This is a genomic window from Hymenobacter convexus (assembly GCF_030580955.1).
GTDB lineage: Bacteria > Bacteroidota > Bacteroidia > Cytophagales > Hymenobacteraceae > Hymenobacter.
This window is the reverse complement of sequence record NZ_JAUQON010000004.1, coordinates 288357-515321: the sequence shown is the minus strand read 5'-3', so window position 1 is coordinate 515321 and position 226965 is coordinate 288357. Positions and strand designations below refer to the sequence as shown.

Genomic DNA, 226965 nt, shown 5'->3' with positions numbered 1-226965 from the left:
AGGCGCTTGTCGTTCAACGACGAGACGCAAAGTATTGCGACTCTACATCGTTCTAGCGCCGGAAAAGCGCTAGATAGGCCAGGAAAAACAGCGGCGAGAGGCTGCCCAGCGTCACGAGCACCACCATCACGGTTTCGACAGTCGAGCGCTCGGACCGGCGCAGGTACCAGCGCCACATAAACACCAGCAACGCCAGCAGCAGGGCCAGGGTGAGGTAAAAGACGGGGCTGAACATGGGGGCCATGGGGGATGTCGATAAAGGGCGCTTTGGTAGCTGGGTGACTTATTTACCGCTTGGATTGGGCTGAAAGAAGCCGGTTACCAAAGCATCGTCGGAAGTCAGCAAAGTTCTTTTGGCGGAGTTACCGCTGATTTTCCATTCGGCCAGATACGAGCCGGCCCCGTCGGCGAAGACGGCCCGAATGGTGAGCGCGGAGCCGACTTTCGTCAGGTGCACGAACTGCTGGTCTAGTTTGTCGCCGAACCACGGGTTGTACATGCCACTGACCGGCAGGTGGTATACGTGGCCTTTAAAAAGCACCGTTGCTTTGCTAAGCGTATATTTCGGCATTTCTCCATCGGTGCCGAAGGGCTGTTTGTCGTTGATAGCGACTAAAATGGTTTGGCCGTCATGTGGGCTGTTTATCGTTTTGAACGTTTTGCCATCCGCACTGAATGGTGCTCGCTCAAAAGTCAGATGGTCCTTCTTATCAATAGCAATAGTGGTGCGCTGCGCTTGTGCCCAGCCTTGGAAGGTGGTCAGTACAAGTAGGAGGCCGAACCCAAATCCGCGCATCAGTCCGTCAGTTTACCCCCGCCAGGCCTTCACCGTGTCCACGAACACGCGGACGTTGTCGGGGTTGGTATCCGGGTACACGCCGTGGCCGAGGTTGGCGATGTGGGGGCCGCCGGCGAACTGGCGCAGCATGGTTTCGGTGGCGGCTTTCACCTGCTCGCGGGTGCCGTAGAGGGCGCAGGGGTCGAGGTTGCCTTGCAGGGTTTTGCCTGCGGCCTGTTGGCGCACCTGGGCGGGGTCCTGGTTCCAGTCGAGCCCGATGGTGCGGCAGGCGGTGGCGGCAAACTCGGGCACGGCCCACCAAGCGCCTTTGGCAAACACCGTGACGGGCACGAGCGGGGCCAGGGCTTCGGTGATTTCGGCGATGTAACGGGCCGAGAATTCGGTGTAGTGGGCGGGCGGCAGGGTGCCGGCCCAGGAGTCGAACACCTGCACCACCTGGGCGCCGGCCGCCACCTGGGCCTTGAGGTAGGCGATGGTGGTGGCCGTTATTTTGGCCAGCAGCTGGTGGGCCAGGGCGGGCTCGCGGTAGAGCATGCCGCGGGCTTTGCTGAAGGTTTTGGAGCCGTGGCCTTCCACCATGTAGGCCAGCAGCGTCCAGGGGGCGCCGGCGAAGCCGATGAGGGGCACGCGGCCGTTGAGGGCTTTTTTGGTGATGCGCAGGGCTTCGAGCACGTAGCCGAGGCCCTCCTCGGGGTCGGGGATGCGGAGCTTTTCGACATCAGCGGCCGACTTGATGGTTTCCGGGAAGAGGGGGCCGCGGGCTTCCACCATTTCGTAGCGCAGGCCCATGGCGTCGGGCACTACGAGGATGTCGGAGAAGATGATGGCGGCGTCGACGTCCAGCGCGTCGATGGGCTGGATGGTGACTTCGGCGGCCAGCGCGGGCGTTTCTACCAGCTCTTTGAAGCCGGAGAGGCGGGCGCGCAGGGCGCGGTATTCGGGCAGGATGCGGCCGGCCTGGCGCATGAGCCAAACGGGCGTCCGCTCGGTGGCTTCGCCACGGGCGGCGCGGAGGAAAAGGTCGTTTTTCAGCATAAGGAACGGCAAAGGTACGCGCGATGGTAGACGTATGCCTTTGCTCAGGCGTTGTCATTTGTCATCCTGAGCGCAGCGAAGGACCTTCTCACGTTTGCGCCAGTGGTTTGCAGCTAACAGTTCTGGCGTGATAAGGTCCTTCGCTGCGCTCAGGATGACAGGAAAGCAATGTCCCATTTACTTCCCAAACTGCCGTAGGTTATACGTGAAGCTTAGCAGGAAATACCGCTGCAAAATGCGGCTGCGCACGTCTTCCACGTAGGTTTCGGTGGTGTTGCGGAGCACGCTGCGGTTTTGATTGAGGACGTCGTAGGCCTGCAGCTTGAGCTCGCCCTGCTTGTTGGCGAAAAACTGGTGGGCCAGGCCGAGGTTCCAGAGCAGCACGCGCTGGTTGAAGCCGGCGGCGCGGCCGGTGTTGTTGCTCATCCACACGTCGGAGGTGAGGACGAAGCGGGCGGGGAGCTGGTAGAAAATGTCGGCCGTGAGGGTTTGGGTGAGGTAGTCGGTGTTTTGCTCCGTGAGGTGGGAGTAGCGGGCGTTTTGATAGGTGAGGTTGGCGCTGACACCGAATTCGAGGCGCTCGTTGAAGGCTGAATTGGCGCTGGCGCCCTGGCCCAGGCTCCAGGTGCGGCTGGTATTCAGCGCGCCGTTCACGAAGCTGGGCGACTTGGTGAAGCTGGTGTTGGTGGTCAGGTTGAGGTTAATTTTGTGAGTGGCCAGGCGCTGGCCGAGCGAGAAAAACCCGTTCAGGCTGTAGAAGCCGTTGGCGTTCACGGGCCGGGTGGTTTGCACGCCGCGGGTGTTGAAGCTGGTGGCCGATACGATGCGGTCGTCGACGCGGCTGGCGTTGAGCACGGCAAACACGCTGCGGTTGGTGGTGGCGTTGAACTGCGAGAAGTTGGCCGACAAGGCCTGCACATATTCGGGCCGCAAATTGGGGTTGCCGGCCTGGATGCTGAGCGGGTTGGCATTGTCGCGTACGGGCTGGAGCTGAGCGGCGGTGGGCGCGTTAAGGCGGGTGCGGTAGTTGAGGCGCAGCGAGCGGCTGCGGCTGCCGTTGTAGGTGAACAGGGCGTTGGGCAGCAGGCTGCGGAAGCGGCGGTCCACGGTGGTATCGGCCGAGAGGTTGCGTACCCGCAAATCGGCCTGCTGGGCGTCCAGGCCCAGGCCCACGGTGTAGCGCAGGCGCCGTTTCTGCAGCGTGAGGCCCGCCCGGTTGGCCTGGAAGCGGCTGGTGAACTCGTTGCTCAAGCTGGTGTTCAGCAGGTCGTATTGCTGGCTGGCTTCGTTGAAATCGGTGGTGAGGCGGCGGCCGTCGTTGCGTGAGTCGGTGAAGGCGTAGTGCGTTTCCAGCTTGGTGCGCAGGCTCAGCGGTTCCACGTAGGAAAGGCTCAAAACATTACTCCGTGTGGGCGTGGCCTGCTCAATACGCTGGTTGAGCCGCTGCACGGTGGGCACCCCGCCGGCATCGAAAAACGTGTTGGTGGCCTGGTTGATAGCCGTAGCGTCCTGGTCGCTCAGTGCCGAATTCAGGTTGGCTGAAAAGGAGCGGCCGGGCTTGCCGAAGCGCCGCATCAGCAGGAAGTTGCCGCCGGCGTTGGGGTTGGCGGTGGTGGCCGTGTAGCCGTTCACGCCCTGATTCAGCAGGCGCCCGCCGAGGCTGGACTGCTGGTTGCTTTGGCGGGCCAGGTCGTTGCCCTGCCACCAGGCGTAGGGCGTGAGGCGCAGCGAGGTAAGCGAATCGAGCACGTAATCGAGCCGCATATTGAAGCGGTGGCTGCTGGTGGTGCTGCGGTTGAAGAGACTTTGGTCGGTGATGAGGGGCGGGCTAGCTTCGGTGCCGGTGAGGTTGGCCACGTTTTCGCGGCGCAGAAGCTGGTCGGTGGTGGTGGTGGCGCGGCTGGCGAGGTAGCTGGTGGCCACTTCGGCGCGCCGGCCCCAGGCGTCGCGGTAGTTGAGGCCCACTGCGCCGCTTTCGGTGATGCTGGTGGGCTGGGGGCTGCTGCCGAGGGCATTTTGGCGCCCCCCGCCGCCCATGCGGATGATGGCGCCCCCGCCGCTAGGCCCGCCGCCCGCCGGCCCGAAGCTGGCCGCCGCGGGCCCGCCTTCGTCGGCGAAGCCCTGTTGGTTGATGTTGTTGGCCTGGGCCAGGGCCGAAATCTGGCGGCCGTTGTTGAAGCGGTTCAGGCCGAGGCGGGCCTGGTAGCGGCCGTCGGTGCCCACGCCCGCAGCCTCGGTGCCGAAGTAGCCCTTGCGCTTGTCGCGCTTCGTGACGAGGTTCAGCGTCTTCTGGCGGTTGCCGTCGTCGATGCCCGAAAACGAGGACTGGTCGCTTTGTTGGTCGTAGAGCTGCACCTTGTCGATGATGTCGGCCGGCAGGTTTTTAGTGGCCATCTTGGGGTCGTCGCCGAAGAAGGGCTTGCCGTCCACCAGCACGCGGTTCACGGCCTGGCCCTGCGCCCGAATGCTGCCGTCGCGGTCCACTTCCACGCCCGGCAGCTTTTTCAGCAGCGACTCTACGGCCGCGTTGGGCTGGGTTTTGAAGGCATTGGCGTTGAAGGCAATGGTGTCGCCGCTCACGCTCACCGGAGCGCGCTCCTGGGTCACCACCACTTCGCCCAGCTTCTGACTGAGGCCGCCCAGCCGCAGGGTGCCCAGAGCCGGCGCGGGGGCCGTCACCGTCACGGCCACCGACACACGCCGCGCCCGGTAACCCAGGGCCGACAACTGCACCACATAGTGCCCCAGTGCCACATTATTCAGCACAAAATGCCCGTCGCCATCAGTAATGCCGAACGTGACGTAGCTCGAATCCCGCGCCAGCGTGAGCGACACGGAGGCTTCGCGTAGCGGCCGGCCGGTGGCCGAATCGGCCAGCGTGCCGCTGATGCTGCCCTTGCCCTGATGCTGGCGGACCGGAGTGGGCGCGGCGGTTTGGGCCTGGCTGCAAACCGTGAGGCCGAGCAGCAAAGCCAATAAAAAAAGCAAGCGCATGGCCGGGCCTAGTTGCGATTGATGCGCAGGCCGCCACCATCCATCATCTTCTGGCGGAAGTCGGCCAGGGCCTTTTCGCGCAGGTCTTTCAGCTCGGCGGGCGTTACTTTCTGAGCGGTGGCCACGGGGTGCACCTCGGCGGCGGGCACGGACTTTAGGTCTACTTTGGCGGCGCGAAATTGCTCCTGCTCGCTTTCCAGGGCCAGCACCACGCCCTTTTCGGGGGTGAGGTCGCGCACGGGCGAGTAGGTGAAGGGCAAATCGGTGGTAAACCACACAGTGTAGGTTTCCTTTTTGTAGGGCACGGTGGCCTTGCGGCAGGTGTAGCCGGCTATTTTCTTGGTTTGCGAGGTCACGTTCCAGCCGGTGGCGGGCGCGATGGGGGTGTCGGCGCGGTAGGAGGTGGAGGCATCGTCCTTCTTCACAGTGAGCACCGTGGTGGTGGCGCGGTTGGCCAGGTCCAGGTAAGTAGTTTCCTCGAAGGGGCGGGCGAAGTTGGTGACTTGCGGCGCGTTGGCCGGGGTGTCGCCGGGGCCGCCGTTCATAGTCACGGTGCGCATGGTCATGCCGCCTTCGCGCTGCTCCTTGGCTGCCGGGCCGGCAAAGGCGAGGTTGAGGCCGAAAGAGCGGGTTTCGGGGATGTCGGTGGGGAAATCAGGGCTGCCGGGCTTCACCTGCTGGCCGTTGATGACGATGTTAACTTTGCTGAGGTCGACGCGTTGGGTGGCTTCGTAGCTGATGTGGCCGCTGGTTTGGGCCAGGGCCGCGCCGTTGGCCAGCAGGCCGAAAGTGAGGGCTAGGGCCAGGTTTTTTGCAGGGTTTTTCATGGGAGTGTAAGAGGTTGAGTTTGAACACTGCAAAGCACCGGCATTCTTTTGTAAAGTACTGTTATTGTGTGTTAAGTAGTGTTAACGGCCTTGGGCGGGCCTCTGCGGCCCGCGTAGGTTTGCAACGTACTTTCGCCTTTCCGCCCCATGAAGTCCCGCATTCGCTCCATCTTCTGGCTGCTGGCCCTCTGCATCTTGGGCATCAACGGTTTCCAGGCGTACTGGCTCTACAACACCTACCAACTGGCCAACGAGCAGTTCAGCCGCACCACCAACGAGGCCCTGCTCACGGTGGTATTGCAACAGGAGTTTGCCCGCCCAGAGCTCGACAAATTCCGCCTTAACATTACGCGCGATGTCGTCACCGCCTCGGGCGGTTCTCCCAGCGCCCGCAACCGCATCATCGTGTTTTCGCGCGGTGCGGATAGCATCAGGCGCGCTCGGCCCACCATTTCCATCGAGCGCATCCTCACCCGCACCCAGCAGCGCATTGCCGCCGATAGCGTGCTCCACCCCAGGCGGGTGCAGTTGAAGGCCGTTCCCGATTCCCTCGTCAAAATCAACCTGCCCGGCCTGGCCGCCGCCTACCGGGCCGAGTTGCGCCGCCGCGACACGGATGCCGAGTTCGTGCTCGACACCGTCAACCTCCGCGCGCCCACGGCCGGCGACGGCCCGCGCGTGGATGCCCCGCCCGGCTACACGGTCCAAACCCGGCCCGTGCCCCTCGCCCTACTGCCCTGGGACAACTGGCGCCTGCAAGCCTCGTTCCGGCCGCCCACATTCTACTTGCTGCGCCGCATGGGCGGGCTGCTGGGCGGCTCGGTGGCGCTGCTGGCCCTCACCACCAGCTGCTTCATGCTGATGCTGAACACAATTCTCAAGCAGCGCAAGCTGTCCGAAGTCAAAAACGACTTCATCAACAACATGACGCACGAGCTGAAAACGCCGCTGGCCACGGTATCGGCCGCCGTGGAAGCCCTGCAAAACTTCGGCGCCCTCAACGACCCCGCCAAAACGCAGGCTTACCTGAGCATCTCGCGCACCGAGTTGCAGCGCCTGTCCGATTTGGTCGAAAAAGTGCTCAACATTGCCGTCGATGAGCGCCAGCCGCTGGAGCTGCGGCCCGAGCATGTACGGCCCGCCGAACTGGTGGCCGAAATCGTGGCCCGCCACCAGCTGCAAGCCACCAAGCCAGTCACGTTCGATGTGCAGGCAGAGGCCTCCGGACCGGTGCAAGTCGACCCACTGCACATGGGCAACGTCCTCAATAACCTCATCGACAACGCCATCAAGTACTCCGGCGAGGCTGTCAGCATCACCATCCGCAGCCGGCAGGACGCCACCGGTTGGCACCTGAGCGTGGCCGACGACGGCCCCGGCATCGAGCCCGGCTACCAGGCAGCTATTTTCGACCAGTTCTTCCGCGTGCCCACCGGCAACCTGCACAACGTGAAGGGCTTCGGCCTGGGCCTGTACTACGTGCGGCAGGTGGTGGAGCGCCACGGCGGGCGCATTGCGGTGCAAAGCGAGCCGGGGCGGGGGAGTACGTTCGAGGTGTGGATTCCGCAGGAATGAGGGCCGGACTTGTATATATCTACCCAAAAAGAACGTCATGCTGAGCGCAGCCGAAGCATCTCTACCGCGCAACGCATTTCCAATTGTCAGGAATAGTATTGCGGTAGAGATGCTTCGGCTGCGCTCAGCATGACAGTCTTTTTCACCGTTCTAAACGTTAAATCATGCCCAGCATCCTCCTCATCGAAGACGAGCCCTCCCTCGGCCTCATCGTCAAAGACAGCCTCGAAAGCCGGGGCTTCAGCGTGCAGCTGGCCGCCGATGGCGAGGCTGGCCTGCACCTGTTCCGCCAGCAGTGCCCCGATATGGTGGTGGCTGATGTGATGATGCCCAAGCTCGACGGCTTCTCGCTGGCCGAGCAAATCCGGCGCGAAAACGCCGCTGTGCCCATCCTTTTCCTCACCGCCCGCTCCCAGACGGCCGATGTGGTGCGCGGCTTCGAGCTGGGCGGCAACGACTACCTGAAAAAGCCTTTCAGCATGGACGAACTAGTTGTCCGCATCAAGGCGCAACTGGCGCGGCAGCCGCTGGCGGCGCCCGCGCCCGGCGGCCCGCTCGCCATCGGCCGCTACCACTTTGACCATCCCAAGCAAAAGCTCCGCCTCGGCACCCACGAAGAAACTCTCACCAACCGCGAAGCTGAACTGCTCAAGCGCCTTTACGACCAGCGCAACCAGGTGCTGGAGCGCCACACGGTGCTGAAAGAACTGTGGGGCGACGACTCGTTTTTCAACGGCCGCAGCCTCGATGTGTTCATCAGCCGCCTGCGCCGCTGCCTGAAAGACGACCCCCAGGTGCAGATTGTGAACATCCGCGGGATTGGGTATAAGCTGATGCTGTAGCTGGCGTCAACCTCCCCCCCTGACCCCCTCTCCAAAAAAGAGGGGCACCGGTCTTGCTCCTGACGGCTTAATTATAGAATCGACTTCACGAGCCGGTGCCCCCTCTTTTTTGGAGAGGGGGTCAGGGGGTGAGGTCGGCGTCAGGGCGAGTGGATTACCGCGCCAACCCCGGAAACAGCGCCGCGATGGCCGAGGCCAGGAAATTGACCCCGATGGCCAGTGTGATGAAACCCATGATGCGCGACATGGCCGCCATGCCGGGCTTGCCCAGCACCCGCGTGAGGCGCAGCGAGAACAGCAGGATAACAAACGCCGCCAGCGCCACCAGCGCAAATCCGAAGACGGTCATGGCCTTATCAATGTAAGTGGGCCGAATCAGGCCGATGCAGATGGCCATCGAGCCCGGGCCCGAGAGCATGGGCATGGCCAGCGGCGTGAAGCTGATGTCGTCTTTGTGCTTGCTTTCTTCGAGGGCGTCGGGGCCTACCCGGTCGCGGTTGCCGCCGGGCGTGAGCAGCTCAAAAGCCGAGCGCATGAGCAGGATGCCGCCCGCAATGCGCAGGTGCTGGATGTTGATGCCGAAGAAGTTGAGGATGTACTGCCCGCCGAAAAACGCCACGCTCAGCACGGCCACCATGTAGATGCAGGCCCGCAGCGCCGTGCGTGCCCGCTCCGAGGCCCGGTCGTCGGCCGTCAGGGTCAGGAAAACCGGCATCGCCCCGAACGGATTGACGATGGAAAACAGGGTGGTGAAGGTGGCGAGCAGAATTTCCATGCGCGCAAAGGTAGGCAGCGGGCCGAACCGGCCGGAAAAGCCCTATTTTGCCGCCGCAACGGCGCCCGAAAACGGCTAATGCCGGGCAAAGCTGCATTTTTCCGCTTCCTGATTATATGAATTCCGATTCTGCTGCCGCCGCGGGCGGTACCGAGGCCGACCGGCCCACCACCGAAAACCCCATCGTGGGCATCATCATGGGTTCGAAGTCGGACCTGAAAATCATGTCGGCCGCCGCCGAACTGCTCCGGCAGTTCAACGTCCCCTACGACATCACCCTCGTCTCGCCGCACCGCACGCCGCACCGCATGGTGGAGTACGCCGAAAGCGCCCGCAAGCGCGGCCTGCGCGTGCTGATTGCCGGGGGGGGCGGCGCCGCCCACCTGCCGGGCATGGTGGCGGCTTTCACCACGTTGCCCGTCATCGGGGTGCCCATCAACAGCTCGCTGTCCATTCAGGGTCTCGATTCCATTCTGAGCATGATTCAGATGCCGGCCGGCACGCCCGTGGCCACCGTCGGCCTCGACAACGCCGCCAACGCCGCCATCCTGGCCATCCAAATCCTGGCTCTGAACAACGCCCGCCTGAACGATGCGCTGGAGAAACACCGCAACACCCTCAAAGACCGAGTGATGCGGACAATTGAGGAGCTGCGCAAGGGCGGCTTTCAGGACGATGTATAGGGACTAGAACGTCATGCTGAGCACCGCCGAAGCATCTCTACCGCGAAGAGTAATCTAAACCAAAAGATTAGTTGCGCGGTAGAGATGCTTCGGCTAGGCTCAGCATGACGTTCCATGGCCTGCTTGCCGATTCTTCCCCAACAAATCCCCACCCAATCCGTCTTCATGCCCGATTTCCTTTCTACACTCCTAACCGTTGGCCACTGGGTGGTGTGGATAGTGGGCGGCATCGGGCTGCTGGCCACGCTGCTGCCCATCCTGCGCCAAACGGCCTGGTGGATTCGGGTCTGCGACTTTCCGCGCCTGCAGATTGTGGCCGGGCTGCTCCTAAGCCTGGGGGCGGGCCTGGCCCTGCCCAACCCGCCCAGCACTGCCAATACAGTCTTTGTGGTGAGCCTGGCCCTGGCCGTGGTGTACCAGTTCAAGCGCATCTGGCCCTACACGCCGCTGCACCGCAAGCAGGTGGCCGACGCCAGCCGCCCGGCCGACGACAACGACCACCACCTCAGCCTGATGGTGGCCAATGTGCTGATGTACAACCGCGACGCCTCGCGCTGCCTGGGCCACATCCGCCACCTGAGCCCCGACATCGTGCTGGCCGTCGAAACCGACGACTGGTGGCTTAGCCAGCTCGAAGGCATCACCAAAGACTACCCGCACACCTGCCACGCCCCGCTGCCCAACACCTACGGCATGCTGGTGTTTTCGCGCCTGCCGCTCATCGAGCCGCAGATTCGCTACATTCTCGACCCCGACATTCCGTCGTTTCACGGCTGCGTACGGCTGCCCAGCGGCGTCACCACCAACCTGCACTTCCTGCACCCCAAGCCGCCGGCCCCACAGGAAGCCAAATCGAGCGCCCGCCGCGACGCCGAACTGCTGGTGGTGGGCAAGGTCATTCAGCACCACAACGGCCCCACCATCGTGGCCGGCGACCTCAACGACGTGGCCTGGTCGCACACCTCCGAGCTGTTTCGGCGCCTCTCGCGCCTGCTCGACCCGCGCGTGGGCCGGGGCATGCTGCCCACCTTCCATGCTGACCACCGGCTGCTGCGCTGGCCTCTCGACCACGTGTTCCACTCCGCCCACTTCCGCCTGCAAGACCTGCGCCGCCTCACCCACATCGGCTCCGACCATTTTCCCATCTATATGCGTCTCAGCTACGAGCCCCAGGGCTGGCACGAGCAGGAACAAAACCTGGAAGCCGCCGACGCCGGCGACCACGAGGAGGCCGAAGAGAAGATTGAGGAAGGCGTGGAGGACGTAGCGGCCGGCGAGGAGTAGCCCGATTTGAGAAGTAAAAAAACGGTCATGCTTTGGCTGCGCTCAGCATGACCGTTTTGATGAAAGCCCAATAAAAGCCCTACTTCTCCACTTTTACGCCTTTCCAGAACGCCACGCGGCCTTTGATTTCTTTGGCGGCGTCTTTGGGCTCGGGGTAGTACCAGGCGGCGTCTTTGTTTTTCTCGCCGTTCACGTTCAGCGAGTAGTAGCTGGCGCGGCCTTTCCAGGGGCAGCTGGTTTGGGCGATGCTGTCCTCAAAAAACTCCTTTTTGATAGAATCGGCAGGGAAATAGTGGTTGTTTTCAACCACCACGGTGTTGTCACTCTCGGCGATGACGGTGTTATTCCAGATGGCTTTCATTGGGTGGGATGGGGTGAGTGATTAATGATTAATAAGCGGGGCCCGCCAGATGAACATTGGGCCCGGCCGCTGTGTTTGCCAGTATACATCCAGATTAACGCGCCTCGCCCATCGTACGGCTATTAATCGTTAACCGTTAATCACTAATCACTAGCATTATGGCCGTTGGCTTCCGCTTCCGCGATTTTGTGCCCGAAGACCAGCCCGAAAAGGGCTTTGAGTCGTTGTTTAAACTATTCATGCAGCTCGTTACCATCACCAGCGGCGACGTGGGCGAGGCACTGTCGTGGCTCAACGAGCTCGACAAGCAGTACGGCCTCACCGACGACAACTACGGCATGGGCAATTTCATCGATGACCTCAAGAAAAAGGGGTACATCGATGAGAACGAGCAGCAAAAGGGCGAATTCAAGATTACACCCAAAACCGAGCAGGGCATTCGCAAGTCGGCGCTGGAGGAGATTTTCGGCAAGCTGAAGAAAAGCAGCACCGGCAACCACCACACGCCCCACACCGGCCAGGGCGACGAGCAAAGCACCGACCTGCGCGAATTCCGCTTCGGTGATTCGTTGGAATCCATCCAGATGACCGAATCCATCCGCAACGCCCAGCTCAACCACGGCATGGACAGCGGCGAGTTCATGCTGACCGAGGGCGACCTGGAAGTGCGCGAAAACGAACACAAGTCGCAGACCAGCACCGTGTTGATGATTGACATCTCGCACTCCATGATTCTCTACGGCGAGGACCGCATCACGCCGGCCAAGAAAGTGGCCATGGCCCTGGCCGAGCTCGTGAAGCAGAAGTACCCCAAGGATTTCCTCGATGTTATCGTGTTCGGCAACGACGCCTGGCAGATTGAAATCAAGGACCTGCCCTACCTGCAAGTGGGCCCGTACCACACCAACACCGTGGCCGGCCTGGAGTTGGCCATGGACCTGCTCCGCAAGCGCAAAACGCCTAACAAGCAGATTTTCATGATTACCGACGGCAAGCCCACCTGCCTGAAGGAAGGCAACGGCTACTACAAAAACGCCTTCGGCCTCGACCGCAAAGTGGTGAACAAGACGCTGAACCTGGCCGCCGCCGCCCGCCGCGTCAAGATTCCCATCACCACGTTCATGATTACCTCCGACCCGTATCTGCAGAAGTTCGTGGAGGAATTCACGGAGGTGAACCAGGGCAAGGCGTATTATTCGGGCCTGAAGGGGCTGGGCCACCTGGTGTTCGAGGACTATAAGAAAAACCGCCGCAAGACGCTGTAATTAGACATGAGAAAGCTTTTCGGACGTACAGGAACCATTATCATTCTGAGTCTGGCCGCTGTTACGCTCCTTTATACAGCACTCATGTTTTTAGGAATGAATTGGTTCATTCCCACTGAATGGGGTGGAGCTACGCAATAGCTTTTTCGCCCTTGCTGACGCGTGGCTTCGCCCACAACATTTCCCAAGTTCAAACTTTCAACTAATTCCGACCCTCCGTGGCCAACGACCAGCTTCCAACCAACCATTTCGCCCACATCACCACCCTCGGTCAGCTGAAAAAGTCGGCCTACAAATCCCGCTCGGTGAAAGCCGAATTGCGGGAAAACCTCATTCGCAAGCTGCGCGTGAAGGAAGACGTTTTTCCCGGCATCTACGGTTACGACGAAACCGTGATTCCGGAGCTGCAGCGCGCCATTCTGGCCGGGCACCACATCAACCTGCTGGGCCTGCGCGGCCAGGCCAAAACCCGCATTGCGCGCCTGCTCATCAACCTGCTCGATGACTACATGCCCGTGGTGGCCGGCTCCGAGCTGAACGACGACCCGCTGCAGCCGCTGTCGGTATTCGCCAAAAACCTCATTGCCGAAAAAGGCGACGAAACGCCCGTGGCCTGGGTGCACCGCGACGAGCGTTACACCGAGAAGCTGGCGACTCCCGACGTGTCGGTGGCCGACCTCATCGGCGACGCCGACCCCATCAAAGCCGCCACGCTAAAGCTGCCCTACTCCGACGAGCGGGTGATTCACTTCGGCCTGATTCCGCGCGCGCACCGGGGCATTTTCGTAATTAACGAATTGCCCGACCTGCAGGCGCGCATCCAGGTGTCGCTGTTCAATATTCTGCAGGAGGGCGACATCCAGATTCGCGGCTTTAAGGTGCGACTGCCGTTGGATATCCAGTTCGTGTTCACCGCTAACCCCGAGGACTACACCAACCGCGGCAGCATTGTGACGCCGCTCAAGGACCGGATTGACGCCCAGATTATCACGCACTACCCGAAATCCATTGAAATCGGCAAGCGCATCACCAAGCAGGAGGCCCGCATCAAGGACGAGCAGAAGGGCATGGTGACGAGCAACGAAGTCATTCACGACCTGGTGGAGCAGGTGGCCATCGAAGCACGCGGCTCCGAGTTCGTGGACGCCAAGTCGGGCGTGTCGGCCCGCCTCACCATCTCGGCCTACGAGCAGGTGATTGCGGGCGCCGAGCGCCGGGCGCTGGTGAATGGCGAGAGCAACACTTACGTGCGCCTGGGCGACTTCATTTCGGCCGTGCCCGCCGTGACGGGCAAGGTGGAGCTGGTGTACGAGGGCGAGCAGGAGGGCGCGGGCATCGTGGCCGAAAAGCTGATGGGCAAGGCTATTCGCACGCTGTTCCTACAGTACTTCCCCGACCCAGACAAGAGCAAGAAGCTCAAAAATCGGGTGTCGCCCTACAAGACGGTGCAGGAGTGGTTTGGCAACGGCAACACGCTGGATTTGCTGCACGACGCCAGCACGGCCGACTACCGCAAGGCCCTCGACAACGTGCCCGGCCTGCGCGACATCGTGACCGAGTTGCATCCCAACGAGACGCCCGAACACACCTACTTCCTGATGGAATTCCTGCTCCACGGCCTGAGCGAGCACAGCCTGATTTCGCGCAACCGCCTCACGGCCGGCGCGCAGTTCAAGGACTTGCTGTCCTCAATGTTCACCATGCCCAGCTTCGGTGAGGATGACGACGACGAGGACGATGAAGAGAAGCCGCGCCGCCGGTAGTAGTCGGCTATGCAAGCAAAAAGCCCCGCGTACGTGTAGTACGTGGGGCTTTTTGCTTTTCAGTTGTGGGAGGAAGTGGCTTGTTCAGCCCTTGTCAACGGCTTAAGGCCACAGAAAAACAACAGGAAGAAAGCGGATATTCGCGCCCTCCTCACATCCCAATCATTCCGATGAACAAAATTGCCCAAGTCACCCTGCTGTTCTGGATAATGAAGATTTGTGCCACCACGCTGGGCGAAACCGCCGGCGACCTACTGGCCCAAACCATGAAGGTGGGCTACGGGGCCAGCTCGCTCATTCTCATCGGCTTCTTTCTGGTAGTGCTGGCGGGGCAGTTGGCCGTTTCGCGCTACATTCCGGCGCTGTATTGGGCCACTATTCTGGCTACCAGCACGGCCGGTACCACCATGTCGGACTACATGGACCGCACGCTGGGCCTGGGCTACGCCACCGGCTCGCTGATACTGGTGTCGTTGCTGGGGCTGGTGCTGGGGTTGTGGTGGCTGCGCGAGAAGTCGCTGTCCGTCACCGAAATCAAGACGCGTACGGGCGAGGTGTTTTACTGGGTGGCCATTCTGGTGTCGAACACGTTGGGCACGGCGCTGGGCGATTTTCTGGCCGATGATTCCGGGCTGGGTTTCGGCGGCGGGGCTTTGTTGATTGGCAGCCTGCTGGCGGTGCTGGTGCTGGCTTATTACTTCACCAGCGTTTCGCGGGTGCTGCTGTTCTGGGTGGCGTTTGTGCTCACGCGGCCCTTCGGGGCCACCTTTGGCGACCTGCTGACCAAGCCCACCGAGAAACAGGGATTAGGATTGGGCACGCAGGGTTCGTCGCTGGTTTTGTTTGGGCTGCTGGTGGCGCTGGTGCTGTACGAAACGTTTCGCCACAAGCCAATAGCCGCGGCTGATGCCGCCTCGGCAATCACCCATTAAGCCCCGCTGATATTCGGTTTTGCGCCGCAATGGCAGTCCTCCGGGCCTGAATTACGTACTGCCCCGAAAGCCTGCGCCTATGCTGCCCCGCCCCCAAACCGCCGTCCCCGCCACCTTCGATGCCGATGAGCGCCTGCGCTGGGTCGAGCGCATTGCCAAGCTCATGGACAGCCAGTTCCGGCTGCCGGGCACCCGCTTCCGGTTCGGGCTCGACCCCTTGCTGGGGCTGCTGCCCATCGTGGGCGATGTGTCGACCACCGTGGTATCGGTGGCACTGCTGCTGACCATGTTTCGGCACGGGGCCAGCGGGGCCGTGGTGGTGCGCATGGCCCTCAATATCCTGCTCGATACCGTGGTGGGCGCCATTCCCATTCTCGGCAATGTCTTCGACTTCGCCTACAAAAGCAACGAGCGCAACGTGGCCCTGCTGCGCCGCCACTACGCCGAAGGCCGGCACCGCGGCAGCGGCCGGGGCCTGATTCTGGTGTTGCTGGTGGCGCTGTCCGCTATTGGGGCGCTGGTGGGCTGGGGCAGCTTCGTGCTGTTGCGCTGGGGTTGGCACCAGTTGAATTAGCGCTTGACGCTTCGGTAGTAGTTGAGCATTCCGTAGCGGGCCTACGTCTGAGTGGCATTAGCTTCGCAAACGCATTGATGGTGCGGTCAGCTTTACAAAGTTGAAAACCACCAATTGCCTTTCGGTTAATTATTGGCGCTCCAGATTCGATATGGCGGACTTTTTACAAGGGTTGAATGAAAGAAACAGGCGGGGAGTACGGGCGTTGGTACTGGCGTTCCTGCTGGCAATAAGTGGATTTGCCGCGCGGGCGCAGGCACCGGCCTGGCAGGCCGCCTTCGGGGCCAACGAGCTGTCGGGGGTGCGGGCCATGGCCACCGATTCGGCGGGCAACGTGTTTCTGACGGGCTACTTTTCGGGCACCATCAGCCTGGGGCCGGCGCTGCTCACCAGCCCCGGCACCGCCGATTTTTTCGTGGCCAAATGGACCCCGGCGGCCGGCATTGTGTGGGCGGTGCAGGGCGGCGGCAACGATGAAGACGTAGCCAACGCCATTGCCCTGCGGGGCCGCAGCGTGTACGTGGTGGGCACGTTTTCCAGTCGTACTATGCTCATCGGCAACAGCTTGCTCACCAATGCCGGCCCCACGCCTCCGCCCGTCACCACCGATGCCTTCGTGGCCAAGCTCACCGACCTCGGCACCTCAGCCACCTTCGACTGGGCCGAGCAGGCCGGCAGCCCCAGCTACGACGAGGGCAAGGCCGTGGCCGTGCGCGGCAACGACGTGTACATTTCCGGCCAGTTTCACGGCGCCTCCCTCAGTTGCGGCGCCAGCGGCATCACTCTCACCAACGCCGGCACCGGTTACAGCAGCGACGGCTTTGTGGCCAAGCTCGTGAACGCGGGCACGCTCGGCTTTTATTCTTGGGCGCAGCGCTTCGGCGGCACGGGGTTCGACTACGCCAACGCGCTGGTGGCCACTGCCACCGGGGCCTACGTGGCGGGCACCTTCGGCAGCAGCCAGTTGGCGCTGGGCAGCATCCGCCTCATCAACAGCGGCAGCAGCGCCGGTACCGACGACGCCTACGTGGCCCGCTTCACCGACACCGGCACCACGGCCCAATACACCTGGGCGCAGCGCCTGGGCGGCCGCGGCAACGACCGGGGCGAAGCCCTGGCCGTGAGCGGCAACAGCCTGTACCTGACCGGCCATTTCGATGGCACCGATACGCAAATCGGCAGCGCTACCTTCTACAACGCGGGCCCCACCACCACGACCGACGCCTACGTGGCCAAGCTCACCGACACTGGCAGCGCGGGTACGGTGGTGTGGGGGCAGCGGGCCGGCGGGCCGCTCAACGACCTGGCCACGGCCGTGGCCGCCAAAGGAAGCAGCGTGTACCTCACCGGCAATTTCCAGAGCCTGCAAGCCGATTTCGGCAACACCACCCTCACCAACAGCAACCCCGTGCCCAACCAGGGCATTATCGAAACCGATGCCTTCGTGGCCCGCCTGGCCGATGCGGGCAGCACCGGCGCTTTTGCCTGGGCCCAGGCAGCCGGCAGCGCCAACCGCGACCAGGGCAATGCCGTGGCCGTGGCAGGGGCCACTGTGCACGTGGCCGGCACCATTGGGGGCCCGGCCTTTTTTGGCAATGTATTCGTGCGGGTGCCCGTTCGGCCTTCCGTGCTCTTCCTCGCCTCGCTGGCCGACCCGGTGGGGTTGGCCACGCGCGCTTCGGCGCGACTGGGCGCCGTGGCCGTATGGCCCAATCCGGCGCGGGCGGCGGCCACCGTGCGGGTGCCGGCCGTGCCGGGCGCTGCCGCCACCCTCACGCTGGCCGATGGCCTGGGGCGGGTGGTGCGCACGCTCCAGCTATCCCTTTCCGGCCTGGGCACCACGGCCGAACTGCCCTTGCTGGGCCTGGCCCCCGGCCTCTATCACCTGCGCGTGCAGGCCGGAGATGAGCAAACCAGCCGCACCCTGGCAGTGGAGTAAAAAGCGACACCAACTATATTGTCATCCTGGGCGCAGCGAAGGACCTTATCACCGTTGCAAACTACACAGCGATGATAAGGTCCTTCGCTGCGCCCAGGATGACAAACGGCAAAAAAGGAAACTACTCGCCCACGCGCCCGGTGCCCAGCCATCGCGCCACCGGGTAGCGGTTGTGGCCGGGCTCGTGGTAGGCCGAGTTCTGGTACACCCATTCGAGCTGGGCCGGACCGTTGGCGGCGAAGGACGGGTTGCCGGCTTTGAGCTTTTCCAGCCGCTCGCGCAGGGCGGGCTCGCGGCGCAGCAGGTCGGCGGCAAGGTCTTCGAACACATAGTCCGAAAAATGCTCCTTTTGCTGGAGCACGCTGTCGAAAAAGCCCCAGGCGAAGAAGGAGTCGGTGGCTTGGGGCTCTAGCGTTTCCATGAGGTAGCGAATGGGTGCGGCGCCGGTGAGGTACACCACCAGGTCGCCGGGATGGAAGACGGTGGTTTCGGGCGCGGTGCGCAGGCTTACTTGGCTGTGCACGTAGTGGCCTTCGAAGGGTTTGGGGGTAGTCTTGAAATCCTCGAAATAATATGTTTCGACGGGCACGGTCACCTCGCGGGTCAGCGGTTCGAGCGTGGCCCCGTTGCGGCGCAGGATGTCGGCCACTTCCACCCAGGCTTTGGGGATGATGTAGGCGGTGGGACGGGCGGCTGTGGTGGTGGCTTTGAAGGTGTTGAAGTACTTCACGGGCCGGACGAAGGGCGCGGCACGGTCGTAGTACAGGCGGGGCTGGCCGCTCACGTCGCTGGGCTTGGTCTTGCCTTCGTAGCCGCGGAACTGCACGGTTTCGTGCTGGCTGTCGTCCAGGGCCCAGGTGAGGGGGAAAGTGGTTTGGGCGGCCATGTCGGCCGCAGCTTTGGCGCGGGCGGCGGCCAAGGCGGGCGCCTGCTCGCCCACGGTTTCGAGCACGGTCTTCAGGAAATCATACGTTGAATGCACACGGGGCGCGAAAGCCTTGAGCATGTGCGTTTCGGGCATGAAGCCGATGGTGTTGAACAAGGCTGCATAGCCGGTAGAGTAGCGCGGCGACTCCAGAAACGCCTGCAGCCCGCTCTCGGGCGTGCGGCCTTCGAAGTCCACGTAGGGCGTCATGGGCCACTTTTTCTGCTCCATGCTCTTGTACAAAGCCGGCAGCATTTGGCCCTGCAGGTAGCTGCCCAGCGCCGGCGCCAGCTTGCTGTGCTGGGTGGCAATGAGCGTCATGGTGTACTGATAGTCGGCCCCGTTCGAGGTGTGCGTTTCGACGAAAACATCGGGCTGCCACTTCTGGAAAAGCTGGGCAAACGAGCGGGCATTGCGCGACTCCTGCTTGATGTAGTCGCGGTTCAAATCCAGGTGGCGCGCATTGCCCCGAAAGCCGTAAGCGGCCGGCCCGTTCTGGTTCACGCGGGTGGTGGAGTTGCGGTTTAGCATGCCATCAATGTTATAAACGGGCACGATGACGACCGTGACGCCGGCCAGCAGCTTCTGCAGCGACTTTTGCTGTATAAGGTCGCGCACCAACATCATGCTGGCGTCGATGCCCTCGGGCTCGCCGGGGTGGATGCCGTTCTGAATGAACAGGATGCGGCGGTTTTTGCGGCGCGTGCTAGCCGGGTCGGCGTCGCCATCGGCGCTTAGCACTACTTCGTGCAGGGGCAGGCCAGCGTCGGTGGAACCGGCTTCAGCCAGGTGCAGGTGTGCCGGGTAGGCGGCCGCCAGTTTTTTATAGTAGTCGATGCATTCGGCGTAGGTGGCCGTGGTGTTGCCGGCGGGGTCGTTTTCGAAAGGCGTGCGCCAGGCGGGCGCCGGGGCGGGAGTGGAGGCGAGGGACATGAGCGAAGCAAGAATCAGGGAAAACATGTTGCAAATTCACTCCAAATCCCGAACCGCGCTGCGGGCCCGCCGTACCTTTGGCTGCTTCACCTCGCCAATAGTGCCCATGTCCCAAGCTCCCGCGCGCCCCCTCATCCTCGTTTCCAACGACGACGGCATCACCGCCCCCGGCATCCGCTGCCTCGTCGAAATCGTGCACGCGCTCGGAGCCGAAGTGGTGGTCGTCGCCCCCGATTCGCCACAGTCGGGCATGGGCCACGCCATCACTATTGGCCACCCCATGCGCCTCACCGAAAACCCTATTTTCGGCCCCAACGTGCAAGCCTACGAATGCTCCGGTACGCCCGCCGACTGCGTAAAAATCGCCAAACACTACGTCCTCAAAGACCGCACGCCTGACCTCGTGGTGTCCGGCATCAACCACGGTTCCAACTCGTCGGTCAACGTGCTGTATTCCGGCACCATGTCGGCGGCCATCGAGGCGGCCATTGAAGGGCTGCCCGCCGTAGGTTTCTCCCTGTGCGACTACGGACCCAAAGCCGACTTCTCGCACGCGGCCGAGTGGGTACGCCAGGTGTGTGAGCACGCGCTGGCCCACGGCGTGCCCGCCGGCACGGCCCTCAACGTGAATATTCCCAAAAAATCCGAAACGCCCATTGCTGGCTTGCGCCTGGCCCGGCAGGCCCGCGCCAAGTGGCAGGAGGAGTTCGACCGCCGCCTCGACCCTTACCAGCGCCCTTACTTCTGGCTGCGCGGCGAGTTCGTAAACTTCGACCACGGCACCGATACCGACGAATGGGCCCTGGCCCACAACTACGTCTCGGTGGTGCCCTGCCAGTTCGACCTCACGGCCGCCCACGGCCTGGCCCACCTCAGCCAGCAGTGGCAACTGCCCCTGCCCGAAGCCCGCGAAGTGGCCGCCCCGCCCCAGCCCGTAGCGCCCGAAGACTACGGCGTGGCCAACCCAAACTAGAATTGCAGCATGATTTACATAAAAAGCCCCGGCATCGATAATGCAGGGGCTTTTTGTTGCAGATGTATGGCAAGTCACAACATCCGCTAAAACGTCATGTCTCGGCAAGCTTGACCTGACCGTTTCTATCGGCTCTTCGCCACGTGGCGCGGGGCATTGGGCAAAGTCCGGACGAATTTAGGGGTGGGCATTACGCCCGGCGCTTTGCGCACGACGACGGGCGCGGCCAGCGGGTCCGGGTCGGGGAGGGCGTTGTGGTGCAGGGCCACCACTTCGGCTCCTACTGCTACCATCAGCACCAGCAGCAGGCCAGAAATCAGGATTTTCAACAGCGTACGCACGGGAGTTTTAATTACTCCCCAAAGTTCGCTCCTACCCTATGAAGGGGGCATGAACCGCGCCGACGGGTGAGCTGCCGGCCCAAATTCGAGCACGAAGGCCGTGCCCTGGCCCACCGTCGATTCGGCCCGCAGGGTGGCGCCGTGGAAGTTGGCAATGGTTTGGGCAATGGGCAGGCCCAGGCCGTAGCCCTCCGGCGAGTTGGGCGCGTTGGCGTGGAAGCGCCGGAAGCGGTCGAAGAGGAAGGGGAGGTGGTCGGCCGAGATGCCCGGGCCGGTGTCTTCCACGCGCAGGGTGTAGCCGTCGTTGGCGGCCGGGCGGCCCAGCACCCGGATGCGGCCGCCCTCGTGGTTGTACTTGATGGCGTTGCTGAGCAGGTTGCGCAACAGCGTGTGCATCAGGCTGGCGTTGGCGTGGGGGCGCACGTCGTTGCCGGTCAGGTCCACTTCCAGGTCGATGTCGCGCTGCTGGCGGCGGTCGTCCAGCTCCTCGGCCACGTCGGCCACGGCTTCTGAGAGGCGCACCGGCTCTTCGCGCAGGTACTGCTCGTTTTCGATGTTGGCGATGAGCAGCAGCGTGCGCACGGTGTTGCGCAGGCGGTGCAGGGTGCGCTGCGACTCCACAATCTGCAGGGCGTGGGCCTCGGGCAGGGTGGGGTCCTGCAGCATGTTTTCGAAGCGCGACTGCAGGATGCTGACGGGCGTGAGCAGCTCGTGGCTCACGTTGCTCATGAACTCCCGCTCCTTGGCAAAGGCCGACTGCACCTGCCGCATCAGCGAGTTCAGCCGGTCATCAAGCCGCCGGAAGTCCGTGGTTTGCGTGTCAATCACCTCAAAGTTGAAGTCCGACGGCTGCCGGATGCCGCGCAGCTTGCGCACAATCAACTCGCGCAGCGGCCCCAGCAGGTAGTGCGCCACGGCCGCGTCCGACACCACCGTGAGCAGCGAGGCCGCCACCAGCACCCACAGCGCCAGCTTGCGCAGGGTGTCGGTGAGCAACTCCACCGTTTCGAGCGACGAGCCGATTTCGAGCCGGAAAGCGCGCTGGTGCAGCCCGCCCGCCGGCAGCGCGAAGCTCAGAATCCGGAAATCTTCCACCTGCTCATCCACCTGCCGGGGTTCCTCAAAAATGCGCTCTGCTGGCAGCGGCGCGCCCTCGGGCAGGGGCGTGAGCGTGATATACTCCTGTTTAAAAATGTTGTAGTCGGCGTAGGTTTCGGCCCGCTCACCGCGCTCGAACGCCTGCAGGCCGTCGCGGGCAATGAGGCCCTGCACCAGCCGCTTCTTCTCGCGCAAATGGGAATCGGTGTGCGCCACGGCCACCTGCTGCACGATGGGCGGCAGCACCAGCGCCCCCAGCAGCACCAGCAGCAGCTTCGAAACGGCGTTGGAAATGGCAAGTTTGGCTTCGAGGCGCATGGGAGGAAGTTAAATTGATGAATTGGCAGAGGATTAGAAAAAAGAACGTCATGCTGAGCGGAGCCGAAGCATCTCGCGTGCAATAGTAAATCCAATCATAAGAAAAGAATTACTACCCCACGCGAGATGCTTCGGCTCCGCTCAGCATGACGTTCTTTGAATCAACAGCCGCCTGTCTACTCCGCCGCGCGGTAGCCAATGCCGCGCACTGTTTCCAGGAAGTCGGCGGGGCCGAACTGGGCCAGCTTCTTGCGCACATTCTTGATGTGCACGTCGATGTAGTTCGAGTCGGAGTCGTCTTCCAGCACATTGCCCCACAGGTGCTCGCCCAGCTGCAAGCGCGTGAGCACCCGGCCGCGGTGCAGCAGCAGGTAGTGCAGCAGGTCGAATTCTTTTTTGGTGAGGGGGACTTCCTGGCTGCCGTGCCGCACGATGCGGGCGTTGGGGTCCATGCTAAAGCCCTGGCCGAAGCTGATTTCGGGCCGCTTCAGGTTGAACTTGCGGCGCGTGATGGCCTGCATCCGGCTGGTGAGCTCCAGCAGCGAGAAGGGCTTGGGCAGGTAGTCGTCGGCCCCCAGGTCGAGGCCGCGAATCCGGTCGTCCAGGGCGCCGCGGGCGGTGAGGATGATGAAGCTGGCCTCCTGGTTTTCGTTGAGGCGGGCTTCCTTGAGCAAATCCAGCCCGTCGCCGCCGGGCAGGCCCAGGTCCAGCAGCACGAAGTCGTAGCTGCTCACGTAAAGTTTTTCCGAAGCTTCGGCATACGTGTAGGCCGAGTCGACTAAATACTGGGCCTGCAGCAGAAACTGGCGCATTTCCTGGTGCAGGCTTTTTTCGTCTTCAATGAGCAGAACGTGCATGGGGCGGAGCAAAAAGGGGGGATTGAAAAGATTGCATGCAACATACGGCAGCGAAGACTGAACGGCGCATGAAGCCGGCGGCCCGTTAGCCACTTTCCCAATTCTGCCGTACTTTGCTAAGGTAACTTCACCGCATTCGGCCTTTCCCTTTCGATTATGACCCCACGCGTATCCCTCTCTACATTCCTGTTCATGGCCCTGACCACTTTGGGCAGCCTGCTGGGCCCGGGTTCGGCCCAGGCGCAAACCAAGAAATCTGCCGCCAAAGCCAAACCCATCGAAACCACCATCTACATCGTGCGCCACGCCGAAAAAGACTCGACTTCCGATGCGGCCGACCCTACGCTCTCGGCCCTGGGCCAGGCGCGCGCGCTGGCCCTGCGCCAAACCCTGGAAAAGCGCCACCCCGCCGCCCTTTTCACCACCGACACCAAGCGCACCCGCGCCACGCTGGAGCCCCTGGCCGGCGCCCTCAAGCTTGAACCGCAGGTGTACGACCCTCGCCGCGGGCGCGACCTCGCCGACCGGGTGCTGAAGGAATACGCGGGCAAATCGGTGGTCATCGTGGGCCATTCCAACACGATTTTATCGCTCATCGACGACTTCGGGGCCATTCCGCCCGTCGAAGAAATCGGCGAAAACGAATACGAGTACCTGTTCACGGTGCACTCAGCCGAAGGCATGCAGCCCATTGTGGAAACCCGCGGCTATGGCGCCGAGCGCAAAACCAAGACCAAAGTGAAAGTTAAATCCGAGGCAACTGCCAAGGGAACGATGACCCCGGCGTCCCCGCAGAAGTAAATTCTGGAGCCCGAATGGGCGTCCCGGTTAGTGCTACAATGGTCCAGCGGCCCGGCGTGTTCAGCGCCGGGCCGCTGCTTTTTGACGCTACTGCTGCTGTCGCAGTTGCCCGGGTTCCCAATGGCTCATCGCCGAGCTAGCCATCGGCAAAGCGGGCTCCGGATTGACGCCGGCCGGTGCGGGTTCGGGTAATAGTTGCGTTCTTCGCGGTTATGCGCACATCTTTCTCCCTTCTGCTCGCGGCCGGCCTGCTCCTGACGGCCTCCCCCGGCCAGGCCCAGGCCCGCAAAAAAGCCAAAGCCCCGGCTGCCGCGCCCGCCGCTGCCCCGGCGGTGGCCGCCGTGCCGGTTTCTGATTCCGTTGCCCTGCGCCGCATCTTCGACGAAGCCCTGCTGCGCGGCGAGAGCTACGACAATCTGCGCTACCTCACCAGCAACATCGGCGGGCGGCTTTCCGGCTCGCCGCAGGCCCAGATGGCGGTGGAGTGGGGCAAGGCCACTATGGAAAAAGCCGGTTTTGACCGCGTGTATTTGCAGGAGGTGATGGTGCCGCATTGGGTGCGCGGCGGCCGGGAAAAGGGCGAAATCGTAGGTAATAAGGACAAGGGCATCAAGGTGCCGGTGTGCGCGCTGGGCGGCTCCGTGAGCACCGGCGGCAAGCTCAAGGCCGGCGTGGTGGAAGTGCATAGCTTCGACGAGCTGAAAAACCTGCCCGACGATGCCGTAAAAGGCAAATTCGTCTTTTTCAACCGCCCCTTCAACGATGCCCTCATCGAGCCCGGCGCGGCCTACGGCGGGGCCGTGGAGCAGCGCGCTCTCGGGGCCGCCGAAGCGGCCAAGCGCGGCGCCGTGGGCGCCCTGGTGCGCTCCATGAGCAGCGCCCGCGACGACAACCCCCACACCGGCACCATGCGGCCCGCTACCATCCCCGGCGCCGCCATTAGCACCAACGGGGCCGACAAGCTCAGCCAACTGCTCAAGGCCAACCCTGAGCTGCAGTTCGAGCTGGAAATGGAGTGCATCACGCTGCCCGACGAGAAAAGCTACAACGTGGTGGGCGAAATCAAAGGCAGCAAATTCCCGCAGGAAATCATCACCGTGGGCGGCCATCTCGACTCCTGGGACCTTGCCCAGGGCGCCCACGACGACGGCACCGGCTGCGTGCAGAGCATCGAAGCCCTGCGCCTGCTGCGCGCCGCCGGCTTCAAGCCCGAGCGCACCATCCGGGCCGTGCTCTTTATGAACGAGGAAAACGGCGCCCGCGGCGGCACCGAGTACGCCCGCCTGGCCGCCCAGAGCAAGGAAACGCACGTGGCGGCCATCGAGTCGGACGGCGGCGGCTTCACGCCCCGCGGCTTTGGCCTGGAGTCCGACGCGGCTACGCTGGCCAAAGTGGCCCGGTGGGCCCCGCTGTTCAAGCCCTATAATGCCGACGAAATCACGGCCGGCCACGGCGGCACCGACATCGAGCCGCTCAAAGATGCCGTGCACCCCAAGGCTCTGATTGGCTACAAGTGCGACTCGCAGCGCTACTTCGACATCCACCACACCGCCGCCGACACCTTCGACAAGGTGAACCGCCGCGAGCTGGAGTTGGGCGGCGCCAGCATGGCCTCATTGATTTACCTGCTGAGCAAATACGGACTGTAAGTGGCGGTGAGCAAACGGGTGATGAATGCGCTTGGGCGCCAAGCGCTGGGGGGACTGCTAGGCCTGGCACTGCTGGGGCCGGCTGCCGCTCAGCCCCATCAAGCGGAATCGACGCGGCGTTATTGGATAACACTGAGCGATAAAAACGGGGTCCAATTCAACCCTGAACAATACTTTGCACCTGAAGCCCAGGCCCGTCGGAAGCGCCAGCATTTGCCCGCTTTCGAGCCTTCTGATTTGCCTGTGCGGGCCGATTACGTGGCTGCCATCCAGTCGCGGGTCGATACCGTGACGCTGGTCAGCCGCTGGTTCAATGCCGTGGCGTGCCGGGCCACGGCGGCCCAGGCGGCGGCGTTGCGGGGCCTGCCCGGCGTGCGCGCCGTGGTGGCGTGGCCGTACCGGGAGGCGCAGGTAGCGGCCCATGAGGCTTCGGACCAAGTGCCGCAGCGGCTGCCGCTACTGCCGCACAAGCCACTGTCGTCGAACGATTTCCTGCTGGCGCGCCGCCAGACGGCCCACCTCGACGGTCCCGCGCTGCGCGCTGCCGGGCTGGAAGGGCAGGGGATGCGCATTGCCGTGTTCGATGTGGGCTTCAAGGGGCTGCCCACGCACCCGGCTTTTCAGGAATTGGTGGCGAGAAAGCACATTGTGGCCACGCACGATTTCCTGCGCAATGCCGACAACGTGTTTCTGGGCGGCAGCCACGGCACCGAGGTGATGGGCTGCCTGGCGGGCCGCCTGCCCGGTGGGCCGGGCGTGCCCGGCCCCTGCCTGGGGCTCGCCCCCGCCGCCGATTACCTGCTGGCCCGCACCGAGCAGCTGCACCGGGAGCGCTACGCCGAGGAAGAAGCCTGGCTGGCCGCCGTGGAGTGGGCCGACCGCCTCGGGGCCGACGTCATCAATTCCTCGCTGGCCTACACCGAACAGCGCTATTTCCCGGAGCAGATGGACGGGCGCCGCAGCCTCATTGCCCGCGCCGCCAACCTGGCCGCCCGCAAGGGCCTGCTGGTGGTGAGTGCCGCCGGCAACGACGGCGACGACGACTGGGTGCGCATCGGCACGCCCGCCGATGCCGACTCGGTGCTGGCCATTGGCGGCCTCGACCCTGAAACCGGCCTGCACGTCGATTTCAGCTCCTACGGCCCCACCGCCGACCGCCGGCCCAAGCCCAACCTGGCCGCCTTCGGCATCGTGCTCACCACCACCACCGACGACTACGAGCGGCTGGAAGGTACCTCGTTTTCGTCGCCGCTGGTGGCGGGTTTCGCCGCCTGCCTGTGGCAGAAAAACCGGCAGCTCACCGCCATGCAGCTGTTTCAGGCCCTCGAAAAATCGGCCGACCTTTATCCGTATTTTGATTACGCGCACGGTTTTGGCCGGCCACGGCTGGCGAATTTTGCGTTGCCTGCGCCGACGCCCAAACCGGTACCCACGTTCGATTTTGTGCCCCACGACAGTCTGGTGGCCGTAATTATCCGCCCCGAAGCAGCCTTGCGGCCGGCCGAAATGCTGCCTCTCGTAGCCGAGCAAAGCGGCGCCGTACTGCCCAGCCTCACCCCGCCGGAAGACGCCAAATCCGCCAACGACAACTCCGTGCCGCGCGTGGGCCACGAGCAGCCGGTAGCGCCCGGCAGCGCCCCGCTCAACCCGTTGCCCGAGCCCAATTACCCCGCCTACCTCTACTGGAACCTGGCCGACCGCCGGGGCGTACTGCGCCGCTACGAAGCCCGCGCCGTAACGCAGCGGCTGGTGGTGCAGGTGCCGCGCCGGCTGCTGCGGGGCGGTGATGTGCTGCGGGTGCATTTTAAAGGCTATACCGGGACGTATTCGGAATGAAGAACACCGCCATGCAATTGACTTGGGTCGGGGCTTGCCGAAGCGCGGCCAAAACCGAAACCCGGCGACTGGCGTCCTTGGTGACCCTGGCGCTGGCAGGGGCGTTGCCGGCGCGCGCCCAGCAGGTGCTGGTGCAGGCCAACGTGGCCAATGACACTGTGAAAACTACTTTCGGGCCCAACCGGCGCTACTTTGGCCATGCCTACTTTGGCTACGGGCTGCTGGCGGGCCCGGCCGGACGAGGCGCCGAGGTGCGCACGGGCCTGGCCTCGGCGGAGCTGCGGGGCGGGGGGCGCTTCAAGGTGCGCTTTAGCCAACTGGTGGCCCTGAACCTGGATTTGGGTTATGCCTTCCAGCATTATGATTTGGCCCAAACCGACCACAAAGTGGTGCCCGCACCCACCCGACACCGCGAGGAGGGCCTGAACCTGCACCAGCTGTACTCCGAAATCAGCCTGCGGCTGAATGCCGGCCGCCGCGGCAACTCGGTGGGTAGCTACCTCGATTTGATAGCCGGTGGCGGCTGGGTGGCCCGCACCACGCATAGCACCGAAGACGAGCCCGCGCCCGGCATCGGCGCCGTCGAAACCACGGAGCGGGGCCTGCCGTACCTGCGGCGCTGGACGGCGGGCGCGGGCGCCCGGCTGGGCTTCGACCGCTACGCACTGGTGGCCCGCTACCGCCTCACGCCGGCTTTCGGCCCGGCCTACGCGGCCTGGCCAGAGCTGCCCCGCTGGGCACTGGGGGTTGAAATCGGCTTATTCTAATATTGCGGTGAGCGGTGGCAAACCCTATGGTTTAGGTTTTTCGTAAAAATCAGGCGGCTGGAAGGCCTCGCCCGCTTGGGCGGATGGCGACAGCCTCCTTATCGTCCCTTACCTTCGTGCGCCCGGCCACACTCCGCGCCGGGCATTATCCATGAAAATATTCCCTTTTAAGCAAACCGCTGGGTGGATGCTGGCCGCCGGGCTGGCGCTGCAGTTCTCCTCCTGCGTGAGCACCGAGCGCGAAGTCAGCAGCTCTACCAAAGACCCGCGCAGCACCTACACGCCGCCGCCGGCCGGCTCCCGCACCCGCGTGGGCAGCAAAACTGTGCTCAACACGGTGAGCACCACGCACACCTTTTCGGACCCCGCCACCAAGGACAATTTCGTGCTGGAGCTGCGCGGCCCCCGCGTGCTCACGGCCCAGGCCCACCTCATCGTGACCGACAGCAAGGGCGACACCCTGCGCCACGAGGTGATGCCCGCCCGCGCCCTGCTCAGCGAAAAAGCCCTCAACGACCCGCAGGCCTCCAGCGTGCGCGACCAGGAAATTGCCATCCTGCAGGGCATGAATGCCTTTTTTGCCGACGCGCACTTCATGCAGCCCGCCGTGCCGGCCGGCACCGAACAGCCCGCCGAAATGGACACCAACACTTGGGCCGCCCTGCGCGCCGACCCCACCGCCGTGGGCTTCGACTACACGGGCGCGGGCGGTGCCGAGCGACGCATCACCTACGCCCGCAAGCTGCGTAAGGCCGTCGTCATCAACCAATAAAGCACCCCGGTTTGGCCTCTGTTAGGGTCTGACCATCGGTACTGCTTGTTTCAAAAAATACCCACTTTCTCATGAAATTCCTGATTTCCTTCGCCGTTGTCCTCGTGCTGATACTGGCTTATTTCCGCTTTTTTCCGTCGGCTCCCATTAACCCGGTGCTGCCCGTGCCCCAAGGGCAGGAAGAGGTGAACGGCCACAACGCCGAAGTGCCCAAAGGCGCGACGGAGGACGAGGAAACCAGCGAAGAAGGCGAAGGCCACTCCGGCGCCAGCATCGCCCCGGTAGCCCCCGGCCAGACCTACGGCGCGTCCATCACGCCCGACGGCGCCCTGCCCATGACGGCCCTGCCTACCGCCCTCGGCACCCGCGATTCGGCCCAGGTGAAGCTGACCGGCAAGGCCTCGGCCGTATGCCAGGCCAAGGGCTGCTGGATGACCTTGCCCACCGCCGACGGCAAGGAAATGCGCGTCCGTTTCAAGGATTATGCGTTTTTCGTCCCCAAAGACTTGAGCGGCCACGACGTGGTAGTGAGCGGCTGGGCGCATCGCACCACTACCACCGTGGCCGACCAGCAGCATTACCTGCGCGACGCTGGAAAGTCGGAAAAAGAAATTGCTGCCATCACCCAGCCCAAGGAAGAAGTAAGTTTTCTGGCCGATGGCGTGCTGGTGCGTGACTAGGCTTAGCCATTGAGGTTGAAAGTTGTAGAAAGGCCGCCCGCTGAGGTGGCCTTTTTTATGGCCCATTAGTTTTGCAACGGCGGCGTAGCTTGCAGCAATAGTTCACCAGACACTTTATTGCCCCTGCTGGCGCCCCCAACATGCCCGATACGCCCGCTATCCAGCAACGCATTTTGGCCCTCACCGAGCGGCTGCACCACCTCAACCACCAGTACTACCAACTCGATACTTCCGAGGTATCGGACCAGGAATTCGATTCTATGCTGGCCGAATTGCAGCAGCTCGAAGCCGAACACCCCGACCTGGCCCAGCCCAACTCGCCTACCCGCCGCGTGGGCGGCACCATCACCAAGCAGTTCCCCACGGCGGTGCACCGCTTTCCCATGCTCAGCCTGGGCAATACCTACTCTGAGGATGACCTGCGGGAATTCGACGAGCGGGTGCAGCGCGGCCTGGAAGGCGCGCCCTACAGCTACGTGTGCGAGCTGAAAATTGACGGCGTGGCCATGAGCCTGAGCTACGAGCACGGCCAGCTCACGCAGGGCGTGACGCGCGGCGACGGCACCCGCGGCGACGTGGTGACGGCCAACGTGCGCACCATCAAAACGCTGCCGCTGGCCCTGCGCCCCGGCCCCGACCAGCCCCAGGATTTCGAGGTGCGCGGCGAGGTGTTTCTGCCGCTGCCGGTGTTTGATGAGCTGAACGCCGAGCGGGAACAAAATGGCGAAGCCCTGCTGGCCAACCCGCGCAACGCCGCCAGCGGTACGCTCAAGCTGCAGGATTCCAGTCAGGTGGCGGCGCGCAAGCTGCGCTTCTACGCCTATTCGCTGCTCACGCCGGGCCGCCACTTCGCCAGCCACAGCGCCGCTTTGGAAGCCCTGAGCCGCTACGGCCTGCCGGTGTCGGACACCTGGCGCCGGGCCGCGAACATTGACGAGGTACTCGACTTTGTGCACCATTGGGCCAAAAAGCGCTTTGAGCTGCCGGTAGCCACCGATGGCATCGTCATCAAAGTCGACAACCTGCGCCAGCAGGACCAGCTGGGCTACACCGCCAAAAGCCCGCGCTGGGCCATCGCCTACAAATACCCCGCCGAGGCCGCCCGCACCCGCCTCAACGAGGTGATTTACAACGTGGGCCGTACCGGGGCCGTGACGCCGGTGGCCCTACTCACGCCCGTGCCGCTGGCCGGAACCGTGGTGAAGCGCGCCACCCTGCACAACGCCAACCAGATTGAGCTGCTCGACCTGCGCCTCGGTGACACGGTGTACGTGGAAAAAGGCGGCGAAATCATTCCCAAAATCACCGGCGTGGACCTTTCGGCTCGCCCGGCTGACGCCGTACCCATCCAATACCCCACCGAGTGCCCGGCCTGCGGCACCCTGCTGGTGCGGCCCGAAGGCGAAGCGCATTTCCGCTGCCCAAACGAGCGCGGCTGCGGCCCGCAGCTTAAGGCCCGGCTGGAGCATTACGTGTCGCGCAAGGCGTTGAATATCGACGGGTTGGGCGCCGAAACAGTGGGCCGCTTCTTCGAGCTGGGAATGGTGAAGACGCCCGCCGACATCTACGACCTGCCTAACCGCCGGGCCGAGCTGGTAACGCTGGAGCGCCTCGGTGAGAAAAGCATCGACAACCTCATTGCCGGCATCGAGGCCAGTAAGCAGGTGCCGTTTCCGCGCGTGTTGTTTGGCCTGGGCATCCGCTACGTGGGCGAAACCGTGGCCCAGAAGCTGGCCGCCCACTACCGCAGCATCGACGCCCTGATGGCGGCCTCGGCCGAAGAAATGGCCGCCGTGCCCGAGGTGGGCGGCGTGATTGCCGTGGCCGCCGCGCACTGGTTTCAGCAGCCCGAAAACCGCGAGCTGGTGGAGCGCCTGCGCACCGCCGGTGTGCAACTGGCCGTGACCGGCGAAGCCCCCGTGCCCGCTTCGGACCGGCTGGCGGGCCTCACCTTCGTGATTTCCGGCGTGTTCGAAAACCACAGCCGCGATGAACTGCAGCAGCTTATCATTTCGAACGGCGGCAAAATCACCGGCTCCATCAGCAAGAAGCTGAGCTACCTAGTGGCCGGCGACAACATGGGCCCGGCCAAGCGCGAGAAGGCGCTGGGTTTTAAAGTGCCCATCATCTCCGAGAGCGAGCTGATGGCGCTACTGCCCAACCCGGACGAGGCCCCGGCTGCTGATGCTACGATTGATGAGCCGACTAATTCAGGGCCGGGTGTTCAGGGCTCGTTGTTTTAAAATCTCGTCGTTTTAAAATAAGAAGGCCTCACCAGTTTTGGTGAGGCCTTTTTATTTTGGTGTCAGTTAGAAGCTCTGCACGATGTTATTGCGCAGCGTCTTGGGCGACCAGTAGCCACTGGCGATGATGCGGCGAATGGTGAAGAGCGGGTCGTTCTGGTCGCGCTTTTCGGCCAGCGAAAAGGCGGCCACGAAGCCGCGCTTTTTCAGTTCGGGGAAGGCCTGCGGGTTCCAGAGGCCGAAGGGGTAGGCGAAGTATACGATTTTCTTGCCCGTGATTTCCTCCAGGGTTTTGGTGGGCTTGTCGATTTGGGTTTCCCAGTCCTTGCCCTGGTATTTCTTCACGTTGTGGTGGTCCCAGGTGTGCGAGCCGATGACATTGCCCTCGTCGGACAGCTGCTTCACCATGGCCTTGGTCATGTAGTGGGGGCGGCCCAGGCTCACGGTCATCACGAAGTACATGGCCTTGTAGTTGTACTGCGCCAGCGTGGGCCGGGCAATGGTGAACTGGTCAAGGTCGGTGTCATCAAACGTGAGCATGATGGGCTTGCTCGGCAGCTTGGCGCCGGTGGTCATGTAGGCGTAAAGCTGGTCGGGCGAGATGGTGTGGTAGCCCGAGTCGGCCAGCATTTTAATCTGGGCCTTGAAGGCGGCGATGGGCACGATGTAGTCTTTGGCGCCCTTGGAGTCGCGGGCCGTCCAGTCCCGAATCTGGTGGTAGCAGAGGATGGGCACCTGCGGGCGGGCCAGAATGCCGGCCGCGTCGCCGGCCTTGGTGGCCGAAATGGTGCTGGGGTCGGGGGCCGGGGTGGCGTTGGCTTCGTCGGTGGCGGTGGCCTGGGTGCCGGAGGTTTGGGCGGCGGCCGGGTCGATGGCGGCGGTGTCGGCCTTTTCGACGGTGGCGGCGCTGGTGCCGGCTTCGCCGGTGGTGGCGGTTTTGGTGTCGCAAGCGGCCAGCGCGAGGGCGGCCAGCAGGAGGGAAGCAGAAGAGAATTTCATGGAAACCGAGCTGCGTCGCACGCATCCGCCGACGTGGGCGGGGAAAAAACGGGGGTTGCCGCCGGCACTGGCGGGCCGGGCGCGTGCGACGCGCCCCTACCTTTGCACAAAACTACTTCCCAATGCCCGGCATGACCAACACAAATTCCCGCCTTCCGCTCTTTCACGGCACCGGTGTGGCCCTCATCACGCCCTTCACGCCCAAATTCGCCGTGGACTACGACGGCTGGCGCCGGTTGCTCGATTTCTGCATCGAGGGCGGCGTTGATTACCTGGTGGTGAACGGCACCACCGGCGAGTCGCCCACCACCACGGCCGCCGAAAAAGCCGAGCTGTTGCGCATTGCCAAGGAGCACGTGGCCGGCCGCGTGCCGCTGGTGTACGGAATCGGCAGCAACAACACGGCCGACGCCGTGGAACTGTTCCGTACCACTGATTTGGACGGCGTGGCCGCCGTGCTCTCGGCCAGCCCGGCCTACAACAAGCCCAGCCAGGCCGGCCTGATGGCCCACTACCAGCGCCTGGCCGATGCCAGCCCGGTGCCCCTCATCCTCTACAACGTGCCCGGCCGCACGGCCTCCAACATCACCGCCGAAACCACCTTGCGCCTCGCGCATCACCCCAACATCATCGGCATAAAAGAAGCCAGCGGCCTCATGGAGCAGTGCCTCGCCATTGCTGCTAACAAGCCCCAGGATTTTCTGCTGCTCTCCGGCGATGACATGCTCACGCCCGCCCTCATTGCCTGCGGCGGCGAAGGTATCATCTCGGTGCTGGCCAATGCTTTCCCCAAGCGTTTTGCTGACCTCACCCGCGCCGCCCTGGCCGGCGACTTCGCCACCGCCCGCGACGGCCTCTTCCGCCTGCTCCCCCTCAACCCGCTCATGTATGAGGAAAGCAACCCCGTGGGCGTAAAAGCCGCCCTCGAAGCCCTGGGCGTGTGCGGCGCGGCCGTGCGCCTGCCGCTGCTCGAAGCCACGGGGGGACTGAAGGAACGGATTCGGAAGGCGCTGTAGAGAAGCTATTTAAGCCATTCTATCAGCACGTCATACAGAGCGCAGCGCAGCATCTTGCTTGTGACAGTAATTAATCACAGCACGCGAGATGCTTCGCTGCGCTCTGCATGACGTTCTATCGGCGCACTGCTTCTACTCTGCGTACCGTTCTGTCGCTCGGCTGCCACAATCAGAAACCCGTAGCCGAAAACGAAGAAATTGAGGCCCGTTTGCAAGTCAAACACGGCATCGACCAGCATGGTGGTGGCCTGCGCCAGCAGAAAAAAAATGATGGCCGGATGGCGCCGTGCCCAGGGCTTGGCCAGCGGCCAGAGCAGCAGCACCAGCAACAGCGCAAAACCCAGCAGCCCGCCGCCCAGCAGCGTGCTCAGGTACTGGTTGTGCACCTCGATGCGGTTGGCGGGGCGGAGGCCGAAGTCGTGCCAGGCGTACTGGCGCAGCATGGCGGCGTGGGTATCGGCCGGGCCCACGCCCAGCAGCCAGTTCTCGTTGATGATGTTGGTGGCGGTTTCGATGGCGGCCAGCCGGCGGGCCAGCGAATAGTCGTTCATGTCCTGCTTCAGGGTGTACTTCTGCACGTCCCAAATCGAGGATTTCACCCGTTCCTGCACCGAAGGCAGGACTTTGTAAGCTACCAGCGGGCCCAGCGCCAGCAGCACCAGCACGCCCGCGCCCAGCGCCCAGTGCCGCCGGCCCAACAAGCGCAGCGCCACTGCCAGCAAGCCCACGTAGAGTACCAGCAGCCCCGTCCGATATGCCAGTACGTGCAGCGTGAGGGCCGCCGCCACAGCCGCCGCCAGCAGCGCCGCGCGTAGCAGCGGGCCCGCCCGCTCATCGCGCCGCAGCAGCAGGCCCCAGAAAAAAGCTAGTGCCAGCATCAGCCCGAAGGAAATGTGGAAGACGTGCGTGATGGCCGGCACATTTTGTCCGATGCGGATGGCCTCGTTGGCCGAGGCGGGGTCGAGCAGGTAGTTGCCCAGCGTGGCCAGGCCCACGGCCGCCGTCGCCAGCACAAAGGTGCTGCCCACCGCCAGCCGCTGCCACCCGGCCAGCGGCACCGCCACCGCAAACGCTAGCGGCACCCCCAGCCACACTAGGCTGCGGAAAAGCTCGTGCTGCCACACCGGCCACTCGCTAGTGTACAGCGCGCTCATCAGCAGAAAGACTACCATGGCCGCCGCCCGCATGGCCGAGCCATTGCGGAAGTACCCGCGCCAGTCGCGCCGCAAATCCGGATTGGCCAGCGCGGCCACCACACCCACGATGGGCGCAATGGCCACCAGCGCCCGCGAGGAGAGCAGGCCCGCAATGCCCACCATGCAGGCCAGCAGCAGCAGGTATTGGGAAAGTCGGCCGGAGAGGTAATGCTGAAGCAAGAGAGAATTATTGAGGCTGGTTAGGAGGTAATATCCATTTCAAAGAACGTCATGCTGAGCGCAGCCGAAGCATCTCTCCTGGGGAAGTAAATAATTTAAATAATTACTACTGCGGTAGAGATGCTTCGGCTGCGCTCAGCATGACGTTCAAACGGTTCTGTTACAAAACGTTGAAGGCTGCCTGAACGGCATGCCAGCCGCCGCCGCGCGTGTGCCGCTCCGAAGTGTCACCAGCCGCTGGCTAGCACATCGGCCACGTGCAGGCACTTGAGCGGCAGCTTTTCGCGCTTCATATAGGACTCCAGGTGCATCAGGCAGCTCACGTCGGTGCTCACGATGAAGTCGGCGCCGGTGTCGAGGGCGTGCTCCACTTTCTGCTGGGCCATGGCCACCGAAATGGCTTCAAACTTCACCGCAAACGTGCCGCCGAAGCCGCAGCAGGTGGTGGTTTCAGCCATTTCGAGGCGTTCCAGCCCGGCTACCGCGTCGAGCAGCTGGCGCGGCTGCGGCCGAATGCCGCATTCGCGCAGGGCCGAGCAGGAGTCGTGGTAGGTGTATTTGCCCGCCAGCCGGGCGCCCGGCACCGCCGTGATTCCCAGCACATCGACCAGAAACTCGGTCAGCTCGTAGGTGCGGCCCTGCACGCCCCGGCAGGCGCTCAGCTGCGGCGTGCCAGCAAATAGCTCGGAGTAGCTATTTCGAACCATGCCCACGCACGAGGCCGAGGGGCTCACCACGTAGCGCGCCGCGTCAGCAGCCGGCGCGGCAAAATCTTCCAGGAATTTACCGGCCACGGCGCGGCTTTGGTCGTGGTAGCCGGCGTTGTAGGCGGGCTGGCCGCAGCAGGTTTGGGCCGGGTTGTAGTTGACCGTGACGCCCACTTTTTCCAGCACCTTCACCATGTTCATGGCCGTGGCGGGATAGAGCTGGTCGACGAAGCAGGGGATGAAAATATCGACGGTGGGGGTGGGCATTGGAATGAATAAAACGATTTCGAAATTCGAAAATCTGGACGTCATGCTACGCGCAGCGTGACGTTCAAATCAGCTTTAGTGCCCGGCAAATATGGGCTGGCTAAGCAGTTGCGCCCGCCCAAACGCCGCCATGTCCAGCCCCGTTTCCACGCCTTGCTCCGCCAGAAACGCCACCAGATTCTCCGTGGCCATATTTCCCGTCAGCTCATCGGCCGCCATGGGGCAGCCGCCGAAGCCGCCGATGGCCCCATCGAAGCGGCGGCAGCCGGCCTCGTACGCGGCGGCCACTTTCTCGCGCCAAGTGCCGGGCGTGGTATGCAGGTGCGCGCCAAACTCAATGCTGGGATAAGCCGGAATGAGGGCCGAAAAGAGCGGGGCAATAGTGGCGGCCGATGAGGTGCCCACTGTGTCGGACAGGGCCACAATGCGCACGCCCAGCGCCGCCAGCTGCTGCGTGAAATTAGTCACGATTTCGGGGCTCCAGGCGTCGCCGTAAGGGTTTCCGAAGCCCATGGAGAGATAGGTAACCAGCGTTTTGCCGGTGCGCTCGCACAGCTCGTGCATGGCGGCCACGTCGGCCAGGGCCTCGGCGGTGGTTTGGTTGGTGTTGCGCCGCTGGAAGGTCTCCGACACCGACAGCGGGAAGCCCAGGTAGCTGATTTCGGGGTGCTGGGCGGCGGTTTCGGCCCCGCGCTGGTTGGCCACGATGGCCAGTAGCTTGGTTTTGGAGTTTGTCAAATCAAGCCCGGCCAGGACCTCGGCCGTGTCGCGCAGCTGCGGAATGGCTTTCGGCGACACGAAGGAGCCAAAGTCCAGCGTATCGAAGCCGACCTGTAGCAGCGCGTTGAGGTAGGCGGTTTTGGTGGCCGTCGGAATAAAGTCGTGCAGACCCTGCATGGCGTCGCGCGGGCATTCAATAAGCTTCATGGGAGCAGAATAGAGGTGGGAGGGGCCGTAAAGGTAGTAGCCCGGGGGAAGCGCAAAAGCTATTCACTACTCGAACTAGCCGCCGCCCGCCAGTGTTGGGAGGCATGCTTTTTGATATGGATGTGAATACCGCGCGGCTGTCTGCCCGGCCGCGCCCCGTGGGTTTGTGGGGTTTGTTATTGGCGAGTCTGCTCGTTCTCGGCGGCTGTAGCACGCAGCAAACCCTACAGGCGCTCTTTCAAAAGTCAACGCCGCACGAGGCCTACGCCCGCCAGCTCCACCAAGCCGGCCTCGACCAGCGGCCCGCCGGCCGGGCTTGGCTTAGAGCCGCCGCGCAGGGCCTGCGCGATTCGCTGGTGGTGACTCTGCCATTTGCCGAAACCGGCTATTTCCGCCCCGAGCGGCCCGCGGCGGCCAGCTACCGCTACGCCGTGCGCGTCGGCGAGCAGGTGCACGTCAGTTTGTCCCTGGCGCCGGGTGTGAATGCCCGGGTGTTTGTCGATGCGTTTGAAGTAGGGCCGGGCCGTAGCCTGCTGCCTATCATCAGCGCCGATACGTTGGTCCTCGATTTTCGCTACCGGGCCGAAAACGACGGCCAGCACCTGCTGCGCCTGCAACCCGAGCTGCTGGCCGCCGGCCGCTACACCCTGCGCCTCAGCCGCGAGCCCAGCCTGAGCGTGTTCCCCGTGCAGGGCCGGACCGACGCGGCCGTGGGCAGCTTCTGGGGCGCCGCGCGCGATGCCGGTGCCCGCCAGCACGAGGGCATCGACATTTTTGCCTCGCGCGGCACGCCGGCCGTGGCCGCCGTGGCCGGCACCGTCACCCGCACCGGCGAAACGCCGCTGGGCGGCCGCGTGGTGTGGCTGGCCGCCGATGGCCACCCCGACCACCTCTACTACGCCCACCTCGACAAGCAGCTCGTAACGCCCGGCCAGCACGTGCAGCCCGGCGACACGTTGGGCCTGGTGGGCAATACCGGCAACGCCCGCACCACGGTGCCCCACCTGCACTTCGGCATCTACCGCAGCGGCCGGGGCGCCCTCGACCCTTTTCCCTTTGTGCAGCGTCCCGCTACTCCAACTCCCACGCCCGGCCCCGACCGCCGGGGGGAGTTTGTGCGGCTGCGCAACGCCGGCGCCCTGCAATCGGCTCCCAACCTGAAGAAAAACAGTAAGGCTGGCCCAGCCGCTATTCTGGCCCGGACACCGCTGCTGGTGGTGGGACAGCAGGGCTCGGCCTTGCGGGTGCAGTTGCCCTCGGGCGCCGTGGGCTACGTGGCCGCGCAAGGCGTGGTTGGGGCGTTGGCCGCCCCGCTGCGGCGCCTGAATCTCACTGGCTTAACCGAAATTCACGCGCTGCCAACCGCCGTTGCTCCGGCCGTGGGGGCGCTGGCGGCCGGCACAGCGGTAGCCGTGCTGGGCCAGGCCGATGCCTACAGCCTGGTGCGCGGGCCCAGAGGCGAAACCGGCTGGGCCATTCTCTAGGCGCAACTCCATTGGGCTGGTTTCGTTAGGAGTGCAGGCCGTACTTTGCGGCCATCCGGCGCAGCTGAAATGCCCGCGCTGGGGCTACCCTTCACTCATTCCAGCATCATGGCTGATAATTCCTCCAATTTCGCCGACATCGCGGCTTCACTACTCAGCAAGCTTTCGGGCGGCGTCGAACTAAGCTGCGCCTTCGACCAGGTCGAGCTGCAAGTGCCCAACGCCCAGAACCCCAGTGCCCCCGCCGCTACCTGGAAGCTCAACGGCTCGGTCCGCATCCGCACGCGCGGCGACCAGCCCGGTACCCCCCAACTGCCGCCCAGCCCCCCGCAGCCCGGTGCCTAGTACCCTCGAAATAGATGCCCAGCTCGTCATCACCTGGAACGGGCACCCGCTTCAGCTAGCGGCGGCCGGCACCTACCTCATTCTGAACATTCCCAGCCAGCAGGTGCTCGACGAGCTCACCGCCGGCCCGCCCAAGGTGCCCGGCGCGCCCAAAGCCCCCAAGGTGCCGGGCCCCGACCCGCTGCAGCAAATCAACGACCTGGCCCGGCAACTGGGCTGGGTGCTCGACTTGCGCGTGGGCGGCAAAACCTACGTCACTTTTGGGGTGCAGCGCACGCCCAAAATCACGCTCAACGCCGTGCTGGGCAAGATTGGCTCGTTCTTCAAATAAGGCCGCCGGGGGAGGGGCAAATTCGGGCTTTTTGCAACTAATTTCTACCTGATTAGTTTCGATACTATACCGCTTGCTGCCTCATGAAAGCTGAAAATAACCCTGATAACCAGATTGGTGCCCGGCGGCGCCCGTCGCCATTTGCCCGCATCGAGCGCCTGCCCCCGCTGGCCATGGTGCTCTACCTGGCGCTGCTGGCTATCACGGTCATGTTTTTTATCCTGATAGTGGCCTACGTGGCGGCCCGGTTGCGTAGCGGAGTGCCTACCGGGCTGCACCCTTTGCCGCGCTATTTCTCGCTCAGTACCATTGTGTTGGTGGTGAGCAGCTATACAATGGCCCAGGCGCCGCGCCTCTACGGCCAGGATGATTTGGCCAGTCTGACGCGCTGCCTCGGGGCCACGCTGCTGCTGGGCTGCGTGTTCGCCGGCCTGCAGGTGCTGGGCTGGCGCGAGCTGATGATGCACGGTACGCCCTTCAGCGGCCCCGGCAGCCAGAGCAGCGGCCAGTTCATTTACCTGATTTCGGCCCTGCATGTGGCCCACTTGCTCGGCGGCATGCTGTTTCTGCTGGCCTTCCTGTTGCGGGTCATTCACAACGAGCGCGACGCCGTGCGGACCCTCGTCTTCATCCGTAACCCTTACTACCGGCGCCAGTTGCGCCTATTGGGCACTTACTGGCATTTCATCGATGTGCTGTGGGTGGTGCTGTTTGCGGTGTTTCTGTTTCTGTATTAACGTCTTGATTCGACGGTAATCGAATAAAAGAAGCCCGTCATGTTGAGCGCAGTCGAAGCATCTCTACCTCCGCAGTAATCCTTTCCATTGGATTGGTTGCGCGGTAGAGATGCTTCGGCTGCGCTCAGCATGACAGGCTTTTCGCGCTGGCCTTGCGCCACCACTGAAGCGCCACCTCCCCTTACGGAATCACCTCCAGCCAGCCCCGGAAACGGCGGCCGTCGGTGTAGGTGATGAAGTAGTAGAAAATGCCGCCGCTGCCATTGCCCGGCCAGCGGAAATCCCGGTCGTTCGACTCAAAAACCTGCTGGCCCCAGCGCGAGAAAATCCGGATGTTGGTGAACTGCGAGTCACAGAAGTTGGGCGGCAGCTCGGGCAGGCGGAACTCGTCGTTTTGGCCGTCGCGGTTGGGCGTGATGACGTTGTAGAGCTTCACGGCCACCGTATCGGGGCTTTTCACGCGCAGGCGCACGCGCTGCACCTGAGGCAGCGGCCGGCACGTGGCGTCAATGAGTTGAAAGGCCACCACCAGTTCGCGGTGCAGGTTGGCGGCGGCGCAGCTCACGTCCCAGCGAAACGTGCCGGTGGCCACGCCCGTGCCGTTTTGGGCATCAAAGCGCATGCCGGCGCTGCCCAGGTCGAATCCTTCCTTGCCATCGGAGGCCGTGCCGGTGGCTATGAGGGTAAGGCCGTCGCGGTCGGGGTCCACGCCATTGAACGTGGCGGTGTAGGTCCGGCCCAAGGGCAGCACCACTTCCGGCAGGTCGGCCCCGGGCTTTGTGGGCGGCAGGTCGGACGTGAGGGTAGGCGCCCGGTTGGTGTAACGCACGATTATGGGCACACTCACCGTGGCGGCCTGCCGCTCGGAGCACGGCGAAGTGGCCGCCGCAAACTGAAAGTTGAACACCGAATCGGGGCCCACGGCCCGGCAATCGACGCGCCAGGTGAAACGCCCGCGCTGTTGGTTGGCCTGCGTGCCCTGCGAGAGCGTGGCGCCCAGGCTCGTGGGGCTAAAGCCCTGGCCGGTCATTTCCAGCTGAATGGGGTCGTTGTCGGGGTCGGTGCCGGTCACGTCGAAGCTTATCAGGTCGCCGACGCGGGCGTGCAGCGGCAGCGCGGGGCCCGCCGTGGTCACCAGCTGCGGGGGCGAGTTGGGCGGCGGCACGGCCGTGAACGCCACGCGCACGGTATCGCGCTTGGGCAGGCTGCAGCCGTCGTCGCCCACCACCACATCCAGCAAAAACACCCGCCCGCGCGAGTTCAGGCACTCCGGAAAGCAGAGCGTGGCCGTGAGCGTATCGGGCGCACCCGGGCTGCGCACGGCGCCGGTGGTGGCGGTGGTGAAGCCCGGCAGCAGCCCCGAAAAATTCACTGGGCTCAGGCTTAGCGTGAGGCGCGTGTTGGGGTCGGGGTCGGTGAAGCGCAGGCGCACGCAACGGTTGCCGCCGGGCACAAAGCGCAGGGTGTCGCGCCCCGGCCGGTAGATGCCCGCGCCCGTGGCCGTCGGTTGCAGCACAATCCGGGGCCTGGCGTTGGTGGGGCAGGCGAGGGCCATCAGCTGGAAATCGCGGCGGCATTCACCAATTTTCTCGCCCCGCCGATACTCCGAGCAGCGCACCCCAAATACGAACAAACCTTGGTTGGTGGGCCGCACCGTGAGGCGCCCGGTGGTACGGTTGATGCGCAGCGTCGGCGCCCCCGGAATCTGATTAGTAGCACTCAGGCCCGAGTTCCAGGTGATGAGGGAGTAGGGGGCAGGCTGGGCCGTGGCGGGCTTGGGCGTGTTCGTGTCGGAATGCCCATTGAGCGGCGTCACCAAATCGTAAACCAGCGAGTCGCCATCAGCATCCTGCCCCCCGAAGTCGTAGTAAAACAACTCATTGATGCAGGCATAATCGGCCAGTGGCGGGAAGATGCGCGGCGTCGAATCGTAGAACGTGACGCCGCGCCGCACCACGGCCGGAAACTCCAGATAGAACGTCTGGGCTGCGTTGCCGGGCGCCACAATGTTGCTGATGCTGTTATTGCGGCAGCAGCGCTCCACCGCCACATAATAGCCCTGGGCACTGTTATAGGTGCTGGCAGACAAGGTAATGACTTTGCTATACACCAGCTTGCGGGTGCTGAGCGTGGGGGTGGCGCAGGCCGGGTTGGTGTAGTTGACGAAGGTGTTGCTGGTGAGGGGCAGCACCACGTTGGTCATGCGCGCATTGGTGCTCTTTTCAAAAATGCTGGCGGTGAGGTCGGCGTCCAGGGCGCTGGCGCTGCCGTAGACGGCATCAAAATATAAGTTGAGCTGCAGCGTGTACGAATCCCCGGCATTGTGGACCAGCTCCATTTCGCCGCCCACGATGTGCGTAGCCCACGCCGGCCCGGCCAGCAGCAGCCAGCCAATCAGCAGCAGTACCGGCCGCAGCGTGCCAGGCAAACAAAGGCGAAAGGGCATGGGTACCGGCGTAAGCGTCCTAAAATCCTGATTTAAAACCGAAATATACAGCCCCTGCGGCCAACTTCGCGTTGCAAATCCGCGTTTGCCATCGGCCGTCCCCGCCGTACCTTCGAAGGCCGGCCGGGCAGTAACCTAACCCGCCTTTCTCTCAATTTGTTGCCACTTCGATTTGCTTTATGCGCTTCCTTTTTTACGCTCTTGCTTTCAGCTGCCTGTTTTGCGTTCCCGGCCGGGTGGCGGCCCAGGCGCCGCTGCCTGCCCCGGCCGGGCGCCCGGCCGGCGCCATCGACCTGAATGCCGGCCTGCTGTGCGCGGCGGCGCACATCCGCACCGCCCAGCGTACGGCCACCGCGTCGGTACCGCACCGCCGCAAGATGGACCGCTACGATGTGAAGTACTACAAGCTGGATTTGGCCCTAGAAAACAACTCGCTGAACGTGGCCGGCTCGGTGTGGATGCGGGTGCGGGTGGGTGCGCAGGCACTAGATTCATTGGCCTTTGAGCTTTACAAAGCGCCGGCGGGCTCGCCGGCCGGCGCCGCCACGCTGCTCATCGATTCGGTGGTGGTGAACGGGCGACGCTCGCCCGGCATCCGCCGCGCCGGCTTCGATGCCACGGCCGCGCTGGCCCAGCCCGCGGCGGCCAACTCCCTCACCGACGCCCGCATCTACTACCACGGCACGGCGCCAAGCGGCAACTCGGCCGCCATCGGCAACGGCCTGAGCACCCGCGACTCGGTGCACCTCGACACCTACCGCGGCGCGCCCACATTTGCCTACAACCTGACCTGGTCGCTGTCGGAGCCGTTTTCGGCCCACGAGTGGTTTCCCTGCAAGCAGGTGCTCACCGACAAAGCCGACTCGTCGGACGTGTGGGTAACCACCACCTTGCCCAACAAAGTGGGCTCGAACGGCGTGCTGGTACGCACCGTGCCGCTGCCCAACAACAAGGTGCGCTACGAGTGGAAGTCGCGCCATCCCATTGATTATTACCTGATTTCGGTGTCGGTGGCGCCCTATCTGGAGTATGTGACCACGGCCCACCCGGCGGGCAGCCCGGCGGTGCCCATCGTGAGCTACGTCTACAACCAGAACTACCTGAACTACTGGCAGGCGAACATCGCGCAGACGGCCGGCTTCATTGAGAATTATTCGGCGCTGGTGGGCTTGTATCCCTTTGCCAATGAGAAGTATGGGCATACCACGGCCCCCATCTACGGCGGCATGGAGCACCAGACCATGACCACCGAAGACGGCTTCGAATTCACGCTGAACGCCCACGAGCTGTTCCACCAGTGGTTTGGCGACAACGTGACCTGTGCCAGCTGGGAGCACATCTGGCTCAACGAAAGCTTTGCCTCCTACGGTGAGTACCTGTCGCTGCAGGCCTTCCGGCCCAACGACGCCCGCATCTGGATGGACTTTGCCCACAACATTGCCCTCCAGAACCAAGGCACTATTTACGTGGCCGATACCACCAACGTCGGCCGTATTTTCGACTACTACCTGACCTATAAAAAAGGCGCCGGCGTGGTACACATGCTGCGCTACCTGCTGAACGACGACGTCAAGTTTTTCCGGGCCCTGCGCACCTACCAGACGCAGTACGGCGGCTCCACCGCCCGCACCGCCGACTTGCAGCGCATCTTTGAAGCCGAGGCCGGCCGGCCGCTGGGGTATTTTTTTCAGCAGTGGTTCACCGGCAGTGGCTACCCTACCTTCAACGTGACCTGGAACCAGGGCGGCAGCAGCCTCGTGCTGCGGGTGAACGAAACCGTGAGCCAACCCACCAGCACCCCGTTTTTCGATACGGATGTGGACTACCGCCTCACGTTTGCCAACGGCACCACCCAAACCGTGCGCCTGCACCAAACCACGGCCACCCAAACCTTCGCCCTTTCGGTGGGAGGCACCGTCACCGCCATCACCGTCGACCCCAACCAATGGATACTCGACGCGCCCGGCCCCACGCCCGTGCGCGACAACGCACTGCTGGCCGCCCGCGCCGCTTCCGCCACGGCCCTCTCGGTTTATCCCAACCCCTGCCACGACCAACTGCTACTTCCAGCCACTGCCGCCGCCACGGCCGAAGTGCGCGACGCCACCGGGCGCCTGGTGTTGCGCCAGGCCCTAGCCAGCGGCCAGCCACAACTCGCTACCCACGCGCTGGCCCCCGGGCTTTATCAGCTGCGGCTGGTTGGGAAGCAGAGCGAATTAATTGGGCAAGCCCGCTTCATGAAAGAATAAATTTGACCCCGGCAAAGGCAAAAAGGGCCGCCAGCGCAAATGCTGGCGGCCCTTTTCAATTGGGGTTGACTTTAGAAAGTGTCGTGGTATTCGCGGATGCGGGCCTGGGTAGCGGCATCGGGTGGCGGGGCATCCAGCAGGTGCTTAAGCAGGTCGTCGAACGAGCGGGCCGGCGTGAAGCAGGCGTCGAGCACGGCATTGCTGCTGAGGCGGATGAAGAGCGGCGCGCCGTCCATGGCCACCAAATCAATGGTGACGAGGCCGAAGCGCTGGTTGCAATGGCCCGTTTTGGGGCAGTCAGTAGGGTTGGGCTTGAAGAGCTGCTTGAGCAGAATTTCGGTGTGGCCGGCGCGGCGGCGCGTGCCCCGGTCGGCGCAGGCGCGGTGGTAGCCCAGGGCCAGCATCCGTTCGCCCAGGTGCTCAAAAAAATGCCGAAAGTTGCCCGGCCCAATGCTGGAATCGAAATAGAACAGGGCACCTTGGCGGCCCTGCTCGTGCAGCAGCTCTACCCGCAGGCCGCGGCTGCCGGCCGCGCCGCCCTTGCGCAGGTGGTAGGCTTTGAAGTAGGGGTTCAGCCAGTTCAGAAACACCCGTTCCTCGACCCAGCGGGCGTGCCGCCGGGCCTGCCCTGCGGTGAGCCGCACGGCGCGCCAGGGCGCCTGAGCCTTCGCCTGCTGGGGGCGAAAAAGTTTCTGAAGGAAATTGAACAAGGGGTGGAAAGTTTAGTGGTGTCGAAACACCGGCTGCGGGAAATAGTTTTCGGCCAGGGGCTGCGGCAAGGGCCAGCGGGCGCCCTAGCAGCGGCCGCCACTGCCGATACCGTGCCACAAGCAAAAGCCGGCCCCCGTGGGAGGGCCGGCTTTTGCTTGTGAGGTAAGTGGGGCAAAACGCGCCTCTGGGGTTTATTTCACCCGCGTCCAGGTCTGCGATTTGCCGATGAGCGAAAAGCCGATGTAGCCCTTCACCTCCATGGTGTTGGCGCTTTCCATCTTCATGTAGCAGGAGTAGGTCTTGCCGGTTTCAGGGTCATAGATTTTGCCATCGTCCCACTTATTGTCGGCGTCGTACTTGAAGCCCTGCATGAATACCAGGCCCAGGCGGGGGCGGCTGCGCAGCTTGGGGTCGGGGTTTTGCGAGTCGGTTTTGGGCTTGCCGGTGGCCGGGTCGTTGGGCACGGTCAGGGTCACGATTTTGCCGCAGAGCTTGTCGCCACACTTGTAGATTTCAAACGTCGCCTTTTTCTCAGCATTTGTCCAGATACCCAGCGGCGACATGGTTTGGGCCGACGCCAGGCCGGCAATGCCGAACACGAGGACAACGAGGAGGAGCAGTGTTTTTTTCATTGTTGAAATGAGGGATAGGTGGGTTTGAAGGGAAAAGGTAAGCAGAAAAACGTCGGAGCCATTGGGCCGGGCTGCTCATCCGGGATAGGCAAGTTTACGGCCAAGTTCCCGACGGCCCGCATTAAAAAGAAATTAGGGCCGGCTACTAAAATGAATGGCACTGTAAATCAGGCTTCAAGCGCCTTTGAGTGCCCTTTTCCTGAAAATTTAGCGGGCAAACTTTGAACCTTAGCCCCGGCTATTAACTTTACCGCTCAGTAGTGAGTGCTACGGCCTCGCTCAAGTAGCCCTAAGGTGCTGGGCCGCGCGAGCGAGTGTTATGTCGAACGTAAAGAAAGGAGGTACAAAATGTCTAGTAGTCCCAAACAAATCCTGCCAAGCCTGTCGAATGTCGTACGCTTCACCGCAGTACGCGCCTAACAACAGCTTCGTGGGGTAGCTCCTAAGGCTGCCCACATTCGGCCAGGTCTTATCTGAAAGACGCCGGAACTGTACCCCAGTTTCGCCGCTTGGTAAGATTTGAAGGATTAGATGCCCGGTTTGCCCAGCCGCCCTTCAGTGGGCCGGCAAAGGCAGGCCGGGCATCGCTGCGTTCGGGCGGGTCGGTTTTTGGGTAAAGTAGCTTAGCGCACCAGGCGCTTGCGGGCAGTGGCTTTGGGCTTGGCGGCCGGTTTGCTGACCTTCTTTTTTGCGGGCGTTTTTTTCGCCGTGGCTTTGGCTGCGGTGGTCGTTTTCTTGTGAGCCGAAGGCCTGCTGGCGGCGAGGCGTTGGCTTGCCGTGGTTAAATGCGCCTTGGTATATGTTTTGGTCGGCAGTTTCTGCGGCAACGCCGGGGCCAGCACAGCGGCGGGCGCAGCTACCGGCACTGCCGGCACTGGTAGCGCAGCCACTGGCGTTTTGGGTGGGGTGGCGGGAGCGTCTTTGGGCCGCTTTGTGGCCACTTCGCCGGCGCCCAGCACGCGCCGCACCTGCAGGAAGCGCCGCTCGTAGTCAGAGTCTTCTACCTGGCTTACTTTCACGTAGTGCTCGCGACGCGACGAGGAGGCGTGCACAAACCGCAACGGCACCTCGCCCCGCCGCGAAATGACGATGCCCGCGTGCCCGGGCGTGGTGCTGGTACTGGCCGTGCCGGTGAAAACTACGATGTCGCCGGGCTGGGCCTCGGCGCGCGCCACGGGCTGGCCCACATCAATCAGCAAGGCCGTAGAATGCGGCACCGCCACCCCAAAATGCGCAAACGTGTACATAATGAACCCCGAGCAGTCGAACCCAGTGAGGGGCGAAGTGCCCGCGTACACGTAAGGCGTGCCGCGCTGGGCCAGCCCGAAGGCCACCACGCTGTCGGCGCGGGCGGCCGGGCCGGGCCGGGGGGCTTCGCGCAGGCTGGCGAAAGAGGAAACCGGTTTCGAAGGCTGGGTGCTTTGAGGGACCCTGGCAGCTTCGGGCTTGGGCGCGCGGTGGCTCAGGCGCGGCAGCACCAGTACCATCAGGGCAATTAACCCGGCAAAAGCCATCCATACAAAGCGCATAAACAAGAAAATAACGGTAGCCACGCGGCAAATAAGCGCCACACTGCTTCCTAACGGAACGGCCGGCGGCTAGGTTGGAGGCGGGCGGCGGGGCGTACTTTGCAGCCTCGATTTATTTCATAACGTTGTCGATGTTTAGAAAATCCCACCTTCTCCTTTCCGCCTCCCTATTGGCCACTGCGCTGACAGGCCACCTGCCGGCCCGTGCCCGCGCCACCGCCGCGGTGCCTACCCTGCGCTACTCGCTGGCCATGCCCGCCCCCCAAACCCACTACTTCGAAGTGAAAATGGAGCTGGGCGGCTTCCCGGCCGAATACACTGATGTGAAGATGCCGGTGTGGGCGCCAGGCTCGTACCTGGTGCGCGAGTACGCCAAAAACGTGGAGGGCTTTCAGGCCCGCACGGCCGGCGGCCAGGCCCTGGCCTTTGAGAAAATCAACAAGAATACCTGGCGGGTGAAGCACCCCAAGCAGGCCAATTTTCAGGTGAGCTACCGCGTGTACGCCTTTGAGCTGAGCGTGCGCACCTCGTTTGTCGACGCTGACCACGGCTACCTCAACGGCAGCAGCGTGTTCATGTACCCGGCCGATAACAAGATGCTGGGCAGCACCGTGGTGGTGCAGCCAGCCGCCGGTTGGGCCAAGGTGAGCACGGCGCTGCGCCCGGCGGCCGACGGCGCCAAGTTCACCTACAAAGCGGCCAGCTACGACGAACTGGCCGACTCGCCGATGGAAATAGGCAACCAGAAAGTGCTGGAATTCACCGCCAATGGCACGCCGCACCAGGTGGCCATGTACGGCACCTACCAGGCCGACGACGCCAAATTAGCGGCCGAAATGAAGAAGGTGTGCGAGGAAGCGCACCGCGTGCTGGGCCAGAATCCGCTCGACCATTATGTATTCATCGTGCACAACCTGGAGCGCGGCGGCGGCGGCCTCGAACACCTGTATTCGACCACGCTGGAGGTGGGCCGCACCGCCTACGGCACCGATGCCGGCATGAAGTCGTTTCTGGGCCTGGTGGCGCACGAGTACTTCCACTTGTGGAACGTGAAACGCATCCGGCCGGTGGCGCTGGGGCCGTTCAACTACGACCAGGAAAACTATACGCACATGCTGTGGGTGAGCGAGGGCATGACCGAGTATTACTCCAAGCAGATTTTGCAGCGGGCCGGCGTGCTCTCGCGGGAGGAGTACCTGGGCAAACTGGCCAACGCCATCGGCGAAGTGGAAAACACGCCCGGTAACAAGGTGCAGTCGGCCGCCGAATCGAGCTTTGACGCCTGGATTAAGTATTACCGCCCCAACGAAAACGCCATCAATACCCAAATCAGCTACTACTCGAAGGGCGACCTGATTGGCACTTGGCTCGATTTGAACATTGCCCAGGCCACCCAGGGCCAGAAGCACCTCGACGATGTGTTTCGCCTGCTCTACGACACCTATTATAAGAAAGCCGGCCGCGGTTTCACCGACCAGGAGTACCAGGACGCCGTGGCCACGGTAGCCGGCCGCCGGTTCGACGACTTCTTCCAGAGCAGTGTGTACGGCACCAAGCCCATCGATTTCGCCACGGCCCTTGGCTACGCCGGCCTGAATTTGACCAGCGCCCCGCTCACCACTTCGGGCACGCTGGGCGCCACGTTCTCCAACCGCACCGGCAAGCTGCTGGTGACCAGCGTGCTGCGCGACGGCGCGGCCTGGAACACCGGCCTGAACGTGAACGACGAAATCCTGCTCATCAACGGCGCCGCGCCCAGCGAAGAAACGGTGAAGTCGCTGCTCAATGGCTCGGTGGGCAACGAAGTAGCCCTACAGGTGCGCCGTGATGGCCTACCCCGCGACCTAAAAATCAAGATGCTGGCCAACCCCGACATCAAGTTCCAGATTCAGCCGATGCCCAACCCCACGGCGGCGCAGCAGAAAGTGCTGGCCAAGTGGCTGGGGAAATAAATCAACCCGGCTTACGGTTTCAACACAAAAGCCCCAGGCAGTGCGCCTGGGGCTTTTGTGTTGAAACTGATACGAAATAAACGGTGCTTAGCGAATGCGCTTCAGCGCCACTTCGCGCACCGGCGCAATCACCAGCGGCACCTTTTCTACCTTCACAGAGGAGGTATCGAGGCCGAAATACTGGTCTTCGGAGGCGATGAACTGGCGGATGTAGAAGTAGGCCTGCATCACGAGCTTCTCGATGGTGGGGAAGTCGTTTTCGATGCTGAGGAATTTCTCCAGCACCACGAAGCGGAAGTCGCCGGTCACGTGCTGCTTGTTCAACGACTCGTAGCGCGAGGTGATGTCCACTTCCTTATTGCGCACCAGGTCCTCAATCACCTTGCGGAAGTACAGGTTGATGCGCTGCTGCACCCGGAAGCCGAGGCGGAAATTGATACGAAATACGTCATCCTTCGCTACTTCGGTCACCTTGTATTCCATGGTGTAGGGCTCGTCAGTGGTGTCGACGTGGATAAACCAGTAAATATCAGCCCGCTTGGGGCGCTTCTGGAAAATGGAATAGATGATTTTCTGCTCGATTTCGGAGCTGCGCTCCGCCGAGGTCAGGAACACCAGGTGGGTGGAATATTTCGGAATCGAGTCATCGTCGCTGAGCTGTTTGAGGGCGTCCACGTAGGGCTCCAGGCGCACAAATTCGGTGAGGCGGCGCTTGATGTAGTAGGCCTTGAGCCACACGTACATCACGCCCATCAGCGTAGCGCCGATGGCCAGCGACACCCAGCCGCCGTGCGGGAATTTCACCAGGTTGGCCACTAAAAAGGAGCCTTCGATGAGCCCATAGACCACGGCGAAGAGCACAATGAGGGGCAGCGCCACGCGCTTCATGCGCAGCCACATGCACAGCAAGATGGTGGTCATCAGCATGGTAAGCGTGATGGCCAGGCCGTAGGCCGCTTCCATGTTGGTCGACTCGCGGAAATAGAGCACCACCCCGATGCAGCCGAAAAGCAGCAGCCGGTTCATGCTCGGCACGAAGAGCTGGCCCTTCACGTCGGTGGGGTAGTTGAGCTTTACTTTGGGCCACATATTCAGGCGAATGGCCTCGGCCACCAGCGTGAACGAGCCCGTGATGAGGGCCTGAGAGGCAATGATGGCCGCAATGGTGGCAATGCCGATGCCGATGAGCAGAAACCACTGCGGCATCAGCGCATAGAAGGGGTTACGGCCGTCGAGCTTCTCGCCCAGATGGGCAAGCAGCCAGGCGCCCTGGCCTAAGTAGTTGAGCAACAGCGTCGATTTTACAAAAGTCCAGCTGATGCGGATGTTGCCTTTGCCGCAGTGGCCCAGGTCCGAATATAAAGCCTCGGCCCCCGTGGTGCACAGAAACACCGAGCCCAGCAGCCAGAACCCGCTCGGGTAGCGCACCAGCAAATCGTAGGCGTAGTAGGGGTTGAAGGCCTTGAGGATAACCGGGTTATGTAAAATCCAGACGGTGCCCAGCACGCCCAGCATGGTGAACCACAGCAACATAATGGGGCCAAATGCCTTGCCGACAATCTGGGTACCAAAGCTTTGCAGCAGGAACAGGCCCGCAATAATCCCAATGACGATGTACACGACGATGTCCTGGGTCAGCTGGGGAAACACGTTTTTCAGCCCTTCCACCGCCGACGACACCGAAATGGGCGGCGTAATCACGCCATCGGCCAGCAGCGCCGAACCGCCGATGATGGCCACCGCCGATAGCCAAGCCCCGCGCCGCCGCACCAAGGCGTAAAGCGAGAAAATGCCGCCTTCCCCGTTGTTGTCCGCGTTCAGGGTGAGCAGCACGTATTTCACGGTGGTTTGGAGGGTGAGCGTCCAAATCACGCAGGAAATGGCGCCCAGCACCAGGTGCTCATCAATCAAATCGGGCACGACGGCCCCTTTGAGGATGGACGACATCACGTAGAGCGGCGAGGTGCCGATGTCGCCGTAAATGATGCCGAGGGCAATGAGCAACCCCGCCCCAGAAATGGCGGTGTGCGAATGTTTAGAGTCCATAATGGGAAAAACGAGTGTCTGCAGCGGCTACCTGCCAACTGAATTACGGGGCGCGAAGGTAGCAGCCAAGTGGCCGGATTGTGCTTACGAAGATGGCCGGCGAAAGTCGGATTAATTGGCTGTCAACGAATTATTATTTGACTCACCGCTGGTTTCGGCGGCGGCCTGCGCTTCGCGGGCGGCTTGTTGGGTGGCTTCATCGGCGGCGGCGAGGAGGGCGGCATCCACACGGGCGGCGTGGTCGTGCACCCGGAAGATTCGACGGTTCACCTCCGCGGTGAAGCGCTGCCAGGGCAGCGTTTCGCCGGGCAGGGCAAAATTCAGGGCCTCGCGGCCCAGGCGATGCAGGCGCAGGCGGTTGGTGCCGCGGTGCCCGTAGGCCAGCAGCAGCGCTGTGAGGGCCATGCCCAGCATGGCCGGGCCGGTGCGCAGCCAGTTTTCCAGGAAGGCAATCATGACCGTGGCCAAGCCCAGGCCGCCCAGCAGGTACCACAGTATCCACTTCACCGGCGTTATTTCGACGCGCTCCAACTCACGCAGCAAGAACTGCTGCCCGCGCACCGTGAGTGTGGTGCCCGTGAGCTGCACGCGGCCATCGTCGCTGTGCAGCGGCGGCAACTCCGGTAGCTCAGCCACGGCCACCGGCGCAGCCGTGGGCTGGTAAACCGGCCCGCTGGTACTTTCAACCGGGGCCGTAGTCAGCAAAGAAGCCCCGGAAATTTCTTCCGGGGCCGCAGGGGCTGATTCAGCGGGAAGCTGATTTTCAACGTCTTTCATGGGGTCGGCATGCGCCGGTAGGGTAGTGGTGCGCGTCCAGGTGGGCGGCGCGGTGCGCGTGGCGGCAGTGGCCCGAGTGGGCGCGGCTGCCGCCACGGCGGTCCCTCAGTTGTTCACTTTCAGCAACTCCACGTCGAAAATCAACGCGGTATCGCCGGGGATGTCGCGGCCGGCGCCCCGCTTGCCGTAAGCCAGGTCGGAGGGGATGTAGAGGCGGTACTTCGAGCCTTCGGGCATCAGCTGCAGGGCTTCGGTCCAGCCGGCAATCACGCCGTTGACGGGGAAGGTGGCGGGCTGGCCGCGCTGGTAGCTGCTGTCGAACACCTTGCCGTTAATCAGGGTGCCGTGGTAATGAGTCGTCACCGAGGAGCGCAGGGTGGGCTTGGCGCCGGTGCCCTGCGTGATTACCTCGTACTGCAGGCCGCTGGGCAGGGTGGTGACGCCGGGCTTCTTGGCGTTTTCGGCGAGGAAGGCTTCGCCTTCGGCTTTGTTGTTCATGGAATTGGGGTCTTGGTTGTCGTCTTGGTCGTCTTCGGCGCCGCCCATTTGCTCTTGCAATTGCTGCATGGCGGCCTGCATTTGCTCCTGGGTGAGGCGGCTGGGGAGGCCCTGCAGGCCTTCTTTGAGGGCGCCGGCCAGCGTGTCCACGTCCAGGTCGAGGCCTTGCTGGGCGAAGTTGCGGGCCAAGTCGCGGCCAATGATGTAGCTCACCTGAGCTTGGTGGGAATCGAGGTTCATAAAACCAGGAGGGGATTGAAGGGGCTGCGCAGGCGTAATGCCCCGCCCGCCACAAGTGGAAAAATAGCTCAACGGGTTACGCCGTTGGAAAGCGAAAGTTCCAAAAGCCGGGCCGAACCCGGCCGGCCCGCCGCATTGGCCGGTCAGCAAACAAAAAAGCCCCGCCTTACGGCCGGGCTTTTTCAGAGAATCGGGGAAATAGCAGCGGTAGCGCTATAAAAAGGCTTAGCAGTAGTGGGCGTGGTCGTCGTCGTTATCGAAGAAAAACGTCAGGTCCAGGTCGGCCAGTTTGGCAGCCAGGTAGCTTACGCCGCCCAGCAGCAGCAACGAGGAGAAGGAAATGGCAGTGGTCTTTTTCATGATAATGCGATGGATAACCCTAGTGGTATTGCCCTGCAAAGATACGGCAAAAGTCCGGAATATGTTATGCATGCAGCGCAAAATGAATAAGACGACACAAATAATAATGAAAAAGAGACAATTTAAAATATATTGCAAATCATCAGCTACCACTTTTGGGCCAGTACTTTAACCGATTTTACAGCATGGAGCTTCGCATTACGAATCTATCCAAAACCTACCCCAATGGCGTGCGCGCCTTGCGCGACGTGTCGCTCACCATACCCAACGGCATGTTCGGACTGCTGGGCCCCAACGGCGCGGGCAAAAGCTCGCTCATGCGCACCATCGCCACCCTGCAGGAGCCCGATGCCGGCAGCATTATGCTGGGCAACATCAACGTGCTGACCGAGAAGGATGCGGTGCGCCGGGTACTCGGCTACCTGCCGCAGGAGTTCGGGCTCTACCCGAGCATTTCGGCCGAGGTGCTGCTCGATTATTTCGCGGGCCTCAAGGGCATTCGGGACGGGGCCGAGCGCAGGCTGGCGGTGGAAGGACTGCTTCAGCAAACCAACCTGTGGGCGGCCCGCAAAAAGGCGGTGGGCGGCTACTCGGGCGGCATGCGGCAGCGCTTCGGCATTGCGGTGGCGCTGCTCGGGGCGCCGCAGCTCATCATCGTGGACGAGCCCACCGCCGGCCTCGACCCCACGGAGCGCAACCGGTTTCTGGACCTGCTGTCAGAAATCGGTGAAAACGTGGTGGTTATCCTCTCCACGCACATCGTTGAAGACGTGACCGAGCTGTGCCCCAACATGGCTATTATTGCCGGCGGGGAGGTGGTGGCCACTGGCTCGCCAAACGACGTGATTGGCGAAATTCGGGGCAAAGTGTACCGCACCAAGACCGAGAAAGCCGCACTGGCGCAGCTGAAATCGGAGTATGAGGTGATTTCCTCGAAGCTGGTGGCGGGGCAGCCCATCGTGCGGGTATTCAGCGAACAGCCGATAAACGGGCAGTTCCAACCGGCCGAGGCCACGCTGGAGGACGTGTATTTCCATCGGCTGGCGAAACGGGAGAAAGCGGCAGCTGTCTAAATAATCAATTAGAACAGTCATGCTGAGCGGAGCCGAAGCATCTCTACCGCAATACTAAATGAAGATTAGTTGCGCGGTAGAGATGCTTCGGCTCCGCTCAGCATGACGTTCCTTCGACTTCATCAGACCATGTTTCTTCACATACTTCGCTTCGAGCTGCGCTACCGGTTCACGCAGCCCAGTACTTACCTGTATTTCGGCGTGTTTGCGCTGGCGGGCTTCCTGTCCCAAACGGTGGAAGACTTTGGGTTTGCCAGCGCCAAGGTGCACGTCAACTCGCCCGATGCGCTGGCGCAGCTGCACATCATCGCCTCCATTCTGGGCATGTTTGTGACGGCGGCTATTCTCGGCACGCCCATTTACCGCGACGACAAGGACGGCATAACGGGTCTGGTGTACACCACGTCCATCACCAAGCCGGCCTACTTGAGCGGCCGGTTTCTGGGGTCGCTGCTGGCCATCTGGTTCATTATGAGCGGCATCTCGGTGGGGGCGCTGCTGGGCATGCTTATGCCGTGGGTGGAGTCCGACAAGCTGGGGCCAGTGATGCCGCTGGCGCTGCTAGGGCCGTTGGTGTTTGGGGCCTGGGTGAACGCGCTGTTTGCGGGCTGCATTTTTTTTGCGGCTTACCTGCTGTTTCGCTCGCCGCTGGTGGTGTATCTGGGGGGAATTGTGCTGTTTGTGCTGTATCAGGTTTCGTTCACGTTTGCCAACAAAGTCAGCAGCGACCACCTCTTTGCGCAGCTCGACCCGTTTGGGCTGGGCGCCAAGAACATCGATGCCAATTACTGGACCATTGCCGAGCGCAACACCCGGCTGCTGAATTTCTTCGGGGGCGAGCTGGTGCAGAACCGGCTGCTCTGGGGCAGCATTGGGGTGGTGCTACTGCTGGTGGCGTGCGCACTATTCCGGCTGGGCCAGCCCAAAACCCGCGTGAAAAAGGCCGCGCCCGAAGCGGCTCCGGTTATGGCCGTGGCGGGCGGCTTGCGCCGTTCGCCGCAGGCGTTTGGGGCGGGGCTGGGCTGGTGGCAGCTGCGCCAAATGGTGAAAGTGCAGGCGCTGAACGTGGTGCGGGCCTGGCCGTTTCGGGTGCTGGCGCTGCTGGGCGTGGTGTTCGTGCTTTTCAACGCCTACTTCACCTACGAGGACGCTCGTGGCATTCAGATGCCGGTGACGTACCTGATACTGCGCCTGGTGAACGACAATTACACGCTGTTCCAGATTCTAATCATCACCATTTACGCCGGCGAGCTGGTGTGGCGCGAGCGGGACACTCGGCTCCAGCTGGTTTTCGATGCGCTGCCGTTTTCGAACTGGGTGCCGTTTCTGAGTAAGCTGCTGGCACTGCTGGCGGTGCAGGTGCTGCTTACCCTGGTGATGGACGGGGTGGGGCTGGCCATTCAGCTCTACCGGGCACCGGCGCTGGTCGAGCCGCTACTCTACTTCAAGGATTTCACCCCGCAGGTGGCCAACGTCGCCGTGCTCTGCACGCTGGCTCTGGCCGTGCAAACGGTGGCCAACAACAAGTACGTGGGCCACGCCCTAATGATGGTGTACTACGGGGTGGTGTTTCTGCTGGCCGATGCGCTAGGGTTGCACCACGCGTTGCTCAAGTTTGGGGCGGCCGTGCCTTATACCTATTCCGACATGAACGGCTACGGGCATATGGTGGCGCCGCTGCTGGCCATCAATACCTATTACCTGGCCGGGGCGCTGGTGCTGGTGCTGCTCACGGGCCTGCTTTGGGTACGGGGCAACGATGCTGGCGCGGGGGCTCGCATGCGGCTGTTTGGGCAGCGGCTGCGCGGGGCGGGCATGCGGCCGGCGCTGGCGGCGGGGCTGGGGCTGTTTTTCGTGGCCGGCGGCTGGGTGTTCTATAACGCCAACATCCTCAATCAATACGTGACGCCCAAGGCCCTGGAAGCCCGGCAGGCCGCCGCCGAACGCGCCTACAAGCGCTACGAAAACCTGCCGCAGCCCAAGATTGTGGCCATTCGCCTCAACGCCGACCTGTACCCCACGGCCAGCCCGCGCGGCTACCGCATGGCGGGCACCTACACCCTGCGCAACAAGGAAAGCCGGGCCCTGGATACCCTCTTCATCAACTACGACGCCAACCCCAGCCTCACTAACAGGCTCAGTTTGAGCCGGGCGGCCCAGGTGCTGCACAACGACCCCGTGGCCGGCGTGCGCCTCTACCGCCTGGCCCGGCCGCTGGCCCCCGGCGACTCGCTTGACCTGCGTTTCGATGTGGCGTACCGCGCCCGGGGTTTCACCTCGCGCCTCAAGGCCAACGGCGTGTTCGACTGGGCCACTATTTCGCCCGAAGACCGCCTGACGGCCAACGGCACCTTCCTCAACGACCCCGGCCTGCACATTGGCTACCAGCCCGGCAGTGAGCTGGAAGACGACAACGTGCGCCAGCGCAACGGCCTCCGGCCCAAAGACCGCGCCCGCCGCCTCAACGACCCGCGCGGCCGCAACCAGGCCGATTTTGGGCCCGATGGCGACTACGTGCGCTACCAGGCCACCGTGAGCACCGACCCCGACCAGGTGGCCATCACGCCGGGCTACCTGCAAAAGGAGTGGCTGCAATACGGCCGCCGCTACTTCCGCTACCAGATGGACCAGCCCATGATGCCCATGGTGTCGGTGCTGTCGGCCCGCTACCAAATGCACCGCGAAAGCTGGCAAAACCCCGCTGGCGGCCCGCCCGTGGCCATCGAAATCTACCACGACCCCAAGCACGGCTACAACGTGGCCCGCATGGCCGAGGCCCTGCGTAAGGCCCTGCCGTACTATACGGCCGCTTTCGGGCCCTACCAATACCGCCAGATTCGGGTGCTGGAGTTTCCGCGCTACAAGTCCTTCGCCCAGAGCTTCCCCAACACAGTGCCGTTTTCGGAAAGCGCCGGCTTTATTGACGACCTGCGCGATTCCACCAAGCCCGACCTCACCTTTTTCATCACCAACCACGAGTTGGCCCACCAGTGGTGGGGCCACCAGCTGGTGGGGGCTAACGTGCAAGGGAGCAGCATGCTCGTCGAGTCGCTGGCCGAATATTCGGCCATCATGACGGCCAAGCACGAGTTCACGCCTAATAAGATGCAGCAGTTTATGCGCCGCGAGCTGGACAACTACCTGCGCGGCCGCCGCCAGGAGCGCAAAAAGGAGCAGCCCCTCATGCTGTGCGAGTCGCAGCCCTACATCCATTATTACAAGGGCGGCATGGTGTTCTACGCCCTGCAGGACTACATCGGCGAGGACAAGCTGAACGGCGCGCTCCGGGCCTTCATCACCAAAAACCGCTACCAGACCCGCCCGTACCCCAACACGGCCGACCTGATGGCCTACCTGCGCCAGGCCACGCCCGACTCGATGCAGTACGTGCTGCACGACATGTTCGAAACCATCACGCTCTACAAAAACGAGCTAAAAAGCGCCACCTACACCCCGCGCCCCGACGGCAAATACAACGTCAGCCTCACCATCAAAGCCGAAAAGCTGCGCGCCGACAGCCTCGGCAACGAAAAGTCTATTCCGGTGGCCGACTACGTGGACCTGGGCATTTTCGGACCCGATAAGTCGCAGGGCGAGGCCTGGGACGTGCGCGGCAAAGCGCTGTTTCTGAAGAAAATCAAGCTCACCAAGCCCGAAACCACGCTTTCCTTTGTGGTGAATGAGAAGCCCGTCAAAGCCGGCGTCGACCCGTACCAAAAGCTGATTGAGCGGTATTACATTGATAATGTGAAGTATGTAGACGAACAGAAAGCTGGCTCAAAGCCGGTGGCGGTGAAGTGACTGGTAGCGTGGACGCTGCGAGTCCGCGCCTGGCTGAGGGACGGTCTAACGAAGCGCGGACTCGCAGCGTCCACGCTACAGCCCAAAATCCGGCACTTCTCGCACCTCACCGGCGGCTAGGTCGCCCAGCCACGTGTCGCCCACCCGCACCCGCACCAGCCGCAGCGTGGGGAAGCCCACGGCGGCCGTCATCTTGCGCACCTGCCGGAACTTGCCTTCCGTCACGATGATGGAAACCCAGGACGTGGGCCCGTGGCGGTCGTCGCGGATTTTGCGGGTGCGCGGGGCGAAATCCGGCGTGGCGTCGAGGCGGCGCGCCTGGCAAGGGTTGGTGATGTATTTCACGCCGTGAATGCCGATTTCGACGCCGGTTTGCAACTGCGCAACGGCCGCGTCGGTCATCAGGCCATCGACCTGGGCGTAGTATTCCTTCTCGATTTTGCGGCTGCGCACCAGCTCACTCATGCGGCCGTCGGTGGTGAGCAGGAGCAGGCCTTCGCTGTCCTCATCGAGCCGGCCGATGGCCATGATGCCTTCGGGAAAATCGTGGAATTCGCCCAGCTTTTTCTTCTTGGCCTCACCCGCAAACTGGCTGAGGTAGCCGTAAGGCTTGTGGATGAGGAAATGGCGGTGCGACATGAAATTTGAAGAAATATTGCCTCGGCAATGGGCGCGCTAAAGTGCTTGTTTTTCTATGCGAAAAACCAGTTGGCCAAGCTTTGAACTGCCGCAAAAGTAGTCTCATTAATAGCTGGGAGGCGAATCCTTGCCAGCGACGGGGCGCGTAAGGAATAAACACCCAAACCCGTTTTCTGATGCCAACGCCTACCAGCCCCTACGTCCGCTACGCCGATGGCGTGGAAGAAATCCAGCCCAACGAAGAACAACTCACCAATGAAACGGTCGAGTCGATGGCGCGGGTCAACCGCTTCATGTTCGAGAAGCACCGCCACGCCATTCGCGACGCCCACGCCAAGAGCCACGGCGTGCTGCGCGGCGAGCTGCACATCTATCCCAGCCTGCCCGAGCACCTGGCCCAGGGCCTATTTCGGGAGCCCCGGGTGTATCCGGTCATTCTCCGCTTCTCGTCGGCCCCCGGCGCTATCGACCCCGATACGCAGTCGGCAGTGAAAGGGCTGGCCGTGAAAATCATTGGGGTAGAGGGCCGGAAGTTCCTGCCCGACCAGGCGGACGAGGTGACCCAGGATTTCCTGATGGTGAACGATACCATCATTCCCACCGGCGACATTAAGAGTTACCACGACATGCAGCTGCGCCAGGAAAAGGTGTTTCTGCACGCCCCGGAGGTGGCCACCACCATCCTGACCGAAGCCGGCACCCTCATCAACCAGGCCCTCGATGCCGTGGGCCTGAAAAAAGAAATCCCACTCGTCGTGCCGCCCCATCCCCACAACAACATCATCGGCGAAACCTTCACCACGCTCGGGGCCATTCGCTTCGGCGACTACGTGTCGAAAATCAGCGTGGCACCGCTGTCGGGCAATGTGCAGGCCCTGGCCGGCGAGCAGGTGAAGATTACGGAGCCTGCCGGCTGGCGCGACCTGGTGGTCGACTTTTTCCGCAGCCAGGGGGCCGAGTATGAGCTCCGCGCCCAGCTCTGCACCGACCTGAAAACCATGCCCGTGGAAGATGCCTCCGTGGATTGGCCCCAGGACCAGAGCCCTTACCAGGGCCTCGGCAAAATCGTGATTCCGGCGCAGGATGCCTACAGCCCCGCCCGCCGCGTGTTTGCCGATGACGTGCTGTCGTTCAACCCCTTCCACTGCCTGGCCGAGCACCGGCCGCTGGGCTCCATCAACCGCGCCCGCATCAAGGCTTATGAAACGTCGTCGGCCTACCGCCACCGCATGAACGCGCAGCCCCGCCGCGAGCCGCGCGACATCAACGAACTGCCGGACTGAGGTTTTCAGCTGTGTTAGATTGACTAAAGGAACGTCATGCTGAGCGGAGCCGAAGCATCTCTATTGCGAGAGTGAATAAATTACTTACGCGGTAGAGATGCTTCGGCTCCGCTCGGCATGACGTTCCGATTTCTATTCTGGCGGCTCTCAATGCTGCTGCTCAGCCCGGATTTTCTCGGCCACTTCCACCATCGGCGCTACCCAGATTTCCTTATCGTGCGCCTTGAGGTAGCGCAGCAGCTGCCGATGCGCCGCCAGGTCCACATTCAGGCTGTGCCCGCCGCCCACGCCGTGAAATAGAAACACCAGCAGGGTGTGCGACGCTTGCGCCTGTTTCACAAGGTCAATCATGTATTGGCCGTTTTGGCCGTTGATGGAGTAGGCGTCCACGTTGCTCAGGTCGACCTGGGCGGCCGTTTGCAAGCCGGGCGACACGCCCCGGGCGGCCACAAAGTCGGTTTTCAGCTGGTCGTAAAATTTCACGCCGCCAATCTGCAAATCGCCGCAGGGGTAGGCGAAGGTGCGGGCCGTTTTGCCATCGATGGCGCTGAGCAGCGCGTTGTTGGCCCTGATTTCGTCCACGGCGCGGCCCACGGTGTAAGTGTGCAGGTCGTGGTCGGGCTTCACAAAGCTGCGGCCCGGCAGGCTCCCATCGCAGGGGTGAAACAGGGCGTGGTTGCCCAGCTCGTGCCCGCGCTGGGCGGCGCGGCGCCATTCGGCCAGCCGCTTTTTGATGACGGGAGAGGAGCCGATGAGGTAGAAAGTGCCCCGGAACTTGGCCGAATCCAGGGCCGGTACCACGTTGTCGAGGTCCACGTCGATGGCGTCGTCGTAGGTGAGCACCACGGCGCAGGGCTTGCCATTCCACTGATTTGGCGCAGGCGAAGTTTGAGCGACAGCCGCGCCGGCTGTCAGGAAGCTGGCAGCCAGCGCCAGGGTGGGGGATTTCATCGGCGGAAGGGTAAGGTCGGGGGCAAAGATGCGCCGCGCGGCGCGCTATTTCACCTCTTCCACTTCCACGCGCCGGTTGCGCACGTCGGGCGAGGGGTGCAGGGGGCGCGTGTCGCCATAGCCGATGGTGCTGATGCGGCCGGCCGCGATGCCGGCCTGCACCAGATAGGCCTTCACCGCTTCGGCCCGCTGCTCGCTCAGCACCTGGTTTTTATCGGGCTCGCCCACTTTATCGGCGTGGCCCGAGACGCGAATTTGCAGCTCCGGGCGCGCTTTCAGCTCGGCGGCCAGCTGGTCGAGGGCCGGGCTGGATTCGGGCAGCAGCTCCGGCTTGCCTACCTTGAAGAGCACCGTGGGCAGGACCACCGGCGTGGTCGAAATCAGGGGGGCGGCCGGCGCGGGGCGGGCCGTATCCGGGGCCGCCACGGGCGGCGCGGGGGCCGGTGGCGGCATCTCTTTCGGCAGTGTGCCCGTTACTTTGACGGTGATGGGCACGGCCGAGCTTTCCTTGGTTGGGTAATAGCCTTGGGTGATGTAGAACGTGGTGGTTTTGGTGAGTTTAGTGCGGAAAATATTGCCGGTATTTACGGGCTGCTTCAGTTCGGCATCGGCGTACCAGAGCACGTTGCGGCCCGAGACGCGGAGGCTGCTTTCGACTCCCGCCGGCACCGTGGCGGCCGATTTCAACTTCACGCGGTAGAGGGTGAACGTTCCCACCGAGCAGTCGCCGTGGGGGCGGTAGGTGGCGTGGCCGGTCAGCTTTTCCAGGGCCGGGTCGTAGGTGAAGGTGATGGAGCCGTCGCACCAGTAACTAAGTGGCGTTCGGCCGGTTTCGTTCAGCTTATCAACGTGTTCCAGGCGCAGGCCCGTGGCCGTGCGGGTGCCCTGCATCTGGAACGTGACCGTGACGTTGGGGTTGCCGCCCACTTCCTCGTAGAGCACGCCAAACACCGCCGGCCCTTTGCTTTGCTGCAGCCGGAGCAGCGACGGCCAATAGTCGTTTGGCTTGGTGGTTTCGTTTTCCACGCCCTGCCAAATGCCCGTCAGGGATTGGGCTTGCACGGGGCCCGCCAGCAGCAGGCAGCCCATGCCGTACCAAAAGCTGCGTTTCATAAAGCGAAATTAAAAAAACAGAACGTCACGCTGAGCGGAGCCGAAGCATCTCTACCGCAGGAGTAATTGAATTACTTACGCGGTAGAGATGCTTCGGCTCCGCTCAGCATGACGTTCTGGATATCTTGAAAATTCCCGTTTCTACGCTACCCCAAATACGCCATGTCTTCCGCTGTGAGCTGAATTTCGGCCGCTTTCAGGTTCTCGCGCAGGTGCGCCAGCGACGAGGTGCCCGGAATCGGCAGAATCCAGGGCGACTTGTGCAGCAGCCAGGCCAGGTTTATTTGGGCTTCGGAGGCGCCGTACTTTTTGGCGATTTCGGCAATCTGGTTGTCGGCTTTCGGCAGCGAGTTCACCAGCGAAAAGTACGGAACGAGCGGAATGCCGTGCTGCTCGCACAAATCCAGCACTTCCTCGCCGCCCTGGCTGTCGCCGTGGCCCAGGTTGATGGTGGTGCGCTGGCCGTGGCCGTACATGTTTTCGACGGTGGCGATTTCGCCCAGTTGAAGGCCCGCTTCCAAGTCGGCGCGGCTCACGTTGCTCAGGCCCACGTGCTGGATTTTGCCTTCGCGCTGCATCTCAAACATGGCCCCGAGCTGCTCCTCAAACGGCACGCTGCCGTGCCCAATCAGCCGCAGATGCACCAGCTGCACCTGCTCCTGCTTCAGGGTGCGCAGGTTGTTTTCGATGCTGGTGCGCAAGTTTTCGGGCGTATTGAAGGGCACCCAGCTTTTGTCGGGGCGGCGGGTGGCGCCCACTTTCGTGCAAATCACGAGGTCGGCCGGGTAGGGGTAGAGGGCTTCGGCAATGAGGCGGTTGGTGACGTCCTCGCCGTAGTAGTCGGCCGTGTCGATGAAATTGACGCCGCTGGCCACGGCGGTTTTCAGGATTTCCAGGGCCTGCGGCCGGTCGGCCGGCTCGCCCCATATTTCGGGGCCGGTGAGGCGCATGGTGCCGTAGCCCAGGCGGCTGACGGTGAGGGGGTGGGCGGAATGTTGGGCAATGGTGATGGTGGACATGAGCGGGGATAAGGGTTAAGGTATCGAAGAAGACGGTTTGGCGGCCGGGATGTTTGAAATAGTTTGTCTGCCGGTAAAGACCGTCATGCTGAGCGCAGCCGAAGCATCTCTACCGCAATGGTTAATTCTTTAGATTAGATTACTCTTCGCGGTAGAGATGCTTCGGCTGCGCTCAGCATGACGTTCTAAAAAGCTACCATTCGTGCGTAATTCGCACCCGATGGCAAATTCTCCCTCGCCCTGGCAGCGGCCCCTGCAGCGCTTCTACTGGCATTCGGTACTGGCCCTGACGGCCTTTTTCGTGCTGGGCACGCTGCTGCTGGTGCTACTGGTCCGGGGCAAGCTTTCGGTCCTTGATGCGCGGCTGGCGCTGGAAGTGGGCGGGCCGGTGGGCCTGCTGGTGGCCGGGCTCGAAGTGTACGTGTACCCGCAGCTGTTTGCGCGGGTGCGGCTGGTGGCCCGGCTGGGGCTGGGCATGCTGCTGTACCTGGCGGGTTTCTGGCTGATGCTCTTCCTCATCCGCCGTATTTTCGGCCATGCCGTGGACAACAATCTGCTGGCCGCCCTCGACGCCGAAGGGTTTCAAAGCTGGCGCAGCCTGGCCATCCGGCCCGAGGGCACGGCCTTCGTGCGCCTGCTCACCGGCTACGGCATCCTGAGTTTGTTCACTTCGCTGCTCTACCAGCTGAGCAACAAAATAGGTCAGCCCGCGCTGCTGCGCCTGTTTCTGGGCCGCTACCATCACCCGGTGGCCGAGCAGCGCATCTTCCTGTTTGTCGATGTGAAGGGCTCCACCTCGCTGGCCGAGCAGCTGGGCAACGAGCGGTACAGCCAGTTCATCCGGGATTTTTTCTTCGACATGGGCGCGCCCATCGTGGCCCACCGGGGCGAGATTTACCAGTACGTGGGCGATGAAGTCGTCGTGACCTGGGAGTGGCAGCCCGGCATCGCGCAGGCCCGCTGCGTGCGCTGCTTCTTCGCCATGCAGCAGGCCATAGACCGGCGGCGCGACTATTACCTGCGCACCTACGGCGCCGTGCCCGCCTTCAAAGCCGGCCTGCACGGCGGCACGGTGATGGCCACCCAGGTCGGAGCCATCAAAACCGAGCTGGTCTTTCACGGCGACGTGCTGAATACCACCGCCCGCATTGAGGCCCAGTGCAATGCGCTCAACAGCCGCCTGTTGCTGTCCGCCGCGCTCTACGAGGCGTTGCCGCAACCCGCCGGGTTTCAGTTTCGGGCGATGGGGGCGTTTCCGCTGCGGGGCAAGGCAGGCACCATGGCCCTCTACTCGGCCGAAACCCGCTAGCACTGGCGCATTTCGCTGACGGTCACTTATTTTTGTTGAAATCCGCCGTTGCCAACCTTCCGCTCATGTCTGCCCCTGACGAGTATTTTGATGATTTTGTTGAGCCCGACGCCCAGCGTATTCCCCTCGGAGAAGAAGTGGGCGCCGACGGCCCGCGTGACCTCCGCCCCAGTCTCACCGGCGTAGTGGCCACCACGGCCACCAAGCTGCTGCCCCTGGTGGCCCTGCTCGATTCCATCCAACCGTCAGTCACGAAAGAATCGGTTTTCCGCATTCGACGCCGCAAAATCAAGGAGCATTTCGCCGAAGTGTACGCCGAGCTGCACGCCGAGCGTCCCCGCCGCGAGGCCCTGCTGCACGCCTTCCGGGCCCTGGGCGAGCTGGTGCAGGAAGAAACCCGCGACATCAGCAAAGACGAGCTGAAGCAGGCCGCGAAGGAAGTCGTGTTGGCCACGCTGCAGAATGCGCCCGCGCTCATCAACATCGCCCACCAGGCCCGGCTACTGGCGTAGGGGCGTGGAATTCAGAGCGTCCTGCTGAGCGAAGACGAAGCATCTCTACCATGCAAGTAATTACTACTGCGGTAGAGATGCTTCGCCTTCGCTCAGCAGGACGCTCAACTATATCCAGGCAAATCTTTATCCGTTCCGCTTCACATCATACGGCACGGCCATGCCCAGGAGCGCCTGCGCCACCGCTTCATCCGAAGCAGCGCCGCTCACCAAGATTTCGGCCACCAGCCCGCGCTGCCGGTCATCGCGAACGGTAATGGAGTCCACCGTCAGGCCAGTTACGGCAGCCAGCTGCTTCGAATAAACCCGGCTGATTTCCTGTTTGGCCAATGCGGGTTTGAAGATTTTGCCAATGGCCGTGAGCGGCAGCTCGGGCGCCGTGTACACCTGTTTGGGCCAGGCGGCGCGCTCGGGAATGTGAGTTTCGGCAAAGGTGCGCAGTTCGGCTTCCGATGCCGTTTGGCCGGGGTGCAGGGTCACGTAGGCCACGGGCAGTTCGCCGGCGTGGGCGTCGGGGCTGCCGATGGCGGCGGCCAGGGCCACGGCCGGGTGGGCCATCAGGGCATCTTCGATGACTTTGGGGTCGATGTTGTGGCCTCCGCGAATAATGAGCTCCTTTTTGCGGCCCGTGATGTAGAAGCCGCCCTGCGCATCCATCCGGCCCAGGTCGCCGGTGTTGTAGTAGGGGCCCTGGCCGTCGCCGGTGTCCACCCAAATGCCTTTGTTGTGCTCGGGCTGCAGGTAGCCGGCGAAAATATTGCTGCCCCGCACCACCATCACGCCGCTTTCCTCGGCCTCGGCGAAGCGCTGAAATTCGCCGGTCTGCTCGTCCAGCACCACAATGCGCACGTCCTGATACGGCACGCGCAGGCCGATGCTGCCCGGCATGGGCGCGCCCGCCAGCGGCCCCACCACGCTGATGCAGCTGCCTTCGGTGAAGCCGTAGCCTTCCACCAGCCGCAATTTGGTGCGCTGCTCGAAGGCCCGCAGCAGCTCCACCGGCAGCGGCGCCGCCCCGCAAATGGCGTAGCGCAACGAGCTCAAATCGTGCCCCTCAACGGGCAACGTGAGCAACTTGCTGAAGATGGTGGGCACGCCGCTGAAGAGCGAAATGCGGTAGTGCGCTACCAGCTGCCAGAAATTATCGAGGATGCCCGGGCCACGGTAGCCCGCCGGGCTACCCAGCACCACGGTGTGGCCTAGCAGCCACGGTACGCTGCCCGTCACTACCACGCCATTAACGTGGAACAGCGGCAGCCCGCAGAAGAACACCAGCCGCTCGGGCGCCGCCTCACCGCCCAGCAATTGCGACGAGGCAAACGTGGTGCTCGTAATATTATAGTGGGTGAGGGGCGCGATTTTGGGCGTGCCCGTGGTGCCGCCGGTGTGGAAGTAGCAGGCCACGTCCGTCGGTGCCAGCTGCCGGCCCGACACCAGCCGGTCCGACGGCTGGCGCTGGCTGGCTTCGGCAAAATTCACCACCTCAATGCCTGGCAAACTCAGTTTGGGCTGCATCAGCCGCAGCCCGCCGAGCAACATGCGTTGCGCCAAAGGCAGATAGTGGAGCAAATCGACGGCGATGACCGTGCGCAACGTCGGCACCAGCGGGGCCACGGCCTGCACCTTCTGCCAGATGTCGGTTTTGGGGAAAGCGCGCAACGTGACGAGCACCCTGGTGCCGGCCGCGTTCAGGATTTCGGCAATCTGGGCCGGCTCCAGCAGCGGGTTCAGCGGGTTGACGATGCCGGCCGCCTGCCCACCCCAGAGCGTGAAGTGCGTTTCGGGCAAATTGGGCAGCAGGTACGATACGACATCAGTGGGCCCCACGCCCAGCTCGTGCAGCATGTTGGCCGTCTGGTAGCAGCGTTGCACCAGTTGCGCGTAGGTGAAATCGACCGACTCGGTGGGCCGCTCCCCGCTGAATACGAAGCGCAGGGCCAGCGCCGCCGGGTTGCGGTCGCGGCCGCGTTCCAGCAGGGCCAGGGTGTGGGCGGGCACAGGCCGGGCCGCTAGTGGCGTTTGCTCAATGGTCAGAATGTCGTCGAGGTTGCGGTAGCCCGGCATAGAAGGGGGAGGAATGCATCGGCTTGCGCCGTTTGAGGTGTTGTTATTCCTTCAAAAGTAGGCCCGGTACTCCGCGCGCCAAGCCGCAAACGGCCGGTTGGGTATTTTTCAACCATTTATTTGGGCGAGTTGAGGGCGCAGCGTGACAACGCTACCATTGATTTTTGGTAGTGCGCCGGACAAGTTGGAACTGATACGCTCAGGCAAACCAGCGGGTCACTGCCTGTTGGAGTGCGCTCGCATCAGGGGTTTCATCCGCTGCCCAGGCCACCACACCGTCGGGCCGGATAAGCACCGCGCTCAAGCCCAGCTGCGCCTGCGCCCGACGCGCCGCATATTTCAGGCGGCCATCATACGCCTCCGTCGCGGTTTCCAGCGAGGCCTTATCGTCAAAATCAAGCAGCAGGCCCTGGCCATCGTGCAAAAGGTCGCCTAACGTCGTGCCGTCGTCGAAGGCAATATTGGGCGCGCTGCGGCCGGCCAGCGGGTGGGCCGTGCCGAGGTCGTAGTGCGTACCGATGCCCCAGACACGGCCGGCGAAATAGGTGGCCCCGTCGCGCGTGGCCAGGAGGTCGCGGACGATGGCATGCAGCGCGCGGCCCTGGGGGCTGGGGCTCATGAGGGCCACCTGCGCGCGGGACCAATCCAGTACGCGCGCGCCAATGGGGTGGCGCTCGGTGAAGTAGCTGTCCAGCAGTCCGGCCGGCGCTTGCCCGCGGATGGTGGCCGCGAGCTTCCAGCCCAGATTCATCGCGTCGCCCAAGCCCAGGTTGAGCCCCTGGCCGCCCAGCGGCGAATGAATGTGCGCGGCATCGCCGGCCAGTAGCACGCGGCCGTGGCGGTAGGCGGTGGCCTGCCGGGCCCGGTCGGTCCAGGTGGTGGCCAGGTGCAGGGCGCTGATGGTGATGTCGGTATCCGAGATGCGGCGGAGCACCGCCTGCGCGTGTTCGCGCGTAACGGGCTGGCCGGAGTTGTGAAAGGACCCGCCGTCAAAATCCTGCATGATGACGTAGCCGGGCTGCGATTGCAGGTACATGCCGGTGGCGGTCAGGTTGCGGCCCAGGCGGAGCTTCTCGGGGTCGGCCAGGTCCACTTGGGTGGTGTAGCCGGTGAACTCGGGCTCGGTGCCGACAAATTCAAACCCGCTCAGCTTGCGCACCACGCTCCGGCCGCCATCGCAGCCCACCAGCCACTGGCCCGCGAAAGTGTGGCCATCGGCCTGCACCGTCACGCCGGCTGCGGTTTGCTGGAAGTTTATAATCCCAAGCCCGCGCCTGATTTCAACGCCTAGAGATTCGGCGCGGCGCGTGAGCACCGTTTCCAGCTCAGCCAGTTCCGATAAGAGGCTGGTTGCGGTGGCACTGGGCAGGCGGTAGGGCCACTGCTTGGGGTCAACATCGGCCTCATAAAAGGGGATGCCGGCGAAGTGCCCGACCTGGCGACGGGCTGCTGGCTCGGTATTTTGGTGCGGGTTTTTGAGGCGCTTGTGCAGTTCCAGCTCCTGCAGCAGCCCCCGTCGGTGCAGCGCTTCCACCGAGGGCGCGTTGAGGCCCCGGATACCAAAGGGCCGCTGTTTCAGGGGCGAGTGCGGGTTTTCGGCTTTTTCCAACAACAGCACCGAACAGCCGGCCAGGCCCAGCTCGCAGGCCAAGAACAGCCCCACCGGCCCGGCCCCGGCAATAATGACGTCGTAAGTAATCGGTTGATTGCGGGCGGAGTCCGCGTTTTTCAGAGTGGTTTTCATGCCACAAAGCTCCGGCCATCCTCCGCCTCAAGCTTGTAGAAACGCGACAAAACCGGGCCCCATCGCCTGCTGCCGGCTCCGGGCTTTGCGGGCAAAGGCGGCGGGCGTGGTGCCGCTGTAGCGCTTGAACTCCCGGCTCAGGTGGGCCTGGTCGGTATAGCCCAACTCGTGTGCCAGGCCGGCCAAGCTGGCCGCCGGGTGGTGCCACAAGTGGTTGCGGGCCTGCTCAAACCGCATCAGGCCCGACACGTCTTTCACCGTGTAGCCCGCCGCTTGCTTGAACTTGCGTTCCAGGGTGCGCACCGTGGCGTGGGCCGCTGCGGCCACCTGGCTCACCGGCAGGGCGCCGCCGGCGGCGCTCATGGCCCCGCCGGCTTTGGCCAGCAGTCGGCCGGGGGGCGTTTCAGGCTGGCGTTGCAGGAAATACCGTTTCACTTCCGCTAAGGCTTCGGCAATATTTCCGGCCTCAAGCCACTCTGCCAACGGGGCCTGCAGCTCGGCAATGGAGTGTTGCATCACCCGCACGCCGTCCTGCCTCGGCGGCAGGCCTAAGAGGGCGAATACCGTCCAGGGGAAGCACCGGATGCCGATGATTTCCAAGCTGTTTTGCGAATAGAAATGAATTGGCTGGTTTAGCAGCCCCACCATAAAAGGGGAGGACAGTAGTTGCACGCCCGCTGGGGTAGCCACGCTACAGGGGCTGCCGAAATAAAAAATGATTTCCGCATAGCCGTCCGGCTGAACCTCGAAGGCCGTGGGCACTGCCCCGAATTCCAGCCGGTCGTACCACAGGCACTTGATGGTTTCGGCCAGCGCCGCCGGGGGCTCAAATTCCTGGTGATGCATAAGGAAAGATAGCACCACGCGCCCGGGCCAATATCGAAATAGCCCTCCAATACCGCCAATTTGCCCCAAATCATAAATTGAGACGGGCCAACGGATGATTTGAGCCCCGGCGCCGAAACCGGCGCTTCACCTTTGTCGGGTTCATAAGGCGCTGCCTTGGCCCGGCCCCGGCGGCTCATTTCTCTCCCATTTCATGCGTCAACTTTTTCGCCCCCTCACCCTGCCTGCTTGGTGGCAGGACGCTCTGCTCGCCCTGCCGCGCATCGTGTGCGGCTACCTGCTGGCCTCCGATTTCGGGGCCGCCAAATTCGGCCTGCCCTGGTCGCCGCCCGACAACAACCTGGGCTTATTCGAGGTGGCCTTCTGGTTCCCGAACGATGTGGCGGCCTACGGGGGCATCTTCGCGCTGTTCCCCAATTTCTTCGCCTGGATGGGGGCTTTCAGCGAAGCCATCGGCGGTATATTGCTGGTGCTAGGGCTGCTCACGCGGCCGGCCGCTTTTCTGGTGTGCTGCACCATGCTGGTGGCCGTGTTTATGCAGCAGTGGCAGGAGGGGCTGTGGAACATGCTGCCGGCCGCTGGCTTTCTGTGGGCTGCCCTGCCAGCGCTGGTGCTGGGCTCCGGCCGCTTCGGCCTCGACTACCTGCTGACAAAAACGAAGCTGCCGGTTCCCCGGCCCAGCCTGGTGGCGCTGGCGCTGGTGGCCCTGCTGCTGCCCGGCTGCGTGCAACCAGCCCACGACAAAACCGTGGTGTACCTGCTCGACGTGAGCGGCTACCCCAACGTGCAGCAAGTGGGTGTGCGCGGCCGCGACAAGCCCCTAACCTGGGATTCCGACCTGCTGCTGACGCCCATCAAAAAAGACAGCCTCTACCGCGCCGTCGTCACCACGCACACCGGCTACAAAATCACGGAAGTGAAATTCACCCTCAACGGCGACTTTGAGCTAAAGGAGAAAGCCAACCGCCGCATCCTTTTCGGCCCCGCCGACACCACCGTGTACCGGGCGCAGTTCGACGTGGTGCCCCGGTAGGAGAGGTAGGCCGCCCGGTTGGGGCGGCGTTTTTCAACCGGCCGAATCCTGTTGCTCAAACGCCAGCCGGTTCGACGAACCGGCAGTCCGCCAGAGCCCGGCGCGGGCTACGAATCTTCCTCTAGCTCAATGCCCTGATGGCTCTTTTTAAGCACTGGCTGCCGGGCTTTGCCCTTGGGGCGGCCTTTACGGAACGTGATGCTCCAGATGCTGTCGTAGTCATCGTCGGGCCATTCTTGGGGTTCGGCTATGCCCAGGGCCTCGGCAATTTTCACGATGTTGTGGTGCTCCCACACCAGCAGCACGGTGCCGCGGCGGCGCCGCAGTTCCTTTACAAGGCCCTTGATTTCATCGGGCGCATAGTCGCTGTTGATGGTCAGGTTGTGCTGCACGGCGTAGGGCAGCACGGTTTGCATCATTCGCACCCGGGTGGTTTGGTCCTTGTCGGTGCCAATGCAGGGCACATAGGTGAAGTCCGGCGGCCGGGGCATCACCCGGTTGAGCACGTCGGGCAGGGCCAGCGCCCGCTCAAAGCCTTTGGCGGAAAGATTGTCGCCCTCGGTGGGCTTTTCGCCGTGTCGGATAATGACCACCCGCAGTAGCGGGCCCTTGGGCACCGGCGGCGTCTTGGGATGCACCGGGTTGAGGTGGTACAGCAGAAACAGCTTGGCCCTGTCTACTTCGTGGAAATGGTCAATCATAAACAAAGGGAGTGAACAGCAGCCGATAGGAGGCAAATAGTGCCCAGCCCGGCTACAAGCTAGCTGCGGCATACTAGCCCGGCCGACGTAGGGTTGCAAACCAGCATCAGCCAGGCACTGCTGACCATAGCGAAGCCGATGCGCAGTTGCCGAGGCACGCCGTGTCGCGCGGCTGGCCCGTTTGGCCCTTTAGCGCCGGGGATGCTTTAGGTGGTACTTCGTGTATTGGTAATTGCCGGTGCCCAGCTGGTCGTGCTCATTCAGATAGGTAATCCAGTAGTCCTGGCCGCTCTCGAAGCGCCAGTGGCCCGTTTCGCGGATGGAATCTTGCTGTTGCACCACAAAAACGTTGTTTTCCCGCAACTCTAACACACACGGCCGGCAGTTTGGGTAGTCAGTGAGTTGGTAAGTCCCTATTTCATCCTGCTCCCAGTCCTTATCGATTTGATAGGTTCTGAAAACAAAGAAGCTTAGTAAAGCTACCAGCGCTATGAAGCCAACGGCCGCCCTGCGCCTGGTAGCCCGGCTCTTGGTTGTCAGCAACTGAAATAAAAAGCGCAGGGCAAATACTCCCGGCAGGAAGTAAAAAAGCAGCAGGCGCATCAGAATGGCGATGTTGACCACTCGAGGTTATTTAAAAGGACAGGGTGTGATTGAACCTCGCTGCCGAAATAGGGAAGGGCTCGATGGGCGCCAAAGGTATGTGTCACCCGCGCCCCCAGCCGCTGCCGAAGCAGGCCGCGTCGCGCCGCCGCACCCGCCCGGCCCCTGCGCCCGCCCCCGTGCCCTTGGTGCCTCTCGAAGCCGTTGAGGAAGCTTAGTGTGTCTGGAAGTTGTGCCCGGTGGGGACGTGGGGACAGGGCTTCTTTAAGCATAACTCCCTGTCCTTCCGAGTTGGGAAAAGCAAGGCGTTAGTCGGCGAATGCGAAACTATTTAAATCTGAAGTGTTTGAGCTGGTCTGGAGTCAATTCACCATTTCTCTCAGCTCCTGAATAAAAATATTTGTGGTCATGACCATTAGCGAAGTTCAGTGCTATAAACTCTGATGGTCGGCAGTCAGGAATAATTTTGCCTTCATAAAATACGTGCTTTCTGTCTCTAGCGTACCCTTTATTTATGATTTTGAAAGTCTTGCTATCTGCTGAATCCACTATAGAATTTGCATAATAAATTCTGTTTTCGTCTTTAGCCCAAGCCTGATTCAATGGTTTGAAATTCAGACTAGGTTTAGGAATTAACTTTTTACGCCCCCAAAAGACATTCATTGAATCACGGGACCAAGGATACTTTGAGATATTGAAAGATGCTGGGTCAGCGTCTTTAATTACGAATTCCTGCCCGTTCCCGAATCCAAAAAAGTAAACATAAGATTTGTCTTTAAAATAGTATTCGGCCACAGGTGCAAAAGTTGCTGCGTCAGCGCCTTCAAGAATCCGCGTCCTATAAAATACGTGATTCTTGTCAACCGCTAATCTTGAATCAAAGCTCCTGAATGAAGCATAATCAGCTTGTGGTATTTCGTTTTTACCAATACCAACGCTTTCATTCGCATAGCGCTTGTATACCCTCCCATCTGATTTAAGATAGTTTGAGCAAGAGCAAATTGACACAGTTATGCAAATGATTGAAGCATAGTAAAGAATTGTCAGCTTCATAGTGTCGACATTCATATCAATTCATTTAGCAAAAAGGGCATTACCTCAACAAGGTAACGCCCTTTTTAAATGGCTAACACAACAACCTACATATTCCGCCGGTACTGTCCGCCGACCTCAAACAGCGCGTTGGTAATCTGGCCGAGCGAGCAGTATTTCACCGTTTCCATCAGCTCGGCGAAGAGGTTGCCGTTGGCCACGGCCACTTGCTGGAGCTGCTTGAGGCGCGCCGGTGCCTGGTCGGCGTTGCGTTGGTGCAGCAGCTGGAGCATGTCGATTTGGTACTGCTTTTCCTCCTCCGTGGCCCGGATGACTTCGGCCGGCACCACCGTGGGTGAGCCCTTCGACGAGAGGAAGGTATTCACCCCGATGATGGGGTACTCGCCGGTGTGCTTCAGCATCTCGTAGTGCATGCTTTCCTCCTGGATTTTGCCGCGCTGGTACATGGTTTCCATGGCCCCGAGCACGCCGCCGCGCTCCGTGATGCGGTCGAACTCGAGCAGCACCGCCTCTTCCACCAGGTCGGTCAGCTCCTCGATGATGAAGGAGCCTTGCAGCGGGTTTTCGTTCTTGGCTAGCCCCAGCTCGCGGTTGATGATGAGCTGAATGGCCATGGCCCGGCGCACCGATTCCTCGGTGGGCGTGGTAATGGCCTCGTCGTAGGCATTCGTGTGCAGCGAGTTGCAGTTGTCGTAGATGGCATACAGCGCCTGCAGCGTGGTCCGAATGTCGTTGAAGTCGATTTCCTGGGCGTGCAGGCTGCGGCCCGAGGTCTGGATGTGGTACTTCAGCATCTGGCTGCGGGCGTCGGCGCCGTACTTCAGCTTCATGGCCTTGGCCCAGATGCGGCGCGCCACCCGCCCAATCACGGCGTACTCCGGGTCGATGCCGTTGGAGAAGAAGAAGCTCAGGTTCGGCGCGAAGTCGTTCACGCTCATGCCCCGGCTCACGTAGTATTCCACGAACGTGAAGCCGTTGCTCAGCGTCAGGGCCAGCTGCGTAATCGGGTTGGCGCCCGCCTCGGCAATGTGGTAGCCGGAGATGGACACGGAGTAGAAATTCCGCACCTTCTCGGTGATGAAATACTCCTGCACGTCGCCCATCAGACGCAGCGCAAACTCGGTGCTGAAAATGCAGGTGTTCTGGGCCTGGTCTTCCTTCAGAATGTCGGCCTGCACGGTGCCGCGCACCTGCGTCAGCGTCCGCGCCTTGATGGTGGCGTACACATCGGCGGGCAGCACGTCCTCACCCGTCACGCCGAGCAGGAGCAGGCCCAGGCCGTCGTTGCCGGCCGGCAGTTCGCCCTGGTAGCGGGGGCGGGGCTGGCCCTTGGCCGCATAAATCTGGTCGACTTTGGCATCGACTTCCTCCGTCAGCCCGTGCTCCTTAATATATAGCTCGCACTGCTGGTCGATGGCCGCATTCATGAAAAACGCCGCCAGCGTAGCCGCCGGGCCGTTGATGGTCATCGAAACCGACGTGCTGGGGTTGGCCAGGTTGAAGCCCGAATACAGCTTCTTGGCATCATCGAGGCAGGCGATGCTTACGCCCGCGTTGCCGATTTTGCCGTAGATGTCGGGCCGCAAATCGGGGTCCTCGCCATACAGCGTCACCGAGTCGAAGGCCGTGCTCAGGCGCTTGGCGGGCAGGCCCATGCTCACATAGTGGAAGCGGCGGTTGGTGCGCTCCGGCCCGCCCTCGCCGGCAAACATGCGGGTTGGGTCCTCGCCCTCGCGCTTGAACGGGAACACGCCCGCCGTGTAGGGAAATTCGCCGGGGAAATTCTCCTGCATGGCCCAGCGCAGCCGGTCGCCCCAGCCCGAGTAGCGCGGCACCGCCACCTTCGGAATGTCGTTGCCCGACAGCGACTTGGTGTGCGTCTTCACCCGGATTTCCTTGCCGCGCACCGAGTACACGTACTCCGGGTTGCGGTAATTCTGCAGGGTGTTTTCCCAGTTTTCCAGGATGGCCTGGCTGTCGGCATCGAGCCGGCGCAGCTGCGTCTGCTTGTTCCTAGTGAACTCCTCCACCATGCTGTCGGAGCTTTTCTTCTCGTCGCGGTAGTGCTCTTCCAGCTTCGCAAACGCCCCAGCTACTTCGGCAATATTGGCCTGCTCACGCACGCGCTGGTCGTAGGCGCGGTTGCTTTCGGCAATCTCGGAGAGGTAGCGGGTGCGGTGCGGCGGGATGATGTAAATCTTCTCCGAATCCTCGGCGCTGGTTTCCAGGTGCGAAGCGAAGGTGGCCCCGGTCTTGGTTTCCAGCATCTTCAGCACCGCCCGGTACAGGCGGTTCATGCCCGGGTCGTTGAACTGGGATGCTATCGTGCCAAACACCGGCATCTGGTCGGTAGGCGTATCCCAGAGGCCGTGGTTGCGCTGGTACTGCTTGCGCACGTCGCGCAGCGCATCCAGCGCCCCGCGCTTGTCGAACTTGTTCAGGGCAATCACGTCAGCAAAGTCGAGCATGTCGATTTTCTCCAGCTGCGTGGCCGCGCCATACTCGGGCGTCATCACGTACAGGCTGGCGTCGGAGTGCTCGATGATTTCGGTATCAGACTGGCCGATGCCCGAAGTCTCCAGAATAATCAGGTCGTAGTTGGCGGCCCGCACCACGTCCACGGCGTCCTGCACGTAGCGCGACAGCGCGAGGTTGCTCTGGCGCGTAGCCAGGCTGCGCATGTACACCCGCGGCGAGTTGATGGCGTTCATCCGAATCCGGTCGCCGAGCAGCGCGCCGCCGGTCTTGCGCTTGCTGGGGTCGACGGAAATAATGGCAATGGTCTTGTCCGGGAAGTCCATCAAAAACCGCCGCACCAGCTCATCCACGAGCGAGGACTTGCCCGCGCCGCCCGTGCCGGTGATGCCGAGAATAGGGGCCGCGTGGCCCGCTTTCAACGATTGGTTCTGGCTGTTTTCGCTCAATTGAAACTCCGAAACCAGCTGCGATTTCACCCGCTCAAATTCCTCGGGGAAGTTCTCCGCTGCCGAAATCAGGCGGCCGATGCTGCGGGCATCTTTCTCTTTCACGTGGCCGGCTTCGCCGTTCAGGTTTTCACCGGTGGGAAAATCGGCCTTTTCCAAAAGGTCGTTAATCATGCCTTGCAAACCCATCGCGCGGCCATCATCCGGCGAGTAGATGCGGGTGATGCCGTAGCCCATGAGCTCGGCAATCTCGGTGGGCAGAATTACGCCGCCGCCGCCGCCGAAGATTTTGATGTGGCCCGCGCCGCGCTCCTTCAGCAGGTCGTGCATGTACTTGAAGTACTCGTTGTGCCCGCCCTGGTAGCTGGTGATGGCAATGGCCTGGGCATCTTCCTGAATGGCGCAGTCCACGATTTCCTGCACCGAGCGGTTGTGGCCGAGGTGAATCACCTCCGCGCCGCTGCTCTGAATGATGCGGCGCATGATGTTGATGGCCGCATCGTGCCCGTCGAACAAAGCGGCGGCGGTGACGATGCGAACGTGGTTCTTCGGTTTGTAGGGCGCGGTGGGAGCAGGGTGCATAAGACAAAGTAGCGCGGACTTTTAGTCCGCGACCATAAGGGTGGAAAACGCAGGCGAAGGTACGAAAAACGCCCCGGCGGGGTGGCCGGGGCGTTTTGATAATACGAAGGTCAGCGATGCTTACTGCCCCTGAATGGCCTTTACACCCGCTTCGGCCACGGCGTGGTCGTCCTCCACGGTGCTGCCCGACACGCCAATGGCACCAATCACGCGGTTGCCCGAGTCCATGATGGGAATACCGCCGGGGAAGCTGATGAGGCCGCCGTTGGAATGCTCAATGTTGTAGAGCGGGCCGCCGGGCTGGGCCAATTTGCCGATTTCACCGGTGGGCATGTCGAAGAAGCGGGCCGTTTTGGCCTTCTTGATAGAAATGTCCAGCGAGCCCAGCCACGCATCGTCCATGCGCACGAAGGCCGTGAGGTTGGCGCCGGCATCCACCACGGCAATGTTCATTTTGACGCCCATGTCGAGGGCTTTCTGGTGAGCGGCCTGAATAGCGGCCTGGGCTTGTTCGAGGGTAATTCCCATGGTGCGGAAGGAAAAAAAAGGTTGGAGAAGCGCCGGCAATGCTTGCCACGGACTCTCAACCCGGGCAGCCGCCGATTGTTGCGCCCCCGCCGCCCCGTTAGCCAATGGCAATAGGCGGGCTCAGCGCCCACCACCAGGCCGCGGCGGCCACCACGGCCACCAGCACCAGCCCCCAGGCCACGTGCGACGGCTGGGCCCCCTGCACAGTGAGGTCGAAGGAATCGCTGATGCAGCCCAGAATCAGGGGAAACAGCAAAAGGCCCATCATTAAAAGGTGCAGAAACTCGTGGATGGAAAAGTAGGGCTGCTTGGCCAGCGCAATAAATATTCCGCCCAGCACCCAGGGCGCCATCAGGGTGCTGAGCACCATGCGGCGACGGTTTTTGAACTGCATCAGCGTGTGAGAATCGTGCGCTTGCAGAAATGGCACCGTGGCCAGACGGCCCACACCCAGCTGGACAATGCCCCCCAGCAGCGCCACCGCCGTATCGGCGCCATTGCCGACGCGCATTATCCAATCGGGCACGTACCAAAACCCTTCCTGGCGCAGCGAATCGGCCAGCAGCGACCCCAGGATGGAATTGCAGGCGTGAAAGGCAATCCAAAGCAGCAGCAACTTGAAAAGGCCGGGGCGGGCCCGTTCGCGCTTCCAGTACCACCAAAACGCCCCAAACCCGACCACCAGGCACACCATCGGCCCGATGCCGTACGTGGCAATGACGCTGTGCTGCGACCATTCGCGGTCGGCCACCGTGAAAATAATGCGGCTGGGGTCCCAGTTGCCCTGCAGCAGGTACCGTTTCGACATGGCCACTTTGGCGCCCTGGTGCAGCCCCCACACTATATAATAGGCCAGCACGTAAATGACGGTGCTGTTGAGTGCGGCTATCAGAAACTTTTGGCTATCGGTGGGGCTTCGCGAATCGGTCATGTCAGGCATTGTGGTAGAAGCGGATAGCGGAATAGTGAAATCAGAAAATAGCGCCGCTGAAATACAAACGGCAAAACTAACCCCGGCTTCTTAATTCAGTCAACCCGGCCCGGGCGCCGGAGCCACGGGGCAAACTGGCTTTTGCGGCCCGGGTTTCGTACCTTCGTGCTCTGAAAAACCGCCCTCTGTGAAGAATATCCGCAATTTTTGCATCATTGCCCACATCGACCACGGGAAAAGCACCCTGGCCGACCGCCTGCTGGAGTTCACCAGCACCGTGGCCAAGCGCGACATGCAGGCCCAGTTGCTCGACAACATGGACCTCGAGCGCGAGCGGGGCATCACCATCAAGAGCCACGCCATTCAGATGCAGTACCCCTACAAAGGGGAAATCTACACGCTGAACCTGATTGACACGCCCGGCCACGTCGACTTTAGCTACGAAGTGAGCCGGAGCATCGCCGCCTGCGAAGGCGCCCTCCTGATTGTGGACGCCTCCCAGGGCATCGAAGCCCAGACGATTTCCAACCTCTACCTCGCCATCGGGGCCGATTTGGAAATCATCCCCGTGCTCAACAAAATCGACCTTCCGCACGCCATGCCGGAGGAAGTGACCGACGAAATCGTGGACCTCATCGGCTGCAAGCCCGACGACATCATCCACGCCTCGGGCAAGGCCGGCATCGGCATCGAAGCCATCCTGAACGCCATCTGCGAGCGGGTGCCCGCACCCTCCGGCGACCCAGAAGCCCCGCTGCAGGCCCTGATTTTTGACTCGGTATTTAATTCCTACCGCGGCATCGAAGTCCTGTTCCGCATCAAGAACGGGGTGATGAAGAAGGGCGACAAGCTCCGCTTCATGGCCACCGGCAAGGAATACGGCGCCGACGAAATCGGCATTCTGGGCCTGAACCAGGAGCCCCGCCAGGTGATGGAGGCCGGAAACGTGGGCTACCTCATCTCGGGCATCAAGGAAGCCCGCGAGGTGAAGGTGGGCGACACCATCACCCACGTCAACCGCCCCACGCCGGAAGCCATCCAGGGCTTCGCCGACGTGAAGCCGATGGTTTTCGCCGGCATTTACCCCGTCGATACCACCGAGTACGAAGAGCTGCGCTCCAGCATGGAGAAGCTGCAGCTCAACGACGCCTCACTGGTGTGGGAGCCCGAAACGTCCGTGGCCCTGGGCTTCGGTTTCCGTTGCGGCTTCCTGGGCATGTTGCACATGGAAATCGTGCAGGAGCGCCTCGAGCGCGAGTTCAACATGACGGTCATCACCACGGTGCCCAGCGTGCAGTTCCACGCCACCGGCACCAAAGACCAGCTGCTGACCATCAACGCGCCGAGCGAAATGCCCGAGCCGAATCTAATCAAGTACATCGAAGAGCCTTACATCAAGGCCCAGATTATCACGGCTTCAGAATACGTAGGCCCGATTATCACGCTGTGCATGGAAAAGCGCGGCATCATCAAGGGCCAGAGCTACCTAACTTCGGAGCGGGTAGAAATGAGCTTTGAGCTGCCGCTGTCCGAAATCGTGTTTGACTTCTTCGATAAGCTCAAGTCCATCAGCCGCGGCTACGCCTCGCTCGACTACGAGCTGATTGGCTTCCGTGAGTCCGACATGGTGAAGCTGGATGTGATGCTGAACGGCGAGAAAGTCGACGCCCTATCGGCCATCGTGCACCGCTCCAAGAGCTACGAGTGGGGCAAGCGCCTCTGCGAGAAGCTACGCGAGCTGCTGCCCCGCCAGATGTTCGACATTGCCATTCAGGCTTCGATTGGGCAGAAAATCATCGCCCGCGAAACCGTGAAGGCCCTGCGCAAAAACGTAATTGCCAAGTGCTACGGCGGCGATATCAGCCGCAAGCGCAAGCTGCTCGAAAAGCAGAAAGAAGGCAAAAAACGGATGCGCTCCGTGGGCTCCGTCGAGATTCCGCAAGAGGCGTTTCTGGCGGTGCTCAAAATTGATTAATTTGAAAAAGGCGGCTTTCGGGCCGCCTTTTTTTATGCGTTTTTGTCATGCTGACGGAGGAAGCATCTTATCACGGCGGCCTCTGTCAGACTTACCACCACCCAACAGCGAAGGCGTGAAAAGGTCCTTCACTACGCTCAGGATGACAGCCAACCCATGAATTCAACCACCAACTCCAACCTCATCGACGGCAAGCAAACCGCCGAAGACATCAAAGCCGAAATCGCCACCGAAGTAACGGCCCTGAAAGCCGCCGGCCAGAAGGTGCCCCACCTCGCCGCCATCCTCGTGGGCCACGACGGCGGCTCCGAAACCTACGTCCGCAACAAGGTGCTGGCCTGCGAGCGGGTGGGCTTTGCCTCTACGCTGTTGCGCTACGAGGACGACATCACCGAAGCGGAGCTGCTGGCCAAAGTAGATGAGTTGAACCACGACCTGGAAATCGATGGCTTCATCGTGCAGTTGCCGCTGCCCAAGCACATCGACCCGGAGAAGGTCATCGAAGCCATCCGGCCCGAGAAGGACGTCGACGGCTTTCATCCCATGAACATCGGCCGAATGGTGGCCGGTTTGCCGGCGCTGCTGCCCGCCACGCCCTCGGGCATTGTGGAGCTGTTGGCTCGCCAGGGCATCAAAACCAGCGGCAAGCACGCGGTGGTTATTGGTCGTTCCAATATCGTGGGCACGCCGGTTAGTATCTTGCTGGCTAAGAACTTGGATACGGCCAACTGCACGGTTACCTTATGCCACTCGCGCACCGAAAACCTGGCCGAGATTTGCCGGACGGCCGACATTGTGGTGGCGGCCATTGGCCGGCCCGAGTTCGTGACGGCCGACATGGTGCGGCCCGGCGCCGTGGTGATTGACGTGGGCACGACCCGCGTGGCGGATGCGAGCAAGAAGAGCGGCTTCACGCTGAAAGGAGATGTGAATTTTGCCGAGGTGGCGCCTCTGGCGTCGGCCATCACGCCGGTGCCCGGCGGAGTGGGCCCCATGACCATTGCCATGCTTTTGCTGAACACTTTGCGGGCCGCGAAGGGCGAAATTTATCCCAAATCGGCGAGCTGATTTTTTAGGAATATTTGGTTATCGTAACCCGAACCCGTACTTTTAAAGTCCGGCCTTGGAACAGTGTGTCCCATCGCCAGCGTTTGGGCTGCTTGGCTACCCAACGCCGATTTAGACATGATACCAGTGAATTTACTTTCTCCCGAAATAATTGTACCATCCGGTGAAGAGCCGATGGATTATCAGAGCGTGCTGCTTCCGGTGATGGAGCAGTTTTACACCATCCAGGGCGAAGGCTACAATACCGGCCGCGCGGCGTATTTCATCCGGCTGGGCGGCTGCGACGTGGGCTGCGTCTGGTGCGACGTGAAAGAGTCGTGGGACGCCGACGCGCACCCCCGGCAGTCGGTGGCGCAGCTGGTCGAAAATGTATTGGCGTACCCAGGGCGCAATGTCGTCATCACCGGCGGCGAGCCGCTGATGCATAATTTGGGGCCGCTCACGGCCGCGCTCCGCGCCGCTGGCTGCCACACCTGGATTGAAACGTCGGGGGCGCATCCGCTTTCCGGGCAGTGGGATTGGGTGTGCGTATCGCCCAAAAAATTCAAAGCGCCGCTGCAGGAAGTGCTGGACGCTGCGCACGAATTGAAAATCATCGTGTTCAACAACTCCGATTTTGGCTGGGCCGAGGAGCACGCCGCCTTGGTGCCGGCCACTACGCGCTTATACTTGCAGCCCGAGTGGAGCCGCGCGGCGCGCATGACGCCCGAGCTGGTTGAATACGTGAAGCAGCACCCGCAGTGGCAGGTGTCGCTGCAAACCCATAAGTATCTGGACATTCCTTAGCGTACCCTATGCGTCGCAATACAATGTTGGGGGCGTTGCGCCTCGGAGTAATGTGTGTGCTGGGCCTGACGGCGGCCGAAACGGCCCAGGCCCAGCTGACGCCCAAAGTGCAAACACCTACCAATACCAAGGCGCGGTCGCTGCTGGAAAAAGCCCAGCAACAGACCAAGGAACGCGACTTCGTGAAGGCCGTGGAAACGCTGAACCAGCTCAATGAGAAGTTTCCCTCCTTCGGCGAAGCTTTCCTGCTGAAAGGCTCGTTGCTCAAGGCCATGGGCGACAACCGCAACGCTATGGCCGCCTACCGCGACGGCCTGGGCAAAGTGCCGCTCGAAGCCGTGCATGCTTCGGAGTACCAGCTGCTCGGCGACCTAGCCCTGAGCTACGGCGACTACCAAACGGCCCTCGACGCCTACAAGAACCTGCTGAAAGTAGCGCCCAAAACCCAGAAGAATCTGGCCAAATCGCAGCGCCAGCTGCTCACCTGTGAGTTTGCCCTGGATGCCATCAAGCATCCGGTGGGCGAAGCCCCGGTGGCATTGCCCGCACCGATGAACGCCTTCAAGTTTCAGTACTTTCCGGCGCTTACAGCCGACAACCGGTTTCTGCTCTTCACTGGCCGCCCGGCGGCCAGCAGCGGCGAAGACCTGTATGTGAGCCGCCAGAGCAAAGACGGTGGCATGGGCGCCCCCGTGCCGATTTCACCCGCCATTAACTCCAGCTACAACGAGGGCGCGGGCTCCATCTCAGGCGATGGTAAGACGCTGGTATTTGCCTCCTGCGACCGTCCCAAGGCCATTGGCAACTGCGACCTGTACATCTCGCGCCGCACGGGCAACAACTGGAGCACCCCGGTAAACCTGGGTACCAACGTCAACTCCACGGAGTGGGACTCGCAGCCCTCGCTCTCGGCCGACGGCCGGACGCTGTACTTCACCTCCACGCGCCGCGGCGGTCAGGGCCAGGAAGACATTTACGTGAGCACCCTGCAGCCCGACGGCAACTGGAGCATGGCCCAAAACGTGGGCACACCTGTGAACACGGCTGGCAAGGACATGGCCCCGTTCATCCACGCCAGCGGCACCACGCTTTATTATGTGACCGACGGGCTGGTGGGCATGGGCGGGCTCGATGTGTTTCGGTGCGAGAAGAATGCGAACAACAGCTGGAGTACCCCACGCAACCTGGGCTACCCGCTAAATACGTTCGAGAACGAGGCCTCGCTGTTCATCACTTCCGATAACCAAAAAGGGTTTTGCTCCCGCACTAAGGCGTCGGATGAGCCAATGGGGGGCTACCGCCTGGCCCGGGAGCGGCCAGTGGAGCTGTTTAGCTTCGCGGTGCCGCCGCCCGTGAAAGCCCGCGAAACCAGCACCTACACCCAGGGCCGCGTCTTCGATGCCAATACCAAAAAGCCGCTCAAGGCCGAGGTGAAGCTCTACGACCTCGACACCGATGTGCTGACGCAGTTTGTGACCTCCGACCCCGAGTACGGCGACTATACCGTGGTGCTCAACGAAGGTCACCACTACGCCATGTACGCCGCTGCCGACAAGTACCTGCTCAAAAGCCTCAGCTTCGATTATTCCAGCCAGCGCACCTTCGACCCGCTGTCGCTGGATATTTACCTGGAGCCCGTGCGCTCGGGCCGCAGCGTGGTGCTGAACAACCTGTTTTACGACACCAACAAGTACGAGCTGAAGCCGCAGTCGCGCACCGAGCTCAACCGGCTCATTGAGTTCCTGCGCCAGTACCGCGACGTGCAGATTGAAGTATCTGGCTACACGGACAACGTGGGTTCGCCGGAAGCCAACATTCAGCTCTCGCAGCGCCGGGCCCAGGCCGTGGTCGAGTACCTGTCGAGCCACGGCATCAGCAGCAACCGGCTCCGGTCGAAGGGCTACGGCGAGGGCCACCCGCTGGCCGCCAACGACACCGAGGCCCACCGCCAGCTGAATCGGCGTATCGAACTGCATATTTTGTAAGCTGGTTGGTAGCAAAGCAACCCAAATGGCCTCCGGTGGAAATTTCTGCCGGAGGCTATTTTACTTAAAGCAAGGCTTTAAGCAAGTGGAAATTTAATAGCATTCGCGCTCAAAAAAATATGGTTCGCCCGTTGGCGGGCTTTTTTTTTGGCTCAGGTTTAGATTTTTTAATTCAAATGAAATAACTTTAAATCAGGTGTTTATAATTAGTAGTAAAAATCATTTGATTAAAAAAGTGCTATAAAAATGTTATTTTGTGCAAATGAAAATTGTGACTACGTTTGAACAGGCCGACAGCAATGCAAATGGCCTTTCATCATACGTTTCACCATTCACCCCCACAATTCATGAAAAACTTGTTCCTGGCTGCCTGCCTTGCTGCGGGCGTGTATACGGGCTCGGCTGCCATGGCCGGCCCCGGCGACGGTGCCTACTCGCCGGCCATGATGGCCCGTGCGACCACGCTCACCCGGGCGCTGGCGCGGCACATCCACTTCAACGAGGCCCAATACCTCGCCGTGAAGCAGCTGCACCTGAATATGCTCACGGAGCGGCGCGACCTGGAAATTCTGCTCAATGGCGCTAGTGCCGAGGAGCGCGACACCCGCCTGTCGCAGGCCCAGCAGCGCTACGAGTTTGAACTGGCCGCCCTGCTCCAGCCGCAACAGCTGGTCGCGTACCAGTCGCTCCGCAACAACTTTACCGCGCACCGCCTCAAATAGGCTTTTGCTGCAGCCCCGGTACGTTTGGTAGCGGGGCTGCGGTACCGCACCCCATGAAACATTTTGAATATCGATTGCTGGATACCGTGAGTGGTTTTTTCAGCGGCATTGATTACCAAGAACTGACTAATCACCTGAACGCACTGGGCCGGGAAGGGTGGGAGGTGGTTTCCGTCGTGGACACCATTTTCACGTCGCATCAAACCCGTGGGCTGCTCGTCACCCTCAAGCGCGAGGTGCTGGCCTAAAGCAGCCTACGCACCCATACAACGCACAAAAAGCAGGGCCCTGAAACGAATTCGTTTCAGGGCCCTGCTTTTTGTTTATCCGAAAGCCGTTAGGCGCGGGCGTCGATGCCCACGTAGTCGCGCTCCAGCTCGCCGGTGTAAATCTGGCGGGGGCGGCCGATGGGCTCTTTGTTCTCGCGCATTTCTTTCCACTGGGCAATCCAGCCGGGAAGGCGGCCCAGGGCGAACATCACGGTGAACATCTCGGTGGGAATGCCCAGCGCTTTGTAGATGATGCCCGAGTAGAAGTCCACGTTCGGGTACAGCTTGCGGTCGATGAAGTACTGGTCCGTGAGGGCGGCCTGCTCCAGCTCCTGCGCGATTTTCAGCAGCGGGCTGTCCTGCATGCCGAGGGCCTGCAGCACCTCGTCGGCGGCTACTTTGATGATTTTGGCGCGCGGGTCGAAGTTCTTGTACACGCGGTGGCCGAAGCCCATGAGGCGGAACGGGTCGTTCTTGTCCTTGGCTTTGTTGATGAACTTGCTGGTGTCGCCGCCGTCGGCCTCAATGGCTTCCAGCATCTCAATAACTTCCTGGTTGGCACCGCCGTGCAGCGGGCCCCACAGGGCGTTGATGCCAGCCGAAACCGAGCCATACAGGCTGGCGTTGGCCGAGCCCACTAGGCGCACGGTGCTGGTGGAGCAGTTCTGCTCGTGGTCGGCGTGCAGGATGAGGAGCTTGTTGAGGGCGCTTACCACTACGGGGTTCATTTCGTACTTCTCGGTGGGGAAGCTGAACATCATGTAGAGGAAGTTGGCGCAGTAGTCCATGTCGTTGCGCGGGTAGTTCAACGGATGGCCCATGTTGTTTTTGTAGGTCCAGGCCGCGATGGTCGGCATCTTCGCCAGCAGGCGGATGATGTTGAGCTCCATCTCCTCGGGGCTGAGGTCGGGCGACACGCTCTGCGGGTAGAAGCCGGTGAGGGCGCAGATGAGCGACGAGAGGATGGCCATGGGGTGCGTGGCCGACGGGAAACCGTCGAAAATCTTGCGCATGTCCTCGTGCACCAGCGTGTGCTTGGTGATTTGGCCGCTGAAGTGCGCCAGCTCGGCCTCAGTGGGCAGCGCGCCGTAAATCAGCAGGTAAGCCACTTCGAGGAAGCTCGATTTTTCGGCCAGCTGCTCAATGGGATAGCCGCGGTAGCGCAGAATGCCTTCTTCGCCGTCGAGGAAGGTGATGGCGCTTTTGGTGGCGCCGGTGTTTTTGTAGCCCGAATCGAGGGTCACGTAGCCGGTTTGGTCGCGTAGCTTACCGATGTCGAATGCTTTTTCGTGTTCGGTGCCTTCGATGACGGGCAAGGTGATGGATTTGCCGTCGAGGATGAGTTCAGCAGATTCTGCCATGGGCGGGAGGGGTGATAAAAAATACGGTGCGAAACTAAGGCATAAGCCGTAAGCCGGGAAATTTCCGGGGCTGCGGCACGCTGTTCACTACAACGGAAGGGCCCGCATGGTTTCGCAAATTCGCCCAAAAAGCGCCCTGAATGCGCTTGGCATCGTTTGCGAAGATTTCGCGCCGCCAGTAGTTAAATCGGCGTTAAAGCTCTATTACTTGCCAATGCAGAACTGCGTGAAAATGCTGGTGAGCAAATCCTCGGAGGAAATCTCGCCGGTGATTTCACCCAAGGCGGCCAGGGCGTGGCGCAGGTCGGCCGCCAGCAGTTCGGTGCCGCGGCCGGTGTCGAGGCCAGCTTGCACGGCCGCCAGGTGAGCGGCGGCGGTTTCCAGGGCCCGCGCGTGGCGCACGTTGGTGACAATGGTGGCCGAAGCCGTATTTTCCAGCGCCGAGCCGCGCACCTGAGCTACCAGCGCAGTTTGCAGCGCCTCAAGCCCTTGGTTATGCCCGGCCGCCAGGAGCACGAGTGGCGCCGAGACAGTTGTGGCTGCTGAATTAGCGTAATCAGTTGATTCAGAATCAAACGCCTGCTCAAACGCCCGCAGGGTTTCGGCAGACGCCAAATCCGTTTTGTTGCCCACGGCCAGTACCGGCAAGTGCAGGCCGGTGGTCAGCTCCTGAATTTCGGCGCGGACTTCGGCTGGGGTTATTTCGGATAAATCGAATAGATACAAGAGCAAAGCGGCCTGACGCACGCGCTGGCGGGTGCGCTGCACGCCGATGGCTTCGACTTCGTCGGCCGGGTTGTCGCGCAGGCCGGCGGTATCCACGAAGCGGAAACGCAGGCCGTCGATACTCACCTCGTCCTCAATGAAGTCGCGGGTGGTGCCGGGAATGGCCGAGACGATAGCGCGCTCCTCGCGCAGTAAGGCGTTGAGCAGCGTGGACTTACCAGCGTTGGGCCGGCCGGCAATCACGGCGGTGATGCCGTTTTTGATGACGTTACCCAACTCGAAGGAGCGAAGCAGTGCCGCCACCACGCCGCGCACTTCCGCGAGCAGCCGGGCCAAGCCGGTGCGGTCGGCAAACTCCACATCCTCTTCGCCAAAATCCAGCTCCAGCTCCAGCAGCGCGGCAAACTGCACGAGTCGGGCGCGCAGGTCGCGCAGCTCCTGCGAGAAGCCGCCGCGCAGTTGGTTCAGGGCCACTTTGTGGCTCAGGGCCGAGTCGGCGGCGATGAGGTCGGCCACGGCTTCGGCCTGGGCCAGGTCCATGGCGCCGTTGAGGAAGGCGCGCTTGGTAAACTCGCCGGCTTCGGCCAAACGGGCGCCGTGGCGCAGGAGCAGCGCCAGCACCTGGCGTACCACGTAGTCGGAGCCGTGACAGCTGATTTCCACCACGTCCTCCCGGGTGAAGGAGCGTGGGGCGCGGTACAGGGCCACCACCACTTCGTCGATGATTTCGGCGCTGGCCGGGTCGCGCAGGGTGCCGTAGTGCAGGGTGTGGCCGGCTGCCTTCGTCAGGCTTTTATTGGAGAAAACTGTCGCCGTAATGGCTACCGCCGCCGGGCCCGAGAGGCGCACCACGGCCAGGGCGCCCGCGCCGGGCGGCGTCGACAACGCGACAATGGTATCGGAAAAAATTGTCTGAACCACTGATTCTGCGGATTAATCGGATTGGTCGGATTTTGTGGACGTTGACCGCCCATTCAGCTTTATTCCGTTACAAACAAATTGCGGCTGACTTCGGCCGAAATCAAAGCCGTGCGCTCCTTATTGATGCTAAGCTCAAAGGAGTTATCAAATGCTACCTTATCCAGTACTTCAACCACAGCGCCGAGCTGCAGGCCTACTTTGTCGAGGTATTGCAGGAAAGGCGCGGTGGTGTTTTTGACGGCGGCCAGGGTGCCGCGCTCGCCGGTGCAGAGGTCGGCCAGCAAGCGGTGGGCGGGGCGGCGCATGGCACCATCCTCGGCCGGAATGGGGTCGCCGTGGGGGTCGAGGGCGGGGTGGCCTAGGAAGGCGTCGAGCCGGCGCATGAGCAGCGGCGACTGCACATGCTCCAGTTCCTCGGCCACGTCGTGCACCTCGTCCCAGCTAAAGCCGAGCTGCTGCACCAGAAATACCTCCCAGAGCCGGTGCTTGCGGATGGTGAGCAGCGCCAGCCGTTCGCCCTCAGCCGTGAGCTGCACGCCGCGGTAACGCTCATAGTTGAGCAGGTTTTTCTCGGCCAGGCGCCGCAGCATGTCCGTGACTGAAGGGGCCCGGGTGGCCAGCGCCGCCGCGATGCGGTTGGTGCTCACGCCGGCCGTTTCGGGCTCGGCTTCGGCCAACTTGAAAATGGCTTTCAGGTAATTTTCCTCGGTGTGGCTGGGCATGTAATACAAAGAACGTCATGCTGAGCGTAGCCGAAGCCTCACTACCGCAGCAGTAAAATTGATTGCTTGCGCGGTAGAGATGCTTCGACTACGCTCAGCATGACAGGCGGCCTACCATTTAATCAGCGCCGAGGCCCAGGTGAAACCGGAGCCGAAAGCGGCCAGGCACACCAGGTCGCCGCGCTTGATTTTGCCTGCCTGCACGGCCTCGCTCAGGGCGATGGGCACGGAGGCGGCGGTGGTGTTGCCATAGCGCTGGATGTTGCTGAATACTTTGTCGTCGGTCAGGCCCATTTTCTGCTGCACGTACTGGGTGATGCGCAGGTTGGCTTGGTGCGGGATGAGCATGTCGACGTCGGTGGACTGGTAGCCGTTTTGCTCCAGGGCCTCCTTGATGACCTGCGGGAAGCGCACCACGGCGTGCTTGAACACGTTCTGGCCGTTCATGTAGGGATAGAGGTCCTGCTTGTTAGCCACCACGTAGTCAGCGCGGTTGTCGCGGTTTGAACCCGGCTCCTTCACAATGAGCTCCTCGGCGAATTCGCCCTGTGCGTGCAGGTGGGTGCTCAGGATGCCCTGGCCTTCGGTGGTGCTGGGGCGCAGCACTACGGCACCGGCGCCGTCGCCGAAAATGACCGAAACGCCGCGGCCCTCGGGCGATTTGTCCAGGCCCGAAGAATGGATTTCGGAGCCCACCACCAGCACCGTGTCGTACATGCCGGTGCGGATAAACTGGTCGGCCACCGAAAGGGCATACACGAATCCTGAACACTGGTTGCGCACGTCGAGGGCGGGGCAGTTATTGCTGATGCCCAGCTCGCGCTGCAGAAGCACGCCGGAGCCGGGAAAAAAGTAGTCGGGCGAGAGCGTGGCAAATACAATCATCTGCACGTCGTTGGCCTCGACGCTGGCCATTTCTAGGGCCTTGCGGGCGGCGTTGGCCCCCATGTTGGCGGTGGTGTCCTTGCCTTCCTCAAACCAGCGGCGCTCCTGAATGCCGGTCCGCTCCTGAATCCAGGCATCGGAGGTGTTCATCAGGGGTTCGAGCTCGGCGTTGGTAACCACGCGGCTGGGAACGTAGTGGCCGACTCCGGCGATGTATGAATGACGTAGCGTGGCCATGGGCTTGAGGGGAGTAAAGTGGGAATTCTGAGCGGATAGAAGCGCCAACGGAAACTGCCGGGCACTCATTCAACCAGAAGGGTTGACGCAAAATGGGCGCAAAGGTGGTGGTTTAAACGAGAGAATCCAGCAAAAGCCACAATTTTTTGCCTTCGGATGCCCAGCTAGCGTCGGCCGGAATCCCGTTCGGATAAAAAATGGTGCCGCGCAGCCGGGCTGCAAAGGACGGCCCATCCAGCGGGGCCACGAAATCGACCGATAGGCCGGCGCCGTATTGGTGGATGAGCGCCTGCCAGAGCGGGTTGGGCGAGGCGAGGATGGGCAGGCCGTGGGCGAGGTATTCGAACAGTTTGGTGGGCCGGCACCGCTCTGTGCTGGTGTGGGGCCGGTAGGGCAGCAGGCCGAGGTCGCTGCGGCCTATTTCGGCCACAATGTCGGCGTGCGGCACCATTTCGGCTCCGCCTATCAATTTCAGCCAGGCCGAATTTTGAGCCACGACTTCTTGCAGCTGCCGCAGCAAGCCGGGCTGCTGGCAAAAGCCGATGATGGTGAGCTGCACCCCGCCGGGCCAGGCCGAGCGCAACTGCCGGGCAAAGGCAATGGCGTCCCACACGCCATTCAATTCCGAAATGGTGCCTGAGTAGAGCAGGCGCAAAGGCTGGTCGGGGGGCGGCAGTTGATGCGCGCGCGCGGCCAGGGGTTCGTCAGGCGCCGGCTGATACTTGTTTTCCAGCACCACAACGCGGTTGGCCGGCAGCAGGCGCAAATACGGTAGTTCGGCAGCATAGCTGGCTTCGGCCAATATAATGGCCGAGCCATTTTGGGCGGCCCGTGTTTCAACCCAGCGCAAGCCGGCCGCCAACACGCGGCGCACCAGGCCCCCGTATACGCGTTGCGTGCGCACGTTGAGGGCATAGTTTTCGCGGATGTCGTAAATGAATCGGCGGCCCCGACCCAGCCACCGCCAGAGCAGCGTGAGCGGCAGCAGCTCCGGCGCGTGCACGACAACCAAAGCAGGCTGCAGCCGCTCTAGCAGCTGCCAGTAACGTACCTGCGCCATCAGCCGGCCCAGGCTCAGGCGCGAGCCCTCAAAAATGGGATGCTGCCTGACTTGTTCCTGCGCTGCGAACGAGCCTTGCAGCCGCGCATCGGCAACCGCCCGGCCGGCGATATGAACCTGCACGTTGGGCCGCTCCCGCAGGGTTTCGGCAAACTTGCCCCGCATACGGGTATCGTCTACGGGCTTCAGTACCGAAGCCAGCAATACCCTTACCTGAGAAGAACCGTAGCCAAACACGCCCCAAAGATGGTAGTTTTGCGGCTTCCAAAGATGCTGCGGTTCATACCAGCGGCTTTTCATCTCTAATTCCTCGCCCTGACCAATGGCTGACCTCCAAACCCAAATTGAAGCCGCCTGGGCCGACCGCGCCCTGCTCCAAACCCCCGAAACCAAAGTCGCCATCGAGCACGTCATTGAGGAACTCGACAAAGGCCGCCTGCGCGTGGCCACCCCGCCCACCGAAGACGGCGGCGAGTGGACCATCAACGAGTGGGTGAAGAAGGCCGTGATTCTCTACTTCCCCATCCGCCAGATGAGCACCCAGGAAGTGGGCCCCTTCGAGTACCACGACAAGATGCTGCTCAAAACCGACTACGCCGGCCAGCAGGTGCGCGTGGTACCGCCCGCCGTGGCCCGCTACGGCGCGTTTCTGGCCCCCGGCGTCATCCTCATGCCCAGCTACACCAACATTGGCGCCTACGTGGGCGAGGGCACGATGGTGGACACCTGGGCCACCGTGGGCAGCTGCGCGCAAGTAGGCAAAGGCGTGCACCTGAGCGGCGGCGTGGGCCTCGGCGGCGTGCTGGAGCCCGTGCAGGCGGCCCCTGTCATCATCGAGGATGGCGCCTTCATCGGCTCGCGCAGCATCCTCGTGGAGGGCTGCCGCATCGGCAAAGAGGCCGTGATTGGTGCGGGCGTCACTATCACCGGCAGCACCAAAATTATCGACGTAACTGGCCCCGAGCCCAAGGAATACCGCGGCTACGTGCCGCCACGCTCGGTGGTCATTCCCGGCTCCATCGCCAAGCAGTTTCCGGCCGGCGAGTACCAGGTTCCATGCGCCCTCATCATCGGCCAGCGCAAGCCTAGCACGGACTTGAAAACGTCGTTGAACGATGCGTTGCGTGACTTTGGGGTGAGCGTGTAAGTGAATTCAAGATGATATTCAGGATTGACTACTGGAAGCTGTTGCGGAGCTGGTTTCTTTTAAATCTGGCTGCAACAGGCGTGACCGCAGGGCTGGTACTCTATTCTGAACCGCATCACCGTTTCGCTTATGCAGACTTTGCGAAAGCTGCCGGTTACATCAATTTCGCTTTTTTATTCTCCTTAGTAGTTGATGGACCGCTGCTATTCATTCAGGTTGACCAAGCTGCGGGCGTAGTAAAATACCAACGACTATTCCGTGATATCGCACCAGTTGTGCTGGAATATAGCCGGGTGGCCGGTGGGCTTACTACCCGTAGCCTGAGCCGTAACAATCCGGCCAGAGTCTGGGCATTATTTTATAATGGCGATGAGTAGTTCTATGTGCATTTCCGAAATGGGTGGACCGAAGCAAAGCTGACCGCCATCCACAAGTTGGTAAAGCATGTTTCCTGAAAATAAAAAAAGCCCGCTAATCAGCGGGCTTTTTTTATTGAAACGAAGCAAGCGAATTACACCCCCGCCTTCAGCTTCTCGCCGAACAACGCCTTCACCTTATCCACCTTGGGGCGAGCCACAAACTGGCAGTAGGGCTCGTGCCCGTGCAGGTTGAAGTAGTTCTGGTGGTAGTCCTCGGCGGGGTAGAAGGTGGGGGCGGGCAGAATCTCCGTCACCACCGGATTGGGGAAAGCGTGGTTGTCGTTGAGCTTCTTTTTATACTCCTCGGCGAGCTGCTTTTGTTCCTCGTTGTGGTAGTAGATACCCGAGCGGTACTGGGTGCCCACGTCGTTACCCTGGCGGTTGAGCGTGGTCGGGTCGTGGGTTTTCCAGAAGATTTCGAGCAGTTCTTTATAGCTGATAACGGCCGGGTCGAAGGTGATGTCAATCACCTCGTTGTGGCCCGTAAGGCCGCTGCATACTTCCTTATAAGTTGGGTTGGCAATGCGGCCGCCGGCGTAACCGGACACCACTTTCTCCACGCCCTTCAGGTTCTGAAATACGGCCTCGACGCACCAGAAGCAGCCGGCGCCAAATGTTGCTTTTTGCATGGGTAGGAAATTGATTCGTTGTTGTTGGTAACAACGCGGTAGACGTGGCCGGGGTTATTTCCTTACACAGGTTAACTGTGTAAAAACATGCACAAAAAGAACGTCATGCTGAGCGCCGCCGAAGCATCTCTATCGCAATAGTAAATAAATTACTTTCACGGTAGAGATGCTTCGGCGGCGCTCAGCATGACGTTCTGAGGATTCTGGTAACGGCTACTTCCGGAACCGCTCGGCCACCACCAGCTCCTTCGAGCCGGCCGTGTGCTGGTAGAAGCCTTCGCCCGACTTCACGCCCAGGCGGCCGGCCATCACCATGTTCACCAGCAGCGGGCAGGGAGCGTATTTGGGGTTGCCCAAGCCCTCGTGCAACACCCGCAGAATGGCCAGGCACACATCCAGCCCAATGAAATCGGCCAGCTGCAGCGGCCCCATCGGGTGGGCCATGCCCAGCTTCATCACCGTGTCAATCTCCTCGACGCCCGCCACGCCCTCAAACAGCGTGATGATGGCCTCGTTAATCATCGGCATCAGAATGCGGTTGGCCACGAAGCCGGGGTAGTCGTTCACCTCCGTTGGGGTTTTGCCCAGCTGGCGCGAGAGGTCCATCACGCGCGCCGTCACGGCGTCGGACGTGGCGTAGCCGCGAATCACCTCCACCAGCTTCATCACCGGCACGGGGTTCATGAAGTGCATGCCAATCACCTGCTGCGGGCGCTTGGTCACGGCCGCAATCTTGGTAATGGAAATCGACGAGGTGTTCGACGCCAGAATGGCCCCGGCCGGCGCGTGCTGGTCGAGGTCGCGAAAGATTTGCAGCTTGAGGTCTACGTTCTCGGTGGCGGCTTCTACCACCAGCTCCGCGCCCGCCACGCCCTCGGCCAGCGAGGTGAAGGTGCGCAAGCGGCCCAACGTAGCGGTTTTGTCGTCTTCGCTCAGCGTGGCTTTGGCCACCTGGCGGTCGAGGTTTTTGGTGATGGTGCCCAGGGCACGGTCCAGCGCGGGCTGGCTGATATCGATGAGGGCCACAGCAAAGCCGTGTTGCGCAAATACGTGGGCAATGCCATTGCCCATGGTGCCAGAGCCAATAACGGCGACGTTCATAATGAATAACGAAAGAGTGGGTGGGAAAAAGAGTGGGTGGGAATACGAATGCCGGCCAGCTGCCAGGCGTTGCAAAGCTACGGCGGGGTGCGCAACCGCCGTTTTGTTTGCGGTTTTCAACTTTTTTTTCAATTAATATATCCTTTTACAAACACCCGCGTACAAAGCCGCATAGTTTGTTTCTTTCACCTCCTTCACTCACACTAGCCATGGGCAACCTCCTGTATATCATCGCCGTCATTCTTGTAATCATCTGGGCCGTTAGCTTCTTCGGGGGCTTTTACACGGGTGGCATTATTCACACGCTGCTGGTGATTGCAATTATCGCCATTCTGCTGCGCGTCATCAGCGGCCGAAGCGCTGTCTAAAGCGCAACCCGCTGGGTTAACTTAAAAACACAAAAAAGCCGTGCTGAGCAATCAGCACGGCTTTTTTGTGTTTTGTTGGCGGGGCTATTTGCCGATGTCGAACAGGAAGCTAAACCGCAGCACAAACCCCGGATACAGCGAACCAAATGAACTGTCGAAGTTGTACAGCCCCACAATATCGACCGCGGCGTGCTCGCCCAGATAAGAGCGGTAGCCGATGCCGGCCAGCGGCGTGGTCACGGTGCGCTTGTATTTGAAGTATCCGTTGTTGCCGTCGTAGTCAATCAGCTCCGCATTGGTGACTTCGTACTCGGCGTGCAAAAAGAATTCCTTGTACACGATGTACTGCGCAAAGCCCTTGAAGCCGACGCTGCTGGAGCTGATGCTTTTGTCGCCCTGCCGGTTCAGCACGTAGCCGGCATTGGTGGCGCTGTTGCTCAGGCTGTAGCTGCTGTAGGCGTAGGAAATGCCGGGGCCGATGGCAAACTTATCCGTAACCCGGTAGCCCAGCGCCGGGGCCGCGCTCACGTTGAACTGGTTCAGCCCGCCATTCGAAGCAAAGCCCAGGCCCACGTTGGTGTAAATAAACTTCTTGGTGGCCGGCCGGCTTTCGGCCCCGCCGGCCTTCGTGGCCTTGCGATTCGGAAAATCCAGGCCCGAAGGCGCATCCGGGGTCGGCCGAACCTCGGGCTGGGGCTCCGGGGCGGGCTGCGTAGCCGGCTGGGTGGCCGGTGCCGGGGTTGGCTCCACCGGGCGCGGCGGCGTGGGCGGCGGGCCGGGAGGCGCCGAGTTCAGCACGGGCTTGTCTTGCGCCTGCGCCTGCTGGGCCGGCAGATAAGCCACACCCACCAGCAGCAGTAACGGAAGCAAATGTCGTTTCATGTGAGAAGCAGAATGAAAAATGAAAGTTGACGATGAGCGCATTAACGGTCGATGAAGTAACGAATTTTAACCCGTTCATCGTTCTGCCATTCGTCGAATACTTACGCCAGTTGGTACATTTTCTGGCGCTGCGCTTTCAGCGTCTCGTCGGCCAGGTACTCTTCGTAGTTCATGCGCCGGTCAATGATGCCGTCGGGCGTGAGCTCGATGATGCGGTTGGCTACGGTATCAATGAACTGCAAGTCGTGCGAGGCAAATATGAGCGAGCCCGTGAAGTCCTTCAGACCGTTGTTCAGGGCCTGAATGCTTTCCAGGTCCAGGTGGTTCGTCGGGTCGTCGAGCACCAGCACGTTGCCGCTTTCCAGCATCATTTTCGAGAGCATGCAGCGCACTTTCTCACCGCCGCTCAGCACGTTGGGCTTCTTCTGGCTTTCCTCGCCCGAAAACAACATCCGGCCCAGCCAGCCGCGCACGAAGCTTTCGTCCTTGTCCACGGAGTACTGCCGCAGCCAGTCCACTAGGTTCATGTTGTCGGCCTGGAAAAAGGCGCTGTTTTCCTTCGGGAAGTAGCTGGGCGTGATGGTGGTGCCCCACTTGAACTCGCCTTTATCGGCCTGGGCTTCGCCAAACAGGATGTCGAACAGGAGGGAAGCGGCGCGGTCGTCGCGGCCCACAATGGCCACCTTGTCGCCCTTGTCGAGCGAGAACGTCACGTTTTTCAGCACCGACTGGCCGTCCACCGTCTTGCTCACGCCTTCCACGCTCAGCAACTGGTTGCCGGCTTCGCGCTCGGGTTTGAAGGCGATGTAGGGGTAGCGGCGCGAGGAGGGCTTGATTTCCTCCAGCGTGAGCTTTTGCAGCAGCTTCTGGCGGCTGGTGGCCTGCTTCGATTTCGAGGCGTTGGCCGAGAAGCGGCGCACAAACTCTTCGAGTTCCTTGCGCTTGTCTTCGGTTTTCTTGTTCACGTCCTGGCGCTGGCGCAGGGCCAGCTGGCTGCTCTCGTACCAGAACGAGTAGTTGCCGGGGTACATCGTGATTTTCGAGAAATCCAGGTCGGCCATGTAGTTGCACACGGCGTCGAGGAAGTGGCGGTCGTGGCTCACCACAATCACCGTATTCTCAAAGCTATCGAGGAAGTTTTCGAGCCACAGCACGCTCTCGGCGTCCAGATTGTTGGTCGGTTCGTCGAGCAGCAGCACGTCGGGGTTGCCAAACAGGGCCTGGGCCAGCAGCACGCGCACCTTTTCGCTGGCGCCGAGGTCGGCCATCAGCGCGTAGTGCTTGTCTTCGGTGATGCCCAAGCCGGAGAGCAGCTCGGCAGCCTGGTAGTCGGCGTCCCAGCCGTTCATGTCGGCAAACTCGCCTTCGAGCACGCCCAGGCGCTCGCCGTCGGCGTCGGTGGCGGTGCCCGCGTCGTACTTGGCGTAGAGGGCGTCCTTCTCCTTCATCACGTTGGCCAGCTGCTGGTGGCCCTGAATCACGGTTTGCAGCACGGGCTGGTCGTCGTAGGCAAACTGGTTCTGCTTCAGCACGGCCAGGCGCTGGCCAGCGGGCATTTCCACCGAGCCGGTGTTGGGCTCGATTTCGCCCGACAGAATTTTCAGGAACGTGGACTTGCCGGCCCCGTTGGCCCCAATCAGGCCGTACACGTTGCCGGGCAGGAATTTAACAGTAACGTCTTCAAACAGCACGCGCTTGCCGTAGCGCAGGCTCACATTGGAGGTGGAAATCATTCAGTCAGAAAATAGAAGCTTACAAAAGGCGCGCCGCCGGGCGCATCTGCCCGCAAAATTACGCAACAGGAACCAGGCCGGAATCCGTATTGCCCAACTACTTGGCGGGCTTAGCGAAAATAACTCTTCCCCGCGGCAATTAGTGCCCGCCAACCAGCTAAATGTGGATGGGCGTCAGGTATTTCGGCCCCGGCCAAAACCTCTCGGCCGCTGGGCTAGTATAAAATACCAATAAGCCGACAGCACCGGCCAAATCCCTTCACCCTAACCGAATTCCCGCCATGGCTGACAACGAATTAACCTCCGAAAACAACGGCCTTCGCATGGGCGTCTTCACGGGCCTGGTCCTGATTGCGTACACGGGCATTGCCGCGCTCGCCGGCTTTCTTGACAAGATAGAAGCCGGCACGCTCGATATCGTTATTTTAATCGGTGGAATTGTGATGGCCATCATGCGCTTGAAACGCTACCGCCGCAACCGGCTTTCTTACTTCCAGGGTTTCAGTACGGGCATCATTACTGCCATTGTGGCATCGGTGCTGCTGGGGGCTTTTTTCTGGGTATTGGGTGGTGTCAGCAAAGCGGCCATCGCGGCCATTGAGGCCCGCGACCTGTTTGGGGCCGACCTGGGGGTGCTCATCAGCGGCCTGGGCATCATCCTGCTCGGCACGATGACCGGCGTCATCACCTCGCTGGTGGCGATGCAGTACTTCAAAAGCCCCGACCACATGCCGGTTGCCAGCCTTGATTAATGGCATACTGGCTTCCAAAATGTCTATAAAAAGCGGCTCTATATAGAGCCGCTTTTTTGGTATTATACCAAGGTTGAGAAAAATGGGTTATAAGAAAAAAAGGATAAAACAGAAACTAAACTTTATATTGCGGGCGTTATCAACGAAGCCTCGAAATTTTCAGGTCAAAAAGATAATTGTTATGTCTAAATTGTTCGCCTTTCTACTCGCCCTTTTCCTCTTTTCTGCCGCCCATTCGGCCAGTGCTCAAATGTCGGACCGGCTCAGTGAGCACCCCAACTTTGGCAAGGCCATCAACCAGGAGGCTGCGGCTGCAACCCGCGAAATGATGAACCGCCTGCACCTCAACGAAGGCCAATACCTCAAGCTGTTGCCGCTGAACCGCACCAAGCTTGCCGGCCTGGGCAGCATCAACCGGGAGTATAAAGGCAACGAGGCTGTCCGCGCCGCCAAAACCGCCGAATTGGAAGCTCAATTCGAGCAGGAGTGCAGCCGTATTCTCACGCCTTCGCAACTCAGCCAGCTGCAGCAGAGCAACAGCCAGCCCACTACGGCGCCCGCCAATGCGGGCAATGGACTAGGCTAAGTTAGCCCTCCAGCAACCCTAAAAAGCCCCGACAACAACCATTGCCGGGGCTTTTTTAGGGTTTTGAAGCTGGGGAGAGCGGGTCGGTTAGCACTTCCGTGACGGTGCCCAGCGGGCCGAAGCGCAGGCTGATGCAGGCCGCGCCGGAGCGGGCGTGTCGGCCCTGGCACTGGCTGCCGGGCTCTAGGTAGTAGTAGTACACTTTTTCGGTGCCGGCGCGCAATTCTTCCTCATCGGGCTGGCCCAGCAGGGCGGTCACGTCGTCGGCGCGGGCTTCGTAGAGCTGCTCTTTGCTGCGCACCAGGGCCGGCACGGCGGCGCGGCGCAGGTTGCGGCAGGCGTAGGGGTCGGCGCGCCAGGTGGTGGCGTCAAAGCCCGGCAGCTTCGGCAGCGCATGGCCGCAGCCCCCCAGGTATAGCCCACCAACAGCCAAAAGAAGGGAACCGCAGGAACGGGCGGCAATTCTGGGAGACCGGGGCATGGGCAAGTGGCGGAAAATGAGCCAGTGGGGTGGCGAATAAATTGACGAAACTAAGCACTAATTTTGGCACGATGCTGTATAAGGCACTTGCCAGGAATAATTAGAAATATAATCGTTCGGTGTTAGCTATGAATGTTAGAACAATCGTGGGCATGCTGTTGGTGGCCGGAGTTTCGGCGGGGTCGGTAGCGGCGCAGTCGCTACCGGCGGCCGTGGCGGCGCTGCCCGCGTCGGCGCGTCGGGTGTATTATCAGGCGGCTTTTGAGCAGCAGGCCACGCAGCTTTATACCCGGATGAAGCTGGGGGCCACGGGGCTCACGCTGCCCGTGTTTCGGGAAGGCCTGGTGGGCTATTATAACCTGCGGCGAAGCGGCCAGCGGGCCAGTAGCCCGCCGGTGCTCACGCTCATTGATTTCAGCCGCCCCAGCCAGCAGAAGCGCTTGTGGGTGATTGATGTGACGCGGGCCAAAGTGCTGTTTCATACGCTGGTGGCGCACGGCAAGGCCAGCGGCGGCGATGTGCCGGTGGCTTTCTCGAACCGCGACGGCTCCGAAATGAGCAGCCTGGGTTTCTATCGCACGGCGCCCAGCACCTACACCGGCAAGCACGGCCTGTCGCTCAAAATCCAGGGCCTCGACCCGGGCTTCAACACCAACGCCGAAAGCCGCGCCGTGGTGGTGCACGGCGCCGAGTATGTATGCGAGGACTTCGTGAAAGCCCACGGCCGGTTGGGGCGCAGCCAGGGCTGCCCGGCGCTGCCCGTGGCCGAAACGGCGGCCATTGTGAAGGCTATTCAGGGCGGCAGCGTGGTGTACCTGCACGGCCCGGCTGGGGCCGGCTACCGCTCGCAGTGGCTGAACCTGGACACCGCCGTGGCGGCTTATGCCGGCCTGAATATGGCGAACGGCGAAGGCCGCGCGAACGGAGGAGAATAACCAGAACGGAAAGGGTGCGTTAAAAGCGCGAAGCCGGCCTCCGCTGCGGTCGGCTTTGCTTTTCCTAACCCTTTTCTTTCTAGCTATGCGACTGAATCTCCGCTTCATCATTGCCCTCATCGTGGCGGCGGTGTCCCTCTTCGGGTATTTCTTCAACACCTCCAAAAACGAGGTGACCGGCGAAACCCAGCACGTAAACATGAGTACCGACCAGGAAATTGCCCTAGGGGTGCAGGCCGCCCCGGAAATGGCCGCCCAGTACGGCGGCGAAAGCTCCGATGCCCGCGCCACGGCTGCGGTGCAGGCAGTAGGCCAAAAAATAGTGGCCAGCACCAAAGCTGGCCAGACGCCCTACCGGTTCCAGTTCCACTTGCTGGCCGACGACCAGACCATTAACGCGTTTGCCTTGCCCGGCGGGCAGGTATTCATCACGCAGGGCCTGCTGAAAAACCTGACTTCGGAAGCGCAGCTGGCCGGGGTGCTGGCCCACGAAATTGGCCACGTGGTGGGGCGGCACTCGGCCGCGCAGGTGGCCAAATCGAACCTGACGCAAGGCCTGGCCGGCGCGGCCACCATCGCCTCCTACGACCCGAACAGCCCCGGCAGCTCGGTGGCCAAGGCGGCGGTGGCGGCGGCCATTGCCAAGGTGGTCACGCTGCGCTTCGGACGCAACGATGAGCTGGAGGCCGATAAAATTGCCGTTGATTTCACGCCTAAAGCCGGCTACGACCCCCGCGCCATGATTCAGGTGATGCAGATGCTGGAGAAAACCGGGGGGCGCAGTTCCACGCCGGAGTTTCTTAGCACCCACCCCGACCCCGGCAACCGCATCGGCGAGCTGGAAAAGGAAATCGCTGCGGAATACCCACAGGGGGTGCCGGCGGGGCTGAAGCAATAGCGCCTGTCATTGCGAGCGTAGCCAAACAATCAGCCCTGTTCTCCGCGACCTGCCTCCGATTGTGACAAAGACATAAGATGTAAAAAGCCCCGGCACTGCACAGTGCCGGGGCTTTCTAGTAAATGAACGTGTCTGGTTTTGACAGGACGGATTGTCGCGTTGTGCTGCGCTCCACTCGCAATGATAAACGATTAAAAATTGGGCGGCGTGAGGTTTTTGAAGTGGCCATTCAGGCGCACGCGCTCTTTGAGGCGCTCGGTTTCGAGCACCACGGGCAGGATGGTATCGAGGTGTTCGCGCACCATTTCCTGGCGTTCCTGCTCGCTGGTGGTGGCCAGGAGCTGGTATTCCTGCTCGGTGCTGAAGCCGATGTGGTGGGCCACGTCGAAAATGCAGTAGTCGGGGGCCAGCTCCAGCAGCAGCTTACGCAGGCCAAGGGCTTCGTATAGCTGCCGCACTTGGCGGGTGATGATGTCGCGCAGGAGCGGGTCGGCTTCATTGTCCTGCACTACGTCTTCGATGAGGCCGCCGGCGTAGAGCTTGCCGGGAGCCTGGCGGTAGAACTTATTGATGCGAAATACGCCCACGGCCTTGGTGCGGATGTCAAGCTCGCCGCTGGAATAGGTCTGCTCCACGCTGATGAGGCGCATTTCGGTGCCCAGTTCGCTGAGGGAATTGTCGAGGTAGGGCGGGATGCCGAAGGTGGTGTTTTGCTCGATGCACTCGCGCACGAGCTGGCGGTAGCGCGGCTCGAAGATGTGCAGGTTCAGCTTTTCGCCCGGAAAAACCACCAGATTGAGCGGGAAGAGTGGCAGCAGGCGGGCCATGTAGCGGGGAGGTGGGGAAGTAGGTAAGGAAAAGGGGAGCAGGGAGGTAACAGCAAAGCCGGGCCATAGTGTTTAGGCCGGCCGGTGCCTGCGCAAAGCCAGGGGGCGGCCGAAGGTAGGCGGGAAAGCCGAAACCCCGCGCGCCACGCTACTTTTGCCCCAATGTCATCTGCCAAACTCATTCCTGATTTTTCGATATTGCTCAAGCAGGCGGGGCGTTTGCTGCTGCAAGTGGTGGCGTCGCTGTTTCTGGCCTCGCTGGCCTGGGTGCTGATGTACCGCTGGGTGGCGCCGCCGGCTACCTGGCTCATGCTCGACCGCCGGGCCCACGCGCCGGTGGGGCTGGGCTACTACGGCATTCAGCCCGAGCCGCGGCACATCAACTACCAGTTCCGAACCCTGGACGAGGTGGCGCCCGCCGTGCCGCTGGCCCTGGTAGCGGCCGAGGACCAGCGTTTCCTCATCCACCACGGCTTCGATTTCGATGCCCTCACCAAAGCCGCCAAGCGCAACTGGAACCGCGCCGAGGGCAAGCCCGTGGTGGGCGGCAGCACCATCTCGCAGCAGGTGGCCAAAAACGTGTTTCTATGGCAGGGCCGCAGCTACGTGCGCAAGGCGGCCGAGGCCTATTTCACGGTGCTGATTGAGTTTTTGTGGAACAAGCGGCGCATCATGGAGATGTACCTCAGCGTGGCCGAGATGGGCGACTGCACCTTTGGGGTGGAGGCGGCCAGCCTGCGCTACTTCGGCAAGCACGCCAGCGAGGTGAGCCCCGCCGAGGCCGCCCTGCTGGCCGGCGTACTGCCCAACCCGTTGCGGTTCCGGGCCTCCAACCCCGGGCCGGTGGCGCGGGCCAAGCAGCAACGGGTGCTGCGCAACATGCGTCGCTTGGGCGGCACCACTTACGTCAAAATTCTTCTCAATAAATAGCCATGAAAAGTCAGCTTCAGACGATTATGGCCTTGGCAGCAATGCTGGCGCTGGGAATGGGCAGCGGCCGGGCGCAACAAGTGCCGCACCCTGTGCTACGGACTGACACTAGGGATGCTGCCGCCATCCGGCAAGTGCTGACCACCCAGACGGCCGCCTGGAACCGGGGCGACATTCCCGGTTTCATGCAGGGCTACTGGCAGTCCGATTCGCTGGTTTTCATCGGCCGCAAAGGCCCAACGTATGGCTGGCAGCAAACGCTGACCAACTACCAGAAAAATTACCCGGATGCCGCCGCCATGGGCCAGCTGGATTTCAGCGGCCTGCGCATCACGGTGCTGGCGCCGGGCGCGGCGCAGGTGGTGGGCCACTGGCATTTGGCCCGGCCCACGGCGGGCGATGTGCAGGGGTATTTTCTGCTGGTGCTACGGCGGTTTGGCAAGGAGTGGAAGGTGGTGGCCGACCACACGAACAGCAGCCAGTAAAACCGCCTTATTCTTTTTTTGCGGCTTCGGTTTGGGCGGTAGCTTCGGCGTCGGCCACGGCTTGGGGTGGAGCAGTGGGTTCGACGAGCCCAAGCTCTGCCGCGTGGAGCGCCGCTGCGGCGTAGTCCTGTACCAGCAGCATGGTCACGCCTTCTGCCTTCAATTCTTCGGTAATGGGCCCAACCAGCGCGCTGCGCTCCGGTACCTGCACGTCGCGAATGTAGATGGCCCGGATGCGGCCGGGGTGGCGGCGCACCACTTCGCGGTAGATGCGGGCGTCTTCCTGGCCGCTGTCGCCAAGCAGCACGAAGGGGAGCTGCGGGTAGGTGGTAAGCAGGTCGTCGATTTCATGGAGCTTGTGGGCGAAGTGAATGGCGGCCGAGCCCGTGACGCCGGACGGGGGCGTGGTTTTGGGCCGGGCAATGCTCAGGTCGCGCAGCAGGAGTGGGCCGGGCGGCATTTCGTGGATGCCCATGAACTCATCGAGCACATCGTAGAGGTTCCAGGGGCTGCTGCTGACGTAGAAAAACGGGTTGTCGGGGCGGCCGGTGCGGCCGTGCTGCAGGCGGCGGTAGAAATCGGCCACGCCCACGAAGGGCAGGCGCGAGTGGGCGTTGCTGAGGAAGGTGCGGCCCAGCATCTTGAGCACGTTGGTGGCGCTGGTTTCGAACACCGTGTCATCGAGGTCGGAGATGACGCCGAACTCGGCACTGGGCGGGGGCACCAGCACCTTAGCCGAGGCCTGAATGCCGGCCTCGGGCAGCGGCAGGTGCGGCGGCAGCCGGGCCACGCGCACCGGCACCGGGTACCAGAGGTAGGCCTCTGGCGCGGGCAGGGCCCGGGGCTCGATGATGAGCGTGAAGTAGCCTTCGTCGTCGGTGCTCACCAGGTGCTGGCTGCCGTCGGGCAGCTCGGCCACGAGGTCGGCATTGGGCACTTCGCGGCTGTTGAAGCGGCGCACCATACTGCGGAAATTGCGCCAGCGCGAGTCGGTGGCCGTTTGGGGGGCCAAGCCGGGGTCGGCCAGCAGGCGGCCTTTGATGTAAAATTTGGTGCTGGTGCCGTAGCTGCGGTAGGCATCGAGCTGCAAAGGGCGCAGCCAGCCGGCCCGCGCCGAGGTGCGGGTGAACAGGTGGTCGGTCCATTCGGAAAAAGAGGAGAGGGCATCGAGCAGCTTCATGGGGCAAACCTACGGCTGACGGGCGGCAACGTTTAAACCCAGCCGTGGCGAGGCCTTTTGCGTAAGAACCCATCCCTGCTTTGGGCAGGGTTTTTCGTTCTATATATGTCCACGGCCACCACTTCCCGCCCCAAAACCCGCAAAAAGACGCTTCTCCCGCAAGATGAGGCGCATATCGTGTACAAAGACCCTGCCCGGCAGGCCGAAATGGCGGGTCTGCGCTACGCCACCGACCAAGGCGCCGGCATCAGCCGCAAGCCCACGCGCGCCGGCCATTTTACCTACTACGACGCGAAGGGCCAGAAAATCACCGACGACAAAACGCTGACGCGCATAGGCAGCTTCGTGATTCCGCCGGCCTGGACGGACGTCTGGATTTCGCCCTCGCCCAATACCCACCTGCAGGTGACCGGCCACGACAGCCTCGGCCGCAAGCAGTACCGTTACCACCCGGCCTGGGACGAAATGCGCAGCCTCACCAAGTTTTCGCGCCTGCGCACCTTTGGCGAAAAGCTGCGGCCGTTGCGCGAGCAGCTGAACAAAGACCTGCGTCGGTCGGAGCTCGACCGCGAAAAAGTAATTGCCTTGGTGCTTACGCTTATGGACCAGTCGTTTATTCGGGTCGGCAATAAGGAGTACGCCAAGAAAAACGGTAAGTCAAAACCCAGCTACGGCCTCACCACGCTGCTCGATAAGCACGTGGACGTGACCGGAACGGACGTCAACTTCAGCTTCGTGGGCAAAAAAGGCGTGCCGCACGACGTGACCCTGCACGACGCCCGGCTGGCCCGGCTGGTGCGCAAGTGCAAGGAAATCCCGGGCCAGCACCTGTTTCAGTACTACTCCAAAGACGGCCAGCGGCACGCTCTCGAATCGGGCGACGTGAACGAGTACCTGCACCGGCACACCGGCCTGGCTCTTTCGGCAAAAGACTTTCGCACCTGGGGCGGCACCGTGAAAATGGTGGGCTGCCTCGAAGCCGTGCTGCAGGAAGAGCCCGAACTAGCCCCCGAAAAGGTGATTAAAAAAGCCGTGAAGGAAGTGGCCACGGGCCTCGGCAACACGCCCACCGTCTGCTCCAAATACTACATCCACCCGCAGGTGGTGGAGTTGTTCAAATCGGGCCAGCTCATCGAATTTCTGCGCAAGCACGACGCCGAAGCCAAGCCCGACGACCTGCTTTCCCCCGTGGAGAATCTGGTGCTGAAAATGCTGGAGCAGGCTTAGTAGTTGATAGGAGGATTATAGCGTCCAGAACATCATGCTAACTGCCAATCGCCTGTCATCCTGAGCGGAGCGAAGGACCTTGTAACACCTGAACAATTCGTTTCAACGTGATAAGGTCCTTCGCTCCGCTCAGGATGACAGGCGATTTAACGTTTCCAACAGGCCCTTTGCAAATTCAACCCGGGCTCTACTCTTCCGGAACCTTATCAAAAGCGCCCTTGGCCGGTGCGGCCTCCTGCGCGAAGCGGATGCCCGCGTGACCCGTGGCGGCGCGGAATTCGTCTGTACCCACGCCGCCATAGATGCGAATGCGGGGTCTGGCCTGGGCTTTTGAGCTGTGGTTTTCCTCCATAAAGACATCATCGCCGCCTAGCCCTTCCAGCTGAATGCGGCGCGTTTCCTTCGCGAGAAAAGCCCGTTGGTAAAGCAAACTGCCCCGGTCAGTTCCGGCGGCCCGGTACACGGCTACCACGGTAGAGTCGGCGTAGCGGTGGATTTCGAACCGCTCGGCCTGGTTGGTGCCGGCAATGCGGGGCTGGCGGGCCAGGTTGCGGTAGAAGGTTTCGGCGAGTGCGGGGAGGTGGTCGCGCCGGGCCTGGAAGGCGGCCAGCGTGCGTGGGCCTTCGAGGGCGTACACGGCGGGCGGCAGGCGGCGCACGGCGCGCTGCAGCACCGAGTCAGGCAGGCGGCGCTGCAAGTCGCGGGCAGTGGCCTGAAAATCGGCGCGGGTGAGCTGATTGAGGGCGCGCCGGTCAAGGTACTCGCCGTTGGAAAGCTGGGCCACCGGGCTTTTGTAGCGCGGCCCGAACGAAACCCAGTGCCGGATGGCCACGTGGCCAATCAGCCAGCCCAGTACGCCGTCATCGAGGCGATAAATCACCATGTCGCGGTCTTTGGGCAGGGGGCGAATGGGGGCGAAGCCGCCGGCCGTGGGTGCATCCACGGCCCAGCTCCACTGGCCGGCGTGGCGGTCCCAGTCGCCAAGCCAGGCATCGAGCAGGCGGGCGCGCAGCAGCGCGGGCTGGTCGAAACGGCGGGCGGGGCTGTCGAATACGCTGCCAAAAGCCTTGGTGCTATTGACAACCGCCGCTGGCGTGGGAAGCTGGGGCGCCTGGGCCACCTTTTCTTCCAGATAAGCCAACTGCCCGCGAAAGTGCCCCAGCGAATCCGTCTGAAAAGTCGGGTCGTCGGGCCGCACGTAGAAGAGTTGCGGCGAGGAGTGAGGCACGCCCGCCGCCCGGGCCATCGGCGGCACCAGCAGCGCCGCGTAAGGGTTGGTCGACGACACATTGTCGCGCAGCACGTTCACCAGGAAAGTGCCCCGCACCGCCATCGGCGTGGCCCGAATGGGGTCTTTGTCGACGGTGCGAATGACGTAGGCGCGGCCGTCGGCGCCGGTCAGATTCAGGCTGGTGCTGTTGAAGCCCCCGCCCACTTTGCCGGCTTGCAGGCCGCCAGGCTTGGCGGTGCTCATCGCAAACACCGGCGCCGAAACCGGGGCCGCCCAGCTTGGGCGGTGGTGCCGGCCCACCAGCGCATTATAGAGGCCGCCGTGGCGGGCATACTGCCGGCCGGCCGTCACGCGGCGCACGCTGTCGGCCGCTGCGGGCAGGGGAGCAGCGGCATCCAGGCGGGCATCGGGCTGGAAAAATTGCTGCCGGACGCAGCCTGCGCCGCCTAGCAACAAAGTCGCCAGGGCACCCGCATTCAAGAAAAAAGTGCGCAAGCGAAGCGTTATCAAAAACTAATTAGAAATAGGGTCGGGCTTTGAACGGCGGAGCTTCTGAAAACGCCGAAGCAGGCCGGCAATATTCGCGATTAGTAGCGCGGACTTTTAGTCCGCGAGTCAATCGTTTACTCGCGGACTAAAAGTCCGCGCTACTAATTACTAATTTTCGGGGGTGCGGTCGGCGGGGCTGTGGCGGCGGCGGGAGAGGTAAGGATGGTCCGATTTGGCGGCGGTGAGGTCCGAGGCCTCGTCGGGGTAGAGGCGCAGGCGGCGTGCGCTGCCCTGGTGCAGGAGCTGGTCGTGGCCCGCGCCGCCGTACAGACGCAAGCGGATGGGCCGGCCGGGCCCGGTGGTCGTCACCTCAAAAATGTCGTCGCCATCCAGCCCATCGAGCGTCAACGTGCGGGTTTCGGCCGTGAAAAAGGTGCGCTGGAATCGAAGCGTGTCGGCCGCAGTGGGCGGGTGCAGGGCCGAGGAAAACACCCGCACGGTGGTAGAATCGGCGAAGCGCTGCACCACGTACCGCTCGGCCTGGGCCGAACCACCCAGGTTGGGCTCGCGGGCCAGCAACAGGTAATACGCATCGGCGACCTGCGGCAGGTGTTGGCGGCGGGTTTGGAGGGCCGCGCCCAGGCGGGCGCCTTCCAGGGCGTACACGGCCGGGGGCAGGCGGTGCATGGCCCGCTCGATGAGCGAATCGGGCAGGCGGCGCTGCAAGTCGGCGGCAATGCGCTGGAAGTCGGCACGCTTCAATTGCATGAGGCCCCGCTGGTCGATGAATTCGGCCTGGTAGACGAGGCCCGGCAGGTAGCCATATTCCGCGCGGAAGGTGTGAAACTGGGGGGCAATGAAGCGCCGGGCCGCCAGCCAGGGCACCAGGCCGTCATCGAACCGGAAATACACCTGGTCGCGGTCCTTGGGAATGGGCTGGTAACGGGTGCGGCCGCTTGCCGCCGGAAACGCGGCCCAATCCCATTGGCGCTCGTGGCGGTCCCAGTCACCGAGCCAGATGTCGAGCAGGCGGGCCCGCAGGAATGCCGGCTGGTCGAGGTAGCCGGCCGGCTGGTAATAAATTTTCTTCAGCACATTCTCACCGCCCACAAAATTGGTGGCCCCGGCCAGGTCGGGCGTGCGCGAGGCCAATTCTTCGTACTTCTCCTCCAGCAGCGCCACTTTGCCCCGAAACCGCTCGGAGCCCGGCCCCAGGCCAGTTTCGTCGGGCCGCACGTACACCAGCCGCGGACGGGTGTGGGGCACGCCCGCCGCCTGGGCCAGCGGCGGCACCGTGAGGGCGCCGTAGGGGTTGGCCGCCGAAGTGGCATCACGCACCACGTTCAGCAAAAAGGTAGGCCTGAGTACTTTGGGTAGGGTTTTCGAAGGGTCTTTGTCGAGGGCCCGCAGGGCGTATTCCCGGTCTTTTTTGCCCTCCAGCGTCATGCTGATGCTTTGGTAGCCGCCGCCGGCCTTGCCGGGGCGCAGGCCGCCGGGCACCGCCGTGGCCAGCCGGAGCAGCGGCACCGTGACCGGCGCGGCCCACACCGGGCGATAGTGTCGGCCCATAAACAGGTAGTAAACCCCCGAATGATGGCTGTAATGACGCCCGGCCGCCACGCGCACCGAATCGGCGGTGGGAGGCAGGGGAGCGGTGGCATCCACGCGCGAGTCGGGGAGGAAGTAGTTGCGCCGGGCGCAGCCGCCCGCCAGCAAGCCCAGGCAGGCCAGCGCTACCCAGCCGCGCTGGTAAGAAGAACGACAAAAGAAGGGCATTCCGAAGAAAGAAGGCAAAGCGAATGCGCCTTTAACGCAACGGGGCCGCAAAAGTCACGGCGCAAGCGCACACGGGCACAACCGCAAGACCGCAGTTTGCGGTATACGATGCCAAAAGACCTTTCTAATAGTCCCGCACGTGGCACCCTGGTTTTGAAAAAAAGGCTACGCTGGTTTGGGTTGGTGAAGGCATTCGGCTGGCTGGTCCTGGGCGGCATCCTGGCGCTGAGCGGGGGCGTGGGCCTGAGCGCGCTGGACATAGCCGGCGAGGCGGACCCCGCGCCGGCTTTGCCGCAATGGGCCGCCGATTCGGCCACGGTGCGGGTGGCGGCCGGGCCGCAATACGCCCGCGGGGCCGTGTGGCAGTTCTTTTGGGGCCCGCACTACCGCAATATCTGGAACACGCCCGTGACGGCGCCGGTGCTGCGGTTGGCCTCGGCTGAGCGCGACAGCCTGCTGCCGCTGCGCGCCGGCGGCAGCTACCAAAGCCGCACCCTGCGCCTGCGCACCGCCAAGGGCTACCAGTTCGTGCTGCGCTCCGTGGACAAGGACATGAGCGCCGCCCTGCCCGTGGGTTGGAAACGCAACCTGCTGCGCGGCCTGATGAAGGACCAGACCAGCGCCACGCTGCCCTATGGCGCCTACGTGGCCGCCCGGCTGGCCGCCGCCGCCGGGGTGTACCACGCCAATCCGCGCCTCGTGTATTTGCCCAACGACCCCATGCTGGGAAAGTACCGGGCCGGCTACGCCAACGCCCTCTACCTGCTCGAAGAGCGCGCCGAGGGCGACCAGCGGCATGCCAGCAGCTTTGGTTATTCGCCGGCCATCTACAACACGCGCCACTTGCTCACGGTGCTGCGCAAGCGGCCCAACGCGGGCGTCGACCCGCGCGCTTTTCTGCGGGCCCGCCTGCTGGATATGTGGCTCGGCGACTGGAGCCGGCGCGAGGACCAGTGGCGCTGGGCCAGCTTCCCGGGCAGCGGCGGCCTGCGGTTTCGGCCCATTCCGCGCGACCGTGACCAGGCGTTTTTTCTCTTCGATGACGGTGCGCTGACCCGGGTGCTGTCGTGGTTTCTGACCAAGTTTCAGAGCTTCTATACCACCATTCGCCTGGCCAATGTGGATGCCCTCACCACCACCGCCCGCAACCTTGACCGCACCCTGCTGGGCCCCTTGAGTGCGGAGGATTTCCGGGCCGAAGCCGATTCGCTGCAAAAACGCCTGAGCGATGCCGTCATTGCCGAAGCCCTCAAAGCCGGCCCCGCTGAAACCCGGACTGTAATTGCCGCCCGACTGGGGCCGCTGCTGCGTGCCCGGCGTGCCCAGCTGGCGGCGGTGGCCCAGCGCTATTTCGAGATTCTGGCCACCGAAGCCTGGGTGGTGGGCACCGACCACGCCGAACGGTTTGTGCTCACCGGGGCCGGGCCCGGCCGCCTGCGGGTGCAGATGCTAGCCCTGCGCACCCACCGCGCCGATAGCCTGATTTCAGAGCGGGTGTACGACCAGAAAACCACCAAAGCACTGAACCTGTACAGCTTGGCTGGCAACGACGTAATCAGAATTGCGGCGGATGCGGCGGTGGGAATTGAAGTCGGTATTTATCCTGGTCAAGGCCCCGACCAAATCAGCCTGGACCACGCTTTGGCCGGCAACCAGCCCCCCGGGCCCCTGCCAGGCTTTACCTGGTTCAGCAACGTACCGCCGAGAGTCGCTGGTCTTTCGCCCGAAATCACCTTCAAACCCGACCCTCAGCCCGAACTGACGGCCAACGCCTTGGGCTGGGTGAAGCGTTATAATCTGCGCGATTAGCCGGGCGGGAGCAACCCCGCCAATGGGTCGCGGCCATCCAGGCTACCCAGGCTGCCCAGCACCCGAAACCGCGCAAACAGCTCCTCGGCGTACCAGTTTTCGCGGCGCGTGAGTTGAATCACCTCGCGGTGCCGCACGTCGCGGTAGGCGTATTCCTGCATCGCCCGCGCCGATTCCCACACGCTGAAAGTAGCCTGACGCACCAGCGGCAATTCCCCCAGCCCGATGGCGGCCCGCACGCCCACGGCCTGCGCCAGGGCCGCGCTGGTAGGCTCCACAAACTGCCAGAACCGCGGCGCCTTGCGCCAGCGAATGCTGGCCCGCGTGAGTACCGCCATGGGCACGTTCTCCGCCGGTGCCGCCGAAGCGCCCGTTTTGGAAAAAGGATTCTGGCCATCCCAAAGCCCCTGGGCTTTGATGGGGGCCAGCTGCACCGTCCAGGTTTCGGCGCTGCGCTGCTGGTAGCTGGCCCACAGCGCATGGCGGTGGAAATAGGTGTCGGCCGCGGCCACATCTTCCCAAACGGCCATGAAGCCGTAGCGGTCTAGGTTGGGCCAGAAGCCGAAGCCGTTGGCCGCCCCGCTCCCCATCAGCTTGAAGAACCGCAGGCCCGGCACCCGTTTGAGCTGGCCGGGGGCCGTGCCCATCTGGGCCAGGGCCCAGCGCCGGTGGCCGGGTTTAAGGGTAAAAACGGTGAGCGTGGTGTGGGACATCCGGAGAGGGCAGTGTGAGAAAAGCGAAGCCAGTTGCAGGCAACAAAAAAAGGCCGGAATTGCTTCCGGCCTTTCGAAGTAAACAGGCAAAGAGGCTTACTTGGGCTGCACCTGGGCGTGCTGGTTCACGTCGTCGTCCTTGGTGTGCTCGCCGGTCACCACAGCGCGCACGTAGGCGTAGGCCTGTACGAAAAGGCTGCTGGGCGAATCCCAATACTCGCCTTTGTCGATAGTAACTTTCAGGATGCTGATGTTGGGGTCGTCTTTGCCTTTGGGAAACCAGCCGCGCATGGGCTCGCTCCACAGCTCCTCAATTTTGGCTTGGTCGCGGTAGGCATTGGCCCGGCCCGATACCGAGGCGTACACGTTGCTGCCCGGGTCGGAGTAGCTGAGGTTTACCTGGCTGTCCTTTTTTACCTCGTACACCTTGGCTGAATTCACGTCGGTGAGGAAGTAGAGGGCCTGGTCTTTGCCGGGCTTGATGGTGGCCATGGGGCGGCTGTGCAGGCTGCCGTGCTCGTCGGTGGTGGTGAGCATGGCCATGCGCACATCCTTAATCTTCTCGAATAGCTGGGTCAGGTCGTGGGTTACGGGCGTCTTCTCGGACATGGGAAAGGGGAGTTGGGGAGGTGAAAGAATGGGCCGCGGCTGCGGGCAGCCAGCGGCCTGTGGGCTTACGCACGCCAGCCGGCCGGGGTTGAATAAAAGCCCGGCCGGGCCCGTACCTTGCCGCCCGCAATGAATTTTCTGGCCCACCTTTTCCTCTCCGGCGAACCCGATTCGGCCCCCTACGCCGACGTGATGTTGGGCCAGTTCATCGCCGACTCGGTGCCCGGCCGACAACTCGAAAACTACCCGCCTGCCGTGCAAACCGGCATCCGCCTGCACCGCGCCATCGACACCTTCACCGACCAGCACCCCGTGGTGCGGCGCGGCACCCAGCGCCTGCGCGCCGCCGGCTACGGCAAATACGCCGGCGTGATTTCCGACATGTTTCTCGACCATTTTCTGGCCCGAAACTTCGCCGAATTCACTTCCGAAAGCCTGCCCGATTTCACCCGGCGCGTGTATGCGGTGCTCCATACCCGCGAAGCCGAAATGCCGGCCCGCGTGCAGCAGTTTTTCCCGCACCTGGTGCAGCACAACTGGCTGCTGGGCTACGCCGAAACCGAAGGCATCCGGCGCGCCCTGAGTGGCCTGAGCCGCCGGGCGGCGGCCGGTTCGGGCATGGAAACGGCAGTGGGGGAGTTGGAGCGGAACTATGCGGCGTATGCGGCGGATTTTCGGGCGTTTTTTCCGGAGCTGCAGGCGTATGTGGCGGCGGAGTTGGGCTAACAGCCACAAAAAAGAACGTCATGCTGAGCGGAGTCGAAGCAGCTCTACTGCAGCGGTAAATGAATTACTTGCGCGGTAGAGATGCTTCGGCTCCGCTCAGCATGACGTTCTGAACGAGCGTTTTGCAAGTAAACCTTAGTGCTGGTGGCCGCCTTCGCCGTGCACGTGGCCGTGGGCCAGTTCCTCGGCGGTGGCTTCGCGCACATCCTGCACCTTGCCGGTGAAGTGCATCACCATGCCGGCCAGCGGGTGGTTGAAGTCCATCTGCACGGCGGTGTCGCCGATGCTTACCACCTTGGCTTGCATGTGGTTGCCTTCGTTGTCGGCCATGGGCAGGAAGTTGCCGGGCTGCAGCATTTCCTCGTCCAGCTTGCCGTCGATGAGAAACACTTCCTTAGGAATTTCAACCAGCGCCTGCTCGTCATAGTCGCCGTAGGCTTGCTCAGGCGTGAGGTTGAACTCGAAGGTGTCGCCGGGGTTTTTGCCATCGAGCTGCGATTCAAACTCTTCGGGCAGGCCGCTATGGCCAAACAGGAACACCATGGGCGAATCGGCTTCAGCCGATTCAACCAATACTTTTTCCTGGTTTTCGTCGGTCACGCTGAGGTCGTAGGTGATGGTAACGACTTTTTTATCGCTGATTGCAGCCATGAGAATAGAGTGGGGATTTGGGAGGGGAGATGGGGACAGCCCAGCGGCTGATGCACAAAGAAAGGAAGTTCTGCCGGGAACGGCAGGTATTATTGAAAAAGTAAAACGTCCTGCTGAGCGAAGCAGAAGCATCTCTACCGCGAGAGTAATCAGATTTACTTTGCGGTAGAGATGCTTCGACTGCGCTCAGCACGACGTTCTTTTCGGGCTATTGTTCAAGCTCAATCCAAAACCTAGGCCGGCATGGCCTTCAGCTCGCGGCTCCAGAAGCGGTGCTTCTTAATTGCGGCGATGAACTGCGGCGCCAGCCCGCCCACCTGGGCTTCGGAGCTGGTTACCACGCCGTCGGCGTTCAAAATGTCCTCAGCGCCGGGGTAGGCGGCGGCTTTCAGCAGCTCCACGCCCGCGCCCGAAGCGGCCAATGGCTTGCAGTGGCGGAAAGCTTCGTTCACGAAGCGCACGGCGTCGGCGTTCTGCTTCAGCGCCGCCACGCTTTTCTCGCCACCGGCCACGTACACGGCATCGAACAGCACCGAAGCGGTGGAGTGGAACGTGCCGTTTACCAGCAGTTCCTCGCCGCCCAGGCCGTTGATGGTGCCCAGGCGGGTAGCGATGATGGCGCTTTGGGCACCTTCGTCAATCAGGGCCTTCATCAGGCTGCCGATGGCGGCTACATCGGCCCCGTCGGTGGCCAGAATGGCAATGTGGCGGGTTTTGATGCTGGCTTTGCCCGTGTTGATAGGGCTGTCGGGCGCAATGCTGAGGGTGGGCGAGCTGGCGCTGCCGTCTTTCACCGGGCCCGACTGGTAGTGGGCCGCGTCGCCATCGGCGGGCACAGCCAGGTTCAGCTGCACGCCATCGGCCGAGGGCACGGCCACACCCAAACCTTCGGCCACACGGCGGGCCAGCTCGGTATCAACCTGCGCGAGCTGCACGAGGGTACGGGTACGCACGAATTCCTTCTGCACGTGGCTGAGCTCGAAGCGCAGGGCCTTCACGATGTGCATCTTTTCGGCATCGGACTGGCTGTTCCAGAACAGCTTGGCCTGGCTGTAGTGGTCGACGAATGACTTGCTGCGCAGGCGGATTTTGTGGCCTTCCACACGTTCATGCACCGTGTTGAAGCCGCCCTCGCTGCGCTTGGCCTGCTGCGGGTAGCCGTCGTTCAACTGGTTCACGCCGTAGGCGACCTGACCCTTGTTTATAGTCTGGCGCATGTGGCCGTCGCGCTGGTTGTTGTGGATAGGCGCGATGGAGCGGTTAATCGGAATCTCGTGGAAGTTGGGGCCGCCGAGGCGCTTGAGCTGGGTGTCGAGGTAGGAAAACAGGCGGCCCTGCAGCAGCGGGTCGTTCGAGAAATCGATGCCCGGCACGATGTGGCTCAGGCAGAAGGCCACCTGCTCGGTTTCGGCGAAGTAGTTGTCGACGTTGCGGTTGAGCACCATCTTGCCGATTTTCGTGACGGGCACCAGCTCTTCCGGAATCAGCTTGGTCGAGTCCAGAATGTCGAAATCGAACTTGCGCTCGTCTTCTTCCGGCACCACCTGCACGCCCAATTCCCACTCGGGGTAGGCGCCCATTTCGATGCAGTTCCAAAGGTCGCGGCGATGGAAATCGGGGTCTTTGCCCGAAATCTGCTGCGCTTCTTCCCAGGCAATGGCGTGGGTGCCGAGCAGCGGCTTCCAGTGAAATTTCACGAAGACAGATTTGCCCTCGGCGTTCACCATCCGGAAGGTGTGCACGCCGAAGCCTTCCATCATGCGCAGGCTGCGCGGCAGGGCGCGGTCGCTCATGGCCCAGAGCAGCATGTGGGTGCTTTCGGGGTTGGCCGAAATGAAGTCGTAGAACGTGTCGTGGGCCGAGGCGGCCTGCGGAATCTCGTTGTGCGGCTCCGGCTTCACGGCATGAATGAAGTCGGGAAACTTGATGGCGTCCTGGATGAAGAACACCGGAATGTTGTTGCCCACCAGGTCGTACACGCCCTCTTCGGTGTAGAACTTCACGGCAAAGCCGCGCACGTCGCGGGCCATGTCGGAGGAGCCGCGCGAGCCGGCCACCGTAGAGAAACGCGTGAACACCGGCGTCACGGCGCCGGGCTGCAGGAAGGCGGCCCGGCTCAGCTCGCTGGCATTGCCATAGGCTTCAAAGTAGCCGTGGGCGGCCACGCCGCGGGCGTGCACCACGCGCTCGGGAATGCGCTCGTGGTCGAAATGGGTGATTTTTTCGCGCAGCAGAAAGTCTTCGAGCAGCGAGGGGCCGCGCTCGCCGGCCTTCAGCGAATTCTGGTCGTCGTTGACGCGGAGGCCTTGGTTGGAGGTTAGAAACTGGCCGTAGCCGTCGTCGGTATTCTGGGCGAGGTCAGCCGTTTTGGCGGTGCTGATGGCGTCTTCGTGCGTTTTTTTAGCGAGTGGTTTCTTGCTCATGAGTGGAAAGGCAGTGGATTTGTTAGCTTTCGCTAACGGGCTTATTTGCGCCGGGGTTAAGCCATTTTTGGCATAAAATTCGGGCTCCCTTTTGCTCCGCTTGGGCTAGCTGCTGAGGCTCAGCCGTTGCGCTGAGAGTAGCGAGGAGCCTTTCCATTCGGAATTAAATGGTCTTCGACTAATCGGCGCTTGGCAGGCTTCGCTGGCACTGCGGCCTTCGGGAAGGAAAACGGCTGGAAAAGCTGGGCGCCAATAACCTGGCTTCGGCTGAGTGCGTAACTCAAGTGCACACTTTCCTCCTTAAAAATCCATTTTCTCTCTAGCAATTGCTCATGCGCACTCCCACTTTTAACGCGCTGGCGGCCTCGCTGCTGAGCGGTGCCTTGCTGGCCGCCTGCCAGTCGAACCCACCTACCACGCAGGATGAAGCCGTGAAAAAAGAAGCCGTGGTGAAAACCGATTCCTCGGCTGCCGCCGTCGCCAAAGCTGATTCGGTGCCTACCATCGGCAACCCGCAGCTGCTTTTCACCCTCGACAACGCCCACAACACCCCCGACGGCCTGGCGCTGGCGCCCAACGGCCACCTCATCCTCTCCGTCCCCAACCTGGCCGACAACAGCCAGCCGGCCTCGCTGATGGAAATCAACGGCAACCAGATTACGCCTTACCTCACCGACTTGCCAGTGGAACCCACCACCAAAAAGGCGGCCCCGATGGACCTGGCATTCGGCCCTGATGGCAATTTGTATTACGCTGAAAACCAGTACGAGAACAGCAAAGATTTTAAATCGCGCCTGATGAAGGTGGAGATGCGCAATGGCAAGCCCGCCCGCGTAACTACCGTGGTCGACAATTTCGCGCTGGCCAATGCGGTGGTCTGGAAGGGCAACACGATTTACGTGACCGACAGCCAGTGGGACATGCCGGATAATGACAAAGGCAGCGCCATTCTGAAGTTTTCGCTGGCCGAATTGAACAAAGGCACCGTGCACCTCAAGCCCAAAACCAAGGACCCGCACGTGTTGGCCATGTTCACGACGACGGTGAACGAAACCGGCGTCGACAACGGCGCCGACGGAATGGATTACGACAGCAAAGGCAACTTCTACACCGGCAGCTTCGGTGATGGCAAGCTCTACAAAGTGTCGTTGAAGCCCGATGGCAGCCTGGCCAAGCAGGAAACCCTGACGCTGACTGGTAAGGCCATTCCCTGCGTCGACGGCCTGATTATTGACCGCACGACGGACAAAATGTACCTCTGCAACTCGCGCGAAAACGCCATTGAAGTGGTGGACTTGCGCAACAATAACACCGTGACTACCCTAGCCCAGAACGGCGATACCGACGGCACTGGCGGCAAGCTCGACCAGCCCGCCGAAGTGCTGCTCAAGGGTAAGAAGCTGTACATCTCGGATTTTGACAAGCCGGAAAAGCACTTCGTGAACACGAAGTCGGACGCGCCGCACACCATGTCGGTGATTGATTTGCCGTAAGAGTTTTTCTGAGTAAAAGAACGTCATGCTTATCTGGCGTCCGCGCAGCCGAAGCATCGCTACCGCGCGGGAATTATTTACTATTGCGGTAGAGATGCTTCGGCTGCGCGTAGCAGGACGTTTCTGCTCATTGTTCTAATTAGCCCCGTCGGCCCGCGCCGGCGGGGATTTTTATTTTCAAATGGGGCTAGCTTTGGGATTCCAACTCTGTGTTTTCAGTTCTTCTTTTCAGATGAAGCATTCCCTTGCCCACCGGGCTGCGCTGGCCAGCGCGTTCACGCTGCTGACGGCCGCCGCCTGGGCCCAGAATTCCGGCACCCAATGGACCAAAGACGGCTACGGCTACCTGGAAGTGCGCCGCGACTCTGTCGTGCAACTCGATATTCGCCAGCCCGGCCAAGCGCGCACGCTGCTCAGCAAGCGCCAGCTTACGCCGGCCGGCCAGACGGCCCCGCTCGGGGTGCGCCGCGTGGCGCTGTCGGAAGATGGCCGGCTTATTCTGCTCAGCACCAACACGAAGAAGGTGTGGCGCTACGACACCCGCGGCGACTACTGGGTGTACGACACCGGCAGCAAGCAGCTCACGCAGCTGGGCAAGGGCCGGCCCGAGTCGTCGCTGATGTTTGCCAAGTTCTCGCCCGATGGCCGCCGCGTGGCCTACGTGAGCGGCCACAACCTGTTTGTGGAAAACCTGGCCGACCACGCCATCACCCAGCTCACCACCGACGGCACCGACAAGCTCATCAACGGCACCTTCGATTGGGTGTATGAGGAAGAACTGAATTGCCGCGACGGCTTCCGCTGGAGCCCGGACGGGCAGCGCATCGCCTACTGGCAGCTCGATGCCAACAAGACGCGCAACTACCTGATGCTGAACACGACCGAGCAGCTGTATCCCTTCACCGTGCCGGTGGAGTACCCTGTGGTGGGCGAAGACCCCAGCCGCTGCCGCGTGGGCGTGGTGGCTGTGAGCGGCGGCCCCACCAAGTGGATGGACGTGCCCGGCGATGCCGTGCAGCACTACCTCCCGCGCATGGAGTGGGCCGACAACAGCACGCTGATTTTGCAGCAGCTCAACCGCCGCCAGAACGAAAGCAACCTGATTCTGGCTACCGTTGCAACGGGCGCGGCCAAGTCCATCTACCACGAAACCGACAAGGCATTCATCGAAGCCAAAGACGAAGCCATTGGCTGGGACTGGCTGAAAGACGGCAAAAGCTTTGTGTGGGCCAGCGAAAAAGACGGCTGGAACCACCTCTACCGCGTGGACCGCAACGGCCGGGAGCAACTGCTCACGCCTGGCAACTACGACGTGATAAAGGTCGACCGCATCGACGAGGCCGGCGGCACCATCTACTTCACCGCCTCGCCCGCCAACGCCACCCAGCGCTACCTCTACCGGGTGCCGCTGAAAGGCGGCAAGGCCACCCGCGTGACGCCCGCCGCCCAGGCCGGCACCAACGGCTACGACATCTCGCCCAACGGCAAGGTGGCCCTGCACGCCTACTCCAGCGCCACCAACTATCCCCTGAATGAGGTGGTGAGCCTGCCCGCCCACCAGCACCTGAGCGGTGGCGAAGTGCCGGCACAAGCCATGGCGATGAAGGTGCCAAAAACCGAGTTTTTTCAGGTAAAAACCGCCGATGGCGTGACGCTGGACGGCTGGATGGTGAAGCCCAGCAATTTCGACCCCGCTAAAAAGTACCCCATTGTGTTCTACGTGTACGGCGAACCGGCCAGCCAAACGGTGGTCGACCGCTTCGGCACGGGCCGCAATGGCCTCTACCAGGGCAACATGGCCGATGACGGCTACATCTACGCCTCGCTCGACAACCGTGGTGCGCCGGCTCCGCGCGGCCGTGAGTTCCGCAAGTCCATCTACCACAACATCGGCAGCCTCAACATCCGCGACCAGGCCATGGGCGCCAAAGAAGTGCTCAAAAACAGCTGGGTTGATACCAGCCGGGTGGCGGTGTGGGGCTGGAGCGGCGGCGGCTCCTCCACGCTCAGCCTGATGTTTCAGTACCCGCAGATTTATAAAACCGGCATTTCCATCGCGGCGGTTGACAACCAACTCAACTACGACAACATCTATCAGGAGCGCTACATGGGCCTGCTGCCCGAAGACAAGCACTACTTCGTGGACAATTCGCCCCTGGCCCACGCCAGCAAGCTGCGCGGTAACCTGCTCCTCGTGCACGGCACCGGCGACGACAACGTGCACTACAACAACGCCGAGCAGATGATAAACGAATTGGTGAAATACGGCAAAACCTTCCAGCTCATGGCCTACCCCAACCGCACCCACAGCATCTCGGAAGGTGAGGGCACCAGCCGGCACCTGGCCGCCACCTACACCAAATTCCTGAAGGAAAACTGCCCGCCCGGCGGCCGGTAGTAGAAGCTTTATCGGCTGAAGTAAGAACGTCATGCAGAGCGCAGCGAAGCATCTCGCGTGCTACCATTAATCAATGACGCCCTCACGATAGAGTTGCTACTAGATGCGAGATGCTTCGCTGCGCTCTGCATGACGTTCAATAAAAAAGGCTTTCAGCAATTGCTAAAAGCCTTTTTTGTGTAGGTTATTTCAGAACTTAATCCTGCAATTCCCAAGCCGTGCGGTAGCCGCCCACACTCTCCACGTACTCAATCAGGGCTTTAAAAAACGGGTGGGCGCTGAGCGTGGACGAGTCGCCCACGAGGAGCAGCTTCTTGCGGGCCCGCGTCATGCCCACGTTCATGCGGCGGATGTCGCTCAGGAAGCCAATTTCGCCGTGGTTGTTGCTGCGGGTGAGGGTGATGGCGATGATGTCGCGCTCCTGGCCCTGGAAGGAGTCTACCGTGCCGACGCTGAGCTGGCGGTGCAGCATGAAGCCGCTGAGCTCGTCGTTTTCCTCGATGGCGTCCTTCAGGTAGTTGATTTGGGCGCGGTAGGGGGCAATGACGCCGATGCTGAGCGGGTCCTCCTCGTGGTCGGCGGGGTCGTAGGGCTCCAGCAGCTGGGCGAGGCGCTTGAGCAACAGGTCGGCTTCCTCGGGGTTGGCGGTGGAGCGGCTTTCGGGGATGGTGATTTCCTGGAAGCCGAAGCCGGCCGTGTCGAGGAATTCCACGGGCAGGTCGGGGGCGAAGCGCAGGTCGTAGGCATCGAGGCCGGCGTGGGCCACGGTTTCGTAGGCTTCGAGCTGGCCGTCGTAGAACTGGTCGGAACTGAACTGCATGATTTGCTCGTGCATGCGGTACTGCACCGTGAGCATGCGGGCCGTGGCCGGCTGGCGTTTGATGCACTTCTCGAAGAGCGTTTCGCGCAGGGCCCCGGCTTTTTCGCTCTTCACGGTGGGCGGCAGCTGGTGATGGTCACCGGCCAGCACCACGCGCTGGGCCTTGCCGATGGGAATCCAACAGCCGGGCTCCAGGGCCTGGGCGGCCTCGTCGATAAACACCGTTTCGTAGGTGAGGTGGCGGATGTTGCGGTTGCTGGCGCCCACCAACGTGCACGTGATTACCTGCACCGATTCCAATAAATCCTCGGTGATGTAGCGCTCCAGGTCGTCGGCCTGCTGAAACAGCATGCGCGCTTCCTCCTTAAGCTGGCGGCGGTGCTGCTGCTCCTCGTAGCCAAAGTTGCGCACGTATTTGCTGGCGGTTTCGCGGTACTGGTCGGCCGTCTGGCGCATCGAGCGCATCTCGTTGTAGCTCTTGTGGGCCATCACCTGCGCATCTAGGGTGTGCTCCAACAGCAGGTCCGACACCCGCGAGGGGTTGCCCATGCGAATGACGTTGACGCCGCGCTCGGCCAGCTTTTCGGTGAGCAAATCGACGGCCGTGTTCGAGGGCGCGCACACCAGTACCCGCCGCTCGCGCCGGATAGTTTCCAGGATGGCCTGCACCAGCGTGGTGGTTTTGCCGGTGCCGGGCGGGCCGTGGATGATGGCCACGTCCTTGGCGGCCATGACGTGGCGCACGGCGGCCAGCTGCGAGTCGTTGAGCGGACTGGGATAGAATAAGTCCGACGCTTTTTCTTCGCGGAAACGGGCTTCTTTGGCCCCCAGAATCACGTCGCGCAGCTCGGCCAGGCGGTCGCCGTAGGCGCCCATTACCTTGCCCAGGGCGTAGTCCATCTCGCGGTAGCTCACCTCGTCGAAGGTGAGGTCGATGCCCATTTTATGGCCTTCGAGGGCCCAGTCGGGCAGGTCTTCCTTGGTGGTGGCGAGCAGCAGCTTGTTGCGCCGCACGCTGGTGATGACGCCGCTGAGGGTGGGCCGGTCTGTGGCCGAGCGGCCGGGCACGTTGCCAAACAGCGAGGCGTTTTTGCCTACCTGAAACAAGTGCAGGCCCTGCTGCCCGGCGGGCCGCTCCAGCTCCAGCACCAGCTTGCCGCCGAAGCCAATTTCTTCCTGCGAGATGGTGACGGGGTACCAGGTGAGGCCGCGCTGCTGCCGCTCGGCTATGCTGGCCTTGGCGTTTTTGAGTTTGAATTGCTCCAGGTCCTCCTGCTGCTCCAGCTTCATCAGAGACTGGACGTGGCGCAGCTCTTTTTCGAGGGCGTAGGGGTCGGAGGGGGTGAAGGGGAGGTCGGACAAAAGAAAGCGGGTTGGGTTCGTTGTGAAGGGGTAACAACGAAAGGGTAAAGGAAAGAGTGGCAGGAAATCTTGCTAAACACCCAGCAACATTTGATAGAAGGATAAATAAGCGGCGCTGCCCGCAGCCTTCGCGGCACTGTCGGCTACTGATAAAGCAAGCTTTTCGTTGTTGTAATTAGCATCATCCAACATGGTAAGGGTTAGAAATTGACTGATGATAACCATTGCCTCAAAGAAATGCTCCCCGTCAACCGCGCAGCGCCACATAATGTGGTCGAATTGCTGCCAGTCGACAACCAATACTTCGCCCGTAATTGATAAAAGCATCAGGTCTAATTCAACGATGGCGAAATGCAGAAAATTTCCATGGTTGACCGGAACGTCCATAAACTCAACCATTCCGATTTTTAAATTCGAGACATCGTAGGTGTTTATCAGATAATTAATTTCATCATTAATTGGGAACTGAACCTGTAGTTCAGCAGCTCGGGGATGCACCTGATACTCTGCAATCATCCTCGCAGCCGAAGCATCTTTCAAGCCCAATGCTAATAAGTCGGAATAGCCAGGGGCTGTAGTCGCAATCTGATGGGCAAACTCGTGACAAGTCATGTTGGCTATGATGGGAGTCCGCGATAAAGCTGCCCGGCAAAGGTCGGTGAAGAACCGCTGTTTCGAATGCTATTCGCGATGTCAGGCGTCAGAGCAGTGTGGCGCGAACCTGGCAGTTCGCGTGGTTGAACAACTTTGAAGGCGCATGGGTGCGAACTGCCAAGTTCACACTACTGCAAACCTGGCAACGATGCCGGCAACGCTCGTGCCGATGGGTGCCGAGGCGTCAAGCATGGCGGCTGTGACTAAATATCATGTTTCCGGACTGGTTATGATGCTTGTTGTAACGTCATGTTATGTTGCCGGGCTGGCGAGCATCGTGGCTTGTTTGGCAACGATACTAGCGGGGGTGACAAGCGTAGTGGCAGGGCTGGCAAGCATCGTGGTCGGCGTTGCGAGTGCGTGGGGCGGATGTGGCGGATATGATGGATTTTACGGAACGCAACGAAGCACGCAAGATGCTTCGGCTGCGCTCAGCATGACACGCTACGCCGCCTCCAGCTTCTGCCCCTGAATGGCACGGGCCATGAGTTCCGGAAACCTGGCCGGGGTGCAGGCGAAGCTGGGAATCTCCAGCGCCGCCAGCTGCTCGGCCACGCGGCGGTCGAAGCTCGGGGCGCCGTCGTCGCTCAGAGCCAGCAGCACCACGATATTCACGCCGGCGGCTTTGAGGGCGGCGGCGCGCTTTATCATTTCCTTTTCGTTGCCGCCTTCGTAGAGGTCGGTGATGAGGACGAGGATGGTGTCGGTGGGCCGCGAAATCAGCTGCTGGCAATAGGAGAGGGCCAGGTTGATGTCGGTACCGCCGCCCAATTGCACGCCAAAAAGCAAATCCACCGGGTCGTGCAGGTTTTCGCTCAGATTTACCACGGCCGTATCGAATACCACCATGTGCGTTTTCACCGCTTTCAACGAAGCCAGCACTGCCCCGAACACGCCCGCATAAACGACCGACGAGGCCATCGAGCCGCTTTGGTCCACGCAGAGCACGATTTCCTTCAGCGCCTGCCCGCGTCGCCCGAACCCCACCAGTCGCTCGGGAATAATGGTTTTGTGGGCCGCCTGGTAGTGCCTGAGGTTGGCCTTGATGGTAGCGCCCCAGTCGATTTCGTGGTAGCGGGGGCGCGGGTTGCGCACGGCCCGGCTCAGGGCGCCCTGCACGGCCTGGCGCAGCGGGTTGCTGAGCTTCTTCTCCAGCTCGCGCACCACTTTGGTGATGACTTCGCGGGCGGTGGCTTTGGCCTTCTGCGGCATCACCCGGCTCAAGGACATGAGCGTGCCCACCAGGTGCACATCGGCCTGTACCGTGCGCAGGATTTCGGGCTCCAGCAGCAGTTGGTTCAGGCCCAGGCGGGTCATGGCATCCTGCTGCATGATGGCCACCACTTCGGTGGGAAAATACTCGCGGATATCGCCCAGCCAGCGGCTCACGCGGGGCGCCGAGCCGCCCAAGCCGGCCTTGCGCTCGGCCCGGTCGCCGTCGTAGAGGGCGGTGAGCACGTTGTCCATCCGGCCGTAGTCGGGTGGCATTTGCACGGCGTTTTCAGCGTCGGCGGCGCTGCCGAGCACGAGTTTCCAGCGGGTTGGGGTGGTAGGCATAGGTGATAATTGAATTAATAGTTAGACCGTCATGCTCATCTGGCGTCCGCACAGTCGAAGCATCTCTACCGCAGCAATATTTCAGTCGTAAGGAAAGGATTAGTGGTGGCACGCGAGATACTTCGGCTGCGCGGACGCCAGATGAGCAAAACGGTCTGGATTTATGCTTTAGAAACAATCAAACACCCAGCAACTCTCGCAGCCCCGGTAGCACCCGCGCCCCGCGCTCCCAGTCAAAATCCTCCGTTTCTTGCGTCACGGCCGCGGCCGCATCCGTGCTCGCAATTTCCAGAATCTGCCGCCGCTCGGGCAGCGAGAAGTCGGTGAAGGCACGGCGTAGCAGCGGTACGATTTCGCGGAAAGTTTCTTCGTTCAGCTCGCCCAGCCAGGTATCGAGCAGGTCGAATAATTCGCGGTGATGGATGAGCAGCAGGCCCGAGCCGCGCAGGAAGCCCTCAATCCAGGCGGTGGCGTAGTCGGTGGGCTGGGAGGGAGCCAGGGCCAGGCCGAGGGTGACGGCTGTGGCGGTGGCATTGGCTTGCTGGGTATCGAAGAGCAGGCGGGCGGCCGTACCGGCCAGTAGGCCGTTGGTGGCCGCGTTGCGCTGCACGGCGGCCAAGGCGGCGTACCAGTCGGCTTTGTGGGTATCGTTTTGCAGCAGCCGGATGGCTTGGTGGGTGGCTTCGATGCGCTCCAGCAGGGCTTTGGCAGCATCGTAATCCAGCCCGGCGCAGGCGGCGGGCAGGCCAATGCACAGGCGCGGCACCAACTGCTGCACCACCTGGGCCACCTGCGCGGTGTCGGTGCGGCGCACGTTGCCGTAGCGCAGCACCTGGGCCAGCGGGGGCAGGGCAGCTAGCAGGTGGGTCACGTCGCGGGTGCCGGCCCCGATGGTTTCGAGCCGGGCTACCAGCGCCGGAATGGCCGGGCCGAGGTCGGCGCGCAGAGCTTCTTCCAATAGCTTGCTCACGGTTTCGAGGCTGGTGGCTTCGGCGGCGCGAGCGGTGGCGCGGGCGGCGGCGGCGGTGAGTACGGTATTGCCCCAGCGGCCGGCCTCAATCACGGCCAGGGCCATTTCGGGCTCCCATTCCAGCGTCCAGATTTCGTGGAAGGTGCCGCTTTTACCGGCCACTTCTTCGGGTTCGCCCCAGTTGATGTCGAGCAGGCGCAGGCGGTGCAGCAGGTGGCTCCGGTCGAGCTGCGTGGGCTGGCGCAGGTCGAGGTCGAGCGGCTTGGCAATGGCTTCGGGCTTGAGGCGCAGGGCTTTTTGTTGCTGCGCCAAATCCTGCTGCAAAGGGGTAGCGGGCAGGCAGGCGGGTACTTCGCCCAGCTTCACGCCAATCACCAGCTCCTTGTGCACGAGGGCCAGCGGCTCGGCGTAGCCCCCGCCCAGGATGGCTACGGCTGCTTCCTGCAACTCATCGATGCCCGGCAGGGCCAGCCCGCGCACGGCGGCCAGAGCAGCCGCCAGCCGCACGCCCTCAATGGCGTGGGCCGAGGACGCATCCACGTCCTGCCCGCGCAGCAGGCGGGTGGCGCGCACCATCCAGTGCGTGAGGACTTCGGCGCGGGGTTGGGCGAAGAGTAGCTCGTACCAGGCGGGGGAGAGCACGCCCGCGCCGTAGCCGGAGCTGAAGGAGAGCCGCTCGTAGGTCCACGGAATCCAGGTGGTTTCGGTGGGGACTTTCTTTAGGCCTTTGAGGCGGGACTTGTCTTCTTTTTTGAAGAGCTCGGGCTGTAGAACCGGGGCGTGCCAGGCTCCGCACACTACGGCCACGCGCGGGTAGCCCTGGGCCAGCGTGGTGCGGAGGGTTTCGCGCATAAAGGCCTCGCGGAGCAGCGTTTCCTCGGTTTCGGGGCGGCGTAACTCCTCGCGCAGGGCCGTCATCATGTCCAGCACCACGGCGAAGGTGTCGGCGTGGCCGGGGGCGTGTTCGAGGTGGGTTTCCCACCACTGCTCGGAATCGGTGTAGCCGGCGAGGCGGGCGATGTAGGCGACGGGGTCGGACGCTGGGCTGGGCGCTTCGCTTGATGAGGAATCAGGAAGGAAGAGGGAGGAATTGGGGGCGGAGGCTTCTTCAGCTTCGGCGGGGGCTTCTGCTTCAGGAGAATCAGTGGGAAGGATTAATTCCTCGTTCTTCATTGGCTGACGCCTGCCTTCGGTTCCTAATGCCTCATTGCCGAAGGCGAACCGCAGGCTCATCGGCAAATCCATGCACCGGACATGCGCCCCGTTGCGGGCGCACCACTGCACCGCCTGCCACTCGGGCGAGAACTCGGCAAACGGCAGGAAAGAGGCTTGCCCTTGCTGTTTGGGGTTGTAGACCAGCAGGGCTACCGGCGGGCGCAGCTCCGGGTGGGTGGCGGTGGCCAGGGCGGCTTCGGCATCGGCGGGGCACTCCAGCAGCACGATTTCGGGGCGGAAGGCTTCGAGGGCGGCCACGAGGCTGGCGGCGCTGCCGGGGCCGTGGTGGCGGATGCCGAACAGGCGGAGGTCGGTGGGCATGGCGGGGAGGAATAGGATGGGCAAGATAAGCCGGTAGCCAAAGCAACTCGCGCTACGGCCGAAACCGCGCTAAATAGTGCCGACACGCTGCTGTATCTGAAAGATATCCTACTGACGCTAAAAGATATCCTACTGGCGGCCGAAGATATCCTACTTCCTATAAAAGATATCCAACTGGCGCCTGCGGATACAGTGCTGACTCTGGAAGATATCCTACTGACGCTTGAAGATGTCCTAGTGGCGGGTGTGGAATCGGTGCTGACGGCTGCTGGCGCGAGTCTAGCGCAGCGAAACTCGCGACTGAAACAGGGCGAGGCTGTGCCTCGCATAGAACGTCGCGGTAGTGCACGATGCCGGATTGCCGCTGGTGCGGCAGAGGAGGCGCAGCCTCCCCGTCATGGGCCGTCACGAGTTACGCTACGCTAAACTCGCGCCAGGGTGGGGAGGCATCAAGACATCGCCGGTAAAGGCTCATCATTGCCGGATTCTACAGCCTCTGTTACTTGCTGGTCATAGTACGATACGATATTCTCACCACACGCATGTAAATAATCATAAGAAATAACTTGAACGCTGGTTAGTCCTGAATTTATCATGCGTAATGCATCGTGTTGTTCGTCGCTAAAAGTGTCAGAGCGACCAGCAATAATTTTTATTCGCGGGCGCAATAATTTGTACTTGTGTCTTTTTTCGAGAATCAATTTATAGTCATCCAGTTGTTTTAGATAATGCCAACATTGGCCAAGGGTTTTAGATAAATCGGGGGATGGATAATGACTCTTGTGGCTAGCGTCAAAGGATAATAAAGTCATACATGGTCTTTTTAATTCTATAAGGTCAATATATCCATCAGTGCTTTCCATCATTAAATCACTTATTGAGTCAATGCTAATGTCGCGGGCAGAATGCTTTTGGATATAATCTATACCCAAAGTCCAGATGTTAGCCTCAATCCAATTCTGAAAAATTTTCTCAGGTTGCTTTGCTATATACGCTGATAGATGATTTAAGGCACTGATTGTTTTTACTATGTCTCCGTTTTTCTCTAATTCAAGTAGCTGGTTTAAATCCTTCAAAGACTGTTTGTGTGCTGATTGTCGGATTGAAGCATGCAGGTTTTGAAGCTCGATAGTGGATAGAGCGCCGACTATTACTTCCAATTTATTGTTATTATCTGCTTTGGCAAGAAGCTTTTTAACCAATTCGCTATCAACAGTGCTAATTGCTGCTAGGATGCTGGATGAATCAGCTGTTACTTCTACGAATTTTCCTGACTCTATTGGGCCGCCTTTCTTTAATATGGAAAAGCTGTCCAAATAATCATAAAGTGATTTTGCTTGTGTAAAATCTAATTGCTCAGAAAAAATATGGGCAATTTTTGCTTTATTGAAAGCGAAAATACTTAAAGAAAAATCAGATTGATTCGTCTTGTCATCTTTATCAATTCCTCCGGTATTGATGACCAGTTTTAAAGTATCAGTAGCTAGGAGTTCCTTTTCGTATGGTACACTCATGAGCTAGACCTTTTTAATTACTTTAATGTATTTAGGAGAATTGGGGTTGTATCTAACTTCTATTTCGAAACAATCCTTCTCTTCTAGAATAAGCACACTGCTAATGTTTTCTATTTTAGCAGTGCGCCAATCGGGAAGACCACCCCTGTGCGATACTCCATGTGTTTGATAGATATCTACACAAGCATTATTAGTGCCTGGCTGTAAAAAGACTGCATACGGATGACCAAATCTCTGACCGGTAATTTTTTTAACACCATCATATTCAAAGCATATTGGCTTTCTGCTTTCAATAGCCATTGTGATTAATTCGACTATTGTCATGATGATTTCAGGTTTGAAAATTTGATGTAAGATAGTGGTATCCTATCCATTACTCCACCACCTCCCTACACGCCCGGTATAAATCTTTCCACCCATCCCGCTCCTTGGCTACGGTTTCGAGGTATTCGAGCCAGACGACGCGGTCGGGGGCGGGGTCTTTGATGACGGCGCCGGTGAGGCCGGCGGCCAGGTCGTGGGCGCGCAGGGTGCCGTCGCCGAAGTAGGCGGCCAGGGCCAGGCCGGAGTTCATGACGGAGATGGCTTCGCCGGTGCTCAGGGTGCCGCTGGGCGACTTGAGCTTGGTTTTGCCGTTGTCAGTGACGCCCTGGCGCAACTCGCGGAAGATGGTGACGAGGCGGCTGATTTGCTCCAGCGCGGGGGCTTCGACGGGCAGCTGGAGGGCCTGGCCCTGCTTGGCCACGCGGGTTTGCACGATGTGGACTTCCTCGGCCAGGGTGGCGGGCAGGGGCAGCACCACGGCGTTGAAGCGGCGGCGCAGGGCGCTGCTGAGCTCGTTCACGCCGCGGTCGCGGTCGTTGGCGGTGGCGATGACGTTGAAGCCCTGGCGGGCCTGGATTTCGGTGCTGAGCTCGGGGATGGGCAGCACTTTTTCGGAGAGCATGGTGAGCAGGGTGTCCTGCACGTCGGAGGGGATGCGGGTGAGCTCTTCGATGCGGACGAGCTGGCCGGTTTCCATGCCTTTGTATAGCGGGCTGGGCACGAGGGCGGCCAGGGAGGGGCCTTCGGCGAGCAGGCGGGCGTAGTTCCAGGAGTAGCGGAGGCTGTCTTCGGCGGTGCCGGCGGTGCCTTGCACCAGCAGGTTGGTGTGCCCGCTGATGGCGGCGGTGAGGTGCTCCGACACCCAGCTTTTGGCCGTGCCGGGCACGCCGAGCAGCAGCAGGGCGCGGTCGGTGGCCAAGGTGGCGACGGCAATTTCCATGAGCCGCCGCTGGCCGATGTACTTGGGCTCGATTTCGAAGCCGTTATCGAGCTTGCCGCCCAGCAGGTACGTCACCACGGCCCAGGGCGAAAGGTGCCAGCCGGGCGGCTTGGGGCGGTCGTCGGTGGCGCGCAGGGCGGCGAGCTCTTCGGCGTAGAGGTCTTCGGCGTGGGGGCGGAGCAGGGTGGGTGTCATTCGTTAGGGTGTAGGGGGCAGGAGTTGAGGTTTAAAGAACGTCATGCTGAGCGTATGCAAAGCAACTTTACCGTTCTGCGCAGCTGAACTAACAGTTTCCTGCGGACACCTGGCGCCACAGTCGGTTAGCCAGGAGGTTTCAAGGAAATTAATTGGCCGGTTCGGTCAGGCTGGCGGTGAGTTGCTGGCGGTTGTGCAGTGCCGCAAATACCGCCGCTATTCTTTGCGCATGGCGCGGCTGGGCCTCCATAATCGGTGACAATTCCACTTCGAAAAGGGGCAGGAGCATCTCATCGACGTCTTCGCTCAGGATGTCTAATAGTTGCAGCGCAGTTTGCTCCTGCGCCATGTGCAGGTGCTGCCAGGGCTGCGACAGCAACGTGCGTAACAGGGGCAGCACGCGCCGCAGCAACGGCAGCGGGTAGTCGTACAAATCCGGAATAAATAGCCAGTCGACCCAGTTTGGTGGTTTGGGGAGGGTGCCGTCGTCGGGTAGCAGAGAAAGCAGCCAGGCCTGCTTTTCTGCTTCGGGCATGATGCGGCCGGCGGCCACTATCAGGTCGGCCGCGTGGACGGGCGAATGGGCTTCGTGGTCGAGCAGGGCGCGCGCGAAAGCCGCGTCTTCGTGCAGATAAGCGGCGCGCAGCCAGGCCGGAAGCAGAACTGTAGGCCAGTCCGAAGCCGCTGCCATTGCCACCGCCTGACTGGGCGATACCTGCCATTGCTCCACCCAGTGCCGGGGCGGAATTAAGGCCAGCACCTGGCCAAGCCAACCGGCTCGTTCGCCACCCGGGTAGTCGGCCGTGTGCTGCTCGATGCCATCGCGCTGCCAGTCGGCGCCCCACTTATCCGGCAGTGTCACGGCGAGGCGGCCCGGCCCCGTTGGGCTGGCTTTCACGTCAAGCAGCGCCTCCGCCCGGGCCTGTAGACGGGGCAGCAGCGCATTATCCGTCGTTTGAACCAGCAGTTTAGCCCCGAGTTGGCGCACGTCCCGGGTCCGGGATTTCAACAAAGGTTCCAGTACCGGCCCAAGCGCTGGATGCAGCGGATAGCGCTGGCCAAAATTGCCGTGGATGCTGGCCAATAGCTTGATTTGCGTGGCCGCGGGCTCCTGGGGCAAGGCCTCGGCCAGCAGCCCGATGGCGCGGGCCGGGTCCGTTTCAAAGAGCTGTTCCAGGAAAAGCCGCCGCGCCAGGGGCGTGCCATGTTCCCATACGGCATCGGTCGTTTCGGCTGCGGCCTCCGCTATCTTCTGCCATTCAGGATTTTGGGCAAGCAGCCATTGGCCGTGCGTGCCCAGCACGGCGGCATATTCGGCCAGGAACCTCTCGTACCCCTTGGTTTTCGCAAAATTCAACAAGGCCACGAGCTGTCGGTGTGGCACCCGCCGGCGGGCTTCTTGCAGCCTGGCGAAATGACGGTAATAGTAGCGCTGGTGGCCGGCTAAAAACTGGTCGAGCAGGGCCGCACCCATGGGCCCCAGGGGCTCCCAGGTTTCGGGTGGGGCCGGCGGAGCGGGTACGGTGGTGGCAGCCGGTGGCCGATAGCCCGCTTTGCGCATGAGCGCCAGCGTGCCCGCCGCCAGCAGGAGCTGCAGCTCCGCCGACGCTGCCTTCGTGGGAAAAGCAGGCATTGCCTCGCTGCTTTGGCGCGTGCCGAGCAAGGCCAGGCGCAGCAGCCGGGGCCAGGTCACCTCGCTCGGCGGTCCAATTTCCGCTGAAGAAATGGAGTCTGTTGGTAGTATGGAGCCTGTTGATAGGGGGGGAAGATGCGCCACAAATGCGGGGGCACGTTGCGCGCCCGCGGTGGCGGAAGCTCCCGCCGTTTCAACCCAGCTGCTCAGCGGCCGAAACGCCTGCCCGTCCCACTCGCCGAACAGCGTCATTGGCTGCCCGCCGTTTTCGGCCAGCAGTTGCCAGGGAATATTCTCATCAGCAAACCGCAACGGCAACGTGCCGGCTTCAGCGGCGTGATGCAACAGCCAGCGGCCGTCGGCCGCCGGCGTGGTCAGGACTTGCGTGAGCGTAGCGGGCCACTCACGCAGCCAGGGCTGGCGGGCCAGCGCCTGGGCGTAGTCGGCCAGCAACTCGCTAATGGACCTGCCCGCGGGCACCACATGGGCTGGCACCGTGCCATCAAATTTCATGCTCACCGGGGCGGCCCGCAGCGGCAGCAGGCCGGGGTAAAAAGCCAGCTCGCCCAAATAGGCGCCGTGCGGCATAAACGGCGTGCTGAACGGCTGGCCCCCGAACGAAAACTCCAGCACCAGGGCCGTGCGGCCGGTGTCGCGGCCGTGTAGCCAGGTGCGGCGGGCGGTTAGGCGGTCTTCCTCCCAGCGGTACTGGCCCAGCACGCGCCAGGCGTCGGCCACGGGCGCGGCGGTGACCAGCAGGTCTTCTTTTTTTAGGTTAATGCCGACTTGCTGGAGCACGTCGGCGCGGGCATCGGGGGCGAGATTGGGGAGGTTTTGGAAGGTGCGGGTTAGCAGATACAGTTCGCCGAGGCGGCCCAGCAGGCGCGCGGGCCAGTCGGCGTGGGCGTGGCGCAGGGTGGCCAGCTCGCGCACCGTGGCGGCCAGGCCCGGCAGCTGGTTGTCGACCAGGCGGGCGGCCTGGCTTTCCCAAAAAGACGTCGGCTGCTTATCAAGCGAAGCCAGACCGGCGCGCATCAGGTCTTCGAGCCAGGCCGTGAGCTCTTCGGCCCCGGCGGCCATGCGGGCCAGGCGCTTGGGGTCGACAGCTGGGGTTGCCTGAATTTGAAGCGGCGTTTCGACGGCCTCACCGGCCGCGGTTCCTTCTCCAAAAAAGGGGGAGCCCGGGCTTGCTTCGTCGGCCAGCATCTCCGCAGCAACAGCTGCTTTAGATGCTTTAGCAACGGGATTTTCGGCCTTTTTCTCCTGCGTTTGCTGGCGCTTTTCCAGCCATTCTCCCAGCCAGGCGGGTGGCGTGTTGCCGCTAAAAAGCTCTGGCTGGCGGGCCAGGAGCAGCAGCAGGCCCGCGCCGTGCTTGCAGGGAAAAACGCGGCTGGGGCAGTTGCACTTGAAGGCCGGCTCCGCCAGGTCGATGCCGGTAAGGTAGGGCTTGGCGCCGCTGCCGGCGCACTCGCCCCACGCGGCGGTGTCGGTGCGGCCCAGGCTGGCCCATTTGGCGGGTTTCAGCAGTTCCTGGCCCCGTTTGAGGGTGCCGGGGTCGGTGATGAGGGCGAGTGCCTGCGCTTCGGAATAGGTAATCATGCGGGGCGGGGTAGGTGCCAAAAGTAGCAAAGGCCCGCTGTCCGCCTTGGCTCTGCCCGGGAAGTCGGCCACCCCGCTGCGTCAGGCAAAAAAGTCACCCGGGTCGGCCTGTCCCAGGTACTTGCGCAACAGCTCCAACGAGCCAAAATAGGGTCGCACGCAGGCCAAAAACAGCTCGGCAATGGCCGCATTGCTGGCGTAAACCACCAGCGCGCCGCGGCTTTCCGTAAATTCCAGCTCCTCCAGCAGCCCGGGCCGGTACTCCTCCACAATCGTCTCCAGATGCTCGGCCCAGGAGGCCGCCGTGCCGCCAAAGCCAAAGTGCTGAAACAGGCGGTAGTAGTCTTCGAGCCCGCCCACATCGGCAAAAACCAGCACCTCGTATTCGGGCGAGATGGGGGGCGGGGCAGGGGCAAGCTGGAACGGGAAGGTGTCGGACATCGGCCGAAAGTACGGCTGTTCCGGCCGCTAGGCCCCGGCGGCGGCCCGCAGCGGCCGGAAAAAGGCGCGTAGCTCCTCGGCCAGCAGCTCGGGTGCCTCCAGGGCGGCAAAGTGGCCGCCGTGGGGCATTTCGGACCAGCGCTGCACATTGAAAAACCGCTCGGCAAAGGCGCGGGGCGCGGGCATCAGGTCCTTCGGAAACAGGGCCACGCCGGTGGGCACGGCGCAATAATCGGCGGCATTGGGGGCGGGGTGGTGCTGGGTTTCGTAGTAGAGCCGGTTGGCCGAATTGATGGTTTCGGTGACCCAGTAAATCATCACATTGGTGAGCAGCTCGTCGCGGGAAAAAGCCCGCTCCGGCTGGCCGCCAGAGTCGCTCCAGCGCTGGAACTTCTCCACAATCCAGCCCAGCAGGCCCACCGGCGAGTCGTTCAGGCCATAGGCCAGCGTCTGGGGCTTGGTGCTCTGAATCAGCGCGTAGGCGCCTTCACTCATCTGCCAGGCTTTGCCGGCTTTTAGGTAGGCCTCTTCGGGCGGGGTCAGGTCCGGCTCCTTCACCGTGAACAGGTGCATGAACGGAATGTCGGTGAGGTGAATGCCCAGCAGCGCCTCGGGGTTGCGGCGGGCCAGCTGCTCGGTGATGCTGCTGCCCCAGTCGCCGCCGTGTGCGCCGTAGCGGGCGTGGCCCAGTGTTTCGGTCATCAGCTGGGCAAACAGCTCGGCAATGCGTACCGGGTTGCAGCCGGGCCGGGTGGGCTTGTCCGAAAACCCAAACCCCGGAATGGAAGGCACCACCACCGTGAAGGCATCCTCGGCCCGCCCCCCGTGGCTGGCCGGGTCGGTGAGCAGCGGGATGAGCTTATGCATGCGGTAAAACGAATCGGGCCAGCCGTGGGTGAGCAGCAGCGGCATGGGGCTGGGCCCCCGGCCCGGCTCCTGAATGAAGTGCAGGCTCGTGCCGTCCACCTCGGCCCGAAAGTGTGCGAACTTGTTGAGCAGCGCCTCCTGGGTTCGCCAGTCGTAACCGCGCTGCCAGTAGCCGGTTAGTTCCTGTATATAGTCGCGGTTGGTGCCGTAGTCCCAGCCGGCACCTTCAATTTCATCGGGCCAGCGGGTGCGCGCCAGGCGGGTTTGCAAATCATCCAACACCGACTGAGCGACATCAATCCGGAAAGGCTGCATGGGCGAAAACAGACAGTAGGCTGGCCGCGAGAATGGGCCCAGCCCAGCCAGCAGTTCACAATAAGATTCGGCCGGCTTTTTACGGAGGCATCCGGCCGCGGGATGCCCCGGGCTACTTGCGCCGCCGCAGCGCCACCACCAGGCCCACGCACAGCACCGCAAGGCCGGCAATCAGCGCGTCGCGCACAAAATGGCCTTGCTTGGCTTCGGTCACTTCATCTTCGAGGTCGCGCTGGTGGGCGAGCTGCTGCTTTTCGCGCTGGCGCAGGTTGCTGGCCTCGTTTTCGAGCTCCAAGAGGCGCTGGGCGGTGAGGTTGCGGTCGTCGCGGCTGGTGCTTTCCAGTTGGGTGGTGGTGGCGGCCAAGCGCACGGAGGTGGTGGTGGCTTTCTGGGCCGTTTCGTTGAGCACGTTCACGATTTGCTGGTCTTTGTCCACGATGCCTTGCAGGGCATCCACCACTTCCTGCAGGTCTTTTTTCGAGGGCTTGTTGCCAAACAGGCTGTGCCGCTGGGCGCTGGCGTCGCGGTAGCGGTCGGTAAGGGCTTTGCGCTCGGCCAGCAGGCGGGGCAGGGGCGAGTCGGGGGTGACGGCGGGCGCCTGGGCGGGCGCCTGGGCCGCCGCCGGCCGGGCGAGCCCGGCCGTAGCCGTCACAAGCAGCTGAAACAAGGCGGTTCGGAAGTTGCGTTGCACTTTTGCAGACCAGGGAAAGAGAAGAATTCGCATGAAGAAAAGAGAGGTAATGAAGAAAACGGCCGCTTTGTTGTGCGGCGCGCTGGCCGTGTGGAGCTGCGAAACCACCCGCCTCAAAACGCCGCCCACCTACGGCGGCGCCGTTTCCGAAGGGCTGCACGAGAAGGGCGCGAGCGGCGTGTTGCCTTTCCTGATTCAGGAAACCAGCGACGACGAGTCGTACGGCTTTACGGAAACCAACCCCGTGCGGGTAGGTGGCGGCCGCGAAGCCGGCGTGCGCAACGAGCAGCGCTACCTCAACGCCCTGCTGGGCCCCAACGGCCAAGCCCTTGAGTACCAGCTGGAGGGCAGCTGCTGCGCCTTCAAGGTGCCGGCCGGCGGCATCGACAACGAAGGCCAGCTCGATGTATACTCCGTGACGTGGCGGGGCCGCAAAGAGCCCCTGAAGCTCTACCTCAACATGTACGAGGAAGCCGACCTGAAAGCGCCCAAAGGCCTGGCAGCCGCCAAATAGCGCCAACCCCCGCGGCGGCGGGCTGCGTATGCCTTTCCACAGGGCCAGGGAGGGCATCCCCTGCCTCTGCGGAAAGGATGAGAAAGCTATTGCCATTTCTTTCGGTGCTGATGACCGGCTGCGGCACCTGTGAGCAAGTCCACCTCACGCCCGAGGAGCGGGCCTGGTTTCCGGCGCACCCGGCGGGAACCACCATCACTTTCCGCAGCAACCGCGGCAACACCAACACCATGACCCTGATTGAGCAGCGGGAGTGGTTCAACAATACCGACTGCAATAAGCTGGAGGCGGGTTCCTTCCAGCCCATCCACGTGCAGTATGGCCTGCAGTCGGCCACGCAATACGACCCAAAGCTGCCCCATTTCAGCATCAGCGCCGACAAAATCAGGCCCGACGTGCCCGCCCGGCTTCAGTTCAGCATCTCCGGCTTGGAGTACCCTTTGCCAGCCGGCCAGAAAATAGGCCCCACCGACGTGCTCGTGCCGGAACCCTGCACCCTGAGTACTGGCAAAACGTACCCGGCCGCCTACGTTTTTCGCGACGGCCAGAACGCCAAAAATTACGGCACCGGCCGCCTGCGCGCCTTTCACTGGGACAAGCAGGCCGGCCTGATTCGCTACGAGCTGGCCGACGGCGAAGTGTTTGAGCGGTTGGGGGAGTAAGGCATTTCGAGGCCGAAGCCCCAGGATGCCAGGCAGCGCACAGCCTTTTGTTCCCTCAGAAGCGGTTGGCGTCAGCAAATTCGGTTCAGCGCGCGGCGGCCCGGGCTAGTTCCTGGTACTTGCGGATGGTACCAGCCTGGTCCTGACGCAGTTCCAGCATCAGGGCCGTGTCATCCACGTTGGCGCAGTGCTGATGGCCCCACAGAATAAGCTCCCCCATGAGCGGGGCCAGGTCCAGCCCTTTTTCGGTGAGGCGGTAGGTGAACTTCGACTTCTTGTCGGCCGCCACGGTCTTGGTTACGATGCCCTGACACTCCAGCAAGGCCAGCCGGTCGGCCAGAACATTGGTGGCCATTTTTTCTTCGGACTGCGCAAACTCCCCGTAGGAAGACTTGCCAATAAACAGGATATCCCTCAAAATCAGAAGGGTCCATTTGTCGCCCAGGATGTCGAGCGAGGAGCTCAGGGCGCAGGCTGAGCGCTGTTTCGGCGGTTTCATCAGAGGAAAATAAATTTTACTTGCGATTTGCAAGTTTAATAATATACCTTTGCACTTGCAAATCGCAAGCAAATATACGCAGTGTTGGCGCTTGCGTTCCGGGCTGGCCTTCAGCCCGGGTAATTCAACCAAGGGGGATTATCCATGCCCCAACCATCCTTTTTTCAACCATGAAACTACAAGGCAAAGTAGCCGTCATCACGGGCGGCAACAGCGGCATTGGCTTCGGCATTGCGCAGGAATTCAAAAAAGAAGGCGCCAAGGGAGCCATCATCGGCCGCAACCGCGAAACGCTGGACGCCGCGGCCCGGGAACTGGGCGACGACTTCATCGCTCTCCAGGGCGACGTGACCCAACTCGCCGACTTAGAGCGCATGTTCCAGGCCGTGGCCGACCGTTTCGGCAAGCTCGACACGTTGGTCGTGAGCGCGGGCGGGGCCATTGGTGTGGGCACGGCGGCTTCGGTGGCCAGCGCGACGGAAGATGATTTCCAGCGGGCCGTGGACCTGAACCTGAAAAGCGTATTCTTCACGGTGCAGAAGGCCTTGACGCACATGAACGACGGCGCGTCCATCGTGCTGGTGGCATCCAATTCGGCCCATCAGGGGTCGGCGGGGCTGGCGGCTTATTCGGCGGCCAAGGCCGGTGTCATTTCCTTCGCCCGCTCATTCTCGCTGGATTTGCTGGAGCGCAACATCCGCGTCAATGTGCTCAGCCCCGGCTCTACCGACACGCCGGTGTTCGGCAAATTTGGGTTGCCGGCCGAGGTGGCTGCCCAGGTTAAGGCCGGCTTCGTGGAGTCGATTCCGCTCAAACGCATCGGCCAGCCCCGCGAGATGGGCCGGGTGGCGGTGTTTTTGGCATCGGAAGACTCCTCCTTCATGCTGGGCAGTGAGGTGCTGGCCGACGGCGGTTCCACCATGCGCTACGCGTAAGGTCAGTTCTGGGCATTGCCCCCGGCGACTCAGTTGCGCTTGATACGAAAAAGACCGTTTGCTCTCAGCAAACGGTCTTTTTCGTATCAAGCGCCGCGGCTAGTTAGGGGCGAGGAGTCCGGACCATTCCACTCGCCACTATATCTTCTATTTCCTGAAGCTTATTCCAGCGGATTCATGGTTAGTCAATTAATTCAATTGAATTAGTGGTGGCGGGCAAGATGCTTCGCTGCACTCTGCATAACGTTTTAAATTCTTCCAACAAAAAATCCATCCCTCAGCGGTACTTTTAACCTTGTTCTACCGCTGAAACCCATGCCTGCCCGCTACTTTCCACGTCTTGCGGCCCTCGCTACCGACGCCACCGCCACCCCCGCCGACCAGCTCCCACGCCTGCGCAAGCTGCTCGAAACCGTGTTGCGCGACGAGTACAAGCGCCGGGGCGTGGCCTTCGGCAACCTCAGCCAGGCCATCGGCTTCGTGGCCTACGAGCATTCGCTCACCGGCCGCCTGCGCCACCAGCTGCAAGCCCTGCGCCTGAGTGCCAACCTGGTGCTGCACGAAAGCTACCCCGGCACCGTAGCCGAAGTAGCGTCCGGCTTCAGCGCCGTGGTGGAGCTGATTGAGCAGCTCACCGGCGTGCTCTACGACGGCCCGGCCCTGCAGCTGCCACCCGATGCCGGCCTCGAAGAAAACGAGCAGGAAGCCTTTGAAGCCGCGTTGGCTGCGGCCCCGCTGCCGCCCGCCACGCCGCAGGTGGCCTGGCGCGTGCACGTGCTGGCCACCAACCTGGCCACCGGCGAGCTGACTGTGGAAATGGACCAGCCCGCCGATGGCCGCCCCGCCGGCCCGTTCGAATTAATCCTGCCCGAGGCCTATGCCAGCCTGCTGCCCACGGCCGCGGTGCTGCACCCCACGCTGCACCTCATCGGCCCGGTGCTGCTGCCCGATGGCCGCGTGCAGCCGCGCCGCGTGGTGCTCGAGCCCGATTACCTCATCAACGTCACCACCATCGCCGAGTGCGCCCAGAAGGACGGCACCATTCCGGAGTGGGCCCTCATCAGCGCGTTTTTGCCCGATGAAACCTCGCGCCCGCTGGTATTCGGCAACCTGGTGAACATGCTGCTGGACGAGGAAGTGAGCCATGCCGCCCGCTACGAGGAGCGGAAAAGCAAAAGTGAAGCAGAAACCATGCAGGAGCGCATGGCCGCACTGGCCAATCTGCTGGACAAAGGTCGCCCCGGCCAGGGCTTCGCCAAAAACACATTCGCCGCCAGCGCATCGTTCGACTCGACCTCTCTTTTAGAAAAAGAGTCGGGGGGAGAGGTGCCTCTACAGAGCGTTGACAGCCGCGCCGAGTTTGACTTGGAGCATTTTCTCCACAAGCGCCTCTTCCGCCTCCAGCCGCTGGCGCTGAGCACCCTGCCAGAGTTCCAGACCCGCAACGGCGTGCCCGAGCTGTTCAACGACCTGCGCCGCCACCACGCCACCCTGCGCGACACCCAGCTGCGCGGCTTCGTGGCCGACAGCCGCACCGGCTATCAGCAGCAGCGCCTGCGCGTGGCCGACTGCTTCCTCGAACCCACCTTCCTCTCCGCCACCTACGGCCTGCAGGGCCGCCTCGACCTGCTGCACGAAAGCCCCACCGGCTACGACCTCATTGAGCTGAAAAGCTCAAAATCGGTGCCCGGCGGGCCACCCTGGACCAACCACACCGCCCAGGCCCAGCTCTACCGCCTGCTGCTCGAATCGGTATTCGGGGCCGACGGCGAAACCGCCGGCCGGGGCCGCACCAGCATCCTGTACTCGAACGCGACCGACGGGAAGTCGGCCGTGCGCCGCGTCGACCAGGACCAGAACCTTATTGACCGGCTACTCAATGCCCGCAACCAGCTGGTGGGCGTGGAGCTGCAGCTGGCCCGCGCCACCGGCCCGCGCCAGACGCGCCAGCTACTGGCGCCCGTCATCCAGCCCAACTTAGCCGGCTTGCCCAGCTTCGGGCGCGACAAAGCCCAGCACGTGGCCAACGCCTGGGCCGCCGCCGACGTGGTGGAGCGCGCCTACTGCCTGGAGCTGATTCGCTTCTCGGCCCGCGAAATGCGCCTGACCCTGCTCGGCGACGAGGCGCGCCCCGGCGATGCCGGCGGCCAGGCGGGCCTCTGGCTGCTGCCCCAGGCCCGCAAGCATCAGAATTTTAGCTTGCTCGACGAGTTGGAATTGATTGACGACCAGAGCAATGCCGACGACGACGCCCGCGATGGCTTGGGGCCGCACCTGGTATTTCAGCGTACCGCCGGGGGCCGTGAAGTCAATTTCCGGGCCGGCGACACGCTGATTTTGTACCCGCGCCGGAAAGCCAGCGCGCCGGTAGATGCGGTTGCGACGCCAGACGCAAAAGACGAAAATCAAGGTGCCCAAGTCCCGAAAACCCTGAGTCCCCTCGATAGCCAGGTGGTCAAAGTCGTTCTGGCCGAAGACCTGGGCACCGATGGCCGGGTGGTGCTCTCCATCCGCAACCGGCGGCTGGCGCCGCGCTACCTGCACGGCCACTCGCACTGGGCCCTGGAACCCGATACCTACGACACCTTCCGCCGCGAGTGGGCCAGCATCTCGGCCTTTCTGAGCCTGGCGCCGGAGCGCCGCCAGCGCCTGCTGGCCCGCACCGCCCCGCGCCAGCCCGAGCCCGAGTTCTGGACGCCCGCCTCGGCGCCCGCCACCACGGCGCCGGAGGTGGTGGCCCGCGCCCTGGCCGCGCCCGATTGGTTTGTGCTCTGCGGCCCGCCCGGCACTGGCAAGACCCGCGCCGTGCTGCGCGAGCTGGCCGAACGCCTCTACAAACAGGACAAGCACACGCTGCTAGCCGCTTACACCAACCGCGCCGTGGACGAAATCTGCGAGCAGCTGGTGGCGGCCGGGCTGCCGTTTATCCGGGTGGGCTCGCGGCTGGGCACGGCGGTGCACTACCGCCCGTATCTGCTCGACAACATGCTGCGCGACTGCCCCAGCCGCCAGGCCGTGCGCGACCGGCTCAAAAACTGCCCCTTCTACGTGGGCACCGTGGCCAGCCTGCTGGGCAAGCCCGAGCTGTTCACCCTCAAGCAGTTCGACCTGGCCGTGGTGGACGAGGCCAGCCAGGTGCTGGAAGCGCCCATGCTGAGCCTACTTTCCAAAGTCAACAAGTTCATCCTCATCGGCGACCACCGCCAGCTGCCGGCCGTGGTGACGCAGGAGCCCGAAGCCAGCGCCGTGGCCGAAGAAGTGGCCGAGCTGCTCCAGCGGGAGTTGGGCCTCAGCAACATGCGCAACTCCTACTTCGAGCGCCTGTTCAAAAAGGCCGAGGCGCACTGGCCCCACGCCCACGGCACCCTCGCCGACCACTACCGCATGCACACCGAGCTGGTGGCCCTGGTGAACGACGACTTCTACAACGGCCTGCTGCGCTGCCCGCTGCCCTGGCAGCACGAGCCGCTGAACCGCGCCGCCTGGCCTGCTGCGGCCGATGCCCTGACCCGCCAAATGAGCGAGCGGCGCCTCGTTTTCGTGCCCACGCACCGCCAGCCCGAAGATTTATCAATGAAAGAATCGGCGCAGGAGGCCGACCTGGCGGCCCGCGCCGCGGCCTACGTTTTGCAAGGCTACGGCCCCGCTTTCAACCCCGAAACCACGCTGGGCATCATTGCCAGCTACCGCAACCAGGCGGCGCTCATCCGCGCGCGGCTGGCGACGCTGGCCGATGAGCTGGCCCTGCCCGCCCTCGCGCAAGTCAGCGTCGACACCGTGGAGCGCTACCAGGGCTCACAGCGCGACGTCATCATCGTAAGTTTCTGCTGCCACCACGAGCACCAGCTGGAGCTGATGGTGTCGCCCAACGAGGACGGCACCGTTGACCGCAAGCTCAACGTGGCCCTTACGCGGGCCCGCCAGCAGCTGGTGTTGCTCGGCAACGAGGAGATTTTGCGCCGCGCGCCGCACCACGCCGCCATGCTGGCCCGCGTGGCCGGGAGCGAACAGGAGGCTGTTTGAAGACAATTGTCGGAAGAAAAAGAGCGGACAAAAAAACGTCATGCTGAGCGCAGCCGAAGCATCTCTACTGCAAGTAATTTGATTTACTGCTGTGGTAGAGATGCTTCGGCTGCGCTCAGCATGACGTGCTGTTTCTGTGCGGCTATTGCGGCTGATTATTGAATATCCACCAGCTCCACATCAAACCGGAGTACTGAGTTGGGCGGAATGGCGGAACTCGGCGATTGGGCCCCATAGGCCAGCCCCGACGGAATCAGCAACACGCTTTTCTCGCCCTTGCGCATCAGCGCAATGCCTTCTTCCCAGCCTTTGATGACTTTGCCGGCACCCAATACGAAGCTGAACGGCGTGTACTGGTTCTTGGTGGCATCAAATACTTTGCCATCGAGCGTCGTACCGGTGTAGAGCACCGAAACCGTCCGGCCCGCTACCGCGCGGGTTGCGGTGGGAGCGGTGGTTACGGGCACGTAGTACAGGCCCGAAGCCTGCCGCTGGGCAGTGGTGATATTGTTGTCGGTGATGTATTTCTTGATAAGGCCCTCGTCGATGGGGGCGTAATCAGTGGTTTCGTCTTTCTGACACGCCGTGGTGACCAGAGCGGCCGAGCCCAGCAGCACCGGGAATAAAAGCCGGAGGATGCCGGTCGAAAATGGGAATTTCATGCGTTTTTTGAGTAAAATAGCGGAGTAAAAGTAGCCGTTACCTATCGTACTTACATGAAGCGGGCAGGATAGGTGCCCCCGGGACTGGCTTTGTGCAACGGCTGAATAAGGCCGGCATAAAAAAAGCCGGGGCTCACCGGAATGGTTGGGCCCCGGCTTTTTTAATGGTGCCGATGGGGGAGCGGTCAGGGCTTAGCGCACATCCACCACTTCTACTTCAAAGCGCAGCACAGAATTCGGGTCGATGCGGGTGCCGGAACCCTGTGGCCCGTAAGCCAGGGCCGACGGAATCAGCAGTTCGGCCCGGTCGCCCTTGTGCATCAGGCCGATACCTTCTTCGAAGCCAGCGATTACCTTCTTGCCGCCGAAGGCAAAGGAGAAAGGTGTGGTGGGCGTAGAGGCATCAAAAACGGTGCCCGCGGCGTCGAGCAGGTGGCCGGTGTATTGCACCACCACCGTGGAGCCGTTGGTGGGCCGCACGGCATTGGTATTGGTGCTGATGGGCAGGAAGTACAGGCCCGAAGCTTGTTTTTGGGCCGTGGTGATGTTGTGCGCCAACAGGTAATCGGTGATAATGTTGTCGTCGATGACCGCAAAGTCGAGCACTTCCACTTCGAAGCGCACCACCGAATTGGCCGGAATTGCCCCATTGAGCGTGTTGGAGCCATACGCCAGGCCGGACGGTATCAGCAGTTCGGCCTTGTCGCCGATGTGCATCAGGGAAATGCCTTCCTCAAAGCCGGGGATGAGGTTGCCGGCACCTACCACGAAGGTGATGGGCTTGTTGCTGTGCAGCGAGGTGGCGTCGAACACCGTACCGGCGGCGTCGAGCAGATGGCCGGTGTAGAGCACCGACACCGTGCTGCCCAGGGTAACCTTCTTGGCACTCGCGTTGGTCCGAACCGGCAGGAAGTAGAGGCCAGAGGGCTGCTTTTGGGCGGTGAGGAGGTTCTTACTGGTCAGATAGTTTTTTATCTGGCCATCATCCTGGGCGCTAAAGTCCTCAAATTCGGGCCCGTCCTTCTTACAGGAAGTGGCCACCATGCCGGCCGAGCCGAGCAGCAACAGGAAAAAGAACCGGAGCAGACCGGGCGTAAAACGAATTTTCATAGCAGTTTTTTGGTAAAAATAAGCCACAACCCGCAATGCTCCTTCCCAAAAGAGCAGGCTGCCGTGGACTGAGCCTAACCAGCAACGCGACGCCATTCGTTCCGGGCGCTCGCAGGGCCCCGCCTCAGTTGTTCAACCAGCAGAACCAGCCCAATGCCAGCGGTATAGGCCAGCAGGTCGGCCCATTCGAAGTGGTTGCCCAGCAGCACGTTGGCCACCCGAACGTGCTGCCAGCCCAGCCAGCTCAGGAAATGAAAATACTGCAACAACTCTATCAGGTAGGCAATGAGCAGTACCACGGCCGCCACGCGCCGGGGCGCCACCATACAGCAGCTGCGAACCAAACAGTAGAGGAAGATGGGTGCCAGAAAATCACCCACATAGGGCCGGATAATTTTATCGTGCAGGTAAAGCGCGATGAGGATTTCGAGCACCAGCAAGCCGATGCCCAACAAGAAGTATTGTTTCTCAAATCGAAGCTGCATCATCGGCCCTGCTTAGTGGGAATAGCCCATGGGGCAGCGTATGAGCGAAGGCTGCGCCGCCGTCACGGAATTGCGCACCGGCGCGGCGTCCAGGGCGTGGATGCGGGCCTGGTATTCGGCGGGAAGCATGGCGTTTTTGGCCCACTGGCTGGCCGGCCACCGCTTGGTGCGGCGGTAGAAAGCCACAGCCGGCAGTATGAGCGCGCCGGGGGGCAGGGCGAGCAGCCGGCGCACGCCGGGCGGCACCACCAGGCCCTGCACGGCCCGCAGCAGCTGGTAGCGCGGGCCGCCCAAATGCTTGCGGTACTGCACGTATAAATCAGCCGAATAAACACTTACGGCCAGGTTTTCGGCCAGGTGCTGCTGCCGGGCTGCCTGCCAGTCGGCGTAGGTGGTGGGCAGGCCCGGGATGCCCATGCGCTGGCCCACCCGCGTGAATACCGCCATGATTTCGGCGCACTCGGTCTCCGTGAGCGGGCGCTCCAGCACCTCGAACGCCCGAATAGAATACCCGATGAGCATGAACAGCACGTCGCGGTAGGCCCAGTCGGGAATGGCCCGGCCGCGCTTGGCTTCCACCGCGCCGTGGATGGCGGCAATGGTATCGATGGCTTTTTCGGCCCCGGCGCGGTCGGCAAATACGATGCGGCGGGCGTAGTCCACGGTTGAGAACAGCCGGTCGAGCGGGTCGGCGGGCAGGCGGCCGGTGAAGTAGAGCCAGTCCACAGCCTTGTTGAGGGCAAACTCGGCCGCTGCCCCGGCAAAGATGAACAGCACAGTATCGGCCGAACCCCAAATGCGGCGGACGATGGAATCGGGAGCGACGAAGTAGCTCATGGTTGAAAAAGAACTTTGAAATACAAAGTTAGCACATTATTGGAAGAGTTGATACTCTCTACCCGAGTCAACTGACTACTAGTAGTTATTTTGCTCCATGAAATTCACCCAGCTAACAGAGTCTATTTTCACTATAGAAGACTTTCTCACCCGGCAGGAATGCCTGGAAAACCTCGTGCTCAGCGAAAAAATCGGGTACGAGCTGGCCAAAGTCAACACGGCCAGCGGGGCCAAGGTGCGGACGGATATTCGCAACAATAATCGGGCGTTTTACAAGAGCGAAGAGCTGGCCCAGACACTCTGGGAAAAGTTGCAGCCCTTCGTGCCCCAGCAGCTCGGCCACAGCCACCCCATCGGCCTCAACGAGCTGTTTCGATTCTATCGCTACCAGCGCGGGCACCAGTTCAAGGGTCATTTCGACGAAAGCTACATCCGCAACGAGCGCGAGGCCAGCTACTTCACCTTCATGGTATATCTGAATGACAACTTCCAGGGCGGCGACACCACGTTTCGCGGGCTGCGCATCCGGCCCCGCCAGGGCATGGCGCTCATTTTCCTGCACAGCCTCTTCCACGAAGGCAGCGAGGTGACGCAGGGCGTAAAATACGTGCTGCGCTCGGACGTGATGTATCGGACGGAGGAAGTATAGGGGAAAATCAAATAATGGCAGTAACGTGTCAGTTACAGATTATGGACCATTCCCATTGACAAGCCGACTAATTACAAATTCCTTGCTATCGGTGGCAGACCAGTCAGCAAACGGATACAATGATTGATTGGCAATTACGAAAAACGAGTTATTCTTGTATTTGCCAATCAACTCATTTAATTCAGCAGGGCCCTGAAAATGATTCGCATCCAGCGTCACCAAAAGGTATTTCTGCTTGGCAAGATTAATAATTTGGTTGTCGCCAATGATGGTCCAGCCTAATTCCTGATTTGCTTTTAAATTCTTCGTGACAAAAGCAATAAGAAGCAGCTTTTCCTCAGCAGCTGTCTTTGATGAACTGGACTTTGATAGGCAATTATTTGCTACGCTGATGCTGGTATACGTTGTGCCGCAACAGTCACAGCTATTAACTGCCTGAAGAGAACTGCTGCAACTGACACACCAAAATGCGAGAAGTAAACTCAGGACAGTAGCGATTCTGTTCATTGCTGTGCCGACATGGAGCATTAAGCTAACGATTCCGCTGCTGGTTCTATTATCGCCTTCGGCTTGTGCTTGTAGAAAAACAGAATTAGCAGCGGCAGCAGCGTCAACTCGGCCACCACGCCGAAGAGCAGGGTGAGGCCGATGAGCAGGCCCACGTAAAAGGTGCCGTCGAAAGACGAGAACAGCAGGGTGGAGAAGCCGCCCACTAGGATGAGCGAGGTGACGATAACCGCTTTGCCGGCCAGCAGGTAGGTGTGCTTCACGGCTTTGAAGAGGTTGGGCTCGTGGGCCAGCGTGAGGCGCAACTTGCTGATGAAGTGAATGGTGTCGTCGACAGCGATGCCGAAGGCGATGGTGAAGATGATGCTGGTGCTCACCTTCATGCTCACGCCGGCCAGGCCCATCACGCCGGCCACGATGAGGATAGGCACGAGGTTGGGAATGAGCACCACCACCGTCATGCGCAACGACCGAAACAAGGCCAGCACAATGAGCGTGACCATCACAATGTCGATGCTCATGCCGGTTATCATATTCAGCGTGAGGTTCTCGTTGTTCTTGTCAATCAGGTTGCTGGAGCCGGTGAGGCGGGTGCGCAGCACGGTTGAGTCGATGCTCACGCGCAGGTAGCGGCGCAGGCCGTCGTTCAGCGCGTCGGCGCGGATGCTGCCCACGTCGGCCATGCGGCCGGTGAGGCGGCCGGCCGTGCCATCGGGCGTGGCCAGGGCGCGGAATTCGGGCTTCTTGCGGAAGAGTTTGAGCTTGCCGCGCAGGCGGGCCAGCTCCGTCGAATCGGCCGGGAGGCGGTACTCGGCCAGGCCGCCCCCGTTGAGGGCCTTCCGCACCGATTTCACCAGCGTGACGGGCGAGGCGGCGAAGCGCAGGCCGTAGGTGCGCTGCAGGTAGCCTTCTAATTGCTCGGTCTGCCGCAGCACGGCTAGGTCGAAAATATCGTGCCCCTTAGCCGGTTTTAGCTCCAGTTCAAAGGGCCGTACGCCGGCAAACTTCTGCTCGAAAAAGACGAAATCCAGCCGCACGGGGTCGTTTTTGGAGAGGTCGTCGAGCAGGGCGGAGTTGATGCGGACCCGCGTGGCCAGCCCGATGGAGGCCGCCAGCAGCAGCGCACTCGCCGCAAAAATCCAGCGCCGCCGCACCAGCACCGTGCGGAACAGGCGGCCCAGCACGCCGTCCCAGCTGTGCCCCTGCTGGCGTGGCACCCGCAGCTGGGGCTTCCGCAGCAGCAACAGCAGCGCCGGCAGCAGCGTGAAACTCAGCACGAAGGCCAGCAGCACAGCGATGCCCGTAAACAAGCCGAAGTTGTAAATGGGCCGGATGGTGCTGGTCATTAGCGTGAAAAAGCCCAGGCTGGTGGTGAGGGCCGACAGCCCCGAGCCAAACCCCGATTCCTTGAGCGTGACCCACAGCGCGTCGCGTTTGCTGGCCCCGTAGCCCAGCTCGCTCACGTAGCGCGTAATGATGTGCACCGTGTCGGAGGTGCCCACCACGAACATCATCACCGGCAGCAGGGCCGTCATCAAATCGATGCTGATGCCGCTGGCGCCCATCACGCCCAGTCCCCACACAATGGCTCCCAGCACCACCACCAGCGGCAGCACAACGCCCCACCACGTCCGGAACGTGAACCACAGCAAGCCTGTCACGAGCAGCACCGACAAACTCATGAATACGGCCAGTTCCCATTGCAGCCGGTCCACGAACACCGATTGGGCCACGGCGCGGCCGGCAAAGTGGTAGTCTTTCGCCGGAAAGTTGAGTCGGGCCAGGCCGCCGCGCAAGGTGGCCAGCAGCGAGTCGCCGGGCGGTTTTTTGAGGTCGGGCGTGGTTTGGATGACCAGCGTCACGGCCCGCGCATCGGGGCTGAACACGTTGCCGACGAGGCCGGGCGTGCGGTATATCAGTGTCGAATCCTGCCTGCGGCGGGCGGGCTCAGCGGGGTGCAGGTAGGGCAGGTTGAAAAAGCCCAGGCCCTCGACCACGGGGTTGCTGATGGTGGTGGGGGAGGTGACGGCCACCACGTGCCGCTCGCGCCGGGCCAGGCGGGTGAGCGAATCGACCCGGGTCAGGAAGCCGGCGTCGAACACCGTGCGGCCGGCGGGGGCTTCCACGCCCAGCAGCAGGTAGTCGTTGTCGTTGCCGAAGCGTCGGGTGTAGCCCTGGTAGTAATCCAGGTCGGGGTCACCGGCCGGGTAGAAGTCGTTGAAATTGTAGTTGAAGCGCAGCTGAGCCACGAAATAGCCGCTCACGGCCGTGAGCAGGCCCAGCACGAGCAGGATGAGGTGAGCGTATCGGCGAAGGGACATCGGCAGGCCGCCCGGCGCAGCGCCGGCCGAAGCCCGCGCCGGCAGGCGGCAGTTGGTGAGCGAAATAGGGAATTGAAGCTGCTTATACGCGGGCCGAAAAACTTACGCTTTTGGGCCGTATCTTAGAGCCTGAAAACCCCCGGTTTTCCGCTTTTGTTTCTCCTTATTCCCCATCTTTCCGCATGAAAAAGTCCCTGCTCGCCCTCGCCCTGTTCGCCGTTGCCGGCACCACCGCTTTCGCCCACGACGGCCACGACAAAGACGGTAAAAAAGGCAAGAAAGAAACCTGCACCAAAAGCATGGCCGGCGGCTCGTCGTGCTGCATGAAAGGCGGCAAAACAGCCGCCGTGAAACCCGCCGCAAAGCCCGCTGTGGCCGTTAAACTGTAGTTGCGCACGGCTCTTGCCGCCGCTTTGCCACGGCAAGCGTAACAAAAAGCCCCGCCAGGATTTCCTGGCGGGGCTTTTTTGTTGATTGATGTATTTCGGTTTTGTGCGAACGATTATAGAGACGCGACACTTCGCGTCTCCCGTCGGCGCTGCCACAACGATTTCGTTCAACGGGGAGACGCGAAGTGTCGCGTCTCTACAACCTATACGTCCGCAAAATCCGTGGTCTGTGGATTAATGGACGGCGTTGGTTTTTTTGCAGCAGTCGGGCAAACGGTTGTAGGCGCGGGCGTCGGCGGTGAGGTCGTCGGCGTCGTAGCCGGTTTTTTGCACGGCCGTGCGCAGGGCAGCGGGCGTGGTTTTGTCGGTTTTGTAGGTTACAGTCAGAACTTTGGAGGGTACGTCGAGCACGGCACTTTGCACGCCTTTTTCATAGGCCAGGCTTTTCTCGATGCGCGCTTTGCACATGTCGCACACGGCCGAGGTTTTGAACTGAGCTGTAGCGGTGCCTTTGGATGAGGCCTGGGCAACTACCAGCGCCGTTGGCGCCTGGGCTTGGGCCGATACACTGAACAGCGACAAAAGCGAAAGCGAGAGCGGGAGGAGGAATTTCATAATGGAATATTGAAAGCGGTTGACGGCGGCCTAACAAAATTGCTGCCGGAAAAATTTGATTGTGCGGTGCCAGCTACGGCTTGCCGCACCACTACTCAATTCGAAAGCGCAGGCCCGCGTAAGTGAGGCGGCCATACACGGGCCCCCACACCATGGCCGCGTCGAACGTCGGCCCAAAAGGATTGGCGGCGCCCTCGATGGGGTTGGGCTGGCGGTAATTGGTGAGGTTTTCTACGCCCGCATACAGGTCGAAGCGCTTGAAGCCGCGGGTGAGCTGGGCGTTCAGCAACGCGTAGCGGGGCGTGGTTTCGGGGCGGTATTCCTGGGCCGTGCCGTGCGCGTGCGTGCTGCTGATGTGCGCCACCGGCCGCTGCCCGAACCACTGCACCGTGAAATCGCCGCGCCATTTATCGAAGGCACTGGCGTAGCCCAAGTTCAGGAAAGCGCGGTGGGCGGGCGTGAGGGGCTTGGGCAACAGCACGTTGTCGTAGGTGGTGCGCACGTCGAGGTATTTGTAGGCGCCCTTCACCTGCAGGCCTTTCAGCGGCTCCAGCTGCAGTTCGGCCTGCAGGCTGCGGGCGAAGGACCGGCCGCCCGGCTGCAGGTTGTCGATGGCAATGAGGCCGGGCGAGGTGTACATATCGGCCACCACCTGGTTCTGGAATTCGGTGTGGTAGTAGTCGAGGATGAACGTGGCCGGGTGGCCCAGCGCCGTGAAATACTGCGTGGCGCTGCCGCCCAGGTTCCAGGCCTTTTCGGGCCGCAGGTTGGTGCCGATGACGAACTCACGGGCACTGGCCAGCATGGCGGCGTTGTCGGCAATGGGGTTGGCCACGCGGAAGCCGCGGCCGGCGGCGGCGCGCAGCACGGTGTTCTTCAGCACGTCGTACTTCAGGTTGAGGCGGGGCGTCACCTGCCAGCCGTAGAGGTTGTGGCGGTCGGCGCGCAGGCCGGCCACCACGGTCAGGTTGCGGCTGTTTTGGTAGGTGTACTCGGCAAAGGCGCCGGGCACCAACTCGCGGCGGGTGCGGTGCTCGCGGGCTTCCACGTCGGTGGGCGTTTCGGTGAGGTAGCTGCGGCCGGCGGTCAGGCGCTCGTCGTAATTATCGTACAGAAAGCTCAGCCCGGTGCGGTACACATGCGAAGTATTGCCCAGCGCGCTCTGAAATAGCAGCGTGGCCTGCCCGGTGCGCTGGGTGCCGTCGTAGCTGCGCGACGAAGGGTTGGACACGAAGTAAAACGGCAGGCTGGGGTCGTGGTCGGTGTGCAGGGTCTGGTAGCCGTAGGAGTAGCGCGAGGTGAAGTCGTGGTTGGTACCGGTGAGCAGCAAGCCCAGGCTTTGGAATGGCCGCGACGGCCAGGTGTACGACGTTTTGGCGTAGCCCGTGTAACGGGTGGTGGCCTGCGTGGTGCCGTAATTCCGGGTAAATGCCTCGGCGCCGGTATCGCGGAAATCGAGCTGACCGCCCTGACGGGTTTCGCGCAGCGCGCCCAGCCCAACCTCGCTTACCAGGCCCTTGCCCGAGATGTACTTCCACTTATTAAACGCATTGAACTGCGTGGCCAGCGGTAAGTCCAGAAAGCCGTCCTTGTTGCGGTCCACGCGGTTGCCGAGGTGGTCGGTGTGCAGCAGCAGGACCGTGCTCCACTTGGCATTCAGGCGGGCCGAGGTATTCAGGTTGACGTCGAATTTGCCGAGGTCATTGCCGTAAATGTTGAACAGCAGCTGGTCGGTTTTCTCCGGCTCCTTCAGCTTCACGTTCACCTGCCCCGAGATGGCCTCGTAGCCATTCACCACCGAGCCCGTGCCCTTGATGATTTCAATGTTCTCAATCCACGGGCCGGCCAGGTAGCCCAGGCGGTAGGGCGCGGCCAGCCCGCGCAGGGCCGGCTGGTTGTCCACAGTCAGCAGCGAGTAGCTGCCATCGAGCCCCAGCAGCTGAATCTGCTTGGCCCCCGACACGGCGTCTGAGGTTGTCACTTCCACCGAGGCATTGGTTTCGAAGCTTTCGGCCAGGTTGCAGCAGGCCGATTTCGTGAGGTCGCGGCTCGAAATCATCTGCACGTTGGCCGGCGTGAGGGAGGAATAAGCCGGCGCGCGGTCGGTCACCGTCACCTCGCCCAGCTCCTGGCCGGGGCGCAAGGCCGCCCGCAGGTAGGGCGCGCCGGTGGTGGGCACGGCCAGCGTATCGGCCCGATAGCCCAAGGCCTGCACCACCAGCCGCGAGGCCGCCCGCGCCGGCCGGGGCAACGTGAAGCGCCCGGCCTCATCTGAGGTAGTCGTGATGACGGGCGCGTTGGCGGCGTCGGCATCGAAGAGCCAGCGCAGCACGGCGCCGGGAAGGGGAGTGCCCTTGCCGGCCTCCGTGACTTCGCCCCGCACCGGGGCAATGGCCTGGGCGCGGGCTTCGGGTGCCGGCAAACAAACTGTTACCAGTGCAACAAGCGCAAACGGCGGGAGCATCCCGCGAAAAGGTTTCATAATGTCTGTAAGTTAAGGCGTTCTGATATAATTGCCGCGCTAAGCCGCAATACTGCCCGCTGCGCAACCACGCAGCCAAAGGCATTTTCAGAAAACCTCTAGACGAGCAGCGTACAGACAAACGCCAACAAGCCGCGCCCTCCCCTTGGCGGGGGCGACGAATCGGCCGCAAACCAGCGGGGCATGTTAGCCGGAGCTAGGGGCACCAAAGCCGGTTGCGGCCAGGCCAGCCCGAGCGGCGCCAAGGCCAGCGCGGGGGCCGGCACCAGCACTTTCACCGCCAACTCGTGCGACGGCGTCGAGAGCTTGTGCAGCTGCTTGCTGAAGTCGCAGCAATTATCCTTCTTGGCCACGGGCTTCGCAGGCATCATGTCGGCGGTACACCCGCGCAAATCGGCCCGCCCGGCTACCGATAGCGCTACCGTGCTGCGGCCGCTCATGCGGCAAGTCAGGCGCTGCACCGTGAAGCCCACCGAGGTTGTGAGCACCAGCACGGCCAGCAGCAAGCTGACGAGACGACGGATAAAAGAATGGCGGGGCATGACGACTGCAAAGATAAGTTGCCGACAGTGGGCAAACCGTGCGGAAATCGGGCGTCGGCAGTGCAGAATCCGGAACAATCCTACCGGTTCAATCTGGTTGGCCGGCTTTCTATTTCTGGCCTGACACAATGGCAAGGTCACCGTTGCTTTAATCCTCGAACCTCACCAGAATTTGACGTAACGTGCTAGAAATGGCCTTAAAATAGGTGATAAGGCCGTTTTAGTATTGTGGTAGGAAATGGTAAATCGTGGTTGAATTTCGAAAGCAGTCCCGTACATTTGCCAATGTCGCCCTCTTGCTTCCCCGGCGGCCAGTGCCCATGAACCTGTTGTCCGGCGAATACGAATGCAAGCTCGACCCCAAGGGGAGGCTTGTGTTGCCGGCCAAAGTGAAAGGCAACCTGCCCGAGCAGTCGGGCAATCAACTTATTCTCGTGCGGGGCTTTGAGCCCTGCCTGGTGCTCTACCCCCGGGCCGCCTGGCAGGTCATCCACGAAAAGGTGATGGCGCTCGACGAATTCAACGAAGAGTACCGGCAGTTTCAGCGCAACTTTTTTCGGGGCATGACCGAAGTAGAGCTGGACTCTATCAACCGGTTCATGCTGCCCCGCAGCATGTTGCGTTATGCCGGGGTTGAGAAGGAAGCCATTATTGTGGGCCTGGGCAACCGGTGCGAAATCTGGGACCCGGCCCGCTACGATGAGTACCTGATTAAAGACCAGCAAAGCTTTAGTAAGTTGGCCCAGAAGTTTTTGTCGGTTGATACACCCGCCCCGAGCGGCCCTGCAGCATGAGCGACTACGCCAACGATACCGCCTACCACCGCCCGGTGATGCTGGCCCAGTGCCTGGCCGGGCTCGACCTGCGGCCCGACGGCCGTTACGTCGACGTGACTTTCGGTGGGGGAGGGCACTCGGCCCGCATCCTGGAAAAGCTTACCACCGGCCACCTCTACAGCTTCGACCAGGACGCCGACGCAGAAGTGGAAGCAGAAAAGTTAATTTGTCCTCAGTTTACATTTGTTAAGGCTAATTTCCGTGAATTAACTGCTGAATTGCAGGCGCTTGACGCATTGCCCGTTGATGGCCTGCTGGCCGACCTGGGCGTGAGTTCGCACCAGTTCGATACGCCCGAGCGTGGCTTTTCGACCCGCTTCGATGGACCGCTCGACATGCGCATGGACCCCGACGGCCCCCTCACCGCTGCCGATGTCTTGAACGATTATAAGGAGGCCGACCTGCACCGCATCTTCGGCATGTACGGCGAAGTGACCAACGCCCGCACTCTGGCGCAGGCCGTGGTGGTGGGCCGGCGCGGCCGGCGCCTCGAAACCATTGGCGAGCTAAAGCAGGCCATCCAGCCCTGTACGCCGCGCGGCAAGGAGAACAAGTATCTGGCCCAGGTTTTTCAGGCCCTGCGCATCGAGGTGAACCAGGAAATGCAGGCCCTGCAGGAAATGCTGCTGCAAACGGCCGAGGTGCTGCGCCCGGGCGGCCGGCTGGTGGTGATGAGCTACCACTCCTTGGAAGACCGGCTGGTGAAGAATTTCATTGGCAAGGGCAAGTTTTTTGGGACCGTCGAAAAAGACTTCTTTGGCAATGAAAGCAAGCCCTTTGAGGCCCTCAACCGCAAGCCCGAGGAGGCCGACGCCGCCGAAATCGCGCTGAACAGCCGCGCTAGAAGTGCTAAATTGCGGGTTGCAATCAAAAATTAAGAGGTAGCCATGGCCGCCAATACGCTCAGACCCACCGACAGCCCGCGCCGGGCCAATGTGCCCCGCGAGGTAGCCCCGCCGGTGCCCGAAGTGCTGCCCGAGGCGGCCGTGGTTGAAGCGCCCGCGCCGGAACCGGTGCCGGCCCCCGAACCCGCTCCGGTGCGTGAGAAACGCCCCCGCAAGCCCGCACCCGAGCCAGTGAGGCCCCGCAGTTCGTGGAGCCTGTTTTCGCTGCTTGACCGGATGACCAGTGTGGACGGGCTGTTCCGGGAGGGCCTGCCGGTACGGTTTCTGCCGCACTTGCTGTTCATTATGGCCCTGACGCTGCTTTACATCGGCAACACGCACTACGGCAACCGCATGAACCGCAACATTCAGCGCCTCAAGCAGGAAACCGAAGACTTGCGCGCCGACTACACCACCCTGAAATCGGACTATATGGAGGCCAGCAAGCAGAGCGAAGTGGCGCGCAGAGTGGCGGCTTTTGGCTTGGTGGAAAGCTCCTCGCCGCCTTTCCGCATCACGGTGCCCAAGGGCCACCTCGACGCCGCTGAGCTGGAACTCATGCCCGTGCTCACGGCCGATACGCTGGCCGCCCGCGCCGCCCGCGACTCGGCCGCCGCCGAACAAGCCGACGTGCAGACGGGCCGCCGTCGGCGCGAAGCCTCGGAAACCGGCGTCGACAGCGGACCTGAAATCATTGCCCCGCCCCAGGCGCTGGACGGCGATTCGGCCGGAGCCGCGGCGCCCGTTGCGCGGCCGGTAGCGCCGCCTCGCGCCGCACCGCAAAAGCCCAAAGCCAAAAGCCTGCCCGCCAAACCGGCTTCCGGCGTGAAGAAAAGCACTGCCAGGAGCAACGCCAAAGCCAAGGCAACTCTAAAAGCAGCTTCCCGCAAAGCGAAGCCGCCCGTTAAGCAAGCCGTTAGAAGCCATTCCCGATGAAAGGCAGCGTTAAAAAATCCATTGTCACACGAGTGCGGCTGGCCTTTTTGGGGGTCGCCGTTTTTTCGTGTGCCATATTCTGGAAAGCCACCAAGATTCAGTTTCAGGAAGGCGCCCGGTGGCGCGCCCTGGAGCAGGAGCGGCGCATCAGCTACCAGCCGGTGCCCGCCACGCGCGGCAATATTTACTCTGATAACGAGAGTATTATGGCGACTTCGCTGCCCTTTTACCGGGTGGCCTGGGACCCCGGCGTGGTCGATGACGAGGTGTTTAAGGCCAATGTGGATTCGCTGGCCTGGCACCTTTCTCACTTCTTCGGCGACCGCAGCGTGCAGGAATACCGCCGCCGGCTCGTGAATGCCCACAGCGCCAAGGAGCCGGCTTTGCGCTACATCCGCCTCAACTCCCGCCAAATCAATTTTCAGGAGAAAAAGCAGCTGGCCAACTGGCCTATTTTCCGGGCCAAGCGCAACCGCGGCGGTGCCATTTTTGAGAAGGTCGACAAGCGCTTCCGGCCGTTTGGCGGGCTGGCGCAGCGTACCATCGGTTTCGTGAACGAGGACAAGCACGGCGCCGGCCTGGAATACACTTTCGAGCAAAGCCTGGCGGGCAAGGCTGGCGAGGCCCTGTTTGAGCGCGTACCGGGCGGCGTGAAGCCGGTGTTCGATGGCACCGAAGTGAAACCTCTGCCCGGCTACGACGTGAAAACCACCCTTGACATCAACCTGCAGGACGTGGCCGAAAACGCGCTTTACAAGTCGCTGGTCGATAACAATGCCCAGTACGGCTGCGTGATTCTGATGGAAGTGGCCACCGGCGAAATCAAGGCCGTGGCCAACCTGGGCAAAGCCTCGGACGATACGTATAAGGAGGATTACAACTACGCCTTTGCCGACCAGGGCCGCACCGAGCCGGGCTCCACGTTCAAGCTGGCTTCGATGATGGCCCTGTTTGAGGCGCGGCCCAACGTGACGCTCGACGACATGGTAGACACGGGCAACGGCCGCATGTACGTGGGCGGGGCCGTGAAATCGGACTCGCACGGCTACGGCCGCATCACCGTGCAGCAGGTGTTTGAGAAGTCCAGCAACATCGGCGTGGCCAAGCTGGTGGACAAGTATTTCTCGGGTAACCCAACCGAATACACCGACTACCTGAAGAAGTTTGGCCTCGACAAGCCCCTCGGCTTCCAGATGGCCGGCGAGGCCTTGCCCTACGTTAAAGACCCCAAGGACCGTAGCTGGAGCCGCACCTCGCTCACCACCATGAGCATCGGCTACGAGCTGAAGCTGGCCCCGCTCCAAACGCTGGCATTTTACAACGCCGTGGCCAACGGTGGCGTGAAGGTGCAACCCATGATTGTGCGCGAAATCAAGCAGGCCGACCAAGTGCTGCAACGCAACGAGCCCCGGGTGCTGAACCCCAAAATCTGCTCCGATGCCACGCTGGCCAAGGTGAAATCGATGATGGAAGGCGTGGTGCTGGCCGGCACCGCCCGCAGCATCCGGCCCAAGGACTACAGCATTGCCGGCAAAACCGGCACGGCCTGGAAATTCAAAAACGGCCAGTATACCAAAACGTATTCGACCAGCTTCTGCGGCTACTTCCCGGCCGACAAGCCTAAGTACAGCTGCATTGTGGTGGTTGACTCACCCCGCAACGGCCGCATCTACGGCGCCGATGTGGCCGCGCCGGTGTTCCGCGAGGTGGCCGACAAATGCATGGCGCGCGACCTACTCAGCCAGCGCCCCTTGCTGGCCAAGGCCCGCCTGAACAAGAGCCACGTGCCGCTGGTGCGCGCCGGCATGCAGGACGAGTTGGCCCTGGTCTGCCAGAAGCTGGGCCTCTCGGGCAACACCCAGGCCACCGGCGGCGAAGAGTGGGTGCGCGCCGCTTCCGACACGGCCTTTCACGCCCGTACCGTGGCCCTGGTGGTGAACCCGGTACGCGCCGGACGCGTGCCCCAGGTGCGCGGCCTGAGCTTGCGCGACGCCTTGTTTCTGCTCGAAAACCGGGGCCTGCACGTGCGGGCCGTGGGCACGGGCCGCGTGCGCGAGCAGTCCCTGGAAGTGGGGGCGCCCATCAAGCGAGGCGATATCATCACGTTGAGCCTGGCCGAATCGGGCCCGCGCCTGGCTGCCCCGCAGGCCTTGCCCGAGCCCGAGCATACCGACCTGGCCGAAAACAAGCTGCTGGTTCCGGTCGAGATGGAGGTCGCTAAGCCCCGCAAATCCTTCGCCGCCGGCGAGAAAGCCCATGTGCAAACGGAGGCCGCCGAACGCTCGGCCGGCGTGAAGCCGAATGCTAAAGCCCGCAAGCCGGCCGCTTCTGTCGCAAAGCCCGCTACGACTGCGAAAGCGCCTGCCAAGTCTAAAGAAGCCCGCCAGCCAGCCCAAGACCAGAACTCCAAGAAGGTCAAACCGGCCAAACCCGCCGTCCGCCGCGCCTGAACCAGACGAGTGCTAGGAGCGAAGAGTTAAAAGCAGCCTGCCAACTCTTCGCTCCTAACGCTTAACTCGCAACTCAAAGCATGCTTTCCCTGCCGCTCTTTTCCCTGCTTACCGACGTGACCGTGCTAGCCCAGCATGGCCCCACCGATGTGTCCATTACCGGTCTCACTCTCGACTCGCGCGAAGCCGCACCGGGCGTGGCCTTCTTTGCCCTGCGCGGCACCGCTACCGATGGCCACAAGTTCATCGAAGGCGCCGTGGAAAAAGGACTGGCCGCCGTAGTTTGCGAGGAACTGCCGGCTGTGCTGAACCCCGCCACGGCCTACGTACTGGTGCGCGACAGCGCCGAGGCGTTGGGCCACATGGCGGCGGCGTTTCACGGGCACCCCTCGCGGCAGCTGAAGCTGGTGGGCGTGACGGGCACCAACGGCAAAACCACTTGCGCTACCCTGCTGCACAAGCTCTTGCGCGAGCTAGGCTACCACGCCGGCCTGCTGAGTACGGTGCAGAATCAGATTGATGAGGAAGTCATTCCCAGTACCCACACCACGCCCGACGCCATCCGGCTGAATGCGCTGCTGGCCCGCATGGTGGCTGCCGGCTGCACCCACGCCTGCATGGAGGTGAGCAGCCACGCCGTGGCCCAGCACCGCATCACGGGCCTGCGCTTCGTGGGTGGCGTGTTCACCAACCTTACCCACGACCACCTCGACTACCACGGCACGTTCGATAATTACCTGAAAGCCAAAAAGGCTTTCTTTGATGGACTGCCCAAAACGGCTTTCGCCCTCACCAACGCCGACGACAAGCGCGGCCCGGTGATGCTGCAAAACACTGCCGCCCGCCGCGAAACCTATTCCCTGCGCGGGGCGGCCACATTCCGGGCCAAGCTGGTGGCCAACGAAGTCCACGGCCTGCACCTCGAAATCGACGGCCGCGAAATCCTGTTCCGCCTCATCGGCGTGTTTAACGCCTACAACCTGCTGGCCGTGTACGGCGCGGCCGTGCTGCTGGGCGAAGACCCCACCGAGGTGCTCACCATCCTCTCGGGCCTGACCACGGCGCCCGGCCGTTTCGAGCCGGTGCTCTCGGGCCAGCAGGCCATCACGGGCATCATCGACTACGCCCACACGCCCGACGCGCTGGAGAACGTGCTGCAAACCCTGCACGAAATCCGCCAGCCCACCCAGCAAATCATCACCGTGGTGGGCTGCGGCGGCAACCGCGACGCGGCCAAACGGCCCATTATGGCCAATCTGGCCGCCCGCCTGTCCAACAAAGTCATTCTCACCGCCGACAACCCGCGTTTCGAGGACCCGCTGGAAATCCTGGCCCAGATGCAGGCCGGTGTGACGGCCCCCGATTCGGCCAAAGTACAGACCGTGCCCGACCGCCGCGAAGCCATCAAAACAGCCGTGGAGTTGGCCGGCCCCCACGACATTGTGCTAGTGGCCGGTAAAGGCCACGAAAATTATCAGGACATTCGCGGCGTGAAGTCGCATTTCGATGATAAGGAAGTGCTGACCGAAGTTTTTTCTCAATTGAATAAGTAGTCCGTCATGTACCCTACAGCCCCGTTGTCATCCTGAGCGCAGCGAAGGACCTTATCACGTTAGAACAAGTCGCTTGGTCGTGATAACGCCCTTCGCTGCGCTCAGGATGACAACGGGGTGCAGCCCACAAAACGCCTGCTAGACTCCCCCGAATGCTTTATTACCTCTTTCGTTACCTGCACGACCATTTCCACCTGCCCGGCACCGGGGTGTTTCAGTACACCACCTTCCGGGCCGGGCTGGCGGTGGTCATTTCCCTGCTCATCGCCCAAACCTTTGGCCACCGCCTCATTCGGGTGCTGCAACGGAAACAAGTGGGCGAAAGCATCCGCGACCTGGGCCTGCAGGGCCAGAACGAGAAGAAGGGCACCCCCACCATGGGCGGCCTCATCATCATCCTGGCCATTCTGGTGCCGGTGATTTTACTGGCCCGCCTGCGCAACATCTACATCATCCTCATGATTTTGAGCACAGTGTGGCTGGGCTTGATTGGTTTTCTGGATGACTACATCAAGGTGTTTCGCAAGAACAAGGAAGGGCTGAGCGGCCGCTTCAAAGTGCTGGGGCAGGTGGGGCTGGGCATCACGGTGGGCTGGGTGCTGTTCTACAGCAACGAAATCACCGTGCGCGAATACCTGCTGCCCAACGGTACCTTCTCGGCCATCGAAGCCAGTAAAGTGTTCAAAGATGTGCACTTGATGATAACCACGGTGCCGTTTATGAAGAACAATGAGCTGAACTACGGCGACTTGTTCGCCTCGGCCGGCACCTTGTTCAACGGCCTCTACGGCCTGCTCTACATCCCCATCGTCATTTTCCTGATTACGGCCGTGAGCAACGGCGCCAACATTACCGACGGCCTCGACGGGCTGGCGGCCGGCACCTCGGCCATCATCGGCGTCACGCTGGCCATCTTCGCCTTCGTGAGCGGCAACGCGCTACTGGCTGATTATCTGGACGTCATGTTTATTCCAGACTCGGGCGAGTTGGTTATTTTCTGCACGGCTTTCGTAGGCGCCTGCATCGGTTTCCTGTGGTACAATAGCTACCCGGCGCAGGTTTTTATGGGCGACACGGGTTCGCTGGCACTGGGCGGCATCATCGCCGTGCTGGCCCTCATCGTGCGCAAGGAATTGCTGATTCCGGTGCTCTGCGGCGTGTTTCTGATTGAAAACCTGTCGGTTATCGTGCAGGTCAGCTATTTCAAATACACCCGCAAGAAGTACGGCGAAGGCAAGCGCCTGCTGCGCATGTCGCCCCTGCACCACCACTACCAGAAGCTGGGTTACCACGAATCCAAAATCGTGTCGCGTTTTTGGATTGTGGGCATCATGCTGGCCGTCATTACCTTGGTTACCCTGAAACTGCGCTAAAAAACGACTGTCATCCTGAGCGGAGCGAAGGACCTTATCACGGTCGCTCTACTCAGTATACTAATTAACGTGATAAGGTGCTTCGCGATGCTCAGCATGACAGACCGGAAGAACATAGTTATCCTCGGAGCGGCCGAAAGCGGCGTAGGGGCGGCCCTGCTGGCGCAAGCCAAAGGCCATGCCGTGTTCGTATCGGACCGCGGCGCTATTCAGGCCGATTACAAGCAGCAACTCACCCAGGCGGGCATTGAATTTGAAGAAAACCAGCACACGCTGGAGCGCATTCTGCAGGCCGATGAAGTGGTGAAAAGCCCCGGTATCCCCGAGAAAGCGCCGGTCATTCAGGCGTTGCGGGAGAAAAGGATTCCCATCATCTCCGAGATTGAGTTTGCCGGCCGCTATACCAGGGCCAAGTGCATCTGCATCACGGGCACCAATGGCAAGACGACCACCACGCTGCTGACTTACCACCTGCTGAAAAGCGCCGGGCTGAACGTGGGCCTGGCCGGCAACGTGGGCTTCTCGCTGGCCGAGCAGGTGATTGCCGACGCGCACGACTACTACGTGGTGGAGCTGAGCAGCTTCCAACTCGACGACACGCACGACTTTCAGCCCTGGATTGCCGTGCTGCTCAACATCACCCCCGACCACCTCGACCGCTACGGTTACTCCCTGGAAAGCTACGCCCATGCCAAGCTGCGCATCACCCGCAACCTGGACAGCAGCGGCGCCTTCATCTATAATGCGGATGATGAGGTGACAGGCCAGTATTTCCAATCGGCCTTCTTGGAAACCAGCCTGCTGCCCTTCAGCCTGCACCACCGCCCCGATACCTGGCTGGCCGGCTACTACACCGGCGAGGAAACGCTTTGCACCAACCTCAGCCCCGGCCTCGACGAAGAAGGCGGCATGGAAATCAGCACGGCCCAGTCGCCCCTCATCGGCCAGCACAACCGCCAAAACACGCTGGCCGCCGTGCTCGCCGCCCGCGTGGCCGGCCTCGATGCCGGGCAGATTGAAGGGGCTTTGGCCACTTTCCAAAATGCCGACCACCGCCTGCAGTTGGTGGGCGAAATCAACGGCGCCCGCTACATCAACGACAGCAAGGCCACCAACGTGGAAGCCGCCTGGTACGCCCTCGACGGCATTCACCAGCCCATCGTCTGGATTGCGGGCGGCACCGACAAGGGCAACGACTACAGCAGCCTGCTGAATCTGGCTGAGCACCGCGTGAAGGCCCTCATTTGCCTCGGCGTGGACAATGCCAAGCTCCGCACGGTTTTCGACCCCATCATCCCGCGCATCGAAGAAACCCAAAGCATGGCCGACGCCGTGGCGCGCGCCGCGGCCCTGGCCACCCCCGGCGACGTGGTACTGCTTTCGCCCTGCTGCGCCAGCTTCGACCTGTTCAAGAACTACGAAGACCGGGGCCGGCAATTCGCCGCCGCCGTGGCCAAGCTCAGCGACGCCGTTTCTGATTAACGCTAGACTTCACCACGCGCCGAAGTACGGCCGTGTACCCGCATACGCACGGTAAATCTGCCACTTATGGAACCCGTAAAAATCTGGCTGCAGCGCAACCTCAAAGGCGACCCCATTTTGTGGGCCATCGTGTTGCTTTTTTCCTTTATCAGCATCGCGGTGGTGTATTCGGCCACCGGCACGCTGGCCTACCGCAACGAGATGCACGGCCGCTCGGGCTCGGCCGTGGAGATGATTGCGCTCAAGCACACCGCGTTGATTGTGGCGGGCCTGGGGCTGATGTGGCTGGCGCACCGCGTCGACTACCGCTACTACTCGCGCCTGGCGCTGTATGCCCTGCTGATTTCGGTGCCGCTGCTGCTCTTTACCTACCTGCTGGGCGGCGAAACCAACGGCGCCTCGCGCTGGATGACTATTCCGGTCATCAACCAAACCTTCCAGCCTTCGGATTTGGCCAAGCTGGCCCTGATTTCGCACCTGGCCAGCATGCTCAGCCGTCGTCAGCAGCACCTGGACGACTTCTGGAGCACGCTGTTTCCGGTAATGCTGTGGGTGGGCATCATCTGCGGCCTGATTGCGCTGACCAACGCCTCTACCTCGTCGCTGCTGTTTGCTACCTGCCTGCTGCTCATGTTCATCGGCCGGGTGCCGCTCAAGCAAATGCTGGTGATGGTGCTCATTGGCGTCACGGTGGGCGGCACGGCCCTGGCCAGCGGGCAGCGCTGGAAAACGGTGCAGTCGCGCCTCGAAAACTTTTCCGACCCGACCAAGAAAACCCCTTTCCAGCTGGAGCACAGCTACATCGCCATTGCCACCGGCGGCATTGCCGGCAAAGGCCCCGGCAAAAGCACCGAGCGCAACATTCTGCCGCACCCGTATTCCGACTTCATCTACGCCATTATCATCGAAGAATACGGCCTGATTGGCGGCGCCGTGGTGCTGCTGCTCTACATGGCCTTCCTCTATCGAGGGCTAAAAACGGTGATGAATAGTTACGGGGCCTTTGGCGGGCTGCTGTCGGCGGGGCTCAGTTTCAGCCTGGTGATGCAGGCGCTGGTAAACATGGGCGTGGCCGTGGGCCTGGGCCCTATCACCGGCCTGCCGTTGCCACTGCTGAGCATGGGCGGCACCTCGCTTATTTTCACCGGCATCAGCATCGGTATCATCCTGGCCGTGAGCCGCGGCGAGCCCGAAGTGCGCCCCATGACGGGCGAAGACCCCGACACGGCCCGCATCCCCAGCCAGCGCGCGGCGTATGCGTAGCTGCGTTTTGATTGGTCGCATACCTGGAACGTCATGCTGAGCGTAGCCGAAGCATCACTACCGCAATGGTAATTAATTACTTCCCCGGTAGAGATGCTTCGACTACGCTCAGCATGACGTTCTTCGAAAAGACGTTCTTCCAAAAATGACCAACACCCCACTTCGTTTCATTATCTCCGGCGGCGGCACGGGCGGGCATATTTTCCCGGCCGTGGCCATTGCCAACGAGCTGCGCCGGCGCCTGCCCGATGCCGAAATCCTCTTCGTGGGCGCCAACGGCCGCATGGAAATGACCCGCGTGCCCGAAGCCGGCTATAAAATTGTGGGGCTCGACATCACGGGCCTGCAGCGCCGCCTCACGCCCCAAAACCTCCTGTTTCCGGTGCGCGTGTTCCGTTCGGTGCGCAAGGCCGGCAAGCTGATTGAAGAATTCCGGCCCGATGCGGTGGTAGGAGTGGGGGGCTATGCCTCGGCCCCAGTGCTGCTGGCCGCCACGTCGCGTGCTATCCCGTCGCTCATTCAGGAGCAGAATTCCTATGCCGGCTTGGTGAACAAGCTGCTGGCCAAGCGCGTGAACAAGATTTGCGTGGCCTACGACGGCATGGAAAAGTTTTTCCCCAAGGACAAGCTCATCCTCACCGGCAACCCCGTCCGCACCGAAATTGCCAGCGGCGACCGTGCCGAGGCGATGAAATTTTTCGACCTTGACCCCACCAAGAAAACACTGCTGGTGATAGGAGGGAGCCTTGGCGCCCGTAAGCTGAATCTGGCCACCGCCGCCGCGCTGGCCCGCCTGCGCGAGGCTGGCATTCAACTGCTCTGGCAAACCGGCAAGCTCTACTTTCCCGAAGCCCGCCAGCAAGCCGACCAAGCCCATAACCTGCACGCGCTGGAGTTTATTCAGCGGATGGATTTGGCTTACGCCGCCGCCGATGTTGTCATCAGCCGCGCCGGGGCCCTATCCGTGTCGGAGCTATGCCTCACCGGCAAGGCCAGCATCCTGGTGCCCTCGCCCAACGTGGCCGAAGACCACCAAACCAAAAATGCCCTCGCCCTGATGAGCAAAGGCGCCGCCGTGCTCATCACCGACGAGCACGCCGCCACGCGCCTCTACGACGAAGCTCTGCGCCTGCTGGCCGACACAGCGCGCCAAAAGCAGCTCAGCACCCGCGTGCGCGAGCTGGCCCGGCCCAACGCGACGGTTACGATTGTGGACGAGCTGTTGAGCTTGATAAAGAAGTAATGCCGGAAGCGTAAAATGATAATTAGAACGTCATGTCGAGCGCAGCCGAGACATCTCGCGTGGGGTAGTAACTCAATCGTTGCGATGTCATTAATTACTTCGGCACGCGAGATGTCTCGGCTGCGCTCGACATGACGTTCCAACAACACAAAAAACAAAAATTTGAAGCAGTTTCCCTACGTTTTCTTTCTTGGCATCGGCGGCATCGGCATGTCGGCCCTGGCGCGCTGGTTTCAAGCCAACGGCCACCAGGTGAGCGGCTATGACAAAACCGAAACGCCGCTAACCCGGGCCTTAGCCGCCGAAGGCATTGCCATTCATTATGCCGACGCGGTGGAAAATATCCCGGCCGCCGTGCGCGAAAACCGCGAACAAACCCTCGTCGTCCTCACACCCGCCATCCCGGCCGACAGTGTGGAATGGGCTTGGCTACGGGAGCAGGGCTACGACATCCGCAAGCGCAGCCAAGTGCTGGGCGTACTCACCCAGGGCCGCTACACCGTTGCCGTGGCCGGCACGCACGGCAAAACCACCACCAGCAGCATGGTAGCCCACCTGCTGCACCACGCCGGCCTGGATGCCGGCGCCTTCCTCGGCGGCATCGCCGTGAACCTGGGCAGCAACCTGCTGCTGCCCGCCACGCCCGAAGCGCCTATTGTAGTGGAAGCCGATGAGTATGACCGCAGCTTCCTGACCTTGTTTCCGGACGTGGCCATCGTCACCAGCACCGACGCCGACCACCTCGACATCTACGGCGACCAGTCGGCCCTGATTGAGTCGTTCCGGCAGTTTGTGGCCCAAATCAAGCCCGGCGGCACCCTGCTCATCAACCACACTGCCGACCCCAGCGTGGCCGCGGCGGTGCCGGCCGGCACGCGCGTCATCCGCTACGGCCTCAATGCGGAGCAGGGCCCGGAGCTTTTTGCGGCCAATATTTCGGCCGAGGGACACCAGTTTTATTTCGACTTACACGGCCCCGTGGGGACCGTGGCCGACCTGGAATTGGCCGTGCCCGGTTACCACAACGTGGAAAACATGCTGGCCGCCGCCAGCGTAGCCCAATTGCAGGGCATTGAGCCCGAAAAATTGCGCGCCGCCGTGGCCGCCTACCGCGGCGTAAAGCGCCGGTTTGAATTCGTGGTGACGGGCCCGAAAAACGTCTATCTGGACGACTATGCCCACCATCCGCGCGAAATAGAGGCCTTTTTGCGCTCCGTGCGCGCCTTATACCCGGGCAAACGGTTGCGCGTGATTTTTCAACCGCACCTTTTCACGCGTACCCGCGACTTTGCCGAAGGCTTTTCCCGGAGCTTAAGTATTGCAGATGAGGTATTTTTGTTAGATATTTACCCAGCCCGCGAAAAGCCGCTGCCGGGCATTACTTCCGAAATTCTGTTGGCCAATATCACCGCGCCCGTCAAAGCCATTCGCACCAAAGAAGAAGTGCTCGGGGCCGCGCAATCAGATAATGATTTCGACGTTCTGGCCACCGTTGGTGCCGGTGATATCGATACGCTGGTACCTCAATTAAAAAACATCCTCACTGAGCGCTGGAAGTAGCAAATGAGCCTGACGCTCAGACTTCATACCCGCCCATCCTCACACCCCCATACCCTGATTTTGGACCGCACCATTAGAAACCTGCTTGTTGCCGCTGCTTGCCTCTTGGTGCTGGGCGGGCTGGGCGTATTTGCCGCCGTGCGCCAAGCGTCCCGGCCCGTGAGCGAAGTACGTGTAAACATCGCCAACGAGTTCGATAACTACTTTATCAGCGAGCGCGGCGTCACGGCGCTGCTTACCAAAGGCGGCAAGGAGCCCGTGCTGGGCAGCCGCCCCGAAGGCCCGCGCCTGCGCGAGCTGGAAGCTCGCCTCAAGGCCCATCCCTTCGTGCGCGAGGCCCAGGTATACCGCGACCTGGCTGGCGACCTGCACGCCGACGTGCGCCAGAACCGGCCCATCGCCCGCCTCACGCACCCCGACACCCGTCTCGATACCTACGTCGACGCCGAAGGGCACACGCTGCCGCTTTCGCCCCTGTTTACGGCCCGCGTAGCGACCGTGGCCAGAACCAGCGGGGCCAACCTGCCAAATGGATTTTTCCAGGATAGCACCGGGCGGCGCTACCTGGAGTTTTTGCGCTACGTAGACGAGCATGAATTCTGGAAAGCGCAGGTTTCGGAGGTGTTCATTGAACCGAGTGGCAAGCTTTCGTTCACCCAGCAGGTGGGCGACCAGCGCATAGAATTCGGGCTGCCCGAAAATATTTCCGAGAAATTTGCCAAGCTGATGGTATTTTACCGGCAAATTCCGTCAGTTTTGGGGTGGGATACCTACCACCGCGTAAACGTAGAATACCAGAATCAAATTATTTGCGAATAGTAATTCGCTGAAACATAGGCCGTAAGGTCGTAAATTTCCTGTTTCCAACCCACAGCTTCCTCACTGCTCGCCAGCACCGCTCCTATGCAACAAGATAAAATCGTCGTCGGGCTCGACATTGGTACCACAAAAATCTGTGCCCTGGTGGGGCGCAAAAACGAGTTTGGTAAGCTCGAAATCCTGGGCATGGGCAAAGCCGTGTCGGAGGGGGTTTCGCGCGGTATCGTGCTCAACATCGACAAGACTGTAGACGCCATAAAACGGGCCATTCGGCAGGCCGAAGAACAATCCGGAATTAGCATTGGAGTGGTAAACGTCGGTATTGCCGGCCAGCACATCAAGAGTCTCCAGCACAACGGCAGCATCACCCGCAACTCGCACGATACCATCGGGCCGGACGACGTGAACCGCCTCACGCAGGACATGTACCGGCTGGTGACACAGCCCGGCTCGCAAATCATCCACGTGATGCCGCAGGACTACAAAGTGGACTACGAAGAAGGCATCGCCGACCCCGTGGGCTACGAAGGCGTGCGCTTGGAAGGTAACTTCCACATCATCACGGCCCAGAGCACGGCCATCAACAACATCAACAAGTGCGTGACCAAGGCCGGCCTCGAAATCGCCGACCTGATTCTCGAACCCCTCGCCAGCTCCATGTCCATCCTCTCCGAGGAGGAGAAAGAAGCCGGCGTGGCCTTGATTGACATCGGGGGTGGCACGACCGATTTGGCGGTGTTCAAGGATGGCATCATCCGCCACGCGGCGGTATTGCCGTTTGGCGGCAACATCATCACGCAGGACATCAAAACCGGCTGCAATGTGGCCCCCGGCCAGGCCGAGCAGTTGAAGGTGAAGTTCGGCAAAGCCATTGCCCAGGAAGCCAGCGACTACGAAATTGTGAGCATCCCCGGCCTGCCCAACCGCCCGCCAAAGGAGGTTTCGCTGAAAAACCTGGCGTACATCATCGAGGCCCGCATGTCGGAAATCATGGAGCTGGTGTATGCCGAAATCTACCGCATGGGCCTGCACGACAAGCTGTCGGCGGGCATCGTGCTCACCGGCGGCGGCTCGCAGCTCCAGAACCTGGAGCAGCTCACCGAGTACATCACCGGCCTCGACACGCGCATCGGCTACCCCAACCAGCACCTCGGCAAAAGCCGTATTGAGGCGGTGAAATCGCCGATGTACGCCACCACCGTGGGCCTCGTGCTGTCAGGCTACCACTCGCTCGACGAGCGCAACCTCTCGCGCACGCCCTATGAGCAGGAGGAAGTCTCGGTTGCTCCGGCCTATTATGCTCCGCAGCCAGCCGCCACCCCGGCGCCACTGGCGCCGGTTGAGCCCCGGGCCACGGTTCCGGCTGCTCCGGCGCCGGCTCCCCAGCCAGCGAAACCGAAGGAGCCCGGCGCTGCCAGCCGCTTCTTCAAGGACATCATCAGCCGCACCAAAGGGCTGCTGATTGACGATTACGACGATAAATCTTACTAAATCCGACTGTCATGCTGAGGAACGAAGCATCTTATGACGGCGGCGTTTGTCAGAGTTTCTAACCAATGCGGCGCGGGCGCGATACGTTGTTTCGCTTCGCTCAACATGACATACTTATTATGAATTACAAATTCGACATTCCAGCCCAGAATAAGTCCATCATTAAGGTGATTGGCGTCGGGGGCGGGGGCTCCAATGCCGTGAAGCACATGCACAAGCAGGGCATCAAGGACGTGGAGTTCATCATCTGCAATACCGACCATCAGGCGCTACAAAGCTCTACGGTGCCCAATAAGCTCCAGATTGGCGTTGACCTGACCGAAGGACTCGGCGCGGGTGCCAAGCCAGAGCGCGGCCGCCAAGCCGCCATTGAGAGCAAGGAGCAGATTCGCGACTTGCTGAACCAGGGCACCAAGATGCTCTTCATCACGGCCGGGATGGGCGGTGGCACGGGCACGGGCGCGGCCCCGGTGATTGCGCAGGTGGCGCAGGAGCTGGGCATTCTCACGGTGGGCATCGTGACGGCTCCGTTCATGTTCGAGGGCAAGAAGAAGCGCCAGCAGGCCGAGGAGGGCATCAAGGCCCTTAGCGAGCACTGCGACACGGTGTTGGTGATTCTTAATGACAAGCTGCCGCAGATTTACGGCAACCTGACCATGGGCGCCGCCTTTGCTAAGGCCGATACTGTGCTGACCACGGCTGCCAAGTCGATTGCCGAAATCATCACGGTGACGGCCGATGTGAACGTCGACTTTGAAGACGTGAAAACGGTGATGAAGGACAGCGGTGCCGCCGTAATGGGCAGCAGCGTGACCGAAGGCGAAAACCGCGCCCGCCGCGCCGCCGAGGAAGCCCTGAATTCTCCCCTGCTCAACAACACCGACATCCACGGCGCGCAGCGCATCCTGCTTTCCATCATGTCGGGCGCCGAGCACGAATTGGAAATGGACGAGCTGACGGAAATCACGGAGTACATCCAGGAGAAAGCCGGACAGGACGCGGAAATGATTTTCGGCCACGGCATTGATGAGTCGCTAGGCCAAAGCATTCGGGTGACGGTGATTGCCACGGGATTTGCCCGCGACGCCCATTCCATTACTACGCCCGCCTCGGGTGGTGCCGCCGCTGCTGAGCCGGTTGCCGCACCAGTTGCCGAGGTGCCCCGGCCGGAAGTAGCGGCGCCGAGTGCCCCGGCTGCTTCGGGCCCGGCGCCGTTTGTGCCCAGCTTTGGAACGCCGGAGCCGGCTCGCGTGACGTTTGATTTGAATGGTCCTTCGGCCCACAACGCCCCGCCGCTGGCCGGTATTCCAGCCACGGCACCCGGCGAGCCGGTGCTGACGTCCAACGCGCCCGCTCCGGCGCCGGAAGCGGCTGCGGCAGCTGCCGGACGTCCGCGCCCGGCGATGGATGCCCAGGCCCTGGAGCGTCGTCGGCGCTTGCAGGAGCTCAGCAACGGCCTGCCGCCCGAGGCGGTGAGCCAGTACGACACGCCCGCCTACCTGCGCCGCCAGGTGAAGCTGGAGAACGTGGAGCCCAGCTCGGCCCAGAATATCTCGCGCTTCAACCTGTCGGATGACAACGAACTGTTGGGCGACAACCGCTTCCTGCACGACAATGTGGATTAACTATTAGCCGTTGGGCTTATTGTTTGAGCGTGCCGCCTTTGATTGTATCAGGGGCGGCACGCTTGTTTTGAGCAGGGCGTAGCCGATTAAAATCGACCTGTTAGCTGCAACTGGTATGGCGCGGCCAGTTGCCTACTTTTGTTCGTGCCTTAGGCGCTCCGATGGCCCGTTAATTTGTGAAGTATGGGGTTTCTATTTCGGCGCTGGTTTTGGTTGTTGCCGATGGTGGCACTTTTGGAGCTGTTTCTGTACATGACGGCTACCGGAATGGGAGGAACTTCGGATTCTGCTTACTACCAGTGGGCGGCGCATACGTGGCGCGAAACCGGCCAACTGCTGGCGCCCGACGGGCGGCCCTACCGCTACTGGGGGCCGTTGTATCCGGTGCTGCTGGCGGGGTTTTATGGTCCGGTGGGCGTGCGGGTGCTACACGGTACGGCGCTGGCTGTTTATCTCGGAATATGGGCCCGGTTGGGGCAACGGCTGCTGCCGCTTGGCCGGCAAATGTGGCTGCCGTGGCTGGTGGCGCTGAGTGCCGCGCTGTTGGTGCCGGCGAAATATGTGTGGTCTGAAACGGTATTTGGAGCCTTAGGGGCCATTTATTTGTATGCGCTGCTGGCCTGGACGCGGCACCGGCAAACCGGCTGGCTGTGGGTGGCTACCGTGGCGGGGTTTCTGCTGCCGCTGCAGCGAACGGCGGGCTTTCTTTTGCTGGCAGGGGCGTGGGCCGGACTACTGCTTACGGCACTATGGCGGGGTAAAGGGCGGGTATTGCTGCTGCATGCGCTGGGCTGTGTGGCGGGCGGCTTAGCCTGGAACTACTACGCCGAGGTGCTGGCGGGACCCAAGCTATATCAGGCTACGCGGCCCTGGGATGCCTGGGGCTCGGTGGCCGACTATGGGTTCGTACTGGTGCGGTGGCTGGTGCCGCTGGGGGCTGCCTGGCGCGATGCCGCTCCGACGCTTTGGGTGGCGGCGCTGCCGGTGTTTCTGTTTTGCCTTTTCCCTGCCAAAATAACTCCGTTGCTTTCCCACGAAGCCCCGGCCGAGCAGGTGATGCCCGCAATGGCTTTGCAGGAACTGCGGCTGTTGTGGTGGGCGGTGGTGGTGAACATCGGTGCGCTGCTGCTGGCTACGGGGGCCCTCCGCGCGGCCACGGGCCCGCACAATGCAGAGCGGTACTGCGCGGCGCTGGTGGGGCCGGTGCTGCTACTAGTGCTGGCGCGTTGGCCTGATGTTTCCGTTGAGGCGGTGCGTAAAGGAAAGCTCGTGCGCTGGCTGGGCGGGGCTTTACTCGCTGGCTGGCTGGCCTATTCGGCGGTGCGGGTGGGGCACAACGCGCAGCAGCTACGGGCCCGCCCGGCCATGGCCTGGCCGGCGGCGGAAATACCCCGGTCAGCCGATTAACCGCCAGCCCGTGTAATCATTGGCGACGCGGTGGTTGCGCTAGGCTTCAGGCTTTTGCGTAATCAAACCGGTTCTTCCAGCGTTCCAGCGGTGCTTCCAGCCAAGCCCAGGAAGCCGCCGCCAGGGCCAGCAGCAAGGGCGTGAGCACCAGCACCGTGGGCAAGGGGCCCAGCCAGAAGTCACGCAGCGCCGGCCCATTGGCCAGGGTGGCCGGGAATAAGCGAAAGACGGCCCGCTGAAAAAACACCGGCAGCAGCAGGTGGTAGAGGTAGCAGCCGTAGCTGCGGCGGCCCACCCATTGCAGCGCCGGATGCAGCAGGAAGCCGGTGCGCGGCGTGGATTCCGCATCCGGCGCCCGCAGCACCCAGGCCAGCGTCAGGAAGCCGGCCACGCTGCCCAGGCTGGTATACGTCAGCAGCCAGACTGCCTGGTTTTCCGGGCCTATCAGGTGCGTGAGGCCCCAAATGCCGACCCAAATGGCCCAGGCCAGCAGCACCCATTGGCCGCGGGCCAGGGCCTGCACCCGCGGGTGGTGCTCGGTGATGCGCAGAAGGGCGCCGGTGGCAAACATATCGAGGCAGGCGGGCAGCAGCACCAGCACGAAGCCTGACGTGAACCAGGCGCTCCACACCAACCGAAACAGGAGCCCCGCCACCGCCACCGCCACGAAAGCGCCCACCCGGCGCCCCAGCAGGCCCAGCAGCAGCGGCCACACTAGGTAAAACTGTTCATCGACAGCCATGGTCCAATAGTGGCCCACGCCCTCGCCCCAGTGTTGCAGCCGATAGAACAGCAGGTTGGAAAACGGCAGCACAAACCAGCCCGGGTACTCGTGCAGCGTGGCCAGCGGCAGCGCGGCGCCCAAGGCCAGGGCCAGATAGTAGGGCGGCAAAATGCGCAGCACCCGCCGCACGTAAAACGTGCGCAGGCGGCGGCCCCAGCCGGCCGGCGCCCCGGGGTGCACCTGCTGCTTCCAGACGATGCCCGAAATCAGGTAGCCGCTCAGCACGAAAAAGGTGATGCGGCCCATCTCGCCCACCGGAAACGGCAGCCGCGTCCAGTGCCCCAGCACCACCAGCCACACCGCAATGGCCCGCAACCCGTTGAGCGTGGGCCGGTAGAGCAGGGGTGAGGCGGTACTGGAATGGGTCAAAACAAAACGTCATGCTGAGCGCAGCCGAAGCATCTCTACCGCGCAAGTAATCAGATTTACTCCTGCGGTAGAGATGCTTCGGCTGCGCTCAGCATGACGTTCCTTCGGTTGAGCAAACGAATTTGACCTTAGCCCAGCGTGTGGTACACGGCCTGCACGTCCTCGTCGTCTTCGAACTTTTCGATGATGGTCATGATTTCCTCCAACTGCTCGTCGTTGAGCGAAACGGTGGTGTTGGGCACGCGCTGCAGGTTCACGCTCACCACGTGGCGGCCCTGGGCTTCGAGGGCTTTCTGCATCTGGCCGAAGTCGGTGAAGGCGGTTTCGACCACGATGTACTTGTGCTCGGCGCCGTGCTCGTCCTCTTCGGTGGTTTCGTACACGTCTTCGGCGCCGAAGTCGATGAGCTCCAGCTCCAGCTCGTCGCGGTCGAGGCCCTCGGCGGCCAGCTTGAAGACGCCCTTGCGGGTGAAGGTGTAATCGGAGGAGCCGGCCGTGCCCAGCGTACCCTCGTTGCGGTTGAAGATGAGGCGCACGTTGCTGACGGTGCGGGTGGGGTTATCGGTCGCGGTTTCGATGACAACAGCCACGCCGTGGGGTAGGTAGCCTTCGTACACCACTTCCTGGTAGTCTTTTTCTTCCTTGCTGCTGGCGCGTTTGATGGCCGCTTCCACCCGGTCTTTGGGCATGTTCACGCCTTTGGCGTTTTGCATGGCCGCGCGCAGGCGGGCGTTGGTGTCGGGGTTGGGGCCATTTTCCTTCACGGCCATCACAATTTCTTTGCCGATGCGGGTGAAGTCTTTCGACATTTTGTCCCACCGCTTCATTTTGCGGCCTTTACGAAATTCAAACGCGCGTCCCATAGGGGGTCAATTAACGAGTAACAATGAGCAATTAACAATGCCGTTTCGGCCTGCGCGGGGCACAAATGGCCGAAACGGGCCGCAAGTTAGCCAGAACCAGCCGGGGCGGCCAAACACCGGGCCGTCCTTTGCTCAGCGATGGCGGCTGGCGGCTTTGGGCCGGGCCCTGGGCGCGGGCACCGACGGCTTGGGCGGGGCGGCCACCAGGTCGTAAACCCCACGGTTGCCGGCCGGATAGCCGAAAATAGTGATGCTGAGGCGCTGCGTGGCCGGCTCAAACCGGAAAGTGCCTCGCTGCACGTCGGCCCCTTTCAGGTCGGTGAAAGCGAAACGGATGCTGTCGCCCGCCAGCTTGTAAGTACCGGTTTGGTTGAAATAATAGGGCTTGCCCGAGGCGACGATGCTCATGCGCTTCTCGTAGGTGCCGTTGGGGCGCAGCGTGAGGGTGCCGCCCACGCCGCTCACCTGGGTGGGCGGGCCCACGCTGGCGGTGTCGTACACGGTGTAGCCCGTGTAGGTGTAAGTGGTGTAGAAGGATGGCTGGCCCGGAGGGGTTTGCGCCGCCGATATCCCGGTCCAAAGAAGACTGATTAACAAAGCGAAAAGCAGAGTAGGACGCATAAAAAAGGCAGAAATGGAATACGGATGATGGCTTCGCCATAACTATGACGTTGCGCCGCGAAGGTAAAGCTGGCGCGCGGCAGCACGGCCCGCAACTGATTTGGCAAAAACAACGCCGACAATGTTTATTTACCTGAATAAATGGGTTGACCTTTTAATCAACTGACGCGAAGTGGAAAGCAACGTCACCGTCCAAAGAATACCCGCGACCATGCCGCGGCTGGCCGCCTGCACCCGGCGCTTCTTCGGGGCGGCTCTTCTCGGGCTGCTAACGGCCGGGACTGCCGCCGCCGCCCCCCCGCGGGCCGATACGACGCAGGTGCGCGCGCTGCTGCACCAAGGGCAGGATTTGCTACGGGCCGGCCAGCACGAGGCCGCGCAGCCGCTCTTGCAGCAAGCCCGCTCCCTGGCCCACCGCCTGCAATTTGCCCCCGGCGAAATTGAAGGTCTGCGTGTGCTGGGCAAAGCCGAGCTGGTGCACGGCAACTTCGCCGATGCCCGGACTTACCTCAGCCAAGCCGTGGCGCTGGCCCGGCGCACGCCCGGCCAGCCGGGCCTGGCCGACGTGCTGCTCACTTTGGGGCAGGTGGCCAACGAGCAGGACGACTACCCCGGCGCCCTGCTCGCCTGCGAGGAAGCGCTGCGCCTCTACCACGCCCACGGCGCTTTGCACAACGAAGCCCGCACCCGCAACGGCCTGGGCATCATATACAGCAGCCGGGGCGACTTCCCGCGGGCGCTGGCGATGCTGCTGCCGGCGCTGCGCCAAAGCCAGCAGCTGCAGGACAGCGCCTTGCAAGCCAACTGCCTGAGCAACCTGGGCTCGGTTTATTTTCGGCACAACGAGTTTCGGGAGGCCCGGAAATACTTCGAGCAGGCCCTGCCGCTGGTGCGCCGCAGCCCCGAAAAAAGCACGCTGGCCGATTGCCTGACCAACCTGGCGGCCACGCACCAGCAGCTGGGCGAACTCCCGCAGGCCGATGCGCTATACCAAGAAGCCATTGCCGTGTCGGAGCAAGCCGGCGAGCGGGCCCAGCTGGGCGTGGTGCTGAGCGACTACGCCCAGCTGCAAACCGAGCAAAAGCGCCTGCCCGCCGCCCAGGCCACGCTGGAGCGGGCCCGCGCATTGCTGGAAAATTCGGGCGATACCGGCACGCTGGCGGCCACGCTGGTGGCGCTGGGACAGCTGCACCAAAAGCTGGGCCATCCGGCCGAGGCCGAAGCGCAGGCCCGGCGAGCCCTAGCCCTGGCCACGCCCATTCACGACTGGAGCGTGCTGGAAACGGCCGGGCAGCTGCTGGCCAGCCTGCTCAAGCAGCGGGGCGAGTTCCGCCAGGCCCTGGCCTACACCGAGCAGGCCCACGCCGCGCATGATACCCTTTTCACGCAGTCGAAGGCCGAGGAAATGGGGCGTTTGCAGGGCGACTTTCAGCTTAGCCAGGAGCGGGCACGTGCCCAGGTTCTGGCCCGCACCGGTGAGGCCCAGCAGCAGCGCCTGCAGGCCCAGCAGCGCCAGCTCTGGGGACTGGGCCTCGGCCTGGCCGTGGTAGCGGCGGCCGGGCTGGCCCTGTGGCGGCTCAACCGCTTGCTGGGCCACAAAAACCAGCAGATTGAGCAGCAAAGGGCCGAACTAACGGAATTGAACGCGACGAAAGACCGGCTGTTTTCCATCATCGGGCACGACTTGCGGGGGCCGCTGCACTCGCTGCATGCCTTTGTAGAGCTGCTGGGTGGGCCGCCGCTGCCGCCTGCCAAGCTCAGCCAGTACACCCAGCGCCTCACCCGCACTCTCGACCACACGCTGGCCCTGCTCGAAAACCTGCTGAACTGGGCGGCGCTGCAAATGCGGGCCAGCGCCCCGCCCCGGCCCGAGAACCTGGCGCTAGCCGGCCTGGTCGAGGAAAACATCGGCCTGCTGACGGCTGCGGCCGAAGCGGCCCAGGTCACCCTCACGCACTGCCTGACGGGCGACGAACGCGCCTGGGCCGACCCGGCCGCCGTGCGGCTGGTGCTGCGCAACCTGCTGGCCAATGCCATCAAGTTCACGCCGGCCGGTGGTACTGTGGGCGTGTCGGCCACTCGCGAAGACGGGGGCTGGCAGCTGGCCGTGGCCGATACTGGGCGGGGCCTGCCCACGCCTACGCCCCACCAGCCCCTGCGGCCCGATGCGCTGGAGCGCCGCGTCGGCGAGGCCGGCCAGGCCCGCAGCACCGGCCTGGGCCTGCTGCTGAGCCGCGACATGGCGGCCCGCACCGGAGGCCAGCTGTGGGTGGCCAGCGCCGGGCCGGGCCAGGGCACCACCTTCACCCTGAGCCTGCCCGTGGCGGAGCAGCCCGCCGCCTACGCCCGCCTGGAGGGATGACGGCTGAGCAGCCGTTGCTGCACCACCTGGGCCAGCACGGCTTCGCGGAAGGTGCTGCCCAGCGGCACCTCCACCTTGCCGATTCGGACTTCCTGATTGGTGACGGCGTCGATGTGGCTGGTATTCACCAGGAAGGAGCGGTGCGTGCGCACGAAGAGCGCCGGGGGCAGCTGCTCCTCCATGTGCTTGAGGTTGACGAGGGTGATGTGGACCGTGCCGTCGAGCAGGTGCACTTTCACGAAGTCGCGCATGGCTTCCACGTAGGCCACTTCGGCGAAGCGCAGCTTGAGAAACTGGAATTCGGTGCGGATAAAAAAGGTGTCGGGCTCGTCGGTCGGTTCGGGAGGGCTGCCGGCGGACGGAAGCACCGGTGCCGCCTCGGCCGCACGGGCGCGCAGCAGGAGCAGTGCCTTGTCGATGGCCCGCAAAAAGCGGTCGAACCGCAGGGGTTTCACCAGAAAATCCACGGCGTCAAGCTCGTAGGTGGGCAGCGCGTATTCGGGGTGCGAGGTCATGAAAATGACCTGCGGCGGCTGGCGCAGGGCCCGCACCAGCTCCAGGCCGTTGAGTTGGGGCAGTTCGATGTCGGTGATGAGAATGTCGACCGGCTCGCGGGCCAGGCGCTCGAAAGCCAGCAGGGCATCGTCGTAGGCGCCGGCCAGCACCAGCGACGGAATGCGCTCCACGAAGCTGCCGGCCAGGTCGCGCACCAGCAGGTCGTCGTCGAGCACGAGGCAAGTAAAGGGAGCAGTGCGGGAAGGCATGGGAAGGAGCAGAGCCGGTAAATAAACAGAAGTTTAGCGAAGCCGAAAAGCTAACGGGTAAGTCCGGCCTTACTATTCAGCCATTTCCCGGGTTTTTCGGCGCCTACGTTTGTCGATGGCAGCCCCGGCCGGTCGATTTTTTGCGGCCCTTGCTCTACTTGGCCGGAAGGGAGGGCGGCGAGGGCTTAGCTTCGGAGAGGCGAGTGGCAATGCTTTGCCACCGGGCGGGCTCGGGCCGCTGCCTGGCCTCCCACACGACACCCGACACAATCCCTGAAAATGCCTGCCATGAAAAAGTTTAGCGTATTGTTGGCCGGAAGCCTGCTGCTTGCCGTCGTATCATCTGCCGGGGCAATGGCGCAGCCGGCCTACAACGGCCCAGCCGGTGCGGTGCACATGCAGGAGGGCCAGCGGCTGCAGGCTGCTGGCAACCGGGCCGGCGCGGCGGCGGCCTACCAGAAAGCCTACGAAGCCTATACCAGCGTCGACGACTCCGACGGCATGATTGCGGCGCTGGCCCGTAAAAAAACCGTGGAAAACGGCGGTGCCCCGGCTGCCCCCGCCGCGAAAGCAACCGCCACCCCGCACCCCGCCGCCGCGGCTCCCCGGCCCGCCGCGCCCGCCGCCGCCGACCCCACGCAACCCGTGCCCGGCGCCGTGAACGGCGGCCGGCCGGTGGGGCTGTTCTTCATGACCAAGTACTGGATGGCCACGCATTCGCTGGAGAAATCGACCTACTATTTTGCCCCGAACGGGCAGGTGTACGTGAACCCGACCGGATTTTCGGCGGCTTCGCTGGCAGCGTTGCCGGCCGGCTCGCGCGGCAGCTACGCCGTGGCGGGCAACAAGCTCACCGTGCGCTGGGCCAATGGCCAGACCGAAAGCAGCGAAGTAGAGCCCCAGACCGACACTTTTGGCTGGGACATGGGCATTTTTCTGGCCGGCCGGCCCTTCAAAAGCCCCGGCCAGCTCGCGGGCTCGTTCGAGGGCGGCAATTCCATCAGCACCAGCAGCGGTAGCGCCGCGGCGGTGAGCAGCCTCACGTTCCGGCCCGACGGCACCTACAGCGGCGGCAGCGCCTCCAGCTTCGGGGGCCGCACCGACGCCGGCGCCAAAACCTACAGCGCCGGCTCCAGCGGCAGCAGCGGCGGGCGCTGGAGCCTGTCGGGCTGGCTCCTGACCCTGACCGATGCGCAGGGCCGCACCACCCGCGGCGTGGCTTTTCCGGTGGAGAAAAACGACAAGACCGGCCAGGTGACGCGGTTTTACTTCGATAACGTGGCCTACAAGCGGCTGTGAGGGCGCTCGCCGGATAGTGCCTTTTGCGATGGCTTCGACCACACCCTGGCTGCCCATCATCTTTAAAATAATCGGCCGGCTGGTTATCGGCGGTTGCCTGCTGTTTGTGGCGGCCTGCCTGTTCTGGTGGTGGGCCTGGACCAATACCGGCGAAATGAACCAGGCAAGGTTTAAGGAACAAAGGGGGGCCATCCGCCTGCGTCCCCTCGCACCCGGGCGCGCGCGGGACCGCCCCATCACCGACACCCTGGCCGCGCCCGCCCGCTGACCAGGGAAGCCAAGTCGTTTTACCACAGCGATGCCCTGTAGCCGGAACAGCAAACTACTTATTCACAGTCTTTAACATGCCTTTTCTTATGCGTGTCATTTTCCCGAAATTCCATTTGCCTCTGCTGCTCGGGGCCTTGTTGCTGGCCGCGCCGCAGGCAATGGCCCAGCTGGCCTATAGTGGCCCCGCCGGGGGAGTACTCATGCAAAAAGCCCGGCAGCAGCAGGCGGCCGGCGACCGCGCCGGTGCGGCGGCCACTTACCAACAAGCCTACCTGGCCTATACCTCGGTGGACGACTCCGACGGCATGACGGCTGCCCTGGCCGGCAAGAAAGTCGCCGAAAGCGGCGGCGTGGCTCCGGCGGCACGCCCGGCAGCCCCAGCCCGCCAAGCAGCAGTGGCCCGGCCGGCCGCAGTGGCGCCGCCGGCCGTGGGCCCCATGCCGGTGGCCGGCCACATGGTGGGCAACAAGCCGGTGGGCCTGTTTTTCGTGACTAAATCGGTGCTGGGCAATTTCCGCACCATGTCGTACTACTTCAGCCCCGAAGGCGTGGCCTACGAAAACCCGCTGGGCCTGAGTGCCGCCGAGCTGGCCGCCACGCCCGCCAAGTCGAAGGGCCGCTATTCGGTGGCGGGCAAAACGTTGAGCATTGCCTGGACCGGCTACCCCAAACCGGAAGTCGACGATATGAACATGCTGGGCGGCGGCTTCAGTTGGAGCGGGGGCGCCATCTTTTCGGCCGTTGGGCCGTTTCGGAGTGCTTCGCAGTTGGTAGGCTCGTTCGAGGGCGGCACTTCCACTTACGCCTCGGCTATGGGGCAGGCCACGGTGTCGAAGTCGCTCACCTTCAATGCCGATGGTACTTACCGCAGCGGCGGGGTGGCCACCGTCACATCCGTTACCGAGCGCAGCGTGGCCGAAACCGGCGGCTCCTCGGCCAACGCCGGCCGCTGGCGTCTCGACGGCTGGCTGCTGACGCTGACCGACGCGCAGGGCCACACCGTGCGCGATGTGGCCTACCCCGTGGGCGACGGCAAGGGCAAAGTGACGCTTTTTCAGTTCAACGGCCTTGCCTACTCGCGGCAGTAGAGCTGCGGCAGCCTGCTCAAATTGATTTCAACAGTAAAACATTTAAAACCAGCGTTTCATGTTTATTCGAAAAGTGCCGGCGGCCTTCATTTGCGCCTTATTTCTTGTGTGGGCAACGGACGCCTCGGCCCAGAATTACCGGGCCCTCTACGGCAGCCGCGCCCCGCGCACGTGCGCCAACACCAAAGCGCCCGCCAAGGGGCCTATTGTGGCTAGCCAGGCCATGCAGTATTTTATCTGCGGTACCGAGCGTCTCTACGGCGACGACCTGTATCTGGTGGATAAGGTGACCATCCAGGTAGGCAAGGGGCGCCCCTTTCTGCCGAATACGGATATGTTGCCCGATGCCGACGTGTCTTCCCTGGTTTATCCGGTGCGGGGTAGCTACACCCAATACCAGATTTCAAAGCTGTCGACCGTCTTTCCTAACGCCGGGAAGAACGCCAACATTTACGTCTATCCTCACGCCAGCGGCCTGTGTTACCGCACGACGTTTGGCGACTGGGTGTGCAAGATGATTGATACCTCGGCGCCCGCCATGGCCATTCAGAATAACGTCGCCCCACCGCAGTAAATCCAGCGCCCCGGACTTGAATGGGCACGCTTGGACCATTTTTTCATCACATTTCTACATTCATAACTTATGCATAAAGTTTGCTGCGTAATGTTATTTCTGGCGTCGGCCGGCACTGCTTTTGGCCAATTGAAAACCCCGAAAAAGGCCGCGCCGGCTAGCCCCGCCCGGGCAGCCACCGCGGTGCCGGTGGCTGCTGCCAACGGGTTGCCCACCAAGTTCTTCACCGCGTATAGCTACACGGTGTACCTGGTTTACGCCCCGAAGTACAGCCCCAAGCCCACCAACACGCGCGGCGTGGGCGGCACGCTCACGCTGGGGCCAACGGGCAGCTACGAAAAGAAACTGACAATTCCGGGCCCCTACGGCCGCAGCCACTTCGATGAAACGGGCCGCTACACCCTCAACGGCAAGAACATCCAGTTCACTTACACCGATTCGCACGGCAAGCCGGTGACCTATGGCGGGACCTTCAACTACAGCGAGCCCGCCCAGGCCCTGAGCATGGTGCTGAACCAGGAAGCCGACGGCGGCCGGGAGGTGTTTGGCTTGGTGGTGAAGGGTTCCGAAGACGTGAAGCGCACCTTCAACGACGACGGCACGGTGAAGCTGGGGGACTAAGAGCCCATGGGCCATTGTCAACTTAACCAAGCCCTCCGATGAGTGCTTCGCCATCCCCTCCCAAGGTGCCATTGCACGGGGCTATTCAGGTACTCAGGCTGGTGGGCATGCTGCTGCTCATCGGCGTGGTCGGCCTGGGGCTGCTGCTTTTTCTGATGATGAACCTGCACTGGGCCACCAAGCCCAAAGATGAAAAAATGGATGCCGCCCGCGCCGCCGCCAGCCGCCCGGTACCCGACTCCGCTCAGGCTCCGGCGCCGCTGGCCAGGTAGGCAACCGGTGCTGGAAATCCCGCACAACCAGCGGCGCTTGCTTTTTCATTTCACCAATTCATTTCTCCCTCCCCATGAACCCTGTCAGCCATATGGAACAGCCCGCGGCCAATAACGCCGCCCCCAGTTCGACCCCCGAGGCCGCCGGACCCGCGTGCGAAGCCTTCGCCGTGCGCGTGGGCTACGTCTGGCTGATGGTTTTGGCCTCGGTGGGCGGCTTCGTCACCGCCCTGGTAAACCTGCTCACGCAGCCCCGCCTGCCCGTGCTGGGGCTGGCCGCTGCCCTGCTGGCGGTGGGCTACGTGGCCTGGCAGCGGGGCTACCGGGCCGTGCGGTTGGAACTGGGCCCGCGCAGCCTGCACGTGCAGCCCGTGGCGCCCGGCCAGCCGGCCGAAGAAGTGCCGCTGCCACGCATTGCCAACTACCTTCGGCCGCTGGAGTCGGCCTACCAGATTCTGGAGCTGCAGCTCCACGGCGGCGGACGGCTCAAGTTCGGCAAACGCCTGCGTACCCCCGGCGCGGGCCTGCTGGCCCTGGACGACTGGACCGAAGCGCTGGCGGCCCGCCTCGAAGAAGCCCGGCCGGTCTTTGCTGGCGCCCCCGTTGCCGCGGTGCACAGCTCCAGCCCCGCGGCCAGTGGCATGGCCAGCGGCTTGGTGGCCGAGCCGCCCCGCACGCTGGCCCGCACCAGGCTGGGAAAGGTGCTGGCCGGACTGGCCATCGTTTGGCTGCTGTTGGCCGGTATGGTGCTCCTTGACCCCAGCCAGCACGTGGCCACCTGGGTGTTCCTGGCGCCCGTCATGTACCTGGCTTATTTTCTGCAGGCCCGGGGCATTATCAAGGCCAGAACGAACGTCACCACCAGTCGAAAATCAGACGAGGACGACGAGGTCTACGAGGCGTGGAAAAATTACTGACAGCCCCGGGTGCCGCACCATCACATATCGACGAACGGTTGGTAGCCACCCTTATTATTTTTTAAGCCTCAAAAAGCCGCGTGGGCGGTGACTCCGCCAATCAGGCAATAGTCACCGTCCACGCGGCCGTTATTTTTTTGAGCGGTCCACGCAGAGCTGGTTGCCACTACGCCGCCAAGGAGCAGTTGGCTCATCCCGAAACCCCGCGCAGGCGCCTTAGCTCCCGACGCCGCCCCGGTACAGAGGCGGGGGCGGCGGCGACTGGTATTTGCGGGTTTTCTGCGAAGCCTTGTAGGCCCTTTTGTAAGCCTTGGACTCTTTTCTTGTTTTGCGCCGGCCGCCGGTGAGCAGCCACGCCGCGCCCGCCGCCAACAGGCTGGCGCCCACAATGGCTGCCTGCATCGGCAGCTTGTCTTTGGGAGCGGGCGGTAGGTGCTCCACGCCGCTGGCGTCGGTGCGGGCAGGCTCGTTCACGTAGCGGCCGTGGCTGGGCACCGGATAGTTATCGGCCAGCGCGCGCAGGCCGGCGGCAGCTTCGGGGCCCGTGATGACCGGGCCGTGGCCGCAGCCAATGGCTTTGGGCTCCAAAGCGGCCAGGGTTTGCACCGATTGGCGGGCGGCCTGCCAGTCGTAGTTAAACGGCGTGCCGGCCCGGCTGATTTTGGGAATGCCCAGCAGCACGGCGGGCACCGAGTCGTGGTGGGTGGTGGCAAAGGCATCGGCCCCAATCAGCACGCCATCGGCCTCGCGGAAGAAAGCCAGTTGGCCCGGCGCGTGGCCCGGCACGTGCAGCCACCGGAAATTCATGAGATACGGCGTGCTTGGGTCGTCGGCATCGAGGGCCTGCACCCGGTCTTCGAGGTTGGGCAGTTGCGTGGGGAAAAAGCGGCTCATGAAAGCCAGCGAGCCGCCCACGGTGGGGTCGCGGGGCGGGTAGAGGGCCTTGCCGGTCACGTAGGGCAGCTCCAGGGGGTGCACCACCACGGGCACGTTCCAGTGGTCGGCCAGCTCCCGGGCCGAGCCCAGGTGGTCGAGGTGGCCGTGGGTGAGAATAATGGCCTCGGGGTGTGTGCCGGGATAAAAGAGCTTATCGGCGGCGGCAATGATGGTTTTGGCGCTGCCGGGCAGGCCGGTGTCAATGAGCACCCACTCGCCGGGGGTGCCGGTTTCAACAAAATACACGTTGACAAAGCGCTGAATGCGCAGCTGGGTGACGCCGGCGGCTAAAGTATCCATGGGCTTGAAAGAAGGATGGTGGAGTCCGGCTTTACGCAATTGTCCCGCTCCGGGGTGCGCCTTATTCGACTTTTGTGCCCGGCGAGGCATTGCCGCCCTGATGCAGAATCAGCTTCTCGACCGCCCCGCTGGCATTTTTTACGAACTCAACTTCGGCCGGCACGCCCTGTACCGCAAACCGGCCCGGGGCCGTGGCCGCCAGCCCAAACGGCTGCTGCCCGGTGGCCTGGGCCGAGAGCTGGCTGCCTTCGGCTTTCACCGTGATGAAGAACGTGGGCGAGAGCTGGTACTTGCCCACGTAAGCGGCCAGGGTAGGCGCATCCACCGCAATGGTTTTGGCAGGGGCGGGGGCGGGCTTGGGGCCGGTGGTGGGGCGGTGGTAGAGCACGCGCAGCAGGTCCAGGCTCACTTCCTGTACGTGGGGGCCGCCTTCGTTGTCGAGCACCACCACCAATTGCCGGTCCCGTGGGGCCCGCAGCAGGTAGGTACCGAAGCCGTTGACGTGCCCGCTGTGGCCGAGCAGGGCCACGGTGTCTTTGGCCATCACGGCTTTCGAAGCGACCCAGGCGTAGGCGTAATTATTTTTGAAGGGCTTGAAAAGCACGGCTTTGCTGGCTTCGGTCAGCAGCTGCGTGGTGTAGAGGCCCTGGTCCCATTTATACAGGTCGTTGACGGTGGAGTACAGCGAGCCGGCGGCGTAGGGAACCGTCATGTCGATATACGACGTGTTGTAGACGGTGCCGGCAGGGGTTTTATCGTAGCCGGCCGCGCGTTTGGGCAGAATGGTTTCGGCCAGGTCGTAACCGGTGTCCTGCATGCGCAGGGGCTGCAGAATGTTCTCGGTGAGCACCTGGGCGTAGGTTTTGCCCGTTACCTTTTCAATGATGGCGCCCAGCAGGAAGTACCCCGAATTGCTGTAGTGGAACGACGAGCCCGGCTCAAATTCCAGCGGCAGTTCGGCAAACGTGCGCAGGAAAGCGGTGGGCGTAGTGGGCTGGATACTGACGGCTTCGAAGTTGGGCTGGCCCGTATAGCTCGGAATGCCCGAGGTGTGCGTGAGCAGGTGGTGAAGGGTGATTTTATCGCCGCTGGCCTTGGGATAATCCGGCAGGTAGTCGGTGATGCGGCCGTCGAGCTTCAGCTTACCCCGCTCCACCAGCTGCATCACCAGCAGGGCCGTGAACTGCTTGGTGAGCGAGCCCAGCCGGAACTTGGTATCGGCCGCGTTGGGCTGGTTCCACTCGCGGTTGGCCAGGCCGTAGCCTTTGGTGAAGACAATTTTGCCGTGCTCCGCCACCAGCACCGTGCCGTTGAGCTGGCCGGCGTTGGCGTAGGAAGCGGCCAGCGCGTCGAGCTGTTTGGGCAGGCTTTGGGCCTGAGCGCAAGGGTGAAGCAGGAGGGAGGCGGCGAGGAGCGAGCAGAAAAAAGGGGTTTTCATGGGAATGGAGGAGGTTGGTGAATTGCTTGGTTGGGCCGTAATGCTTCATTCTGTTACCGCGCAGTCGAAGCATACTGCTGAGAGTAATAATTCAGCTAGCGAAAAGGGATTAGTGGCGGCACGCGAGATGCCTCGGATATGCTCGGCATGACGTTTTTTACCCGTCGTCGTGCGAAATGGGACCGTCGCCGGGCACGTATTCGAGCAGGTCGCCGGGCTGGCAATCCAGGGCCTTGCAAATGGCTTCGAGGGTGGAAAAGCGCACGGCCTTGGCCTTGTCGCTTTTGAGAATGGACAGGTTGGCCAGCGTGATATCGACGGCGGCGGCCAGGGCGCTGAGCGACATCTTGCGGCGGGCCAGCATCACATCGAGGCGAACAATAATGGGCATGGGAATGGAGCGGTAAAATGGAAATTCAGACGGTGAACTCCGCATCTTCGGCCAGCTCCACCCCGCGCTGGTAGCCAGTGGCGATGAGGAGCAGTAGTAAGCCAATCAGCCAGTTGGCCACCAGCGAGGAGCCGAAATCCATCACCGGGCTGAGGTCGGGGTTCCCGCTGGCGGTCAGGTAGTGCTTCAGCCACCAGCCGGCCAGCCAGTAATACACATCGCAGCCGATGAGCAGGACGCCCAACCAGCGCAAGCGCCGCACGTTGGCCGGCGCAAAGGGCTGGCTGGGCCGCAGGTCGCGCAGAATCCGATACACGAGCCAGCAGAACAGCAGGGCCGCCACCACCCGCGGCACCGACTGCGGCTCGGCGTTGACAAGGCGCAGCAGCAGCCGGCGACCGGCGCTGGCCTCGTGTTGCACCAGCACATAGGAGCGGCTGCGCGGCAGCAGCAGGGCCGAGTCGCGGCCGGCGAGCTGCTGCCGCGCCTGTTGGACACGGGCCTGCTCGGCTTCCCAGTCCGGGGCCGGGCGCTGGCGCACGTTGAGCGTGATGACATCGGCGGGCTGCTCGGGCACGAAAAAAGCCCGGCAGAGATAAAAGGTCAGGGCCAAGGCGCCGGCCACGCTCGCCACCAGAAAGAGGTAGCGCAAGCCGGTGATGATGCCAGTGGTGAAGCGGTTCATGAGCGAGTGGGTTTGGTGATTAACTGGGGCAAATGAAGGAGGTGTTTATTGAAAAACAATAAATAATATCTGTTTTAAGGAAAATATTTTTTGCTAATCGGTTTAATTAATTTTCTAAGGACTAACAAGCTGATTGAGGATGACGCGCTCTGACGCAGAAAAAAAACGGGGCCGTGTAACGAATCGGCAAGCCCCCGGTACTCCCTTTGCCACCACCGCCAGGCCGGCGCAGGCGGCACCCGGGCCCCTGTTCACTTATCTCCCCAACTTTATTTCCCAACCCCTCATGAAAACCCTTCTTTCTGCGCTCACCCTCAGCTGCCTGGCCCTCGCGGCCGCCGCCCAAACCGCTGCCGAACCGCCGTTCACCAGCACCTGCCAGGACGGCAACGGGAGGCGCAACAGCGGCGAAAACCAGCAGTTCTGCGAAACCCGCGACTTGGCGATGGCCGCGCCCGCCGGCCAGCCCCTGCGTATCGAAGGCGGCGCCAACGGCGGCATCACGGTGCACGGCTGGAACGGGCCCAACGTGCGCATTCGGGCCAAAGTGACGAGCTGGGCCGGCACCGAAGCCGAAGCCCAGGCCCGCGTTAAAAGCGTGAGCATTGCCACCGGCAACAACGAGCTGCGGGCCACATCGTCGGAAAAGAACGAGCAGTACGCCGTGAGCTACGAGGTGTTTGTGCCGCGCCAGACGGCCCTGGCCCTGAACACGATGAACGGCGGCATCAGCCTGGATAACCTGCTGGGCGACGTGAAATTCCACGCTACCAACGGCGGCGTGTCGCTCCGGAACCTGGGCGGCCAGGTGACGGGCCAGACCGTGAACGGCGGCCTCAGCATCGCCCTCACCGGCACCAAGTGGGAAGGCAAAGGCCTGGACGTGGAAACCACCAACGGCGGCATTTCCTGGAAGCTGCCCAAAGACTATTCGGCCCAGCTCTTCACCAGCACCAACATGGGGAACATTCGCGCCAACATGCCGGTCACCCGAACGGGCTTTTTGCGGCGCGAGATGGCCCTCACGCTGGGCAAAGGCGGCGCACCGGTGCGCGCCGTCACCACCAACGGCGGCGTGACCCTGCGGCAGGAGGGGCAGGACTGACACTGCCTAAAAGCACGTCATGCGGAACGCAGCCGAAGCATCTCTACCGCCGAAGTAAATCATTTACTCGCGTGGTGGAGATGCTTCGGCTGCGTTCCGCATGACGTACAAACGGTGCTCTCTAACCGATTGCCTCAGCAGCCGCAGCTGAAATCGGGGTAATCGGCGTAGCCGGGAGCCGGCTTGTCGTCGAGCCGGATGAGGTGGTCGAGCCGGATTTCCTCGCCCGATTTCAGGCGCATGTACTCCACTTTATCGCGGACGAAGAGCGTATCAATCACGCCCGAGCCCAGGCAGAGCTGGCGCAGGTCGTTGAAATACTGCAGGTCGACGCGGCGGCGTTGGGTGGCGGCGGCTTCCAGCAGGTCGTAGTAGTTGCAGTCGATGGGGGTGTAGTCGGGGCTCATGGCAAGGGCTGTAGCGTGGACTCTGCGAGTCCGCGTTTGGTCGAAGTTGTACGGAAGGAGCAGCCGAAGCGACCATACGCGGACTCGCAGAGTCCACGCTACATTTTCCTATCTTCGCCACACCACCCAAACCACCCCCCGATGACGCCCACCGCTTCCCCAACCGCCGAGCTCAACCTCGAAGCCAATTCCCTCTCCACCGCCACCGGCGTGCCCGCAGCAAAGCACGACGGCAAGCGCCCGATGTTCTACGAGTTCAAGCCCGCAGAAACAGTGAAGGCCAAGCACGGCACCGAGCTACGCTGCAAAACCTGGGAAGCCGAAGCGGCCCTGCGCATGCTGGAAAACAACCTCGACCCCGCCGTGTCGCTGGTGTATGATGAGCTGATTGTGTACGGCGGGGCCGGCCGCGCCGCCCGCAACTGGAAGGAGTACCAGACCATCGTCAAAACCCTCAAGGAATTGGAAGCCGACGAAACCATGCTGGTGCAGAGCGGCAAGGCCGTGGGCGTGCTCAAAACCTGGCCCCACGCGCCCCGCGTGCTTATCGCCAATAGCAACATCGTGCCCGCCTGGAGCACCCAAGAATACTTCGACGAGCTCGACAAAATGGGCCTGATGATGTACGGCCAGATGACGGCCGGGTCCTGGATTTACATCGCTACCCAGGGCATTTTGCAGGGCACCTACGAGACGTTTGCCGCGATGGCCGATAAGCATTTCGGCGGCAGCCTGCGCGGCACCATCACCCTCACGGCCGGCCTGGGCGGCATGAGCGGCGCGCAGCCCCTGGCCGTGACCATGAACGACGGCGTCTGTCTCGTCATTGAGCCGATTGACGAGCGGGTGAAGCAAAAAGTGCGCGAAGGCTACGTCGACGAGCAGGCCCGCGACCTCACCCACGCCCTGGAGCTCTGCGAACGCGCCAAAGCCGACGGTAAAGGCTGGTCCGTAGGCCTCACCGGCAACGCCGCCACCATCCTGCCCCGCCTGCTGGAGCTGGGTTTCCAGGCCGAAATCGTAACCGACCAGACCTCGGCCCACGACCTGATGGACTACATTCCCGAAGGTGAAATAGGGGAGGTGCTGGCCTTGAAAACGGCTAACCCCGAGGAGTTCAAGCGTCAGGCCCTGGCCTCCATCGTGAAGCACGTCGAGGCCATTCTGGAGATGCAGCGCCGCGGCACCATCGCCGTGGACTACGGCAACAACCTGCGCGGCCAGGCCGAGAAAGGTGGCCTGAACGTGCGCGACGAAGCCGGCCAGTTCCTGTACCCCGGCTTCGTGCCCGGCTACATCCGCCCGCTGTTTTGCGAGGGCAAGGGGCCCTTCCGCTGGGCGGCCCTCTCCGGCGACCCGCAGGACATTCTGCGCATCGACCGCGCCCTGCTCGAAACCTTCCCCGACAACAAGCTGCTGGCCCGCTGGATTGAGAAGGCCCAGGCCAAAGTGCCCTTCATTGGCCTGCCGGCCCGGGTGTGCTGGCTGGGCTACGGCGAACGCGAGAAGTTCGGCCTCGTCATCAACGACCTGGTGGCGCGGGGCGAAGTCTCGGCCCCCATCGTCATCGGCCGCGACCACCTTGACTGCGGCTCGGTGGCCTCGCCCAACCGCGAAACCGAAGGCATGAAGGACGGCTCCGATGCCGTGGCCGACTGGCCCCTGCTCAATGCGCTGGCTAACTGCGCCAGCGGCGCCGACTGGGTGAGCCTGCACAACGGCGGGGGCGTGGGCATCGGCAACAGCACCCACTCCGGCATGGTGATAGTAGCCACCGGCACCCCCGAAAAAGCCGAGCGCCTGCGCCGCGTCCTCACCACCGACCCCGGCATGGGCATTTTCCGCCATGCCGACGCCGGCTACGAGCTGGCCCAGGACGTGGCCCGCGAGCGCGGCGCGAAAATTCCGGGGCTGAAATAGAGGGACGAAAGGCTGTATTTGTCAGTAAATAAAAATGTTATGGTGAAACGTCCTGCTGGGCATAGCCGAAGCAGGACGTTTCAAAAGCCCACTGAATGATGACTGCCGACGATACGCTGGCCCCTCCGTTTCCGCCGTTTGAATGGGACGACTATTATTGGGCTGGAGCGGTGAAACTGCCGGCCTGGGCCGGCCAGCGGGCGTGGCAGAATGGCGCCGGTGCCGCCAATGACACGGTAGAAATCCAGGTGAACACCGAGAACGACGAGCCCGGCCCGGCGATGCCCAGCCAGGCCGCAGCATTCGAATACTTAATTGCCCGGCAGGAGGAAGTACGTGATGCTATTCTGCACGCCCTGTTTGCGAGCTATTCCGATAACTACCTGGTATGGCGCGAGGAAAATGGGTACGACGAGGCCGAAGCGGATGAATTCCTGCCTGCCCTCCGGCAGCCCGCCAACCTGAAATCACTCATCACCCTCACGGCAATTACCATCTTCCCAACGGCCAAAGGCGGACTAAGCTACGCCGGCTACACGTTTGCCTGCACCTGGGAAGACGAACACGGCTTGGGGGCAATGATGCACGGCAGCCGCGTGGTGGAAATTGGTGGGGGAGACACGGCAATTCTAGAATGGATTGCTACCAAGGATTTAGAAGAGCAGGCGTAACAAGCCGGGCCTTTCTATGTCGCAGCAATAGTTATACTCAAGTTCTACCCATTCGTGATGAAACACTTCCGACACCTGGCGCCCATGCTGCTCCTGGCTGGCTGCCAGAGCAGCCCTGCCGTTCCCACCGAAGTCCCTGTCACAGCAGTGCCTGCGCCGTCAGCGTCCGTGGCAGCAGTGCCCGTCAACCCCGAGCACATTGAGGCAAGCATGGTCACGGTCAGTGGCCTGCCCGATGAGGAAGTGACCACCCAGCAACTCATCCGCCAGCTGGGCCGCCCCGACAGCATTGCCAAAGGCGCCGTGGAGTGTGGCAGTCGCCTTGCCGTGCCAAAGGGCAGTCCCAACGGCGACTTCTGGTACTACGGCAAAACGATGTATGAAGTGAGCGGCACCCACGCCATTTTGTGTAGCTTCAATGTCACGTCGGGCAAGTTCCGGGGCAAAGTCGGGAAGCTCGTGCTCAACCAGAACACCACGCTCGAGGACGTTCGGCGCTACTTCCCGGAGGCTGCAAAGGAAGCCGATAAGCCCGCCACAAGCCGGGCCGGCGAAGAAATGAGTTTGCCCTTCTTTTACAACGGCGTGCCAATGGATGAGGCTTTAATCCTACTATTTAAGGGAGGCCGCCTGCAGGCGGTGGAGTTTTTCAGCCCCTGTTAACGCGACGCGATAAAACGCGTCGCCGAAAGGCGCTGATTGACTGCTGGGTGCTGTTGCCAGCTTGTGCTATTTCTAGCCGAAAAAAGCAATTTGCCGCCGCCGCTGTTTAGCTACTTGCGGCAGCAATTCGCCGCCGCACACACCCCTAAACTTTCACAACATGAACATTGGAATCATCGGGGCCGGCCACATCGGCAGCGCCCTCGCCGTACGGCTCGTCAGCCTCGGCCACTCGGTTAAAATAGCCAACTCCCGCGGCCCCGAAACCCTGGGCGACGTAGCCCAGAAAACCGGCGCCACCCCCGTCACCGCCGAAGAAGCCGCCAAAGGCGCCGACCTCATCGTGGTCACCATCCCGCTGAAAAACATCCCCGACCTGCCCAAAGACCTGTTCACGGGCGTGCCGGCCGAGGTGCCCATCGTCGACACCAGCAACTACTACCCCATGCTGCGCGACGGCAAAATCGCCGAGCTCGAAACCGGCGACCTTACCGAAAGCGAGTGGGTGCAGCAGCACCTGGGCCGCCCGGTGGTGAAGGTGTTCAACAACATCTACGCCGACCACCTGCAGAACAAAGGTGTGCCCGCCGGCACGCCCGGCCGCATTGCCCTGCCCGTGGCCTCCGACGATGCTGCCGCCAAGCAAAAAGTAATGGCCCTGGTCGAAGAGCTGGGCTTCGACGCCGTGGACGACGGCACCCTGCACGAATCGTGGCGCCAGCAGCCCGGCACCCCGTCCTACGGCGCCGACCTGCCCGCCGACAAGCTGCGCGAGCATTTCGCCAGCCTCGGCCCCAAGCGCACCGAGGCCCAGCACGCCGAGTACAAGGCCAACCACGCCAAGCAGGAAGAAGCCATGGCCGCCCAGGGCATCCAGCTGAAATAGCCCGTTGCTGAAAACGGTCAAACCGAAAACGCCAGGCCGCGCGGCCTGGCGTTTTTTTGTGCCTAATAACGTAGGAACGTTTGCAGCCCCCCAGCCGGTCGCAAGCAACCACGAGTGTGGGCCAGTCGTGTGGCACGGACGAAGAGCGGGCACCCCATAGCCCAGCCGTTGCCTGGGTTGCAGCAAGTGGCTGAAGGCACTATCTTGCCTCGCCTAAATCTTTGCTTTTCCGGAATGCGTCGTTTTTACATGTTTTTGGCGGCGGCCGTGGCTGGCCCGCTGCTGAGTTGGGGCCAGACCGTGGCCCTGAACGGGGTTTCGCAGATGAGCCGCTCGGCCATCTCGCCGATTTATGCCGACAAAGAGGTGCGCGGCTACCTGCTTTATGCCAAAACCGACCGCGCCGACCGCAAAAACGACAACTACCGCCTCGATTTCTACGACCAGGACCTGGGCAAAGTATCCAGCGTAACCATTCAAAAGCCGGCCGAACGCTACGAGTACCTGCGCAACGCCTTCAACGGCAATACGTTCGTGTTCTACTTCCGCAACCTCAAAACCAACGACCTGGAACTGGAGGCCTACGACACCAACCTGCAAAAAACCGGCGAGGTCATCATCCCCGACGTCAATTTGATTGAAGCCTCGCTCATCTCGGGCGACGCGCACAAGTCCATCGAAGCCACCAACGCCTACGGGCTGCTGAGCCTGCTGCCCGTGCCCGGCAAGGGCTTCGTGCGCAACGGCCTCGACCGCGCCAAGCTCGACCGCTACGGCCTGGAGATGTACGACAGCCAGCTTAAGCTGAAGTGGCGCGCCGCTTCCGACCCCAAAATCAACACCTATGAAGCCCTCACCCTCACCGATGCCAGCGATAAGTACCTGGTGGGCACCCTCACGCGCCGCCCGGGCTACCGCTCCCGCGAGATTACCGGCTACATGATTGCCTTCGATATCGAAACCGGCCGCAAGGTGCTCGACCAGCCCATTTCCAACGGCAAAACCGAACAATTGTCGCTGAATACCTTTTCTTACGACCCGGCCAAGCACGAATTTATCGCTGTGGGCGAATATTACCGGCCGGATGATAAAGCGTTGGTCGATAAAAGCCTGGGGTTCTTCGTGCGGCATTTCGGCGAAGACGGCAAGGTGCGCAACACCAAATACATTGCTTGGGACAAGGATGTGCAGCCGGCCTTGCCGCCCGCGCCCCGCGCCACGGCCGCCGACGGCTACGTCAACTTCATCCACGGCGTGAACAAGGGCGCCAACGGCAACACCTACGTGGTGGCCGAGCAGTACAAAGTGGCGGCCGGCCTGGGCGGCAAGGCCTCGTTTCTGGTGGGCAATTCGCTGGTGGCGGGGCAGGTGGGCGACATGCTCCTGTTCGTGCTCGACCCGCAGGACGGCTTGCGCGGGGTGAAAAGCAGCCCCAAAGACCACTCGGTGGTGCGCCTGAACGGGGGCGTGGGCTACAGCGGCACGGGCACCGTGGGCCAGTACATGAAGACGTTTCACGGCTTCGACTACCAGTTTACGCAGCGCAACAGCGCCGGCACGGCCTTCAATTCGGTCTACATCAACTACGATAAGGAAAAGGGCGAAGACACCAAAAAAGTGTTCGGCACCGTGGGGTTTGGCGATGGGACTCCTTTCGCCGTCGACCGCGTGGAGGCCAACGCCCTGGCCACCGCCGCCTACGTGTATCCCGCCAAGCCCGGCTACGTGATGCTGGTGGACTACCTCAGCAAGCAAAACCAGGTGAACCTCAAGCTGGTGAAGCTCAATATCTGAGATGGCCGCCCGTAACCGATTAATCCCTCGCCCCTTGCTGAGAACCGTTCTGGGGGCCACGCTGGGGCTGCTGGCCACCGGCTGCATGAGCGGCAACCCCACGGCCCGGCAGTCGGCTGCCAGCGGCATGGCCGCGCCCGTCCGCACCGACAGCCTGCTCAGCACCCGCCTCGAGCTGTTTGACGCCGCCCGCCAGCGCGCCGTGCCCGTGATGGTGTACGAGCCCGCTGCCCGGGACCCGCGCCCGGCCCTGAAGGCCGCCATTTTCAGCCACGGCTACGGCGGCACCTGCACCGGCTACACCTTTCTGGCCCGCAACCTGGTGGCGCACGGCTACTTAGTGGCCAGCATTCAGCAGGAGCTGCCCACCGATGCCCCCATGCCCACTACCGGCGTCATCAGCGTGGTGCGGCGGCCCATGTGGGAGCGGGGCGTGCAAAACATTGAATTTGTGCGCCGGGAGCTGCGGCAGCGCTACCCCGGCATCGATTTCAGCCGCCTGCTGCTGGCCGGCCATTCCAACGGCGGCGACGTGTCGATGCTCTACGCCGCCGAGCACCTGGCGCGCGTCGAACGGGTCATCTCGCTCGACAACCGGCGGGTGCCGCTGCCGCGGGCGCGCCAGCCGCGGGTGCTGCTGCTGCGTTCCAGCGACCAGGTGCCCGACCCCGGCGTGCTGCCCACGCCCGCCGAGCAGCAGCAATACGGCACCATGATAGTGCCCTTGCCGCACACCATTCACAACGACATGTGGGACGGCGGCACCGAAAGCCAGAAGGCTGAAATGAACGAGGCCGTGTCGCGGTTTTTGGCGCAGTAGCGCGAGAAGAGCGGGGGCGAGGCGGAGGTCGTTTCTACCAGCGCGTGAAGTCCTGGCAAGCTCGACCTGACGCGCAGGTACAAGCCAGGCTTCAATGTTTTAAAAACTGTCGGAACGGTTTTTTATGTAAGTTTAAATGCCAAACCAAGAATATGCTTCCCGCGCAGGTATTTCAGAAATCGAGGCCCGTGGTGCTGCTGCCCTACCAGGCCGCCTGGGCCGCTGAGTACGCCGAAATAGCCCGGCGCATCCGGGCGGCGGCGGGCCCGGCCCTTACGCGCATCGACCACATTGGCTCCACGGCCGTGCCCGGGCTGAGCGCCAAAGACGTTATCGATATTCAAGTGACGGTGGCGAACCTGGACGACGTAGCCGAGCTGACACACCCGCTCTGGCAGGCCGGTTTCCGGCAGGGCGCCTTCGAATACGACATTTACCACGGCCTGCCGGAGCAATCGCCGGAGCTGCGCAAGCTCTACCTCCGCGAGCCGCTGGGCGGGCGGCGCACCCACCTCCACGTGCGGGAGGCCGGGCGCTTCAATGCCCGGTTTGCGCTGCTGTTTCGCGACTACCTGCGGGCCAATGCCCCGGCCCGGCAGGAATACGAAATGCTGAAAAGCCGCGCCGCCGCGGTATTTCCCGAAAGCATCGACGGCTACCTCTTCCTGAAGGAACCGGTTTTTCACCTCATCTACCAGGCCGCCGAGTGCTGGGCCCGCCAGGTGCGCTGGAAGCCCGGCCCCGACGCGTCCTGACCCAGCTTCAGGCCAGCGGGCCGATGCCCGGGGATGAGGCCGGCTCCAGCACGGCCCGGGTGCGCGGGAGGCTGCCGGGGTGCTCGCGCTGCAAATAGGCCACCAGCTCCTCGCGCACGGCGCAACGCAGGTCCCAGAGGTTGCTGGCGTTGGCGGCGCTCACCAGGGCGCGCAGCTCCACGGTGTGCTCCTTCGAGTCGGTGACTTGCAGTGTGCACACGCGCTGGTCCCAGAGCGGGTGCGCCTCCAGCACGCGGCGCAGCTCGGCGCGCAGCGGCCCGACGGGCACGGTGTAGTCGGCATACAGAAACACGACGCCCGTGAGGCGGGAGCTGGTGCGCGTCCAGTTCTGGAAAGGCTTTTCGATGAAGTAGTTGAGCGGCAGCACCAGGCGGCGCTCGTCCCATATGCGGAGCACGACGTAGGTAAAGGTGATTTCCTCCACGCGTCCCCATTCGCCCTCCACCACCAGCACGTCGTCGATGCGGATGGGCTGGGTGAAGGCAATCTGGAAGCCGGCCAGCAGGTTGCTGATGGAGCGCTGGGCCGCGAAGCCCACAATGACGCTGGCAATGCCGGCCGAGGTGAGCAGGCCCGTGCCCAGGCGGCGCACCGTTTCGAAGCTCATCAACACCAGGCCCACGGCCACGAAGGCGATGAGCGAGGCGGCCAGCTTTTTCAAAAACTGCAGCTGGGTGAACAGCTTGCGCACGCGCAGGTTGTCGGCGGTTTCGATGTGGTAGCGGCCCTGCACCCAGTCCTGGAGCACGTCCAGGGTTTTGATGAGGCCCCAGGCAAAGCTGAGAATCAGCACGAACTCCACCACGCGGCGCAGCACCTCGAACGGCTTGGGCGGCAGCGGCACCAGCGGCAGCACCAGCGATACGGCCAGCACCGGCAGAAACAGCGCGCTGGCCCGGCGCAGGTGCCGGCCCACCGAGCGGGCCAGTGACGAGTTTTCGCGCCGGTCGTAGGCCCGCAGCAGGCCAAACAGCGTCAGCTTGGCTGCCAGGCCCGCGGCCAAAGCCCCCAGCAGCACGGCCAGGCCCGTGAAAATACCGGGAAAATGCGAGAGCAGGTGGGCGATTTGTTCGTTCATAAAAGCCGGCGGCCCGGGCGGCCCGAGCGGCCTACGGGTGTGCAGGGTGTACCCCGCCCGGCCCCGAAAGGTTAGCGCGGACGCCCGCCCGGGCCCCACGCGCGCCCGGGGTGGGGGGGCCTTACAGCGCCCGCCCGATGGCCTCGCTCAGCCGGGCCGTGTTGTCGGTGTATTCCTGGTCGTAGGCGAAGCGGCCCTGGCGGTCGATGACGGCCGTGGTGGGGTAGCCCAGCACGCCAAATTGCCGGGCCACGTCGCTCATCTCGGGCAGCACCGCGAAGCCGAAGTCGCCGCGCGCGGCCAGAAACTTGTGGAGCGCCTCGGGCTTGTCGCGCGCCAGCGACACGAACACCACGTCCGGGTTGTCGCGGTAGGCGGCGGTGAGTTTCTTGAAGTTGGGCATTTCCTCGATGCAGTACGGGCAGCGGATAAACCAGAAATTCACCACCACCACTTTGCCCCGCAGCGCCGCCAGCGCCACGGGCTGGCCCGTGCGGACATCCACGCCGCTGAAGGCCGGCGCGGCCGTGCCGAAGGTGCGCGCCGGACTCAGGGCCTGGGTACGCACGGCGTCGGGCGTGTCGGCTTTGCGCAGCGAAATGGAGGTGAAGGCGCGGCCCTGGGCCTGGTAGTCGTACACGGCAAACTGGCCGGTGCGCAGCTTGGCCCTGAACTCGTCTTTGGAGATAACGCGGCCGTCCACGTCTTTGAACACGGTAGCTTTGGTCACTTTGGCTCGCTGGGCCGCGGCGGGCAGCGCGGCCAGTAGCAGGGCCGCCCACAGGTAGGTTCGTATCCGTATCATACGCGGCAAATTAGCAAGCATTGGACTTCGGTTAGCGGGATTTTAGCGGGATAGGTGCCGCCGCAGCACATCGCCCTGGGCCGAGCGCAGGCACAGCACGTACGACCCTGGCGCCAGTTGCCCGAGCCCCGTTAGCTGGCGGGGGCCAGTGCCAGCCGCTAGGAATTGGCGGAAGGCCACGCGGCCCATCGCATCAAGCAGTTCGGCCTGCAGCTCGCCGACGAAGCCCGTGGGCAAGGCCAGCGTCACCTGGTCGGTGAAAGGAACGGGCCAGGCCTGCAATTCATCCGATGGGCTTTCCACCAGCGGCGGCGAAAACTCCAGGGCGCCCACATCGGGCGGGGTGGCGCGGGACTGGCCGGCCAGGTCGGTGACGACCAGCTTGGAGAGCACGCCGGCCCGGGCCAGGGCCGGGTTGGTGGGCCGCAGGTCGGGGCCGGGCGCAAATTGGGGGTCGAGGTCGCGCGCGTGTTTTTCTTGCTGTGTCAGGGCCTGCCAGTCGGCCAGGGTGTGGCCCACGAAGGGCGTGGCCGTCGACGTGCCATCCACGTGGAGGTGGCCGACGTCGCCCTGGGCCGCGCTGTTCAGCACGAAATCGTTGTGGTCGAGGCGTAGATTGGTGGCCGTGGCCGCTCCCTGGTTGCGGGGAACGTCGACGTGCATAAGCAGGGCCGACCGTGGGCCACTGCCGGGCGTGGTGGCCAGCAGCAGGTTGTTAATGGCTTCCACCGGGCCATGAGCCGGCTGCGCACACCCCAGAAACAAGTTTAGCAGGCCCACGCCCGGCGTGGCCGCGTTGCTGAGCGCCACCGTGTTATTGGCAACCAGGTATTGGCTGGTCGGGGCGTTATTCACCGTGAAGAAAAGCCCCTGCACCGACCCCTCAATGCGTGGCCCATAGGTGGGGGCGGCGCTATAGAAAAGGTTCTGCACCTGGTTGTTGAAGACCTGCACGTCGGCCGGCGGCGCCGGGTAGTTGGCCCCAGCCCCCGTGGTTTGCACCATCAGGACGCCATAAACCCCCGTGAAACCGGCCGTGACGTTGGGCAGCAGGTACTCCAGGTTCTCGATGCGGTTGTTGGCAACCACGGTGGGCCGCGGCCCCACCACATCCTGGAGGTAGATGCCGTGCAGCTGGTCGTTGGAACCCACCAAGCCCTGAATCGCCGAGTCGTGCACGCGCAGGCCGTTCAGGCGGTTGGCGTAAATGCCGTTGGTGCCTTCGATGCGGGTGGTTTGGCCGATGCTGCGCGCCGCGCCCGAACCAATGGTGACGTGGCTGATTTCCACATCGAAGTCGGGCATGTTCTGGTAATCCGATTTCAACCGGATGCCCTCGTTGGCGTGGTCGATGGTGATGTTTTCGTAGCGGATATGGCTGTTTACCCGGGCCGTGTCGCTCAGGCCCAGGTTGGCATACAGCGTGCTTTGCTGGTAAATGGCCCGGGTGAACAGCGTGGAATTGCCCAGCTGAATGGAACAGTTGCGGATGGTGACGTGGTGGCACCCGGCCATGTTGTCGCGGTTGCTCACGTGGTAGCCCACCACGGGGCCGGTCGAACCGGGCACGATGTCAATGCCGTCGAAGGTGAGGTTGCTGGCTCCGAAAAGGTAAATCCCGGTGCCCTCCGACTGAATGGCGGGGTTGGCCCCGGCGCCCGCGGCCCGGCGGAAAGCCACGGGGTGGGCATTGGTGCCCAGCAGCGCCGGCGGCGCCTCCACAAAGCGCTGGCCGGGCGCGACATCAAACGCGGTGGGGCCCGCCGTGCCGCCCGCATTCAGCGCCCAGATGGCCTCGGTGAACGAGCTGAACGAGCGCGCCGCGCCGGGCTGTTGCCGGTCGATGGCGTAGGTGCCAGCCAGGGGCGGCAGCGCCCCGGCAATCAGCTGAACGTTGTCGAGCGCGACCGGCAGCTCGCGCAGGGCGGCCCGGTTGTTCCAGGTGAAGACGAAGCGCTGCGTGGTGCCGGCCAGGGCCGGGCTCAGGGTAATTTGCAGGGAGGTGAAAACCGCCGGCCCCGTCGGGTTTGGCGTGCCCGTCAGGCTGTATACCTGGGGCAGCTGGTAGGGCATGATGCCGCCCACGGGCTGGAACGATACCGGGGCCTGAAAGATGGTGAACTGGCCTTCGGTGCGGACATCCAGACGCAGGTAAAACGTGTTTGTATTGGCCGGAAACGTCACGTCGCAGTACAGATGCGTGGCGTCGTTGACGTTGGGCACGGGGGCATACGCGGCGGCACTGGCCGACACAAAAGCCGCCTGCCGGCCCTGCCAGCGCGCCCCATTGCCCGCCAGCGGACCCCGAAACCAGCCCAGCCCGGCCTGCCCGCTCACCGGGCGGAACTGGCCCAGCCCGTTCTCAAAATCTTCCGATAAAAGGACGGTCTGGCCTCGGGCCGGGGCAACAATCAGAATTGCCAGAAAAAAGAAGAGTAGGCGTGTAATCATCGTCAAGCAATAAAATAGAGGCGGACTGGGAAAGGTGAAATTACCACCAGCGCATCAATTGCCGACCTTTTTCTAAGCCTGGCCGCCGCCACGAGAAATGGGCTTGCGCTGCTCCGGCCCCACCGGGTTTCACCACCCGCCGCTGCTGCCCCCGCCCCCGAAACTGCCGCCGCCAAAGCTGCTGGAGCTACCGCTACTCGACGACCCGCCGCCCGACGAGCTGCTCAGGGGGGAGCGAGGGCCCGAGCCCGAACTACGGCCGCGGAAGCCAACCTTGAAAAACATGATGTACATCACGCCCAGCCCCAGCGGCACCAGGGTCAGAAAAATCAGCCACACCCACCACGGCTGCTCCGACCACGGGGCCGGGTGCGGGGTGAACGGCGAGAACTCACCCGCCGCCCGGTGAATAATCACGTCGATGCCGTGGTCGAGCCCCTCGTAGTAGCGTTTCAGCCGGAAATCGGGTTGAAACTGCTGCGCAATAATCTGGGCCGTGACGTAGTCCGGCACCCGCGCTTCCATGCCATACCCGGTCTGGATAGTCACGCGGTGCTCCTCGATGGCGGCCAGGATAACGATGCCGTTGTTGCGGCCTTTCTGGCCCACGCCCCATTTTTCGCCCAGCTGTTGGGCATACTCGGCCACCTCGTAGGGGGCCACCGTTTTCATAAGCACCACGGCAATCTGGGTGGTGGTCGAGTCGTTGTAGGCTTGCAGTTTTTGCTCCAGCGCCAAGCGTTGTGGCCCGCTGAGCACACCGGCTAAGTCGTTCACGAAGCGGGCTGGCTCGGGGCGGGGCGGCAAGGCCGCGGGGGGCACGGTGGCGCGCACGCCGGAACCCCCCAGGAGGAGCAGCCAGAAACTCAACAGCCACCGAAAAGGCATTTTCATGCGATAAAGACGGGGGTTTTATGCTCGAAACTACCCCGGCAAAGCCCGTAGCGCTGCCAGGGCCTGCTCGGTTTTGTGGCGGGATTTGCGGGCTTCCCGGGCGTTGTCGTCGTCGCGGTCGGTTTCGCGGTCGGGCACGGGAACGCCGGCCGCAAAGTAGCTGAGCAGCGTGGTGCGCAGGGCGGGCGTGAGGTGCCGGAACCGGTGCTGGTGCAGCCGCAGCAGCAGCTCGTCGTAGGTGCGGTCGGCCAGCACGTAGGCGGTGGGCCGGGTGGGCTGGCCGGTGTCGAGGTTGGTGTCGGCCAGGGCCAGGGTGCGGGTGGTATCGGCGGGCTGCTGTTTGGTGAGTGTGCAGAACTGCGCCACCGAAGCCTGGTAGCTGCGGTGGAATTGAATGGCGCCCGGCACATCGGGCAGGGTGAAAGCGTACGGTTTCAGCGGGCCGATTTTGGGCAGCACGCGCAGCACGTTTGCCATCAACTTAGCGCCGAAGCCGGGCCGCTCGTAGTCGGCCCCAAACTCGCGGCGGTACTGGCGGCGGTTGGCGTGGTAGAGCGAGTCGCCGCGCCGGGCGCGGGGGCTTAGCTCCCGTATTTCGTCGTGCTTGTGGTGCCAGGCCGCCCGCGCCGCCGCCGGCAGCAGCTGGTTCACAGCGAAGCGAAACATGGCGACACTCAAGTCTACGTTGAAAAAAATCTGCTTCATCTCGATGCCGTACGTTTGCCGGAAAGCGCGCTCCATCACCGGCTTGCTCACCCGGAAGCCAATGGCCTTGTGGTAGGTCTGGCTGCGGTAGCGTCCGGCGGCCACCTGCACCACATCAAACGAAAACTCCAGCTCGGTGTGCCGCACCCGCGACTGCTCGTACGTCACCACCGGCCCGAATTTTTCCTTCAAATCGGGGTACACCGTCGGAATAATCACGTTCGTGCCCACGGGGTGGCCCACGTTGTCGGCGGCGTAGTGGGCCAGCGCGCCCAAGGCAAAGGCGTATTCGTTGCGGTTGCGGGCCTGGCGCAGCAGGTTGCGCACGAAGTCGCCGGAGCGCACGTAGTGCGTGAGGTTGGTGAAGAGGGTGGAACCCAGCGGGTAGTAGCCCATGTCCTGCAAAATGGCCCCGCCGTAGGCATAGCTCCGGGCCATGTTCATTTCTTTGGGCGTGCCGCCGGGGTAGTGCCGCTGCAGCAGCGGCGCAATGCAGCCGTCCCAGGTGGTATCAACGATGGCTTGGTGGGTGAGCACCGAGTAGGCAGCAGCCGGCGCGGCCGGCGCCGCCAGCAGGAAAAACAACAGCAGGCGAAACAACATGAAAACCGGGCGCTAAAGCAAAAAGTAACCTCGGCAACGTGGAAAGGGGCGGGGGCGTTGCCACGAAAGCCGGGGCGGCCGGCAACATGAGAGGTAAATAGGTGCTTGCCACAATAATACACCATCTGCCGGTCGTTGTGCGCCCAAGCCGGGACCGGTAGCGTCTGGCAACCATTACGTGTGAAAACCAGTGTTCTGGCCGCGCTTTTGCTGGCCGGCTTGCGGGGTTGCTTTGCCCAAACCGCCGCCCCCGACAGCGCGGTCAAAAGCCCCCGGCAAACCACCGCATCAGCCGTCTTTTCCGCACCCGTCTACCAGGCCACCCTGCGCCATTTCGACGCGCGCCGACGGCGGCTGGCGGCGCGCTACCGGCGGGCGCCCAGTCGCGCCGTCCGCACCGCCCGCCTCGCCGAGGCGCGGCAATTGCTGCTCACCACCCTCGACAGCACCGTGTTTCCGGCCTGGGAGGGCACGCCGTGGGCGTTTTACGGCACCAGCTGGCAGCCCCGGCGCGGCACCATTGCCTGCGGCTACTTCGTGACCACCTCGCTGCACGACGCCGGCCTGCGCCTGCAGCGCACCGTACTGGCCAAGCAAACGTCGGAGTGCATCATCAAAAACCTGACCTTCGAAGCCCACATCACCCGCTACTGGGGCGTGGACCGGGCCGATTTTGTGCGGCAGGTGCGGGCATTGGGGCCGGGGCTCTACGTGCTGGGCCTCGATTACCACGTGGCTTTCCTGCGGGTGCGTGACGGCGGGGCCGTGCAAATGGTGCATTCGTCCTACGTGGGCCCCGGCACGGTGGTGCGCGAGGCGGCCGAAAGCAGCGTGGCCATCTTCTCGAAATACCGTGTGCTCGGCAAGGTGTCCGACGACGACGCCTTCGTCCGCCGCTGGCTGCTGGGCGAGGCCCTGGCCGTGCACGGCGCCACCGTCAAGGAGTAGGCGCGGAGCCGGGCCGGCAGCGGAAATTCGGCGCCGTTGACTGAAAAATTTGGCTGACATCGGGCTGAGCAGTAGCGGGTGAACACCCAGCCCCGGCTCAGCTTTGGCGCCGGAGCTAACCTCAAGCTCATAAGGCACGTTTGAGCTTCATTCAAAAATTCGATTTAGAAAATGAAGACTCTACTCTCGCTGGCGTTGTCCGGCACCATGTTGCTTGGCTCGGGCCCGGCCGCCGAAGCTCAGACCAAAGCCACTTCGCCCTACCACACCCGTTTCGCCGTCGATGGCCCCGTGGTGCTGGGTCTGGGCGCCGTGAGCGCCTTCGGCCTCTACCGCGTGCAGCAAAAAAGCGGCCGCACCGACGCCGAGCTGGCCGCCCTGCGCAAGGAAGACGTGCCGGCTTTTGACCGGTTTTCGGCCGGCTGGTACAGCGAGGGCTACCAGACCGCCGGCGACCTGCTTTGCTACCCCACGCTGGCCATCGCGCCCGGCCTGCTGGCCCTCAACGACAACGTGCGCGCCCGCTACGGCCAGGTGCTGGGCCTCTACTTGGAAACGCTGCTGGCCACCGACGCCATTTTCACCACCACCGTGGGCAACGTGTACCGCAACCGTCCCTACCTCTACGGCCCCGAAGGCGGCGGGGGCCGCTCAGGCGCCATCGCCACCAACTCGTTTTTTGCCGGTCACACCGCCCATACGGCCACGGCCACCTTCTTCGCAGCCAAGGTACTGCACGATTTCAACCCCGGCTACGAAGGCGAGGGCCTTGTCTGGGGCGCCGCGGCCGTGGTGCCGGCGGCCGTGGCCTACACGCGCATCAAGGCCGGCAAGCACTTTCTGTCCGACAACATTGTGGGCTACGTGGTGGGCACCACCATGGGCATCGTGGTGCCGCAGCTGCACAAGGAAGCCGGCCGGGCGGGCGTGTCGTTCATGCCCCTGCAGGGCGTGAATGTGAACGGCTACGCCTACAGCGGCTTCTCGCTGAGCAAGCAGCTGTAAACTGAGCGGGCCTGCTGCGCGGGCACTGTCGAGCCTACCCCAAAACTGTCATTTCGACGAAGGAGGAATCTGAGTGTTGCTCTGCAGAAAAGCATACTCAGGTTCCTCCTTCGTCGGAATGTCAGTTTTTATGAATAGTGCTTACTTCACCGCGCCCGTTTGCACGTCGCCGGTGGCTTTGTTGACTTCGAAACGGGCGCTGTTGGGCATTCGTTTCGCCCAGTCGCGGCGGAGCACCAGCACTTGCCAGGTGGGCCCGTTGTCGTTCACGCGGGCCGAATCGACTACGTAAAGCGCCGCGTTGGGCAGGGTTTTGACGTAGGCGGCCGTGAGGGCACGGGCTTCGGCTTCGGTCTTCATACCGGCCGGTAATGCCGTTTTATCGGTGGGTTGGGCGATTTCGACGGGGCCGCGTAGCACGTTGTCGGCTTTGGGGCTTTGCTGGCAGCTGGCCAGGGCGAGGGCCGCGATGAGGGCCAGATAGGTGAGGGGAGAGGGCATGCCGCAAAGCTAAGGCCGCCGGCTGCAAGAAATTGTGACGGGCCCGGAGTTGCTGAAACGGTTTAGGTATGTAAATTGAGCCGAATTTGACCACCCGGTTCCCTTCACCAACAACCCCTCTCTTCACCCCCTCACCCCAGCCTTACATATGAGGAATTTTTATGCACGCCCTTGGCTGCTATTGCTCACGCTGCTCGGTTTTGCGCAGGTGGCCCAGGCCCAGATTGAGCCCGCCGCGCAGTACACCACCCTCACGCCGGCCCAGCTCATGGCCTGGACGGCCACCGGCCCCACTGCCGTACCCGCCAACGTGAGCACCGTGCCGCTGGCTACCCGCCAGAACTCGCTGGCCCCCCAGCTCAACCCCAACCAGAGCTTCAACTCCAAGGTGAACTGGTGCCCCGACGGCATGAACAACTTCGTGGGCTACCTCAACGAGCAGCCCCAATTCAACCTCTACAACTTCACCCACTGGCAGTACATTGATGTGCTGACGTGGTTTGCCAGCCCGGTGGGCATTCCGTGCCGCCCGTGGGTGGAGGCGGCCCACCGCAACGGCGTGAAGGTGATTGGCACCGTGTTTACGGACCGGGCCGGCTTTGTGGCGCTGTGCCAGAAAGACGCCAGCGGCAACTACATCGGCGCCCAGAAACTGATTGCCGTGGCCAACTACTATGGCTTTGACGGCTGGTTTTTCAACGCCGAATCGGCCATGACCTTCGCCGAAGTAACGGAGCTGCGCAACCTGCTCAAGCAGCTGCAGGTGCTCAAGCCGGCCGGCATGGAGATGCACTGGTACGATGCCCTGATTTCCAGCGGCACCGTGTCGTACCAGAACACGTTCAACGCCACCAACGCGCCCTTTGTGCAGGAAAGCGCCACCAACACCCGCGTGTCGGATGCCATTTTCACCAACTATTTCTGGATTTACGGCTCGACATTCACCACGGCCGTGAACCAGGCCAACAGCCTGGGCCGCAGCCCCTACGATGTGTACACGGGCGCCGACATCTGGCCCGGCCGCAACCCCCAGCAACTGTTCCCCTTCTACAACTACCAGGGCACGCCCAACAGCGGCTGGATGGACAACTACTACAGCGGCGGCAACCTGGCCTCGCCGCTCACCTCGCTGGCCGTGTTTGCCCCCAACATCACCTACAACGGCGGCCTGAGCAGCTTCAACAGCAACCCGGCCGACTACGCCCGCTTCTACAACGGCGAAGTGCGCTTGTTTTCGGGCGACGACCTCGACATTACCACGGCCGACGCCACCGGCGCCTGGAAGGGCTTCGGCTACTACCAGCCGGTGCGCTGCGCCATCACGGCGCTGCCCTTCGAAACCAACTTCAGCGTGGGCCAGGGCAAGATTTTCGCCAACAACGGCGTCGTGGCCGTGAAGGGCTGGACAGACATGGCCAAGCAGGCTGTGCTGCCCTCCTGGCAGTGGGCGCGCACCGGCGCCAGCACGGTGAGCGCGGGCTTCGATTTCAGCCGGGCCTGGTACGGCGGCACCAGCGTGCAGCTGAGCGGCAGCCTGGCCGCCGGGGCCAGCACCCTGGTCAAGCTCTACCAAACCAAGCTGCCCATCACGGCCACCACCAGCCTCGACCTCGTGTACAAGGGCCGCGCCGTCGGCGCCAGCAGCACCCGCCTGGCCCTGTACTTCACCGATAACCTGACCACTCCTGAATACCTCGATGTGCCCGCCTTGGCTGACACGCTGTGGGCCAGCACCACGCTGCCGCTGGCGGCCTATGCCAACCGCGAGCTGGCCATCATCGGCGTGCAGGCCACATCGGCCTCGGCCTTGGCGGCCTACCGCTTCAACCTCGGCAAGCTGAAGCTCTACAACGGCACGGCGCCCGTGGTAACGCCCGTGGCCAACTTTACGGCCAACGCCACCACCGTGCTCACCGGCCAGACGGTGACTTTCGCCAACTCCTCCACCAACGCCACGAGCTATGCCTGGTCTTTGCCCGGCGCTACGGCCACCACCAGCGCGGCCGTGCACGCCACGGCGGTGTACCCCACCGCCGGAACCTACTCCGTGACGCTCACGGCCAGCAACGGCACGGCCCAAAACGTGTTCACCCGCACCGCCTACATCACCGTGGTCACGGCGCCCCCGGCGGGCGCCAATACCTCGCTCAGCTTCGACGGCGTGAGCAAATACGTCGACGCGGGCGTCATCAACCTCAGCGGCGCGGCCATGAGCCTGGAATGCTGGGTGAAACCGAACACGTTCAAGTCGACGTCGCCCTTCATTTCCAGCCTGTTGGGTATGGAAGACGGCGGCTCCAATACGGCCATGCTCCGCATCGGCGATGCCGGCATCGACCCCAGCCAGGTGCAGTTTGTGTTGCAGGTGGGCGCCACCACCCGCAAGGTGACCTCGGTGGCGCGCCTCACGGCCGGCCAGTGGACGCACCTTGCCGGCACCTACGACGGCGCCACCTTGAAGCTCTACGTCAATGGCGTGCTCGATAACTCCTTGGCCGCCACCGGCAACGTGGTAGCCAACGCGGCCTTCACCCTGGCCCGCAACTACGCCGCCCCGCGCGGCCTCGACGGCCGCCTCGACGAGGCCCGCGCGTGGACCCGCGCCCTCACGGCCGCCGAAATTGTGGCCAACGCCTGCAGCGTGCCCGGCAGCAGCACCGGCCTGGCCGGCTACTGGAAACTGAACGACTCGCCTAACCTCACCACCGCCGATGCCTCCGGCCGCGGCCACACCGGCACCCTCACCAACATGGGACCCAGCGACTGGTCGACCGACGTGCCCACCCAGTGCCCTACCCTCACGGGGCTGACTCCCAGCCGCTCGGCCACCGGCCTGCAGGTGCAGGTGCTCGGTAACCCCGTGCCCGGCAGCCAGGCTGAAGTGGCCATCAGCGGCGCCCTGGGCCAGCCCGTGGTGCTGCGCCTGTGCAATGAGTTGGGGGCTGCAGTGTGGCAGTACACCTTGCCTTCCAGCAGCACGTCGACTCGCGTTAGCGTGCCGCTGCCCACGTCGGCGGGGCTCTACTTGCTGCGCGCCAGCACGGCCACCGACGGCATCACCGTAAAACTCCTGAAGCAATAGGAGCGCAAGGCCCCCGAGTGGTAGGGCGTGTGCTCCAAGGCGCGGCTTCGGGGCACACGCCCTGCCTGTTCGAGGGCCTTTTCTGCATTCACCCAATCTGTTTTCTCGTTTCCCTAATCACCCCATTCACTTCCTAGGAGGCACAACTATTCCTCCTTGCGCTGCCCGTCGCTTGGCCCTGGGCTAGGTTTTTTCGCTGGCCGGCACCTTGGGCGCAGGCGCAGGCCAACAACGCGCTGCTGTTCAACGGTACGGCCAAGTGCGTGCAGACCAACACTATAACGCTGAATGGCGCCACCCGCACCGCCAGCCAGGCAAAGAAGGTGAAGCTGGTGCATGAGTAATTCTTTTCCTAAATCAACACTCCTGCAAAAAAGGGCGCCTGCTAACCAGCAAGCGCCCTTTTTTATGCCTTAATCTGAGAAGCCAACTCTCTGCTTTCTAACAGAACAGCACCACGGGCCCTTAAATCGACCTGTGCCGCCGCCCAGCCCTCGGCCGAGATGGCGCGGGTGGCATCGGTGAGGACGGTGGTGCGGAAACCGGCGTCCAGCGCATCCAGGGCCGAGTAGTACACGCAGTAGTCGGCGGCCAGGCCGGACACGAAAAGGTCAGTCACGCCGCGGCCGCGCAGGTAATCGGCCAGGCCGGTGCTCTTGCGGTGGCCGTTGTCGAAAAAGGCGCTGTAGCTGTCGATTTCCACCGAAGTGCCTTTGCGGAAGATGGCCTCGATGCGCTCGGTGCGCAGGGCGGGGGCCAACTCGGCGTCCGGGCCGGCTTGGGTGCAGTGGTCGGGCCAGAGCACCTGGGGCAGGCCGTGCAGGTCAATCTGCTCGAAGGGCTGGCGGCCGGCGTGGCTGCTGGCAAAGCTCTCGTGGCCCGCGGGGTGCCAGTCCTGCGTGGCCACCACCAGCTCGAAAAGCGGCTGCAAGTCGTTGACGAGCGGAATAATGGCGTCGCCCTCGGGCACGGCCAGCCGGCCGCCGGGCAAGAAGTCGTTTTGGATATCGATGAGCAACAGCGCTTTCATAGCGGCAAAAATCAGGTTTATTGGTTTAAAACCAAGCATTGCGCCGGGTATTACGTCTTTACGCGTACCAACACCTTTTAGCTCTCCGCGCATGCCCGACCTTCAGCAGCAAATCATTCTCGTTACCGGCGCCACGTCGGGCATTGGCCAGGTCACGGCCACCGAATTGGCCCGAATGGGCGCCCACGTCGTCATCCTGGCCCGCAACGCCGCCAAAGCCCGCGCCTCCCAGCAGGAAATCAAAGCCGCCGCCGGTCACGACCGGGTCGACGTGCTGCTGGCCGACCTGGCCGACCTCGGCCAAGTGCGTCGCGCCGCGGCTGAATTCAATGCCCGCTTCCCGCGCCTCGACGTGCTGGTGAACAACGCCGGCCTCATCTTCGGCGCCGAGCGCCAGCTCTCGCCCGATGGCAACGAGCTGGGCCTGGCCACCAACCACCTCGGCCCGTTCTTGCTCACCGCCCTGCTGCTCGACAAGCTGCGCGCCAGCCCGGCGGCCCGTGTGGTCAACCTGGCATCCATGGCCTACCGCGTGGCCAAGCCCAATCTGGCCGATATTCAATCGACACAGCATTACGGCGCCATGCGCGTGTATGGCAATACCAAGCTCTACAATATCATGTTCACGCAGGAGCTGGCCCGCCGGCTGCGCGCTCACGGCATCGCCAACGTGACGACCAACGCGGTGCACCCCGGCGTGGTGGCCACCCGCTTCGGCGACAGCGCCGGCGGCTGGCTGGGCAAGCTCACGGCGCTGGCCCGCCCGTTCATGATTTCGGTGGAAAAGGGCGCCGAAACCAGCGTTTTCCTGGCTTCGGCGCCCGAAGCGGCCACAGTCAGCGGCGGTTTCTTCGACAAGAAAAAAGCCGTGCCGGTCAAGTCTGGCTTCAATACTGAGGCCAACGCCCGGCAGCTGTGGCAGCTCAGCGAGCAGCTCACCGGCGTGGCTTTTCTGGACTAGCCGACGCTATTTGGCCGCCACCGGGTCGGCGGCATCCAGCACGGCGGCCCAGTTGGCATCGGTGCGGGGTTTCTGAGCCGATATGGCGGTTTTGAGGGCGGCGGCCAGCGCCGGAGCTGCCGCTTGCACCGATTTGGCGTTGAGCTTGACGGGCGTCAGCGGCCCGTCGGTGGCTTTGAGGAAATACTCCAAGGCGTCTTCGATTTCATCGGGCGCGGCGCCGTTGCTGTACATGCCATCAAAGCTGGGCTTTTTGATGGTTTTGAGGTAGTGCTTGAGCAGCGTGTAGTGCCCGGCGTGCAGCACTTCCACATAATCGAGGCGCTGGCTCCCCACCGCCGATTCTTCGAAGCGCCGAAACAAGCGCTGCCGGGCCGGCCCTAGGTTGGAGGCGGGTTCCTTGAGCACGAAGGCGGCCACCTCGTGGTCGTCGAGTTCGATGGAGTCGTTTTCGGGGGCCGACCGGTACATAATAAGACGGTGCTCCAGCACGTCGTACTTCAGCAGAACAGGCTTGAGAGGCAGCTTGTTGGCCAGCGCAATGTCCGCCGACAGCCAGCGGTTGTCGGCGTAGGGCGAGCCCAGGGTGCCGGGCCGCGTACTGCGCGTGAGCAGGTGCGGGGCGCCGTTGGTGAGGTCGGTCAGGTTGCCGTACTCATTCGAACCCACCTTGGAGTAATCGCGCTGCATCAGCGGATTGTTCTGAATAACGCCGACCTGGGCCTGCGCTGTGCCGCCTGCCAGAACGATTCCGCACACCAGCAACAAGTTAGCTTTCATAAAAGCAAGTCGGTTGTATATGATTACTAGTCTGGCGCCAGCTTTTTTGGCTTGTGGCGCGGTGTTGCGTTTTACTTGGCTGCGGCCGGGTCGGCGGTGTCGAGCACGGCGGCCCAGTCGGCGTCGGTTTTGGGCTTCCTGGCTTCGGCTGCCGTTTTGAGGGCCGCGGCTAGCGCCGGGGCGGCACTTTGCAGGGGCTTGAGCGCCAGCTTCACCGGTACGAGCTTGGCATCGGGGCCGAGCAAATAATACACCGATTTGTCTTCGATTTCATCGTAATGACTCTCGGTGTTGTAGGCGCCCTGGTAGTTGGCTTTGTTGAGCTTTTTGAGGTAGTGTTTCAGCAAAGTGTAACGGCCCTGGTGCAGTACTTCCACGTAGTCGCGCTTATAATTATCGGTGGGGGCTTCGGCGAAGCGGCGGAACTTGCGGGCGCGGGCGGGGCCAGAAAGGGTGGCAGGCTCGTTCAGCACGAATTGCACCACGCGGTTGTCGTCGAGCTGCAGCGAGTCGTTGGGGCGGGCGGGCGCCCGCATCAGCAGGCGGTGGTCCAGTGCGTCGTATTTCAGCGGCACGGGGGGCAGGGGCAGGGCGTTGGTGAGGGTAATCTGGGCCGGCAGCCAGCGGTTGTCGGCGTAGGGCGAGCCCCTGAACCCGTCGGCGGTGCCGCGGGGCACCACGGTGGGGGCGCCCGCCGCCAGGGCATTCAGGTTGGTTTGCGCGGCGGCGTCCTGCTGCGCGTGCGCTACGCTGGCCGTAAAAAGCAGTCCCAACAGGGATAAATGGCAGATTTTCATTTGAAAACGAAGGGTTGAGGGCGAACGCCGGTCCAATTTATTCTTTTTTTCGGAGTGGCGCCGGCTATTTTGCCCGGCTTATCAAAAAGAATGCCCACAACGGCCCGCCGCGCCCGCCAGCCAAGGCGAAAATCAGGCCGTGGCCGTTGGCAGCGCCCGCCACTCGTCTTCCAGAATGCCCATTTCCACCAAGCTCCAGTAATCCTCGCCGTGGCGCACCACGTCGCGCAGCACGCCTTCCTGCCGGAAGCCGCATTTGAGGTAGCAATTGATGGCCGCGTGGTTGAAATCGTAGACGCCCAGGCTGATGCGGTGCAGTTTAAGGTCCTCAAAGCCAATGCGCAGCAGGGCCCGCACCATGCCCTGGCAGATGCCGCGGCGGCGCTCGGTGCTCTTGCCCACCAGCACACGGGTGATGCGCCCGGCCCGGTCGCGCTGGCTGATGCCGCCCAGCGAAATATGGCCCACGGTGAGGCCGGTTTTGGTTTCGACGGCCTTGTAAATGAAGACGTCCGGGTCGTTCAGGTTGTTCGAGCCTTCCACGTACCAGGTCAGCCCGGCCTCGGAGAGCGGGAAGGAAAACATGGAGCCGCTCCATTCCTTCATCAGGCGCTCGTCGTCGACCCATTCCATGAGCTGCGTGAAATCGTGGGCGGTGAAGGGCTGCAGTTCAATCATGGCAGGAAAAATCCAAAAGGGAATAAATGGGCCCGCAAGGTAAGCGCTGCTGTAGCCTGGTACTGGGAAAGCCGTCCGAACAAAAAAGAAATCCCGGCCGCAGGGGCGCGGCCGGGATTTCTGGGGGCACAACTCTGCCGGGTTACGCGTTGGTCGTCGTGGTCAGGTTCACCACAATATTGCCGCGGGTGGCGCGGGAGTAGGGGCACACCTGGTGGGCTTTGGCTACCAGCTCTTCGGCCTGCTTCTGGTCCATGTTGGGGATGTTCACCAGCAGGTCCACCTCGATGCCGTAGTTCTCGCCGTCTTTGCCGAAGCTCACGTCGGCTTCCACGGTGCTGCCGGTGATGGGGGTTTTGCTCATGCGGGCCACCAGGTTCAGGGCGCCGTCGAAGCAGGCCGAATAGCCGGCGGCGAAGAGCTGCTCGGGGTTGGTGGTGTTGGGTTTGCCGGGGCCGCCCATCTCTTTGGGCGTGCTCAGGGGCAGGTCAATCACGTTGTCGGACGAGATGGCGCGGCCATCGCGGCCTCCGGTGGTTTTGGCTTTGGCGGTATACAGGCGTTCGAGGCTCATTTTGAAGGGTTTGGTAATGGGGTTGGGAAGTGAAAAATGCCGAAACGGCGTTAAGATAACAAGGTCATAATCTGGCGCAGCTGCGTGCGCAGTCCCGCAATTTCGGGCTCGGTAAGCTGCATTTTCTCGGCTAGCTGCATCGGAATCTGGGCGGCCTGCGCCTGCAATGCGCGGCCAGCCGGCGCCAGGGCCACCAACACCGAACGCTCGTCGCGGGCGTCGCGGCGGCGGCTAAGCCATTGGTGCTGCTCCATGCGCTTGAGCAGTGGTGTGAGGGTGCCCGAATCGAGCAGCAGGTTTTCGCCTAGCTGCTTCACAGTCAGCTCCTTGTGTTCCCAGAGTAGTAGTAGCACCAGGTACTGCGGGTAGGTCACGTCGAGGCTTTCGAGCAGCGGCTGGTAGGCTTTGGTGATAAGCCGCGACAGCGCATACACCGAAAAGCACAGTTGGTTGTCCAGCTTGAGAATGGGATTATAGGCCGAATCTGGGAGCTTTTTCATGGCTTTCGAGATGACAAGTCAAAATTAGTTGTTTAAGTTTTAATTGTGCACAATTAAATTATTGTGTTTGCCATTGTGCCCTGATTATCAATATGAAAAAAGTCTGTCATGCTGAGCGCAGCGAAGCACCTTCTCACGATTGAACAAGACGTTCAGCAGTGAGAAGGTGCTTCGCTGCGCTCAGCATGACAGACGAGTATGCATCAGCGACACCAGGTCAAATGCTTCACGCGTCCAGCTTCAGCGCCGCGCGGCTGCGCTCACGCACGGCGGCCGTGAGTTCAGGTTCGTCGGCCAGATGCTGGCCGAAGGAAGGCACCAACTGCCGGAACCGGGCCTGCCACTCGGGCGATTTCGCCCGCTCCGGGAAGCACTTCTGCACCAAGTCAAGCATGATGGCCACGGCGGTGCTGGCGCCCGGCGAAGCGCCCAGCAGCGCCGCAATGGAGCCGTCGGCGGCCGTCACCATCTCGGTGCCGAATTCGAGCACGCCGCCCTGCTTTTTATCTTTTTTGATTACCTGCACGCGCTGGCCGGCCACTTCGAGTTGCCAGTCGGCGGGGTTGGCCTGAGGGTAGTACTCGCGCAGGGCGGCGGTGCGCTCCTGCGGCGTTTGCAGTACCTGGCCGATGAGGTAGCGGGTGAGGCCCAGGTTGCGGGCGCCGGCGTAGAGCAGCGGCCGGATGTTGCCCAGCTCAATGGAGCGGAACAAATCGGTGTAGGAGCCCTTCTTCAGAAACTTGGTACTGAAGCCCGCGTAGGGCCCAAACAGCAATTCCTGCTGCCCGTTTATCTGGCGCGTATCGAGGTGGGGCATCGACATGGGCGGCGAGCCCACGGCAGGCTTGCCGTACACTTTGGCCTCGTGCCGGGCAATGATGGCGGGGTTTTGGCACTTCAGCCACTGCCCGCTCACGGGGAAGCCGCCGAAGCCGTTGGCCTCCGGAATGCCCGATTTTTCGAGCAGCGGCAGCGAGCCCCCGCCGGCCCCGATGAACACGAAGCGCGCCCGCGCAATCACCTTTTCGCCGGTGGCCAGGTTGCGAATTTTCAGGCGCCAGATACCATCTTCTTTCTGCCGAAAGTCCTCCACCTCGTGGCCCAGGTGGAAATCAACGCCCGGCAAGCCCTTCAGGTAATTGGTCAGGCTGCGGGTGAGCGCGCCGAAATTGACGTCGGTGCCGATGGCCATGCGCGTGGCCGCCACCGGCTGGGCGGGGTCGCGGCCTTCCATCACCAGCGGAATCCACTGGGCAATCCGGGCCGGGTCTTCGCTGAACTCCATGCCCTGAAACAGCGGCGAGTGCAGCAGCGCGGCGTGGCGCTTGCGCAGGTATTCCACGTTGGCCGTGCCCCAAACAAAACTCATGTGTGGGATGGTGCGGATGAAGGATTTGGGGTCGGGCAGCGGGCCATTCAGCACCAACGAGGCCCAGAACTGCTTGCTGAGCTCGAACTGCTCGGCAATTTTATCGGCCTTGCTGATGTCGATGGAGCCGTCGGGCCGCTCGGGCGTGTAGTTGAGCTCGCAGAAGGCCGAGTGGCCGGTGCCGGCGTTGTTCCAGGCGTCGGAGCTTTCGGCGGCCACGGCGTCGAGGCGCTCGTAGCCGGAGAGGGTGAGGCTGGGGTCGAGGGTTTTGAGCAGCACACCGAGCGTGGCACTCATGATGCCGGCGCCAATCACCAGCACATCGGAAACGGGTTTGTCAGGGTTCGGGGAAGTTGGAGTCATAGCAAATGAAGAGGGGAGAACCTCCCGCAATACGGCAGATGCCCGCGCCGGGCTGCCCGCGCCCGAAAAAACCGCCGCGCCTACCTTGCGGCGGCAATTTCCTCCTTCACGCCTTCCCACCCATGTCCTACGACCTCAACCTGCCGCTGCTCCCCCTGCCCACCCGCGCCGACGCCACCGATACCACCGCCCCGCGCCTGCTCATCATCTACACCGGCGGCACGGTGGGCATGGCTGTGAACCGCAGCGGCGGGCTGGTGCCCATGAAGTTTGGCCGGCTCGACCGCAAGATGCACGAGCTCACGCGCTTGCCTTTCCGGCTGGAGCTGCTGAGCCTGCCCGCGCCCATCGACAGCAGCAACGTGACACCTCAGGACTGGCTGTATCTGGCCCAGCTCATCGGCCGGCACTATACTGAATTCGACGGCTTCGTGGTGCTGCACGGCACCGATACCATGGCCTACTCGGCGGCGGCGCTGAGCTACATTCTGGAGCATTTGGGCAAGCCGGTGGTGTTCACTGGGGCGCAGGTGCCCGTGGGCGCCAACCGCTCCGACGCCCAGCGCAACCTCATCACGGCGCTGGAAATCGCCGCCGCCCGGCACCCGCGCGGCCACACCGTGCGGGTGCCGGAGGTGTGCGTGTTTTTCAACGACATCCTCATCCGCGGCACCCGGGCCAAAAAGGTAGAAAGCCAGCAATTTGCCGCGTTCAAAAGCGAGAATTACCCGCCGCTGGCCCGGGCCGGCATCGGCCTGGAGTTTGACGACAAAAGCATCCGCCTGCTGCCCGCCACCCGCCTCAAGGTGCACGAAAACATGGAAACCGGCGTGGCCGTGCTGCCCCTGTTCCCCGGCATCACCGAGGCCGTCGTGTCGGCCGTGCTGGGCGTGCCGGGCCTGCGGGGCTGTGTGCTCGAAACCTACGGCTCGGGCAACGCGCCTACCGCCGAGTGGTTCCTGAATTGCCTGGCTGAGGCGCGCCAGCGCGGCGTGTGGCTGCTCAACGTGAGCCAGTGCGAGGAAGGCCGCGTGGTGCAGGGCAAGTACGAAACCAGCGCCCGCTTCGCGGAAATGGGCATCGTGGGCGGCGAGGACATCACCACCGAAGCGGCCGTGACCAAGCTCATGTTCGTGCTGGGCCTGGGCCTGAGCGAGGCCCGCACCCGCGAGCTGCTGGCCACCGACTTACGCGGCGAAATCACGCTGTAGCGCGGACTTTTAGTCCGCGAGTGATTTAGTTTAACTCGCGGACTAAAAGTCCGCGCTACTTCGTTCTACTTGCCCGGCCAGCTAAGCCGCCCTATCTTTGCCCCACGAACCACAAACCTTGAGGGGTGTCCGAGTGGTCGAAGGAGCACGCCTGGAAAGTGTGTATGGGTCTCAAGCTCATCGTGGGTTCGAATCCCATCCCCTCAGCTAGCTAAGCTATTAGCCAACAAAAAAGCCCGTTTCCAATTTGGAAACGGGCTTTTTTGTGTTTGGGAGCTGGGCTACTTCACCACTTCGAGCCAGCCTTTCCAGGTTTGGCCCGAGGCGCTGCGCAACTGGTAATAGTACACGCCGGGGGCCACGTCGGGGGCGCTGCCCCAGCCCTGGGTGTAGTTTTCCTGCTCGAACACCTTGCGGCCCCAGCGGGTGAAAATCTGCACCGAAACCGGCTCTTTGGTCACGTAGGGGCGGAAATCTTCGTTTTTGCTGTCGCCGTTGGGGGTGATAACATTGGGCGACGTGAATGCGCGGGACTCGCCCACCACCAGCGTGAGCGTGGCCACTATCGGGCAGCCCGTGGCGGTCACGTCGGCGTTCAGGCGCACGGTGTAGGTGCCGGGCGCGGCGTAGGTGTGCGTGGGCGTGAGGCCGGTGCCGGTCTGGCCGTCGCCGAAGTCCCAGCGGCGGTTGCTAAGGGGCAGCACGCTCTGGAGCGTATCGGCAAAGACGACGGGCTGGCCGTCAACCGGCAGGCGCGGGGTGGCGCGCAGCAGAATCTGCGGGATGCCCAGGCGGGTGACGGTGGTGCTGGCCGTGCCCGTGCAGCCGGCGGCCGTGGTCACGCGCACGGTGTAGGTGGTGGTGGCGGTGGGGTTGGCCGTCACGGTGCGACCGGTGATGCTGCTCAGGCCGGTGGCGGGGCTCCAGGCGTAGGTGGCGCCGGTGCCGGCGTCGCCGGCCGTGAGGGTGGCCGTGGTGCCGGGGCATAGGGCCCCCGGCGTGGGCACGGTCACCGCCACGGCGCTGCGCACGTTCACCACGATGGTGTCGCGGGTGACGCAGCCGCCCGGGGTGGAAGCCGTCATGATGTAGGTGGTCGTGACGGCGGGCGTAGCCACCACTATCGGGCCGGCGGTGGTATTGAGGCCGGTGGCCGGGCTCCATTGGTAAGTGGCCGATTGCGCGGGCGTGGCCCCCGTCACCGTGAGTGTGGCCGAGGAACCGGGGCACACCGTGACGTCGGGGCCAAGAGCGGCGCGGGGCAGGCCGAACACCGTCACCGTGTCGCGGCCGATGACGGCGGCCTGGCAGCTGGTCGAGTCGTAGGCGGTGAGGCTGACGGGATAGCGGCCGGGCGTGGTGTAGGTCACGCTCACGTTGTTGGGCTGGGTCGAAGTCTGGCCGTTGCCGAAGTTCCAGGTGGTGCCGTTGTTGGATGGCGTGGCGCGGCTGAACGTGACGGTGAGCGGCGCGCAGCCGGAGCGGGTGTTGGCCACGCCGTTGGCGGCCGGCACGAAGCTGGCGTCGAGGCGCACGATGTCGAGCTTGAGGGCCGCGCTGGTGGTTTCGCCGGCGCCCACCATAGTGCGGGCCACGGCGTTGGGCGTGGTGAGGATGGCGGGCGGCGGGTTGCCATTCGGCTGGGCGCGCACGCAGATGGCTTGGTAGATGATGCCGCGCTTATCAAACCGCGACGTGCCGCCATCCACGTGCGTAGTTCCGGTGCCGAAGTAAGTGCCATACACCAGCCGCCGCGCGTTGGCCGACAGCTGCATGATGTAGAGGTAGCCGTAGGTATCGGTATTGGCCTGGGCGGCGCTGCTGGCCGTGCTGTTGGTGGCCGTCAGGCGCAGGGCGTCGGGCGTGACGGGCATACCCGCGATGCTGGCCGCGCCGTAGCCCGAGAGCAGAATCTGCCCGCAATTATCAACCAGAAACGCCGTGGGCGCCAGGTTCGACGGGTAGGGGTTCGCGGTGCTCACATTGCCAGCGCCGTTGCCGAGTACCGTCGAAAATACGCTGCTGGTGAGCTGGTAATTCAGCTTCTGGATGAACTGGCGGCTGTTGGCGTTGCGGTAGGTGCCGGCCGTCACGGGGTAGGCGCCGTTGGTCTGGCCCAGCACGTATACGGCGGCTTTGCGGTCGAGCTGCACGAAATAGGCCTGGTCGTAACTGCTGGTGCCCAGGTAGCTGGCCTGTACCAAGGTGGTGCCGGTGGGCGAGAGGTGGGCCACGAAACCATCGGCCGGGCCGCCGCCGGCGGTAGCGCGCAGGCCGCCCGCGGTGCCGGGGAAGTCGGTGCTGGTGGTGCCGCCGGCCACAAATACGCCGTTTAGGCTATCGAGCTGAATGCTGTAGGCCGCGTCCTCCCGGGTGCCGCCGAGGTAGGTGCTCCAAATCATGCCCGTCAGGTTGGCGTTGAGCTTCACCACCACCGCGTCCTGGGTGCCGCGCCGGGCGGTCTGGTAGGCGCCGGCGCTGGTGGGGAAAACGGCCGAGAGCGTGCCCGAGGTGAAGTACACGTTGTTCTGGCGGTCGGTTATCACGTCGCCGCGGAAGTCGTCGCCGTAGTTATTGTACAGGTTACTGGTAGTAGGCAGGCGGCCGTCGTCGGAGGTGCCGCCCATGTAGGTGGCGCCCAGCAGGCTGCTGCCGTTGGCCGAAAGCTTGGCCAGCACTAGGTCGATGCCGCCGGCCAGGGTGCGGCGGTAGGTAGTGGCGGGCATGGGGAAGTTGGTCGATTCGGTGCTGCCGAGCATCACCAGCTCGTTGGCGCGGTTCACCACCAGGCTGTGGGGGTATTCGTCGTCGGTGCCGCCGAGGTAGGTGGCGTACACGAGGCTGCTGGTGCCCACCGGCGCGGCCGGGTTGTACTTGCTGATAACGATGTCCTTGGCGGCGCGGTAGTTGAACTGGTAGGCGCCCTGGGTGGTGGGGTAGCCGGCCGTGAAGTTGATGCCCGCCGCGTAGAGGTTGCCCAGCGTGTCGGGGCAGGCGGTGTAGCCCCAGTTGAAGCGCGCTATGGCCCCGGAATAGGTCGAATACACCAGCACGGGGTCGATGACCAGCGGCCGGGTATGGTCGTAGCCCTTCGGCAGGCCGAAGCTCACCGTGTGGCGCGGCCCCAGTACGTACCGGCAGGGCACGGCCACGCGCCGCCCGTCAATTACCTGGTAGGCAAAGGGCTTCTGCTCCGTGACGCGGCCCACGCTGGTGCCGATGTGCAGGGCGCCATTCACCACCGTCAGCGACTGCTGGCCCTCGTAGCGCAGCCGGATGCGGCCGGCGTCGGCCCCGGCGGCCAGCTCAAAATCGTACTCCATCACCGGGCCGCGCGAGTAAAAGCGCAGGTCGGTGCCGGGGTAGAGCTGCTGGTAGCGCACATCGGTATAGGCCGGCACGTGGGTGGCCCAGCGGCTCTGGTCGTTGCCAAGGAAGTAGTTGAAATGCTCGCCAGTGGGCTGCTCGCCGCGCACCTCGGGCCGGACGTTGGCGCCCTCGAAATTCACCGAATAAGCGTGCCCGCCAATGCGGACCTGCTGGCCCTTCACGCGAGGCGCGTGGTGGGCGCGGTCCACGGCGGGGGCATCGTAGCGGGCCACCAGCAGGCGCCCGCGCTCCAGGAAGAGCCGCCCGGCCGGCACATCGGCCGCAAACAGAATGGGCTGTTCCCACTGCCGCTGGTTGGGCACGAAGCGTAGCGGGTGGGCATCGGCCGGGATGGGGGCCACCGGGGCCGGCCCGGCCACCGCACTAGAAAAGGTAAATAAGGCACTGCCCAGGCAGAGCCAACGCGTAAGGGTACGACGCATGAAAAGGGGTGAAGGTGGGGGAAAAAGAAGCGCAAACGGACATAGAAAAGCCCCGCTGGGGGCAGGGCCTAGCTTTCCGAATGCAAAGTTCCGGCTAATTCCCGGATTTATTGTCGGGCTTAGTGATTTGGTAACGTCTAATTGGCAACAGAATCTGGCGGCATTGGTGCCAGGCAGCCGCCTATACGGAACGCGGTCGGGCCATTTCGGCCGGGCAGATGAATTCGATACGAACCGCGTTTTGCGCCAGGGCCGCGTGGTCCTTGTGCCAGTCGGTATCGGTGGCGTTCACGATGGGCGGATTGGCCGGGTGCGTGCGGGCTGCCGCCACAAACTTGCGGTCGGAAGGGTCGAAGGCCATCAGGGCCGGGTCGGTGGGAAAGGCGGCAAAGCTGCCGTCATCCGCCAGTTCCAGCGTGACCAGCTCGCAGTGCTGTGGATTGGTATGGTTGCGCCAGGCCCAGAGCAAAAAGGCATCGCCCACACCAGGCTGTCCGGTGGGGCTAAGCTTGTTCTGGTATTCCTTCAAAATGAGGAAGCTGTCGTCCAGCACCAGCACTTCGCCGCGTTGCAATTGTCGGAGCCGTTGAACCGCTGCCAGCACACAGGGCGGCTCCGCGCTGGATTTGCCATTGGCCGCCAGCGGCACGTTCGTATCGATGAGATAGTGCATTGGCTACGCTTGTTGCTCGCGCATCCGGCGCTTCATTTCGGCTTCCATCATGGCGGCAGCCTCGCCCAGCGTATCACCGAAGAAGCCTTCCGGCCAGTTGCGGATATTGCCGTACTCGTCCAAATCCAGTGTGGTCAGCTCCGAGCGGCCTTGCTGAATGGAGGTGAAGTAGAGCTTAATGGCTTCTGGCGTAATCACCTCCTCAGCCATGCGCCGTTGCAGGCGCTGCAACAGGTGCTCGCTGTGGCTCTCCAGCACAATCTGGAGCTTGCGCCGCTTGATGGCGTCGATGAACACATCGGCCAGCCCCGCCTGCACGGCCGGGTGCAGGTGAATCTCGGGCTGCTCCAGTATCACGGTACTGCCTTCCGGCACGTAAAACAGCAGCACGAGCACCGGCAGAATCTGCGACACGCCAAAGCCCACATCCGTCAGAAACACGCTCGCCGACTCGGCCGTCCGCTGAATTCGCACCTCGTATTCCTTGCGATTCGGAGCAATGGGCTGCACTTTGAAGGAGTAAATCAGGCCCAGCTCTTTCAGCCAATGGGCCACGTGTTCCTCGACGTTTCGCTTGGGCTGGTCGTCAGAAATTATAATTGACGGACCTTGTTGGCGCGAAGCAAGCAGAGCTGCAACTATGTCTTCACCTCTGTCACCTACACCCTGTGGCTTATCACCTGCCCAAGAATACAGCCGACGAGGATATTCACGAAGCGGACCCAAGTAGTAAATCTGCTCGAAGAAATTGTAGAATGATTCTTCTACTCTTTGAAGTTCATCTTCAATAAGAGGATAATTTAGATATACACCGTTGGGCACGCCAAAGAAATTGGCTGGATTTCGAAAGGAACCTTCTACTGTCTTTTCTTTAGACGAGCGTAAATTACTAATTCTAAATCCGTAATGAGCGCCCCAATGAGCATCTTCTTCGGTAATCTCAAAATTGTATTGACTGTTAAAATGAGTGTAAGCGAATTTTTGAAGGGTAATCTTATCTTGGTCAGTACTCACAACCGCAGAGAACCTATACGGCGGTGAAGATTCTGAATATGTAGATAGCAAGTCTGACAATGAGTCACCAAATTCAAAGCTTTCTACTGGCTCAGTCCAATCAAAAGAAAAGGATAATTGACTTGGGTCTGCATGATTGTGCATTATATCATACATCGTCCCCAAGTCTACATACGACTTATCATCCCCCAGATGTAGCACCCGCGACCTATCCGACGATTCCACCGTCTGCTTGAGCATCAGCAGGAACTGCAGGATGCTGGACTTGCCCGAGGAGTTGGTGCCGAAGAAGCCGGTGAGGCTGCCAAAGGCAATGTCGCCGGTGTCCTGCCAGGACTTGAAGTTTTGGATGCGCAGCTTTTCTAACATGATGCGAAGGAAACGAACAAACGCCGAACCGCCCGCCCAACCTGAACCTTAAAAACCCGTTACCTTCCCGGCGTCACTCCCTAACCCCGCGCCACCCGATATGACCCCAACTTCGACTCCCTCCGCAGCCAATTCCGGCTTCGAGAAAGACAACAAGCGCATCACCACCGGCTGGACCTTCTACGACTGGGCCAACTCGGTGTACCCACTGGTGATTACGAGCTCTATCTTCCCCATTTACTGGTCCAGCGTCATCAAGCAGATAACGCACACCGACAGCGGCCAAAGCCCCGTGAGTTTCCTGGGCATGATGGTGCCGGGCTCGTCGCTGCTGAACTACGCCATTTCGGTGTCGTTTCTGCTCATTGCCATCGTGAGCCCCTTCCTCACGTCGCTGGCCGACTTTTCGGGGCGTAAGAAGCTGTTTTTGCAAATTTTTTGCTACATAGGGGCGGCCTCGTGCGCGGGGCTGTTTTTCTTCTCGCCGGCCACGCTCACCCTGTCCACGTTCATTTTCGTGGCGGCCACGGTGGGCTTTTCGGGCAGCATCGTGTTCTACAATTCGTATTTGCCCGAAATCAGCAGCGAAGAAAAGTTTGATTCCCTCTCGGCCAAGGGCTTTTCGATGGGCTACATTGGCTCGGTAATTTTGCTCGTCATTTGCTTGGTGATAAACCAGTTTCACGACAAAATAGGCATTGATGCCGAGCGCGCCGCCCAGATTTCCTTCCTGCTCACGGGCCTGTGGTGGGCCGGCTTCGCTCAGATTCCCTTCGCCACGCTGCCGCCCGACCGCGGCCGCCCCGCCGATGCGCCCGAGGCCAAAGGCGGCTGGCTGCTCAACGGTTTTCACGAGCTGGGCAAGGTGTGGGACCAGCTCAAGCAGCTGCCCAACGTGAAGAAGTTCCTGCTTGCCTACTTCACCTACAACATGGGCGTGCAAACGGTGATGTACGTGGCTACGCTCTTCGGTACCGACGAGCTGCACCTCGAATCGGGCGCGCTCATCCTCACCATTCTGCTGCTGCAGGTAGTGGCCATCGCGGGCGCCTACCTGTTCGCCAAGCTCTCCGAGCGCATCGGCAACACCCGGGCCCTGAGCTGGTCGGTGTTCATCTGGATGCTGATTTGCATCGCCGGCTACTTCGTGCAAGCCGGCTGGAGCTTCTACGCGCTGGCCGCCGTCATCGGCCTCACCATGGGCGCCATCCAGAGCCTAAGCCGTAGCACCTACTCCAAAATTATCCCCGAAAACACGCCCAATTCGGCCGCCTTTTTCAGCTTTTTCGACGTGACCGAGAAGCTCAGCATCGTTATTGGCACGGCCACGTTCGGCATCATCAACCAAGTAACGGGCTCGATGCGCAACAGCCTGCTGGCCCTGATTGTGTTCTTCATCCTGGGGCTGATTTTCCTGCTCCAGCTGCGCGGCAAGAAGCTGCGCGAAGACTCGCTGGGGCCTATTCCCCTGCCCGGCCCGCCGCCCGCTTCCGCCGCGGCCGAAATGGGCGCGCCGATGGCGCGGTAGCTGGTGGTTTTTGGCGTACTTCGCAACAAATTCTCACCCTTTTAGCGCTCCATGTACACCTCCTCCATTCAGAAAAACATTTTGGCTGAACTCAATCACGAGCTAACCCAGACCCGCAAAACGCTCGAACGCGTCCCATTTGACAAGGCTGACTACAAGCCCCACCCTAAAAGCATGAGCCTGTGGCAGCTGGCCACCCACGTCGTAAACCTGTTGGCCTTCAACACTCTCTTCGTTACCCACGACTCGCGCGATTTCCTCGACCCCAACGCGCCCAAGCCCGGCCCCACGCCCACCAGCCTGGAGGAACTGTTGGCCCGGTTCGACGAGTACAGCGCAACCCTGAAACGGGAGCTCCAACGGAGCGACGACGAGAAACTGACCCAAAACTTCAAGCTGCACCGCGGCGAGCACGTCGTGTTCGACTATCCCAAAGGCACCGCCATCCGCATTATGGGGCTGAACCACAGCATCCACCATCGCGGCCAGCTCACGGTTTATTTGCGGCTGTTGGATATCCCGGTGCCCGGCCTGTACGGCCCGAGCGCCGACGAGAAATAATCTGCCCGATTTGTAAGGCATAAAAGGGAACGTCATGCTGAGTGTAGTCGAAGCATCTCTACCGCGCAACTAATTTGATTTTAGTGCAGCAGTAGAGATGCTTCGACTGCGCTCAGCATGATGTTCCTTTTTGCCTTTCATATTATTTCTCTACTACTTCCGCCCAAACACCTTCTCCCCGCCAATCCATGTTTGCAGCACCTGGGCGTCGCGCAGCTTTGCCTTCGGCGCGGTCAGCAAGTCGGTGTCCAGCACCACAAAATCGGCCAGCATGCCGGGGGTAATCTGGCCTTTGCGCTTTTCTTCGAAGCCGGCGTGGGCGGCCCAGGTGGTCATGCCGCGCAGGGCGTCGGGGCGCGAAATGGCGTTTTCCATCTGGAAGCCGGTGGCGGGGAAATTCTTCGCATCCTGCCGGGCCACGGCCGCGTGGAAGCCGTACAGCGGGTTGATGTTTTCCACCGGAAAATCGGAGCCCAAGGCCAACTGACCGTATTGCTTGAGCAGTTCTTTGTAGGCGTAGGCCGTTTTCAGGCGCTCAGCGCCCAGGCGCTCGCCGGCCCAGTACATATCGGAAGTGGCGTGGGTGGGCTGCACCGAGGGCACGATGCCGAACTGCCCGAACTTGGGCATGTCGGCCGGGGTGATGACCTGGGCGTGCTCGATGCGCCAGCGCCGGTCCTGCTGGCCCTTCAGCGCCTCGCCGTAGATGTTGAGGATGATGCGGTTGGCCGAGTCGCCAATGGCGTGGGTGTTCATCTGAAATTTTGAGGCGGCAATCTCCTTGGCCAGGGCGCGGAATTCCTTCACGGTGGACAGCAGGAAGCCAGTTTCCTTCGGCCGGTCGGCGTACGGTTTCACCAGGCAGGCGCCGCGCGAGCCCAGCGCCCCGTCGGCGTACACCTTGAAGGAGTTGACGGTGAGCTGGTCGGTGAGCACCGGACCGTTTTTCAGGTAATACGCCCGGTTTTCGGGCGTCGGATTCAACATGGTGTAGAGGCGTAGCTTGAGCTTCTTTTGCTGCTGCAGGGCGGCCATCTGGTCGATGTTGGCTTTGTCGAGGCCGGCGTCGGCGAGGCTGGTAAGGCCCACGGCCAGGCAGTTTTGCTGGCCTTGCAGCAGCAACTGGGCCGCTTCGGCCGCCGAAGGCTCGGCAATGTTCTTGCCGACCAGGCGGGTGGCATTATCCACGAGCAAGCCGGTGAGGCGGCCCTGGGCGTCCCGCGTGATAGTGCCGCCGCTGATGGGCGTGGCGGCCGTCACGCCGGCCAGGTCCAAGGCCTTTTGGTTGACAATGGCCGCGTGGCCGTCCACCCGAATCAACGCCACTGGCACGTCCGGAAACAACTGGTCGAGCCGGTCTTTGGTGGGGAATTGCTTGTTTGGCCAGTCGTTCTGGTCCCAGCCGCGGCCCAGCAGCCAAGCCGCTTGCGGGTACTTCTGCCGGTGCAGCTGCAGCTTCTGCAGCACGTCTTCCCAGGATGCGGTGCCCACCAAGTCGGCGGAGCTCAAACCCAGCGAGTAGCGGTAGAAGTGGCAGTGGGCGTCGTAAAAGCCAGGGTAAATAAATTTGCCGCCCGCGTCTACTTCCTGCGCCGCCTGATACCTAGCTTTCAAGTCGGCGGCCGGGCCCACGGCTACAAATTTGCCGTCCTTCACGGCAAAAGCTTCGGCTTTTGAGAAGGTTGAATCCACCGTGTAGACCGTGGCGTTGGTCACGAGCAAATCCACGGCCTCGCGCTTGGCGCCGCAGCTGCTGAGCAACGTGAGTGCCAGCAGCGGCGCGGCGGTTTTTAGAAAAAGTGGAGAGGATAAAAGGGCCATACGGGGAGTTTTGAACGGGAAATCCCGGTGAGGAAAAGCAAAAAAGAACGTCATGCTGAGCGCAGCCGAAGCATCTCTACCGCGCAACTAATCAATTTTAGTATTGCGGTAGAGATACTTCGGCTTCGCTCAGCATGACGTTCCGGAATCGTCAAATTAAGCGCAGCCTACTCGAAGCGCATGTGCTTCACCGACTCGCCCGAGAACTGCAGCTCCTGCAGCGACTCGATGCCGATTTGCAGGTGCTGCTTCACGAAGTTGGTGGTCACTTTCGAGTCTGATTCCGACGTTTTCACGCCCTCGGGCGTCATCGGGTTGTCGCTCACCAGCAGCAGCGCGCCGTGGGGGATTTCGTTCATGAAGCCGCACACGAAAATGGTGGCCGTTTCCATGTCCACGGCCAGGGCGCGCACCCGGCGCAGGTAGTCCTTGAACTCCTGGTCGTGCTCCCACACGCGGCGGTTGGTGGTGTATACGGTGCCGGTATAGTAGTCCAGCTCGTGCTTCTTAATCATCGACGAAACCGCGCGTTGCAGGCGGAAGGAAGGCAGGGCCGGAATTTCCTTGGGCAGGTAGTCGTCGGAAGTACCGTCGCCGCGAATGGCTGCGATGGGCAGCACCAGGTCGCCGAGCTTGGTCTTTTTCAGGCCGCCGCACTTGCCCAGAAACAGCGCCGCTTTGGGCTTGATGGCCGAGAGCAAATCCATTACCGTGGCGGCCATGGGCGAGCCCATGCCGAAGTTGATGATGGTGATGCCGTGGGCCGTGGCGGTCTGCATCGGCTTATCGAGGCCGCGCACTTCGCAGTCGAACTGCTCGGCAAACATGTACACGTAGTTGCTGAAATTGGTGAGCAGGATGTACTGCCCAAACTCGTTCAGAGGCACGCCCGTGTAGCGCGGCAGCCAGTTGTTGACAATTTCTTCTTTGGTCTTCATAAAGGTGCTTTGAGTGGCTGAATGGCTAAGTTCGGGAGTGAGAAAAGGGTATGCGTTCCGGAGTCACTTAGCCACTCAGTTGCTCAGTCACTCGATACCAGACCCCTACCTTTGGAGGTGATGCAAGCCCTGGACCTGCCGCCTTTCGAGGCCAAACTTACGAAATCGGCCACAAATCAACCCCTTATCTGGGATATTCTCCGGCGTAAGCACGTTGTGCTCACGCCCGAGGAGTGGGTGCGCCAGCACGTCGTGCACTTTTTGATAAACGACCTGGGCTACCCGCGCGGCCTGCTGGCCCTGGAGCGCGGCCTGCGCTACAACCAGCGCCAAAAGCGCACTGACCTGCTGGCCCTCGACCCCGCCGGCCAGCCCCTGCTACTGGTGGAGTGTAAGGCGCCCGTTGTGGCCATCGACGCGGCCGTGGCTCGGCAGGCCTCCACCTACAACCAAACCATTGGCGCACCGCTGCTGCTGCTCACCAACGGCCTGGTGCACTACTGCTGGCGCGTCGATTTCGTGGCGCGCACGAACGAGCGGCTGGCCGAAATACCGGCCTTCCCCGACGCGGTGAAACTAAAATCAAGTCTTTGAAACAGCGGCGGCGGGCCCGGGCCGTTGCCACCGGGCATCCAGCGCTTTGCCCCAGTGAATGGCCGGCAGCTCGAGCCAGTGGTAGGTGAAGTGGGCGATGGCGAACAGGAGCGCAAATGACGCGGCCACGGCCAGGCCCAGCACCGGCTTGCTCTGCTGCCCGAAACTTAGGAACTGAATGATGTCGGCCAGGAAGGGCTGATGAAACAGGTAGATGCTGTAGCTATACAGGCCTACCCGCGCCACGAGGCCCGTCAGCACCTGCCCAACTGCTGATGCAGCGGATGCGGGCCGGTGCAGGTACCAGTCCATCAGGCAAATGAAAAACAGGCTGAACAGCGCCCGGCCCAGCAACGCA

At 62.4% G+C, this 226965-nt stretch carries 197 protein-coding genes and 1 tRNA gene (1 of these 198 cut by a window edge); 95 read left to right on the top strand and 103 right to left on the bottom strand.

Features of this window, described 5'->3' with window-relative positions:
* Positions 1-52: 52 nt before the first annotated feature.
* From Q4S41_RS11425 to Q4S41_RS11405, 5 genes are all read right to left on the bottom strand, one after another.
* A complete protein-coding gene (locus Q4S41_RS11425) occupies positions 53-244 on the bottom strand; it encodes a hypothetical protein (protein ID WP_305031243.1) in 192 nt (63 codons plus the stop codon).
* A gap of 39 nt (positions 245-283) precedes the next feature.
* The gene (locus Q4S41_RS11420) at positions 284-796 is read right to left on the bottom strand and encodes a hypothetical protein (RefSeq protein ID WP_305031242.1); all 513 of its coding nucleotides are present in this window, start codon (positions 794-796) and stop codon (positions 284-286) included.
* 12 nt (positions 797-808) lie between these two features.
* A complete protein-coding gene (gene hemE, locus Q4S41_RS11415; protein ID WP_305031241.1) occupies positions 809-1834 on the bottom strand; it encodes a uroporphyrinogen decarboxylase in 1026 nt (341 codons plus the stop codon).
* Positions 1835-2011: 177 nt separating this feature from the next.
* Positions 2012-4828 carry an outer membrane beta-barrel family protein gene (locus Q4S41_RS11410; protein ID WP_305031240.1) on the bottom strand — a complete coding sequence of 939 codons (2817 nt, stop codon included), beginning with the start codon at positions 4826-4828 and terminating at the stop codon, positions 2012-2014.
* A gap of 8 nt (positions 4829-4836) precedes the next feature.
* Positions 4837-5655: a GLPGLI family protein gene (locus Q4S41_RS11405; protein ID WP_305031239.1), complete on the bottom strand. Its 819-nt coding sequence runs from the start codon at positions 5653-5655 to the stop codon at positions 4837-4839.
* Between the two features lie 147 nt (positions 5656-5802).
* Between Q4S41_RS11405 and Q4S41_RS11400 the strand changes: the two genes are divergently transcribed.
* A complete protein-coding gene (locus Q4S41_RS11400; protein WP_305031238.1) occupies positions 5803-7230 on the top strand; it encodes a sensor histidine kinase in 1428 nt (475 codons plus the stop codon).
* Between the two features lie 164 nt (positions 7231-7394).
* Complete coding sequence (locus tag Q4S41_RS11395) at positions 7395-8072, top strand: response regulator transcription factor (protein ID WP_305031237.1); 678 nt, start codon at positions 7395-7397, stop codon at positions 8070-8072.
* Positions 8073-8226: 154 nt separating this feature from the next.
* On the opposite strand, the gene Q4S41_RS11390 is transcribed toward Q4S41_RS11395, so the two are convergent.
* Positions 8227-8847, bottom strand: coding sequence for a MarC family protein (locus Q4S41_RS11390; RefSeq protein WP_305031236.1), 621 nt, complete (start codon positions 8845-8847; stop codon positions 8227-8229).
* A 197-nt stretch (positions 8848-9044) separates the two neighbouring features.
* Between Q4S41_RS11390 and purE the strand changes: the two genes are divergently transcribed.
* A complete protein-coding gene (gene purE / locus Q4S41_RS11385; protein WP_305031296.1) occupies positions 9045-9530 on the top strand; it encodes a 5-(carboxyamino)imidazole ribonucleotide mutase in 486 nt (161 codons plus the stop codon).
* Positions 9531-9695: 165 nt separating this feature from the next.
* Positions 9696-10814 (top strand): endonuclease/exonuclease/phosphatase family protein, encoded by a 1119-nt coding sequence (locus Q4S41_RS11380; RefSeq protein WP_305031235.1) that lies wholly within the window; start codon positions 9696-9698, stop codon positions 10812-10814.
* A 79-nt stretch (positions 10815-10893) separates the two neighbouring features.
* Here Q4S41_RS11380 and Q4S41_RS11375 read toward each other — a convergent pair whose 3' ends face one another.
* Positions 10894-11175, bottom strand: coding sequence for a DUF427 domain-containing protein (locus Q4S41_RS11375; protein ID WP_305031234.1), 282 nt, complete (start codon positions 11173-11175; stop codon positions 10894-10896).
* Positions 11176-11333: 158 nt separating this feature from the next.
* On the opposite strand from Q4S41_RS11375, the gene Q4S41_RS11370 reads away from it, so the two are divergent.
* The 5 genes from Q4S41_RS11370 (at position 11334) to Q4S41_RS11350 (ending at position 17648) form a co-directional block, all read left to right on the top strand.
* Positions 11334-12440, top strand: coding sequence for a vWA domain-containing protein (locus Q4S41_RS11370; RefSeq protein ID WP_305031233.1), 1107 nt, complete (start codon positions 11334-11336; stop codon positions 12438-12440).
* A gap of 218 nt (positions 12441-12658) precedes the next feature.
* Complete coding sequence (locus tag Q4S41_RS11365) at positions 12659-14203, top strand: sigma 54-interacting transcriptional regulator (protein WP_305031232.1); 1545 nt, start codon at positions 12659-12661, stop codon at positions 14201-14203.
* 170 nt (positions 14204-14373) lie between these two features.
* Positions 14374-15135: a COG4705 family protein gene (locus Q4S41_RS11360; RefSeq protein WP_305031231.1), complete on the top strand. Its 762-nt coding sequence runs from the start codon at positions 14374-14376 to the stop codon at positions 15133-15135.
* 79 nt (positions 15136-15214) lie between these two features.
* The gene (locus tag Q4S41_RS11355; protein WP_305031230.1) at positions 15215-15709 is read left to right on the top strand and encodes a DUF4112 domain-containing protein; all 495 of its coding nucleotides are present in this window, start codon (positions 15215-15217) and stop codon (positions 15707-15709) included.
* A 172-nt stretch (positions 15710-15881) separates the two neighbouring features.
* Positions 15882-17648 (top strand): hypothetical protein, encoded by a 1767-nt coding sequence (locus Q4S41_RS11350; RefSeq protein WP_305031229.1) that lies wholly within the window; start codon positions 15882-15884, stop codon positions 17646-17648.
* 121 nt (positions 17649-17769) lie between these two features.
* On the opposite strand, the gene Q4S41_RS11345 is transcribed toward Q4S41_RS11350, so the two are convergent.
* Positions 17770-19506 (bottom strand): M14 family metallopeptidase, encoded by a 1737-nt coding sequence (locus Q4S41_RS11345; RefSeq protein ID WP_305031228.1) that lies wholly within the window; start codon positions 19504-19506, stop codon positions 17770-17772.
* Between the two features lie 106 nt (positions 19507-19612).
* Here Q4S41_RS11345 and surE point away from each other — a divergent pair, with 106 nt between their 5' ends.
* The gene (gene surE / locus Q4S41_RS11340; protein ID WP_305031227.1) at positions 19613-20479 is read left to right on the top strand and encodes a 5'/3'-nucleotidase SurE; all 867 of its coding nucleotides are present in this window, start codon (positions 19613-19615) and stop codon (positions 20477-20479) included.
* Between the two features lie 125 nt (positions 20480-20604).
* On the opposite strand, the gene Q4S41_RS11335 is transcribed toward surE, so the two are convergent.
* The 3 genes from Q4S41_RS11335 to Q4S41_RS11325 all read right to left on the bottom strand — a co-directional run bounded on the left by Q4S41_RS11335 (position 20605) and on the right by Q4S41_RS11325 (position 23093).
* Positions 20605-20820, bottom strand: coding sequence for a hypothetical protein (locus Q4S41_RS11335; RefSeq protein ID WP_305031226.1), 216 nt, complete (start codon positions 20818-20820; stop codon positions 20605-20607).
* Between the two features lie 36 nt (positions 20821-20856).
* Positions 20857-22236 carry a sensor histidine kinase gene (locus Q4S41_RS11330; protein ID WP_305031225.1) on the bottom strand — a complete coding sequence of 460 codons (1380 nt, stop codon included), beginning with the start codon at positions 22234-22236 and terminating at the stop codon, positions 20857-20859.
* A 176-nt stretch (positions 22237-22412) separates the two neighbouring features.
* Entirely contained in the window at positions 22413-23093 is a 681-nt protein-coding gene (locus Q4S41_RS11325) for a response regulator transcription factor (RefSeq protein ID WP_305010378.1), read from the bottom strand.
* A 192-nt stretch (positions 23094-23285) separates the two neighbouring features.
* On the opposite strand from Q4S41_RS11325, the gene Q4S41_RS11320 reads away from it, so the two are divergent.
* The 7 genes from Q4S41_RS11320 (at position 23286) to ligA (ending at position 31841) form a co-directional block, all read left to right on the top strand.
* Complete coding sequence (locus Q4S41_RS11320) at positions 23286-23894, top strand: phosphoglycerate mutase family protein (RefSeq protein ID WP_305031224.1); 609 nt, start codon at positions 23286-23288, stop codon at positions 23892-23894.
* A gap of 212 nt (positions 23895-24106) precedes the next feature.
* Positions 24107-25543 (top strand): M20/M25/M40 family metallo-hydrolase, encoded by a 1437-nt coding sequence (locus Q4S41_RS11315; RefSeq protein ID WP_305031223.1) that lies wholly within the window; start codon positions 24107-24109, stop codon positions 25541-25543.
* A 243-nt stretch (positions 25544-25786) separates the two neighbouring features.
* The gene (locus Q4S41_RS11310; protein ID WP_305031222.1) at positions 25787-27379 is read left to right on the top strand and encodes a S8 family serine peptidase; all 1593 of its coding nucleotides are present in this window, start codon (positions 25787-25789) and stop codon (positions 27377-27379) included.
* Positions 27376-28146, top strand: coding sequence for a hypothetical protein (locus tag Q4S41_RS11305; protein ID WP_305031221.1), 771 nt, complete (start codon positions 27376-27378; stop codon positions 28144-28146). The genes Q4S41_RS11310 and Q4S41_RS11305 overlap by 4 nt, the downstream gene beginning before the upstream one ends.
* 151 nt (positions 28147-28297) lie before the next feature.
* Positions 28298-28918 (top strand): hypothetical protein, encoded by a 621-nt coding sequence (locus Q4S41_RS11300; RefSeq protein ID WP_305031220.1) that lies wholly within the window; start codon positions 28298-28300, stop codon positions 28916-28918.
* A gap of 71 nt (positions 28919-28989) precedes the next feature.
* Positions 28990-29598, top strand: a complete 609-nt coding sequence (locus Q4S41_RS11295) for a DUF4920 domain-containing protein (protein ID WP_305031219.1) — start codon at positions 28990-28992, stop codon at positions 29596-29598.
* Positions 29599-29738: 140 nt separating this feature from the next.
* A complete protein-coding gene (ligA, locus tag Q4S41_RS11290; RefSeq protein WP_305031218.1) occupies positions 29739-31841 on the top strand; it encodes an NAD-dependent DNA ligase LigA in 2103 nt (700 codons plus the stop codon).
* A gap of 66 nt (positions 31842-31907) precedes the next feature.
* Here the strand turns inward: ligA and Q4S41_RS11285 are convergent, their stop codons facing one another.
* Entirely contained in the window at positions 31908-32840 is a 933-nt protein-coding gene (locus Q4S41_RS11285) for a polysaccharide deacetylase family protein (RefSeq protein ID WP_305031217.1), read from the bottom strand.
* 131 nt (positions 32841-32971) lie between these two features.
* Here Q4S41_RS11285 and dapA point away from each other — a divergent pair, with 131 nt between their 5' ends.
* Positions 32972-33856 carry a 4-hydroxy-tetrahydrodipicolinate synthase gene (dapA, locus tag Q4S41_RS11280; protein ID WP_305031216.1) on the top strand — a complete coding sequence of 295 codons (885 nt, stop codon included), beginning with the start codon at positions 32972-32974 and terminating at the stop codon, positions 33854-33856.
* Positions 33857-33930: 74 nt separating this feature from the next.
* On the opposite strand, the gene Q4S41_RS11275 is transcribed toward dapA, so the two are convergent.
* The 3 genes from Q4S41_RS11275 to Q4S41_RS11265 all read right to left on the bottom strand — a co-directional run bounded on the left by Q4S41_RS11275 (position 33931) and on the right by Q4S41_RS11265 (position 37133).
* A complete protein-coding gene (locus Q4S41_RS11275; RefSeq protein WP_305031215.1) occupies positions 33931-35232 on the bottom strand; it encodes an O-antigen ligase family protein in 1302 nt (433 codons plus the stop codon).
* 227 nt (positions 35233-35459) lie between these two features.
* Positions 35460-36206 carry a (Fe-S)-binding protein gene (locus tag Q4S41_RS11270; protein ID WP_305031214.1) on the bottom strand — a complete coding sequence of 249 codons (747 nt, stop codon included), beginning with the start codon at positions 36204-36206 and terminating at the stop codon, positions 35460-35462.
* Positions 36207-36281: 75 nt separating this feature from the next.
* Positions 36282-37133 (bottom strand): hydroxymethylglutaryl-CoA lyase, encoded by an 852-nt coding sequence (locus Q4S41_RS11265; RefSeq protein ID WP_305031213.1) that lies wholly within the window; start codon positions 37131-37133, stop codon positions 36282-36284.
* Between the two features lie 116 nt (positions 37134-37249).
* Between Q4S41_RS11265 and Q4S41_RS11260 the strand changes: the two genes are divergently transcribed.
* The 4 genes from Q4S41_RS11260 to Q4S41_RS11245 all read left to right on the top strand — a co-directional run bounded on the left by Q4S41_RS11260 (position 37250) and on the right by Q4S41_RS11245 (position 40030).
* On the top strand, positions 37250-38617 hold the full coding sequence (locus Q4S41_RS11260; RefSeq protein ID WP_305031212.1) for a M23 family metallopeptidase: 1368 nt from the start codon (positions 37250-37252) through the stop codon (positions 38615-38617).
* Between the two features lie 108 nt (positions 38618-38725).
* Positions 38726-38962 carry a hypothetical protein gene (locus Q4S41_RS11255; protein WP_305031211.1) on the top strand — a complete coding sequence of 79 codons (237 nt, stop codon included), beginning with the start codon at positions 38726-38728 and terminating at the stop codon, positions 38960-38962.
* The gene (locus tag Q4S41_RS11250; protein WP_305031210.1) at positions 38955-39293 is read left to right on the top strand and encodes a hypothetical protein; all 339 of its coding nucleotides are present in this window, start codon (positions 38955-38957) and stop codon (positions 39291-39293) included. The genes Q4S41_RS11255 and Q4S41_RS11250 overlap by 8 nt, the downstream gene beginning before the upstream one ends.
* Positions 39294-39376: 83 nt before the next feature.
* A complete protein-coding gene (locus tag Q4S41_RS11245) occupies positions 39377-40030 on the top strand; it encodes a cytochrome c oxidase subunit 3 (RefSeq protein ID WP_305031209.1) in 654 nt (217 codons plus the stop codon).
* A gap of 181 nt (positions 40031-40211) precedes the next feature.
* On the opposite strand, the gene Q4S41_RS11240 is transcribed toward Q4S41_RS11245, so the two are convergent.
* Positions 40212-42476 carry a T9SS type B sorting domain-containing protein gene (locus tag Q4S41_RS11240; RefSeq protein WP_305031208.1) on the bottom strand — a complete coding sequence of 755 codons (2265 nt, stop codon included), beginning with the start codon at positions 42474-42476 and terminating at the stop codon, positions 40212-40214.
* A gap of 179 nt (positions 42477-42655) precedes the next feature.
* Between Q4S41_RS11240 and Q4S41_RS11235 the strand changes: the two genes are divergently transcribed.
* Positions 42656-44725, top strand: coding sequence for a M1 family aminopeptidase (locus Q4S41_RS11235; protein WP_305031207.1), 2070 nt, complete (start codon positions 42656-42658; stop codon positions 44723-44725).
* Positions 44726-44796: 71 nt separating this feature from the next.
* Here Q4S41_RS11235 and Q4S41_RS11230 read toward each other — a convergent pair whose 3' ends face one another.
* The 3 genes from Q4S41_RS11230 to Q4S41_RS11220 all read right to left on the bottom strand — a co-directional run bounded on the left by Q4S41_RS11230 (position 44797) and on the right by Q4S41_RS11220 (position 47597).
* The gene (locus Q4S41_RS11230) at positions 44797-45435 is read right to left on the bottom strand and encodes a hypothetical protein (protein WP_305031206.1); all 639 of its coding nucleotides are present in this window, start codon (positions 45433-45435) and stop codon (positions 44797-44799) included.
* A gap of 192 nt (positions 45436-45627) precedes the next feature.
* Positions 45628-46068, bottom strand: coding sequence for a DUF2147 domain-containing protein (locus tag Q4S41_RS11225; RefSeq protein WP_305031205.1), 441 nt, complete (start codon positions 46066-46068; stop codon positions 45628-45630).
* Positions 46069-46691: 623 nt separating this feature from the next.
* Positions 46692-47597: a C40 family peptidase gene (locus tag Q4S41_RS11220; protein WP_305031204.1), complete on the bottom strand. Its 906-nt coding sequence runs from the start codon at positions 47595-47597 to the stop codon at positions 46692-46694.
* A 170-nt stretch (positions 47598-47767) separates the two neighbouring features.
* Between Q4S41_RS11220 and Q4S41_RS11215 the strand changes: the two genes are divergently transcribed.
* Complete coding sequence (locus Q4S41_RS11215; protein ID WP_305031203.1) at positions 47768-49549, top strand: M61 family metallopeptidase; 1782 nt, start codon at positions 47768-47770, stop codon at positions 49547-49549.
* A gap of 87 nt (positions 49550-49636) precedes the next feature.
* On the opposite strand, the gene Q4S41_RS11210 is transcribed toward Q4S41_RS11215, so the two are convergent.
* The 4 genes from Q4S41_RS11210 to Q4S41_RS11195 form a co-directional block, all read right to left on the bottom strand.
* The gene (locus tag Q4S41_RS11210; RefSeq protein ID WP_305031202.1) at positions 49637-51595 is read right to left on the bottom strand and encodes a KUP/HAK/KT family potassium transporter; all 1959 of its coding nucleotides are present in this window, start codon (positions 51593-51595) and stop codon (positions 49637-49639) included.
* A gap of 111 nt (positions 51596-51706) precedes the next feature.
* Positions 51707-52468 (bottom strand): hypothetical protein, encoded by a 762-nt coding sequence (locus tag Q4S41_RS11205; RefSeq protein ID WP_305031201.1) that lies wholly within the window; start codon positions 52466-52468, stop codon positions 51707-51709.
* 9 nt (positions 52469-52477) lie between these two features.
* Entirely contained in the window at positions 52478-53110 is a 633-nt protein-coding gene (locus Q4S41_RS11200; RefSeq protein WP_305031200.1) for an FKBP-type peptidyl-prolyl cis-trans isomerase, read from the bottom strand.
* Positions 53111-53335: 225 nt separating this feature from the next.
* Positions 53336-53470, bottom strand: coding sequence for a hypothetical protein (locus Q4S41_RS11195; RefSeq protein WP_305031199.1), 135 nt, complete (start codon positions 53468-53470; stop codon positions 53336-53338).
* A 185-nt stretch (positions 53471-53655) separates the two neighbouring features.
* Between Q4S41_RS11195 and Q4S41_RS11190 the strand changes: the two genes are divergently transcribed.
* The gene (locus Q4S41_RS11190) at positions 53656-54543 is read left to right on the top strand and encodes an ABC transporter ATP-binding protein (RefSeq protein ID WP_305031198.1); all 888 of its coding nucleotides are present in this window, start codon (positions 53656-53658) and stop codon (positions 54541-54543) included.
* Between the two features lie 129 nt (positions 54544-54672).
* On the top strand, positions 54673-58344 hold the full coding sequence (locus tag Q4S41_RS11185) for an ABC transporter permease/M1 family aminopeptidase (RefSeq protein WP_305031197.1): 3672 nt from the start codon (positions 54673-54675) through the stop codon (positions 58342-58344).
* Between the two features lie 75 nt (positions 58345-58419).
* On the opposite strand, the gene Q4S41_RS11180 is transcribed toward Q4S41_RS11185, so the two are convergent.
* Positions 58420-58983: a pseudouridine synthase gene (locus Q4S41_RS11180; protein ID WP_305031196.1), complete on the bottom strand. Its 564-nt coding sequence runs from the start codon at positions 58981-58983 to the stop codon at positions 58420-58422.
* Between the two features lie 176 nt (positions 58984-59159).
* Between Q4S41_RS11180 and Q4S41_RS11175 the strand changes: the two genes are divergently transcribed.
* The gene (locus tag Q4S41_RS11175) at positions 59160-60266 is read left to right on the top strand and encodes a catalase family protein (RefSeq protein ID WP_305031195.1); all 1107 of its coding nucleotides are present in this window, start codon (positions 59160-59162) and stop codon (positions 60264-60266) included.
* A gap of 147 nt (positions 60267-60413) precedes the next feature.
* Here Q4S41_RS11175 and Q4S41_RS11170 read toward each other — a convergent pair whose 3' ends face one another.
* The 3 genes from Q4S41_RS11170 to Q4S41_RS11160 form a co-directional block, all read right to left on the bottom strand.
* A complete protein-coding gene (locus Q4S41_RS11170) occupies positions 60414-61217 on the bottom strand; it encodes a polysaccharide deacetylase family protein (protein WP_305031194.1) in 804 nt (267 codons plus the stop codon).
* A gap of 45 nt (positions 61218-61262) precedes the next feature.
* A complete protein-coding gene (locus tag Q4S41_RS11165) occupies positions 61263-62330 on the bottom strand; it encodes an OmpA family protein (protein ID WP_305031193.1) in 1068 nt (355 codons plus the stop codon).
* Between the two features lie 146 nt (positions 62331-62476).
* Positions 62477-63349, bottom strand: coding sequence for an aldo/keto reductase (locus Q4S41_RS11160; RefSeq protein ID WP_305031192.1), 873 nt, complete (start codon positions 63347-63349; stop codon positions 62477-62479).
* Positions 63350-63569: 220 nt separating this feature from the next.
* On the opposite strand from Q4S41_RS11160, the gene Q4S41_RS11155 reads away from it, so the two are divergent.
* Together Q4S41_RS11155 and Q4S41_RS11150 are read left to right on the top strand one after the other, a co-directional pair.
* Positions 63570-64658, top strand: a complete 1089-nt coding sequence (locus Q4S41_RS11155; RefSeq protein ID WP_305031191.1) for an adenylate/guanylate cyclase domain-containing protein — start codon at positions 63570-63572, stop codon at positions 64656-64658.
* A 65-nt stretch (positions 64659-64723) separates the two neighbouring features.
* The gene (locus Q4S41_RS11150; protein WP_305031190.1) at positions 64724-65170 is read left to right on the top strand and encodes a hypothetical protein; all 447 of its coding nucleotides are present in this window, start codon (positions 64724-64726) and stop codon (positions 65168-65170) included.
* 126 nt (positions 65171-65296) lie between these two features.
* Here the strand turns inward: Q4S41_RS11150 and Q4S41_RS11145 are convergent, their stop codons facing one another.
* The 3 genes from Q4S41_RS11145 to Q4S41_RS11135 all read right to left on the bottom strand — a co-directional run bounded on the left by Q4S41_RS11145 (position 65297) and on the right by Q4S41_RS11135 (position 69824).
* A complete protein-coding gene (locus Q4S41_RS11145; RefSeq protein ID WP_305031189.1) occupies positions 65297-67234 on the bottom strand; it encodes an acyl-CoA synthetase in 1938 nt (645 codons plus the stop codon).
* A 199-nt stretch (positions 67235-67433) separates the two neighbouring features.
* Positions 67434-68978, bottom strand: a complete 1545-nt coding sequence (locus Q4S41_RS11140; RefSeq protein ID WP_305031188.1) for an FAD-dependent monooxygenase — start codon at positions 68976-68978, stop codon at positions 67434-67436.
* A 27-nt stretch (positions 68979-69005) separates the two neighbouring features.
* Positions 69006-69824: a helix-turn-helix domain-containing protein gene (locus Q4S41_RS11135; RefSeq protein ID WP_305031187.1), complete on the bottom strand. Its 819-nt coding sequence runs from the start codon at positions 69822-69824 to the stop codon at positions 69006-69008.
* A 193-nt stretch (positions 69825-70017) separates the two neighbouring features.
* Here Q4S41_RS11135 and Q4S41_RS11130 point away from each other — a divergent pair, with 193 nt between their 5' ends.
* Positions 70018-70857, top strand: coding sequence for a DoxX family protein (locus tag Q4S41_RS11130; RefSeq protein ID WP_305031186.1), 840 nt, complete (start codon positions 70018-70020; stop codon positions 70855-70857).
* 107 nt (positions 70858-70964) lie between these two features.
* On the opposite strand, the gene Q4S41_RS11125 is transcribed toward Q4S41_RS11130, so the two are convergent.
* The 6 genes from Q4S41_RS11125 to Q4S41_RS11100 form a co-directional block, all read right to left on the bottom strand.
* Positions 70965-71558 (bottom strand): histidine phosphatase family protein, encoded by a 594-nt coding sequence (locus tag Q4S41_RS11125; RefSeq protein WP_305031185.1) that lies wholly within the window; start codon positions 71556-71558, stop codon positions 70965-70967.
* Positions 71559-71747: 189 nt separating this feature from the next.
* Positions 71748-72182, bottom strand: a complete 435-nt coding sequence (locus tag Q4S41_RS11120; protein WP_305031184.1) for a hypothetical protein — start codon at positions 72180-72182, stop codon at positions 71748-71750.
* 306 nt (positions 72183-72488) lie between these two features.
* Complete coding sequence (locus Q4S41_RS11115) at positions 72489-73229, bottom strand: DKNYY domain-containing protein (protein WP_305031183.1); 741 nt, start codon at positions 73227-73229, stop codon at positions 72489-72491.
* 71 nt (positions 73230-73300) lie between these two features.
* The gene (locus Q4S41_RS11110; RefSeq protein WP_305031182.1) at positions 73301-76720 is read right to left on the bottom strand and encodes a methylmalonyl-CoA mutase family protein; all 3420 of its coding nucleotides are present in this window, start codon (positions 76718-76720) and stop codon (positions 73301-73303) included.
* Between the two features lie 120 nt (positions 76721-76840).
* Entirely contained in the window at positions 76841-77248 is a 408-nt protein-coding gene (locus Q4S41_RS11105) for a GlcG/HbpS family heme-binding protein (RefSeq protein WP_305031181.1), read from the bottom strand.
* Between the two features lie 97 nt (positions 77249-77345).
* Positions 77346-78179, bottom strand: a complete 834-nt coding sequence (locus Q4S41_RS11100) for a hypothetical protein (RefSeq protein ID WP_305031180.1) — start codon at positions 78177-78179, stop codon at positions 77346-77348.
* A gap of 187 nt (positions 78180-78366) precedes the next feature.
* Between Q4S41_RS11100 and lepA the strand changes: the two genes are divergently transcribed.
* The 6 genes from lepA (at position 78367) to Q4S41_RS11070 (ending at position 84963) form a co-directional block, all read left to right on the top strand.
* The gene (gene lepA, locus Q4S41_RS11095; protein ID WP_305031179.1) at positions 78367-80154 is read left to right on the top strand and encodes a translation elongation factor 4; all 1788 of its coding nucleotides are present in this window, start codon (positions 78367-78369) and stop codon (positions 80152-80154) included.
* Positions 80155-80310: 156 nt separating this feature from the next.
* Positions 80311-81222, top strand: a complete 912-nt coding sequence (gene folD / locus Q4S41_RS11090; RefSeq protein WP_305031178.1) for a bifunctional methylenetetrahydrofolate dehydrogenase/methenyltetrahydrofolate cyclohydrolase FolD — start codon at positions 80311-80313, stop codon at positions 81220-81222.
* A 174-nt stretch (positions 81223-81396) separates the two neighbouring features.
* A complete protein-coding gene (locus Q4S41_RS11085) occupies positions 81397-82008 on the top strand; it encodes a 7-carboxy-7-deazaguanine synthase QueE (RefSeq protein WP_305031295.1) in 612 nt (203 codons plus the stop codon).
* 8 nt (positions 82009-82016) lie between these two features.
* On the top strand, positions 82017-83993 hold the full coding sequence (locus Q4S41_RS11080; protein ID WP_305031177.1) for an OmpA family protein: 1977 nt from the start codon (positions 82017-82019) through the stop codon (positions 83991-83993).
* A gap of 347 nt (positions 83994-84340) precedes the next feature.
* A complete protein-coding gene (locus Q4S41_RS11075; RefSeq protein WP_305031176.1) occupies positions 84341-84715 on the top strand; it encodes a hypothetical protein in 375 nt (124 codons plus the stop codon).
* Positions 84716-84768: 53 nt separating this feature from the next.
* Positions 84769-84963, top strand: coding sequence for a DUF4177 domain-containing protein (locus Q4S41_RS11070; RefSeq protein ID WP_305031175.1), 195 nt, complete (start codon positions 84769-84771; stop codon positions 84961-84963).
* Between the two features lie 89 nt (positions 84964-85052).
* Here the strand turns inward: Q4S41_RS11070 and Q4S41_RS11065 are convergent, their stop codons facing one another.
* The 5 genes from Q4S41_RS11065 to Q4S41_RS11045 form a co-directional block, all read right to left on the bottom strand.
* The gene (locus tag Q4S41_RS11065; RefSeq protein WP_305031174.1) at positions 85053-86345 is read right to left on the bottom strand and encodes a citrate synthase; all 1293 of its coding nucleotides are present in this window, start codon (positions 86343-86345) and stop codon (positions 85053-85055) included.
* Between the two features lie 204 nt (positions 86346-86549).
* A complete protein-coding gene (gene mnmE, locus Q4S41_RS11060; protein ID WP_305031173.1) occupies positions 86550-87992 on the bottom strand; it encodes a tRNA uridine-5-carboxymethylaminomethyl(34) synthesis GTPase MnmE in 1443 nt (480 codons plus the stop codon).
* A 59-nt stretch (positions 87993-88051) separates the two neighbouring features.
* A complete protein-coding gene (locus Q4S41_RS11055) occupies positions 88052-88714 on the bottom strand; it encodes a metal-dependent transcriptional regulator (RefSeq protein ID WP_305031172.1) in 663 nt (220 codons plus the stop codon).
* A 111-nt stretch (positions 88715-88825) separates the two neighbouring features.
* Positions 88826-89836: a 3-oxoacyl-ACP synthase III family protein gene (locus Q4S41_RS11050; protein ID WP_305031171.1), complete on the bottom strand. Its 1011-nt coding sequence runs from the start codon at positions 89834-89836 to the stop codon at positions 88826-88828.
* A gap of 112 nt (positions 89837-89948) precedes the next feature.
* Complete coding sequence (locus tag Q4S41_RS11045) at positions 89949-91100, bottom strand: glycosyltransferase (protein WP_305031170.1); 1152 nt, start codon at positions 91098-91100, stop codon at positions 89949-89951.
* A 118-nt stretch (positions 91101-91218) separates the two neighbouring features.
* Here Q4S41_RS11045 and Q4S41_RS11040 point away from each other — a divergent pair, with 118 nt between their 5' ends.
* Positions 91219-92043 (top strand): 2,3,4,5-tetrahydropyridine-2,6-dicarboxylate N-succinyltransferase, encoded by an 825-nt coding sequence (locus Q4S41_RS11040; RefSeq protein WP_305031169.1) that lies wholly within the window; start codon positions 91219-91221, stop codon positions 92041-92043.
* Between the two features lie 11 nt (positions 92044-92054).
* On the top strand, positions 92055-92420 hold the full coding sequence (locus tag Q4S41_RS11035; RefSeq protein WP_305031168.1) for a hypothetical protein: 366 nt from the start codon (positions 92055-92057) through the stop codon (positions 92418-92420).
* A gap of 134 nt (positions 92421-92554) precedes the next feature.
* Here the strand turns inward: Q4S41_RS11035 and msrA are convergent, their stop codons facing one another.
* Together msrA and Q4S41_RS11025 are read right to left on the bottom strand one after the other, a co-directional pair.
* Positions 92555-93091, bottom strand: a complete 537-nt coding sequence (gene msrA, locus Q4S41_RS11030) for a peptide-methionine (S)-S-oxide reductase MsrA (protein ID WP_305031167.1) — start codon at positions 93089-93091, stop codon at positions 92555-92557.
* Between the two features lie 213 nt (positions 93092-93304).
* The gene (locus Q4S41_RS11025) at positions 93305-94195 is read right to left on the bottom strand and encodes a 3-hydroxybutyryl-CoA dehydrogenase (protein WP_305031294.1); all 891 of its coding nucleotides are present in this window, start codon (positions 94193-94195) and stop codon (positions 93305-93307) included.
* 206 nt (positions 94196-94401) lie between these two features.
* Here Q4S41_RS11025 and Q4S41_RS11020 point away from each other — a divergent pair, with 206 nt between their 5' ends.
* Positions 94402-94560: a lmo0937 family membrane protein gene (locus Q4S41_RS11020; RefSeq protein ID WP_305031166.1), complete on the top strand. Its 159-nt coding sequence runs from the start codon at positions 94402-94404 to the stop codon at positions 94558-94560.
* An 84-nt stretch (positions 94561-94644) separates the two neighbouring features.
* On the opposite strand, the gene Q4S41_RS11015 is transcribed toward Q4S41_RS11020, so the two are convergent.
* Entirely contained in the window at positions 94645-95442 is a 798-nt protein-coding gene (locus Q4S41_RS11015; protein WP_305031165.1) for a hypothetical protein, read from the bottom strand.
* Between the two features lie 101 nt (positions 95443-95543).
* Positions 95544-97175, bottom strand: a complete 1632-nt coding sequence (locus Q4S41_RS11010; RefSeq protein WP_305031164.1) for an ABC-F family ATP-binding cassette domain-containing protein — start codon at positions 97173-97175, stop codon at positions 95544-95546.
* 281 nt (positions 97176-97456) lie between these two features.
* On the opposite strand from Q4S41_RS11010, the gene Q4S41_RS11005 reads away from it, so the two are divergent.
* Positions 97457-97927, top strand: coding sequence for a DUF4199 domain-containing protein (locus Q4S41_RS11005; RefSeq protein WP_305031163.1), 471 nt, complete (start codon positions 97457-97459; stop codon positions 97925-97927).
* Between the two features lie 181 nt (positions 97928-98108).
* Positions 98109-98513 carry a hypothetical protein gene (locus Q4S41_RS11000; protein WP_305031162.1) on the top strand — a complete coding sequence of 135 codons (405 nt, stop codon included), beginning with the start codon at positions 98109-98111 and terminating at the stop codon, positions 98511-98513.
* A 55-nt stretch (positions 98514-98568) separates the two neighbouring features.
* Here the strand turns inward: Q4S41_RS11000 and Q4S41_RS10995 are convergent, their stop codons facing one another.
* Positions 98569-98946 (bottom strand): hypothetical protein, encoded by a 378-nt coding sequence (locus Q4S41_RS10995; RefSeq protein ID WP_305031161.1) that lies wholly within the window; start codon positions 98944-98946, stop codon positions 98569-98571.
* Positions 98947-99122: 176 nt separating this feature from the next.
* On the opposite strand from Q4S41_RS10995, the gene Q4S41_RS10990 reads away from it, so the two are divergent.
* Entirely contained in the window at positions 99123-99929 is an 807-nt protein-coding gene (locus tag Q4S41_RS10990) for a murein L,D-transpeptidase catalytic domain family protein (RefSeq protein ID WP_305031160.1), read from the top strand.
* An 85-nt stretch (positions 99930-100014) separates the two neighbouring features.
* On the top strand, positions 100015-100827 hold the full coding sequence (locus Q4S41_RS10985) for a M48 family metalloprotease (RefSeq protein ID WP_305031159.1): 813 nt from the start codon (positions 100015-100017) through the stop codon (positions 100825-100827).
* Positions 100828-101018: 191 nt separating this feature from the next.
* Here Q4S41_RS10985 and Q4S41_RS10980 read toward each other — a convergent pair whose 3' ends face one another.
* The gene (locus tag Q4S41_RS10980; RefSeq protein WP_305031158.1) at positions 101019-101654 is read right to left on the bottom strand and encodes an LON peptidase substrate-binding domain-containing protein; all 636 of its coding nucleotides are present in this window, start codon (positions 101652-101654) and stop codon (positions 101019-101021) included.
* A gap of 162 nt (positions 101655-101816) precedes the next feature.
* Here Q4S41_RS10980 and mtgA point away from each other — a divergent pair, with 162 nt between their 5' ends.
* A complete protein-coding gene (gene mtgA / locus Q4S41_RS10975; RefSeq protein ID WP_305031157.1) occupies positions 101817-102584 on the top strand; it encodes a monofunctional biosynthetic peptidoglycan transglycosylase in 768 nt (255 codons plus the stop codon).
* 2 nt (positions 102585-102586) lie between these two features.
* Positions 102587-103069 (top strand): YybH family protein, encoded by a 483-nt coding sequence (locus Q4S41_RS10970; RefSeq protein ID WP_305031156.1) that lies wholly within the window; start codon positions 102587-102589, stop codon positions 103067-103069.
* A gap of 7 nt (positions 103070-103076) precedes the next feature.
* On the opposite strand, the gene Q4S41_RS10965 is transcribed toward Q4S41_RS10970, so the two are convergent.
* On the bottom strand, positions 103077-104249 hold the full coding sequence (locus tag Q4S41_RS10965) for an App1 family protein (protein WP_305031155.1): 1173 nt from the start codon (positions 104247-104249) through the stop codon (positions 103077-103079).
* A gap of 105 nt (positions 104250-104354) precedes the next feature.
* On the opposite strand from Q4S41_RS10965, the gene Q4S41_RS10960 reads away from it, so the two are divergent.
* Entirely contained in the window at positions 104355-105476 is a 1122-nt protein-coding gene (locus Q4S41_RS10960) for a DNA topoisomerase IB (protein WP_305031154.1), read from the top strand.
* A 187-nt stretch (positions 105477-105663) separates the two neighbouring features.
* Here Q4S41_RS10960 and Q4S41_RS10955 read toward each other — a convergent pair whose 3' ends face one another.
* Positions 105664-107202 (bottom strand): hypothetical protein, encoded by a 1539-nt coding sequence (locus Q4S41_RS10955; protein ID WP_305031153.1) that lies wholly within the window; start codon positions 107200-107202, stop codon positions 105664-105666.
* A 162-nt stretch (positions 107203-107364) separates the two neighbouring features.
* On the bottom strand, positions 107365-108972 hold the full coding sequence (locus tag Q4S41_RS10950) for a hypothetical protein (protein WP_305031152.1): 1608 nt from the start codon (positions 108970-108972) through the stop codon (positions 107365-107367).
* A 153-nt stretch (positions 108973-109125) separates the two neighbouring features.
* Between Q4S41_RS10950 and Q4S41_RS10945 the strand changes: the two genes are divergently transcribed.
* Complete coding sequence (locus Q4S41_RS10945; RefSeq protein ID WP_305031151.1) at positions 109126-110781, top strand: hypothetical protein; 1656 nt, start codon at positions 109126-109128, stop codon at positions 110779-110781.
* On the opposite strand, the gene Q4S41_RS10940 is transcribed toward Q4S41_RS10945, so the two are convergent.
* The gene (locus tag Q4S41_RS10940) at positions 110778-111494 is read right to left on the bottom strand and encodes a spheroidene monooxygenase (RefSeq protein ID WP_305031150.1); all 717 of its coding nucleotides are present in this window, start codon (positions 111492-111494) and stop codon (positions 110778-110780) included. The two genes, Q4S41_RS10945 and Q4S41_RS10940, sit on opposite strands and share 4 nt — an antisense overlap.
* A 96-nt stretch (positions 111495-111590) precedes the next feature.
* Complete coding sequence (locus tag Q4S41_RS10935; protein ID WP_305031149.1) at positions 111591-112103, bottom strand: pyridoxamine 5'-phosphate oxidase family protein; 513 nt, start codon at positions 112101-112103, stop codon at positions 111591-111593.
* Between the two features lie 129 nt (positions 112104-112232).
* Between Q4S41_RS10935 and Q4S41_RS10930 the strand changes: the two genes are divergently transcribed.
* Positions 112233-112829 carry an acyl carrier protein phosphodiesterase gene (locus Q4S41_RS10930; RefSeq protein ID WP_305031148.1) on the top strand — a complete coding sequence of 199 codons (597 nt, stop codon included), beginning with the start codon at positions 112233-112235 and terminating at the stop codon, positions 112827-112829.
* A gap of 135 nt (positions 112830-112964) precedes the next feature.
* Here the strand turns inward: Q4S41_RS10930 and Q4S41_RS10925 are convergent, their stop codons facing one another.
* Positions 112965-113480 (bottom strand): FKBP-type peptidyl-prolyl cis-trans isomerase, encoded by a 516-nt coding sequence (locus Q4S41_RS10925; protein WP_305031147.1) that lies wholly within the window; start codon positions 113478-113480, stop codon positions 112965-112967.
* Between the two features lie 233 nt (positions 113481-113713).
* Entirely contained in the window at positions 113714-115903 is a 2190-nt protein-coding gene (locus tag Q4S41_RS10920) for a catalase (protein ID WP_305031146.1), read from the bottom strand.
* A gap of 332 nt (positions 115904-116235) precedes the next feature.
* Between Q4S41_RS10920 and Q4S41_RS10915 the strand changes: the two genes are divergently transcribed.
* Both Q4S41_RS10915 and Q4S41_RS10910 read left to right on the top strand, forming a co-directional pair.
* Entirely contained in the window at positions 116236-117396 is a 1161-nt protein-coding gene (locus Q4S41_RS10915; RefSeq protein ID WP_305031145.1) for an SMP-30/gluconolactonase/LRE family protein, read from the top strand.
* A 232-nt stretch (positions 117397-117628) separates the two neighbouring features.
* On the top strand, positions 117629-119794 hold the full coding sequence (locus Q4S41_RS10910; protein ID WP_305031144.1) for a S9 family peptidase: 2166 nt from the start codon (positions 117629-117631) through the stop codon (positions 119792-119794).
* A gap of 196 nt (positions 119795-119990) precedes the next feature.
* Here the strand turns inward: Q4S41_RS10910 and Q4S41_RS10905 are convergent, their stop codons facing one another.
* The 11 genes from Q4S41_RS10905 to Q4S41_RS10855 form a co-directional block, all read right to left on the bottom strand.
* Complete coding sequence (locus Q4S41_RS10905) at positions 119991-121976, bottom strand: AAA domain-containing protein (RefSeq protein WP_305031143.1); 1986 nt, start codon at positions 121974-121976, stop codon at positions 119991-119993.
* Between the two features lie 72 nt (positions 121977-122048).
* Complete coding sequence (locus tag Q4S41_RS10900; RefSeq protein ID WP_305031141.1) at positions 122049-122588, bottom strand: hypothetical protein; 540 nt, start codon at positions 122586-122588, stop codon at positions 122049-122051.
* Between the two features lie 486 nt (positions 122589-123074).
* Positions 123075-124187, bottom strand: coding sequence for a VWA domain-containing protein (locus Q4S41_RS10895; RefSeq protein WP_305031140.1), 1113 nt, complete (start codon positions 124185-124187; stop codon positions 123075-123077).
* Between the two features lie 178 nt (positions 124188-124365).
* The gene (locus Q4S41_RS10890) at positions 124366-126693 is read right to left on the bottom strand and encodes a DUF5682 family protein (RefSeq protein WP_305031139.1); all 2328 of its coding nucleotides are present in this window, start codon (positions 126691-126693) and stop codon (positions 124366-124368) included.
* 449 nt (positions 126694-127142) lie between these two features.
* Positions 127143-128207, bottom strand: a complete 1065-nt coding sequence (locus Q4S41_RS10885; protein WP_305031138.1) for a Shedu anti-phage system protein SduA domain-containing protein — start codon at positions 128205-128207, stop codon at positions 127143-127145.
* A gap of 3 nt (positions 128208-128210) precedes the next feature.
* A complete protein-coding gene (locus Q4S41_RS10880) occupies positions 128211-128531 on the bottom strand; it encodes a hypothetical protein (protein WP_305031137.1) in 321 nt (106 codons plus the stop codon).
* A gap of 49 nt (positions 128532-128580) precedes the next feature.
* Complete coding sequence (locus tag Q4S41_RS10875) at positions 128581-129666, bottom strand: ATP-binding protein (RefSeq protein WP_305031136.1); 1086 nt, start codon at positions 129664-129666, stop codon at positions 128581-128583.
* Between the two features lie 148 nt (positions 129667-129814).
* A complete protein-coding gene (locus Q4S41_RS10870) occupies positions 129815-132898 on the bottom strand; it encodes an SWIM zinc finger family protein (protein WP_305031135.1) in 3084 nt (1027 codons plus the stop codon).
* Positions 132899-132979: 81 nt separating this feature from the next.
* Positions 132980-133339, bottom strand: coding sequence for an Imm51 family immunity protein (locus Q4S41_RS10865; RefSeq protein ID WP_305031134.1), 360 nt, complete (start codon positions 133337-133339; stop codon positions 132980-132982).
* A 27-nt stretch (positions 133340-133366) separates the two neighbouring features.
* On the bottom strand, positions 133367-134521 hold the full coding sequence (locus Q4S41_RS10860; protein ID WP_305031133.1) for an epoxide hydrolase family protein: 1155 nt from the start codon (positions 134519-134521) through the stop codon (positions 133367-133369).
* 112 nt (positions 134522-134633) lie between these two features.
* Positions 134634-135245 carry a hypothetical protein gene (locus tag Q4S41_RS10855; RefSeq protein ID WP_305031132.1) on the bottom strand — a complete coding sequence of 204 codons (612 nt, stop codon included), beginning with the start codon at positions 135243-135245 and terminating at the stop codon, positions 134634-134636.
* Here Q4S41_RS10855 and Q4S41_RS10850 point away from each other — a divergent pair.
* Positions 135244-135726 (top strand): hypothetical protein, encoded by a 483-nt coding sequence (locus Q4S41_RS10850; RefSeq protein ID WP_305031131.1) that lies wholly within the window; start codon positions 135244-135246, stop codon positions 135724-135726. The genes Q4S41_RS10855 and Q4S41_RS10850 overlap by 2 nt on opposite strands.
* A 77-nt stretch (positions 135727-135803) precedes the next feature.
* Positions 135804-136388 (top strand): hypothetical protein, encoded by a 585-nt coding sequence (locus Q4S41_RS10845; protein ID WP_305031130.1) that lies wholly within the window; start codon positions 135804-135806, stop codon positions 136386-136388.
* Positions 136389-136473: 85 nt separating this feature from the next.
* Here the strand turns inward: Q4S41_RS10845 and Q4S41_RS10840 are convergent, their stop codons facing one another.
* Positions 136474-136887: a winged helix-turn-helix transcriptional regulator gene (locus tag Q4S41_RS10840; RefSeq protein ID WP_305031129.1), complete on the bottom strand. Its 414-nt coding sequence runs from the start codon at positions 136885-136887 to the stop codon at positions 136474-136476.
* Between the two features lie 170 nt (positions 136888-137057).
* Between Q4S41_RS10840 and Q4S41_RS10835 the strand changes: the two genes are divergently transcribed.
* Together Q4S41_RS10835 and Q4S41_RS10830 are read left to right on the top strand one after the other, a co-directional pair.
* Complete coding sequence (locus Q4S41_RS10835) at positions 137058-137822, top strand: SDR family oxidoreductase (RefSeq protein ID WP_305031128.1); 765 nt, start codon at positions 137058-137060, stop codon at positions 137820-137822.
* 315 nt (positions 137823-138137) lie between these two features.
* Positions 138138-141845 (top strand): DEAD/DEAH box helicase, encoded by a 3708-nt coding sequence (locus Q4S41_RS10830; protein ID WP_305031127.1) that lies wholly within the window; start codon positions 138138-138140, stop codon positions 141843-141845.
* Between the two features lie 155 nt (positions 141846-142000).
* Here the strand turns inward: Q4S41_RS10830 and Q4S41_RS10825 are convergent, their stop codons facing one another.
* From Q4S41_RS10825 to Q4S41_RS10810, 4 genes are all read right to left on the bottom strand, one after another.
* Positions 142001-142507: an FKBP-type peptidyl-prolyl cis-trans isomerase gene (locus tag Q4S41_RS10825; RefSeq protein ID WP_305031126.1), complete on the bottom strand. Its 507-nt coding sequence runs from the start codon at positions 142505-142507 to the stop codon at positions 142001-142003.
* A gap of 192 nt (positions 142508-142699) precedes the next feature.
* On the bottom strand, positions 142700-143617 hold the full coding sequence (locus Q4S41_RS10820) for an FKBP-type peptidyl-prolyl cis-trans isomerase (RefSeq protein WP_305031125.1): 918 nt from the start codon (positions 143615-143617) through the stop codon (positions 142700-142702).
* A 74-nt stretch (positions 143618-143691) separates the two neighbouring features.
* Complete coding sequence (locus tag Q4S41_RS10815) at positions 143692-144105, bottom strand: ribosomal maturation YjgA family protein (RefSeq protein ID WP_305031124.1); 414 nt, start codon at positions 144103-144105, stop codon at positions 143692-143694.
* A gap of 9 nt (positions 144106-144114) precedes the next feature.
* Positions 144115-144939 carry an oxygenase MpaB family protein gene (locus Q4S41_RS10810; protein ID WP_305031123.1) on the bottom strand — a complete coding sequence of 275 codons (825 nt, stop codon included), beginning with the start codon at positions 144937-144939 and terminating at the stop codon, positions 144115-144117.
* A gap of 97 nt (positions 144940-145036) precedes the next feature.
* Between Q4S41_RS10810 and Q4S41_RS10805 the strand changes: the two genes are divergently transcribed.
* Positions 145037-145588, top strand: a complete 552-nt coding sequence (locus Q4S41_RS10805) for a prolyl hydroxylase family protein (protein WP_305031122.1) — start codon at positions 145037-145039, stop codon at positions 145586-145588.
* A 39-nt stretch (positions 145589-145627) separates the two neighbouring features.
* Here Q4S41_RS10805 and Q4S41_RS10800 read toward each other — a convergent pair whose 3' ends face one another.
* Positions 145628-146095 carry a hypothetical protein gene (locus tag Q4S41_RS10800; RefSeq protein WP_305031121.1) on the bottom strand — a complete coding sequence of 156 codons (468 nt, stop codon included), beginning with the start codon at positions 146093-146095 and terminating at the stop codon, positions 145628-145630.
* A 20-nt stretch (positions 146096-146115) separates the two neighbouring features.
* On the bottom strand, positions 146116-148416 hold the full coding sequence (locus tag Q4S41_RS10795; protein ID WP_305031120.1) for an efflux RND transporter permease subunit: 2301 nt from the start codon (positions 148414-148416) through the stop codon (positions 146116-146118).
* A 182-nt stretch (positions 148417-148598) separates the two neighbouring features.
* On the opposite strand from Q4S41_RS10795, the gene Q4S41_RS10790 reads away from it, so the two are divergent.
* Positions 148599-148805: a hypothetical protein gene (locus tag Q4S41_RS10790; protein WP_305031119.1), complete on the top strand. Its 207-nt coding sequence runs from the start codon at positions 148599-148601 to the stop codon at positions 148803-148805.
* 234 nt (positions 148806-149039) lie between these two features.
* On the opposite strand, the gene Q4S41_RS10785 is transcribed toward Q4S41_RS10790, so the two are convergent.
* From Q4S41_RS10785 to Q4S41_RS10775, 3 genes are all read right to left on the bottom strand, one after another.
* On the bottom strand, positions 149040-149420 hold the full coding sequence (locus tag Q4S41_RS10785; protein ID WP_305031118.1) for a heavy-metal-associated domain-containing protein: 381 nt from the start codon (positions 149418-149420) through the stop codon (positions 149040-149042).
* A 91-nt stretch (positions 149421-149511) separates the two neighbouring features.
* Entirely contained in the window at positions 149512-151902 is a 2391-nt protein-coding gene (locus Q4S41_RS10780) for a TonB-dependent receptor (protein WP_305031117.1), read from the bottom strand.
* Positions 151903-152000: 98 nt separating this feature from the next.
* Positions 152001-152444: a hypothetical protein gene (locus tag Q4S41_RS10775; RefSeq protein ID WP_305031116.1), complete on the bottom strand. Its 444-nt coding sequence runs from the start codon at positions 152442-152444 to the stop codon at positions 152001-152003.
* Positions 152445-152764: 320 nt separating this feature from the next.
* Here Q4S41_RS10775 and mraZ point away from each other — a divergent pair, with 320 nt between their 5' ends.
* From mraZ to Q4S41_RS10705, 14 genes are all read left to right on the top strand, one after another.
* The gene (gene mraZ, locus Q4S41_RS10770) at positions 152765-153238 is read left to right on the top strand and encodes a division/cell wall cluster transcriptional repressor MraZ (protein WP_305031115.1); all 474 of its coding nucleotides are present in this window, start codon (positions 152765-152767) and stop codon (positions 153236-153238) included.
* Positions 153235-154158, top strand: a complete 924-nt coding sequence (rsmH, locus tag Q4S41_RS10765; protein ID WP_305031114.1) for a 16S rRNA (cytosine(1402)-N(4))-methyltransferase RsmH — start codon at positions 153235-153237, stop codon at positions 154156-154158. Before mraZ ends, rsmH begins: the two co-directional genes overlap by 4 nt.
* A 9-nt stretch (positions 154159-154167) precedes the next feature.
* Positions 154168-155100 (top strand): FtsL-like putative cell division protein, encoded by a 933-nt coding sequence (locus tag Q4S41_RS10760; RefSeq protein WP_305031113.1) that lies wholly within the window; start codon positions 154168-154170, stop codon positions 155098-155100.
* Positions 155097-157550 carry a penicillin-binding protein gene (locus Q4S41_RS10755; RefSeq protein ID WP_369811283.1) on the top strand — a complete coding sequence of 818 codons (2454 nt, stop codon included), beginning with the start codon at positions 155097-155099 and terminating at the stop codon, positions 157548-157550. Before Q4S41_RS10760 ends, Q4S41_RS10755 begins: the two co-directional genes overlap by 4 nt.
* Positions 157551-157630: 80 nt before the next feature.
* Positions 157631-159103 carry a UDP-N-acetylmuramoyl-L-alanyl-D-glutamate--2,6-diaminopimelate ligase gene (locus tag Q4S41_RS10750; protein WP_305031112.1) on the top strand — a complete coding sequence of 491 codons (1473 nt, stop codon included), beginning with the start codon at positions 157631-157633 and terminating at the stop codon, positions 159101-159103.
* 152 nt (positions 159104-159255) lie between these two features.
* The gene (mraY, locus tag Q4S41_RS10745) at positions 159256-160476 is read left to right on the top strand and encodes a phospho-N-acetylmuramoyl-pentapeptide-transferase (protein ID WP_305031111.1); all 1221 of its coding nucleotides are present in this window, start codon (positions 159256-159258) and stop codon (positions 160474-160476) included.
* 96 nt (positions 160477-160572) lie between these two features.
* On the top strand, positions 160573-161958 hold the full coding sequence (gene murD / locus Q4S41_RS10740) for a UDP-N-acetylmuramoyl-L-alanine--D-glutamate ligase (protein WP_305031110.1): 1386 nt from the start codon (positions 160573-160575) through the stop codon (positions 161956-161958).
* 66 nt (positions 161959-162024) lie between these two features.
* Entirely contained in the window at positions 162025-163221 is a 1197-nt protein-coding gene (locus tag Q4S41_RS10735) for an FtsW/RodA/SpoVE family cell cycle protein (protein WP_305010514.1), read from the top strand.
* 145 nt (positions 163222-163366) lie between these two features.
* Positions 163367-164464, top strand: a complete 1098-nt coding sequence (gene murG / locus Q4S41_RS10730; protein WP_305031109.1) for an undecaprenyldiphospho-muramoylpentapeptide beta-N-acetylglucosaminyltransferase — start codon at positions 163367-163369, stop codon at positions 164462-164464.
* 162 nt (positions 164465-164626) lie between these two features.
* On the top strand, positions 164627-166024 hold the full coding sequence (gene murC, locus Q4S41_RS10725) for a UDP-N-acetylmuramate--L-alanine ligase (RefSeq protein ID WP_305031108.1): 1398 nt from the start codon (positions 164627-164629) through the stop codon (positions 166022-166024).
* Between the two features lie 60 nt (positions 166025-166084).
* Entirely contained in the window at positions 166085-166843 is a 759-nt protein-coding gene (locus tag Q4S41_RS10720; RefSeq protein ID WP_305031107.1) for a cell division protein FtsQ/DivIB, read from the top strand.
* 84 nt (positions 166844-166927) lie between these two features.
* Positions 166928-168334: a cell division protein FtsA gene (ftsA, locus tag Q4S41_RS10715; protein ID WP_305031106.1), complete on the top strand. Its 1407-nt coding sequence runs from the start codon at positions 166928-166930 to the stop codon at positions 168332-168334.
* A gap of 119 nt (positions 168335-168453) precedes the next feature.
* Positions 168454-169959, top strand: a complete 1506-nt coding sequence (gene ftsZ, locus Q4S41_RS10710; protein ID WP_305031105.1) for a cell division protein FtsZ — start codon at positions 168454-168456, stop codon at positions 169957-169959.
* A 222-nt stretch (positions 169960-170181) separates the two neighbouring features.
* A complete protein-coding gene (locus tag Q4S41_RS10705) occupies positions 170182-171366 on the top strand; it encodes a hypothetical protein (RefSeq protein WP_305031104.1) in 1185 nt (394 codons plus the stop codon).
* A 46-nt stretch (positions 171367-171412) separates the two neighbouring features.
* Here the strand turns inward: Q4S41_RS10705 and Q4S41_RS10700 are convergent, their stop codons facing one another.
* The 3 genes from Q4S41_RS10700 to Q4S41_RS10690 form a co-directional block, all read right to left on the bottom strand.
* Positions 171413-172519, bottom strand: a complete 1107-nt coding sequence (locus Q4S41_RS10700; RefSeq protein ID WP_305031103.1) for an acyltransferase family protein — start codon at positions 172517-172519, stop codon at positions 171413-171415.
* A 128-nt stretch (positions 172520-172647) separates the two neighbouring features.
* A complete protein-coding gene (locus tag Q4S41_RS10695) occupies positions 172648-173382 on the bottom strand; it encodes a YebC/PmpR family DNA-binding transcriptional regulator (protein WP_305010522.1) in 735 nt (244 codons plus the stop codon).
* A 132-nt stretch (positions 173383-173514) separates the two neighbouring features.
* Positions 173515-174003: a hypothetical protein gene (locus tag Q4S41_RS10690; protein ID WP_305031101.1), complete on the bottom strand. Its 489-nt coding sequence runs from the start codon at positions 174001-174003 to the stop codon at positions 173515-173517.
* A gap of 211 nt (positions 174004-174214) precedes the next feature.
* On the opposite strand from Q4S41_RS10690, the gene Q4S41_RS10685 reads away from it, so the two are divergent.
* Positions 174215-176365: a tetratricopeptide repeat-containing sensor histidine kinase gene (locus Q4S41_RS10685; protein WP_305031100.1), complete on the top strand. Its 2151-nt coding sequence runs from the start codon at positions 174215-174217 to the stop codon at positions 176363-176365.
* On the opposite strand, the gene Q4S41_RS10680 is transcribed toward Q4S41_RS10685, so the two are convergent.
* The gene (locus Q4S41_RS10680; RefSeq protein WP_305031099.1) at positions 176344-177129 is read right to left on the bottom strand and encodes a LytR/AlgR family response regulator transcription factor; all 786 of its coding nucleotides are present in this window, start codon (positions 177127-177129) and stop codon (positions 176344-176346) included. The two genes, Q4S41_RS10685 and Q4S41_RS10680, sit on opposite strands and share 22 nt — an antisense overlap.
* 288 nt (positions 177130-177417) lie before the next feature.
* Here Q4S41_RS10680 and Q4S41_RS10675 point away from each other — a divergent pair, with 288 nt between their 5' ends.
* The 7 genes from Q4S41_RS10675 (at position 177418) to Q4S41_RS10645 (ending at position 182170) form a co-directional block, all read left to right on the top strand.
* Positions 177418-178428 carry a hypothetical protein gene (locus tag Q4S41_RS10675; RefSeq protein ID WP_305031098.1) on the top strand — a complete coding sequence of 337 codons (1011 nt, stop codon included), beginning with the start codon at positions 177418-177420 and terminating at the stop codon, positions 178426-178428.
* 28 nt (positions 178429-178456) lie between these two features.
* Entirely contained in the window at positions 178457-178696 is a 240-nt protein-coding gene (locus tag Q4S41_RS10670) for a hypothetical protein (protein WP_305031097.1), read from the top strand.
* 88 nt (positions 178697-178784) lie between these two features.
* The gene (locus Q4S41_RS10665; RefSeq protein WP_305031096.1) at positions 178785-179786 is read left to right on the top strand and encodes a hypothetical protein; all 1002 of its coding nucleotides are present in this window, start codon (positions 178785-178787) and stop codon (positions 179784-179786) included.
* 58 nt (positions 179787-179844) lie between these two features.
* Complete coding sequence (locus Q4S41_RS10660; protein ID WP_305031095.1) at positions 179845-180360, top strand: hypothetical protein; 516 nt, start codon at positions 179845-179847, stop codon at positions 180358-180360.
* 129 nt (positions 180361-180489) lie between these two features.
* Positions 180490-180981, top strand: coding sequence for a hypothetical protein (locus Q4S41_RS10655; RefSeq protein ID WP_305031094.1), 492 nt, complete (start codon positions 180490-180492; stop codon positions 180979-180981).
* 38 nt (positions 180982-181019) lie between these two features.
* On the top strand, positions 181020-181253 hold the full coding sequence (locus Q4S41_RS10650; RefSeq protein WP_305031093.1) for a hypothetical protein: 234 nt from the start codon (positions 181020-181022) through the stop codon (positions 181251-181253).
* 74 nt (positions 181254-181327) lie between these two features.
* Positions 181328-182170: a hypothetical protein gene (locus tag Q4S41_RS10645; protein WP_305031092.1), complete on the top strand. Its 843-nt coding sequence runs from the start codon at positions 181328-181330 to the stop codon at positions 182168-182170.
* A gap of 216 nt (positions 182171-182386) precedes the next feature.
* Here Q4S41_RS10645 and Q4S41_RS10640 read toward each other — a convergent pair whose 3' ends face one another.
* The 4 genes from Q4S41_RS10640 to Q4S41_RS10625 all read right to left on the bottom strand — a co-directional run bounded on the left by Q4S41_RS10640 (position 182387) and on the right by Q4S41_RS10625 (position 185920).
* Positions 182387-183406: an MBL fold metallo-hydrolase gene (locus Q4S41_RS10640; protein WP_305031091.1), complete on the bottom strand. Its 1020-nt coding sequence runs from the start codon at positions 183404-183406 to the stop codon at positions 182387-182389.
* Positions 183407-183467: 61 nt separating this feature from the next.
* On the bottom strand, positions 183468-184844 hold the full coding sequence (locus Q4S41_RS10635; protein WP_305031090.1) for a serine hydrolase: 1377 nt from the start codon (positions 184842-184844) through the stop codon (positions 183468-183470).
* A gap of 157 nt (positions 184845-185001) precedes the next feature.
* Complete coding sequence (locus Q4S41_RS10630; RefSeq protein WP_305031089.1) at positions 185002-185235, bottom strand: helix-turn-helix domain-containing protein; 234 nt, start codon at positions 185233-185235, stop codon at positions 185002-185004.
* Between the two features lie 25 nt (positions 185236-185260).
* A complete protein-coding gene (locus Q4S41_RS10625; RefSeq protein ID WP_305031088.1) occupies positions 185261-185920 on the bottom strand; it encodes a DUF2975 domain-containing protein in 660 nt (219 codons plus the stop codon).
* Between the two features lie 286 nt (positions 185921-186206).
* Here Q4S41_RS10625 and Q4S41_RS10620 point away from each other — a divergent pair, with 286 nt between their 5' ends.
* A complete protein-coding gene (locus Q4S41_RS10620; protein WP_305031087.1) occupies positions 186207-187025 on the top strand; it encodes a DUF4097 family beta strand repeat-containing protein in 819 nt (272 codons plus the stop codon).
* Between the two features lie 134 nt (positions 187026-187159).
* Here the strand turns inward: Q4S41_RS10620 and Q4S41_RS10615 are convergent, their stop codons facing one another.
* On the bottom strand, positions 187160-187432 hold the full coding sequence (locus Q4S41_RS10615; protein ID WP_305031086.1) for a hypothetical protein: 273 nt from the start codon (positions 187430-187432) through the stop codon (positions 187160-187162).
* A 141-nt stretch (positions 187433-187573) separates the two neighbouring features.
* On the opposite strand from Q4S41_RS10615, the gene hutU reads away from it, so the two are divergent.
* From hutU to Q4S41_RS10580, 7 genes are all read left to right on the top strand, one after another.
* Positions 187574-189352, top strand: a complete 1779-nt coding sequence (gene hutU / locus Q4S41_RS10610; RefSeq protein ID WP_305031085.1) for a urocanate hydratase — start codon at positions 187574-187576, stop codon at positions 189350-189352.
* 95 nt (positions 189353-189447) lie between these two features.
* Complete coding sequence (locus tag Q4S41_RS10605; RefSeq protein ID WP_305031084.1) at positions 189448-190023, top strand: DUF6985 domain-containing protein; 576 nt, start codon at positions 189448-189450, stop codon at positions 190021-190023.
* Positions 190024-190080: 57 nt separating this feature from the next.
* Positions 190081-190686 carry a hypothetical protein gene (locus tag Q4S41_RS10600; protein ID WP_305031083.1) on the top strand — a complete coding sequence of 202 codons (606 nt, stop codon included), beginning with the start codon at positions 190081-190083 and terminating at the stop codon, positions 190684-190686.
* Positions 190687-190774: 88 nt separating this feature from the next.
* Positions 190775-191572 carry an NADPH-dependent F420 reductase gene (locus Q4S41_RS10595; RefSeq protein ID WP_305031293.1) on the top strand — a complete coding sequence of 266 codons (798 nt, stop codon included), beginning with the start codon at positions 190775-190777 and terminating at the stop codon, positions 191570-191572.
* Positions 191573-191806: 234 nt separating this feature from the next.
* On the top strand, positions 191807-193366 hold the full coding sequence (locus Q4S41_RS10590; RefSeq protein WP_305031082.1) for a DUF6770 family protein: 1560 nt from the start codon (positions 191807-191809) through the stop codon (positions 193364-193366).
* Between the two features lie 34 nt (positions 193367-193400).
* Positions 193401-194186 carry an alpha/beta hydrolase gene (locus Q4S41_RS10585; protein WP_305031081.1) on the top strand — a complete coding sequence of 262 codons (786 nt, stop codon included), beginning with the start codon at positions 193401-193403 and terminating at the stop codon, positions 194184-194186.
* Positions 194187-194338: 152 nt separating this feature from the next.
* Positions 194339-194941, top strand: a complete 603-nt coding sequence (locus Q4S41_RS10580; RefSeq protein ID WP_305031080.1) for a GrpB family protein — start codon at positions 194339-194341, stop codon at positions 194939-194941.
* A gap of 7 nt (positions 194942-194948) precedes the next feature.
* Here the strand turns inward: Q4S41_RS10580 and Q4S41_RS10575 are convergent, their stop codons facing one another.
* From Q4S41_RS10575 to Q4S41_RS10555, 5 genes are all read right to left on the bottom strand, one after another.
* Positions 194949-196040 carry a mechanosensitive ion channel family protein gene (locus Q4S41_RS10575; RefSeq protein ID WP_305031079.1) on the bottom strand — a complete coding sequence of 364 codons (1092 nt, stop codon included), beginning with the start codon at positions 196038-196040 and terminating at the stop codon, positions 194949-194951.
* A 121-nt stretch (positions 196041-196161) separates the two neighbouring features.
* The gene (locus Q4S41_RS10570) at positions 196162-196845 is read right to left on the bottom strand and encodes a TlpA family protein disulfide reductase (RefSeq protein ID WP_305031078.1); all 684 of its coding nucleotides are present in this window, start codon (positions 196843-196845) and stop codon (positions 196162-196164) included.
* Positions 196846-196887: 42 nt separating this feature from the next.
* Positions 196888-199296, bottom strand: a complete 2409-nt coding sequence (locus Q4S41_RS10565) for a hypothetical protein (RefSeq protein ID WP_305031077.1) — start codon at positions 199294-199296, stop codon at positions 196888-196890.
* 129 nt (positions 199297-199425) lie between these two features.
* Positions 199426-200190, bottom strand: coding sequence for a TPM domain-containing protein (locus Q4S41_RS10560; protein WP_305031076.1), 765 nt, complete (start codon positions 200188-200190; stop codon positions 199426-199428).
* Positions 200191-200220: 30 nt separating this feature from the next.
* Positions 200221-201498: a zinc dependent phospholipase C family protein gene (locus tag Q4S41_RS10555; protein WP_305031075.1), complete on the bottom strand. Its 1278-nt coding sequence runs from the start codon at positions 201496-201498 to the stop codon at positions 200221-200223.
* A 180-nt stretch (positions 201499-201678) separates the two neighbouring features.
* On the opposite strand from Q4S41_RS10555, the gene Q4S41_RS10550 reads away from it, so the two are divergent.
* Positions 201679-202446, top strand: a complete 768-nt coding sequence (locus Q4S41_RS10550; protein WP_305031074.1) for a hypothetical protein — start codon at positions 201679-201681, stop codon at positions 202444-202446.
* A 171-nt stretch (positions 202447-202617) separates the two neighbouring features.
* Complete coding sequence (locus tag Q4S41_RS10545) at positions 202618-203451, top strand: phosphatase PAP2 family protein (protein WP_305031073.1); 834 nt, start codon at positions 202618-202620, stop codon at positions 203449-203451.
* 141 nt (positions 203452-203592) lie between these two features.
* On the opposite strand, the gene Q4S41_RS10540 is transcribed toward Q4S41_RS10545, so the two are convergent.
* Positions 203593-203952 (bottom strand): hypothetical protein, encoded by a 360-nt coding sequence (locus tag Q4S41_RS10540; RefSeq protein WP_305031072.1) that lies wholly within the window; start codon positions 203950-203952, stop codon positions 203593-203595.
* A 148-nt stretch (positions 203953-204100) separates the two neighbouring features.
* Between Q4S41_RS10540 and Q4S41_RS10535 the strand changes: the two genes are divergently transcribed.
* Positions 204101-207034 (top strand): endo-beta-N-acetylglucosaminidase, encoded by a 2934-nt coding sequence (locus Q4S41_RS10535; protein WP_305031071.1) that lies wholly within the window; start codon positions 204101-204103, stop codon positions 207032-207034.
* Between the two features lie 406 nt (positions 207035-207440).
* Here the strand turns inward: Q4S41_RS10535 and pncA are convergent, their stop codons facing one another.
* On the bottom strand, positions 207441-208064 hold the full coding sequence (gene pncA, locus Q4S41_RS10530) for a bifunctional nicotinamidase/pyrazinamidase (RefSeq protein WP_305031070.1): 624 nt from the start codon (positions 208062-208064) through the stop codon (positions 207441-207443).
* A gap of 91 nt (positions 208065-208155) precedes the next feature.
* Here pncA and Q4S41_RS10525 point away from each other — a divergent pair, with 91 nt between their 5' ends.
* On the top strand, positions 208156-209025 hold the full coding sequence (locus tag Q4S41_RS10525; RefSeq protein ID WP_305031069.1) for an SDR family NAD(P)-dependent oxidoreductase: 870 nt from the start codon (positions 208156-208158) through the stop codon (positions 209023-209025).
* Between the two features lie 6 nt (positions 209026-209031).
* Here the strand turns inward: Q4S41_RS10525 and Q4S41_RS10520 are convergent, their stop codons facing one another.
* The 6 genes from Q4S41_RS10520 to mqo all read right to left on the bottom strand — a co-directional run bounded on the left by Q4S41_RS10520 (position 209032) and on the right by mqo (position 214086).
* Positions 209032-209805: a hypothetical protein gene (locus Q4S41_RS10520; RefSeq protein WP_305031068.1), complete on the bottom strand. Its 774-nt coding sequence runs from the start codon at positions 209803-209805 to the stop codon at positions 209032-209034.
* 71 nt (positions 209806-209876) lie between these two features.
* Complete coding sequence (locus Q4S41_RS10515; RefSeq protein WP_305031067.1) at positions 209877-210602, bottom strand: hypothetical protein; 726 nt, start codon at positions 210600-210602, stop codon at positions 209877-209879.
* A gap of 132 nt (positions 210603-210734) precedes the next feature.
* Positions 210735-211280, bottom strand: coding sequence for a GNAT family N-acetyltransferase (locus Q4S41_RS10510; protein WP_305031066.1), 546 nt, complete (start codon positions 211278-211280; stop codon positions 210735-210737).
* A 142-nt stretch (positions 211281-211422) separates the two neighbouring features.
* Positions 211423-211854, bottom strand: coding sequence for an organic hydroperoxide resistance protein (locus tag Q4S41_RS10505; protein ID WP_305031065.1), 432 nt, complete (start codon positions 211852-211854; stop codon positions 211423-211425).
* Positions 211855-211904: 50 nt separating this feature from the next.
* Positions 211905-212354, bottom strand: a complete 450-nt coding sequence (locus tag Q4S41_RS10500; RefSeq protein WP_305031064.1) for a MarR family winged helix-turn-helix transcriptional regulator — start codon at positions 212352-212354, stop codon at positions 211905-211907.
* Positions 212355-212580: 226 nt separating this feature from the next.
* The gene (mqo, locus tag Q4S41_RS10495) at positions 212581-214086 is read right to left on the bottom strand and encodes a malate dehydrogenase (quinone) (protein ID WP_305031063.1); all 1506 of its coding nucleotides are present in this window, start codon (positions 214084-214086) and stop codon (positions 212581-212583) included.
* A 122-nt stretch (positions 214087-214208) separates the two neighbouring features.
* On the opposite strand from mqo, the gene Q4S41_RS10490 reads away from it, so the two are divergent.
* Positions 214209-215297 carry an asparaginase gene (locus tag Q4S41_RS10490; protein WP_305031062.1) on the top strand — a complete coding sequence of 363 codons (1089 nt, stop codon included), beginning with the start codon at positions 214209-214211 and terminating at the stop codon, positions 215295-215297.
* A 119-nt stretch (positions 215298-215416) separates the two neighbouring features.
* Positions 215417-215504 (top strand) — tRNA-Ser (locus Q4S41_RS10485).
* Positions 215505-215578: 74 nt separating this feature from the next.
* On the opposite strand, the gene Q4S41_RS10480 is transcribed toward Q4S41_RS10485, so the two are convergent.
* The 3 genes from Q4S41_RS10480 to Q4S41_RS10470 form a co-directional block, all read right to left on the bottom strand.
* A complete protein-coding gene (locus tag Q4S41_RS10480) occupies positions 215579-219109 on the bottom strand; it encodes a DUF7948 domain-containing protein (protein WP_305031061.1) in 3531 nt (1176 codons plus the stop codon).
* A gap of 181 nt (positions 219110-219290) precedes the next feature.
* A complete protein-coding gene (locus tag Q4S41_RS10475; RefSeq protein WP_305031060.1) occupies positions 219291-219782 on the bottom strand; it encodes a hypothetical protein in 492 nt (163 codons plus the stop codon).
* Positions 219783-219785: 3 nt separating this feature from the next.
* Positions 219786-221165, bottom strand: a complete 1380-nt coding sequence (locus tag Q4S41_RS10470; protein ID WP_305031058.1) for a DUF3696 domain-containing protein — start codon at positions 221163-221165, stop codon at positions 219786-219788.
* A 100-nt stretch (positions 221166-221265) separates the two neighbouring features.
* Here Q4S41_RS10470 and Q4S41_RS10465 point away from each other — a divergent pair, with 100 nt between their 5' ends.
* Positions 221266-222693 carry an MFS transporter gene (locus Q4S41_RS10465; RefSeq protein ID WP_305031057.1) on the top strand — a complete coding sequence of 476 codons (1428 nt, stop codon included), beginning with the start codon at positions 221266-221268 and terminating at the stop codon, positions 222691-222693.
* A gap of 51 nt (positions 222694-222744) precedes the next feature.
* On the top strand, positions 222745-223254 hold the full coding sequence (locus tag Q4S41_RS10460; RefSeq protein ID WP_305031056.1) for a DinB family protein: 510 nt from the start codon (positions 222745-222747) through the stop codon (positions 223252-223254).
* A gap of 153 nt (positions 223255-223407) precedes the next feature.
* On the opposite strand, the gene Q4S41_RS10455 is transcribed toward Q4S41_RS10460, so the two are convergent.
* Positions 223408-225075 carry an amidohydrolase gene (locus Q4S41_RS10455; protein WP_305031055.1) on the bottom strand — a complete coding sequence of 556 codons (1668 nt, stop codon included), beginning with the start codon at positions 225073-225075 and terminating at the stop codon, positions 223408-223410.
* Positions 225076-225242: 167 nt separating this feature from the next.
* Positions 225243-226013, bottom strand: a complete 771-nt coding sequence (locus tag Q4S41_RS10450) for an AMP nucleosidase (protein ID WP_305031054.1) — start codon at positions 226011-226013, stop codon at positions 225243-225245.
* Between the two features lie 120 nt (positions 226014-226133).
* On the opposite strand from Q4S41_RS10450, the gene Q4S41_RS10445 reads away from it, so the two are divergent.
* Positions 226134-226607 (top strand): type I restriction enzyme HsdR N-terminal domain-containing protein, encoded by a 474-nt coding sequence (locus Q4S41_RS10445; RefSeq protein ID WP_305031053.1) that lies wholly within the window; start codon positions 226134-226136, stop codon positions 226605-226607.
* Here Q4S41_RS10445 and Q4S41_RS10440 read toward each other — a convergent pair.
* Positions 226596-226965 carry the 3' end of an acyltransferase family protein gene (locus Q4S41_RS10440; protein ID WP_305031052.1) on the bottom strand. The gene runs 758 nt beyond the window's last position, so 370 of the gene's 1128 nt are visible here — the last part of the coding sequence; the start codon falls outside the window, past its right edge; its stop codon occupies positions 226596-226598. The genes Q4S41_RS10445 and Q4S41_RS10440 overlap by 12 nt on opposite strands.

What these genes read in the sequence shown, in the direction of transcription:
- Q4S41_RS11425 (WP_305031243.1), bottom strand. Translation starts at nt 244, where the DNA reads ATGGCCCCCATGTTCAGCCCCGTCTTTTACCTCACCCTGGCCCTGCTG.
- Q4S41_RS11420 (WP_305031242.1), bottom strand. Translation starts at nt 796, where the DNA reads ATGCGCGGATTTGGGTTCGGCCTCCTACTTGTACTGACCACCTTCCAA.
- hemE (WP_305031241.1), bottom strand. Translation starts at nt 1,834, where the DNA reads ATGCTGAAAAACGACCTTTTCCTCCGCGCCGCCCGTGGCGAAGCCACC.
- Q4S41_RS11410 (WP_305031240.1), bottom strand. Translation starts at nt 4,828, where the DNA reads ATGCGCTTGCTTTTTTTATTGGCTTTGCTGCTCGGCCTCACGGTTTGC.
- Q4S41_RS11405 (WP_305031239.1), bottom strand. Translation starts at nt 5,655, where the DNA reads ATGAAAAACCCTGCAAAAAACCTGGCCCTAGCCCTCACTTTCGGCCTG.
- Q4S41_RS11400 (WP_305031238.1), top strand. Translation starts at nt 5,803, where the DNA reads ATGAAGTCCCGCATTCGCTCCATCTTCTGGCTGCTGGCCCTCTGCATC.
- Q4S41_RS11395 (WP_305031237.1), top strand. Translation starts at nt 7,395, where the DNA reads ATGCCCAGCATCCTCCTCATCGAAGACGAGCCCTCCCTCGGCCTCATC.
- Q4S41_RS11390 (WP_305031236.1), bottom strand. Translation starts at nt 8,847, where the DNA reads ATGGAAATTCTGCTCGCCACCTTCACCACCCTGTTTTCCATCGTCAAT.
- purE (WP_305031296.1), top strand. Translation starts at nt 9,045, where the DNA reads ATGGGTTCGAAGTCGGACCTGAAAATCATGTCGGCCGCCGCCGAACTG.
- Q4S41_RS11380 (WP_305031235.1), top strand. Translation starts at nt 9,696, where the DNA reads ATGCCCGATTTCCTTTCTACACTCCTAACCGTTGGCCACTGGGTGGTG.
- Q4S41_RS11375 (WP_305031234.1), bottom strand. Translation starts at nt 11,175, where the DNA reads ATGAAAGCCATCTGGAATAACACCGTCATCGCCGAGAGTGACAACACC.
- Q4S41_RS11370 (WP_305031233.1), top strand. Translation starts at nt 11,334, where the DNA reads ATGGCCGTTGGCTTCCGCTTCCGCGATTTTGTGCCCGAAGACCAGCCC.
- Q4S41_RS11360 (WP_305031231.1), top strand. Translation starts at nt 14,374, where the DNA reads ATGAACAAAATTGCCCAAGTCACCCTGCTGTTCTGGATAATGAAGATT.
- Q4S41_RS11355 (WP_305031230.1), top strand. Translation starts at nt 15,215, where the DNA reads ATGCTGCCCCGCCCCCAAACCGCCGTCCCCGCCACCTTCGATGCCGAT.
- Q4S41_RS11345 (WP_305031228.1), bottom strand. Translation starts at nt 19,506, where the DNA reads ATGTCCCTCGCCTCCACTCCCGCCCCGGCGCCCGCCTGGCGCACGCCT.
- surE (WP_305031227.1), top strand. Translation starts at nt 19,613, where the DNA reads ATGTCCCAAGCTCCCGCGCGCCCCCTCATCCTCGTTTCCAACGACGAC.
- Q4S41_RS11330 (WP_305031225.1), bottom strand. Translation starts at nt 22,236, where the DNA reads ATGCGCCTCGAAGCCAAACTTGCCATTTCCAACGCCGTTTCGAAGCTG.
- Q4S41_RS11325 (WP_305010378.1), bottom strand. Translation starts at nt 23,093, where the DNA reads ATGCACGTTCTGCTCATTGAAGACGAAAAAAGCCTGCACCAGGAAATG.
- Q4S41_RS11320 (WP_305031224.1), top strand. Translation starts at nt 23,286, where the DNA reads ATGGCCCTGACCACTTTGGGCAGCCTGCTGGGCCCGGGTTCGGCCCAG.
- Q4S41_RS11315 (WP_305031223.1), top strand. Translation starts at nt 24,107, where the DNA reads ATGCGCACATCTTTCTCCCTTCTGCTCGCGGCCGGCCTGCTCCTGACG.
- Q4S41_RS11305 (WP_305031221.1), top strand. Translation starts at nt 27,376, where the DNA reads ATGAAGAACACCGCCATGCAATTGACTTGGGTCGGGGCTTGCCGAAGC.
- Q4S41_RS11300 (WP_305031220.1), top strand. Translation starts at nt 28,298, where the DNA reads ATGAAAATATTCCCTTTTAAGCAAACCGCTGGGTGGATGCTGGCCGCC.
- Q4S41_RS11295 (WP_305031219.1), top strand. Translation starts at nt 28,990, where the DNA reads ATGAAATTCCTGATTTCCTTCGCCGTTGTCCTCGTGCTGATACTGGCT.
- ligA (WP_305031218.1), top strand. Translation starts at nt 29,739, where the DNA reads ATGCCCGATACGCCCGCTATCCAGCAACGCATTTTGGCCCTCACCGAG.
- Q4S41_RS11285 (WP_305031217.1), bottom strand. Translation starts at nt 32,840, where the DNA reads ATGAAATTCTCTTCTGCTTCCCTCCTGCTGGCCGCCCTCGCGCTGGCC.
- dapA (WP_305031216.1), top strand. Translation starts at nt 32,972, where the DNA reads ATGACCAACACAAATTCCCGCCTTCCGCTCTTTCACGGCACCGGTGTG.
- Q4S41_RS11270 (WP_305031214.1), bottom strand. Translation starts at nt 36,206, where the DNA reads ATGCCCACCCCCACCGTCGATATTTTCATCCCCTGCTTCGTCGACCAG.
- Q4S41_RS11265 (WP_305031213.1), bottom strand. Translation starts at nt 37,133, where the DNA reads ATGAAGCTTATTGAATGCCCGCGCGACGCCATGCAGGGTCTGCACGAC.
- Q4S41_RS11260 (WP_305031212.1), top strand. Translation starts at nt 37,250, where the DNA reads ATGGATGTGAATACCGCGCGGCTGTCTGCCCGGCCGCGCCCCGTGGGT.
- Q4S41_RS11255 (WP_305031211.1), top strand. Translation starts at nt 38,726, where the DNA reads ATGGCTGATAATTCCTCCAATTTCGCCGACATCGCGGCTTCACTACTC.
- Q4S41_RS11245 (WP_305031209.1), top strand. Translation starts at nt 39,377, where the DNA reads ATGAAAGCTGAAAATAACCCTGATAACCAGATTGGTGCCCGGCGGCGC.
- Q4S41_RS11240 (WP_305031208.1), bottom strand. Translation starts at nt 42,476, where the DNA reads ATGCCCTTTCGCCTTTGTTTGCCTGGCACGCTGCGGCCGGTACTGCTG.
- Q4S41_RS11235 (WP_305031207.1), top strand. Translation starts at nt 42,656, where the DNA reads ATGCGCTTCCTTTTTTACGCTCTTGCTTTCAGCTGCCTGTTTTGCGTT.
- Q4S41_RS11225 (WP_305031205.1), bottom strand. Translation starts at nt 46,068, where the DNA reads ATGAAAAAAACACTGCTCCTCCTCGTTGTCCTCGTGTTCGGCATTGCC.
- Q4S41_RS11220 (WP_305031204.1), bottom strand. Translation starts at nt 47,597, where the DNA reads ATGCGCTTTGTATGGATGGCTTTTGCCGGGTTAATTGCCCTGATGGTA.
- Q4S41_RS11210 (WP_305031202.1), bottom strand. Translation starts at nt 51,595, where the DNA reads ATGGACTCTAAACATTCGCACACCGCCATTTCTGGGGCGGGGTTGCTC.
- Q4S41_RS11200 (WP_305031200.1), bottom strand. Translation starts at nt 53,110, where the DNA reads ATGAACCTCGATTCCCACCAAGCTCAGGTGAGCTACATCATTGGCCGC.
- Q4S41_RS11195 (WP_305031199.1), bottom strand. Translation starts at nt 53,470, where the DNA reads ATGAAAAAGACCACTGCCATTTCCTTCTCCTCGTTGCTGCTGCTGGGC.
- Q4S41_RS11190 (WP_305031198.1), top strand. Translation starts at nt 53,656, where the DNA reads ATGGAGCTTCGCATTACGAATCTATCCAAAACCTACCCCAATGGCGTG.
- Q4S41_RS11185 (WP_305031197.1), top strand. Translation starts at nt 54,673, where the DNA reads ATGTTTCTTCACATACTTCGCTTCGAGCTGCGCTACCGGTTCACGCAG.
- Q4S41_RS11180 (WP_305031196.1), bottom strand. Translation starts at nt 58,983, where the DNA reads ATGTCGCACCGCCATTTCCTCATCCACAAGCCTTACGGCTACCTCAGC.
- Q4S41_RS11175 (WP_305031195.1), top strand. Translation starts at nt 59,160, where the DNA reads ATGCCAACGCCTACCAGCCCCTACGTCCGCTACGCCGATGGCGTGGAA.
- Q4S41_RS11170 (WP_305031194.1), bottom strand. Translation starts at nt 61,217, where the DNA reads ATGAAATCCCCCACCCTGGCGCTGGCTGCCAGCTTCCTGACAGCCGGC.
- Q4S41_RS11165 (WP_305031193.1), bottom strand. Translation starts at nt 62,330, where the DNA reads ATGAAACGCAGCTTTTGGTACGGCATGGGCTGCCTGCTGCTGGCGGGC.
- Q4S41_RS11160 (WP_305031192.1), bottom strand. Translation starts at nt 63,349, where the DNA reads ATGTCCACCATCACCATTGCCCAACATTCCGCCCACCCCCTCACCGTC.
- Q4S41_RS11155 (WP_305031191.1), top strand. Translation starts at nt 63,570, where the DNA reads ATGGCAAATTCTCCCTCGCCCTGGCAGCGGCCCCTGCAGCGCTTCTAC.
- Q4S41_RS11150 (WP_305031190.1), top strand. Translation starts at nt 64,724, where the DNA reads ATGTCTGCCCCTGACGAGTATTTTGATGATTTTGTTGAGCCCGACGCC.
- Q4S41_RS11145 (WP_305031189.1), bottom strand. Translation starts at nt 67,234, where the DNA reads ATGCCGGGCTACCGCAACCTCGACGACATTCTGACCATTGAGCAAACG.
- Q4S41_RS11140 (WP_305031188.1), bottom strand. Translation starts at nt 68,978, where the DNA reads ATGAAAACCACTCTGAAAAACGCGGACTCCGCCCGCAATCAACCGATT.
- Q4S41_RS11135 (WP_305031187.1), bottom strand. Translation starts at nt 69,824, where the DNA reads ATGCATCACCAGGAATTTGAGCCCCCGGCGGCGCTGGCCGAAACCATC.
- Q4S41_RS11130 (WP_305031186.1), top strand. Translation starts at nt 70,018, where the DNA reads ATGCGTCAACTTTTTCGCCCCCTCACCCTGCCTGCTTGGTGGCAGGAC.
- Q4S41_RS11125 (WP_305031185.1), bottom strand. Translation starts at nt 71,558, where the DNA reads ATGATTGACCATTTCCACGAAGTAGACAGGGCCAAGCTGTTTCTGCTG.
- Q4S41_RS11115 (WP_305031183.1), bottom strand. Translation starts at nt 73,229, where the DNA reads ATGAATGTCGACACTATGAAGCTGACAATTCTTTACTATGCTTCAATC.
- Q4S41_RS11110 (WP_305031182.1), bottom strand. Translation starts at nt 76,720, where the DNA reads ATGCACCCTGCTCCCACCGCGCCCTACAAACCGAAGAACCACGTTCGC.
- Q4S41_RS11105 (WP_305031181.1), bottom strand. Translation starts at nt 77,248, where the DNA reads ATGGGAATTACCCTCGAACAAGCCCAGGCCGCTATTCAGGCCGCTCAC.
- Q4S41_RS11100 (WP_305031180.1), bottom strand. Translation starts at nt 78,179, where the DNA reads ATGACCGATTCGCGAAGCCCCACCGATAGCCAAAAGTTTCTGATAGCC.
- folD (WP_305031178.1), top strand. Translation starts at nt 80,311, where the DNA reads ATGAATTCAACCACCAACTCCAACCTCATCGACGGCAAGCAAACCGCC.
- Q4S41_RS11085 (WP_305031295.1), top strand. Translation starts at nt 81,397, where the DNA reads ATGGATTATCAGAGCGTGCTGCTTCCGGTGATGGAGCAGTTTTACACC.
- Q4S41_RS11080 (WP_305031177.1), top strand. Translation starts at nt 82,017, where the DNA reads ATGCGTCGCAATACAATGTTGGGGGCGTTGCGCCTCGGAGTAATGTGT.
- Q4S41_RS11075 (WP_305031176.1), top strand. Translation starts at nt 84,341, where the DNA reads ATGAAAAACTTGTTCCTGGCTGCCTGCCTTGCTGCGGGCGTGTATACG.
- Q4S41_RS11070 (WP_305031175.1), top strand. Translation starts at nt 84,769, where the DNA reads ATGAAACATTTTGAATATCGATTGCTGGATACCGTGAGTGGTTTTTTC.
- Q4S41_RS11065 (WP_305031174.1), bottom strand. Translation starts at nt 86,345, where the DNA reads ATGGCAGAATCTGCTGAACTCATCCTCGACGGCAAATCCATCACCTTG.
- Q4S41_RS11055 (WP_305031172.1), bottom strand. Translation starts at nt 88,714, where the DNA reads ATGCCCAGCCACACCGAGGAAAATTACCTGAAAGCCATTTTCAAGTTG.
- Q4S41_RS11050 (WP_305031171.1), bottom strand. Translation starts at nt 89,836, where the DNA reads ATGGCCACGCTACGTCATTCATACATCGCCGGAGTCGGCCACTACGTT.
- Q4S41_RS11040 (WP_305031169.1), top strand. Translation starts at nt 91,219, where the DNA reads ATGGCTGACCTCCAAACCCAAATTGAAGCCGCCTGGGCCGACCGCGCC.
- Q4S41_RS11035 (WP_305031168.1), top strand. Translation starts at nt 92,055, where the DNA reads ATGATATTCAGGATTGACTACTGGAAGCTGTTGCGGAGCTGGTTTCTT.
- msrA (WP_305031167.1), bottom strand. Translation starts at nt 93,091, where the DNA reads ATGCAAAAAGCAACATTTGGCGCCGGCTGCTTCTGGTGCGTCGAGGCC.
- Q4S41_RS11020 (WP_305031166.1), top strand. Translation starts at nt 94,402, where the DNA reads ATGGGCAACCTCCTGTATATCATCGCCGTCATTCTTGTAATCATCTGG.
- Q4S41_RS11015 (WP_305031165.1), bottom strand. Translation starts at nt 95,442, where the DNA reads ATGAAACGACATTTGCTTCCGTTACTGCTGCTGGTGGGTGTGGCTTAT.
- Q4S41_RS11010 (WP_305031164.1), bottom strand. Translation starts at nt 97,175, where the DNA reads ATGATTTCCACCTCCAATGTGAGCCTGCGCTACGGCAAGCGCGTGCTG.
- Q4S41_RS11005 (WP_305031163.1), top strand. Translation starts at nt 97,457, where the DNA reads ATGGCTGACAACGAATTAACCTCCGAAAACAACGGCCTTCGCATGGGC.
- Q4S41_RS11000 (WP_305031162.1), top strand. Translation starts at nt 98,109, where the DNA reads ATGTCTAAATTGTTCGCCTTTCTACTCGCCCTTTTCCTCTTTTCTGCC.
- Q4S41_RS10990 (WP_305031160.1), top strand. Translation starts at nt 99,123, where the DNA reads ATGAATGTTAGAACAATCGTGGGCATGCTGTTGGTGGCCGGAGTTTCG.
- Q4S41_RS10985 (WP_305031159.1), top strand. Translation starts at nt 100,015, where the DNA reads ATGCGACTGAATCTCCGCTTCATCATTGCCCTCATCGTGGCGGCGGTG.
- Q4S41_RS10980 (WP_305031158.1), bottom strand. Translation starts at nt 101,654, where the DNA reads ATGGCCCGCCTGCTGCCACTCTTCCCGCTCAATCTGGTGGTTTTTCCG.
- mtgA (WP_305031157.1), top strand. Translation starts at nt 101,817, where the DNA reads ATGTCATCTGCCAAACTCATTCCTGATTTTTCGATATTGCTCAAGCAG.
- Q4S41_RS10970 (WP_305031156.1), top strand. Translation starts at nt 102,587, where the DNA reads ATGAAAAGTCAGCTTCAGACGATTATGGCCTTGGCAGCAATGCTGGCG.
- Q4S41_RS10965 (WP_305031155.1), bottom strand. Translation starts at nt 104,249, where the DNA reads ATGAAGCTGCTCGATGCCCTCTCCTCTTTTTCCGAATGGACCGACCAC.
- Q4S41_RS10960 (WP_305031154.1), top strand. Translation starts at nt 104,355, where the DNA reads ATGTCCACGGCCACCACTTCCCGCCCCAAAACCCGCAAAAAGACGCTT.
- Q4S41_RS10950 (WP_305031152.1), bottom strand. Translation starts at nt 108,972, where the DNA reads ATGCCCTTCTTTTGTCGTTCTTCTTACCAGCGCGGCTGGGTAGCGCTG.
- Q4S41_RS10940 (WP_305031150.1), bottom strand. Translation starts at nt 111,494, where the DNA reads ATGTCCCACACCACGCTCACCGTTTTTACCCTTAAACCCGGCCACCGG.
- Q4S41_RS10935 (WP_305031149.1), bottom strand. Translation starts at nt 112,103, where the DNA reads ATGTCCGAGAAGACGCCCGTAACCCACGACCTGACCCAGCTATTCGAG.
- Q4S41_RS10930 (WP_305031148.1), top strand. Translation starts at nt 112,233, where the DNA reads ATGAATTTTCTGGCCCACCTTTTCCTCTCCGGCGAACCCGATTCGGCC.
- Q4S41_RS10925 (WP_305031147.1), bottom strand. Translation starts at nt 113,480, where the DNA reads ATGGCTGCAATCAGCGATAAAAAAGTCGTTACCATCACCTACGACCTC.
- Q4S41_RS10920 (WP_305031146.1), bottom strand. Translation starts at nt 115,903, where the DNA reads ATGAGCAAGAAACCACTCGCTAAAAAAACGCACGAAGACGCCATCAGC.
- Q4S41_RS10915 (WP_305031145.1), top strand. Translation starts at nt 116,236, where the DNA reads ATGCGCACTCCCACTTTTAACGCGCTGGCGGCCTCGCTGCTGAGCGGT.
- Q4S41_RS10910 (WP_305031144.1), top strand. Translation starts at nt 117,629, where the DNA reads ATGAAGCATTCCCTTGCCCACCGGGCTGCGCTGGCCAGCGCGTTCACG.
- Q4S41_RS10900 (WP_305031141.1), bottom strand. Translation starts at nt 122,588, where the DNA reads ATGACTTGTCACGAGTTTGCCCATCAGATTGCGACTACAGCCCCTGGC.
- Q4S41_RS10895 (WP_305031140.1), bottom strand. Translation starts at nt 124,187, where the DNA reads ATGCCTACCACCCCAACCCGCTGGAAACTCGTGCTCGGCAGCGCCGCC.
- Q4S41_RS10890 (WP_305031139.1), bottom strand. Translation starts at nt 126,693, where the DNA reads ATGCCCACCGACCTCCGCCTGTTCGGCATCCGCCACCACGGCCCCGGC.
- Q4S41_RS10885 (WP_305031138.1), bottom strand. Translation starts at nt 128,207, where the DNA reads ATGAGTGTACCATACGAAAAGGAACTCCTAGCTACTGATACTTTAAAA.
- Q4S41_RS10880 (WP_305031137.1), bottom strand. Translation starts at nt 128,531, where the DNA reads ATGACAATAGTCGAATTAATCACAATGGCTATTGAAAGCAGAAAGCCA.
- Q4S41_RS10875 (WP_305031136.1), bottom strand. Translation starts at nt 129,666, where the DNA reads ATGACACCCACCCTGCTCCGCCCCCACGCCGAAGACCTCTACGCCGAA.
- Q4S41_RS10870 (WP_305031135.1), bottom strand. Translation starts at nt 132,898, where the DNA reads ATGATTACCTATTCCGAAGCGCAGGCACTCGCCCTCATCACCGACCCC.
- Q4S41_RS10865 (WP_305031134.1), bottom strand. Translation starts at nt 133,339, where the DNA reads ATGTCCGACACCTTCCCGTTCCAGCTTGCCCCTGCCCCGCCCCCCATC.
- Q4S41_RS10860 (WP_305031133.1), bottom strand. Translation starts at nt 134,521, where the DNA reads ATGCAGCCTTTCCGGATTGATGTCGCTCAGTCGGTGTTGGATGATTTG.
- Q4S41_RS10850 (WP_305031131.1), top strand. Translation starts at nt 135,244, where the DNA reads ATGAAGAAAAGAGAGGTAATGAAGAAAACGGCCGCTTTGTTGTGCGGC.
- Q4S41_RS10855 (WP_305031132.1), bottom strand. Translation starts at nt 135,245, where the DNA reads ATGCGAATTCTTCTCTTTCCCTGGTCTGCAAAAGTGCAACGCAACTTC.
- Q4S41_RS10845 (WP_305031130.1), top strand. Translation starts at nt 135,804, where the DNA reads ATGAGAAAGCTATTGCCATTTCTTTCGGTGCTGATGACCGGCTGCGGC.
- Q4S41_RS10840 (WP_305031129.1), bottom strand. Translation starts at nt 136,887, where the DNA reads ATGAAACCGCCGAAACAGCGCTCAGCCTGCGCCCTGAGCTCCTCGCTC.
- Q4S41_RS10835 (WP_305031128.1), top strand. Translation starts at nt 137,058, where the DNA reads ATGAAACTACAAGGCAAAGTAGCCGTCATCACGGGCGGCAACAGCGGC.
- Q4S41_RS10830 (WP_305031127.1), top strand. Translation starts at nt 138,138, where the DNA reads ATGCCTGCCCGCTACTTTCCACGTCTTGCGGCCCTCGCTACCGACGCC.
- Q4S41_RS10825 (WP_305031126.1), bottom strand. Translation starts at nt 142,507, where the DNA reads ATGAAATTCCCATTTTCGACCGGCATCCTCCGGCTTTTATTCCCGGTG.
- Q4S41_RS10820 (WP_305031125.1), bottom strand. Translation starts at nt 143,617, where the DNA reads ATGAAAATTCGTTTTACGCCCGGTCTGCTCCGGTTCTTTTTCCTGTTG.
- Q4S41_RS10815 (WP_305031124.1), bottom strand. Translation starts at nt 144,105, where the DNA reads ATGATGCAGCTTCGATTTGAGAAACAATACTTCTTGTTGGGCATCGGC.
- Q4S41_RS10810 (WP_305031123.1), bottom strand. Translation starts at nt 144,939, where the DNA reads ATGAGCTACTTCGTCGCTCCCGATTCCATCGTCCGCCGCATTTGGGGT.
- Q4S41_RS10805 (WP_305031122.1), top strand. Translation starts at nt 145,037, where the DNA reads ATGAAATTCACCCAGCTAACAGAGTCTATTTTCACTATAGAAGACTTT.
- Q4S41_RS10800 (WP_305031121.1), bottom strand. Translation starts at nt 146,095, where the DNA reads ATGAACAGAATCGCTACTGTCCTGAGTTTACTTCTCGCATTTTGGTGT.
- Q4S41_RS10795 (WP_305031120.1), bottom strand. Translation starts at nt 148,416, where the DNA reads ATGTCCCTTCGCCGATACGCTCACCTCATCCTGCTCGTGCTGGGCCTG.
- Q4S41_RS10790 (WP_305031119.1), top strand. Translation starts at nt 148,599, where the DNA reads ATGAAAAAGTCCCTGCTCGCCCTCGCCCTGTTCGCCGTTGCCGGCACC.
- Q4S41_RS10785 (WP_305031118.1), bottom strand. Translation starts at nt 149,420, where the DNA reads ATGAAATTCCTCCTCCCGCTCTCGCTTTCGCTTTTGTCGCTGTTCAGT.
- Q4S41_RS10780 (WP_305031117.1), bottom strand. Translation starts at nt 151,902, where the DNA reads ATGAAACCTTTTCGCGGGATGCTCCCGCCGTTTGCGCTTGTTGCACTG.
- Q4S41_RS10775 (WP_305031116.1), bottom strand. Translation starts at nt 152,444, where the DNA reads ATGCCCCGCCATTCTTTTATCCGTCGTCTCGTCAGCTTGCTGCTGGCC.
- mraZ (WP_305031115.1), top strand. Translation starts at nt 152,765, where the DNA reads ATGAACCTGTTGTCCGGCGAATACGAATGCAAGCTCGACCCCAAGGGG.
- rsmH (WP_305031114.1), top strand. Translation starts at nt 153,235, where the DNA reads ATGAGCGACTACGCCAACGATACCGCCTACCACCGCCCGGTGATGCTG.
- Q4S41_RS10760 (WP_305031113.1), top strand. Translation starts at nt 154,168, where the DNA reads ATGGCCGCCAATACGCTCAGACCCACCGACAGCCCGCGCCGGGCCAAT.
- Q4S41_RS10755 (WP_369811283.1), top strand. Translation starts at nt 155,097, where the DNA reads ATGAAAGGCAGCGTTAAAAAATCCATTGTCACACGAGTGCGGCTGGCC.
- Q4S41_RS10750 (WP_305031112.1), top strand. Translation starts at nt 157,631, where the DNA reads ATGCTTTCCCTGCCGCTCTTTTCCCTGCTTACCGACGTGACCGTGCTA.
- mraY (WP_305031111.1), top strand. Translation starts at nt 159,256, where the DNA reads ATGCTTTATTACCTCTTTCGTTACCTGCACGACCATTTCCACCTGCCC.
- murD (WP_305031110.1), top strand. Translation starts at nt 160,573, where the DNA reads ATGACAGACCGGAAGAACATAGTTATCCTCGGAGCGGCCGAAAGCGGC.
- Q4S41_RS10735 (WP_305010514.1), top strand. Translation starts at nt 162,025, where the DNA reads ATGGAACCCGTAAAAATCTGGCTGCAGCGCAACCTCAAAGGCGACCCC.
- murG (WP_305031109.1), top strand. Translation starts at nt 163,367, where the DNA reads ATGACCAACACCCCACTTCGTTTCATTATCTCCGGCGGCGGCACGGGC.
- ftsA (WP_305031106.1), top strand. Translation starts at nt 166,928, where the DNA reads ATGCAACAAGATAAAATCGTCGTCGGGCTCGACATTGGTACCACAAAA.
- ftsZ (WP_305031105.1), top strand. Translation starts at nt 168,454, where the DNA reads ATGAATTACAAATTCGACATTCCAGCCCAGAATAAGTCCATCATTAAG.
- Q4S41_RS10705 (WP_305031104.1), top strand. Translation starts at nt 170,182, where the DNA reads ATGGTGGCACTTTTGGAGCTGTTTCTGTACATGACGGCTACCGGAATG.
- Q4S41_RS10695 (WP_305010522.1), bottom strand. Translation starts at nt 173,382, where the DNA reads ATGGGACGCGCGTTTGAATTTCGTAAAGGCCGCAAAATGAAGCGGTGG.
- Q4S41_RS10690 (WP_305031101.1), bottom strand. Translation starts at nt 174,003, where the DNA reads ATGCGTCCTACTCTGCTTTTCGCTTTGTTAATCAGTCTTCTTTGGACC.
- Q4S41_RS10685 (WP_305031100.1), top strand. Translation starts at nt 174,215, where the DNA reads ATGCCGCGGCTGGCCGCCTGCACCCGGCGCTTCTTCGGGGCGGCTCTT.
- Q4S41_RS10680 (WP_305031099.1), bottom strand. Translation starts at nt 177,129, where the DNA reads ATGCCTTCCCGCACTGCTCCCTTTACTTGCCTCGTGCTCGACGACGAC.
- Q4S41_RS10675 (WP_305031098.1), top strand. Translation starts at nt 177,418, where the DNA reads ATGAAAAAGTTTAGCGTATTGTTGGCCGGAAGCCTGCTGCTTGCCGTC.
- Q4S41_RS10670 (WP_305031097.1), top strand. Translation starts at nt 178,457, where the DNA reads ATGGCTTCGACCACACCCTGGCTGCCCATCATCTTTAAAATAATCGGC.
- Q4S41_RS10665 (WP_305031096.1), top strand. Translation starts at nt 178,785, where the DNA reads ATGCGTGTCATTTTCCCGAAATTCCATTTGCCTCTGCTGCTCGGGGCC.
- Q4S41_RS10660 (WP_305031095.1), top strand. Translation starts at nt 179,845, where the DNA reads ATGTTTATTCGAAAAGTGCCGGCGGCCTTCATTTGCGCCTTATTTCTT.
- Q4S41_RS10650 (WP_305031093.1), top strand. Translation starts at nt 181,020, where the DNA reads ATGAGTGCTTCGCCATCCCCTCCCAAGGTGCCATTGCACGGGGCTATT.
- Q4S41_RS10645 (WP_305031092.1), top strand. Translation starts at nt 181,328, where the DNA reads ATGAACCCTGTCAGCCATATGGAACAGCCCGCGGCCAATAACGCCGCC.
- Q4S41_RS10640 (WP_305031091.1), bottom strand. Translation starts at nt 183,406, where the DNA reads ATGGATACTTTAGCCGCCGGCGTCACCCAGCTGCGCATTCAGCGCTTT.
- Q4S41_RS10635 (WP_305031090.1), bottom strand. Translation starts at nt 184,844, where the DNA reads ATGAAAACCCCTTTTTTCTGCTCGCTCCTCGCCGCCTCCCTCCTGCTT.
- Q4S41_RS10630 (WP_305031089.1), bottom strand. Translation starts at nt 185,235, where the DNA reads ATGCCCATTATTGTTCGCCTCGATGTGATGCTGGCCCGCCGCAAGATG.
- Q4S41_RS10625 (WP_305031088.1), bottom strand. Translation starts at nt 185,920, where the DNA reads ATGAACCGCTTCACCACTGGCATCATCACCGGCTTGCGCTACCTCTTT.
- Q4S41_RS10620 (WP_305031087.1), top strand. Translation starts at nt 186,207, where the DNA reads ATGAAAACCCTTCTTTCTGCGCTCACCCTCAGCTGCCTGGCCCTCGCG.
- Q4S41_RS10615 (WP_305031086.1), bottom strand. Translation starts at nt 187,432, where the DNA reads ATGAGCCCCGACTACACCCCCATCGACTGCAACTACTACGACCTGCTG.
- hutU (WP_305031085.1), top strand. Translation starts at nt 187,574, where the DNA reads ATGACGCCCACCGCTTCCCCAACCGCCGAGCTCAACCTCGAAGCCAAT.
- Q4S41_RS10605 (WP_305031084.1), top strand. Translation starts at nt 189,448, where the DNA reads ATGATGACTGCCGACGATACGCTGGCCCCTCCGTTTCCGCCGTTTGAA.
- Q4S41_RS10600 (WP_305031083.1), top strand. Translation starts at nt 190,081, where the DNA reads ATGAAACACTTCCGACACCTGGCGCCCATGCTGCTCCTGGCTGGCTGC.
- Q4S41_RS10590 (WP_305031082.1), top strand. Translation starts at nt 191,807, where the DNA reads ATGCGTCGTTTTTACATGTTTTTGGCGGCGGCCGTGGCTGGCCCGCTG.
- Q4S41_RS10580 (WP_305031080.1), top strand. Translation starts at nt 194,339, where the DNA reads ATGCTTCCCGCGCAGGTATTTCAGAAATCGAGGCCCGTGGTGCTGCTG.
- Q4S41_RS10575 (WP_305031079.1), bottom strand. Translation starts at nt 196,040, where the DNA reads ATGAACGAACAAATCGCCCACCTGCTCTCGCATTTTCCCGGTATTTTC.
- Q4S41_RS10570 (WP_305031078.1), bottom strand. Translation starts at nt 196,845, where the DNA reads ATGATACGGATACGAACCTACCTGTGGGCGGCCCTGCTACTGGCCGCG.
- Q4S41_RS10565 (WP_305031077.1), bottom strand. Translation starts at nt 199,296, where the DNA reads ATGATTACACGCCTACTCTTCTTTTTTCTGGCAATTCTGATTGTTGCC.
- Q4S41_RS10560 (WP_305031076.1), bottom strand. Translation starts at nt 200,190, where the DNA reads ATGAAAATGCCTTTTCGGTGGCTGTTGAGTTTCTGGCTGCTCCTCCTG.
- Q4S41_RS10555 (WP_305031075.1), bottom strand. Translation starts at nt 201,498, where the DNA reads ATGTTGTTTCGCCTGCTGTTGTTTTTCCTGCTGGCGGCGCCGGCCGCG.
- Q4S41_RS10545 (WP_305031073.1), top strand. Translation starts at nt 202,618, where the DNA reads ATGAAGACTCTACTCTCGCTGGCGTTGTCCGGCACCATGTTGCTTGGC.
- Q4S41_RS10540 (WP_305031072.1), bottom strand. Translation starts at nt 203,952, where the DNA reads ATGCCCTCTCCCCTCACCTATCTGGCCCTCATCGCGGCCCTCGCCCTG.
- Q4S41_RS10535 (WP_305031071.1), top strand. Translation starts at nt 204,101, where the DNA reads ATGAGGAATTTTTATGCACGCCCTTGGCTGCTATTGCTCACGCTGCTC.
- pncA (WP_305031070.1), bottom strand. Translation starts at nt 208,064, where the DNA reads ATGAAAGCGCTGTTGCTCATCGATATCCAAAACGACTTCTTGCCCGGC.
- Q4S41_RS10525 (WP_305031069.1), top strand. Translation starts at nt 208,156, where the DNA reads ATGCCCGACCTTCAGCAGCAAATCATTCTCGTTACCGGCGCCACGTCG.
- Q4S41_RS10520 (WP_305031068.1), bottom strand. Translation starts at nt 209,805, where the DNA reads ATGAAAGCTAACTTGTTGCTGGTGTGCGGAATCGTTCTGGCAGGCGGC.
- Q4S41_RS10515 (WP_305031067.1), bottom strand. Translation starts at nt 210,602, where the DNA reads ATGAAAATCTGCCATTTATCCCTGTTGGGACTGCTTTTTACGGCCAGC.
- Q4S41_RS10510 (WP_305031066.1), bottom strand. Translation starts at nt 211,280, where the DNA reads ATGATTGAACTGCAGCCCTTCACCGCCCACGATTTCACGCAGCTCATG.
- Q4S41_RS10505 (WP_305031065.1), bottom strand. Translation starts at nt 211,854, where the DNA reads ATGAGCCTCGAACGCCTGTATACCGCCAAAGCCAAAACCACCGGAGGC.
- Q4S41_RS10500 (WP_305031064.1), bottom strand. Translation starts at nt 212,354, where the DNA reads ATGAAAAAGCTCCCAGATTCGGCCTATAATCCCATTCTCAAGCTGGAC.
- mqo (WP_305031063.1), bottom strand. Translation starts at nt 214,086, where the DNA reads ATGACTCCAACTTCCCCGAACCCTGACAAACCCGTTTCCGATGTGCTG.
- Q4S41_RS10490 (WP_305031062.1), top strand. Translation starts at nt 214,209, where the DNA reads ATGTCCTACGACCTCAACCTGCCGCTGCTCCCCCTGCCCACCCGCGCC.
- Q4S41_RS10480 (WP_305031061.1), bottom strand. Translation starts at nt 219,109, where the DNA reads ATGCGTCGTACCCTTACGCGTTGGCTCTGCCTGGGCAGTGCCTTATTT.
- Q4S41_RS10475 (WP_305031060.1), bottom strand. Translation starts at nt 219,782, where the DNA reads ATGCACTATCTCATCGATACGAACGTGCCGCTGGCGGCCAATGGCAAA.
- Q4S41_RS10470 (WP_305031058.1), bottom strand. Translation starts at nt 221,165, where the DNA reads ATGTTAGAAAAGCTGCGCATCCAAAACTTCAAGTCCTGGCAGGACACC.
- Q4S41_RS10465 (WP_305031057.1), top strand. Translation starts at nt 221,266, where the DNA reads ATGACCCCAACTTCGACTCCCTCCGCAGCCAATTCCGGCTTCGAGAAA.
- Q4S41_RS10460 (WP_305031056.1), top strand. Translation starts at nt 222,745, where the DNA reads ATGTACACCTCCTCCATTCAGAAAAACATTTTGGCTGAACTCAATCAC.
- Q4S41_RS10455 (WP_305031055.1), bottom strand. Translation starts at nt 225,075, where the DNA reads ATGGCCCTTTTATCCTCTCCACTTTTTCTAAAAACCGCCGCGCCGCTG.
- Q4S41_RS10450 (WP_305031054.1), bottom strand. Translation starts at nt 226,013, where the DNA reads ATGAAGACCAAAGAAGAAATTGTCAACAACTGGCTGCCGCGCTACACG.
- Q4S41_RS10445 (WP_305031053.1), top strand. Translation starts at nt 226,134, where the DNA reads ATGCAAGCCCTGGACCTGCCGCCTTTCGAGGCCAAACTTACGAAATCG.